We start from the raw sequence: 230686 nt of genomic DNA on the forward strand, positions 1-230686 counted from the left end.
TGTATAAGAGACAGGCGTAATCCGGCCACTCGAATTCGGCGTTGTGCGGGACGTGCGGGACCGGCGTGATGTACGGCTTGCGCGGATCACGAGCACCCGGGTTCGCACCGCCCGCGCGATCGGGCCCACCACCATCCGGCGGCTGCTGCCCCGCCCGTCGGCCGGCACCCGCGCGGCCGCCGTCGCCGGACTCCGCATCCGTTCCGTCTCCGTCCGAGCCGGACGCGCGCGGGCCACCCGGGTGCGGTTGCGTGGTCCGCGGTTCCTCCGCCCGGTCCCCCCGGGAATCTCCCTTCTCTCCGGATTCCGCGGCATCGGCGTCGCCGGACGACGTGCGATCCGTATTCGACTCGCTCCCTTCACCTTCCGAAGGATCACCGGTACGCGCCGGTGCCACCGGCCGCTGTCCACCGTCGTCGGCACGTTCCGGCTTGCTCCGACCGCCTTCCGGAGCGTCGTCGGTTCCCCGCTTACGGGCCTCGGTGTCGTCCTGGCTGCGGACAGGTCGGTGCGGTGCGGCACCGGTCTCCTTCGATTCGGCGCGCAACCGGCCCAGTTCGTCGGCGAGACGGCCACGTTCGGTCGCCAGCCGCTCGACTTCGGTTCGGCCCGAATGCAATTCGTGTGGTTGCATCGGCCCGGGCTGCCGCAGCGGACCGTCACCGGATACCGGCGGCCGCTCACCCGGATGCGGCGCCACGGCACCACCGGAATCCGAACCGGGGCGATCCGGGCGATCCGGTTTCGCACCGCTCGCGCCCGTATCCCCTTCGTCTGTGCCACCTTCGTCCGTGCCACCTTCGTCCGTGCCACCTTCGTCCGTGCCACCTTCGTCCGTGGCACCTTCGTCGGTGCCACCGAGGGCGGGCCGGGCCTGATTCGTCTCACCGGCCTGCTCATCGGGCCCGGCCGCGCCGAGGTCGTCCAGTCGGCGGGTGAGGTCGCCGCGCAGCCGCCGCAGGGTGTCTGGCAGCTGCCTCGGCTCCACCGCTGACTCGGGTTCGCCGAGGCGTTCCGCCCAGGCGAAGCGCTCGCCCGGATCGGCGTCGGCGAGCTGTTCCACGCGGCCCGCACGCAGCAGCAGATCCAGCAGCGGGTCGCGCGCACCTGGGGCGGGCAGGGCACGCAGCGGCCCCGCGTCGCGCACCGCCACTTCCTTCAGGGCCTCGACCGGGTTGCGCGGCAACCCCGGGAAGCGTTGCCGCGCACCGGCTTCGGCGAGAATCTCGGCGGCGCGGCGTTCGCGCGGCGAGAGCCACGCGGGGTCGGGCGCGGGCGCATCGACCGCGTACGGAATCCGCGACATCCGCAGGGTCTTGTCGCCGTCGCGCTCGGGCGCATCGGGCGGCAATTCGTCCGGGTGGACGGGCACCCCGTCGCGGATCACCAGATGTCCGCTCAGGCGGCGCCGGTTGGTGTCCCAGTCGTAGCCGTACCGGGCCGCTTCCAGGTCGGCGTCGTGCCAGGTGGCGTCGTCGTGGTCGGCGAGGTACCTGGCTTCGACGTAGGCGTCGTCGAGCAGCAACAGATCTTCGTTGTACGGGGTGGTCCTGCCGTCGCCGTCGCCCTCGCCGGTGAGCCGCAGCCAAGCGTCGGCCACATGCGGGAGCCGGTCGTAGGTCTTCTTGACCATCCTGCCGGTCGGGTCGGCGTGGTCGCGCACCCACATCTCGTTGCGCATGAGGTGGTCCTTGACCAACTGGATGCGCTCGGTCAGTTCCGCGCGGGTGAGCGGAGTGCCGTCCGGATGCCGCGCCAGGTTCAGCGCCTCCAGCCGGGCGCCCCCGGGACCGGCGGGGTCCAGCAGCGGATCGCGGGCGCGGGTCAGCAGGTCGACGATCCGGTGCACATCGGCATTGCCGGCATCGTCGGCGAATTCACCGATCACCCGATCCGCCCAGCGCTGCACCGCATCCCAGCGCGCCACATCGCGGTCCTGGCGCGGCGTGGACCACTCCACCCGGTCACGCGGCGGCACGTGATCGGCGGCCGACCACGGCCGATGCGGCGGCTGCAGATCGATGCGCGGCCCGGCACGCCAGCCCTTCCAACCACGGAACGAGCGCACGACGGGGATCTTGCGCAGCACCGGATGATCCGGATCGAACGCGCCGTCGGGCAGCCAGGTGGTGTGCCCGCGCACCCACTCCCCGATCTCCGGCCGGCGCTGCAGCGGACCCAGCACCCACGGGTGCTTGCGCGCCATGTCGTAGAGCTGCACCCACCGCTTCCCGATGGTGTACAGCGCGCCGTCGAGCGGCATGCCGTGATGGGCTTCCTCGTCCCAGCCCGGCGGCGGCTCCGGTTTCGGTCCCGGTCCCTGATGCCACCACAATTCGGCGCGGCCGGCTTCGCTCAGCGTGAGGATCTGCTCGTAGCTCAGCTCCGGCCAGTGATCGGTCAGGAGCCGAAGTACCAACGGCTCCACCATGTTCTGGAACGGTTCGGCGCCGAGCGTGCCGCTGAACCCGTCCGGCATCTTCTCCTCCCGCTGCCGGTACGGGATGTGGGAGTTGTCCGTACCGCCGAACGCCGCCCACCCCTTGGGCGGCAGCCGCCAGCCGTCGACCTCCTTCTGCCAGTATTTGTCCAGTTTGGTGCCGCGCGGCAGTTCCGGCTGGTAGGCGCGGAAACCGCGGGCCTGCCCCTCCCTGGTGTCATGCCAGCGTCCGTCCGCACCGTGCCAGCGCACCATCGTGTCGCCCGCGAACGGCAGCGCGTCTTCGCCCAGGCGGCCGTGCGCGGGCAGCCCCGTGCGCTCGATCTCCACCGGCGCCATGGTCTCGACCCGTGCGCGGATCTGACCGGCGCCGTCGCGATCGCCGCCCGCCAGCTCACCGGTGACGGACAGCCGATCGATGCTGGTGGCCGGGTCCTTCAGCAGCGGAGCCAGATCGGGATGCCGCGCCAGCGCATCCAGCAGCGGAGCGTCGAGGCGGTCGTCGACCGGTCGTCGCGGTCCGTCCGGATCGTCGGCGCGGACCGGCACGTCCGGATGGTCGAATGCGGCGCGTCCCGCGACGACGATGAAGCGGGCCGGGCGGCCGCCGGTTCCGTCCTCGTCGGGCGCGCGACCGTGGTCCACCCACACGTTCTCGCTGATCCGGCGCACTGCCGGTGTCTGGTCCGTGCCCACCGCGGCCCGCCAGTGGTCGGCGACGGCATCGGGCCACGCACCCGTGAGAGCGACCCGCTCGTCGTTGAAGCGATCGATCTCGTGTTCGGCGCGCTCCACCGCGTCCTCGGCATCGGCGAGCCGGCGCAGGTTCTCGGGGGTGCGCCGCGCGGGGTCGTCGAGAAGCCGGGACAGCTCATCCCTGATGCGCCGCAACGGTTTGGCCCGCTGGACCGCGGCCCGGTGCTCGTCGGCCACCCGGCCCAGCTCGTCGCGGACCGCTTCGGCCTGCGACGCGTCGTGTCGGGCACCCCGCTGTTCCAGGTCGTGGATCTCGCGGTCGATGGCGTCGAGCCGGTCCTCGAAATGGAACAGCCGGTCCAGCGCCTCGGCCAGCTTGTCGACGTGGTCGGTCTGTTCCCGCTCCTGCTCCGGATTGAGCTGCTCGTGTCGCGCGACGTCGGGACTGTCCGGGCCCGCGCTGTCGCTGACGTAGCGCCCGGTGTCTCCGCGCAACTGGCGCAAGGTCTCCGACCAGCGGTTGCGGCTCAGATCCACATCCCCGAACGGGTCGGCACGATGGTCGACCTTACTGCGCCAGAACTCGAGATCGGCTGCCACGTGGGCGCGTTCGCGCACTGTGGCGTCGAGCGCGGCCTGCGGGTCCGCCGCCGGCTCGGGGTTGTCCGCCGGACGGGGCCCCTCCGCGTCCAGCTCGCCGGATCCCGGCGCGTGTGACTCGGCTCCAGCCCGACGCGGTTGCTCGAGTTCGGCCGGGCGGTGCGCGGCGCCGTCGAGTTCCGATGGGGGCGGGTGCATGTCGCTGAGCCGAATGTGTCCGTCGGCGTCGACGCGAACCTGCTGGAACACGAATTCGCCGTCGGCGCCGAGCAACGCGCGGCGGACAGCGGGGTCGAGCACATGATCCGGATTCGCACCCGGCGCCACCACCACGAGCCGGGCCGGTGTGCCATCGCTGCCCGGAACCAGCCGCGCCACTTCCGGTTTCGGGTTCACCGGGTCCACGGGGCGCCCCGCGGCGGCCAGCGGCAGGCCCTCGTGACCGGCCAGGACATCGCGAGCAGCGAGTAGCGCGGCGTCGGCCGCCACCCGGTCGCGTGCGGCCACCAACGTCTGATCGTGCACCCGCAACAGCCCCAGCAGGGCCTTACCGAGCGATTCGGTCTCCTCGGCCCGCGCTTCCTCGGCGCGGCGATCCGCGAAGAACTTCTGCAGATCGGCCCGTGGGATATCCGCGCGATTCCACAGTTCGTCGGCCCGGGCCCGGCGCTGAAGGACCAGATCGCGCACCGCACCGGCCAGCTCGCGCGGCCGCATCCGCCAGGCGTCGTCGATACCCAGATGTTCGGCGAGCTGGACGATCTTGGCGAAGTTCTTGTCCACCTGATCGTTTCGGCGACCCAGCTCCGCGCCGAGGTCACGCAGTTGTCCGCGCAGCGCCCGGGTGCCCGGCTCGTGTTCGTGCGCGTCGCCGCCGACGATCCAATCACCGGGACGGCGCACCGGATCAGGCCGCGCGGCAACGGGTTCCGTCGATGCCGGATAGTGCTCGCTCACCCAGATCCGGCCGTTGTGGTCCAGTTCGAGCCGGTAGTAGACGGCGTCGAACCCCTCGGCCGCGTGCCGGGCCCGCTCCCGCGCGGGCAACCGGAGCTCCGGATCACGGCCCGCGCCGACCCCGACCCATCGGCCGCGCTCGCCCGGGGCGCCGTCCACCCGCATGTGGGTGGGGGCGTCGAACCGGAAGCGGCGGTAGGAGACTCCGGAGATACGCGGGCCGCGGTCGTCGAAACCGGCTCGCAGCTGCAGCATTTCGCGTTCGGCGGCATGCTGGGCAGCGGCCCGGCGGGCGGATTCGTTCGCCGACGCCGTGCGATACCGGTCCACCAACTCGACGGTCACGCGCCGCCGCCGCTCGGAGATGGTGTCGCGATGGTTGTTCACCGCATCCCGGACCGCGCGTTGCAGCTCCGGCCGCGACCGCCCCTGCGGGTCGACGCCGAATTCGCGGGCGAGCCGCTCCAGCCGGTGCAGATCAACGGTGTGGCGATCGCCGAGTTCGATGGACAGCTCGGCACGCCGCTGGGCCGGCGGTGCCAACCGGTCTCGGATCGCGTCGGCGACCTGATGGTCGGATGGCAATGGCACACCCAGGCGCGCGGCTCGCCGGTCCACCTCCAGCCGGGGCGTGCCGCGGTCCAGATCGCCCAGCAGATCACGCAATTCGCTTCGAACGGCGGGCGCGGTGGCGGCGGCATCGGCAGTGCGGGCAATCGTCTCGCGCAGGATCTCGCGCCGTATCTCGTCCGGCCGCAGGCCGAGATCGTGAGCGCGCGCGGTCATTCGCGTCCAGGCGCGGACTCGCGTGGCACCGGCATCCGCCAGATCCCGCAGCGCCTTTCGCACGGCGCGCGTCACCGGACGATGCTCCCGCTGTGGGCCGTCCTGATGCCACGCCTCGCGCGCGGGCCGTTCGCCACCGTGCGGCGCGGGTGGCTCGGACTCTCGCGGGAGCGCCAAGGTGTTCGAATCCGGTGGTATCGGGACGTTGTCGGACCCGCCGTCGCCGTCGTGCGGCGGGCTGGGGTCGTCCGGACCTCCATTCGTCGGAGGTTTACCGCCGGTGCCACCATCGGTCCCGCCACCGGCCGCATCGGGGGCGGGCTGCGCGCCGGGTTCCGCCTCGGCCCGCGGCGCGGCACCGCCGGGCCGGTCACCCCCCGGCTTCGCGGGTGAACCACCCGTGCCGTCGTCGTCACCACCGGAATCGGCACCCGGCTCCTCGTCGCCGGGTTTGCCGGCGGAGCCCTCGTCACCGGCCGGTGGTTGTTCTGCAGGTTTCGCGGTGGGACGCTCCTCGCCGCCGGCGGACGCCCGCTCGCCGGGACCTTGCGCGCGCTGGGGATTCGCGGCACGAAGCTGCCGTTCCTCGATCCGGGCGGCCTGGTAATCCCGGGCGGCGCGCATCATCTCGCGGCGCAGGCCGTACAGCTCGTTCAGCCGCTGCTGGGCCCGGTCGCGGGCGGCGGCCCACTGGTCCGGACGCAGGTCGTTCCGTGCGATGGTGGCCTGATGTTCGGCCGACTCGTCCTCGATCCGGCGCAGGATCGCGGCCTCCAGATCACGTGCGTTGCCGTGATCGGGAAGGCCGAGTTCTCGTGCGATCCGGCGCAATTCGCTGTGCGCGGCATCCTGCTCGGCCAGCGCGGCATCGATCGCGTCGGGTTGCGCGCCCTCGACTCTCGATGCCCCTTGCCGCTGTTCCCCCTTCTCCGGCTGCCGCTCCGACTGCGGTAGCTCGGTCCCGGCCGGATCCCGCATCGGCACCTCGGCACTGGGCCGCGGCTTGTCGACTCCGCTCGCCGGATCCGGTGCCCGGGGTGTCGATTCCGGCTCGGCCGCAACGGGTTTCGGGTCGTGTGGTGCGGCAGACGATGGCGCCGGCTCGGTGGGCCCGCGGTGGTCGCCGACGATCTTCCACAGCCAGTCGGCGTGCTGGGCGGCTTGCCGAGCCTCCCATTCCGCTTGATCCGCGCGCATCCGAGCGGCCCAGGTTGTCGGACCTTCGGGACCGTCCGGATCGCGGGCGACCATCTCGTCGGCGAGTTCGCGCATGCGGAGGGCATGCCGGGCCGCCATGCGCGCGTCCCAGCTCGCGTTCTCCGCACGCATCCGTATGCCCCATTCGGTGGGGGACTCGATGCGCGCAGGTGCGGTTGCACCGGAATCGGCTGCGGCGGTGTCGTTGTCGCCCGGATGCGGTGGTTCCGAGCGCGTCGATGCGGATTCGCCCGCGGCGCGGTTGCCGGGCGTCTGCGGCGAGGTTCCCTCGGGTTCCCCGCCTCCGGGCTCCGGCGGTTGCGCGCCCTCCCCCGGTGAGCTGGGCGGCTTCGACGGCGGTCCCTGCGGCGGGGCGGCGGCCGCGCCGTCGTCGCCCTCGGACAGCTCCACATCGCGTGCCACGGCCGCGCGCAGCTCGGCGTCCAGATCCGCCACCCGCACGTCGTTGTCGTGGAATCTGCGCGTCGCCTCGAACAACGCCTCGTGCCGGCGCGTGAACTCCTCGAACCGCCTCCGGTAGTCGGCGAGATTCTCGCCCCGGACGGTGCGCGAACCCAGTTCGTCGAACAGATCGTGCAGGGCCGAGCCGTTTTTCAGGTCGTCGGCCAGCAACTCCTCCGGCGTGACGCGGAGTTCGTAGGCATGGTTTTCGATATAGCTGCGGGCCCGTTCGCGCTCGGTCCAGGCAGCCGCCCATTCCCGGCTGAGCCGATCGATCCTCGCCTGCCGGTTCTCCGGCAGATCGGCGACCGCCCGGTGGTAGCGATCGTTCAGCTCCGCCAGCGCCTTCAGATCGGCGGCCCGCTGTCGCACGTCCGCGAGCAGTTCGCGGTGCACCTGCTCCCGCTGTGCCGGAGTGAGCCGCTCGTGCTTTTCGATCTTGCCGTCCCGATAGGCCTCGTAGGCCCGCACATACTGCTCCGGGGTGGCATCGGTGAGGTCGTGGCCGAGCAGCCGGGCCCAATCGCGATTCGGCCGCGATCCGGAGGCGACCGGCCGATCCGGGTCGGGCGTGCCGAACAGCCGCTGCCCGTCACCGATGATCTCCCGCAGGTGGGTCAACGATTCCGGATCGTGCATCGGCACTTCACCGTCGAACACCCGCGGATCGGTCGCGGGATCGAAACGCAGACCGGTCGTGAACGGGTCCGTGTCCGCAAGGGTCCGGATGAAATCGGTCAGCGCCGCGCCGGTACCGGGGTCGCGGAGTCGGCCGCGGATCAGCGAGGTCAGCTCGCCGGGATCAATGCCCTGCGGATTGCGCTGATAGTCGAGTTCCTTCGAGTACTTCTTCGGGAATACGTCCTCCGGTTCGCCGCCCAGCGCGCGCACGAGATCGTCGCGGGCCTCGACCAGGTGCGCCGGGTCCTCGCCCCGCCCCTTCAGATAGCTCGCCAGCTTCTCGTAGTACTTGACCAGCTGCTCGACCTGCTGCTGACGCAGGGCGTTGCGGGTGCCGCGATCGGCGATCGACTCGGCGACCCGCTCCGGCGTCGCGTGTTGCGCATCGTCGATGCCGGTGGTCTGCGCGAGCCGGTCGCGCGCATTGGCCAGATCGTGGAAGGACTCGATGGCGTCGCTGCTGCGCGCGTGGTCGAGCAGGGCCTCGATCTGCAGGGCGCGCAGGTCGTTGGCGCGCAGCTCGTGTTCGATGAGTTCGGGGGTGACCTGTTCGGGGTCCAGGCCGAGTTCGCGCGCGAGATCGTCTCGGACGGAACGGATGTGCTCGGGGGTGCGGGCGTGCGGCACGACCGGGGCCGGTTCGCCGGGCGGCTGGGTGACGTGCCAGGTGCCGTCGGCGTCGCGGACCAGCAGCCCGTCCAGCTGCCGCCCCTCGACGTCCACCGAGATAGCCCGGCCCTCGATATCGCCGACGTGGCGGACGTGCGCCTGATTGTTCGCGTCGACGACGACGGTCCACTTCTCCGCCCGCACGTCACCGCTGTTGAGGCGGGCAGCGAGACCGGGATAGCGATCGAGTGCGCCGGCGAGCGTCTGTTCGTGGTCGCCGTGCACGTCCAGGACCACCAGCCGGCCCGGCTCACCCGGTAGCTGCGGCGGCAGCTCGCGAATATCGTTGGCGGGGAAGCGTTCCCGGAACCGCGCCACCTGGTCGGCGAAATCGCGGATCTCGCCGGCGCGTTCGTGGACTCCGTCACGCAGGTCGTTCAACGCGCGGTCGAGCTGGTCCGGTTCGAGCCGGGACAGTTCGGCGGCGAGCAGATCCGCCCAGGTCGCCCGCTCGTCGCGGATCTGGTCGCGGCGCAGCGCATTCTCGAAGTAGGTCCGCAGGCCCTGGTCGCGGCCCGACTCGTCCTCGGGGTCGTATTCGATACGCTCGTCCGGGTTTTCGACGTTCAGCACATCGAAGTCGCGGCCGGATTCGGCGCCGTTGTTCACGCCCCGCCAGTTCAGCAGGCCGGGATCGTCGCCTTGGGCGATGACTACTTCCTTGAGGAACCGGCCGAGCGGATTGTGGTCGGTGATCGACTGCGGCCGATACGGGATATCGGCGTGTTCGGCGTTGTAGCGGTGCGCGGCGTCGCGCAGGGCCTCGATGACGGCGGCCCGGCGCAGATTCTGGTATTCGGCGGTATCGAGTGCGCGGCGCAACGTCTCCGGACTGATATCGGTCAGGCCGATGCCCAGGCGATCGGCCGCGGCCCGCAACTCGTCGGCCGGATTGCCCTGCGGTGCTTCGGCTTCACCGTGCTGGGGCGCGGAATGGCCGGGCAGGTCCTGCGGCTGCGATTCATCGACCAGATGGCCCAGCCCGATATCGCGCAGATACGTGTGCATCGCGGCGACCTCGGCCGGGTCCGCGTCCTCGTTCCAGTACGCGTACTCCCGCCCGTCGCGGGCGCGCATCGGAATGTGGTCGCCCGCTTGCAGCTCCATCCGTGCCGTGAAGCGGTTGAGCAGCGGAGCGTGTTCCCGGTTGATCCAGAGCGTGAACGACTCCTTCAGCAACCGTGCGTAGTTGATGCTGATGTCGTGGTCGCCGAGGGTTTCGAGCGCGTGAAGGTCGAACAGATGCCCGAAATCCTCGGTCATCTCGGTCTGGTATTTGCCGTCCTGACCACTGCCGGACGGATATTTCGGATTGTGCCCGGTGTAGCCACTGGTCAGCCGGTGCCACAACGAACGCAGCCGCCCCGGCTTCGCCGGTTCCGTGCTGGTACCCGACGTGCGCTGTCCGCCCTCCACAGGTTCGACCGATTCGACCTTCCATCGCCCGGCCTCGTCGGCGATCAGTCGCATCCGCACCTGTTCACCACCGAGATCGACGACCAGCTCACCGCGACGCGGCGGCTCCGCGGTATTGCGGCCACCCGACTGTTCCGGGCGCCGCGGTCCGTCGGTTACGCCTGGATCATGCCCCTCACCGGCCACGTGCCCTCGGCCCGATACCGGCCGAAGATTCGACTCGCGACCGCTCTCGTGATCCCCTGCGTCCGGTCGTCCTGATCCCGGAACGTTCTGGCCTGCTTGTCGATGATCAGCCGCTGATCCAGGTGCTCCTCGCGAGTCCCGAACCGATACTCCACCTCGGTCGGATCCTCCCTGATCCGGTCGTAGAACACCATCAGTGCCATCCTCTTCCCTCCACAGCGTGTCGTAGCGCTCACCGGTGCGCCCCGGAATGTTGTCCTGCCAATTGAAGCGCTCGTTGGCGTGGTCGTGCGCCGCGGCGTAGGTCGCATCCGGATGGTCGACCATGTACTGCGCCTCGCGGAGTTCGTGCTCGAGTAGCACGATGTCCTCGGGGAGCGGCTTGCCGGACCGCAACCGGATCCACGCCTCGGCAATATCGGCCGATGCATCGAACCGCTGCCGCGTGAGACCACCCTTTTCATAGTCCCTCAGCAGATGCTCGGCGCGCATCAGGTGGTTTTTGAGCTGTGCGATCTCATCGCGGGTGAAGCCGATCCGGCCGTCGGCGCGCGGGGTACCGGCCAGGTTGTCCGCGATATCGCCGATATCGCTGTCGTCGGAGCGGAAGCGTTCGTATGCCGCACGCGCCCAGGCGTCGTCGTGGTAGACATCGCGCGGCCGGATCGCACCGCCGGTGAAGACCTCCTCGTTCGCCGGATCACGCACGTCGCCGGATGCCTCCGGCCTCTCGGGGCCGTGTCCCTTCGCGGAATCTGCTGTCACGTGCGGTGTGCCGTCGAACCCTTCGGGATGGCGGAAAACGACTGTGACGCCGCTGTTCTCACCGAGCCGGCCTCCGAGCCCGGAGTCACCCGGCAGATCCGGATCGCCGAAGGTGACCTCGGTGTAGCCCAGTTCCTCCGCGAGGATGCCGGTGAAGGTACGGCGCGCGGCCTCCTCCGGCGTGAGCCCCTCCTGTACTCCCGCATTGAAACTGTCCAGATTGTCGGTCAGCGCCCCACCGTCGAACCATTCGGCCTGGATCGCGTCGACGCCGTCGCCGAGCTCGTTCATCAGATCCCGGAACATCTGTCGTCCGGACGGCGTATCGGGGCCGACGCGCACCTCGACGTGCAGCACGCCGTGCTCGGTCACCCATCCCTTGATGCCATAGCTGGTGTCGCCGCCGTAGTGGTTGGCGTAGCTCCTCCCGCCCCCGTCGCGCGGCTCGGGCGGACCGGCCGGTGAGCGAGGCTGCTGCCCGTCGCCCGAGTCGTCCCGGGGCGGATGCGCGGAATCCCACGCCTCGCCGTAACCGTGCGCGTAGCTCGCGCCGCCGTCGGGCGCATGATCGCCCATCGCCGGGCGAATGGCGTCGACACCGGCCTGGTTCGCGATCCGGTCCAGTTCGGCGGCCCGCGCCGCCGCATCGCCCGGCAGGTCGTCGCGCCCGGCTGCCCGCTCGCGGGCCGCGGTGAACGCGTCGCGGTAGATCCGCTCCAGCGGACTCGTCGCGATGTCGTGGCCCGCCTCGCGCAACTGCGCGAGTGCGTTGAATTCCATTGCGTGCGCGTCGGTTTCCTCGTCCAGCAGGTGCGAGACGTAGTCCTCGCGCGACATCCGATCGCGGTCGAGCACACCATCGGCGGTACTGCGCTCGTGCGCCCGCTCGGCATGGATGGCGGCGTGGACCAACGCGGCCATCTGTTCGCCGTCGGTGCCGCCGATATCGAGAGTGAGCCGGTTGCGCGCGGGCTCGTACCGATGACCGCCACCGGAGTCGTGTTCGATGGTCACGCCCCGGGCGTGCAACGTGTCGACCGCCCAGATGCCCACCGGCACCTCGGCCAGTTTGCGCTCCAGCTCGGTGACGATCGCCTCGGAAGCCTGGGCCGCGAGGTCCTGCGGCTCGACGGGTTCGGCGGGTTCGTCCCGGGCGGCACCGGGCTGGTCGACCCGCTCGTAGCGGATCTCGCCGTTGTGGCGGGTGTCGACGGTCAGGTATTCGGGCTCGACACCCGGGCGGGCCATTCGTTCCACGATCTCGGACGGCGCCGCCCGCAGCACCCGCTCGTGATCGCCGGGTGCCGCCGCGACCATGATGCGTTCCGGTTCACCGGGAATCACCGCGAAATGATCACCGAAGACTTCGGCGCCCGGGGCATCGGCGATCATGTCGCCGAGCAGCCGGCGCGCGACGTCCGCAGCAGCGGTAGCCCGCAGCCGGTCGACCTCGGCCAGCGCATTGTGATGCCGATCGACGAGGTCCGACATCCGCCGCAGATCGTGTGCCAGCCGACGCAACTCGGCGCGGCGCTCCGGCGGCAGGCCGTCGCGGCCGAGTTCGCGGTCGATAGTGCGCAGCTGATCGGAGATCAAATGCTGCACCATATCCCGCCGCATCGTCGGGTCGTAGGGGATGCGATCGGCCACCCGGTCGGCGACGTGGGCCAGCTCCTGCGCATGCTCGTTCAACCGCACGGTGGCGATATGCCGCTCTAGTACGGCCGAGCGGATGCGGTCGCGGACCACCGGATCGTCGGGCACGTAGCGGATGCTCTGATCGGTCGGAGTGCGGGCGCCGTCGTGCGCGCGATCCCAGATATCGCGGTAGTGATCGGCGTAGGTTCGGCCACTGTCGTTCGGCGGGACATGCTCGAGGTAATTGCGCAGATGGTCGACCGCCACCTCATGTGCGATCTCGTGCGCTTCCGGCCCCGCGAGCCCCCGCAGTGCGCGCTCGTAGGCATGGCGGTAGGCGACCTCGGCGGGGTGTTCGGCGATGTCGTAACCGAGTTCGCGCAATTCCGCCGCCAGCTGGAACCGGCGGCCGGAGGCCATCGCCTCCTCGTGCACCATTTCGCGCACGTAGTCGTCGCGCGACAGCTCCAGGGGTCGATCGGCAGGAGATTCGCCGTTGAGATAGCGCTCGGCGTGCACGCTCTCGTGCGCGAGGGTGAGTGCCTGAGCGATCTGACCGCGACCCTCGGCATACAGGACCGCCGTGATGTCGCGGCGCCGGAACGACCCGGATCTGCCGTCGGTGTGTGCCCCCTGATCGATGTGCTCGCGATAGCGGCGATCGGTGAGTTCGCCGAGAATCCTTCTGCCGGTGGGTGTTCGGAGCAACAGTTCGTGCACCCGGCCGACGTTGTCGTCGAGCGCCTGCCGGATTCGCACGGCGGCCGGATCCTGCTGCCGCGCAAGGGCTTCCCGATGTTCCGGGGTGAGCGGATGGATGGGACGCCCACGGTGGTCGAACAGGATCATGTGGGTGTCGTGCAGATCCGAAGGCACGCTCGCCGGGTGGTCGGTCACCACACCCGTACTCGGATCGCGCACCACGACTCGCCCGCCGCCCTCGTGGACCATGACGTAGGCGTGCGCACCGACGACTCGGCGACCGGGACCGGCGTGATAGCCGTCGACCACCAGCGCCGACGCTCCTTTGCGCATCCGCGAGAGACGTCGGGCGATCGCGTCGTGGTCGCTGACCTTTACCATTCGGCCACCGGCGTCCGCCTGGACCTGCGCGGCGGTCATCCCTTCCGGCCCGACCGCCCGCTCGGGCAGCCGGATCGTCTTGCTGCCGGTGAGATCGCGAATCAGCTTCAGCGCCAATTCGGCACAGCGGCCGCGGGTCGACTCCGGCCGCGGAGTTGCCGGTTTCGCCGCTTCCGGCGCACCGATGTGATCGGGCTGCTCGCTCCGCGCCGAACGCGCCGGCTGGTGGTCGCCGATCGGCGCCGGCATGGGCGGGGCGCCCGGCACCAACTGGTCTTCGGGCCGGTCATCGCTCGCCTCGTCACGGTCGTGCCGGGTGCCGTCTTCACCGTCCTCGTCGTGAACCGGTTTGCGCACCGTACCGTCGTGGTTCGCGTCGGCCGCGGGGCGCCGGCGTGGTCCACCCGATTCGGCGTTCGATGTGTCCTGCGCGGCATCGTGTTCGGATCGGGCCTCGTCCGGATGCGACGGGTCTCGCGCTGGATCGCCGGTGTCGTCGCGCGGTGTAGCCGCTTCGGCGTTCTCGGCCGGATGGTGCCGCACACCCGGCTCGTCCGGGTGGTTCGAGACGCCCGAATCCGCGTCGCGGGGTACTGCGGCATCGGCGTGAACCGCCGAGTCCCCGTCCCGGGAGGTAAGGAACTCGCCGGCGCCCGGTACAGCCTTGTCGGAATCGCGAGCGGGCGCACGGTCATCCAGAGGAAGGGCACCGTCCGAATCACGTGGACCGGCATGTTCGGCATCCCTCGGGCCGGCATGCTCACCTACCGGAGGCTCGGCGCTGTCGGAATCGCGCGGGGCGGACGCGCCGGTGTCACGCCGGTCGGGGTCCCGCTGGACCGTCTCGTCCCGATCGCGCGGGGTCGACGCGTCGGCATCGCGCCGCTCGGCGTCGCGTTGCGCGGGCTCGGTCGAATCGCGCGGATCTCGGCGGTCACCCGCAGTTGCTTCGTCGCGCGTCGCGGTGTCGTCACGCCCGGGCTCATCACGCGTCGCGGCCTCATCACGCGTTCCGGCACCGTCCGCATCCCTCAGTGGCGCGGACTGCCGTTCGGGTGCGCGTGGTACGTCGCGGGACGCCGGTCGGTCCGGCCGTGGCGCGGTGGTTTGATCGGATTTGCTTGGGGTGCGGGCATTTTCGGGACGCTCGCTCGCGCGCGTCGGTTCGGTACCACGCGGTTGGTCCCTGCGCGGGCCGGCACCGGCGCGGTCTTGCGGCTGTGCAGTTTCCCCGCGGTCTCGCGGCTGGGCGGCATCCGCACGGTCCGGTTTGGCGGTGACCCGTTCGCCCTCGCTCGTACCGGGCCGGGTCGCGGCGCGCGGACCCTCGGAGTCGCCGACGCGAGCCTGCATCCGCGGATCGGCAGCGGGGCGTGCCGCGGACGGGTCGGCCGCACCGGCTCTGCCCTGCGGACGGGCGTCGGTAGCGGCACCGCGGCCGAGATCGGAGGCGGCACGTCCGTCGGTGGCGGCTCTGGCGTCGGGCGTGCGCACCTCACCGGTCCGGGCCGCCTCGGCACCGCCGGACGCGGGTCCACGAGCGTCGATCGGCGACGCTGCGGATGCGGCCGTGGAGCCCGTCGACGTACCGGCTGTCGCGCTCGAACCGGTCGAGGCTCCGGGGCCCGGCGCGCTCGATCCCGACGACGCGCTCGGGCCGGACGATGCGGCCGGACCCGAGGCGGCGGCGGAACTCGCCGACTCGGCCGGTCCGGACGATGCGGCAGGACCGGCGGCCGTGCCCGCTTCGCTGCCTGCTGGTACAGCCTCCGGCGCATGGGAGGCCGATTCGGAGGAGGGAGCCGTTGTCGGCGTCACGGTTTCGTGCGTGCCGCCGCCCGGCGGCGCCGCGGTGTCCGCGGTCGTGGAATCGTGCGTGCCGCCCGGCACCTCGCTGCGGGCCGGCGGTGTCGGCGACGAATCGGATACCGAACCGCTGGAAGTCGCGGATTCGGATGGCGAACTCGAGCCCTCCGACCCGGAACGCTCCGCCGGAGTCGATGGTGTGGTCTCCGAGGTATCCGAATGATCCTGTGGCACGGACTGTTCCGGCGTACCACCGGTATCGGACGCCGGACGCTCGTGAGCGCCCGCCGTCGTAGTCGGCGCACCCGCATGGCTGTCGTGACCGTTGGTCACCGGCCCGCCGCGCGCGGACCCGGAAGATCCCGGCTCGCCGCCCGTGCCGGTAGACGAATCACCGTGCGGCACAGCGCCGTTGCCGTTCGACAGGTCGACATGCTCGTTCGGCACGGTGCCGTCGTGGGTGAAGCCGTGCACATCACCGATATTGCCCAGATCGGCGCGCGGCGCGTTCAGCTTCCAGAACGGCGAGTTCTCGAAATGACTGTGCGCGAAATTGTGATTCAGCGCCGACGCCCCGCCCGTGATCGCACCGGCACTGAACATGCGCCAATCGACGTGGGTGTTCTTCAGGTTCTTCAGCGCGGTGTCGAGATCACCGTGTGCCAGGTCGGAGGCGAACTGCCAGCCGACCGAGCCGCCGAAGGCCGCCACCGAGTTGACCAGGCCCGATCCGGCGCCGATCCCGGCACGGGTCAGATTGACGCCCCACTTCGAGGTGACGTCGCCGACCTCGTTGCGGAAGGCGTTGCCGAACTTCTTGCCCATCGCCTCACCGAAGGCGCCGCCGGCGGCGCCACCGACACCCGCGGCGAAGGTGGTGACCTCGAGCTGCTGCCAGTCGATGCTCTTGCGGTGCCCCTCCCACACCTGCCACTGCTGCACCGCGAAATCCTGAATCGCGCCGAGGGCCGCATTCAGCAGCACATGTCGGAACATGAAGCGCACCAACGCGTTCTCGGCCAACCGGCCCGCCCACCCGGCCATGGCGTCGAGTACGCGGCGCATCATCATCCGCACCGCGACGCGGGTTGCGACGATGATGCCGGCTTCCTCCGCGGGAGCCGTGGGCGGGAAGATCCACACCGCGGCGATATCGGCGGCGGTGATCACCAGCGTCGAATAGAACATCAGCTTCGTGTATTCGATCTGCGTACCGCCGCCGTAGACCGAATCGCCGACCTGATCGAAGTATCCCACCAGCGCCTCCAGCGAATCCTTGCCGTGGCGCATGCTGTCGAACGTGTCGATCATCTGCTGCTGGCCGTCGCCGGACGGGTAAGCGGCCAGCGTCGCGGACTTGGCGTCGTCCATCAGGCTCAGGATGTCGCGCAGTTCGCCGGCGGCGGTGTGCCAGTCGCCTGCCAGCGCCCACATATCGTCTTCGTTGCCGTGCGGCCACTCCATCCCGATGGCCGCACCCAGCCACTCGAGCCAGCTGGGAAACTCGATCATGCGCGGTTACCCCGGGTCACCAACTGGAGTCGGTGACCCGGCGTTCCGGTTCGACCGGATAGGTCTCCGCATCCGCGAACCGGAGCTCATCCTCGCCGTAGGCGGCCGTGCGGTCCGGCGAATCCGGCGGCGCCAGTGAGGGTTCCGGCGCGGTCGGGATGCGCATATCGGGCATGCCCTCGATCAGATCGGTGAGTTTGGGCAACCGGGCCCGGTGTTCCCGCAGCGGCGCCATCAGTTCCCGATGCCGCTGCGCCAGGTTCTTCGACGCCTGCTGGGCAGCCTCGGTCACCGCCCGAGCGATCTCGGAATAACTGAGATCCTCGATTCCGGCGCCGAATTTGGTCTCGATGACGGTGCCGTCGGCGTTCACGCTGACCGTGACCCGGTTCTTGCGCACCGACGCGGTGCCGGTCAATTCCGCACGGTCCCGCTGGATTTCGGCGATCACGCGCAGTTGCTGTTTGGCCTCGCCGATGATTCCCGCCAGCTCGGCCTTCATATGCTCGTTCGTCATGAGCGCTCGATCCGCGGCTGTTCGATCACTTGAAGCCGTAGGTGTTGCCGTGCTCCATGGTCTCCAGATAGGTGGCACTGTCGTTCTGGCCGTCGGAGAACTTCTGGAAGGCGGTGGAGAAGTTGCGCGCGCCGGTGACCATGTTGTCGTGTGCGGCGAGGTAGCCATCGCCGCTGCCGGTACCGGCGAACTGCTTGCCCAGACTGTCGTCCCCCCAGCAGTTTCCGTAGCCGGTGGTCTTACCCTGTAGTTTCGTCAGCACCTGTTCGATGTGGTCACGCACATCCTGCGTTTTCCCGGCGGCCGTGCGGAGTTTCGCCACCTCGACCTCGATCTCGTCCGCCATAGTCCGTCCCTCCATCGCACTGCCGGCCGGCGCCCGTCGACGCTGGTTTTCGACGATGGCAGTCCCGGGAAAATCATCAGTGGCGCCGACGTGAACTCCCGGTGGCCGGTCCCGAAAGCCACCGCGAAAACCCACCGCGGCGGCCGATATCCGATGATGGAGGGCATGCGAATCCTGGTACAGCGCGTCAGCTCGGCCCGGGTCACGGTCGACGACGAGGTGGTGGGCGAGATCGACCCGCCCGCGATGGGGGTGCCGCACGGCCTGCTCGCCCTGGTGGGCGTCACCGGCACCGATACCGCCGCGCTCGCGAAGACTCTGGCGGACAAGCTGTTTCGCCTGCGCATTCTGGACGGTGAGCGCTCGGCCGCCGATCTGGGCGCGCCGATCCTGGTGGTCAGCCAGTTCACCCTCTACGCCGATACCGCGAAGGGCCGGCGGCCCTCCTGGTCGGCCGCGGCACCTGGATCGGTCGCCGAGCCCCTGGTCGACGAATTCGCCGCCGCGCTGCGCGATCTCGGCGCCACCGTCGCGACCGGCCGCTTCGGCGCGCACATGCAGGTGTCACTGGTGAACGACGGGCCGGTCACGCTCCTGCTCGAGGCGTGAGCGTCACTCGTCGACCTCCTGATAGTCGTTCATCCGCTGCACGATGTGCTCGGCCTCGGTGTCGATCCAGTCGGCCAGTCCCGCCGAGCCCATCCCGACGGCCACCGGCGCCGGTTCCTCCAGAGGAATCACATAGCGACCGTCATCGGGCAGATCGCGCCACAGCCGAGCCACCGAGATGCGACCGCGCGGACCGAATTTCGATCTGCCCTGGGTCAATCGAACGGTGCCGGTATGGGCCGCGGGAATGTCGAAGAAGGCCGCACTGGTGAGCCCGCGGTAGTCGTCATCATCGTCGGCGACCATCGAACCGCCACCCGAGGACCGGCCGGTGCCTTCGCCGATCTCGATCTCGATCGGTCCGCGCCGCCCCGGTCCGGCCGCCGGCAGTAGGCCGACGACCGTCTCCCCGAGCGCCCGCGGATCGCAGGCGGTGATGGTGAAACCTTCGGCATGTTTCAGGGTTTCGCCAGGCAACTGCACCACGACGAATCCGCGGGAACCGAGCCGCCCGGCATAGAAGCGCACCCGCTTGTTCGGATTGTCGAAATCCGAGTCCTCCCAGGCCTCGCCGCCGACCAGCACCTCCGGCAGCACCATGGTGTCCACGATCGCTTCGAAGGCGCTGTCGCCGCGGTTCTCCAACTCCGCTCGGGTGCGGCGCCATTCGCGCTCGTAGTCGTCCAGATACGGGATGCGGCTGGTAATGCTGAACATCGACGGCACCAGACCGAAGAATCGGGTGTCGCACAACACCTTGAATTCCAGGTCCGTCAGGGTCCAGGTGTTCACATTTCCTCGTTCATGGTTCGATCACCGGCTTGACCCGGAACGGGGTATCGCCCATCGCGTCGTCGAGCCAGTCCGTGGACGTCAGGTACTTCGGCCGCCGGTGCTGACCCTGCGGTCCGGAATTGCCCGCACTCGACGCCGGGGTACCCGCCATACCGGGCTGACCGGGTTGTCCGGGCTGACCGGCCTGCTGGTCGTACGAATCATGATGTCCGGCACCGTAGGTGGAGACGTCCGCCGGTAGGGATGCGCGCGGAAACTTGTCCGGTTGCCGCGGTTGATCGAGTTGCTGGGGCGGTGTCGGACCGTCGGGCCCGTCACCGGCTCCGCCAGCGTCACCGGCTCCGCCACCGGCATCGGCGCCTCCCCCGCCGGCGCTGTCGCCTCCGCCGGGGTCCAGTTGTGCCGCGATATCCGACAGGCCCTCCATACCCGGGGTGTGGCTGAGGTCCCGCAGCCGTTCCGCCAGCGCGTGCAGCGGATCGGCGTCGCCCGTACCGGACAACAGTTGATCCAGTCCGGGAATTTCGGAGAGCAGGTGACTCAGGTCCGGATTGCCGGAGAGCAGTTGGTCCACCCCGGTCGATCCCGAGACCAATTGGTCCAGACCGGGGATACCGGACAGGAGATGACGCAGATCCGGATTGCTCGCCAGCAACTGATCGAATCCGGGGATGCCGGAGAGCAATTGCCCCAAGCCGGACAGGCTGTCATGGGCCGTCTGCCCGAGCTGGTTCAGTGCCTGTTCACCGCCCGAGAGCAGCGATTCGAGCGGGTTGGAGCCCCCTGTGCTCCCGCCGAGCAGCGACGCGAGCGGGTTCGAGGTGCCCGACCCACCGGTCAGCAGCGATTTCAGCGGATTCGAACTTCCCGTCGTCGCCGAATCGCCGAAGGACGGTACCGTCTGACCGAGGCTGTCGCCGGTGGTCCCGGTCCCGGCCTCCGTATTCTGTTCTCCCGCAAGGCCGGACAGGAGATCGTCGAGTGACGGCAGCTGCTGTTGACCGTTCTTGGCCGCACCCGCCCCGGATTGCTGGTTCTTGCCGAGACTCGACGGAATCGTCGACGAACCCGTCCCCGAGGTGGATCCGGTACCGGTCGACGAGCCGGTGCCATTGCCACTCGGACCGGAGTACGGCGTGCTGGTGGGACCGGAACTGCCCCCGGAGGATCCGCCGGTGTCACCGAGTCCGGAGGAATTGAGCAGGTCGCTCAGATTCGGAAGTTGCTGGTTGGACTCGCCGCTGCCCGGCATGCTGTCGTAGTTGCTCGGGATCTGCGAATTCTTGCTGGTGCGACCCGAACCCGAGCTCGCCCCGGATCCGCCGCCGTAACCGCCGCCCGCGCCACCTCCGTAGCCTGAGCCGTAGCCGGAACCGCTGCTGTAGTCCGCGCCGCTTCCATAGCCTTGGCCGCTTCCATAGCCTTGGCCGCTTCCATAGCCTTGGCCGCTGCCATAGCCATCTCCACTGCCGTAACCCTGGCCGCTGCCATCTCCACTGCCATAACCGGAGCCGCCGCCGTACCCGGAACCACTGTCGTAGCCCGAACCACTGTCGTAACCGCCTCCGTAGCCGGAGCCACTGCCCGACCCCGAACTGTGCGAACCCTCTTGGTATCCAGCCTCGTAGCCTTGCTGGTAGGCCGCCTGCAGCTGCTGCGATGTGGCGCCGCTACCCGACCCACTGCCGTACCCGGAGCCACTGCCGTACCCGGAGCCACTGCCATAGCCCGAACCGCTCCCGTAGCCGGAGCCACTGCCGTAACCCGAACCACTCTCGTAGCCCGACCCACTGCCGTAACCCGAACCACTCTCGTAGCCCGACCCACTGCCATATCCCGAACCACTCTCGTAGCCCGACCCACTGCCGTACCCGGAGCCGCTCCCATACCCCGAACCGCTCCCATACCCCGAACCGCTGCCGGAACCCGAGCCCGAGCCGCTGCCCGAACCGGATCCACTGCCCGATGTGCTACCGCCGCTCGCCTGGCCCGGAATGGCGATCGTCGGAATCGTCGAGATCGTCGACTTCATCGGATCCGCGTAGTACTTCTTGTAATTGGCGCGATACTCGTCGGTGTGGTGATGTTTGCAGCCGGTCTTCTCCGGCTGCCCGGGAGTGGGCATCGACTTGCGCGTGGCCTCGAGCCAGTCGCTGGTGTACCGCAAACTCGCACCGGTCACCTTGATGGCGTCGATCAGATCCTGCGTACTGTCCTTGTAATTGCGCACCGCGGTCACCGCCGCGGCCGACGCGGTACCGGTCCAGCTGGCCTGCAGCTTCGCGATCTGGTCCGCGTAGGTGGCCATATTGGTGGAGAGCAGCTTCGACATCGAATCCCAGAATCCGGACAGATCCATCGGCGGCTGGGCGTGAATCGTCTGCCCCAGCTGGATCATCTGATCCCAGTCCAGGCTGTCCGGGTTCTCGATATTGATGGTGACCGAATCGGTCTTACCGCCGTAACCTTGGATCGCCTCCGGGAAACTCGGCATCGACCAGCTGTCGTCGACGAGATCCTGATTGAGGTCGGCGACCAGACTCCCACCGTTCGAGGAGAGTTTCGGCGGCGTCACATTGCTGGTGACGTCCTTGGGTTTGGCCAGCGTGTCGAAATTGAACGTCGAATTGTGCTCGTGCGCCGCGAAGGTCTTACCCGCGGCGACGAAGGTGTCGAACTGATCGCGGACCACATTCGCATGCGTCATCAGCGAGTTGTACAGTGCCGCCCCATGATTGCTGTAGACACCGGCCAGGTCGCGGCTGGACTGCAGAATGCTGAAGGCGCCGACCTCGTGCGCGCGGGTGTCGTGGACCGATTGCGCCAGTGCTTCCAGATTGGCGATCAGCTGCGCCGCCGCATCGGTGGCGGCCTTGATGTCTTTCGTATCGAACTGCAGCACACCGGAATTCGCGGCTCCCAGCATCTGGGTCCATTCGGTGGTATCCGCATTCGGCAACGTCATGATCGTCCTCCGAGGCCTTCGGTCGAACCTTGTTCGGCGGCTCTGAACTGGTCGGCGGCCGAACGCTCACCCTCGGCGAATTGGAATAGGGCATCGGCCATGCTGTAGCCGCCGTCGACCATATTGGCCCGCGTCGCCTTGTATCCCTTGTCGCCATCGGCGAACTTCTTGCCGGACTTGTCGTTTCCCCACGGCTGGTTGGTGGAGTCGTTCTCGATTCCGGCCAGCGTGCTGTGCAGGGTATCGATCACGCCCCGAACCCTGTGTGAGACGTCCTCGGGCAGATCGGCTGCTCTGGTCAGCGCGTCGACATCCACCTCGATCTTCTCCGCCATTGTCAGTCCCTACCTGTGTGCCTACATCTGGAACGGCTTGTCGACATTCGGATCGTCCCCACCCGGATCGCTCCCGCCCGAACCATCCAAGGCCGCCGCGCGCGGCGCGGGCGGCGAATCGGCCGCCTCCAGCCACGCTTCCTCGCCCGGCGCATCCGGCGCGTCGTAGTGCGCCGGCATCGGACCGATGTCCGGCACCTTCTTCGGCCGCGACTTCGCGCGATAGTCCTTACCCGGTCCCAACGGCCTCCCCGGATCCTGCGACTCATCCGGGCCGGTCGGCGGGGGCGGGGCCGGCGCCGGACGCGACGGGGTCATGTAGTTCGGGTCCGAGGGATCCCGGAAGCCACCACCCTGCCCACCATTCACCGGCGGGGGCGGCGCCGGACGCGACGGAGTCATATAGTTCGGATCCGCCGGGTCGCGGAAACCACCACCCTGCCCTCCGGTGGAGGGATTCGGCACGGAGGCAGTCGGCGGGCCCGGCTGCGTGAACGGCCGGGAAAAGTTCGGCGGGTTACTCGGATTCCCCGTCGAATTACCCACCGGCGCAGCATGAATCGGCGCCGACGACGAACCCACCGGCCCACCCACCGACGCACCCGGCTGCGTGAACGGCCGGGAAAAGTTCGGCGGATTGCTCGGATTTCCCGTCGAATTACCCACCGGCGCAGCATTGATCGAAGGCGCCGGGCGAGAGCCGGGGGCGGCGCCCGCGGAATTGCCGATCGGATGCGGCACCGATCCGTCACCGCCGCTTACCGGCGGGGCGGGGGCCGGGCGCGAGGGCACCATGTAGTTCGGATCCGAGGGCGAACGGAAACCACCGCCACCCCCGTGCCCGCCGTTCACCGGCGGCTGCGGCGCGGGACGCGACGGCGTCATATAGTTCGGATCCGACAGATCCCGGAACCCACCACCGCCCTGCCCGCCATTGACCGGCGGAGGCGGAGCCGGACGCGACGGCGTCATATAGTTCGGATCCGACGGGTCGCGGAAACCGCCCCCGGCAGCCGTCGACTGATGCGGTCCGCCGAAACCCGCTGGGCCCGAACGTGTTCCATCCGCACCGGATTGCCCGCCCGTCCCCGCGGCGTGGGTCGGCGGTGCGGGGGCCGGGCGCGAGGGCGCCATGTAGTTCGGATCCGAGGGCGAACGGAAACCACCACCCCCGTGCCCGCCGTTCACCGGCGGCTGCGGCGCGGGACGCGACGGCACCATGTAGTTCGGATCCGAGGGCGAACGGAAACCACCACCACCCTGCCCACCGTTGACCGGCGGCTGCGGCGCGGGACGCGACGGGGTCATGTAGTTCGGATCCGACGGATCCCGGAAACCACCACCCTGCTGGTGGCTTCCGCCGGCGTTGGCCGTCGTGGTGTTGGCCGTCGCGGTATTCGTCGTGCCACCCGGGTGCGTCGTCGACGCCGCCTCGCTCTGTCCCGGCACCGGGCGCGGCGTCAGCGGATTGTTCGTGGGTGGCGTTTTCGGCGGCGCCCACGGCGCCTTCGCATTCATCCAGAGGTTGAACCTCGGGTCGCCCTCGGTGTTGGTGGTCGTCTTCGTTCCCAGACCGCGCATACCGCCGACCATCCCGCCGCGGGCCGCACTACCTACCCAGCCTTCCGGTCCCGCGAACGCGCCCGCGATATCACCGGTCACCGCACCCGCGCCGATATTGCCGAAGACGTTGCCGAAGACACCGGCCGTGGCACCGATGGTCGCCCCTTGCAGGAACATTCCCGACCGGAACGGCATATTGGTGATCGCGCCGCCGAATTTCTTGTCCAGATTGCCGATCCCGAAGCCCATGTACCGGCCGAGTTCGCGACTGGGAATAGTGCTCAACGCCGAGGCCGCCCAGGAGGCGCCGAATTCCTTCCAGTTGAATCCGTGCCGCTTACCGTCCGCGATCTGCGCGCCCTGCACGATAGCGTTGGTCACCGGAGCCCAAAGCGCGCCCTCACCGAATTTCAGCGTGTAGACGCCCATGCCCTTGGCCGTGGGCAGAATCGTCTTGGCCTTGTACTTCCAGGTCTGTCCCTTCATCCCCTTCCAGGTATCGGCCGAGAGGATGTGCTTGAACCAGTACCGCGAGGCGCCGTTGAGTTCGCCGCGGGTCGCGAATCCCAGTTTCGCCCAAGCACGTTCGAGCGCATTCTGCAGTGCGTCGGCGATATATTTCACGATCGATCGAGTGGTGCCGATCGCGGCGGCCTCCACCGCCGGTGCGGTCGGCGGGAACAGCCACGCCCAGGCGATCTCGACCAGCAGAATGCACAGCGAAACGATGATGTTGATCTTCGCCGACTGCAGTTCGGTACCGACGTCGAAGGTCGAATCGCTGATTGTCTTGAACGATTCGGCCAGCGTCGCGAGCGACTGGTCACCCTGCAGAAAGGCATCGAACAACGTGCCGATCTGATCGGCGGCATCGCCGGCCGGAAAGGCCGCCATCGCCGCCGTTTTCGCGCTCTCGATACCCGAGACCTGCGCCGCGAGATCCTTGGACGCCTGCTCCCAGGCCCGCGAAACCGCCCACATCTTGTCTTCGTCACCGTCGGGCCAACTGGAGCCGGCAACCCAGGCGATCGGACGTACGGGCGGGGGCAGGTACAGGCTCACGGGGGATCAGTCCTCGTCGGACACCATCGAGCGGTGCGCGCTGCCGTCCACCGGATGCGTGGGCGGAACGTCGCGATAATCCTCGATCCGGGTCGGCGCCGGTGGTGCGGTGGGCATCATCTGCCCGAGATCCGGTGCGCCCTCGACGAATTCCGACAACTTCGGCAATTGCAGCTTCCGCTCGCGCAGCGGCTGCATCAGTTCGGCGCCGAGTCGCAGCACCTCCGCCGCGGCCTGCTGCACCGCCGCGGTCATCCCCGTGGCGATCTCGTCGTAGGTCAGATCCGCGATATCGTCGGCGAACTTCGTATCGATCAGCAGTCCGTCGGCATTGACAGTCACCTGGATTCGCTGCTCACAGGCGCTCGCCGTGGCCGTCAGCCGGGAGCGTCGCAACTGGATCTCGGCGATCCCGCGCAATTGCTCGTCGAGCCCCTCGACCACCGTCATCATGTCGGCATGGAGCCGTTCGTTGACCACTGCCACCTCCACCGTCGACGCGCGCAGTAGCAACAACAGCACACCAGATTGAATATCCGGTGGCGCCCAAGGAAATTCGGTGTCGGCTCGCTGAGTTGCCGAGCCCCACTGCTGCGGATCCGATATACCCCGGTGCGCAGGCGGATCGCGCCCGGCCGGGGAGGTCGAGGGAACCCGCTGTGGCACACCCGCAGCGCCTCGCCGATCCGCTTGTGAGATATCCAGGGCGCAACCCGGAACCGATCGATGGGACCGGACCGGGAGTTAGGTTCTCGACCAGCAGATATTCATAAACACGTGCGGTCTCGACGCCGTACGCCGACTGTGAGGAGGGCCCGTGACCGAACACAGTATCGCCATGAACCCCGGAAGGCACGAGGTTCTCGACTACTTCGGCAAATGTCCCGAATGCGGTTATCCCGCGCGGGCTTCGGCCGATTTCGCCGGAGCGCCCACCGTCGTCGCCAGCTGCGACCGCCCGTGCGGCTGGACCGGCATCGTGCCGCTCACCACCATGACGGGGGGCACGGCGTAACAGCCCCCGACAGCACGACGCACCCGCGCCGACAAGGCCACGGGTGCGTCGCGAAACGGATTATTCGGGACGAACGGTCAGGATCCGCGGACCGTCCTCGGTCACCGCTACCGTGTGCTCCCAGTGCGCGGCGCGACTGCCGTCGGTGGTGACCACGGTCCAATCATCGTCCAGCACAGTCGTTTCCGTGGTGCCGAGAGTCAACATCGGCTCGATGGCCAGCACCGAACCGACCACGAGTTTCGGCCCGCGGCCGGGCGCACCCTCGTTGGCGAGGAACGGATCCATGTGCATCTGGCGGCCGATGCCGTGCCCGCCGTACCCGTCCACGATGCCGTAGGCGCGGCCGTGCTCCTTCTCCGCGGCGCGCGTCCCGAGCTCGATGGCGTGCGAGACGTCGGTGAGGCGATTGCCCGGCAGCATGGCCGCGATACCGGCGTCCATGGACAGCCGGGTGGCCTCGCTGAGCAACCGATCGGCCTCGATGATCTCGCCGATGCCGAACGTCCACGCCGAATCGCCGTGCCAGCCCTCGAGAATCGCACCGCAGTCGATGGATACCAGATCGCCCTCGGCGAGCACCTCGTCCTTCGACGGAATCCCGTGCACCACACGGTCGTTCACCGACGAGCAGATCGATCCCGGGAAACCGTGATAGCCCTTGAAGGACGGGACGGCGCCCGCCTCGCGAATGGTCTGCTCGGCGACCTCGTCCAATTCCCAGGTCGATACGCCGGGCTTGGCGGCCGCGCGCACGGCCACCAGCGCGCGGCCGACGATCGCGCCGGCCGCGGCCATGGCATCGAGCTCACCTGCGGTGCGGAACGGCACCACCTTCTTCTGCTTGAGGCCGAAAACCATTCGCCTCAGCGACCCAGAACGTGGAGCACGCGCGCGTTGACCTCGTCGACCTCACCCACGCCGTCGATCGAGACGACCAGGCCGTCGTAGTGCTGCAACAGCGGTTCGGTCTCGTCGCGGTACACCTGCATCCGGTTGCGGATGACTTCCTCGGTGTCGTCGGCGCGGCCGCGGCCGAGCATCCGCTCGACCACCACATCGGTGGCCACCTCGAAGCTGATCACGGCGTCCAGTGCGTGACCGGACTCCTTGAGCATCTTCTCCAGGGCCTCGGCCTGGTCGACGGTGCGCGGGTAGCCGTCGAGCACGAATCCGTTGACGGCATCGGGCTCGGCGATGCGCGACTCCACCATGCGGTTGGTCACATCGCTGGGCACCAGGTTGCCGGCGTCGAGGTACTTCTGCGCCTCGCGGCCCAGCGGGGTCTGCTGGGAGATGTTCGCACGGAACAAATTCCCCGTGGAGATGTGCGGAACACCCAGCTTGTCCGACAGCAGTTCGGCCTGTGTCCCTTTACCGGCACCCGGCGGTCCGAGCAGTACGAGTCTCACTTGAGGAACCCTTCGTAATTTCTGTTCATCAGTTGGCTCTCGATCTGTTTGACCGTATCGAGGCCGACGCTCACGACGATCAGCACCGACGTGCCGCCGAACGGCAGGAAGTTCGAACCGCCACCGCCTGCACCGATGTGCAACAGCAAGTTGGGCAGTACGGCAACAGCACCGAGGTAAATCGAACCGGGGAGAGTGATTCGGCTCAGTACATAGTTCAGATAGTCGGCGGTCGGCTTACCCGGACGGTAACCGGGAATGAAGCCACCGAACTTCTTCATCTCGTCCGCGCGTTCCTCCGGGTTGAAGGTGATCGCGACGTAGAAGTAGGTGAAGAACACGATCAACGCGAAGTAGATCACGACGTACACCGGGTTACCCGGGTTCACCAGATACTTCTGGATGATCTTCTGCCACCAGCTGTCGGAGTTGGAGGACTGGGTCAGCTGGGCGACCAGATTCGGCAGATACAGCAGCGAGGACGCGAAGATCACCGGGATCACACCGGCCTGGTTGACCTTCAGCGGCAGGTAGGTCGACGACCCGCCGTACATCTTACGGCCGACCACACGCTTGGCGTATTGCACCGGTATTCGGCGCTGGCCCTGTTCGACGAAGATCACGCCGACGATCACCACGAAGGCGGCGACACACACCAGCCCGAAGATCAGGCCGCCCTTGCTGTCGAGGATCTGCTTGCCCTCGCTCGGGATGCGGGCGGCGATACCGGCGAAGATCAGCAGCGACATACCGTTGCCGATACCGCGTTCGGTGATCTGCTCGCCGAACCACATCACCAGCGCCGCGCCGGCGGTCATCACCAGCACGATGATGATCAAACCGAAGATGCTGGTGTCGGCCAGGATCTCGTCCGGGCAGCCGCGCAGCAGCTGACCGCGCGAGGCGAGCGCCACCAGACCGGTGGCCTGCAGAATCGCCAGCGCGATGGAGAGATAACGCGTGTACTGCGTCATCTTGTTCTGGCCGGACTGGCCTTCTTTTCGCAGTTCCTCGAACCGCGGAATGACCACCGTCAGCAGCTGGATGATGATGCTCGCGGTGATGTAGGGCATGATCCCGATCGCGAACACCGACAGCTGCAGCAGCGCACCACCGGAGAATAGGTTGATCAGCTGGTAGATGCCGGCATTGTCACCGCCGGAGACGACGTCGATGCAATGGCGGATCGCCTGGTAGTCGACGCCGGGCGACGGTAGCGAGGCGCCGACGCGATACAGCGCGATCAGGCCCAGCGTGAAGAGAATCTTCCGCCGCAAGTCCGGGGTCCGGAAGGCCGACACGAAGGCGGAAAGCACAGATCCTCCTGGCTGACGACACGGGGGTCACGCCCACTTCCGTCACCTCGGCACATACCGGTGCCCTACAGGGCAGGGCCGGTCCTGTGCCACGACAACGGGGCAGACTGGTTGGCAGACAACACTTGAACTCTAACAGCGGCGCCGGACGGGCTCTCACCCGTCCGGCGCCCCGACTGTATTACCAGTAACTGTCAGCCCAGTTCGGTGGCGGTACCACCGGCGGCGGTGATCTTCTCCTTGGCGGAGCCGGAGAACTTGTCGGCGCTGACCTGGACGGCCACCCCGATCTCGCCCTCGCCGAGCACCTTCACCAACTGGTTCTTACGCACGGCACCGGCGGCGACGAGCTCGTCCTTGCCAATGGTGCCGCCCTGCGGGAACAGCCGCGCGATATCGCCGACGTTCACGACCTGGTACTCGACGCGGAACGGGTTGGTGAACCCCTTCAGCTTCGGCAGGCGCATGTGGATCGGCATCTGGCCGCCCTCGAAACTGGCCGGCACGTTCTTGCGAGCCTTCGTACCCTTGGTACCGCGACCGGCGGTCTTACCCTTGGAGCCTTCACCGCGACCCACACGGATCTTCTCGGTCTTGGCGCCCGGGGCGGGGCGCAGGTGATGGAGCTTGATGGGGGTCATGCGGTTTCCTCCTCAACGGAAACGAGGTGGCGCACGACGTTGATCAGCCCGCGGTTCTGGGCGTTGTCCTCGCGGACCACGGTCTGGCGGATACCGCGCAGGCCGAGGGTGCGAAGCGACTCCCGCTGATTCTTCTTGGCGCCGATCGTGGACTTGATCTGGGTCACCTTGAGCTGTGCCATGTCAGACTCCCTGTCCGGCACGCGCACGCAGCATGCCCGCCGGGGCAACGTCCTCGATCGGCAGACCGCGGCGAGCGGCCACCTCCTCCGGACGCTGCAGCATCTTCAGAGCCGCCACCGTCGCGTGCACGACGTTGATGGCGTTGTCGCTACCGAGCGACTTGGCCAGGATGTCGTGGATACCCGCGCACTCCAGCACGGCACGCGCCGCACCACCGGCGATCACACCGGTACCGGGCGAGGCCGGACGCAGCATGACGACACCGGCGGCAGCCTCACCCTGCACCGGGTGCGTGATGGTGCTGCCGATCATCGGGACGCGGAAGAAGCCCTTGCGAGCCTCCTCGACACCCTTCTGGATGGCCGCGGGAACTTCCTTGGCCTTGCCGTATCCGACACCGACCAGGCCGTTGCCGTCGCCCACGATCACCAGGGCGGTGAAGCTGAAGCGACGACCACCCTTCACGACCTTGGAGACGCGGTTGATCGCGACGACGCGCTCGAGCTGGTTCTTCTCGGCGGCATTGTCGCGACGGTCACCGCCGCCGCGACGGTCGCGACCGCCGCCGCGCTGATCGCGCTCGTTGCTGTTCTGTCCGGCGGGTCCGTTGCCGCCGTCACGCCGCTGACGTCCCGGCATCAGACGTTCCTTCCGTTCATGTTCATTCGGTCCGCAGGTCGAATCCGCAGCTGTGTCTTTTGGATGTTCCGCAAGCTACACATCAGAATTTCAACCCACCTTCGCGAGCGGCATCCGCGAGCGCGGCGATGCGGCCGTGGTAGTCGTGGCCACCGCGGTCGAACACCACGGCCTCCACACCGGCGGCCTTCGCGCGGGCGGCCAGCAGCTCGCCGACCTTCTTACCCTTCGCGGACTTGTCACCGTCGAGCGCGCGCACATCGGCCTCGATCGAGGACGCGGAGGCGACGGTCTTGCCGACGGAGTCGTCGATCACCTGGGCGTGCAGGTGCCGCGAGGAGCGGAACACGACCAGACGCGGACGCTCGGCGGTGCCGAGGACCTTCTTGCGCAGACGGAAGTGCCGACGGGTCTTCGACACCCGGCGACGAGTCGACGCATCCTTGCCGACCGGCTTGCGGGCGGCTTTCTGAGCTTCAGTTTGTGCCATGGCTTACTTACCCGTCTTTCCGACCTTGCGGCGAACGACCTCACCGGCGTAGCGGATGCCCTTGCCCTTGTACGGGTCGGGCTTGCGCAGGCCGTGGATCACCGCGGCGATCTGGCCGACCTTCTGCTTGTCGATGCCGGACACCGAGAACTTGGTGGGGGCCTCGACCTGGAAGGTGATGCCCTCGGGGGCCTCGATCGGAACCGGGTGGCTGTAGCCGAGGGCGAACTCGAGGTTCGAACCCTTCTGCTGCACGCGGTAACCGACGCCGAAGATTTCCATCTTCTTCTCGTAGCCCTGGGTCACGCCGACGATCATGTTGTTGATCAGGGTGCGGCTCAGGCCGTGCAGCGAGCGGTTGCGGCGCTCGTCGTCCGGACGGCCCACCTCCAGCTCACCGTTCTCGGCCTTGGTGACGGTGATCGGCTCGGCGACGGTGTGCGAGAGGGTGCCCTTCGGACCCTTCACCGACACCTGCTGGCCGTCGATGGTCACCTCGACGCCGGCGGGAACCGAGATCGGCTTCTTACCGATACGCGACATTGTTCCTACCTCCCTTACCAGACGTAGGCGAGGACTTCCCCGCCCACACCCTGCTGCTTGGCCTGACGGTCGGTGAGCAGGCCCTTCGACGTGGAGATAATTGCCACGCCCAGACCGCCCAGCACCTTGGGCAGGTTGGTGGATTTCGCGTAGACCCGCAGACCCGGCTTCGAGACGCGGCGCACACCCTGCAGGCTGCGCTCCCGGCTCTGGCCGTACTTCAGGTCGACGATCAGGGTCTGGCCGACGGGCGCATCCTCGGTGCGGTAGTCGGCGATGTAGCCCTCGCGCTTGAGGATCTCGGCGATGTTCGCCTTGAGCTTCGAGTGCGGGGCCTTCACCTGATCGTGGTACGCCGAGTTGGCGTTGCGCAGACGGGTCAGAAAGTCTGCGATCGGATCAGTCATGGTCATGTGTTGACCGTTACCTTTCTCGCCGCGGTTCCCATACAGCACCGTCACGCGGGGCGGTCGTGGGCCTACGACAATTTCGGCTGGTCCGGCCGACACCGTTGCCGACCGGATTGGAATGCTGTCACCCGGAGCAACGCGCACGCATATGGGCACGAGAGTGCCCGAGCAACCGGTCTAGTGTAGGCGAGGGGTATGAGCGGGCAAAATCGGGTACCAGGCCAGCACCGATCAGACCTCGAGATCCGCTTCGATCGCCTTCAGCCGATGCCGGGCCAGGGCGAGATTCGCCCGCCCGCGGTCCAGGGCGAGATACAGAAACAGCCCTTTGGACGTCCGGCCGGTCATGGGGCGGATCAGGTGGTACTGGCTGGACAGCGAGATCAGGATGTCCTCGATGTCCTCGTTGAGGCCGAGCTGTTCGATCGTGCGCAGTTTTGCCCGCACCACCTCGGTATTACCGGCCCCGGCGACCTGGAGATCCAGGGCTTTCGAATTCCCCAGCATCCCCAGCGACATACCGCTGTTGTAATCGACGACGGAGGCTCCCATAGCGCCGTCGATCGCCATCATTTCCTTCAGCGCCAAATCGAGATTGGACATGTTCTTTCCTTTCAATCGGTATTACTTGTTCGGTCGTCTTTGCTGTGCTTGCCGGTCGGGGTGGCGGTGAGGTGGTCGGCGATCGCGCGGGCGGCCGGGCGGGATTCCAGATGCAGCCGGCCGACATTCACGTCGGGCTCGGCCAGCACCGTCAGCGAGGTCCAATCGGCGCCGTAGACCACGACATGGCCGCCGGTGCCGCGCACCACCACCTCGTGGAATCCGCCGCCGACCGCGGTGGTGGCCAGCCGATGCGAGAGCGCCAGTTGCGAGGCCGACAGCGCGGCCATGCCGGTGGGTTCGATATGCGCGGGCAGATCGTGCTCGATGAGCAGGCCGTCACTGGATGCCACCAGCGCACCGATCAGCCCGGGAACGCGTTCGCGCAACGCTTTCAATTCCGCGAGACCCGCCGCATTCGGCTCGGGTCCCGACATCGTCACCTTGCTGAACCTCCCCATCAGATCGCCGAGCAGCTTCTTGCGCACGGTCACTCGAGTTCCTCCAACGCCGCCCGCAGGCGGACGAGCACGTCGACATCCACCGGAGATTCCCAATGATCAGGCGGCACAACGGATGTCGCGGATCGGCGGCGACGGACCAGCGGCGGCGGGACGACAACCTCCGATCGCGCCGGCGGCACCGGAATCGCCGGAAAGGTGGTCGCATCAGCGGGCTGGATCAGATCCGCGAGCGTGAGGTCGCGCACCGCCACAAGGCAGCCGTAACTCGTGCGCCCGAGCTCGCGGGCGATATCGGCCACGGTGCGACGGCCGTCGGCGGCGGCCAGGACTTCCGCCTGCCCGCCCGTGAGCGAGATCCGGCGCCGCCGCACCCGGCGGACCGGCACCACCGGCGCACGATCGACAGCCTCGGCCGGCCAGGGTCCCGCTTCCGGATCGCCCCGGCGCGCACATTCGTTCACCAGCAGGCCCGGGTTGATATGACAGACCGGCGCCAGCCAGTGCTCGGGTGCGGGCTCGAATTCGGGAGTCGTCGCGGACGCCAGCAGAAAATAGGCGGCGTCGAAAACCGACAGCAGCGCAAGGGTTTCCAATTGCGGTTGCGCCAGCACCCGCCCCGGATCTCCGGATCCGGCGCGCTGCCAATCCTCGGCGGTGGCCACCCCCGCCTCCACCACGAGCCGGTCCAGACCGGTGGTGCGCCGGCAGTCGGCGGAAACGATTGCCCCCCTGGTGAGATGAAACGATCCGTCCCCCGCGCGCAGCACCCCCGTACTTCCCTCTTCTTCCAGCTTGCGCAGCGCTACCGCCAGCTCAAGTCCCATGACTCCCCTCGGTCAATTCGGAGAGAATCCCCCGCAACTGAAATCTCGCCAGGGCCAGATTTCCGGATTCCTCGTCGAACAGAACGTGCACGAACAACCTGCCGTCGAAATCGCCGTCGATCAGATTCAGCAGGTGATAGCCGCGGGTCCCGCAGACGATGATCTCGGTGACGTCGTCGTCGCCGTACTCGGTGGCCAGCGCCGGGCACGCGAGCACCGAACGCACCACATCCGTTGTGGCAGCCGCATCTTCGTGCTCATCGATCGATTCGTGCCGACCGGCCGCGGCGATCGCGAGCCCGCTGGCCCCGTCCGCCAGCGTCACCCCGCGCGCGCCCGGAATCTCCATGATCCGCCGCAGGCATTCGTCGATACTGATCACACGCCACCGCTCGTCGAGTTCGGGCTATCTGAAACGCCGACGCTACACATCGCCCGCCGCACCCGCATGTCGAACGCGAAGAATCGCAGGCAAAACTTGTGCGCCACAAGATCATCGGCGGATTATGGACGCGCCGATCCGACTGCCGGCGAGGGCGGCCAGGCGCGGCCACGTCTCGGCGGCGGCATACCAGGCAACCGATCAGCCGAGCGGTTCACCCAATCTGGACGACCCGTACACCCGAACACGTTGAGATGCAACATGTTCCACATCCGGCGATCAAATCTTCTCAGCTTCTTCCGAGGCAACGCCGATACGATTTTTCCCATTCGCCCAAGACAGACAACAACTCCGGGAGCTGTATGCCTGCCATGAGCCTCACAATTCTCACCGCGCACTCCTTGTCGGCTACGGTTCGCCGCTCGCGACAGTCGCGGCTTTCGTCAATGCCGTAGCGATCCTGACCTTGGCCATTCCGGTCGGCAATCCGACCGCGACGACCACGCGGCTGGGGATGGACGCCGCCAACCCGTGGCTGTTCGAAAGCAGCGTGCTCGCCCTCATCCTCATCGGATTCCTGATGGGAGCGGCGTGCGCCGGCGCGACGCCGGCGCCCTCGAAAACCCATGCGGGAGTTCGGCACAGCGCCGTCATGATCGGCGACGCGTTGCTACTGGTGCTGGCCTTCGCCTGGTCGGAACGCACCCTGTCGGTCTTCCTGGCGGCCCTTGCCTGCGGGCTACAGAACCGGACGACCTCCAGCCTGCGAACAATGCAGATCCGCACCACCCACTTCACCGGCACCGTCACCGATCTCGGCCTGATCATCGGACGTTCCCGCCTGCACGGCGTCGACAGATGGCGAGCCGCGGTGCTGTCGGCCAGCGAGCGATGTACCAGTCGACTGACCCCAGCCACGACGCACGGCGATCGCGTCCCGAGCTCGATCGCCGCGTGTTCGACGGCGCTGGAGCGAATCCGGGTCGGCCCACTGAACCAATCGTGCAAACCGCGCCGAATTTTGCGGTTTCTGCACATTTTCGTCGCGGTTTGCACGATTGGTTCGGGGTTCTCGCGGCCCATCCGCGTCACAGGACTGCAGCTACAGCAGTGGTGACTTCCGACAGCAGCGGCAGCGACTCCTCGCGCTGCGGTGCGCGAGCCCACCACCGCCTCAGGTCGCCTACGTGGAGAAGCTTGCCGGTTGTCTCTACGTCGAATCGCCGGCCGTCGATCGATACCTGCGCGCGTACGATGACATCGAAAATGCGGCGCTCACAGCGAGCGAAACTACCTCCCGAACGGCACCGTACGCCTCCGCAACAACTACACCACCCTCACCTACACCGCCGACGAGTGGACGGCCTTCACTTCGGGCATCGCCGCTGGCGAATTCGACGCCGCCTGACGCGGGGTGACACGCCCGCCGGGAGAGGCCAACAGCGCAATAAGGAGCCCCAGGCGCATGAGAAAACTCAGAGGCGACACTGGGGCGTTCGTCGGCTAGCATACCCGCCATGACGGGGGATGTCGACTACAGCGAAACTCAGGTGTGGGACCTCCTTTCAGCCCCACGGATGGCGCCGTACCTAGCCGCGGCTGGCGGCGACCGCACGCTGGCCCTGTCGCTGTACGAATGGAGCGCTCGGACGGTCGCGGCCTCGTTCGAGGTACTCGCACATACCGAAGTGCTGCTGCGTAACTCCTTGGACTCCGTGCTGCGGGAACACTTCAAGGAAGCCGTCAGAGGCATTCCGTGGTTCCTGATTCCGTTGAACGACAACGTGTCAACGGCGGTTCAAGCCGTGCGTGAGCGCCTGAGACAACAAGACCGGGAGCACCGCGACCAGATCGTGGCGGGTTTGAGCTTCGGCTTCTGGTCGGGTTTGCTCGGCACCAAATACGAGCAGCTTTGGCGAGATTGCCTGCATCGCGCGTTCCCGCACTCCTCAGGTCGGCGCAAAGAGGTGTCGGCCGCGCTCGACGGTGTGCGCAAGTTCCGGAATCGGCTTGCTCATCACGACTCGATCTTGAACATCGATATTCCGTTCGAACTGCGACGGGTGATCGAAGTCGCCGGGTACATCGATTCAGATGCCGCATCCTGGATCGGCGACCTGAGCCGAGGGATGGCGGTTTACTCCGAGCGGCCGGTTGCCGCCGTCGACACAGCAGTGGTCGCAGCACGGGTCGCATGGCCCCTCTACCAGTCGTGTCAGGCCTACGTCTGTCAGGCCGGACGCTTCTTCCGACCGGTCGAGCGCATCGCTTTCTATACCGAGTCGGCGATTCAACCCGAGGTGCCGCTCGTATTGCATCGGCGTGACAACGTCGAGTGGACCACCGAATCTGCCGCCAAACTGCGAGCTTCCGAAGACAGAACGGATCGCAAGATAGGCGCAGTCATCGACGCCGCGCGTCAAATGGGTTGGGCTGAGGGCGCTTACCAGGTATTTCTGCTCACCGGACCGGGCCATCCTTCGCACAGATCGCTCGCCCAATCCCTCCCACACAATGCAACCGGCCGCGGAACGGCATTCACCCAACGACAGCGGTATGTCTCCCTGCATGCGCTCGAGACGGCGGTAAGCACGGATGCACTCTGACACTGGTCTTCCCTGACGGCGACCACCCTACATCCGGCGACGCGCGGGGGCGGATGTCGAAGGCAAGCTGCTCCAGCTCGCGAAGATGCGAACCCCGCCGATCGCGTCGGTGCGGTCCGATTGCGGTCCTACGCGGAACGGGCCCGAAATGGTGAACGTCACTGGCGTGACAGTGAATTCCTGGCTCGACCGGTGCCACCGAAGTACTGGAGCTGAAGAACTCACCTCATTTCATTTGGCGATGGGACCCGGAACCCCCGCCGCCACCAGCCCCGCCGACCCCACGCCCGAGGCCCGGGGGAACCGTCGTGGGCCCTAGCGATTGGCCGGATAACTTCGCCGAATACCCGACCGACACACCATGGTGGGCAAGATGAGCGGTCGCGGCGACGCTTCGGGGTGCCGGGTCACGGGAACAGCGTCAGCACCTGCCGGGTGACCTCGGCCAACGCGTCCGCATTCTTCCCCGTCACAGTCACCACCGGAAGGCGAGGCCCGAGGAAATCGCCTGCGGCGGGCGAGCCGAGTTCGGGGCCCAGGACCGTCGTGTAGGTGACGTAGCCGTCGGAATCCGATGCGGGCTCGAGGAAGACCGCGTAGTTACCTGGGAAGTCGGTCTGCTGCGACCCCTGAATGAGCTTCTGTTGCTCGTATTCGTACCGGACGGTGACATCGTCTCCGCGATAAACGAAGTCGCACTTGTCCTCTCGGCGATCATCGGGGCCCGCGGTGGCACTCAGCTTCGGAAGTCCCGCACAGGGATCTGCCCCCGTCAGAACGGTTCGGGGCGAGACGGTTCCCTGCTGCGGTTCCTTGGCGAACTCGGATATCAGTTGCGGTACCAGCGATTTCGCTGTTTCGCAGGCATCCGTGCCGAGCGGACCGTCGAGGTGCATCATGACGGCCGCGTGGGACGGGTATTGGACCGTGACGGCACACGTGCGCTGCACCAGCTGATCGGTCGGCATCCCGGAATCTGCATCACTCAAGAAGGTGACCGGAACACCGCCGATCGTCTCGGTCCTGCCCTTATCGGCGTTCTTCACCTCGGCGACCACAACCGACCAGTCGACGCTTGTCCCTTTGTACGCCTCGGACGACCCCAGCTCCACATCGCACGACGTGGGGTCATGGCTCTCCATCGAACGGATGGACCCGATCTTCTCCAGTGCGGGCTTCGGAATGAGCGCGCAGGGGTCCACATTCCGCACCCGCTGCAGAACTTCCGAACGCTGCTGATCGTTCTGTGGTGCGGTGAACCAGAATTTACCGGGATCGTCCGACTTCCCGGTCCCGCAGGCGGTTATCGCGATCAACGCCGCGAGCATACCCAGCCGACGAATCATCCCCCACTCCTTCACATCCGCCTCGGCGGTCGACGGGCAACCACTATTCCGGGCGTCGATCACGCAACCGGCTCGAATGATAGTCGGCCAGCACCGACGACACGCCCGTCGTCAAGAAGACACCGCACCCCTCCACGTCTTCTGCGATGGTTTTCGAGTAGACGCGGTACGAAGGGTTGGGAGCTCGGAATCTGGTGATGGCGCCCTCCGCGGTTCGAATGTATCCGTAACCCTGGTACTCGGGCAGATCGTAAGCATCGGGAATGCCTATCACCTGCATGGAGGTGCGTGGGCTGAGTTGCTTCATACCGATCCGATAGTTCCGAACAGCATCGAGAGCATCGTGAAAACTGTGTAGATCGGTAGCGGCGAACAGCAGATGGACGCGTCCGGCGACGACTTCAAGTCCAGTGTCACTCGAGACCCGTTGTCCGCCATACCGATCGGCACTTGCAGCCGATCACCGTACGGCTTGCGCCGCCATCGGTACTCGACATCCAACTCACCGACATCACCGATTCGATGGAACGGCGCGAAATCGAAGCCACCATTCGGTGACGGATACACGCTGGCCGGATCCACACCGTAATCGTTCAATCCTGCAACCCAATTCTGTTGGCGCCGTGAGGGACAACGCCCAGGGTAACGGACCTCGCGCCCGATGCCGACCGGTCGCGAGAGCCCGGCATCAGTGTCCCTGCGGCCGGCGCGGAACCGGTCGCGATGGTTCCGAAGCACGGGTGTCGCCCCGCGGGCTGGCCAGCCTTCGTTCGAGGTCGGTGAGTGCGGAGGTCGCCTCGGGTGATTCGAAAGCGCGATTGCGGCGGCCGACCGACAGGCATTCCGATCAGGCTGCGCAGGAGCAGATCCACAGCGGAATTCGCCCGCACAGGGTCCCAGCCAGATTCGATGATGTCTTCCAGCCGTTTTTCGAGCGGAATCCGCGCCCGCCGGACCCCGGCCGGCGTTCCGTCTACTCGCCAAAGTCCAATCTGTACCGGCACCACTCCCCCTGACTTTGTGCGCCGAACCCACCGGATACCGGATCGAGAAGTACTGTATGCGAATTACGCGTTCCCGCGTCGACTGTCACCGCACCGAATTCAAGGCGCGACATACGTAGAGCGGCGGCCGAAAGTTGCTTGGCCGCAGGCGTTCCAAACTCCGTCGCAAGGCCGCAGCAGAGTCAGGATCAATCACACCGATCAGCTCGGATACTCGCCGAACTGTCAGTGCGTCGATACCGCGCTCGGCAGCCTCTACCGCATACCGGTCGATCTCGGCGACAGGGCCGACAGTGGGTACACGCACGCGGTCTCTATTCGCGAGCTTGTCTCGCTCGATATCGACGTCGCTGTATCCACGGCGGTGGCGTAGTACACGTTCGATGTCCGCGAACCGTGTGGTCTGGGAAATGGCGGCAGCAAGCGTTGAACGTGCGAGGGCATCGGCCGGCACTTCATGCACATCGACTGCGCTGTCGGTCACCTCGATAACAGCGCCGCGTTGTGTCTCGACTCGGCCGCGAAATCCGGCTGTGGCCACGGCGAGAAGGCCATTCGCCTCCGACGGGTGCCAGGCCCAGACCTCTTGCAACGCAGAGTAATCCGTAGACCGAAGACGCACACGCGGTTTCGCGTCTAGTAACGCGAGCCTTGCGATCACCTCGTCTGACGTGAGTTCGCCATCCAGCCCTATACCGGCAACCAGGACCCGCACGGGTAGCCCGGTGCGCACGGCCGCGGCCAGGGTTACGGCGTCGGCGAGCGGGCTGCGCAGGTTCGCTTCGTTGCCCTCCGCCACGATGTCGCCACCAACATCGACGATAACGAGCCGGTCGGCGCCGAATGCTCCAGCTGCGGCACGCATCTGCTCGGCGAGACCGACAACGCCCGCGGAAGCATCGATCAACAACAACGGTTGCGGAACATGGCGAGCTAGTTGCGGCAATGTCGAGCGACCGGGTCCGATGAGTCGCGCGGTCTCCGAAACTTCCGATACACCGCCTCGATCGAGGAGACCGACGAAGTCCGCCGCAGTGCGCGGTCCGGGTACCGGATCCATCATGAGCCGGTCCCATGACCAAGACATGACAGCCGCAATATCGAGATCAGGCAAGGCGCCAGCCAGCGCCGATGCGGTGATCGCATCGCCGCCGCCGCCCGCCGCGACCGCTACTGCCGTCATGGATGCCACTCTAGGACTCGTATGCTGGCTAGTGGCATACGGCACATTTGGAGGTTGTGGAGTGCCCGAACTCGAAGAGGTGCGGCCGAAGTATCTGCAGATAGCCGGGTATATCCGCGACCAAATAGTGCGCGGCGATTTGCCTCCGGGCGCCGAGGTCCCATCCGAGCGCGAGCTTGCTGCGGACTGGAAGGTTGCACGCCCGACCGCGAGCAAGGCATTGCAGGCACTTCGACAGCAGGGGCTTGTCGAATCGCGACGCGGGTCGGGGACGTTCGTGCGCGCAGTGAGCGCGGCACCGAGGGCGCGTGAGCGGTTCGAGCGGGCTGCGGCATTCGGCACGATGTACGCAGATTCCGAAAGTGTCGTGTTCCCGTTCGTCGGCATCGTCGGCGCCCCGGAATATGTAGTGTCCGCGCTCGATCTGACACCCGGGAGCCGGGTCATACGGCGAGAACGACTGATCAGCAACGATTCCGGCCCGGTCGAGTTGTCCACCTCATGGTTTCCCGAACAGTTCGCCGACGTAGCCCCTGGCCTCCTAATCGGCGAGCGCCTCCGCGGCGGCACCCTGCCTTATCTCGCCGACGCCGCCGGCGTCACTGCGATGTACGCGCGGGATCGAGTAAGCGCGCAATCAGCCACGAAGGACCAGAGTTCAGTCCTCACTGTTCCGGCGAACGCGCCCGTCCTCGTCTATTGGCTGGTGGCGTACGACGCATCAGACCGACCGGTCCAGTTTGACGAGGCGATCTACCCCGAAAATCGGTGGTCCTTCCGCCAGGAGTACCCGATCAACCTCTAACGCCCGGCGGCTGGCGCGGGAAATTTTCCGATTTCAGCAAAGTGGACTATGCCACCATCCATTAAGTGGCACAGTCCACTTGTCTAACCAGTGGCCTAGCAGAAGTGAAGAGACCATGACCATCGAGGCAACCAGCGGCGACAACCACCAAATAGCAATCGTAGTGCTACGCATCGAAATTCGAGGCGAAACCGACGAGAACGACATGCGCGCGCTCGCCGGGCGCCTCGGGTATCGACTCGCCGCCGCCCCGATCCCGCTCGAACCCGACCGCGAGGGACCACTCACAACCGTGATGCTGGCGCTGGCCCGCACGAAAGGATCAGTCGTGATCGTCCCGAACCTCGGACACCTCGATGGAATGCCTCCCATGTTCAGCAGCGTGCGCGAATCGTCACCGTTGCCGTTGCCGGCGAACGCGTGCTCGAGCGGATTACCGCCACATCGGTCACCGAGTCCACCGCGGCCGTATGAGCGGCGCGGCGATCCTGCTGTGGGCAGTTCTCGCTGCGATCACAATCGCGGTCGTTGCACTCATCGCCGAAGACTTGCGGCCCGATCCCAATGATGTGCAGCCTCCCGTACCTCCGCTCCCGGCAGCAGCACCAGTTCCCGCAATACCTGTGGTTCGAATAGTCGAGCTGCCGCCGATTGCGTTGTCGCACAACCTGCCCGAGCGAGCGCTGACACCGGATGAGGCACACGCGATCACACAGGAACACCGCAAATGTCTCGCCATTGAATGCAAGCGGAAGGCGTATGCGATCGCGGTACTCATCGCCGCCGAACGCATGGTTCCCGACACACGCCGATGAACGAGGAAGCCTAAATGACAGACGAACCACCCCCGCGCGCAATGAGTTACGTATGCGTCGACCTGGTGAAAACACTGACCGGCATCGATTTGGCGGCCCGACGGATCGCCGCCCGGCTCGGGTACCAGTACATCGGAATGACCAGAAGCAGCAGCCTCATCGTGCCCGAGGCATTACCGGCACACGCCCCGGCACACGACGTCGAACTGCTGATCGTGCCCCACATTGCACATCTACGCGGCCGGATCCCGCCCGAGCTTGCCGACCTCACCGATATCCACGACCTCGCCACCGGTGTCACGCACGAACGCGAAGGCGCGTACGCACCCGATGAAGGTCATCGCGCCAACCCGCTGGCGACGTCATGAATCCGCCACTGCCGCAGAGGAATCCAAGTAACGAAACCGAGATGAGCTGGTCCGCGAGTCTCGCACTGGTCGATGACCTGCTCGCTGCCCTGCGAGCCTGGCAACCGCGTGATTCGCCCCCGTCTCCTGCCACCGAGCAGGACGTGGCCGTACTATCGGCATTGTCGTGCATCCCGTGGGCACAAACCCGTCAAGCGCCCTTCGAGGACAGTGGATTCGGAGATAGCACCAGATGAGTCGACGACGCGATCGCAGCGACCGCCCAGTTCAGCGACAAGCGTCTCACCCAGCCCCGAGACTTCGTTGCTCCGGCGTACATCGGGTGCTTCCATTTGGTCGTCAACCTCGCGAATAGGTGCCGGGCAGACGAGGCAGCTCGACGGCCTCGGCACGTCACCACCGCCGAGTTTATGCAACGAGCTGGCCTCGAACGAGGTCGCTCCAACTCACGAAGATGCGAACCCGACCGAGCGCGTCGGTGGGGTTCGATAACCTCTCTCGCATGATCACAGGCAAGCTGCGCGGCAAAAGCAGATTACCACCGCCGACCTCGCCGAGCTGGAAAAGATCTTCCTGGACAACGGTTTCGGCACCGAAGCCGATATCGAACAGGTCAAGACCGAGCATGGCGGCCTCGGCCTGTTCCTGCGCGGTCTGACCGGGCTCGACCGCGAAACCGCCGCCGCGGCCTTCGACGAATTCCAAGCCGGAAAGAACCTCACCACCAACCAGTTGCACTTCCTGAATTTGCTGATCGACGTGATCGCGGAAAACGGCATCGTGGAAGTCGGCGTCCTCTGGAACCCCCCTTCCGTTCCCTCGCCCCGATGTGGAACCACACGGCATAACTTGTCCGCTATGCGAGCTTTGATGCGCTCGCGTCCGTCGTCCGAAAAGGGAGGGGCAGAACTGGTATGGGGCGAATTTTCACGATCGGCGTCGGCTTCATTGCAGCGGCCATAGTCTCCGGCTGCAGCACCACGCGTTCGGGCGACACCGAGGATTCGGCGTCCACTACGTCGACCGCCACCTCGAAGGCGTCGATCGCCGTATCGATTCCGCCTCCGCCGGACCAGAAGCAGAGCAGTAAGCCCGTGCGGTTCGACCCCTGTCTCGAAATCGGGGACGATCTGGTTACCCGAGCGGGGTTCGACCCGTCGACCCGCGAACGGAGCGTCGGTGATGTCGTCACCGATCTGCTGACGTTGATCGGATGCGATTTCAACCGCACCGCGACCAAGGACGGTGAGAAGGTCATTTCCGGCAGCATCTCGATCGAGTCGAGCAACAGGACGCTCGACGACATCCGAACCAACCCCGAGCGGACCGCCTTCAACTCCGACCCGATCCGTGGCCGCGCGGCGGTGCTCTACCGCACCCCTTCGCTGCCCGGAATGTGTTCTGCCGCAGTCGCATCGCCCGACGGCGTCCTCGACGTGTCGTTGACCGTCTTTCCCGGCCCGATCGCCGTACCGCAGCCGTGTGATCAGATTCGTGAGCTGGCCGACGTATTCACCTCCGCTCTGGACGAGAAGTAGCCGATCAGTTGCCGTACTTCAGCAACGACGATCGGTATCACCGCATCGCGAAACAGGTCGGCACGATCGTCGCACTAGTGGGCGTCATCATCGTCGCGGCCATCCTCACGGTGCGGATCGCGAATTCTCACCAGCGTGTCGTCGCCACACCGGAGCAGCCACCCTCGGTATGGCACGCACCGCCAGGACCGTCGGGGCCCGCGGATCCTCCCCTGCCGTCAGGATTTCCCTCGATGGCGGTTCCTCCACCGATGAGTCCCGCCCCGAAAGGGGGACCGCAGACCGTCCCCACCTGGTATGGCCTGAGCTACACCGTTCCCACTACCGGAGCGTGGCGACCGAGCAACGAAAGGGTGATGGGCTGGACCAGCGAAACCACCGACCAGACCATCGTCTCTTACGGAGCGGTCAGCGATTACGGCTACGGCTACTGCCCGCAGACCGATGGGTCAGCCCTGGCTAACGTAGGCGCCAGAGGCCGCAACGGCATCGATATCGAGACAGCGGCCCGAGAAGAGATCAGCAAGGCCGAGGAAATCTTCGGAGCCGCGGACGCCGGCCGAAAAGCGATCGTGACTGTCAGCGAACCCGCGCGGTGGTCAATAAACGGCCGTCCCGCAGTTCGCTACCGGGCGAATATCTCCGGGATTCCCCGTAAGCATTCCTGCGACGCCACCGAAGCCGAGTTCGATGTCATCGCCACGCCGGCATATTCCTCGGCCGAGGTCGCAGTCTTCGTCATCGAACGCGAAATCGGGCCAGCACAAGCGTTGACCGCCGGCGATGTCGACACGATCGCCGCATCCATACAGAAGACCAGACAGTGAAAATCGAATAACAGGAGGGGCGCCTGAAGATGGGTGAAATTTTCCGAGCAATCCCCGGCGAGATAGCCGGGCTCGCCAAGCTCATCTCCGAAATCGGCGACGATGCCACCAAGGCCGCCGAATTCGCCGGTCAGGAGGGCCAGCCCGCGGGAGTGGCTGCACGGTCCGATCATCGACGAGATGATTACTCCGATACGAGAGATGGCGCTGGCCACCAAGGTGCGGATGGGCGACCTGGGGAAGACGACTACGGCAACCGGTGTCGAACTGAACAAAGCGGCCTGGATGTATGCCGATCAGGATCATCGCAATTACGCCGCACTGAACAGTCACACCTTCCTGGGGCCCGTCGGCCCGAACGCCCCCAAGGACACCAATACCGACGTCGAGGCGGGCGGTATCACCGAGGCATACGTTTCGCCGGCCAATTACCCCAAGCCGGAAGAGTTCAAGCTCGAAAAGCCACAGGCGAACAAGGAAGACACGGTTGCGCTGATCGCTGAGGTCGCGCCGATCCTCGGGGACCTGAACGAAACAGTCAAAAGCATCACCCGGACGGCTGGTAACGAAATCGACCCGCTCGGCAAGTGCCTGGAACCCATTCCGGGGAACTGGAACGAATTTCGCAGGGTCGGTGAGGCTTTCAAGGCGGCCGGGCAGGCGCTCGAAACCTGCGGGAAGAACCTCGAATCCGGGTTGAAGCGGGTCGACCCCAATTGGGACGGCAAAGCCGCGCTGTCGTTCAACGATTGGGCGAACCGCGAGATCGCGGCCATGAAATGGGAAGGGCCGGTCGGGCGAGTCCTCAGTGACGTATTCGGCGTCGTCTCCGACGAGATCCGGGCGGCGGTCAAGACCATCCTGCAAAAACTGTGGGACATCCTGAACGACCAGATCGACTTCTCCAGTGTCAAAGGCATTTTCAAGACGATCGGCAAGAAGATTCCGGTCGTGGGGCAAGTGGCGGAGATCGTGGATCTCGGCCGCAAGATATTCAAAATCGTCAGTACCGCGATCGACCTCGTCGGAACCATCCGGCAGCTGGTGGACAAGCTCAAGAAGCTTCTCGAATTCTTCAAGGACCCGCTCGGACAGTTGAAGGACCGGGCGCAGCAGAAGCTGGACGAGACGATCGCACCGTTCAACGAGAAGCTGGAAAAAGCATCGAAGAAGGTTGCGGTGGCCACGGATCTCGCACAGATCGCCCAGGTGAATCAGACGTTGAACGCACTGGGGGCCGGCTATGACGTCGGTTCCGGATCGCAACCGTGGGACAACGCATGACGCCGCGGTGGGGCAGTATGCGGGAACCGGATCTGGATCCGGCCGTCGAAGCCCTCGTGCGCGAAGTCATGGATGCCGTCGACGATGTCCGCACCGCACGAATCCGGTTGGAGAACCTTGATGTCTCCGAAATTCTGCACGAGCCGACCGTCGTCGACGAAGAGTTCATGTCGAACCTGGCAGCAGCCGATATCGCCTCCCCCGAACTACGGTCCTACGCGGAACGGGTCCGGAATGGTGAATGTCACTGGCGTGACATCGAATTCCTCGCTCGCCCTGTGCCGCCCGAAGTACTGGAGCTGAAAACCTCACCACACTTCATTTGGCGATGGAACCCCGAACCCCCGCCGCCACCAGCTCCGCCGCCGACCCCACGCCCGAGGCCGGGGAGACCGTCGTGGGCCCGAGCGATTGGCCGGACGACTTCGATGAATACCCGACCGACACACCATGGTGGGCCAGATAACCAATCGCCGCGATGGCCTCGGCTCGCAGCAGCAGACGTGACAGCGCCTCGGTTTCGACCAGCGCGTTGGCTTCGGAATCGAAAAGGTTGTCAGCGCGCGAGCCGACCCAACACAAAGAAGGGTACGGACTCACCCGAGTCCGTACCCTTCTCCGATTCGATTGTCGCGCTCAGCGCATGCGCTGCCTCAGCAGCGCGAGCTCACCAGGAGCTCTTGTGCACGCCCGGCAGTTCGCCGCGGTGCGCCATTTCACGCACGCAGACGCGGCACAGACCGAACTTGCGGTAGACCGCGCGGGGGCGGCCGCAACGCTGGCAGCGGGTGTAGCCACGAACGGCGAACTTCGGCTTCGCGGCGGCCTTGTTGACGAGAGCTTTCTTAGCCATGTGCTCAGTTCTCCTTGAACGGGAAGCCGAGGTGCTTGAGCAGGGCGCGGCCCTCCTCATCGTTGGTCGCGGTGGTGACGACCGTGATGTCCATACCGCGCGGACGGTCGATGGAGTCCACGTCGATCTCGTGGAACATCGACTGCTCGCTCAGGCCGAACGTGTAGTTGCCGTTGCCGTCGAACTGCTTCGGCGACAGGCCGCGGAAGTCGCGGATACGGGGCAGCGCGATGGACACCAGGCGGTCCAGGAACTCCCACATGCGGTCGCCACGCAGCGTGACGCGCGCACCGATCGGCATACCCTCACGCAGCTTGAACTGCGCGATGGACTTGCGGGCCTTACGGATCTCCGGCTTCTGACCGGTGATCAGGGCCAGGTCGTTGACGGCGCCGTTGATCAGCTTGGCGTCGCGGGCGGCGTCACCGACACCCATGTTGACGACGACCTTCACCACGCCCGGGATCTGCATCACATTGGCGTAGTTGAACTCGTTGTTCAGCGCGTCCTTGATCTCCGCGCGGTAGCGCAGCTTGAGACGCGGAGCGATCTTCTCTGTGTTTTCTGCCGTGGTCATGCTCAGATGTCCTTCCCGTTACGACGGGAGATGCGCACCCGCTTGCCGTTCTCGTCGGTGCGGTAACCCACCCGGGTCGGCTTGCCGTCGGAGTCGACAACCATCACGTTGGACACGTGGATGGGCGCCTCCTGGGTCACGATGCCGCCGGAGCTGGCGCCGCGCTGGTTCGCGGAGTTCGCGACGTGCTTCTTGATCCGGTTCACGCCCTCGACCAGGACCTTCTCGGTCGCCGGGTAGGCCTGGATGACCTTGCCCTTGGCGCCCTTGTCCTTACCCGAGACGACGATCACGGTGTCGCCCTTGTGCACCTTCATGTCAGAGCACCTCCGGGGCCAGCGAAACGATCTTCATGAACCGCTTGTCACGCAGCTCGCGGCCGACGGGGCCGAAGATGCGGGTGCCACGCGGATCGTTGTCCGCCTTGATCAGCACCGCGGCGTTCTCGTCGAACTTGATGTACGAACCGTCCGGACGACGACGCTCCTTGACGGTGCGCACGACGACCGCCTTGACGACGTCACCCTTCTTGACGTTGCCGCCGGGGATGGCGTCCTTGACGGTGGCGACGATGACGTCGCCGATACCGGCATAGCGACGCGACGACCCGCCGAGCACGCGGATGCACAGAATCTCCTTGGCACCCGTGTTGTCGGCGACGCGCAGTCGCGACTCCTGCTGAATCACTTCAGCTCCTCCTAGACCTGGACGTAATGCACGCCGGATTGCCGACCCGACGGGCATGGTCAGTTGCCCTTCGACGGACCTTGACGGCCCGCTCCCGCAAGCTCAGCGGGGCAGCGCCTGCCAGCGGTTTTGCATGATCGGAAGGATCAACCACTGTGGGTTCGCGGCCGAAGCGCGGGCACAACGCCCGCAGGCAACCCGACAAGTGTAGCGAAGCCGCAGGTCGCGCCCAAATCAGGGTCGAGCGGGGTCCGGCGTGGCCACCCCACGGGTGGCGGTCGAACTCAGCCGATACTCAGCAGGTTCGGTTAGCCTCTCACCGACGCAACCGGCCACGCCTCCGGGTGGAGCCGCAGTGACGGTCGTCGCGCAGGTGCACGATGAAGTCGGGGAGAGGATTTTCTGTGACATCGTCCGGTCGCCAGGTCCGCCTGGGTCGCCGCTCGTTCCTGATCGCCCTCGGCGCGGTGCCGGTGGCCACCGCCCTGGTGTCGTGCAACAGCGACGACGCGAAGCCGAAACCCCTCACCGGCCCCGATTTGTCGGGCGCCGACCCCGCGGTGCGGCCGCAGGACGATCTGTACCGCAATATCAACGGCGCCTGGCTGCGCACCTACCAGCTGCCGCCGGACAAGGTCTCCTACGGCACCTTCGCCGAGGTGTCCGATCGCGTCGAAGGGCAGCTGCGGGAGGTCATCGACGGAATCCACGATCCGAAGGACGGGTCGGAGGGCCAGCAGATCCGCGACCTCTACGACGCCCGGATGGATCTCGACACGCTCGAGAAGCTCGGCACCACCCCACTGCAACCGCTGTTCGCGCGGATCGATGGGGCGCAGACCAAGGCCGATCTCGCGAGGGTCATGGGCGCGCTGCCGCTGGGCGGGCTCATCGGGCTGGGCGTGAGTATCGACCGCAAGAATTCGAATGCCTACATTCCGTCCGTGAGCCAGTCCGGTCTCGGAATGAGCGAGCAGTACTATCGGAAACCCGAATTCGCGCAATATCTTTCGGCGTATCAGACGCTGCTGCACAAACTGGCGACCGGTGCCGGCCTGCCCGACCCGGACGGCGCGGCCGAACGCACGCTGGATCTCGAGAAGCGCATCGCCGCCGGTTACTGGGACAACGTGCGCACCCGCGACTCCGATGCCACCTACAACCTCATGGCGTGGAACGAGATGACCACGCTGGCACCGGGTTTCGACTGGGAGCCGTGGCTGGCCGGCAGCACCGACCGGCCCAAGGAACTGTTCGGGAAGATGGTCGTCGGCGAGCCGTCGTTCGTCACCGCGGCCGGGCAGCTGTGGACCGAGGTGGATATCAACATCTGGCGGGAATGGCTGAAGCTCAGCCTGCTGCGCAAATACGCCAAGTACATGAACAAGGAACTGTCGGATGCGAATTTCGATTTCCTGAAGGCCACCAGCGGAATCGAGCAGCGCCCGGAGCTGTGGAAGTCGGCGGTCGCGGTGGTCGACGCCAATCTCGGTGAGCAGCTGGGCAAGTTATACGTGGCGAAATACTTTCCGCCGCAGGCGAAGACTCGGGCCAAGGAACTGGTCGACAATCTGCTGGCCGCCTATCGCGACAACTTCCGTAACTCCTCCTGGATGTCGCCGCGGACGCGCGAGGCCGCGATCGCGAAACTGGACAAGATCACGGTCAAGATCGGCTACCCCGACAAGTGGGTGGACTATTCGAAGTTGAAGGTCACCCGCGGCCAGCTGGTCGAATCCCTGCTCGCCATCGAGGCTTTCGAAGCGAAGCGTTCGATGGACAAGCTGGGGACGCCGGTGGACAAGGCCGAATGGGGTATGTCGCCGCAGACCGTCAACGCCTACTACGAGGCCACCTCCAATTCCATCAATTTCCCGGCCGCGATCCTGCAGGCCCCGTTCTTCGACACCGACGCCGCACCAGCGGTGAACTACGGCGCGATCGGTGCGACCATCGGCCACGAGATCGGGCACGGCTTCGACGACCAGGGCTCGAAGTACAACGGTGACGGCAATCGCGAGGACTGGTGGACCCCGGAGGACCGGACGGCTTTCGAGGCCAAGACGAAGCAGCTGATCGATCAGTACAACGCCCTGGTGCCCGAGGGACTGCCGCCCAGCGATCACGTCAACGGCCAGCTCACCGTCGGCGAGAACCTCGCCGACCTGCGCGGGTTGATGATCGCGCTGGCCGCCTTCCGCATCGAGGAAGCCAAGAACGGCCGCAACACCCCGGACTACACCCCGATGTTCCAGTCCTGGGGCCGCAATTGGCGGGAGAAGCAGACCCAGCAGTCACTCGAACAGCAGGTTGCCACGGATCCGCACTCCCCCGGCGAATTCCGCTGCAACCAGGTGGTGCGCAACCTGCCGGAGTTCTACACGACCTTCGCCGTCCAGCCCTCGGACCAGCTCTTCCTTCCTCAGGACCAGCGCGTCAGCCTGTGAGGTTCAATGGGTGATCAGCCGCCAATCCTCGGGCAGGTTGGTGGCGGTCACCTGCTCACCGTCCACCGCCAGATCCACCGCCGTTCCGCCGAGGCGCAGATCGGTGAGCTCTACTCTGCCCCAGCGCGCGGGGACGTGCGGCAGGACGGTCACCGTGCGGTGCGGCACATCGGGTTCGAGCCCGAGGAACGAACGGACCAGCAACAGTGGCGCAGCGCTGGCCCAGGCCTGCGGGGAACACGAGGTCGGATACGGCACCGGCGCCGAGAAGCGGGAGCGCTGGAAACCACAGAACAACTCGGGCAGACGGCCGCCGAAAGCGGTTGCGGCGTCGAGTAATCCATTGGACAGCCGGGTGGCCAGCCCGACCGCGCCCGGGATGTGGCGATAACGCAGCAGACCGGCGACCGCGATGGCGGTGTCGTGCGGCCAGACCGAACCGTTGTGATAACTCATCGGATTGAACGCGCCCATACCGGAAGCCAGTGTGCGCAAACCGAATCCGGAGTCCATCTCCGCGGTCGCCAGATGGTGCACCAGTTGTTCGGCATGGTCGTCGGTCACGATGCCCGACCACAGGCAATGCCCGACATTGCTGGTGAGCGCATCGACGCGGCGCTTGTGGCCGTCCAAAGCGACGGCATACCAGCCCTTTTCGGGAATCCAGAAGGCTTCGGCGAATTTCGTGCGCAATTGTGCGGCATGTTCGCGCAGCTTCTCGGCCTTGTCCGACTGCCCGAATTCCTCGGCCAATTCGGCGCGGGCCAGGATCGCCGCGTAGACGTAGCTCTGCACCTCACACAGCGCGATCGGCGCCTGGGCGAGATGTCCGGCCGCGTCGTTGATGCCGTCGAAGCTGTCCTTCCAGCCCTGATTGATCAGGCCGCGGTCGGTCGCGCGCTGATATTCGACGAATCCGTCACCGTCGCGGTCGCCGAAATGCGACATCCAGTCGAGGGCGGCGTCGGCCGCCGGCAGCAGCGCCTGCACCGCCTCCGGCGACGCACCCCACCGCCGGGTCTCGGCCAGCAGCATCACGAAAAGCGGTGTGGCGTCAACGGTTCCGTAGTACACCTCCCCGCCCAGGGCCAGTCCACCGGCCGGGCCGCGGCGGATCTCGTGCATGATCCGGCCCGGCTCCTCCTCGGTCAGCGCGTCGACCTGCTGGCCCTGCATTTCGGCCAGCTGCTGCATGGTGCCGAGCGCGAGCGAGGAGTCCAGCGGCAGCGCCATCCACGCGGTGAGCAGCGAGTCGCGGCCGAACAACGTCATGAACCACGGTGCGCCGGCGGCGACGAAGGTGCGGTGCCGGCGTTCCTCGCGAATCTGCAATGCGCCCAAATCGCTTTCGGTGCGCTGCAGAATGGCGGTGAGCTGCGGATCACCGGTGGTGAGTTTGGTGGCGGTGTCACGCCAGGCGGCCATCTTGCGGCCCGGTTCGCTGCTGCGATAGTGCTCGCCGGGGCGCAGCGCGACATGCACCCGCTGATTGGCCACCGTCGGCTGCGCGAGGATCTCGGTCTGCCAGCGCCCGGTGGCGGGCACGACGATGCGCCAGGTCAGCGAGCCGGGCAGCACGGTCGGGAGCTCCGAGGAGGAAACCGCCAGGCCGCGGGCGCGATCGGAGCGGTCGTTGAGCAGCAGTTCGTTGTCGGTGACCAGTATTTCGGCGCGCCCGTGCCCGGCCCGGCCCTCCTTGACGGCGAACAGATCGACGAAGTCGGCGTCGGCGCGCAGCTCGAGCACCACAGCCGTGGGTTCGCGGCCGAGATTCTCCAGGATGACCGTCTCCCGCATCCCGTCGGCGACGAGTCGTTCGCGCACCACCAGCAGACTGGAATCGGCGGCGCCGGAGCGCGGCGGCCGCCGCAGGATGAAGCGCGCGGTGAAGGCCTCGGGGCTGAGCACCGACAGCGGTTCGAGCCGCTGCCCGTCCACCCGCAGCTCCCAGCGCGACACCACTCGGGCGTCGCGATAGAACAGGCCCTGCGATGTTCCCGATTCCACATCGCCGACCCGGTCGGACAGGCAGAAGGTGCTGCCCTCGACCAGCGTCACCGAACCGTTCAGCAGGGCGGGCTCGCCGCCGTTGAGAGGTGAGGGCCCGGTCATCACGCATCACCCCCTCGGGGGTGTCGCGGCGCCGCGGCGGGCGCGGTAGATCGTTTCGTCGACTCGAACATCACCATCGCGAACGGCTCCTCCCTGATCACCGGCGACAACCGATCCGGCTCGAGGTTTGCGTGGGCCTATCCGACAACGTTCGCACGAGAACGTCTCGATCATCGAGAGTAACCGCTGGATGGTGTCCGGCGCGGCCAATCCCTCGACCACGTCGCAAATCCGCGCGGTGGCACGGCACGGCGAATCGCGAACGAAGTAGCGCCGACGGAACTCAGCGCGAGCGCTTGCCGGTCCCCTCGAGAGGCTGTTTGCGCCGCGGTTTGACGTTGACCAGGCTGAGGTCACCGCCGTAGTGGGCCAGCACCCGTGGATCGATCACAGCGCGCCACAGCGGCGGCACCGCGGCCAGCAGGACCATCCCGGCATAGCCCATCGGAAGCTGTGGGGCCTGCTCGACGCTGCGCAAGGTCTGGTAGCGGCGCCCCGGATTCGCGTGGTGGTCGCTGTGGCGCTGCAGATGAAACAGGAAGATGTTGGTGACCAGGCTGTCGCTGTTCCAGCTGTCGCGTGGCGAGCAGCGCGCGAATCGGCCGTCGGCGCGGCGGGCTCGCAGCAGGCCGTAGTGCTCGACGTAGTTCACCGTCTCGAGCAGGACGGCGCCGATCAACGCCTGCACGGCCAGCCACGGGATCACGCGGGGGCCGTAATACAGGATGAGGACGCCGAACAGTGCGACACTCATCGACCAGGCCTGCAGCAGATGATTTTCGTAGCTGAACCACCGTTTGCCCCTGCGTGCCAGCCGGTCCCGTTCGAGCCGGAACGCCGAGCGGAGCCCGCCGAACATGGTGCGCGGCAGGAACGCCCACAGGGACTCGCCGAAGCGGGCGCTGGCCGGGTCCTCCGGTGTCGCGACGCGGGCGTGGTGGCCGCGGTTGTGCTCGACGAAGAAGTGCCCGTACGCGGACTGCGCCAGGGCGATCTTCGACAGCCACCGCTCCAGATTCTCGGACCGGTGGCCGAGTTCGTGCGCGGCATTGATCCCGATGCCGGACACCACCCCGAGTGTGATGGTGAGGCCGAGTTTGTCGGCGAACGACAGCCCGGTGTCCGCCCACAGGTAGCCCGCGATGAACAGGCCGAGGAATTGCATCGGCAGGAAGAGGTAGGTGCACCAACGGTAGTAGCGGTCGTTGGAGAGCGCCTCGTAGTCCTCGTCGTGCGGATTACTGCCGTCGTTCCCGACCGCCCAGTCCAGCAGGGGGATGACCACGAACACGATGATCGGCCCGATCCACCAGAACACCGGCGATCCGGTGAGCGCCACGAGGGGCGCCGGGAGCAGGGCACAAGCCGGTGCGATCAACCCCAGCATCCACAGGTAGCGCTTGGGGTCACGGGCTCGGGATTGTTCGAAGATCGCCATGTACTTCTCGCTATCCAGGGAGACACCAGATGGAGAATTCAGCCGCGAGAAACGGGCGTAAGCCTGTGATATTCAGCGTAGCCGTTCGCGCGACACAGTCCAAAGAACGTCGAAAATGACCTACGGGCGTGCGCATACCCCGAAATTGCCAATGTATGACCGGACTGTTCCGGCATACACGCCACGACGCCGCCCACCGCGATGGTGGGCGGCGTCTTTCGGGCCGTCCGGAAATTCGCTACGGCAGGGCTGCGCAGTTGCTCGGCGCGGGCAGACCGGCCAGCCGATCGGTCATCCATGAATGCGCGGTCGCCAGCGACGGGAAATAGGCCAGATCGTGGGTGCCCACGATGCCGGTGATAGCGGGCAGCTGCGGATTCGCGTCCAACTGTACCGCAGTGCCACCGGCGCACCAACCGGCGGCCACGGCGCGAACCGGCGGATACGGTGTGCCCTCGTCGTTCACGGCCGAGGCGATGAGCACGGGCATCGAAGGTGCCGTGGTTCCGATGCGCTGCTCGTCGAATGCCGCTTTCAGGGCCGGCGACCGGTCGATGACAGCGGTGAGAGGTTCTCCGCTATTGGTGATTTGCGTTATTCGCCGTATTTGAATGTCGAGTGACGCGGCGATGGCGCACTTGTCCAGCGCGTCGTGCATCAGCCCTTTACCGGCGTCGTTGAGTTCGGCATCGAGAATCGGACGCGTTTCGGGATAGTCGGCGGCGATACCGTTGAGGGTGAACGGCGCGGCGGATCCGACACCGGGCTGCCCGTAGTTGTAGCCGATGAAATTCTCCGGGTCGACGATCGGGCCGCCGATGTAGGCCCCGCGCACGTTCAGTTCGGGCGCGTAGCTCGATTGCAGTTCGGCGGCGCCGGCCGAGGCCATACCACCCTGCGAGTAGCCGAACAGGATGACCGGCGAATGCGGATTCAGTCCGGTGCCCGGCAGCTGCAATGCGGCACGCGCGGAATCGAGTACGGCATATGCCTGGGCTTTCCGGTTGAGGAAGTCGTGCACATCGGGTGTGCCCAGTCCGTGATAATCGGTCAGCACCACGGCCATGCCGCGGGCGAGCAACGAGGCCAGCGCGATGACGTCGTATTCGGCGATGACGTCGTACGGCGGCCGGAACTGGGCCAGCTGCGGCAGCACCTTCGACGGCGCGCACTGATCTCCTTGGCCCTGCGAGCCGACCCCGTATGCGACCAGCGGACGTTCGCCCGGGCCGGTCCACGGCACCACCGGCTGCAGATACGTCGCCACCACCGCGGTCGGAGCATCGTGCGTATCGCTGCTGACGTACATCATTCGCGTCGAGGACGCGGGCATGACACCCGGCTGACCGGGCGCCGACAGCACCAGCGCTGCTGGTTCGGCCCGAAGGATCGCGCCCGGCGGCACCGGCGGCACCGGCGGCGGTATGTAGAAATCATCGGCGGCGACCTGCGTAGCCGGTAGCGGCGACGCGGGTGGCGCCGATATCGCCGCGCCTGCGACGAGGACGAGCGTGCCGAACAACACTGCGTTCCATCTGCTGATCAGGCCCCTCACGATCGATCCTTCCCTGCTGCGTTTTCAGCGGATATATCTCGAGCGTCGAGCGATCGGACATCGGTGGCCCGGGTGGGCGTCTGCGGCCCATCCGGACATGGCTACGGCAGCGCGGCGCAATTGCTCGCTGCGGGCGCCGCCGCGAGCCGATCGGTCAGCCACGTCTGCGACGCCGCCAAAGACGGGAAGAAGGCGAGATCGTGGGTGCCGACGACCCCGGAAATCGACGGAATCTGGGAGTTCGCGTCGATTTGCACCGGCACACCGCGACTGCACCACGCGGCGGCCACATCTCGGATGGGCCCGTACGGCGCGCCCTCGTCGTTCTTCGCCGCCGCGATGAGCACCGGCGCCGACGGCGTGCCGCCGCCGATGCGCTGATCGGCGAACGCCTGGCTCAACGCCGGGGACCGGTCGATCACGGTGGTGAGCGGCTGTCCGCTGGAGGTGAATCGGGCCGTCTGCCGCTGCGGATTGTCCACCGACACCGCGATGGCGCATTTCTCCGCGGCGTCGCGCAGCAGCGCCTTGCCGGCGTCGTTGAGTTCGGCGTCGAGTTCCGGGCGAGTATCGGGATAGTCCGCCGCGATGCCGTTGAGTGTGAATCCGACCGCGCCGGAAAGGCTCGGCTGGCCCTCGTTGAAGCCGATGAAGTATTCGGGATCGACGACCGGCCCGCCGATGTAGGCGCCCCGCATATTCAGCTCGGGCGCATAGCTCGGTTGCAGTTCGGCCGCACCGGCCGAGGCCATACCCCCTTGAGAGTAGCCGTAGACGATGACGGGCGGCCGCGGCCCCAGCCCATTGTCCGGCAACTGCTGTGCGGCCCGCGCCGAATCGAGTACCGCATAGGATTGCGCTTTCCGATTCAGGAAGTCGTGCATTTCGGGTGTGCCCAACCCGTGGTAATCGGTGACCACGACGGCCATACCGCGCGACAGCAGCGAATACAGCGCCAACACATCGTATTCGGCGATGATGTCGAACGGCGGCTGGTATCGGACGAACTGCGAGAGCAATTTCGAGGGCGCGCATTGGTCGCCCTGTCCCTGCGTGCCGACCGCGTACGCGACCACTGGGCGTTCCCCGGAACCGGTCCATGGCAGCATCGGCCGCAGATACGTTCCCGTCACCGCGGTCGGCGCGTCGTGCGTGTCGTTGCTGAGATACATCATGCGTGTCGAGATCGCCGGGACGACGCCGGGTTGTCCCGGCGCCGAGAACATCAGCGATGCCGGCTGGGCTCGCACGATGGCTCCCGGAGGACCAGAGGGCAAGGGCGTCGGCGGAAAGTAGAAATCATCGGCGGCGGCCGGTGCCGGCGGCTGCGTCCAGGCGTGCGGTGCGGACACCATGCCGCCCGCGATGGCGATGAGAGTTCCGAACAGGACAGCGGTACAACTGCGTATCCGGCTCCGCACGATTCGTCCTTTCCTGAGCTTCGGGAGGCCTATCGGAACGAACAAACGGATCTCGACAGTACCGAAAAAGACGGATCGATCTTCTGTGAATCAGAATGACACTCGGAGCGTCTCGCTATTGACGGGCAAACCAGCTGTTCGGATGCGGAGAACCGGTCAGCTCTGGGCGGCGCGACGGTAACCGCGAATGGCCATGGCGCCGAAAACCACAACCAGCCCCACCGACCACGCGACGGTCTGCAAGACCGGAACCAGCAGCGGACCACCGAGAGTGAAGTTGCGCATCGCCTCGATGGCGCAGCTCATCGGCTGAGCTCGCACGATCGGTTGCAGCCAATCCGGATAATTGCGCACCGGCACGAATCCGGAATTGAAGAACATGCCGACCAGCACCACGATCGCGAACAGCTGCACCACCTTGTCGCCGGCGCTGCTCACCCCGACCGCGATGACCAGCGGGGTGAATCCGGCGATCACGATCACCGGCACCAGCAGGACTCCGATCGCACCGCCCCAGCCCTGCTGAAACCGCAGGCCCAGCACCATGCCGACGGCGACGACCACGACCGTCGCCGCGAGCGCGCGGGCGCATTCGGCGGCCAGCCGGCCGGACAGTCCGGCCCAGCGATGCATCGGAAGCACCCAGAACCGGCGCAGCAGACCGCTTTCTCGCTCGGCGTACAACGACATGCCGGTACCCATCGCGCCGTACATCGCCCCGGCGACGGCGATCATCGGCACGAAACCGTAGATCGGATCGGCCCCGCCGGCGGCGCCGAGAGATTTGTCCAGCACCAGGTCGTACATGAGCAGCAGCAGAATCGGCAGCACCAGCGTGCTGGTGATCACCTCGGGCTGCCGCGACCAGCGCCGCAGCAGGCGACCGGTCTCGATCAGAGTCTGCGACCCCAGATCACCGATCGGGTTACGCACGCTGCCGCCTCCGCTCGCGTCGCTCATGGCTGTGTCTCCTGCGGCCATTCGCGGCTCGCTCCGTGGTTACGCACACTGCCGCCTCCGCTCGCGTCGCTCATGGCCGGTGCCCTTCCGCTCGCACTGCCAGGACCACGGCGACCATCAGCAGCACCACGATCCAGATCGCGGCCACGCCGAGTTCGGAGGGGTACTTCCCCACCGCCAGTCCGCGCAGCGCGTCGGTGATCTGAGAGACCGGCTGGTTGCGTACATACGGCTGGATCCAGCCCGGAAAACCCTGGACCGGAACGAACCCGGTGGAGGTCATCACCAGCAGCAGTTGGGGACCGAACAAGACGGTGCCACTGAGTTCGCTGTTGCGGGTGATGGTACCCAGTGCGTCGGTAGCGATCACGAGCGTGGCGCCGAATGCCAGCACCACCAGCACGAAGACCAGCGCGGAATCCGCGCTGTGGAATCGGAATCCGAAGATCGTGCCGATGATCAGCGCCCCGGCGAAGGCGGCGACGGCGCGCACCAGATTCGCCGACATCCGCGCGGTCACCGGAACCCACGGCGGCACCGGCATCGCCCGCAGCCGTGTGGCCATGCCGCCGACGACCTCTCGCGCCGCCCGGTCACCGGCGAACATGGAGGTGAAGAACATGGCGAAAACCGCGATCAATGGAAGCAGATACTGCGCGTAGTCGATACCACCGGCCTCCATCGAATGTCGCAGCGGCACGTAGAAGCAGACGAAGAACACCACTGGCGCGGCGAAGGCCAGCACCAGATCGCCCTCGCGCAGCGCGGTGCGAATCATGCGGCCGCTCAACGCCGTCCATTGCAGGCCGGCCGGAACCCGGAACAGGTCGGGGGTTTCGGTGCTCGCCGCGGTCATGCCGGAACATCTTCGGCCGGTTTGGTCAACTGGATGAAGACCTCGTCGAGGGAGGGGCGGCGCAAGGCGATGTCGATCAATTCGATTCCCGCGGTGTTGATCCGGGTCAGCGCCTCCGACAGCGTCACCGCGCCACCGGGCGCCGGCACCGACACCCGGTCCCGCGATTCGGCGATCGTGACCTCCCCCAGGCCCGCGAGCGCGGCGGCCACAGCCGGCACATCGCCGGCATCGACCGGGACGACCTCGCAATAGCTGTCGCCGGAGCGGGCTTTGAGCTGATCGGCGGTCCCCTCAGCGATCACGGCGCCCTTGTCGACGACAATGATGTTGTCGCTCAACGCATCCGCCTCCTCGAGGTACTGGGTGGTGAGCAGAATCGTGACGCCCTGTTCCTTGAGCGAGCGCACCAGCGCCCACAGGCTCTGGCGACTGACGGGGTCGAGGCCGGTGGTGGGTTCGTCGAGGAAGACCACGCGCGGCGTCCGGACCAATCCGCAGGCGATATCGATGCGCCGGCGCATACCGCCGGAGTACTGGCCGACCCGGCGTTCCGCGGCATCGGTCAGCGCGAACTGCTCCAGCAGTTCCTCGGCGCGCTGCGCGGCGGCCTTGCGCCGCAAGCCCATCAGACGGGCGAAGAGCACCAGATTCTCCCGGCCGGTGAGCATTTCGTCGAGCGCCGCGTACTGGCCGGTCAGCATGATCGAGGACCGCACCTGCGCGGCCTGGGTGACGACGTCGAAGCCGGCCACCCGCGCACTACCGGCATCGGGACGGATCAGCGTCGACAACACCGACACCGTGGTGGTCTTACCCGCGCCGTTGGGCCCGAGCACACCCAGCACAGTACCCGCGGGGGCGCTGAAGCTGATACCTCGCAACGCGCGCACCGCGCCGAAGGTCTTCTCGACACCGTCGACGACGATCGCGTTGTCCGTATCCGCCGGACTACCCATTGAATTCGACACCATGCTCTCCGTCCGAGCGCCCGCCCAAGTACTTTGGTAAGGCTAACTTAATCATTCGACGAACTCCACCGCCTCGGCCTCAGCCGAGCAGCGCCACCACCTCGTCGAGGGAGGCGCCACCGAGAATGGCGGTGACCGGGAGATCTCGCCGCAATTCGGCCTCGACCCGCTTGCGGAGGTCGAGCGCCTGCAGCGAATCCAGGCCCAGTGCCACCAGCGGGACCGATCCGTCGACGGCCTCGCTCGGTTCCAACCCCATCACCACCCGCAGGGCGTCGCGCACGGTGTCGGCGGTGCCGCGCGACGACGCGGTGGCCGGCCCGGCGGCGGGCTCGGGTTCGGCCACCGATTCGGCAACCGTGACCGCTTCCGGCTCCGGCTCGTCGCCGGGTAATTCGGCGAACAGCGGCGCGAAACCGAAGACCGAGAACAGATCTCGGATGCGACCCCACTGCGCGGCCGCGACCAGCACATTGGCTGCGCGCGGCGCGAAGCCGGCGGCGACCGCCACCACCGGGTCCATCGGCAGCAATCCGGTGCCGCTGATGCGGGCCAGCGCTTCGGCGTGATCGGCGCCGACCGCCCGCCACAGGCCCCACTGCACCGACGAGCATCGGATGCCCTCAGCCCGGTAGTGCGCGGCCTGCGCGTCCAGCATCCGGTTGACCGCGGAGTAGACCATATGCCCGCGCCCGCCCAGCGTGGCCGACAGCGACGAGCACACCACGATGCGACCGTCGTCGGTGCGCGGGAAGATACGCGTGAGATTTTGCAGCACGACGGATTTGGCGTTCGCGGCCGCGCGAATGGTCGCCGGATCCGGATCGGCGGCCGCGGCGTCGTAATCCACGGCGGCGTGCACGATGAGGGTCGCCGGACTCGCGGTGTAATCCGCCGCGAGGTCGCCGAGTGCGCCCGGGTCACCGGCATCGCAGCGGCGTACCAGAATCTCCGATTCGTGCCGGGCGCCGATCTCGGCGATGCGCGCCGCGGCAGCCGCCGAACCGCCGGACCTGCTGATCACTGTGATCCGGCCCGCGCCCGCGGCGGCGAACTGCTCGCAGAGGTCGAGCCCCACTTTGCCGGTGCCACCGACGATGACAACCTCGCGCAGTTCCTCCCCGCGCGGCGGAATATCACCCGAGGTGTCATCGAGGAGCAGGCGTTTCGCGTAGTAGCCGCCGCCGCGCACGGCCAATTCCGGCTCTCCCGCGATATGGATCGCGCCGAGCAGCGCCTTCGCCGCCGCGGCGGCCTCGGTCCCGGCGCCGAGATCGGCGTGCCGGAAGGCGACGCCAATGTGTTCGGCTGCCAGACAACGGAATCCGGCCTGCGCGGCGGCATGGAACGGATCCGGCAGATCGGAGTCGACGACCTGTTCGCCGCCGCTGGTCACCAACCAGATATCGCCGATGCCGTCGAGTTCGGCCAACCAGCCGCGGCTGCCGAGGAATTCGGACACATCGCGCACCGGACCGTCCGGCGACGACGGTGGGGCCAGCACCACGAGGGTGTCCGGCCGGGCGTCTGTCCCCGGCTCGATCACCGTGGCGCCCTGTCGCGGCGCGGCCGCGCGGACGGCGGCCGCGAGTTCGGCGTGGGCACCGCTCGGATCGATCACCGCGAGGGTCCGCGGCGGCACCATGGTGCGCCGCTGCAATCTGGCCCAGGTCTCGACCACCCGCTGTGGCGCGACCGCGGAAGCGCCTGAATCGCCTCCGGCGATGTTCTTTTCGGCTGTGCGACCGTATTCGAACGGCGCCCACAGCGATTTGGCGCTCATCTGCGTGTTGGGGAAATCGAGCAGCGGCAGCGCGGGCACACCGCCATCGCCGGGTTCGCGCAGCGCCTCCCACCGATAGTTCGCGTCGTGCACCGCGACGGTCACCAGATTGCGGGTGAACTCCCGCAGGTCCTCGGCGGTGCGACGCGAGGTGCCCAGCGTCTGGAATTCCCGCTGTCCCGGAATCTCCGACAGATTCTCCTGAATCGCGAGCATCAGGGTCGGATGTTCGGAGATCTCGATGAAGGTGCTCGCCCCGGCGTCCACGGCTTTCCGGATCGCCAGGTCGAAGCGCACCCGGTTACGCAGATTCAGATACCAGTAGTCGACGATCGACAGGCCCGGATGGAGGCGGTCGCCGAATGTCGCGCCGAAGCAGGGGACGTCGGTGTCGAGGAAGGTCGAATTATCCATCTCCGCGCTCACGGTGCCCGACAGTGGTTCGCGCATGGTGGCCACGAAGGAGGTATGCGCCGGGTACTGCACCCGGATCTCCTTTGCGAATTTTCCGGCGGCATTGAGCGATTCGACGATATTCACCACCGCACTGCGTTCGCCGGAGATCGCGATGATGTGCCGGGAGTTGATCACCGACAGCTCCGCGAAATCCGGCTGACGCGCGATCAGGTCTTCGCATTCGTCGCGGTCGACACCGAGGACCGCCATCGAATAGCCGGTCAGCTCCATACTGTCCACGATCCGGGCGCGGGTGGTGACGATCCGGACCGCGTCGCGCAGCGTCTGCGCCCCGCTGACGTAGGCGGCGGCAATCTCACCCTGCGAATGCCCCACCGTCACACCGGGGCCGACCCCGGCGGCCTGCCACATGGCGCCCACACCGACCATCTGCATGAACAGCGCCGGTTGTACGGTCAGCGCCTTGTCGTCGTCCTCCTGCCCGGCCGCGAGCAGATAGGCGCGCGGTGACCAGCCGTAGAGATCGTGAAAGACCTTGTCGCACTCGTCGACAGCATCGCGATAGGCCGATGAGTGCTCGTAGAGCATCGCGCCCATGCCGGGGCGCTGGCTGCCCTGGCCGGGGAAGACGTACGCCACGCGCTGCGCGGTCGCGGCGCGCTCCGATCGCACCACCGCCGGATGCGGACGCCCGTCGGCAACGGCACGCAGCGCGGCGATCACTGCGGTCTGCGCATCCGCCATGACCACAGCGCGGTGGCGGCGCGGTGCGCGGGTGCGAAACAGCATGTCGGCCAGGCGATCCGGAGACACCTCGGGATGGTCGGCGAGGTAGTCCGCGACTGCGGCCGCCTCCCGGCCCAGCAGGTCCGGGTTGTCGCTGGACAGCAGGATCGGGACGCTGCCGTCGGGCAGGCGGTAGCTAGACATGACTCTCCTCTTCGGCCGGAATGGCCAGCAGCGCATGAGCATTCGTGCCCGACACCCCGAACGACGACACCGCTCCGTAGCGCACGCCCTCGTGCGGCTGCCAGACCTCGAGCTTGCCCGCCAGCCGCAAACCGGTCGCGTCCCAATCCACCTTGCCGGTCGGATTGTCGGCGAAGCGGGTCGGCGCGATCTGTCCGTGTAAACCGCTGAGCAGCACCTTGATCAGCCCGAGCATGCCCGCGGCCGCCTGTGCGTGGCCCAGGTTCGATTTCACCGAGCCCAGGCGCGCGCAGCCGGATCCGTAAACGCGGTCCAGCGCCTCGAGTTCCAGCGGATCGCCGACCGCCGTCGCGGTGCCGTGGCCTTCGATCATGCCGACGACCTCGGGCGAAATACCCGCTGCCGCAACGGTCGCGCGGATCAGTCGCTCCTGCGCACGGCTGCTCGGCACGGCGATCGGCGCTCCGGCGCCGTTGTGGTTGACCCGGGTGGCGAGCAATCGGCCGTAGATCCGGCGACCGGCCGCGCGGGCCCGCGATTCGCGTTCCAGCACGACCACACCCGCGCCCTCGCCCCACAGCGTGCCGTCGGCGGCATCGGAATACGGTTTGCACTGCCCGTCCGACGCCAGCGCGTTGTTCTTGGAGAATTCGAAGAACGCGGCGGGCGAACCCATCACACAGACCGCACCGGCCAGCGCCCAGTCACATTCCCCGGCGCGGATCGCCGCCGCCGCCATGTGCAGCGCCGACAGTGACGAGGCACAGGCGGTGTCGACCACGATCGACGGGCCGCCGAGGCCGAGGCAGTTGGAGATCCGCCCGGCCACCGCCCCCAGCGCCGCACCGGCCGCACGATAGCCGGAACAGTCGTTGACCTCGGCGCCGTGCGGACCGTACTCGGTCGGTGAGGCGCCCATATAGCAGCCCACCTCGTCACCGTCGATGGCCGCGGGGTTGATGCCGGCGTTCTCCAGTGCCCGCCAGGCCACCCGCAGCGCCACCCGCTGCTGCGGATCCATCGCGACGGCCTCGCGCGGTGTGATGCCGAAGAACATCGGATCGAATTCCGCTGCGCGATCGAGGAATCCGCCCGCGTCGCAGACCGTAGCCCAGCCGTCGTGGCGCGAGAGATTCAGCAGTTCGGCGAGCGGCCAGCCGCGGTCGCGCGGGAACGGCCCGGTCAGATCGCGGGCCTGCGACAGTGCCGCCCAGTACTGGCCGGGGGTTTCGATGCCGCCGGGCGCCTCGACGGCAAAGCCGCTGACGACGATGGGATCCGCATCGCTCATGAGGTTGTCTCCATCTCGGCGACGAGCAGCTCCGCGATGCCCTCGACGTGGTCGTGCAGATAGAAGTGGCCACCATCGAACATCGACACCGACAGCTGCGATTCGGTGTGCTGCTGCCAGCCGTAGAGGTCGCCTATGGTGACGTACTCGTCGTCGCTGCCGCCCATCGCCTGCACGGGAGCCTGCACCCGCACGTCCGGCGGGCAGGTGTAGCGGTCGAAGGCGGCGTAGTCGGCCTTCAGCGCGGGAAGCGCCATCCGCATCAGGTCACGATTGCCGAGCAGATCCGAGCCGGTGCCCTCCAGCCCGGCCATATGGTCGAGCAACTGTTCGTCCTCGGTGGGATGGTTGGGCATCTCGGCCACCCGTCCCGGGGGAACCGCACCGGAGACGACCAGCAATCGCACCGGCACGCCTTCGGATTCGGCGATACGGACGAATTCGAAGGCCACGATCGACCCCATACTGTGGCCGAGCACCGTGATGGGCTCGTCGCGATTCCACGGTGAGAGCGCGAACTCGTCGAAGGCACCCTCGGCGATCTCCGGCAGCGTCGGCAGCGCGGCCTCGCGAGCCCGGTCCTGGCGGCCGGGATACTGCAGCACACCGACGTCGAAATGGTCGCGCAACTGCTTCGAGAAGGGCCGGTAGGTCGATGCGCCGCCGCCCGCGTGCGGACAGATGATCAACGGTGCGCTCGCCCCGCGCGGTGCGTGGAACTGCCGGATCCAACCGGGTGCTGCTGCCATGCTCGTCTGACTCCTCATATCTGTCACTGCCACATCCGCCGCATCACCAGCAGGGCCTGATCCTCGTCGCCGATCACAGTGGTGTCGGCGACGGCGCGGTCGGGGTGTTCGGCGATGGCGCGCAACGTATTCCGGAAAGCGAGTTCGATGATCCGGGCGTCGTCGGCTTCGAAACTGTCCTCGGCGTAGAACACCACCGCCTGGACGGCATCGCCGGGCAGCAGGGAGTTGGCCGGGAAGATCATCAGCAGCAGCGCATTGTCGGTGGCGCCGCCGCCCTCGAACGACACCAGCTCCATACCGGCGTCGCGCAACGAGGTTTCCAGTTCGTCGCGGCCGGGCGGATAGGACTGGAAGACGAACATGCTGTCGAACAGCTTGCGCGCCGCCGGGCCCGACCGCCCCGCCGCCCGCATCGCCGAGGTGAGCCGGTACTGGTGGTACTCCATGAGATCCACTCGGTGCCGCTGCATCTCGGCGAGATGGTCACGCCAGCTCCGGTCGCCGGCCAGGTCGATCGCGACCGGAATGGTGTTGGCGAAACAGCCGACGGCATGGTCGACGCCGTCGAGGTCGGCGGGCCGGCCGGACACCACCTCACCGAAAACCGTTGCCTGGTCACCGGTTACGTAACGCAGCGCATTGGCCCAGGCGAGCTGGCAGACCAAGCTGAAGGTGGCGCCCTGCTCGGCGGCCAGTTCGGTGGCACGCGTGACCGTCTCGTCATCGAGAACGAACGTGCGCCCCTCCGGCACGCCGCCACCGTCGGGCGTGCGGGCCGGAGCGACCAGGCACGGTCGCACATCCTCGAGGTAGCTCCGCCAGGCCGCCTCGGTGGCCTCCTCCCGGTCCCGGGTGCGGCGCAGGAAGCGCGCGAAGGTGTCCGGATCGCCGAGCGGCCCGCCCCCGCGACCGGCGTATTCGGCGAAGATCTCCCGCGGCAGCAGCTGCCCGGACCAGCCGTCGGTCAGCAGATGGTGCGAGGTCAGCGCGACCGTGTGCCGGTTGCCGGGCAGATGCACCACAGTGACCCGCAGCAGCGGCCCCTGGGTGAGGTCGAAATGTTCCGCCTGGTCGGCCCGGAAGAATTCGTGCAGCCGCTCCTGCGCGTCCGGCAGGTCCGCGAAGTCGATCTCGCGTACCGGAATGCTCATGTGGTCGGCGACCACCGCATAGGGCTGTCCGGCATGTGACACCGAAATCGACACGCGCAGATTGGGATAGCGATTCAGCACGGTGTCGAAGGCCGCGGACAGCAGCGGCAGGTCGAGTTCGCCGCGGACCCCGATCAGTGTCTGCACGTTGTAGACGTCGTTGCCCCCGGAGCCGAGCGCGGTGAGGTACAGACCGGCCTGCAGCGGCGCCAGCGGGTAGATGTCCACGCATCCGCGATACAGCGCCTGCCAGCGATCCAGATCCAGCTGGGTCACCTCGTCGGCGACCACGTCGCTGGGCGTGAGGCGGCGAATCGGATTGTCGCGCACCGTCTTCACGAGTTCGGCCAAGCCCTCGGTCCACAGCTGGGCCAGTTCGCCGGCTTCCTCCTCGGACAACGGGCCCGCCGGGAACCGGAAGGAGGCATGCAACCGCACACTGTCGCCGTCGGCCAGTGCGACCGTGTTGACGTCCAGCAGCGCCGGGGCCGGCATGGCTGGATCCGCGTGACCACCCAGATAGCCGAATTCCGGCGCGGCGTCCCAGGTTCGGACCGATTCGCGGTCCGCGGTGGCGGACTCGGCGAAGCGGCCCATGTAATTGAAGCTCACCTGCGGCGACCGCGAACCGGCCAGCTCGGCCCGGGTTTCCGGGTTGAGCCGGCTCAGCAGTCCCCAGCCGATGCCCGATTCGGGCACCGCGAGCAGTTGCTCCTTGACCGCCTTCACCGCGGATTCGACCTGCTCGCCCGCGTCCGGAATGCGCAGCGAGACCGGGTAGGTGGTGGTGAACCAGCCGACGGTGTTCGCGAGATCCACTCCGTTGAACAGGGTTTCGACCCGGCCGTGTCGTTCCATCGTCACCGCGACCGCATCCGCGTCCCGGTCGCGGCGGCGGCGGAAGCGATGGATCGCCACCGCGAGCGAGGCGACCTGGATGTCGAGAAAATCGCAGCCGAAAGCCGTGGTGGCCGTGCTCATCAGGAACGCGGTGTCGTCCGCGTCGAGGGTGGCGGTGACCTCACGCATGGTCGCGACGGTGTCGAGGTCCGGATCCAGGGCGCGACTGCCGAGCAGCGGATCCACCGCCTCGGCGGCCGCGCGCCAGTACGGCAGCGTCGCGAGGACGGCATCGGTGTTCGCCACCCGCACCAGGCTGGTGTTCCAGGTCTTGACCGAGGTCCCCGGCTGCGGTTCGACCGTCGTGGCCGCGACACCCCACAGACCACGCAGATCGTCGTGCAGGACCCGCCAGGACACACCGTCGACCACCAGGTGGTGGACGACCAGCAGCAGCCGTGCCCGCGTTCCGTCGGCGGAGTGCACCCAGGCGGCGGCGAGCATGCGGCCCGCGCCGGGGTCCAGCTGCGCGCTCAGCTCGGCCAACTGCGCGTTGAGCCGCGCACCCGCGGTGCGGTCCCAGTTCTCGTCCTCGATCACGACCTCCGCGAGGGTGGGCGCGACGGTCGGCTCGTCCGGTTCCGGGACGTAGTAGGCCGTGATGCCCTGGGGATCGGTGCCGAGCCGGGCACGCAGCATCGGATGGCGTGCGGCCAGCGCCGAGACGACCTCGGCGATCTGCTCGCGAGTGCTGTGCGCGGGGGCGACGACCGCGGTGGCCTGGGTGTAGGCGTGGTAGTCGTCGGACTGCTCGGTGAGCAGGGTCGCGATGGGGTTCAGCGGAATCCAGCCGGCCGGGCTGCCCGCTTCGACCAGCGCCGGACCACTGTTCTCGACGATCGGTTCGCACGCCGCGGCGATACGTGCGATCGTGCGCGCGTCGAACAGCGCGCTGGTCGTGATCAGCAATCCGTACTTCTTCAAGGCCGAAGCCATCCGGATCGCGCTGATGGAATCGCCGCCGAGGGCCAGGAAGTCGTCGTCGGCCGCCAGCGCGGTGGTCGCGCCGAGGTGCAGCACCGACCGCACCACGTCCGCGACCGCGGCTTCGGCGCCCGCGCGCAGATCCCGCCCGTACCCGGTGCTGCCACCCAGATCCGGCTGCGGCAGGGCCCGGCGATCGAGTTTGCCGTTGGCAGTCAGCGGTAGGGCCGCCAGTTTCACCAGTGCGGTGGGAATCATGTACTCGGGCAGGCGTTGCGCCAGTGCGGCTTTGATGCGCTCGGTGTTCTCGGCGTCGCCGGCGGTGGCGAATTCCGAATTCGCCTCGGGCACATAGTAGGCCACCAACGCCAGGTCGTGGCTCTGCTCGCCCTGCGGCACGGTGATCGCGACGGCGGAGGCGATACCGGGCACGCGGCGCAGCACGGTGCCGATCTCACCCAGCTCGATGCGATGTCCGCGCACCTTGACCTGATCGTCGACCCGGCCCAGATATTCCATCCGGCCCTGCGAATTCCAGCGCACGATATCGCCGGTGCGATACATCCGGGCCCCGGGCTCACCGGCGAACGGGCATGCCACGAAGGCCCCGGCGGTCAGATCGGGGCGGCGATGGTAGCCCTGGGCCAGCTGCACGCCGCCGAGGTAGAGCTCACCGATCACACCGGGCGGCACCTGCCGCAACCGCTCGTCCAGCACGTAGACCGACGAATTCCATTCGGGCAGGCCGATGAGCGCCGGTTCGAGCGCGGCGCCTGCGGTCCCCTCGGTGTTCGCCCGCTCGGCGAAGTCCTCGTGCATGAGGTCCATCGATCCCTCGGTGGGGCCGTAGAGACCGAGCACCCTACCCCCGAAGAAGCGGCTCGATTCCTCGACCAGCGCCGGCGGCACCGCCTCACCGCCCAGGTACACGTAACGCATGGACTGCAGCCGCGCCGGGTCCGGCCCCGCATCGATGAACGCGCGAACCACACTGGGCACCAACGAGATCTGCGTGATGCGATGCCGGTGGATGATATCGGCCAGCGCCTCCACATCGGCCTGCCACCACTGTGGCGGCGGCAGCACCGTCGCCGATCCGGTGCACAGCGCGTTCACCAGCTCGAAGACCGAGACGTCGAAACCGATCGGCGCCTTCTGCAGGATGCGCTCCTCGCCGAAGCCGAGGTAGTCGCGCATCCACTGCACGTGGTTGGCGATGCCGCGGTGGTGGATCACGACGCCTTTGGGCCGGCCGGTGGTGCCGGAGGTGTAGAGCAGATAGGCGGGGTCGAGCGGATGCAGGGGCCGCGCAAGCTCGGCCGGCGCCAGTTCCGAGCCGTCCAGCGCGGACAGCCGCTCGATCACCGACTCGTCGGTGAGATCGATTGCCGGAAGAGCGATCTCGATGTGCAGAGCCTTGTCGGCCGATGTCAGCAGCAGCGTCGGCTCGGCATCGCCGAGCATGTACTCGATGCGGTCGAGGGGATAGCTGGGGTCGATCGGGAAATACACCGCGCCGACGCGTAGCACCGCCGCGAACGCGATCGGCAGCCGCTCACTGCGTTCGGCGTAGACGCCGACTGGATCGCCGGGCCGCACGCCTTCTGCCAGCAGCAGTCGCGCGAGCCGGTTCACCCGGGTGTCGAATTCCCGGTAGGTCAGTTCGACATCGCCGAACACCACGGCCGTGCGGTCCGGGTAGGTGCGCGCGGAGGCGCGGATCATCGCGTCGGCGGTCTCCGCCTCGATCGGTACCGCGGCGCCGTGCGACCACCGCGCCAGCGCCGTTCGATCGGTCGCCGACAGCGTGGCCAGCTCCGATACCTTTCGGTCGGCGGTCGCGGCGGCGAGCACGAGGTCGATGTACTCGTGCAGGCGATCGATCGTGACGGGATCGAAAAGATCGGTGCGATAAGTGATCTGGACGTCGGTCCGATCACGGTGCATGAACGTCTCCACCACCAGCGGCAGCAGAGCCGCGCCGTTGTCCATCAGCTCCCACCTGGTGGTGGCGCCCGGTAGCTGGGGGCCGTCGATCTTCTGGTGCAGGAACAGCACCATCGTGTCGAACAGCTGGGAGCCGACGTTGCCGGTCGCGGCGTTCACCGAGCGGACGATGCCTTCCTGCGGAAAATGCTTGTGCCCGAACGCATCGGTGATCACGCCGCGCACCTGCTCGACCAGCTCGGCGAAGCGCTGATCGTCGCGGCCGGCGATGCGCAGCGGGAGCATATTGCTGAAATTGCCGATCAGCAGTTCCATCCCGGACTCTTCGCGGTTGGCCACGGTGGTGCCGATGACCATGTCGGTGCGCCCGGTCATCTCGCGCAGCGCGACGTAATAGGCGGCGAGGAATACCGAGAACGGGGTGGTGCGCAGGTCGGCGGTGAGGCGGCGCAGCGCCGCGTCGGCGGCCGTGCTCAGCGGGCGATCGCAGCGCACGCCGCGTTCGGTGGCCGCGACCGGGCGGCGATCGTAGGGCAGCTGCAGTTCCGGCAGTTCACCGTCGAAGCAGTTGCGCCAGAAGCGAATATCTTCGGTATGGTCGTCGGCGGCGAACCGGTCGGCCTCCCATTCGGCGAAATCGGCGACCTGCGGCCGCAGCGGCTCCACCGTGACCGGGCCGGTCAGCGCCTGCCGGTAGAAGTTCTCCACATCCCGCGAGAGCGCGGGCAGTGTCATGCCGTCCCATGCGATGTGCTGCATCACCACCACCGCGACCAGTTCACCGGCGGATATGCGAACGAAGGTTACCCGCAGCGAGGACTCCGATGTCAGATCGAAGGTCTCGCGGGCCGCGGCCTCGGTCAGCTCACGCAACCGCTGCCGGGCCTGCTCCTCGGCGAGACCGGACAGATCCTCCTCCGCCAGCCGGGGCGGCAGATCGGAGTGAATCCGCTGATAGGGCTCACCGTCCTCATCGGTGTGATAGGTGGTGCGCAGCACCTCGTGTCGCTCGACGAGCGCGGCGAAGGCCGTACCCAGGGTCCCCACATCGATCGGCTCGGCGTCCGCCGCGCCCTCGAAGGTCAGCGCCAGGCACAGGTTGTAGGCAGAGCTGCCGGGCGAAATCTGCTGATGCGCCCACACGTAACGCTGTCCGAACGACAACGGCGCCCGCTCCGGATTCCGGCGCACCGGCACGGCCGCGGCGGTGGCCAAACCCTCCTCGGCGAGCCGAGCCGCCATCGCTACCTGCAGGTCTTCCAGCGAACGCATCTGACGAACCAATCTGTCTACAACGAAAACTCGGGGCCGGTGCTGCGGTGGCTCAGCTCGCCGCCGGGGCGAGGGTCGAATCCGTCTGTGCCGAATCTTTGTGGGGCACCGGCACTTCGGCCAGCTCCAGCAGAATCCGAGACACCTGCGCCAAGCGACCCGGGGTGGTCTCCTCGGCCTGCAGCTGCGCGGCGATGCGGCGCACGGTCCGTCCACCGAATACCGCGGTGACACCGAATTTCTCGACCGCGAGCAGTCCGCGCACCTTGGCGGTCAGCGTCGTGGCCAGAATCGAATTGCCGCCGATCTCGAAGAAATCGGTTTCCACACCGACGGTCTCGACACCCAGAATCTGCGCCGCGATATAGGCCAGCGCCGCCTCGATCTCGTTCGCCGGCGGCACCGCGGACGCGCTGGCCTCGGGCGCGCCCGCCTCCACCAGCCGCCGGATCGCCGCCCGGTCCAGTTTCCCGTTGGGAGTCAGCGGAAGCTCGGCCACGGTTTCGATCAGGTCCGGAATCATATGTGCGGGAAGCAGATCCCGCAGCGCGGCCCGCAGCGCGTCGGAGGTGACCGCAGCGCCGGCCCGCACCGCGGCCGCCAGCCGGCCGGAACCGGTCACCAGCGCGACGGCCTGCCGCACGGACGGCAGTGTGGTCAGGGCGGTTTCGACCTCGCCGAGTTCCACGCGGTAGCCGCGGATCTTCACCTGATGGTCGGCGCGTCCGAGGAAGTCGACAGTGCCGTCGGGCAGATAGCGGGCCAGATCGCCGGTGCGGTACCACCGCAGGCCGCCGTATTCGACGAAACGCTGCGCGGTGCGTTCCGGATCGCCGCGGTAGCCGTCGGCCACACTGGTTCCGCCGATCCACAGTTCGCCGACGACCCAGTCGGGGCAGTCCTCGCCGCGCTCGTTCACCACCCGCATCGCCACATTGGCCAGCGGCGTGCCGTAGGGCACCGCGGCGCGGTCGGCCGGGAAGTCGTCGGTCACTTCGCAGACGGTCGAATGAATCGCGGCCTCGGTGGCTCCGCCCAGACCGGCGAAACGCACGCCGGGTACCAGGGCGCGCAGGCGATGCGCGAGTTCGGCGTCGACCCGGTCGCCGCCGGTCACGACCACCCGGAGGGTCCGCACATCCTGCGCGTCGGCGGAGTCCAGCAACATCCCGATCAATCCGGGCGCGCAATTGAGCACGCTCACTTCGTGTTCGGCGATCAACCGGGCCCACGCCCGGGCGTCCCGCTCGATCTCGGCGTCGACGCACACCAGCGCACCGCCCAGTGCGAGCGGGGCGAAGATATCGAAGACCGACAGATCGAATTCCAGCGACGACAGTCCCAGCAGGCGAGCGTGCGCGCCCAGGTCGAAATACGCCGCGAGGGCGTCGACGGTGTTGGCTGCGGCCCGATGGCTGACCTCCACTCCCTTGGGCTCACCGGTGGATCCGGAGGTGAACAGCACGTAGGCGACGGCATCCGGATCGCTCGCGTAGGCGCGATCGAGGCGACGACCCGCCAGCGCGGCGCTCAGTGCGATCGCGGTGACATCGGCCGGCAGCTCGAGCGCCGCATCGTTGAGCGCGACCCGGGCGCCCGCGCGGGCCAGGATGCGGTCGCGTCGCGCCGGCGGTTGACCGGTGCCGATCGGCACGTAGGCGGCCCCCGCGGCCAGCACACCGAGTACGGCCGGAATCTGCCGATGCCCCTTGGGAACGATCACCGCGACGGTATCGCCCGGCCGCACGCCGGCATCGGTGAGCGCGGCGGCCACCGCGAGAGCCTGATCGGCCAGCTCGCCGTAGTCGCAGGCACCGCCGCGCCAGCGCAGGGCCTCGGCCTCCGGTTTGCGGCGGGCCCGGTCGAAGAAGTCACCGTGCAGGGTGCGCGCCTGCCAGTCGGTGAAGGTGTCGTTCACCCGCTCGCGCACCGCGCGCTGCTGTGCCGGCAGGTCGATCGACAGCGGGGCGTTCCAGTCCGCGCCCGGCGCGGCGAGGGTCAGCAGCAGCCGGCGGAATTCGGCGAACATCGCCGCGACCACGCCCTCGGGCATGGCGTCGCGGCGCACATCCCAGTTGACCAGCAGTCCGCCGCCCAGTTCGGCGACCTGCGCGTCCAGATCGACCTGCGGGCCCTGCGACAGAATCCACACCGGCTCGCCGAACAGCGCGGTGACCCGATCGGAGAAGAGCTCACCCAGGTCCAGCCCCGAGGTGAACACCACCGACGGCGTCACCGGGCCCCCACGCAACCGGCCGAGATCGCGCAGCACATCCAGGCCCTCGTACACCGAATGCACGGCGCAGGTGTGCAATTCACGCTGCAGGCGCTTGGCGCGGGCGACCATCGATTCCGGCTCGCGGGCATCGACGTCGACCAGCACCGAATTCGTGAAATCACCCACCACGCGGTCGATGTCGTCGTGCAGGGGCTCCCGGTCGAACAGCGGCACGTTCAGCAGGAAGCGCTGCCGCGCGGACCAGCGTGCGATGGTCTCGGCGAACACCGTGGCCAGCGCGACCGCAGGGGTGACGCCGTGGCTGTGGGCAAGTGTGTCGAATCCGGCCTTGGCCTCGGGTTCGAACCAGTGGTGCAGCCGGATGCTGCGGCTGGGATCGGTGCGCTCGTCCTCGGCCAGTACCGGCAACGACGGGATGTCGGGCAGGTCGTCGAGTCGCCGCTCCCACCAGGCCTGGGCGGCCGAATTGTCCGGCGCGTGGCGCGCTCTGGCGTCGAGATATTCGCGGAAGGTGTAGCCGACGGCATCGGCCGGATCGGCGTCGCCGTCGTACAGCGCGGCCAGGTCGTCGAGAATTCGCCGGTAGCTCAACGCATCCGCGGCGAGCATGTCCACATCGACGTGCACGCGGTTGGCGCCGCCGGGCAGCAGGGTGAGGGTGATGTCGACGACCTGCCCGGATTCGACATCCATCCGCTGGTGACTCTTGGCCTGGCGCAGGCGTTCCAGGTCCGCCTCCGGGTCGGCGGCCGCGCGCAGATCCGCCACGCGGAACACCGGCAGCAGCGGCTCGGGCAGGACCCGCTGCGTGCCGGCATCGGTGAACTGCGCCCGCAGCTGGGGATGGCGGCGTACCAGGCGGTCGACCGCGCGGCCCATCCGATCGGCATCCAGGCCGCGGCCGTCGAATTCGACGTAGAGATGGGCGGCGACACCGCCGAGCCGCTGGTCCTGGCGGCGACCGACCCAGTAGGCGTGTTGCATGGTGGCGAGGGCGAATTCCTCGCCCTCGGTGAATGTGGCGCCGCCTTCGCGGAAGTCGGCGGGGGTGGTGGCGGGCGCCGGTTCGGGGGTGGCGCCGAGCAGTTCGGCCCATGCCGAGATCGTGGGTGAGAGCGCGAGTTCGGAACTGCGGACCTCGTGGCCCTGTTTGCGCCAGCGGCCGGCGAGGCGCATCAGTTTCATCGAATGCATGCCCAGGCCGACCAGATCGTCGTCATATCCGATCGATTCGGGTCGGATCCCCAGCTCCGCCGCCACGATGTCACGAACGTCAGCCTTGCCGAGCATCAGACAAACTCCTCACCGGCCGGAAATCGGGCCTCACCACCTAATTCAAAGGCTAGGCTTGCCTAACCTCCAAGCATAGTAGCCCACCCGATCCCGACTGCCGTAGGGATGTGGTTTGGCTAACCTAACCCAGCTACCCTAACCTCATGGGCAAAGGCATCAACGGCGTCATCCTCAAGGCACTGCGCGCGGACGACTACCGGCTGACCGTCACCTCGGTGCGGCAGATCGGCGACAAGTACCTGCGGCTCGGCTTCACCGGCGGCGGGCTGCTGGCCGACCATCCCGTGCATCCCACGCAGTGGATCCGCATCTGGTTCCCCGACGACAACGGCAACCTGCAACAGCGCGGATACACCCTCGTCGACCCCGATCCCGGCAACGACGCATTCGATATCGAATTCGCGCTGCACGGCGGCCCGGCCTCGCAGTGGGCCGCGCGAGCCACGGTCGGTGACGAGATCGACGCCACCGTCATGGGCTCGAAATTCACGGTGCCCGAACCGGTTCCGTCGGAATTTCTGATCTTCGGCGACAGCGCCTCACTGCCGGCGATCAATTCGCTGCTGGATGCGATCGGCGAGACGCCGGCCCGGGTATGGCTGGAATGGCAGGAGGAGTCCGAGCAGTCGCTGCCGGTGCGCACCGGACCGAAGACCGAGGTGACCTGGGTGCAGCGTGTCAACTACGGCCAGCTGCTGCGGCAGGCGGCCGACACGGTCACCTGCTCCCCCGATGCCTTCGGCTGGGCCGCCTGCGATGCCGCGACCACGCGTGCGATCACCAAATCGCTCAAAGCCAAACTGCCGAAGCACAATATCGCCGCCCGCGGCTACTGGCGGTGACCCGCACACGCCCCGGGCGCCACCACGCACCGGGCGGCGGTCACGGCATAGGTGCGTGACCGCCGCCCGATCGGCGCGAAAACCTCAGGCCGACACCAGATGCCAGCCGGTCGCGCGGGAGCGCTCCGACCAGAATCCGGCATAGCGGCCGTCCAGTTCGAGAAGTTCGGCGTGCGTGCCCCGTTCGACGATGCGGCCCGCCTCGACGAACAGGATCTGATCGGCGTGGGCGATCGTGTCGAGCCGATGCGCCACCACAACGACGGTCTTGTCCCGCGTCAGTTCGTGAATGCCGCGCACCACCGCCGCCTCGCTGTGCGGGTCGAGGGCGCTGGTCGCCTCGTCGAGCAGCACGATCGGCGCGTCCTTGAGCAGCGCGCGGGCGATCGAAACCCGTTGGCGCTCACCGCCGGACAGCGCCGCTCCGCCCTCGCCCACCGCTGAATCCCAGCCGTCGGGCAGCCGGTCGACGATCTCGTCCACCCGGGCGATCGCCGCGGCCCGGCGCACCTGCTCGGCCGTGGCGTCCGGATTTCCGATGCGGATGTTGTCGGCGATGGTCTCGTTGAACAGATAGACGTCCTGGAAGACCAGCGACACCTGGCGCAACAGGGTTTCCGAGGGCTGCCGGCGCACATCGTGACCGCCGACGGCGATACTGCCGGAACCGACGTCGTAGAACCGGGAGGCCAGCTTCAGCAGCGTGGTCTTCCCGCCCCCGGACGGGCCCACGATGGCCGTGGTGGTGCCGCTCGGCACGGTGAAAGATACTCCGTCGATGACCTTTTCACCCTCGCGGTAGCCGAAGTCGACATCGTCGAAGACGATCTCCGGCGCACCCGGGGTCACGGGTTCGGTGGCCTCGGCCAGATCGCGCTCGGCGAGGAAGTTCGTGATCCGGTCGGCGGCGTCGGCGGCGCTGCGGATCGCGGTGCTCAGCTGTGCGGCCCGGTTGATCGGTTCGATGAACCGGGATGTCACCGCGATCAGCGCGATCGTGGCCGGGATGGAGAGGTCGCCGCCGGTCCCGCGGGCGACCACCACCGACACCACGATCAGGAAGACGATCTGCACGCACAGCGCGAACACCATCAGCCCCGGCACACTGGCGACGATCATGCGCCGCGAGGCCGCCTCCTGTTCGCGCAGCGCGCGCGTGAGTGCCCGGTTGCCGGCGCCCACCGCACCGAAGGCGCGCAGCACGGGCTGTGCCTGCGCGAACTCCACGACCCGCGAATTGGCTTCGGCCGCAGCGGCATCGAGCCTGCGGTCGGCGCGCGTGTAGCTGGTGTTCGCCCAGCGGCTCACCAGCAGCAGCACCGGCAGGCTGATCAGCATCACCAGCGCGATCCGCCAGTCGATGAACGCCACCCCGATCGCGACACCCACCGGAACCAGTACCGCGGTCAGCACGGGTGCGAGCAGATAGTTGACCACGCTGAGGATTTCGCGCACGCCGCCGACGACCATCCGCGAGATGGATCCCGCGTTGGCGGTGGCGAACCAGCCCAGCGGCAGCGTGCTCAGATGATCTCCCAGCCGGGTCTGCACGCCGCGCAGCATGCCCACGCCGATCCGCAGGCCCACCAGCAACTGCTGGTACGAGCACACCGAGGCGACGACCACCGCGAGCGCCAGCCAGGCGGTCCAACGCCACGCGCGGCCGAAATCACCGTCGAACAGCGCCTGCAGCACCGGAATCAGCAGCAGATAGGCCGCGATCTGCCCCAGCGCGCCGGCGCCGATGAGGGCCACATGGCGCGGCACGTAGCGGCGCAGTCCCGGCGGAACGAGGGCGAAGATCTTCCTGATCACCGCAGTTCTCCTTCGGAGTCGGAGCCGGTCGCCGCGGCGGCATCCGCGTCGGGCCGGGTCAGCACGCCCACCGAGGCCTGATTCTGTTCCCAGAGGCGCTGATAGAGCCCGCCGGCCACCGACAGCGTCGCGTGGTCACCCGTTTCGGCGAGTTCGCCGTTGTCCAGCACCAGAATTCGGTCGACTCCCGTGATGGTGTGCAGTCGGTGCGCGATCACCAGTACGGTGCGATCGGCGACCAGGACGGCGAGCGCGTCCTGGACCGCGGCCTCGGATTCCGGGTCGGCGAAGGCCGTGGCCTCGTCCAGCACCAGCACCGGGGTGTCGGCCAGCAGGGTGCGGGCGATCGACAGGCGCTGCGCCTCACCGCCGGACAGCACCGCGTCGACACCGATCTCGGAGTCGTAGCCGCGCGGCAGTTCCAGGATCCGATCGTGAATCTGGGCGGCGCGCGCGGCGCGCTCGACGGCGGCCGCATCCGCATCGGGCCGGGCCAACGCGATGTTGTCGCGGATCGTCCCGCGAATCATCCGCACGTCCTGCAGGACGAAGCCCACGGTGCGGTAGAGCTCGGCGGTGGAGTACTCCCGGACGTCCTTGCCGCCGATCGTGATTCGCCCCGCGGTCACGTCGTAGAAGCGCGGCAGCAACCGGGCCAGGGTCGACTTGCCGGAACCGCTCGGGCCGACCAGTGCGGTGATGGAACCGGGAGCGAGTTCGACGTCGATCCCACGCAGGACGGTTCGATCGGCGCGATAGCCGAAGCTCACCTGCTCGAACCGGACCGGCAGTCCCGTCGCGGCGCCGTCGCCCGCACCCGCGGCCTCGCCGTCGCCATCGGCCCGCACCTCGAGTTCGGGTGTCTGCTGCAGCTGGTGCAGGCGCAACGCCGCGGCACCGCCCGCACGCAGCGCCTGCCCGCCGAAGCCGATGCCCAGCAGCGCACTGCCCAGCCCGATGCCGAGCAGCAGGAACGGCAGGATGTCGACGGGATCGGTCCAGCCCAGATCGGCGAAGCCCACACCGGCCACCACCACGACCAACATGAGCAGCACCGGGGTCAGCAGGATCTCGGCCGCCGACTGCAGTTTGGTCATCGGCGTCTTCCAGGCCAGCAGGCTCTCGGTGGTGTTGTCGACCGCCCGCTGGAAGGTGCTGTGCGCCTTGCGGGCCCGGCCGAACGCCCGCACCACCTGAATACCGTCGACGAATTCGATGACGGACTGTTCGATGGCGCGTTCGTTGGCGTCGAAGACGGCGAAGCGCTCCTGATGCGCCTTACCCATCATGGCCGCCAGGCCGCGCGTGTAGAGCACCAGCGGGATCAGCAGGATCAGCGTCAGCCGCCAGTCGACGGTGAACAGGTAGATCAGCGCCACCACCTGCACCGTCACCGCGCCGACGAATTCGAGTCGGGCGTGCGCGACCAGATAGTGCAGGGCTTCGACGTCGTCCTGCAGGAACTTCTTCACTTCACCGGAACTGCGGTCGGTGAACCAGCCCAGCGGCACCCGGGTCAGCTTGGCCGCCAGCAGTTGTCGCAGCGTGAGCTGGAATTTCGCGTCGACCATATGGGTCCAGACCAGCGCCGCGGCCTGCAGCAGTCCGCGCAGCACCAGCACCACGACCGCGGCGATCACCAGCGTCCACACCCGATCCTTGTCGATCGGGGCGGACAGCAGTTCCCGGCACGCCTCGACGATCAGGATGAACGGCACCACCGCGCAGATCGAGGAGGCTACGACGACCAGGCTCGCCAGCGACAACGCACCGTTCACCGGCGCCAGCACCTGTTTGCGGGCCAGGCCGTCGGCGCGGCGCTGCTGTTTGAGCGCGACCCGGTCCGGTTCCAGCGGTGCGTCGGGCGTGGTGGGCGGCACCGGCCGCGCTGCTGCCTCCGGCTCGGCCGGATCCACGGTCTGAACCGTCATCGGTCCTTCCCTCCCATAGCTGTCACCCTGCCTGTCACTGTGCACCGAATTCGGACATTCCGGCGGCGAAATCACACAGTATGGTGCGCCAGCGCTCGGCGCGCGCGTCGGCCCCGGCCTCGTCCAGCACCGCGGAGTTCACATCGATATGCGCGACCAGAACCGGGCGCGAATCCTTCGAGACCACCGCCGTGTTGAGGTCGATGGTGAAGCGCAGCGGCAGATCCGGATGTCCGGCCACACCGAATTCCGCGGTGAGGTCCGGCAGCGGCACCGGCGTCCACGGGCCGCTGCCGAACCGCAGCACATCGAAGCGGCCCAGGTGGTTGAGGCGAATCTGCCCGCGCGCGTCCAGGGTTCGATCGTGGACCGGCGCTCGGCCGGCCGCCGGAGACCAGGTCTCGAGTTCGGCCACCGGTACCAGTGCCGTCTCCTCGACGGTGAACCAGCCAACGCGGCGGGTGTCGTCGCCGGGGTCGCGGCCGTGCGATTCCCTGGTGACCGCGATGCGACCGGTGTTGTCGGCGGTATCGGCGACCAGCCGCGCGCAGGCGGCCAGCAACAGATCGTCCAAGGGCACAGCGCTTTCCGCGCACCGGGCCAGCAGCGCCTCGGTGTCGTCGGGGCCGAGTTCCACGATCCGCTGGATCGCCTTGCCCGCCCGATCGCGACGCGGATCGGTGTAGCGGCCGCCGAGTGGTGTGCCCAGGGTCGGCGGAGGGTCGAACCGCGCCGGAATCGAATCCGATTCCGACACAACCTCGTTCATCGGTTGCTCGCCCTGTTCCAGTCGGCGCAGGTCGTCGCCCAGGATGAGCCAGGACACCACGTCCACGGCGAGGTGATGGATGGACAGGACGAGCCGCGGTTGCGCTCCGCGTAACAATGTGGCCGACATCATCCGGCCCGTGCCGGGGTCCAGGCGCTGCACAGTCTCGGCGAGATAATCTGCCGCACTGCGACTGTCGGTTCCATCGGCGAGCGTGAGCAGTTCGGCGGCACTGGATGCCTCCTGCACGACGAGCACAGCGCGGCCGTCGTCGCCGGTGGCCAGCCGCGAGCGCAGCGTGGGATGGGCGACCGCCAGCGCCTCGAGCCGTTGGACGACCGACTCGGGAGTGACCGCCGGCTCGAGCGAGAACACCTGGGACTGGGCGAGGTAGCGGTAATCGCCGTGTCCGAGGATCTCCTGGGCCAACGCGGTGAGCGGTAGCACCGTGCCCGCCGGCGTCACCTCGGCGTTTCCTGAAGCGTCCTCGGACGGATCGTCCAAGCGCTCGGCGAGATCGCGAAGATCGGCCGCGCCCAGCACTTCTCGCGCCGAGATGCGGTAGCCGGCGCCGCGCAGCCGCGACACCAGATCGATGACGCCGATGCTGTCGATTCCCAGATCCACCAGGCTGTCCAGGATGCCGATCCGCATCCCCGCGTCGGCGCTCATCGCCTCGATCAGCGCCAGCAGGGTGCGTTCGGTCTCGGTCCGCGGTTCGGCGCGGGCGCCGGTCCCGGCCGGGCGGGTCAGCAGTTCGGCCGCCACGTGTACATCCAGTTTGTCGTTGCGATTCAACGGAATCTCATCGACGAACACGATGCGGGTGGGGACCAGGAACTGCGGCAGCCGGCGGGCCAGATCGGAGCGCAATCGGGCGACGGTGCCGTCGCCGACCACCAGCGCGCCCAGCCGGGTCCGTCCGTTTTCGCTGAAGGCCAGCGCCGCGGCGTGCCGTACGCCGTCGAGTTCGCGCAGCACCACGCTGACCTCGTCGGGCTCCACGCGGTATCCGTTGATCTTGACCTGCCGGTCGACACGGCCTTCGTAGGCGACGGTGCCATCGGCGGCCCGCCGCACGAGATCGCCGGTGCGATAACGCCTTTCGCCCGCCCCGCCCGCCACGAAGGCGGCCGCGGTGGCGGCGGGCCGCCCCAGATAACCGAGCGCGAGTTGCGGCCCGGAAAGGTAGAGCTCGCCCTGCCCACCGGGCGGCACCGGCCGCAGCCGATGATCGAGCACCTCGGCGGTCATCCCCTCGAACGGGCGGCCGATGGTCGGCGCGGCGTGATCGTGCACATCGGCCATCAGCGCCTCGACGGTCGCCTCGGTCGGGCCGTAGAAGTTGATGACACGGGTGGTCGCCAATCCCCGCAGGCGCCGCCAGGTGTCCGGACCGATCGCCTCGCCGCCCAGCGCGAGCACGGCCAGCGGACAGCGCTCGGCGCCGGTCGCCGGATCGGTGCGAAACAGTCCGGCGGCGATCAGCCGGTTCAGCATCGACGGCGACGTGTCGAAGATGTCTATCCCTAAGTCCTCGATGGCCGCGACGATGCGCTCGGCATCGGTGCGCACCTCGTCACTCAGCAGGACCACGGTGTGGCCGCTCAGCAGCGCGACCGTGGGCTGCCAGGCAGCGTCGAATCCGGTGGACCAGCCGTGGCCGATCCGCAGCGTGCGCCCGGTGGCGGCGGCGATCGGCGCGAAGATCCGCCGCTCGTGATTGCCCCAATGGTTGAGCAGTGCGCGATGCGATACCGCGACCCCTTTGGGCCTACCGGTCGTGCCGGAGGTGAACACCACGTAGAACGGTGCGTCCGAATACAACTGCGGCACAACGTCTGTCGCGTAGGCCGAGTCGCCTTTCCGGTCCGACGCCGGTACCCCCGGCATCGGCCTCGAAGCGAGCGTCTCGAATGCCGCGCCGGAGTCGTACTGTCCGTTCGCTGCGGCACCGTCCGATGCCGGCAGTGGCGATTCGTGTGGGGCCGGGAACAGGAGGCGGCCATCGTTGTCCGTGATCCCGTGGCGGCACTTCACCCCTTGGGTGCGGACCTCGTCCAATACCTCGGCGCGATCCGCATCGGCGAGGACGATCCGCGCGCCGCTGGTGCTCAGCAGATAGGCCACGCGGTCTGCCGGGGTGGCCGGATCGACATGAACACAGATCGCGCCCGTCAGTCCGACGGCGAAGGGCGCGTGCAGGACTCGGCGGTCACGGGGGAGCATGACGGCCACCGCGTCACCACTGCCGACTCCGGCCGCCCGTAGCTCGTCGGCCAGCGTGCGTACCGCGACACCGAATTCGCCGAAGCTGTGCTCGCCCGCCGCGTCGACTACCGCTACCCGGTCGGCCGCCACATGCGCCGCATGCAGCACTGCCTGGGGAACCGTCGTGGCCTCGATGGCCGGCACAGCGTGCGGTGCCTGCGCGGGCTCGACGGAAGCCGGTACACCGGGCACGTCGGTCGAGACCCTCGCGATGCCGGAATATGTGGCGGAATTGGCACTTTCGGCCTCGAGCGCGGCGGGCTCGTCGTCGAGCAGCACATCGACCGCACAGCATTGCCGCGCCACCACGATCCGGGTGGCGACGGCGAGGAGCCGGCGCGCCATCCGGTCGGGGTCGAAGGTGGTGAGCAGGTCGGGGCGGGTTTCGACGCGGCAGATCAGCTCGCCGTGCTCCAGCACCGGGACGACGGCGATGGGGTAGTGGCTCGGGGAGTCGACGCGGCGGGCGGTCATGGTGGCGCCGCCGCCCATCGGCATTCGCGGTGCGACCGCGCCGACCGGGGAGTTCTCGAAGACCAGCAGGCTGTCGAACAACTGCCCGACCCCGGCGTGGCGCGTGATCTCCGCGATGCCCAGATATTCGTGCGCCCGCAACTGCGCCACCGAGCGCTGCAGTTCGGCACCGACCTGCGCTGGCGTGCGCTCGTCGAACCGGACCCGCACCGGAATGGTGGTGACCAGCGCGCCGACCAGACGTTCCGCATTCGGCAGCGAGGCATCGCGGCCGGATGTCGTCTGCCCGAAGACCACGTCGTCGCGACCGGTCAGCCCGGAAAGGATTCGCGCCCAGGCCATTTGGAGCACGGTATTCAGCGTGAGGCCGTTGGCGCGCGCCCAGCCGACGAGCCGGTCGGTGCCGGCGGGGTCCAAGCGCGCCTCGCCCACGACTGGCAGATCGAGATCGGCCGGTGCCGGGGGTCCGAGCATCGGCATCGGCGCCAGACCGTCGAGCGCCGCGGCCCACGCCCGCGCCGAGGCCGCGGTATCGCGACTCGCCAGCCAGGCCGCGTGTTCGCGCAGCGGCGGAGCCGGTGGCAGCGCCGCGCCCTCCCCGCGATGCAGGGCGATCAGATCGGAGAACAGCAGTGGAATCGACCAGCCGTCGACGACGATATGGTGTGCAGTGCACACCACTTCGTAATCGCGCTCGCCGACGCGCGCCGCGACCACCCGGAACAGCGGGCCGCGGTCCAGATCGAGCCGCCGGCGCGCCTCCTGCCAGTAGAGATCGCGCGCCGCCGCCTCGGGATCACCGGCCGAGCGCAGATCCACCTCGCGCCAGCCGATTCGCCCCTCCGAGGTGATGACCAGCACAGGATGCGGCACATCCTCGGCGAGTACCGCCGCACCCAGATGGGGATAGCGCCGCAGGACGCCGTCGAAGGCCGCGCGCAGCGCCACCGGATCGGCAAGATTCTCCACTCGCACCGCGAAGGTGACGAGGTAGGGATCGATGCCCTGTGCCATCGAACTGACCGAATACAACCCGCGCTGCAGCGGTGACAGCGCGACGACGTCGAGAATCTCCACCTCGCTCACCGCGCGGCGAACTTCTTGCCGAGTGCCGCCAGCGCGGCCGAGTCCAGACCGGAGGCGCTCATCGGCGCGACGGGTGCGCTCTGTTCGGCGGCCGGGGCGGCCCCGGCCTCGGTCAGCTGTGCGGCCATTTCGTGCACGGCCGGAAATTCGAACACCTTCTGCACGTCCAGCACATAGCCGCGCTCGCCGAGCAGGGTGACCATACGCAGCGCGGCGATGCTGTCACCGCCGAGAGAGAAGAAGGTGTCGGCGCGGCCGACCTCGTCGTCCGCATCGAGTTCGAGCACCTCGCGAATGGTGTCGGCGATCAGCCGTTCGGCATCGGTGCTGGGCCGTCCGCCGAGCCCGGTGCCGCCCGGGTAGGCCGCGTTCCGTTCGAACACCGTCGGAAGCTCGCCATCGCGCGGCGCGGTCGCCGCATCCGCGGCGACATTCAGCAGCCACCGCTCGAGAGCGCTCGAGAGCGTATCGATTTCGGCGCGCCCGGCCAGTGCCACCGGGAATTCGAGAGTCACCGTAACCTCTTCGGCTCCGGTGACGACATCGGCGACGATATCGACTCCGTGCGGCCGCGCCACCCGCCGGGCGATCTCCCGCGCGTTCGCACCGGTCACCTCGCTTCGGACCGTGACCAGTGCCTGGAACGGCGCACCGGCGGCGACGGCGGCGGCGCCGCGTAACTGATGCGTGATCCGCTCGATCCGGGCCGCGGCATGGGCGCGTGCGGCAACGGACAGCTCCGTGACCTGCTCCAGCAGCGCCCGCGCGGTGGGCGCGGCGTCGGTGTCGATACGCAGCACCAGATGGTTCGCGTACGCACCCAGCGCCGAATCAGCTTGTGCCCCAGTACGTCCCGCGTCGACGATGCCGACGGGTACATCGCCGCCCAGACCCGCCGCACCCAGCACCGCGGCCAGCGCGGCGACCACGGACAGTTCGGCGTCGCGGTCGCCGAAGGCAGCCGCCGGAACCCGCAGTGTGCGGGTCGCGGACGCGGCGGCGGCCGGAGCCGATTCCGCGCCGGAATTCTCGGCCGCAACCAGGGTCGCTCGCTCCGGCAGACCAGCGAGCCGGTCCAGCCAGTATCCGAGGTCGGGATCGCCGGCGGCATCGGCGACCAGCGACTTCATCTGCGCCATCGCGTAGCCGCGGTACTGCGTCACCGGCTCGGCTGTCGCGCCCCCGAGCAGTTGCGCCGCCAGCAGCTCGAGACTGCGGTCGTCTACGGCTACCGGATGGGCGGTGATGGACAGGACGTCTCGATCGGGTGTGCGGTGCAGTCTGATTCGGATCGGCAGGCCGCGCACCGGGTCGATGCGGTGCGCGGCATCGGAGCGCAGCGCGGCATCGAGTTCCGACGACGCGGTCTCGACCGTTTCGACCACTGTCTGGGGTGCGTCGACGACGCGCTGGTACGGAATCCGGCGATCGTCCGGATAGACGGTGCGCAGGATGTCGTGCCGGCTCACCGCGGCCACCGCGGCCCGGTCCAGGGCGGCCGGTTCGAGGTCACCGGTGATCTCCAGGGCGAGAAACAGATTCGTCGCCGCGACGCCGCGCAGTCGTTCCGGCAGCAGGGCGGCCTGCTGGGCCGGAGACAACGGAATGCCACGCCCGCTTGCCCGCGACTCCCTCGCGGCCGCAGCGTTGTTCGGAGCAGTCGTGGCCGGCGCGGTCGTGTTCGGCACGGGCGAATCAGACATGGGTCATCAGTCCTTACTTACCGACGGTGGCGAGCGTCGGTTCGAGCTTGTCGAGCAGATACGGCACCGACAGTGCGGTCGGCTGGTTGATGGCGTTGATCGTGATCATGTCGACGAACGAGATTCCGCCCTGGCGCACCGACGGCAGATCCGCGTATCCGGGCAGCTGGGTGAACTTCTCCTGCAGGCCTGGCGCCGCGCCGCACACCAGCAGATCGGAGGTCAGATCCCCGAGCCGTTCCGGCGACAGCGCCAGCCGTCCACCCGAGGGGGCCTCGGCGACCAGTTTCGCCGGCATGGTCATCCCGAGCCGCGTGAACACCTGGGCGGAACCGTCTTTCGGATCCGCCAGCACCATCAGCTGGGTGGGCGTGGTGAGCATGCAGGTGAGGAAGCTCTTGCCCTTCAGGCCCGGATGTTTCGCGGCGACCCCGTCGATCCTGCCGTGCACATCGGCGACCACCTTGTCGGCCTGGTCCTGCTTGTGCAGCGCCTTACCGAGCGCCTGGACCTGGTCCTCCCACGGATCGATCTGGGCCGAAGTCAGCGGGCCGATGGTCGGGGCCAGCTTGGACAGCTTGTCGTACATGGCCTTGTCCATCAGGTAGCCGGGCGCCAGGATGAGATCGGGCTCGAGCGCCGCGATCTGCTCGACGACGTCGCCACCCATGTTCAGGGCTTTGGACTGCTGCGGCAGCGACTGCGGCAGCCACGGCACGGTCATCCCCGCCCCGGCGCCGGGCACCAGGTAGCCGACCGGGGTCACGCCGAGGGATACGGCCGCGTCCAGCCAGGCCGGGCCCAGGGTCACCACGCGCTTGGGCGTGCCGTCGACGGTGGTCTCCCCCATGCTGTGCTTGATCGTCACGGCCGCACCGGAATCGGTGTCGTCCGCGCCGGATCCACAGGCGGCCAGGGCCGTCACCAGCCCCAGGATCAGCGCCAGCAACGTGGTTCGCAGCACCGCGCCGCGTGCGCGCACTCCGCGACGCGCGGATGTTCGACCTGGATTCATTGCACAGCTCCTTGTCCTTCGCTCCGGGCGACTCGCGATCCCGGCCCTCTCGGAATCGTAGCTTAGGCTAAGCTAACACTGGCCGTCGATGCCTCGACGCGGGCCGCCAATCCGGCCACCGTCGGAGTGTCGAAGAGTGCGCGCACACCGATCCGCACGCCGAACTCGGCTCGGATCCAGGCCAGTAGCCGCACCGCCAGCAGCGAATGACCGCCGAGTTCGAAGAACGAGTCCTCGGCGCCGATCCGCTCGCGGCCGAACATCCGCCCGAACAATTCCGCGATCCGCGTCTCCATCGCGGTGTTCGGCTCCCGATACAGCTCCACCGGCGACCGCTGTGGCACCGGCAGGGCACGGCGATCGAGTTTTCCGTGTTCGGTCAGCGGAATCTCGTCGATGATCGCGAAGGCGCCCGGAACCATGTACGGCGGCAGCACGGCCGCGGCGTGTGCTCGCACCGATTCCGGATCCACTGCGGCGCTGCCGCTTTCGCGGCGCGCGGGCACGAGGTAGGCGGCCAGTACCGTGCCGAGCACCTCGTCGGTCACCGCGGCGGCAACGCAGTGCGCGACATCCGGATGCGCGGCGACCGCGGCCTGTACCTCCGCGAGTTCGATGCGGTAGCCGCGCACCGTGACCTGTTCGTCGGCGCGGCCGAGAAATTCGAGTTCGCCGTTTCCGTTGCGGCGCGCCAGATCTCCGGTCCGATAGAGCCGCTGTCCGGGCGCGAACGGATCGGCCACGAAGCGCTCGGCCGTTGCGGCGGCGCGGCCGAGATAGCCGCGCGCCAGTTGCGCACCGCCGAGGTAGATTTCGCCCACCACACCGGTGGGCACCAGTTGCAGCCGCTCGTCCAGCAGATAGAGCGCGACGTTGCGGTTGGGATGGCCGATGGGCACGATCCGGGTTCCCTGGGGTCCCTCCACGGTGAGATGGGTGGCCGAGACGACCGCCTCGGTGGGCCCGTAATGGTTGCGGAGTTCGGCCTCGAAGATGCCGGCGAAGCGGTCGGCGACCTCACCGTAGAGCGCCTCGCCGCCGACCGGCACATGGCGCAGCGCGCGCCACTGGCTCACCTCCGGCAGCATCAGCAAGGTGCTGAGCATGGACGGCACCATATGCAGCACGGTCACGCCGCAGCGCGAAATCAGTTCCGCCACATACGGTATGTCGTCGAACGCGTTCACCTTCGGGATCACCAGGCCGGCGCCGAGGATGAGGGGTACGAAGATGTCGAGCAGCGAGGCGTCGAAGCTGATCGACGAGGATTGCAGCAGCCGATCCTCGGCGCTCACACCCCACTGCGCACAGAACCCCACGAGATGTTCGGCGATCGCCGCGTGGGATACCGCGACCCCCTTGGGCGTTCCGGTCGAGCCGGAGGTGTAGATGACGTAGGCGAGGTTGGCGGGCCGCAGCGGACGCACCCGATCGCTGTCGCGCGGATCGTGCTGCGGCGATGCGCGGGCGGCCCGTTCCGCGCCCCGCAGATCCTCGGCATCCAGGACCAGCGCGGGCCGCGCATCGGCGATCAGGAACTCCACCCGATCCGCCGGATAGGCCGGATCGATCGGCAGATAGGCCGCACCGGCCTTCAGCACCGCGACGACGGCGACCACGAAATCCACCGAGGTACTCAGCCGCAGCGCAACCACGTCCTCGGTGCCGATCCCCTGCCGAATCAGCTGGTGCGCCAGACGATTCGCGCGCCGGTTCAGGTGGTCGTAGCTCAGCTCGCGATCTCCGTCGCGGGCATCGACGAGTGCGACCGCGCGGGGATTCGACGCCACCCGCCGCTCGAAGAGGTCGACCAGTGTGGTGGGTGCGACCGGGACGAATTCACCGTGTGACTGCTCCAGAATCTCCGCGCGGTCGCGGACTCCGAAGATGTCCAGTTCGCCGATGCGACGCTCGGGTTCGGCTGTCGCCACGGTGAGCACGCGTACATAGTGGGTGAGGAACTGCTCGAGGATGCGGGCGTCGAATTCGTCTGCCTGATAGACGATTTCGACGCGCTCGGGCAGGTCCTCGGCGGTGATCACGGTGAGCGACAGCGGCATCCGGGTCGTCGGGCTGCCGACACCGACCGCCGTGGCCGCGATGCCGTCCAGGGTGAGCGACGCGGTCCGGCGCATCCCGAATTCGATGCGGGCCACCTGCTCCAGCCCGTCGCGACCACTGCCGCGCTCGGGGTTGAGGTCGGCGACCACCTGATCGATCGGCGTGGCGCGGTGCTCGAAAGATGTTGCCGCGGAGTCGTTCACCGCACGCAGACAGTCGAGGAAGCTGTCCGCGGGGTCGACCCTCGTACGCAGCAGCAGCGTATTGCCGAAGTATCCGATGCCGGTGTCGTCGGCGTGCCGCACGGTGGCCGGTACGCAGACCAGGAAATCCGTTGCGGCGGTGTAGCGGTGGATCAGCGCATCGAAGGCGGCGAGAAGCACCGTGAAGGGGGTGGCGCCCTCCCGGTGCGCGAAATCCGTCACCCGCGCGGCCACGTCGGCCGGCAGTTCGGCGCGGATCCGGGCGGTGCGCAGCGAGGGCACGGTCGCGACGACGCGGCCCGGCAATTCCAATGGCTGCGGCAAGGGCGAGAGCGCGTTGTGCCAATAGCCGCGAGCGACCTCGGTCGCCGGCGCGGGGGCGCCACCGTCGTCGGCATCGCGAAGGCTGCGCACACGGTCGTCTCCGCGACTCGCCGATGCGACCGGAACCGTCGCCGCGTCGTAGCGCGCACCGACCTCGTCGAAGAAGATCTGCCAGGAGTCCTCGTCCCACGCGATCGTATGGACCACGAGAGTGAGGAGATACCGCCGCTCGCCCATGCGAATCAGCAAGCAGCGCAACGGTGTTTCGGACGCCGGATCGAACGGGCGCCCCGCCTCGCGGCGGATCAGCACCTGGGCCCGGCGCTCGCGACTGGCATCGGCGAGATCACGCAGATCCACCTCCTGCCAGGATGGCGTCGCGTCGGATCGCACCACCGCCCGCGGCTCGTCGTCCTCGTCGAGAGTGTAGATGGTGCGCAGAATCTCTTGCCGCGCAACGGTTCCGGCGATCGTCGATCGCAACCGGTCCGCGTCCACGGCACCCTCGAGCCGGTAGACCGCACAGCGGTTGAGTGTGGTGTCGTCCGGGTCACGGATCTGCAGGAACCAGATCCGGCGCTGTCCCGCCGACAGCTCCCCTGCGGCCGGCTCCTGCGCCGACAGCGCGGTCATCGCGGGGCGTCGGTGAGATAACCACCGCGAGCGAAGAATTCGGCGCCGTCGTGTTCGGTACCGTCGGCGGTGCGCACCCGGGTGACGAGCAAACCGAGATTGCCGCCGCGATGTGCGTCCGGCCCGCAGATCACCACGCCCCCACCCTCCTGCACGACGACTCGGCCGGGCGTTCCGCCGTAGCGAGCCTGCGTCAGGGCGGCGGCGGTTATCTCCACCTTCTCGCCCCGATAGTAGGAGAACGCTCGCGGGTACGGCTCGGACAGCGCGCGCACGAACCGCTCCAGATCCACGGCGTCCCAGTGCCAATCGATGCGGCTGTCCCGCTCGGAACGCTTGTGGAAATAGGTGCGCTCGGCCTTGTCCTGCGGCCGCCAGACGGCGGTGCCGGATTCGATCGCGCTCAGCGCCTCCCGCAGCGCTCCCGGGATCAATTCCATTCCGGCGAGGACGAGTTCGGTTCCGGTGGCGGTCGGGCCGATCGGCAGCGAACGTTGCACGATGATGTCGCCGGTGTCGAGCTGATCGTCCATCCGGTGCACCGTCAGGCCGAATTCGGATTCGCCGCTGATCAGCGCCCACAGTACGGGCGAGAATCCGGTGAACTTCGGCAGCAGCGAATCGTGCAGGTTCAACGTGCCGTACGGCGGCATGAGATACAGCTCCGGCGGCATCCAGGTGTACCAGCTGTTGACCACGATGATGTCTGGCTCGGCGCGCTTGACCAGATCGATGGTCTCCGCATCGGCCCGCTCGGTCAGGTGGACCGGAATACCGTGTTCGCGGGCGAGCTCCTCGACCGAATCGGACCAGATGCCCTTGTAGGCATGTTCACTCGCGGGGTGGGTGACCGCGAGCACCACCTCATGTTCGGAGTCGATCAGAGCCTGCAGCGTTGTGCGACCCCAGGTCTGATAACCGAACGACACGATACGCATGAACCGAACCTCTTCCCTCAAACTAAGGGTAGCCTAGCCTACGATCTGCCGGGTGATCATTCCGGGCGCTGCCCGGCCGCGACTCGGGCCGCCACGGCGGCCGCGCGCGCCGGTACCTCACCCAGCACGCGATCCGAAAGCTCGCCCAGGCAACTGAGATTGGGAAATCCCGGCCCCTGCGCCATCCCCGCGAGATTCGGCAGATAGAGCTTGGCGTCGAGGCCGGACACCGCCAGATCGTGGCCGATCGCCGCCTCCAGCCGCGCGTGGGTGATGGGCCCGCCCACCGCCAGCTCCACCAGATCCGAGGTATCGGAGTCGAACAGATCCAGGAACCACAGCGGCTGGCCGCCGGTGGCGTCGACCACCAGATCGAAGGCGTGCATCTGATCGGGCCGCAATTCGTTGCGCAGCGTGAGCGCCACCCCCTCGCCACGCTCGGCGACACGGACCACGCGGCCCTGGAGATGATGAACGCGATTGTCCGCCAGCACGTTCTCCTGCACGCGCACCGAGAACACACCACGATCGGTGCGGCGGATGACGTCGCGACGCTCCTGCAGACTCAGTGCCCGCCACTTCGCCGGATCGCTGAACAGCGAATTCTCGAAATAACTTTCACCGCGGGTGTAGATGGTGGCCGCGGGCGAGATCACCGAGACCGTGAGGACGTCGTGGCGGACCAGTTCGTCCACCGCCGAGCCCGCGGTCTCACCGCCGCCGATCACCGCCGCCCGCGAGGAGACCGGCAGCCGGCGCTTACCCGCGAGATCCCAGAAATCCGCGATGCTCAGCACCTTCGGATGTTCAGCCAGCGCGCGCCGGCTGTCGCCCGGTCCGGTGATCATCAGTCCGTCGCAGTCGATTTCGGTCTCCACGCCGGAACCGTCGGCCACCGAGACCAGCCAGCCGTCGGCAGCGGGGCGAATCCGGCGGACCGCGCCCATCACCATTTCGACCTCGGCCTTGCGGGCGACCCATTGCAGATAGTTGGCCCAGACGTGGTGGTGCGGACTGGGCCGGCCCCGGTCGACCCATTCGGCATAGGTGCCGTTCTCGACCAGGAAGGAATTCCAGCTGTAGGCGATCATCGCCCGGTCGATCGCGCGGTTGTGGCCGCGCGCCCAGGTGGAGTGGTACGGGAAGCCGACATCTTTCTCGGGGCTGGTGCCGAGCCGGTGCTGGCCGTCGGTCCATCCGCCGCTGGGCAGCCAATTGCCGCCCACCGCATGCGGTTCCACCACGACCACGCGCGGAGCGGGTAACCCCAGGTCCCGCAGCACCCGAGCCTTCGCCGCCACTGCCATCGCTTTCGGCCCGGCTCCGACCACGAGAAGCGTCTTCACTGGTACTCCCGTTCTGTGATTCCAGCCACCGCTCAGCCGGTCGCCGGGGCGTTCAGCTGGGCAGATCCGACATATCGGGAAGAGCGAATCCACCCGAAGTCGACTGAGTACTACCTACCTTTGCATAGGCTTACCTTATATTGCTTGGTGGTGCCAGCCCTTGCGGAACGATTGCGAGCCACGGCACTCCTGTCCCACAACTGATCGGATACGACCATGATCAAGATCAAATCCCGTGCCGTTGCGGCGTTTTCGCTGGCCGCCGTGGTCTTCGCCGGCGGCGTCGCCTCCGTGACCCCGGCCGTCGCCGCGCCGATCGCCGCCCCCGTCCACGCCGCCGCCCCGGGCGTCGGCGAGCTGCAGAGCAAGCTCGAGCTGGTGCTCGACCCGAACGGTTCGCGGTCCGCCCGCGCCAACGAGCTGGAGGCCGGCGAGGCCGGACTGGGCCTGGTCGACCAGGTCGGCGGCGTGATGGCCACGGTGCCCGGATTCCAGTGGCAGGCCGTCGCGCCGGTGAACGTCCAGGGCGACATCCTCACCCACAACCTGCAGATCAACGTCCCCGGCTTCGATGCCATGTACATCGAGCTGAAGTGGAAGGACATCGACGGCACCTGGAAGCTGACCCGCGAATCCGAGTGCACGATCGCCTATTACGCGAACCTGCCCTGCACCGTCTAGTGCACGAGCGGTCCCGGGCGTACCGCCGTCCTGCCCGGGACCGCCGCCGCGGGCGGCTACGGAGATTCGCCGGACAGCTCCGCTCGTTCCCGCCGCGCGCGCTCCAGATCCTCCGGCGTCGCGGTTGATCCGTATCTGCGCAGGCCGACGTCCAGCACTCGCAGCGCCGCTGCGTCATCGTTCTTGAAATCGCGCAGTATGCGCACATTGTCGAGCACCCGAGCGAGGCCGTCGAGTTCCTTGGACCCGCCGTACTCCAGCTCGCGTGGCTCGTCGCGCTGGATCACCAGCACGTGATTGCCTGCGGGATCGACCATCGTGAATCGAGTCTGCCCGGGCTTGAACCGTGTGATTCTCGGTGATCCCTTGGCCGGCACCTTGCCGAGCCGCGCCCGCAGTGCGGCAGTGAATTCGCGGTGATATGCGGCGACATCATCGACGAGAACCAAGCAGCTGAGTTCCGTATCGACGCCCTCGGGCCGGGCGACGAAGTGCAGTTGGTACTCGCTGCGCGCCACTGCGCCGTACACGTAGGGGCGGGTCTGCTCATGCGTGACCTCGAAACCGAGCCCGCGGTAGAAGTCGAGCAATTCGGACAACTGAGCCTTGCGGCTCCACAACAACGGCACCGCAGTCTCGGGCATATCCCCGCCCCTCCTGTCAGTAATCAAATTTGACTAGCGGAGGTTATCATCACTCGGTGTCCACAGTGCGATTACTCGTCCTCGGTGTGATCCGATTGCGGCAGCCGACCTACGGCTACGCGGTTCGGCGCGAACTGCTGTCCTGGCGCGCCGACACGTGGACCAACGTGAAGCCGGGCTCGATCTATCACGCCCTCAAACAGCTCACCCACGAGGGCAAACTGCACGCGACCGGCACCGAAGCCAGCAGCAGCGGCCCCGGCCGCACCTTGTTCGAAATGACCGAGACGGGTGACGCCGAGTTCCGTACGCTCCTGGATGCCGCGCTGGTCAGCATCGATATGGAGGAGCTCGGCGCCGGCATCGCGTTCATGGACACCCTGCCGCGATCGCACGTCATCGGCCTGCTGCGACGGCAACGCGAACGCAGCGCGGAGGTGCGCGACGAACTGCTCGCCATGAAGGCCGACTACCCTCCTCGGTACGAGGCCCCGCACTCCGCCGACCTGCTCGAACTGTGGAGCGGCACCTTCGACACTCTGTCGCGCTGGACCGACGGCGTGCTGCAGCGACTCGAGAACGGCCACTACCGAATGGCAGACGACCGACCGACTGCACGAGACGGCGACCTCTAGTCCGGGCCTTGCGCCGCTGTCGTTAGGGTCGATGTGTGCGACGCCGGCAACAGCCGCCGCTGCCCAAGCGCCACGGACTCGATCCGGCGCGGCTGCGGTTACCCGAAGACGGAACCTGGGCGACCATCCGCGACCATCTGGTCCATCGGCTCCCCCGGGTCCCCGCCGCGCGCATCGACGAGATGCTCGCCGATGGCGACATCGTCGATCTCGACGGACCGATCGGGCCGGACGCACCCTACGTTCCCGGGGGCGCGGTGTGGTTCCACCGCGATCTCCCCGACGAGACACCGGTACCGTTCGACGTCACCGTGGTGTACCGCGACGACCATCTGCTGGTCGTCGACAAACCGCACTTCCTGTCCACGATTCCGCGTGGCCAGCACATCCTCGAGACCGCGCTCGTCCGGATGCGGCGCGATCTGGACCTCCCGGATCTGGTGCCCGCGCACCGGCTGGACCGGACCACCGCCGGACTGATCTTGTTCGTCGTCGATCCGGCGCGACGCGGGGCGTATCAGACCCTGTTCCACCAGCGCCGGGTGCACAAACAGTACGAGGCGATCGCACCCTACGATCCCGAACTCACCCTCCCCCGCACGGTGCGCAGCCGGATCGTCAAGGAGCGTACCGTCCTTCGCGCCTTCGAGGTCGAGGGCGAGCCCAACGCGGAAACGCTGGTCGAACTGATCGAGCACCGCGACGGCCTCGGCCGCTACCGGCTGAGCCCGCACACCGGCCGCACCCATCAGTTGCGGTTGCACATGAACGGGCTCGGAATCCCGATCCTCGGGGACGACTTCTATCCCGACCTCACCGATCGGCCGGTGGACGATTTCACCCGGCCGCTGCAGCTGCTGGCCGCGCGGCTCGCCTTCACCGACCCGATCAGCGGGGCCGAGCGGGTGTTCGACACCACGCGGACGCTGCAGGCGTGGACGGACTACGCGGGCTGGAGCGGCGGACGGTCGGGATAGCGGCGACCGGTTTCGCCCGCGAGCCACATCACCGGCGTCGCGGCGATCGTGACCCACCGAACACGGCACACCCGCCCGGATGAACGTAGACTGGCGACGATGTCTCGAAACGATAACGGGGTTGCGCAGTCCTCGGCCCCAGTCGGCCCGGGGCGCCGGTTACACGCCTACCTCGACGTCGCCGTCGTGGTGGCGGTGCTCGCCGGGACGAACCTCATCGCGCATTTCACCTCGCAATGGGCCAATATCGCGACCGTTCCCGCGGCCGCGGTGATTCTCGTGCTGTTGATGCGACGACGCGGACTCGGCTGGGCGGAATTGGGACTTTCACCGCGACAGTGGCGCCGTGGAACGCTCTATGCGCTCGGCGCGGTCGCGATTGTCGTGGGAGCCGTGGCGATCGGCGCACTACTTCCGATGACGCGGCCGTTCTTTCTCGCCAATCGATATGCGACCTTGTCCGGAGCATTGATCGCCTCGATGATCGTGATTCCGCTGCAAACGGTGATTCCGGAAGAACTCGCCTTTCGCGGCGTACTGCACGGCGCACTGGATCGAGCGACCGGCGCGCGCGGCGTATTCATCGTCGGGTCACTGCTTTTCGGCTGCTGGCATATCGCCTCGTCGCTCGGCCTGACCAGCGGGAATCGCGGTTTGAGCACGCTGCTCGGCGGTGGCGTCGGCGGACAGATCGCCGGAATCACACTGGCCGTACTCGCGACCGCGGCCGCCGGTGTGATCTTCACCTGGTTGCGCCGGCGCAGCGGCAGTCTGCTGGCGCCGATCGCACTGCACTGGTCGCTCAACGGCGCCGGCGCGCTCGCGGCGGCCATTGTCTGGCACACCGCCGTGCACTGAAATTCCGCTGTCCCAGCCGAATTCGGAATCGCCGGGCCGAACAGCCCATTTGCGTATTCATCCGAACTGATGTTCGGTGAAAGCGTTGACCGCGCCGATGGTCGGCGATTACCCTTTCACCTCGATCACACATATGTTCGAGTACTCGGGTAATCGACCTCGGTAGCGCGGCCGCTGCCGGGAAAGGCACGCCATGCTCGACGAGCAGTCGACCACCACGACCGCCGTCCCTCCGGCGGACTCCGCGCACCTTCCGCTCCGCGACGCGGAACGGACCGCCGCAGACGCACACGTCGGGGAGATCTCCGCGGAGGAACCGTCGAAGGGCGCGGCCCGGCGCCGGCGCACCCCCGAACACTCCCCGCAGGCGGAGCTGAACGCGTTGGCCCGGCGGGTCGCGACCGCGCGAGGCAAGCTGCCCCTGCAAGCGGACCCGGCGCTGTTCGCCGAACTGTCCGATCGGGAGATCGCCGCCGAGCGCGATCTCGCCGAATGGATCCGCACACAGCGCCGCCGGCAACGCAAACGTGCGGTGGCGGCGCAACTGTCGGCCGAGAAGCGTGATCGCCGCGTCGCCCTGGCCCTACGCCGGGCCGACGACGCGGACACCCGTTGGCACCGGCGCGCCCGCGCGGCCCGCATGCGGGTGTCGAATCCCGATGCGCGCCTGGCACAACTGTTCCGCCGCGCCGAATGGTCCTCGCGGGCGCTGATCGGCGTCGTCGTTCTCGGCATGGTCTGGGCGGGGGTGAACGTTCAGCACAACCTCGTCCCCAGCGGGGATATGTCGGATCCGCTGTATTGGCTCAGTTACGGCTTCGAGGCGATGATCTCGATCCCGATCATCACGATCATGGTCGTCGCCACCACCGCTGCCCGGTGGGGCCGCGACATCGACCGCGGCAAGGTCGTCTTCCTGGAAACCGCGCTGCTCGGCGTCACCATCGCACTCAACGCCGGCCCGCACCTCGTCGCGGGCGCACCGGCACGCGCCGCCGAGGCCGCCGTCGCCCCGGTCATGGTCGGCGTCGTGATCTGGTTGCACGCCTGGGTTTCCGCGCGCTACGCACAACTCATCGACGACATCCCGATGGAGGACATCGACTCCGACCTCCCGCCGACCGGATACCGCCCGAGGTACCGTCCGGACGACCTTCCGGAGTGGGCGCAGGCACGTCCGCTGCCCGACGGCGCGGGGTCCGTGGAATTCCCCAGCTATCCCCAGCTCCCGTCGACGACTGCGCCGCAACCGGTTTCGGTGGCCGGATGGGATGCCGCGCTGCGGCTCGCGGACGCGGTGGAGAGTTGCCGACCGCCGGCCGCGACGCCAGCGAAGACCGTGCCGCCAGCGCAGACATCGTCGACCACGCAGGGCGCCGCTCCCGTCGAGCCTGCCGCGGCATCTGAGGTCGTCACCGAGGCGGCAGCCACCGTCGACTCTTCCGATGCGGCAACGGTAAAGGTCACGGCGCCAATGGAAGTCATGGAGGCCGAGGCGCCCGGAAGAGCCGATGAGCGGTCGGGATCGCACAGTGCCGGACTGCGGATCGTCTCCGACGAACCGCACAAGACACGCACACGGCGGGCCGTGGACGATGCTGTGCAGTTGGTGCTGGGGGAGCCGATCGCCGAAGCACCGCGACCGGGTGCGGCCGCAGCGGAGGCCGACCGCAGGACAGCACCGGACGAAACCGCCGACCTCTCCGGCATCGCCGAGGTGGACGAGGCCGAATTCGCCGATATCGAATCCGCCGCCGTCGAATCCGTCGCCGTCGAATCCGCCGCCGTCGAATCCGCCGATATCGATGCCGCGGAGGACGAGACCGGCGAGGGCGCCATCCGGTCTGTCGCGCACGAGATCCGCCGCCGCGGCCTGTCGAAGCTGTCGGTCGACCAGCTCGCCGAAATCCTGACCCTCACCGACGAATCGTGGACCCCGGCCGCGATCGGTGCCGCCATCGGCCTGCCGGGCTCCCGGATCCTGGGGATTCTGGAGGCGGCGCGCCGCATCACCATGCCCGTGGCAGTCGGCGGCTGAGCGCCGATTCGCACCGCCGCAACCAGGCGGTTCAGGCGCCTCGAAGGGGCCGATAAGGAACCTCACAGGCTCGGTCGTAATCATGGAGTGCGACGACCGACTCGAGGAAGCAGATGATCGACACCTTTCCGCGAGCGCATTCGTCGGCGACCTTGCCGCGCGACGGACGGTGCTCCTGCCCACGGATCTCGGCACGATGAGTACGGCGACTGCGACACCGGTCCGCGGTAAGCCCACCTCCGTCGCGACCGAATCGGGAGCGGCCGCGCAGCCTCAGCCGTCGCGGCCCTATCTGCATCAGGTCAACCTGTACCGGATCCTGACCTTCGCCTGTGTGATCGCCGTCCACGTGATCGACAGATCCGGCGACCCGAACAATGTGTCGGCGAACGGGGCCATGGTGCTGCTGCACTTTCCCCGCGAGGCCTTCTTCACGCTGACCGGATTCGTCCTGATCTACCAGTACGCCGACCGGTCCTTCGACGCGCCACATTTCTGGCGCCGGCGCTTCGCGCTGGTCGGTATCCCCTACGTCATCTGGTCGGTGTTCTACTGGGGCTATTCGGTGATCGCCGGCATTCATCAGGAGTCCGCGGCGGGAGCGATACGCCGGTTGGCGATCGAACTGGTGACCGGTGAAGCCTGGTATCAGCTGTACTTCCTGCTGGTGTCGATGCAGATCTACCTGCTGTTCCCGCTGTTGCTCCGGTTCGTGCGCTGGACGGCTGGCCACCACCGGTGGGTGCTCGGGACGAGCGCGCTCGTGCAACTGGGCATGCTGTGGGCGCTGACGCATCCGCCGACGCTCACCGGAATGCCGGCGCAACTGTGGAACCACCTCTACGTGACGGTGCTGCCGTACCAGTTCTACATACTGTTCGGCGCGGTCGCCGCATGGCATATCGGCACCGTCGACCGTGCCGTGCGCCGCTTCGGCCCGCTGCTGATCGCCGGCACCGTCCTCGGGGCGGCGGGCGCCGAGTGGTGTTATCAGCGCGCGGTCGCGGGCAGCACCACACCGTGGCAGGCCGACAATGTCTTCAACCCCTACATGGCCGTCTATTTCGTCGCGCTGATCGTCGGCCTCTACACCGTGAGCACCTGGTGGTCATGGCTGCGCCCGAAGTACCGCATCGTCGGCCGCATCTCCCGCTACGGCGCCGATCGCTCCTTCGCGGTCTTCCTGATGCATCCGATCGTGCTGGAACTGCTGATCCCCCTCTACCCCCGGCTCCAGGACGCGGTCGGCGCCGCGGGCGCGACGGTGCTGTTGTTCGTCGCGGTCCTGGCGGTCACCCTCGCGGTCGTCGGCCTGGTGCGCCATGCTCCCGGCAGTATCTACCTCACCGGCCGGCCCCGGATCGACGGCACAACCCCGCTCGGACGCCGACTGCGGTCGATCGGCCCGGCATCGCCGCAGCGTGCGACCGCCGTCGACACCGGTCACGCACTCTCGGAGTCGTACGGACGGCAGTCGTCCGCCGAGGCGCCGGCGGCGTAACGCGCGGCGGCGTCCGAGACGGCGGGGGCAGAGCCGCTGGTGTGGCGGTACGCATCGGCCAGGGCGGCGAGTTCGGCGGCGGTGAGAACATCCTCGATCCGATCGAAGCCGTTCGGCGCCCGCTGCGCCACGGCGTGCAGGACGCGGTCCATCGGCATATCCCGGTTCGCCAGCACGATGGTGTTGACCGCCTCCCGCCGGCTCTGCTCGTATCGCGCGAGCCCGGCGATCGGGTCGGCGGCCGCCGCCAGCTCGGAAGCCACGGCACGGGCGTCGAGGATCGCTTGCGACGCGCCGTTGGAACCGACCGGATACATCGGATGCGCGGCGTCACCCATCAGCGTCACGCGTCCGGAACCCCAGCGCGACAAGGGGTTCCGATCGACCATCGGATATTCGAGCACTTCGGCACTGGCGCGGGCCAATGCCGGAACATCGACACCGGCCAGGCGCCAGCCTTCGTAGTGCGGCAGCACATCCGCCAACCGCCCGGCGCGATTCCAGTCGGGACTCTGTACCGCGGTATCGTGCACGCGCACCTCGGCGACCCAATTCACCAGCGCACGCCCACGCCGGTGCGCACCACCCGAGATGGGGTACATCACGAATTTCGCGGCACGATTGGAACCCGCGAGCACCATCGTCCGCCCGTCCAGGAACGGACGAATCTCGCTGACCCCGCGCCACATTCGAATGCCGTTCCACAACGGCCGCCCCTCGTCCGGATGCAACTGCGCGCGGACCGTGGAATGCAGGCCGTCGGCGCCGATCAACACGTCCGCGGTCTCTTCGACGACGGTGCCCGCGGCGCGGTCGAGGAACCGGCAACGCACCCCGTCGGCCTCCTCGGCGAACGATCGCAGCAGCATTCCTTCGCGCACGGCATCGGACCCGAGCCGGCGGCGCACCAGATCCAGTAGCAGGCCCTGCAATTCGCCGCGGTGCACCGCGTATTGGGGCCACGCATGCCCCGCGGCGAGCCCGCGCGGCTCACTCCAGATGTGATTTCCGAACCGGTCGAGATGCACCGCACTGGAGGTGGCGATCGCGCAATCGGCCAGTGCCGCATCGAGTTCCAGTTCGTGCAGCTCCCGCACCGCATGCGGGAGCAGATTGATTCCGACGCCGAGCGGGCGAAGCTCACCGACCCCGTCCAGCACGACCGCCTCGATCCCCACCCGATGCAAGCATGCCGCCGCGGTCAACCCGGCGATTCCGGCGCCTGCGATCAGAACCCGCATCAGCCCGCCCCGAGCTCGTCGACCGCCAGGGCCCCACCCATGATTTCGCTCCTCCCGACAACGACCCGAATCTACCGATTCGCGGTATGTGGTGCAGAACGGTCATTCACCGGAGGTGGAAATGCCGCGCACTCGGCGCGGTGGAAGCAGCCGCCCGGTGAACCCGGCTGCCACCAGCCGGTCGTATGCGGCGCGAACCCCCTCGGGAACGTCCTGCTCGATGGCCCAGCCCTCGGCCGCGTATCGCCACACGCGTTGCGTATCCCCCACCAGCATCGTGACGACCCGCTCCACGTCGCCGATCCGCCGCACATAATCGTCGAGCGATTCCGGCAGCGAACCGCACACCACCTCGACGTCGGGCCACCGCTTCCGGCAGGTCGCATAACTGCGCCGCTGTTGATAGGGCCGGCAGATCAGCAGAGCGGATGTCACGACGCGGCCGCAGTCGCGCAGCATCACACGCGAAAAGTCGATGTTCTCAGCGGTATTCGTGGCCCGCGGCTCGACCAGCACAGCGTCGTCCGGAATCCCGAGCGCGACAGCGTGTTCACGGTAGTGGACGGCTTCCCCCGCCGGAAACTCGGCGGCCGTCGTGGGCGCGTTGGCGCCGCTGAACACGATCGTCGGAAAGATCCCCCGCCGAAACAGCTCGGCCGCATACGTCGCCACCCCGATGTCATGACTCCCCAGCCCGATCCCAGCATCCACCGGCCGCACGTCATGATCCATGAGGTTGTAATCCCACAGGGTGCGCACATCGGACCGGATGGAGTCGGGAATCCAACGCATGCACCGATCGTACGAACGCGGCGGGCATTCACCTGCCGGGGTGGTTACCTCGCCCTGGCAAAGCCGAAGGCAGGGCGCTCGGCGGCTGGCGAATACGCGAAGGCCCGCCTCCCAACCGGGAAGCGGGCCTTCGCATTTCGACTACACAGCCGAGGCCGGGAGAAGAAGGAGACTTCCTACTTCGCCTTCTCCAGGACCTCCACCAGCCGCCACCGCTTGGTGGCCGACAGCGGACGGGTCTCCATCAGCTGCACGCGGTCGCCGACACCGGCGATCTCGTTCTCGTCGTGCGCCTTCACCTTCGAGGTGGTGCGGATGATCTTGCCGTAAAGCGGGTGCTTCACACGATCTTCCAGCTCGACCACGATGGTCTTGTTCATCTTGTCGGAGACGACGTAGCCGATGCGCACCTTGCGCGAGCCACGCTCCTCCTGCTTGGCCGGCGTCTTGGCCGGGCCCTTGGCGTCACTCATGCCGCGTCTCCCTTGCCTTCAGGACCGGAGGCCAGGCCGAGCTCGCGCTCACGCATGACCGTGTAGATGCGCGCGATCTCATGACGAACCACACGCAGGCGCCGGTTGTTCTGCAACTGGCCGGTCGCCATCTGGAAGCGCAGGTTGAACAGCTCTTCCTTCGATTCACGCAGGCGGGCGACGAGCTCGTCCTCGTTGAGCTCGCGCAGGTCTGCGGCCGGAGTTCCGGTAGCCATCAGAACTGCTCCTCCCTGGTCACGATCCTGCACTTCATCGGGAGCTTGTGCATCGCGCGGCGCAGCGCCTCACGAGCGGTCTCCTCGTTCGGGTAAGACATCTCGAACATCACGCGACCCGGCTTGACGTTCGCGACCCACCACTCCGGCGAACCCTTACCGGAACCCATGCGGGTTTCGGCCGGCTTCTTGGTCAGCGGGCGATCCGGGTAGATGTTGATCCAGATCTTGCCGCCACGACGGATGTGGCGGGTCATTGCGATACGCGCCGACTCGATCTGCCGGTTGGTGACGTAGGCCGGCTCCAGAGCCTGGATGCCGAAGTCACCGAACGCCACCGAGGTGCCGCCCTTGGCCATACCGGTACGACGGGGGTGATGCTGCTTGCGGTGCTTGACCTTGCGGGGCATCAACATGGGTCAGCCCTCCTGATTCTCTGCCGGAGCCTCCGCCACCGCGGTGGCGGCCCGTCCGGCCTCAGTGCTGGTCGCGGTGGTCCCGGCCGAACCGGACCGCCGCGGACGGCTCGGCCGCTCCCGACGCTCGCGACGCTCGGGCTGCGCGGCGGCGGCGGTGACCTCACGCTTGCCACCGACGATGTCGCCCTTGTAGATCCACACCTTCACGCCGATGCGGCCGAAGGTGGTGCGAGCCTCGTACAGGCCGTAATCGATGTCGGCGCGCAGCGTGTGCAGCGGCACCCGACCCTCACGGTAGAACTCCGAGCGCGACATTTCGGCGCCGCCGAGGCGGCCCGAGCACTGCACTCGAATGCCCTTGACGTTCGGCGAACGCATGGCCGACTGGATGGCCTTGCGCATCGCGCGACGGAACGCCACACGGTTGGACAGCTGCTCGGCCACACCCTGGGCAACCAGCTGCGCATCCGACTCGGGGTTCTTGACCTCGAGGATGTTCAGCTGAACCTGCTTGCCGGTGAGCTTCTCCAGCTCGGCGCGGATGCGGTCGGCCTCGGCGCCGCGACGGCCGATCACGATGCCCGGACGCGCGGTGTGGATGTCCACCCGGACGCGGTCACGAGTGCGCTCGATCTCGACCTTCGAGATGCCGGCCCGCTCCATACCCGTGCTCAGCAGCTTGCGGATGGCTACGTCTTCCTTGACGTATTCCTTGTACTGCTTGTCGGCGTACCAGCGGGACTTCCAATCGGTGGTGATACCGAGGCGGAAGCCGTGGGGGTTGATTTTCTGTCCCATTTACTTAGCCCCTCCCTTCCGGCGGCTGCGGGCGGAGGCGCTGGCAGTGTTAGGCAAGCTCTCGACCTCGATGGTGATGTGGCTGGTGCGCTTGCGGATCCGGAACGCACGCCCCTGGGCGCGCGGCTGGAAACGCTTCATGGTCGCGCCCTCGTCGACATACGCCGTCGAGATGACCAGGGTGTCGGGGTTCAGGCCGAAGTTGTTCTCGGCGTTCGCCGCGGCGCTGGCCACGACCTTGGCGACGGGTTCGCTGGCGGCCTGCGGTGCGAAGCGCAGGATGTTCAGCGCATCCTCGACCCGCTTGCCGCGGACCAGGTCCACGACGCGGCGAGCCTTCATCGGAGTGACGCGAACGTGCTTCGCGGTCGCGCGCGCGGTCGGGTTCCGAGGTTCGGATTCGCTCAGCTGTGTTGTTTGGCTCTTCGCTTCGCTCATCGCCGCTTGCTCTTCCGATCTTCCTTGACGTGGCTCCGGAACGTCCTGGTCGGCGCGAACTCACCGAGCTTGTGCCCGACCATGTTCTCCGAGACGAACACCGGCACGTGCTTGCGGCCGTCGTGGACCGAGAACGTGTGGCCGATGAAATCGGGGATGATGGTCGAACGACGCGACCAGGTCTTGATGACCTGCTTGGTGCCCTTCTCGTTCTGGACGTCCACCTTCTTGAGGAGGTGTTCGTCGACGAACGGGCCCTTCTTGAGGCTGCGTGGCATCTTTAACCTCCTCCTTAACGCTTCTTGCCGCGGCGGCGGACGATGAGCTTGTCGCTCGGACGGTTGGGCTTACGAGTACGGCCTTCGGGCTTACCCCAGGGCGAGACCGGGTGGCGACCACCGGAGGTCTTGCCTTCACCACCACCGTGCGGGTGGTCGACGGGGTTCATGACGACACCACGGACCGTGGGGCGGCGACCCTTCCAGCGCATACGGCCGGCCTTACCCCAGTTGATGTTCGACTGCTCGGCGTTACCGACCTCGCCGACGGTGGCGCGGCAGCGCACGTCGACGCGGCGGATTTCACCGGAGGGCATACGCAGGACGGCGTAGGCGCCTTCCTTACCCAGCAGCTGGATGCTCATACCGGCGGCACGAGCCAGTTTGGCGCCACCGCCCGGACGCAGCTCCACCGCGTGGATGGTGGTACCGGTCGGGATCGAGCGCAGCGGCAGGTTGTTGCCGGGCTTGATGTCGGCGCCGGCGCCGGACTCGATCTTCGTGCCCTGGGCGATGCCCTTCGGCGCGATGATGTAGCGCTTCTCGCCGTCGGCGTAGTGCAGCAGGGCGATGTTGGCGGTGCGGTTCGGGTCGTACTCGATGTGAGCGACCTTGGCCGGGATGCCGTCCTTGTCCAACCGGCGGAAGTCGATCAGACGGTAGGCCCGCTTGTGACCGCCACCGCGATGACGGGTGGTGATCCGGCCGTGCGCGTTACGACCACCGGACTTGGTGAGCGGGCGCAGCAGCGACTTCTCGGGAGTGGACCGGGTGATCTCGGCGAAGTCCGAAACGGACGACCCGCGCCTACCCGGCGTAGTCGGCTTGTACTTACGGATTGCCATGAGTTCTTCTCTGCTTTCTGGAAAGCCGACCGCTTACGCGACCGGGCCTCCGAAGATCTCGATGGGCTTGCTGTCGGCCGAGATGGTCACGAGCGCGCGCTTGGTGCTCTTGCGCTGGCCGTAACCGAAGCGGGTCCGCTTGCGCTTGCCCTGACGGTTGGCAGTGTTGACGCTGGTGACCTTGACGCCGAAAACCTTCTCGACGGCGATCTTGATCTGCGTCTTGTTCGAGTCCGGGTGCACCAGGAAGGTGTAGGTGCCCTCTTCGATCAGCCCGTAGGACTTCTCGGAGATCACCGGCGCGAGCAGGATGTCGCGGGGGTCGGCGATGGTGGTCACTTGCTTTCCTCCTGTGCCGCGGAGCCGGGCTGTGATTCCTGGGCCGACTCCGTCGGCCCGTGCACGAACGCGTTGAGCGCCTCGACGCTGAACACGACGTCATCGCTGAGCAGCACGTCGTAGGTGTTCAGCTGGTCCGGCGCGATCGGGTGCACACCCTGCAGGTTCGCCACGCTCTTCCACGCGGTGACATCTTCGCGACCCACCACGACCAGGACCTTCTTGCGGTCCGACAGCTCGGCCAGGAAGTTCTTGGCGGCCTTGGTGGACGGCGTCTGGCCGGCGACCAGTTCGCTGATCACGTGGATGCGCTCGTTACGGGCCCGGTCCGACAGGGCGCCACGCAGCGCGGCGGCCTTCATCTTCTTGGGCAGACGCTGCGAGTAGTCGCGCGGCTGCGGGCCGTGCACGGTGCCACCGCCGGTGAACTGCGGCGCGCGGGTCGAACCCTGGCGGGCGCGGCCGGTGCCCTTCTGGCGGTACGGCTTCTTACCACCACCGCGGACGTCGCCGCGGGTCTTGGTGGCGTGCGTGCCCTGGCGAGCCGCGGCCTGCTGGGCCACGACGACCTGGTGCATCAGCGCGATGTTGGCAGTCGCGTCGAAGATCTCCGCGGGGAGTTCGACGGTGCCGTTGGTTTTGCCGCCCGGCTCTTTGACCGGAAGCGTAAGATTGGTTGCCTTTTCCGACTTGACAGTGTCGGTGCTCATGCCCGGGCACCACCCTTCGCAGCACTCTTGACGATCACGATGCCGCCCTTGCGGCCCGGGATCGCGCCCTTGATCAGCAGCAGGCCGTTCTCGGCGTCCACCTTGTGGACCGAGAGGTTCTGCGTGGTCACGCGGTCGTTACCCATCCGGCCGGCCATCCGCATGCCCTTGAACACGCGGCCCGGGGTGGAGCAACCACCAATGGAGCCCGGCCGGCGGTGCACGGCCTGCGCACCGTGGGCGGCGCCCTGGCCACGGAAGCCGTGGCGCTTCATGACACCGGCGTAGCCCTTGCCCTTGCTGGTGCCGGTCACGTCGACGTAGGTGCCCTCTTCGAAGACATCCGCCGACAGTTCCTGGCCCACCTCGAACGCGGCGGCATCGGCGACGCGGATCTCGGCGACGTGGCGACGCGGGGTGACACCGGCCTTGGCGAACTGCCCGGCGACGGGCTTGGTCACCTTGCGCGGGTCGATCGCGCCGAAGGCGAGCTGAACGGCGGAGTAGCCGTCGCGCTCTTCGGTGCGGATCTGAGTCACGACGTTCGGTCCGGCCTTGACGACGGTCACCGGAACGACGCGGTTCTTCTCGTCGAACACCTGGGTCATGCCGAGCTTGGTGCCCAGGATGCCCGCGGCGGGCCGCGTCTTGGCGTCAGTCGCCGGTCCTTGCTTCTTCTCAGTCATATCTGCAATCCCCGTCACTGAATGTTGACGTCGACGCTGGCCGGCAGATCGATGCGCATGAGCGCGTCGACCGTCTTCGGCGTCGGGTCGAGGATGTCGATCAGCCGCTTGTGCGTGCGCATCTCGAAGTGCTCGCGCGAGTCCTTGTACTTGTGCGGCGAGCGGATGACGCAATACACGTTCTTCTCGGTCGGCAACGGCACCGGCCCGACGACGCGGGCACCGGTGCGGGTCACCGTCTCGACGATCTTGCGCGCAGACGCATCGATCGCCTCATGGTCGTAGGCCTTGAGCCTGATGCGGATCTTCTGTCCCGCCACGCTGAGTGTCCTTTTCTCCGCTTACGTTGTGACCCAGGAGCTTTCGCTCCCGAACCACCCTCATTTGCACAGCCCGAACACACGAAGACGCATCAGCCACCAACACGACCGGGGCGCACCCGATCCATCGCCGCTGTTCATCTGTCATGGTTCTTCCGGTCCACGCGGTCGGGCGTGTCGCCTCTCCGCTCATTCTTCGACCCCGGGCATACTTCACCTGCTGGGTCTCGGAACTTCGTCCCGGACGTACCCGCGCCGGACTCGACGCCGATACTCAGTGGGTCCTGCTCACCTACCGGCGATGAACGCACACCACCGCTGCAGGCAACCCGAACAGTATGCCCGAGGCCCCCCACCCACTCCAAATCGGGGGTAGTCCGCCCCGGCGGACGCGCCGCGGCCCTGGTCGGACGATACCGGGCCGTGCGGCGGCGCGTCTAACTTACTCCAGAGTAAGATATCGCCATGACCACAGAGACCGCTACCTATCGCGGCTGGAAGAAGCTCCCCGACAACCGCCTCGGACACGCCCTGTTCTCGGTCGGCATGATCGCCCGCGTCCCCTACTTCGGCACCGTCGTGCCCAACGTCGTGCGGCTGGAACCGGGATTGTGCGAGGTCACCGCCCCCAAGTGGTTCGGGATCCATAATCACCTGGGCACCTTCCACGCGATCGCGGCCTGCAATCTGGCCGAGGTCGCGATGGGCATGCTGAGCGAGGCGACGGTTCCGACCACCCACCGCTGGATCCCCAAGGCGATGAACGTGCGGTACCTGGCCAAGGCCGAATCCGGTCTGCGCGCGGTCGCGAAGCTCGATCGGATTCCGGACTTCGCGACCCTCACCGAAGGGACGGAAGTGGTCGTCCCGGTGTCGATCTACGACAAACACGGCGTCGAGGTCGTGCACGCCGACATCACTACCTGGGTGACGCCGAAGTAGCCGATCGGGCCGGCTCAGCAGGACGGGGGTGGCGGCGCGCCGGCGACCGCGGCCGCGATCTCGGCGATCGCGCGCGGATTCGACAGCAGTTCGTTGTGGCTGACCGCCAGCGCCGGGCACCCGTCCTGGATCCAGATATTTCGGTTGTCCCCCTCCGGATCTGCCAGCAACGCGGTCTCCGCCGGGGTGGTCACCTCGTCGGTGCGGCTCGCGATCGCGGTGTAGCGGATACCCGGCGGGGCCTCGCCGTTCACGTTCAGCTTGTCCAGCGTCGGCGTGCCGGGGACCTGTTCCGCGCCGGCCGGCCCGAAGACCTGCGCGGCAATCTCCTGCCCGTTCATGCCGAGCGCGCCGTAGAACGGGAACATCGTGGGCAGGCCCGCGAACGTCGACCCGCGATACGGCGTGCCGACGGTGACCACGCTCGCGACCGCCTCCGGATGCCGCCGCACCAGCTCGCGGATCTCGGTGCCGCCGGTGGAATGGCCGACCATGATGACCTTCGGTGCCCCGGTCATACCGCGCACCATGGCGACGAAAGCGCTCAATTCCACGGCCGACGAGGAGATATCCGCGACGCCGTAGACGATATTGCCCTGGAGCGCCGAAGCCACCGGACCCAATCCCGGCCACCCGGGATTCGATACGCCGTTCAGTCCGAGTGTGGGTAGCGGCACCCGGCCCACGTTGGCGGCGAAGACGCAATATCCCTCGCGCCGCAATTCGGGGGCCAGGGCGCCGAAACTGCGCTGCGCATCGGTGGCCGCACCGTGTGCCAGGACGACCGGAAAGGGCTTGTCCGTTGTCGGCCGGCAGCCGAAATCGTTGGCGCCGGGCAGTTGCGGCACTTCCATCGGAAATGCATTCGCCTTCGGAGCTTGTCCGGCGACCACGGCGATAAGGGCACAGAGAAGCACAGCAACCGCCGAGGACCGCACCGTACTCATGGCAACCCATGGTAGATGAACAAATGAGTAACTCTTTGTTCCCGTAGCTGAGGGCTTCATTACAATGACTTGGCGATTAGGTGGCAATTTCGCATACCTGAGCAGCTCATATACGCGTTGCGTATCGCCGCGCGCGGCTGCGGGCGACATCGGTCACAGCCCCAGACCTGCGGCGAGAACCGGCCAGGACTGTTTGAGATCGTCCTGCCAGTAACCCCAGGAGTGGGTGCCCGTCGGCCGGAAGTTGTAGGTGGCGGGAATCCCCAGCGAATTCAACCGGGACTGCATATTGTGCGCGCAGTAATCGGTTCCGGCCTCGATGATGCCGCCGAGGACGATCTGATTGGAGAAGCCCCAGGCTCCGGGCAGCGAATACTTTCCGCCGTAGTTGTCGTAGGGTCCGGGCAGGCCGGTGCCGTTGGCGATATAGATCGCCTTACCCCGTAAACCCTCCGCCTGGACATAGGGATCGTTTCGCACCCAGTTCGGGTCTCCCGGTGGCCCCCACATGTTCTCGACATTCGACAGCCCCCATTCCTCGACGGTGAGCCGCACGAATTCCCGACCGACCGGATCGCTTGTTTGCGCGCACCCGCTGTAGGAGCCGACCGCCGAATACAGGCCGGGCGTGGTGGCCGCCAGCGCCAGTGTCGTGGTGGCCGACATCGAATATCCCGCGATGCCATTGCGACCGTTGGCATTCAGGAATTTGTCCAGCAGCGGCGGCAATTCCTCGGTGAGGAAGGTGCGCCATTTGTTGCGGCCAAGGCGCGGATCGTCGCGCTCCCAATCGGCGTAGTAGCTGAACATCCCCCCGATCGGCGTGACGACGTTGACGTCCTTGTCCGCCAGGAAATCCCAGGCATCGGTTCGCGTCGCCCAGGTCGCACCGTCGATGCCGCCGCCCGCGCCCAGCAGCAGGTACAGCACCGGCCGCGGCGTGGACTGATCGGCGGCTCGCTGGACCTGAACCTCGATGTCCTTCCGCATGGAGGCCGAATGGACCGTGACGGTCTGATGCCGCGGATCGTCGCTACGCACCCCGACGATCGCGGATTCCGTTCCCGCCGAACCGGACGGCGACACCGGATCGGCCGAACCGGTTGGCGGGCAGATCATCAGCACACTCGCCGCGAGCACCGCCGCCGCAACCGATCCGATTCGCGGCATGGATCTGTGCCGCGGAATCCGCCCCGTCTCTCGAAACCTTCGCATATCGTTCTCCCTGGCCACCGGCAATTCGCGAGCACCCCCCGACGGCGCCCGTGGTCTCAGGTTATGAACTGCCCCAACGCATTTCACGACGCGAATTGCTACGCCACGAGTTTTCGGGGCGTAACATCCACGGCCCCCGTGGCGATGTGGGGCCGGGCTGGGAGAATGCAGCCATGAGTGCGCAGCATGCCCGCCGAGCCGATCTGTGCGTGGTCGGGCTCGGGCCGACCGGCCGTGCCGTCGCACACCGCGCTATGCGGGCGGGGCTCGACGTGGTGGCGGTGGATCCGCGGCCCGAGCGGCTGTGGCCGCCGACCTTCTCCTGCTGGGTCGACGAACTTCCCGCATGGCTGCCACACAGCGCGATCGCCCAGCGCATCGAGGCGCCCACCGTCTGGACGCAGACGCCGCATCGAATCGAAAGGCCGTACTGCGTACTCTCCAAACCCGGGCTACGCGATGCGCTACCTCTAGACGATGCCACCGTGCTGGCCGGTCGCGCTACCTCTGTCGACGCTCATCGCGTCGACTTGCAGGACGGCAGCACGATCACGGCCACCACAGTGGTGGATACCCGCGGGCTCGCCTCGCCGGGGGCGCGGCGCACCGCCAGCGCGCACGGCATCTTCGTCGATGCCGAACGGGCGGCGCCGATGGTCGGCGACGGCGAAGGACTGCTGCTGGATTGGCGCGACGAGAACGGCGCGGGTCCGGACGAGCCGCCCTCGTTCCTGTACGCCGTCCCACTCGGCGACGGCACGGTGATCTTCGAGGAGACCAGTCTCGGCCTGCGCGGCGGTATGCCGCAGCACGAACTGCGCCGGCGCACCCTGCGTCGGCTCGCCGCACACGGCATCCGGCTGCACGGTGACGAGTCGTCCGAGGCCGCGCACTACCCGCTGGATCAGCCACCCCCGCCGATGCGTAGTTCGGTGCGCGGAAACAACCCGGTTCCGTTCGGCTCCCGCGGCGGAATGATGCATCCGTGCACCGGCTACAGCGTCGCCAACTCGTTCGCCCTGGTCGACACACTGGTGGATGCGGTGCGCAGGGGCTGCGATCCGGTCGCCGCGTTGTGGCCGTGGCAGGCGCGGCTGGTGTATTGGATGCGGATGCGCGGCCTCTACGGCTTGGGACGGTTGACGACCGCGCAATCGATCTCGATGTTCGAGGCCTTCTTCACCGCCTCCCCCCGCCAGCAGCGGGCGCTGCTGGCGGCGCACGACGACTACGCGGCGCTGGGCGCGGTGCTGTTCATGACGGTCTCGCGGACCTGGCCGTTCCGCTGGCGATTCGATCTGGTCGGCTGGGCGAACCGCAACCGCTGGGTGGGCTACAACTATCCGGCGGCGACGTCGGCCCCGGTGCTCGACGCGGCGCTTCCGGAAGACGGGAGCGCGGGCGGCTAGCCGGCGGGCAGAACCCCGGCCAGCAGCCCGCGCCGGTACGCCGCTGCGACCGGCGACCGCTCCCCGAGCAGCGCCAGTTCCTCCGCACTCCCAGGTGGGCCGCCGCGGGTGGCGACGAGACGAGAATGATGGTTAACTTTGCGAATTGTGGTTAACTTATGCTGACTTGTCCGGCGCTGTCAACAAGTCGGCGCCGTCGACGAGCCGAAACGCAGAAGGAGAGGTATATGGTCGCGGATCGCAGCGAGGCCGGGCTCGCATCCGCGCGACCGGGTACCACCACGACGCCCCGGCGTCGGCCGAAGGATCGCAAGGCACAGATCGTGCGGGTCGCCGCCCGCGCCTTCAGTGAACGTGGCTACCACCCGGTCGGCGTCGACGAGATCGCCGCCGAGGTGGGCATCTCGGGACCGGCGCTGTACCGCCACTTCGCCAACAAGTACGCGCTGCTGGTGGCCGCCGCCGAGGCCGGCGCCCAGCAACTGCTCGATGCTGCCAAGGCCGCCGACACACCCGGGCTCGATCCGAAAGCGCGCCTCACCACGCTGATCCGCGCGCTGGCCGAACACACCATCGATGTCCGCCGCGAGGGCGGTCTGTACCGCTGGGAGCGTCGCTACCTCGAGCGGGCGGACCGCGCCCGCATCCGGGTGATCTACGACGAACTGCAAGATCTGATCGAATCCGCGGTCGCCGCGCTGCGACCGGAGGCGCCGGCCGCCGACGTCGAACTGCTGGCGACCGGCATGCTGGGCGTGATCGGCAGTATCACCGCGCATCGCACCGCCCTGTCCAACGCGCGGCTCACCGATCTGATCCTCGATATGTGCTGGTCGCTCCTGCACACCGACCTGCCGCCGCTGCCGGATCCGGCGGCCACCGGGGCGCCGGTGCGCGGGTTGCCGCTGAGTTCCAAACGCGAACAGCTGCTCACCGAGGCGATCCGCATCTTCGGCCGCCAGGGCTATCACGAGGCCAGTATCGAGGAGATCGGCGCTGCCGTCGGGATCAACGCGTCCAGCGTCTACCGCTATTTCTCGAGTAAATCCGATCTGCTGGCCGCCGCGTTCCACCGCACCGGGGAACGCGTCGCGATCGCGAATTCCGAGGCGCTGGCGGAGGCGACCAGCCGCTCCGATGCCGCGCTGCGCATCGCGGCACGGTTCGCGCGGCTGACCTTCTCGACGCCGGAGATCCTGCCGGTCTACTTCGCCGAATTCTCGAATCTGCCCGCCGCCGAACAGCAGAAGCTGCGTTCGGTGCAGCGGCAGAACGTGCTCGAGTGGGCGCATCTGCTCGACGACGACCCGGCCGAGGCGCGCTGCCGGGTCCATGCCGCCATTGCCCAGGTGGTCGATGTCGGGCGGCGTGTGCGCTTCGAGAATCGGCCGGAACATGTCGCCCGAGTGTGCGCGTTGATGGAAGCGGTTCTGCTGGGCTGGAATTCACCGGCGGAGGCGGCGCAGGGCGAACCGGTGGAAGCGTAGCGGTCCTGGCCTAGCTGCCACGGCTAGAAGCCACTGTGGCGGGTCCGGAAGATCGCCCGCGTCAACCGCAGATGCCGCGGGTGCCGGTCGAAGCTCGACAGGTCCACCGGCGCCCGATAGCGCTTCTCCGCGATCGCCAGCGTCCGGCTGAATTCGCGCAACCCGGCCTCGCCGTGCGTATGCCCCTGCCCGTACTCGCCGACACCGCCGAAGGGCAGGGCCGGATTGGCGGCGTAGGCCATGGTCGAATTCACCGTCACCACACCGGTTCTGATGCGCTCGGCGAAGTCGGCGACACCCCGCACGTCGCGAGTGAACACCGAGACCGCCAGTCCCTGATCGGCGGCGTTGATGCGGTCGATCGCCTCGTCGATATTCGCCACCCGATTCACGATCAGCACCGGCCCGACCGCCTCCGCGGTGATCGCCTGGCTGTCCTCGGGCACGTCGGTCAGCACGATCGGCTCGATATACGGTTCGCGAATCGATTCCAGACCGCCCACCACGGCCCGGCCGCCGCGCGCGATCGCGTCCTTGACCTGGCGGCGGACCACATCGACCTGAGCATCCATGATCATCGGCCCGTAGGATGCCTTGCGATCGCCACCGGGACGCAGCGAACGCGCCTGGGCGACGACTCTTTCCAGAAACGGTTCGTAGACCGATTCCGCGACGTAGGCCCGCTGGATACCGGCCGGGCTCTGCCCCGCGTTGGACATGGCACCGAACACCGCCGCCTCGGCCGCGGTGTCGAGTTTGGCGTCGACGTGCACGATCATCGTGCCTTTGCCGGCCTTCTCGACCACGACGGGAGTCAGGGTGGGTGCGCACAGTTCGATCACCTCGCGCGCACCGGCCTCCGAGCCGGCGTAGGCGATCTTGTCGACCCGCGCGCGGCACAACTCGGCACTCGTGGCGCTGGTTCCGGTGATCGCCTGCAAAACAGGTTTGTTCGGCGCCAGTGCCGCCCAGCTGTCGGCCAGCCACACGCCGACACCCGGGGTGAGCTCACTGGGTTTGAACACCACCGCGTTGCCGGCGGCCATCGCATAGGCGATCGAGCCCATCGGGGTGAACACCGGATTGTTCGGTGAGCCGAGCACCCCGACCACGCCCAGCGGCAGATAGCCCACCGACGCGCGCTGATTGCGGGTGAGCCAGGTCGAGGCGAGTTTGCTTCGCCCCAAGAGCTTCTCCGCATTGCGCGCGGCCCAGTTCAGATGTTCCACGGCGAGCATGATCTCGATCGCGGCGTCGACGCCCGGCTTACCCGACTCGGTGCAGATCAGTTCGGCCAGTTCGCCGGCATTGCGGGCGATACTGCGCTTCCATTCCAGCAACCAGCGCTTGCGTCCAGCGAATCCGATTGCCGCCCACCAGGTCTCGGCCGACCGGGCGGCGCGCACGACGTCGGTGACCGCAGCCGCGTCCAGGATCGGATATTCCCCGACGAGCTCCCCGGTGCGTGGATCGTGGGACTTCAGCATCTCGGCCATTGGCCACCCTCTCGCCGGCGGAGACCTCGGCAGTCGTTCGACGTGTGCACCAGCAGCGGGCGGGCGACGATGCCGCGGGAGGGTGCGGACGAATCGGATACCGCTCCCCTGGTCGTCAGACTATGGTGCCCTCCGGGCGGGCGACAACAACCGGAACATCCTACGAACCATCCGGTCCGCGTCCGGACCAGCGACAATGGTGATCGGAGCCGATTGGGCGCCGGAAGTGTGAGCAACGCCACAGATCGCGGGCGCTGCAACATTTCGACTACACCACGTTTCAGATCGCGGTAGAACCTACCGCGATGGAAAAATTCGGGGACGCGAGCGGCGCCCCGAATCCGCGGCACCGACGGCCGCGCAGCCGGACGAAGTAACATCGCGCCCGATGGAAGGTATCCATCAACCGGGACAAAGATCAGCGTTCCGGACAATCCGGTCGCGGCCCGGCCGATAGTGGAGAGTTGATGCCGAGTTTGGACAACGCAGAATCGCACACACCGCGTGAGGATTCGGGCGCCACCGACGCGGCAGCGTCCCGGACAGGCACCGACGCGGCAGCGTCCCGGACAGGCACCGACGCGGCAGCGTCCCGGACAGGCACCGACGCCGCCGGCGGTGCCGGTAGTGCTGTGCGCGCTTCGGGTGGTGATCCGGCCGTCGTGGTCGACGATGTGCGCAAATCCTTCGGCGAGGTGCGGGCGCTGCAGGGCATCAGCTTCACCGCCGCCCGCGCCTCGGTGCTGGGCATCCTCGGACCCAACGGCGCCGGCAAGACCACCATGGTGAAGGTCCTGTCCACTCTGCTGCGGCCCGATTCGGGCAGCGCCTGGGTGGCCGGGCACGACGTGGTCGCCGATGCGGCCGGGGTGCGGCGCTCGATCATGATGACCGGGCAGTACGCGGCGCTGGACGAGAATCTCTCCGGCCGCGAGAACCTGGAACTGTTCGGCCGGCTGATGGGTCTGCCCAAGAAGGACGCTCGCCACCGCGCCGACACTCTGCTCGAGGAGTTCGATCTCGTCGGCGCCGGTAAGCGCGCGGTCCGGCACTACTCCGGCGGTATGCGCCGCCGCGTCGACATCGCCTGCGGGCTGGTGGTGCGCCCGGAGGTGGTCTTCCTCGACGAGCCGACCACCGGCCTGGACCCGCGCAGCCGCCAGGGTGTGTGGGATCTGGTCAACGCGCTCAAGGAGCAGGGCATCACGGTGCTGCTGACCACGCAGTATCTGGAAGAGGCCGACATTCTCAGCGACAACATCATCGTCATCGACAAGGGCACGGTGATCGCCGAGGGCACCGCCGACGAACTCAAGGAGAAGACCGGCGGCAGCTACTGCGAGGTGGTCCCGCTGGATCCGACGCAGCTGCGCAAGGCGGTGACCGCCCTCGGGGAGCTGGTACCCGAGGCGCTGCAGCACGAATTCGCCGGCGACCGGATTTCCATTCCGGCCCCCGACGGGGCGAGCACCCTGGCCGAGGCGGTACGCCGCATCGACGCGGCGGGCCTGGAACTGGCCGATATCGCGCTGCGGCGGCCCTCGCTCGACGACGTGTTCCTGTCCATCACCGGTCATTCCGGCGGACATCGGTGAGCGCACCGGTGGCCGCCGAGGCTCGCCTCTTCGCGCAGATGCCCGAGGCGCGGATCTCCAGCTTGGCCCAGTGGCGGGCGCTGACCGGGCGGATCGTGCGCACGATGGCGACCAAGGGTGAGCTGGTCGTCGCGGTGATCACGCCGCTGGTGTTCACCCTCGGGTTCTATCTGCCGCTGCGGTATGTGATGCAGTTCCGCGGCATCGACTACGCGCAGTTCGTAATGCCGATCATCGTGCTGCAGACCATGTCGTTCACCATGATGTCGAATGCGCAGATCGCGGCGTTCGAATCGATGACCGGTCTGCACACCCGCATGCAGACCATGCCGATCGGCCCGATGGTTCCGCTGGTCTCGCGCATCTGCGCGGGTCTGGTGCGTTCGGTGACCTCGCTGATCGCGGCCTTGATCTTCGGATACATGATCGGTTTCCGGTTCACCGCCGGAGTCGGCCAGGCCCTACTGTTCTGCGCGTTCTCGCTGGCCGTCGGCACTGTGCTGGCCATCGGCGCGGACGCGCTGGGCAGTTTCACCAAGAGCCCGGAGGCGCTGAGTCAGGCACTGACGCTGCCGACGCTGATTCTCGGCATGCTGTCGTGTGGCTTCGTGCCGGAGTCCGGATTCCCGGCGTGGATTCGGCCGTTCGCGCGCAATCAGCCGGTCTCCCAGTTCTCCTTCGCCCTGCGGGATATGGCCGCGGGCGGAGTGAGCTGGCATGTGCTGTGGGTGCCGGTGGTGTGGTTGATCAGTCTGGCGGCGGCGTTCGTACCGCTGGCGGTGTGGGCGAGCGTGAGGCGATCGTGAGCAGTCTGACCATCGATGCCACCGAGGCGTCGCCGGAAACTCTCGGCTGGAAGACGCCGCTGCCCAGGGTCGCGGCCCGCTCCGAGCGGTCGGTCGCGACCTGGGCGCGGCACAGCCTGATCCAGTGCAAGCGGTTGCTGATGGTGTGGGCGCGCGACCCCGCGACCACCATTCAGACACTGATCTACCCGGCCCTGACTTTGCTGATGTTCCGGATCGTGCTCGGCGATTCGATCACCGCGGCCACCGGCATGCCCAGCGTCTACGGGACGGTCCCCCTGATCACCCTGGTGGCGGCGATGTCCGGAGCGGTGGTCAGTGCGCTGGGCTTCAAGACCGAGAAGTACACCGGCCTGCTCGGCCGTTTCTGGACGATGCCGATCCACCGGGCCGCCGGACTCACCGGGCGACTGCTGGCCGAGGCGCTGCGCGTCCTGGTGACCACGCTGTTCGTGGTCGCGGTCGGCGTCTGCATCGGCTTCCGCTTCTGGAACGGCCCGCTGGCCTCGCTGGCCATGATCGGCATTCCGGTGCTGTTCGGCGTGGGCTTCGCGGTGATGGTGACCGCCCTGGCCACCGTCTCCGAGGGCGTGATGCTGGTCAATATCGTCAGCATCATCAACACCCTGCTGATGTTCTTCAACTCCGGCTTCGTCCCGGTCTTCGCCTACCCCACCTGGTTGCAGAAGGTCGTGGAAAACCAGCCCATGAGCACCGCCATCGACGCCATGCGCGGACTCTGCTGGGACGGCCCCGTCGCCGAACCCCTGTGGAAGACCCTCGCCTGGGTGCTCGGCATGATCGTGGTCTTCGGCTACCCGGCCGTGCGAGGCTACCGCCGCGCCGCGGAGACGGGGGCGTAAGCCGCGACGGGGAACTCCGGTGGTTGTCGCTACGACGCCGTGCGGGCGCAGCCGCGTAGTTCGCCGATGTAGGTGGTCATGGCGTCGCGGTTGCGGGTGAGCAGGTCGATACGCTGGGTCAGGCGGTCGCGCTGATGTTCGAGGGTGGCGATGATCTCCGGTGTGGCGTCGGCGAAATGGATGTCGCGCGGATCGTCCAGGCAGGGCAGGATCTGCTTGATGATCCGGGTGGGCAGGCCCGCGTCCAGTAATCCGCGGATGTGCAGGATCTGATCGACCAGGCGCTCGTCGTAGTCGCGATAGCCGTTGGCACAGCGGCGCACCCGGATCAGCCCCTGCTCCTCGTAGTAGCGCAGCAGCCGCCGGGAGGTATCGGTCCGCTCCGCCAACTCGCCGATTCGCATATGCTCTACCTCACAACGACTTTCGGTTGACCTTCGCACCTGTGTCAAGCTTCGACGATACCGGCATGAGCACAGACATCACACTGTAGGGCTACTCACCGATCACCGATCCGATCCAACGGAATTCGCGCCGGCGCGCTGCTGAATTCCGATGTGGGCGAACGGTATCCGCAGATCGGTCCGGCACCGCTATCTGGACGAGGCGCTCGAGTACGTGGTGGACCATCCGGGCGTGTGGGTGACCACCAGCGATGAGATCGCGGCGCACTATCGACGGACGACGGCGTGACGGCCGCTATCGACCGGCCACGGTCAGATAGATCAGCAGCAGGTTCAGCGCACTGATCACGGCGGCGATCAGCCACGCGGCCACGGTGGTCGCCCGATGATTGGCGTCCGCGCCCATCAGGCTGCGATCACCGGTGAACCGCACCAGCGGGATCAGCGCGAACGGGATGCCGAAGGACAACACCACCTGCGAGACGATCAGCGCGCGGGTCGGGTCCACGCCTGCGGCGAGGATGAGCAGGGCGGGGATCAGCGTGACCACGCGGCGCAGCAGCAGCGGCACCTTGCGGCGCAGCAGCCCGTCCATGATCATCGCGCCGGCGTAGGCGCCCACCGAGGTGGAGGCCAGGCCGGAGGCCAGCAGGGCCACGGCCAGCAGCAGCGCGGCCCAGGGACCGAGGACCTCCCGGACCGCGGCGTGGGCGGATTCGATCGAGTCGACATCGCGGCCACCGAGCGTGGCGGCGGCCATCAGCAGCATCGCGAGGTTGACCGCACCGGCGATGATCATGGCCAGGCCGACGTCCATCCGGGTCGCGCGCAACAAGCGACTGCGGCGCGGGCCCGGCTCGGTGCGGCCGTGCCGGTCGCGGGTGAGGCCGGAGTGCAGATAGATGGCGTGCGGCATGACCGTGGCGCCGATCATCGCGGCGGCGAGCAGGACGCTCTGCGCCCCGTCGAAACCCGGCACGAGCCCGCCGGCCACCCCGGAGGGCGAGGGCGGCGAGATCACCACACCGGCCAGGAACCCGATCGCGATCACCGCCAGCAGGCCGATGATCACGCGCTCGAAGGGCTGCTGCCCACGGCGGTTCTGCACGGCCAGCAGGGCCATCGACACCACACCGGTGATCACGCCGCCGAGCAGCAGCGGCAGGCCGAACAGCAGGTTCAAGGCGATCGCGCCACCGACGACTTCGGCGAGATCGGTTGCCATCGCGGTCAATTCGGCCTGACCCCAATAGGCCAGCCGGACCGGGCGCCCGGCTCGTTCGCGCACGATCTGTGGTAGCGAGCGACCGGTCACCACGCCCAGTTTCGCCGACAGATACTGCACCAGCGCGGCCATCACATTCGCCATGACGACCACCCACACCAGCAGATAGCCGTACTCCGCGCCGGCGCTGATATTGGAGGCCACATTCCCGGGATCGACATAGGCGATCGCCGCCACGAAAGCCGGGCCCAGCAGCACTACGAGCGAACGCAGCCGGTTCCGGCGCGTCGGCGCGGACTCGGCGGTGATCGCACTCATGAAAAATACTTTACGGCCAACCGAACTTTTTAGTGCGCCAGCCCCTGGAAAATGGCGAATCCGCCCCGATCGCGACGGCGACAGAGGCGGACTCGGTGGTTCGTTCGGGGCGGTCAGATGCCCAGACCGCGGGCCAGCACCGGCCACGAGTCGAGGAAGTCGTCGTGCCAGTAACCCCACGAGTGGGTGCCCGAGCTGCGGAAGTTATAGGTCGCCGGAATGTTGAGCGAATCCAGTTTGCCCTGCAGGTTGTGGCTGCAGTAGTTGGTCGCGGCCTCGATCACGCCACCGATGACGAGCTGGTTACCCAGGCCGTAGGCGCCGGGGAGGGCGTAGGGCCCGTTGAGGGTGTCCCACTGGCCGGGCAGGCCGTTACCCGAGGAGATGTACAGGTTCGCGCCGCGCAGCTGATCGGCGTGCAGCAGCGGATCATTGTCCTGCCAGGCCGGGTTGTCGTCCTCGCCGTACATGTTGCGCACGTCGCCGCCGCCCCACGTGTTGACGGTGAGCTTCACCGCTTCGCGGCCGACCTCGGTGCTGCTCTCCGCGCAGCCGGAGTAGGCGGCCACCGACTTGTACAGACCCGGCTTGGCGATCGCCAGGTTCAGCACCGAGGTGCCCGAAGTCGACAGGCCCGCAATGGCATTGACGCCGTTGGTGCCCAGCGCGCCGTCGATCAGCGGAGGCAGCTCCTCGGTGAAGAACGTCTTCCACTTGTTGCGGCCCAGGTTCGGGTCGTCCTTCAGCCAGTCGGTGTAGTAGCTCCACTTACCACCGATGGGCTGCACGACGTTGACGTTCTTGTCGGACAGGAAGCCGTTGACGATATCGGTCTTCTTCTGCCACGACGCGTCGTCCTCGCCGCCGCCCGCGCCGTTGAGCAGATACAGGGTCGGGCGCGGCACCGACGCGTCGGCGGGGCGCTGCACATCGACCGGGAAGGTGCGGTTCATCGCCGTCGAGTGAACGTAGAGCCGGATGCTGCGGTCGTCCTTGTAGGTGGCCTTCTCGATACGCGATCCGTCGGGCGACTGCGGGTCGGCCAACAGAGACTTCGAGGCGATGACCGGATCGTCCGCCGAGGCGGACGTCGCGCCGACTCCGGCCACGACGCCTGTGAGGACTCCGGTGGCCGCGAGCACGGCAGCAGCTCTCAGGCCGCTACGCCGGAAGTGTCGACGAATCAATGTTCACACCTTCACTATCTGCTCGAATTCGGTTTCAGCTTTCCGCGGGGCGCCCGGCGAGGCGCCACCCGAACGGTCGAGACCTCGCCCGACCCTACGGCCTGTCTAGTCGTCTGACCAGACCGGTCCGTTACGTATGCGCCGCCCCATCATGCCGGAGACGACCCGTCCGGGCGAGGACCGCCCCCACGCGCCAGTACTCGTGCCAGTACCGGACCGAGTTCGGCCAACGCCGGCGGCGAGGTCATCTGGTCGTGCGATACGCCGACCGGATGATCGGCGATCTCGCCCTCGACGTAGGGCCGCCAGTTCTGCGCCGCCGTGTCGTGTCCGGCCGCGCTGAAATAGTCCACGCGGCCGCGATATACGTCCGGCCGATGTTCGGCGATCAACTCCGCCGACCGCACCGCGCTGCGGTAGATGCGGCGTACCCGGTCCGGCGTCAGCACGGCCATATCCGGCGGGATGGTGGCGTGCAGCGCGGCCACCGCCTCCTCGCTGAGATCGTGGATGTCGCCGTCGCCGACCAGGGCCTCGGCGCCGATCCCGATCTCCGCCAGCGCTTCCCGGATCGCGGTCCGGAAATCGGCGACGTCGATCTCGGCGTGGCTGTCGAGCATGGTCACCGAGCCGACCTGCGCACCCGCCGCCTGCAGGGTGGTCGCGACGGCATGGGCCAGCACACCGCCCAGCGACCAGCCGAGCAGGTGATACGGGCCGTGCGGCTGCACCGCGCGAATCTCGGCGACGTAGCGATCGGCCATCTCCTGCAACGATTCCGGCAGGTAGCCGTCCTCCGACAGCGCCGGCGACTGCACACCCAGGATCGGCCGGTCCGCCACGTACCGGGTCAGGCCCGCGTAGCACCAGGACAATCCGTACATCGGGTGGATGCAGAACAGCGTCTCGCCCTCGCCCTGCGCCCGGATCGGCAGCAGCACACCCAGTGCCGCATCCGATTCCAGGTCGTAGTCGTACTCGTCGCTCATCGCCGCGACGATGCGCTGCGCGAGGGCGGCGACGGTGGAGCCGAGGAAGAACCACTGCACCCGGACCTCGACACCGGTGAGCGTGCGCAACCGGCTCACCGCGCGGGTCGCGACCAGGGAATTGCCGCCCAGATCGAAGAAGTCGTCGTCCAGGCCGACCCGGTCGGCGCCCAGCACCTCGGCGAAAACGCCGGCGATCGCCTCCTCCAGCGGTGTCGACGGCGCCCGGTAGGGACGTCCGGAGAACTGCGGCACCGGCAGCGCCTTGCGATCGAGTTTGCCGCTGGCGTTGAGCGGCAGCGCGTCGAGCACCACCACGGCCGCCGGAATCATGTACGCGGGCAACGATTCCCGCGCGTAGGCCAGCAGCTCGGCCTCGTCGATCGTGTCCCCGTCGTGCACCACGTAGGCGACCAGGCGGTCACCCGACGAGCTGCGCGCCAGCGACACCACGGCGTGCCGCACCGGCGCGAAGCCCGCCAGCACCGCCTCGATCTCCCCGAGCTCGATGCGCTGACCACGCAGCTTGATCTGGAAATCGCTGCGGCCCAGATATTCCAGTGCCGCGCCGGCGCCGGTTTCGCGCCAGCGCACGATATCGCCGGTGCGGTAGAGCCGCTGCCCGCCCTCGTGGGCGACGAACCGTTCGGCGGTCAGCGCGGGTGCGCCGAGATATCCGCGGGCCAGCTGCACACCGGCCACGTAGAGCTCACCGGGCGAGCCCGGCGGCACCGGCCGCAGCTGCCGGTCCAGCACGTACACCCGGGTGTTGGCGACCGGTGTGCCGATCGGGACCGCGACGCCGTCGCTGTCCCCGGCGGGCCAGGCCGTGACCACGGTGGCCTCGGCCGGGCCGTACCAGTTCACCAGCTCCGATTCCCCGAGCGTGGCGCGGAATCGCTGCGCGGTCTCCCCCGACAGCGCCTCACCGGCCGCGAAGACCCGTCGCAGCGACGGATAACCGCGCGTCACCGCCGCATTCGCGGCCGGATCCAGGAACGCGTCCAGCATCGAGGGCACGAAGTGCACCGTGCTCACCGAGCGCTGTTCGATCACCTGCGACAGATACGCCGGATCGCGATGGCCGTCCGGCTCCGCGATCACGATCGCCGCACCGGTCTGCAACGGCCAGAACAACTCCCACGTCGAGATGTCGAAGGTGATCGGCGTCTTGTGCAGGACGACGTCGCCGGTGTCGTGCGGATAGGTCCGCTGCGCCCACCGGAACTGGTTGGTCATCTGCCGGTGCGTGATCACCACGCCCTTCGGCCGGCCGGTCGAGCCGGAGGTGTGGATGACATAGGCCACCGCATCCGGACGGACGTACGGGAACCGCAGCGCCGCAATGGATTCCGCCTCCCCGTCCAATCCGGAGATATCGACGACCGGAATGCCGCTGTCGGTGGCGAAGCCGTCGCGGCCGGTGGTCAGCACACACACCGGGCGTGCGTTGGCCAGCACGAACTCGTTGCGTTCGGCCGGGTGATCCGGGTCGACGGGGACATAACCCGCACCCGTCCGCAGCACCGCGTAGATGCCGACCACCAGGTCGATCGAACGCCGCATGGCCACGGCCACCAGCGAATTCGGTTCCACTCCCCGGCCGAGCAGTTCGGCGGCGAGGGCGCGCGACCGCAGATCCAGCTCGCGGTAGCTCAGTGTCACGTCGCCGAAGTGCAGCGCCGGCGCCTGCGGGGTGCGGGCCACCTGCTCGTCGAACAGGCTCAGCAGAGTCGCCTGATCGCGCAGCTGTGGCACATCGGTGGCGTTGCGGGCTTCCAGTGCGGCGCGCTCGCCGTCCAGCAGCGCGTCGACATCGGCGACCCGAGCCTGCGGTGTATCGGTGAAGCGGCCGATGAGCGCCGCGAGCCGCTGCGACAGCGCCTGGGCCGCCGCTTCGTCGAAGACGTCGCGCAGATACTTCAGGCTGATTCGGAGCTGGCTGTCCAGCACCACGATCACCGTCACCGGATAGTGCGTGCCGTTGACCGCGCCGATGCCCGTGACGTGCATGCCGTCGATCGAGCCGACCCGGTCGAGTCCGTCGCGATCGACCGGGAAGGATTCGAACACCACCAGCGAATCGAACAGACCTTCCACCCCGACGGCCTGCTGGATATCGCTCAGGCCCAGGTAGTGGAAGTCCAGCAGCGCCGCCTGTTCGGCCTGCAACTGGCTCAGCAGTCCGGCCAGTGTGTCGGTGGCGCCCAGACGCACCCGCACGGGAATGGCGTTGAGGAACAATCCGACCATCGTCTCCACACCCGGCAGCGCGGGCGGGCGTCCGGATACCGTGGCGCCGAAGACGACGTCGTCGCGATCGATGCTGCGGCCGATGAGCAGACCCCACGCCGCCTGCACCACGGTGTTGACCGTGACACCGAGCCGGGCGGCGAGCCGGGTCAATTCGGTGGTGTCGGCGACCGACAGTTCGAAGCCGATTTCGCCCACACCCGCGGAGATCTCCCGGCTCGGGTCGACCGGCGCCAGCGGGGTCGGCTCGGTGATCCCGTCCAGCGCGCGCTGCCACTGCGCCCGCGCGGCGGCCGGATCCTGCGCGATCAGCCAGCGCAGATAGTCACCGTAGGAGCCGGCCGCCGGCAACTGCCGCGACCGCGCGCCCACCGCGTACAGCGTGAGCAGATCCTGCATGAGCAGCGGTGTCGACCAGCCGTCGATGAGGATGTGGTGGCTGGTGACCAGCAGCCGGTAGGCGTCGGCGGCGAGACGGAACAAGGTGAACCGCAGCAGCGGCGCGCGGTCCATCGCGAACCGCCGGCCGTAGTCGAGTTCACACATCCGGACCGCTTCGGCCTCGGCGGCCTCGGGTGTCAGATGCGTGAGATCGATACTGCGCCACGGTACTTCGACGCGATCGAGTACCACCTGCACCGGATTCCCGGTGGCGTCGGCGGCGAAGGCGACCCGCAGGTTGTCGTGCCGGTCCAGCACGGCCTGCGCGGCCACGCGCAGCCGTCGCTCGTCCACGGCACCGCCCAGATCCAGGGTGAACTGGGTGATGTAGACGTCGGTCGAGGTGTCGGCCAGCAGGGCGTGGAACAGCATGCCCGACTGCAGCGGCGTCACCGGCCAGACATCGGCCAGATCCGGGTAGTCCTGCGACAGCTTCGCGATATCGGCGGCTTCCAGGCGGACCAGCTCGAAGTCGGACACGGTGAAACCGCCGGCGTCGGCATGGGTTCCGTGCTCGGCGAGGCCGCCCAGCGCCCGCACCCACAGTCCGGCGAACTCCTTCACCTGATCGACGGTGAAAACGGCTGCCGCGTAATCGAATCGCGCCAGCAGTCCGTCCTCGGTGGCGTCGACGGTGATGTCGAGCAGCAGGTCGGCCGCGGGCAGGTGCGGATATGGCCGGGCCGGACGCAGATCGCGGTAGCGGAACGCGGTGCGGCCCTGCGGGGCCGCGGCCAGCGCGGGCGCGGTGTCGGCGTTGAGATACCGCAGCAGACCGAAGCCGACACCCGAATCAGGCACCCCGCGCCGCAATTCCTTGATCTGCGCGATCGCGTCGCCCGCGGCCCGGTTACCGAGCAACGCCTGCTCGACATCGATACCGGTGAGGCCGACCAGCAGCGGATAGGTCGAGGTGAAACCACCGACCGTACCGGCGGATTCGGCGCCGGCGACCGCGCGGCCGTCGGCCGCCAACTGCACCACGGTGCCGATCAGATCACCGGCATCGGCACGGGCGCCCCGCTCCTGCGCGAGCGCGAACGCGGTGAGCAGCACATCCTCGATGGAGGCGTGATAGGCGTGCGCGACCGCGTCCACGGCGGCCGCGCCCTCGGCGGTGATGACCAGCGAGACCCGGCCGCGCGCCGTCAGATCGATGCCCTCGACCGGCGCATCGGCGGGTGCGCAGGCGAGATGACGCTGCCACCAGTCGAGTTGCGCCACGGTCTCCGCCGCTACGGCACTCGCCGCGAGCGCGCGACCGACGCCCAGCGGACCGGCATCGACGGCCGCGGGCGCGGAATGTCCGCCCGCCCACGACTCCGACAGCTCGTCGACGACGATGCGCCACGAGGTGTCGTCCACCACCAGACCGTGGGCGGCCACGACCAGACTCGTTGCGGCGCCCGAGGATTCACCCGGTTCGGTGGGCGCGATCAGCGCGAAGGCGATGGTGCGCCCGGCGGCCGGATCGAGCTCGCGCCCCAGCGATCGCACCGCCAGGTCGACGGCGTCGGGCCCGGGCCCGAACTGCCGCAGGATGGCCGGGGCCGGAGTTTCCGGAATCACCAGGGCGCCGGCCTCGACATCCAGGTGAGCCGACAGGATGGCATGCCGTTCGAGCACCCCGGTCACCGCCGCACGGATCCGCTCGGGATCGCGGTCGGCCGGAATATCGAGGGCGATCGCTCGGAGTTCGCGCCCGGAGGGGTCGAGTTCCAGCGCGCGACTCGCGGCCGGCGGCAACGGCATCGGCCCGGACTGCTCGGCGGCGGCCGGCGCCTCGACGGTGGCCGCGCGGGCCAGCGCCTCGACCGTGCGCGCGGTGAACACATCGCGCGGGGTGAAGTGCACGCCGCGGGCCCGCGCCCGGGACACGACCTGGATGGAGACGATGCTGTCGCCACCGAGGGCGAAGAAGTCGTCGTCCACACCGACCCGATCGACGCCCAGGACCTCGCCGATCACCTCGGCGACCACCTGTTCGGTGGCGGTCTGCGGTGCGCGGTAGCGCTTGGCCTCCAGGACCGGTTCCGGCAGGGCCTTACGATCGAGTTTGCCGACCGGGGTCAGCGGAATCTCGTCCAGGACCACGATCGCGGTCGGAACCATGTACTCCGGCAGCCGCGCGGCGAGTTCGGCGGTCAGCGCCTCGGTATCGGGCGGCACACCGGCGGCCGAACGCACATACGAGACGAGGATCGTCGTGCCCGTGGCGGTGCGATGCCCCACGGTGACCGCGAAGTCGACACCGGGCTGATCCATCAGCGCACTGTCGATCTCGCCCAGTTCGATACGCAGACCGCGGATCTTGACCTGGAAGTCGTTGCGGCCCACATATTCCACCACCGGCTCGCCGCGGCGCCAGCGCACCACGTCGCCGGTGCGGTAGAGCCGCTGCCCGGGCGGGCCGTACGGATCGGCGACGAACCGGGCGGCGGTGAGGCCGGGCCGGTCGTGGTAACCGCGGGCCAGCTGGATGCCGCCCAGATACAGTTCGCCCGCGACGCCTTCGGGCACCAACCGCAGCCGCGAGTCGAGGATCAGCGCCCGCATGCCGCGGACCGGCCCGCCGATGGTCACCACGTCGCCGGGCGAGAGCGGATCGCTGATGTTGGTCATGATCGTGGTCTCGGTGGGGCCGTATCCGTTGTGGAACCGGCGGCCCGAACCATCCGGCGCACCACCCCATTTCGCGACCAGATCGGCCGGCACGGCCTCGCCACCGGCGACGATGACCTGCATCGAGGCCAGCGCATCCGAATCCAGCGAGGCCAGGACCGACGGGGTGAGGAAGGCGTGCGTGACCCGCTGACCGCGGATCACCTCGGCCAGTTCCGCACCGCCGAAGGTGCGCGGCGGCACGATCACCAGCGCCCCGCACGCACCGATGGCCAGCAGCAACTCCAGCATCGAGGCGTCGAAGGACGGCGAGGCGAACGCCAGCGCCCGCGAATCGCGGTCCAGCCGGTAGCGCTCCCGCTGTTCGGCGCTGAAGTTCGCCAGACCCGCATGGGTGACCACGACGCCCTTGGGCAGACCGGTCGAACCCGAGGTGTAGATGAGGTAGGCGGTGTTGTCCGGGTGCAGCGGGGCCAGCCGTTCGGCATCGGAAACCGGTGCGCCGGACAGGGAATCGACCTCGTAGGCGAAGTTGGGGTCGTCGAGCACGATCCAGCCGCCCGCGGTATCCGGCAGGTCCGCGACCTCGGCCCGCACGGTGACTCCAAGGTCCGCGCGGCAGTCGGCGACCATGTGCGCGATGCGGTCGTACGGATAGGTCGGGTCGATCGGCACGAACGCCGCACCCGACTTGGCGACCGACCACAGCGCCACCACGCCCTCGAGCGAGCGCGGAATGGCCACCGCCACATGCTTGTCCGGCCCGGCACCCAGTTCGATGAGCCGGCGGGCCAGTTTGGTCGAGGCCAGATCCAGCTGGGCATAGGTGAACGCGCGCCCGCCCACGACCACCGCGGGACCGTCCGGATTCGTCGCGACCGCGGCCGCCATCAGATCCGGCAGCGTGGCGGGCGCAACCGCGGGCAGTCCGGTGCGGGCGGCGAGATCCTCGGCTTCGGATCCGACCAGGATGTCGAGATCGCCGACCGCGATATCGGCGTCGCGCGCCACCGCGGCGAGGATCCGCCCCAGCCGCCGGCCGAAGTCGATCACCGTGTCCCGGTCGAAAAGATCGGTGGCATAGGTGAACTCACCGAAGATACCGGCCTCGCCGCCGGATCCGGTGCGCTGTTCGCGCAGCGTCAGCAGCAGATCGAATTTCGCGGTGTCGGCGGCCGGGTCCAGGGCGGTGAAGCTCAGGCCCGGCAGTTCGAAACTGGTTCCGGCCAGATTCTCGAACGACAGCGCCACCTGGAACAGCGGATGCCGGGCGGTGGAGCGCTCCGGGTCCAGCGCCTCGACCAGCCGCTCGAATGGCACGTCGGCGTGGGCGAAGGCGCGCAGATCGGTTTCCCGGTTGTCGGCCAGCAGTTCGGCGAAACTGCGGCCCGGCGTCACCCGGCTGCGCAGTACCAGCGTGTTGACGAACATGCCGATCAGATCGTCGAGTTCGGCCTCGCCGCGGCCTGCGATCGGCGCACCGATGGCGATGTCCTCGGTGCCCGACATGCGGGCCAGGAAGACCGCCAGGGCGGTATGCACCACCATGAACACCGTGGAATTGTGCCGCTGCGCCAGTGCGGTGAGGCCGGCGTGCACCTGCGAATCGACGGCGAAGTCGACCTTGGCGCCGGCGAAGCTCTGCACCGCGGGCCGCGGCCGGTCCGCAGGCAACCGCAGCTCGTCCGGCAGATCGGCGAGTTCGGTTGTCCAATACGACAATTGGGCACTGACCAGGGATTCCGGATCGTCCTCGGCGCCCAGCGCGGCGCGCTGCCACAGCGCGTAATCGGCGTACTGGATCGGCAGCGGCGCCCACGACGGCGCCTGTCCGCCGGCCCGGGCCACGTAGGCGGTCATCAGATCCCGGGTCAGCGGGCCCATCGACCAGCCATCGGCCGCGATGTGGTGGGCGACGAAGACGAGGACGAACTCGCTCGCCGCGAGCTGGAACAACCGGATCCGGAACGGGATCTCGGTGGTCACGTCGAATCCGCTCGCGACCTGGTGCCCCACCTCGTGGGCCACCCGCTCCTCACCGATCGGCACCGGCTCCAGATCGATGCTCACCGCGCCCGGCGCCAGCACCTGCTGCACCGCGCCGCCGGACTCGGCTTCCGGATAGATGGTCCGCAACACCTCGTGCCGGGCCACCAGATCCGCGACCGCCTGTCGCAGCGCGGCCACGTCCAGTGCACCGGACAGCCGGATGGCGACCGGGATGTTGTACACCGTTGCGGCGGTGTCGAACTGGTTGAGAAACCACATCCGCTGCTGGGCGTAGGACAGCGGAACGGCGTCCGGACGCGGACCGGCGACCAGCGGCAGCCGCGGCCGTTCGGTTCCGGTGCGCTCCACCCGGGCGGCCAGTGCGCCCACGGTCGCCGCCTCGAACAGCGCGCGCACCGGCACGCGGACCTCGAGCGCGGCGCCGATCCGCGCGGCCACCTGCGTGGCCAGCAGCGAGTTACCGCCGAGGGCGAAGAAGTCGTCGTCCAGGCCGACCCGGTCGATACCCAGCACCTCGGCGAAGGTACCGGCCACGATCTCCTCCACCGGGGTCGAGGGCGCACGAAAGGCGGTGGTCTCGAATTCCGGCTCCGGCAGTGCTTTCCGGTCGAGTTTGCCGTTCACGGTGAGCGGCAGCGCGTCGAGTACCACGAAGGCCGCGGGCACCATGTAGTTCGGCAGCGCCGAGGCCAGTGCCGACTTCACCTGTGCCACATCGAGTTCCCGGTCCGCGGAGACCAGATACGCGACGAGCCGATCGCCGGTGCGTGGGTCGGACTTCGCCACCACGACGGCCTGCGCGAGCTGCGGCAGGCGCAGCAGCGCCGCCTCGATCTCCCCCAGTTCGATGCGGAAACCGCGCACCTTGACCTGGAAGTCGGTGCGGCCGCGATATTCCAGCTCGCCGTTCGCCGTCCGGGCCACCACGTCGCCGGTGCGGTACATGCGCGAACCGCCACCGAACGGGTCGGCCACGAAGCGATCCGCGGTCAGGTCCGCTCGGCCGAAATAACCGCGAGCCAGCTGCGCACCGGCCAGATACAGCTCACCGGAGACGCCCACGGCCACCGGGTGCAGACGCGAATCCAGCACGTAGACGCTGCTGTTCCACTCGGGTGCGCCGATCGGCACGGACAGTTCGTCGGCCGCGCCGACTCGGTGCGCGGTGATCGAGACCGCGGCCTCGGTCGGACCGTACAGGTTGTAGAGCTCGACCTCGGGATGGGCGGCGGCGAACCGTTGCGCCAGCGCTGCGGGCAGCGCCTCACCGATGGCGAGGACTCGCCGCAGCGGGCTCGCCGCCTGGGGTGCGGCATTCGTCCGGGCCTCGGTGAGCAGGGCGTCCAGCATCGACGGCACCACATGCAGCGTGGTGACGCCGGTGCGCCGGATCAGATCGTTCAGGTAGGCCGGATCGCGATGCCCGTCGGGCGCGGCGATCACCAGCCGTCCGCCCGACACCGCCGCGGACCAGAACTCCCAGACCGACAGGTCGAAGGTCGCGGCGGTCTTCAGCAGTACCGCGTCGTCGGCGCCGAGGCCGAATTCGGCCGTCTTCCAGACCAATTGGTTGACGATCGCGCCGTGCGGCACCGCGACGCCCTTGGGGCGGCCGGTCGAACCGGAGGTGAAGATCACGTAGGCCGTGTGCTGCGGCAACAGCGGTGCGATCCGGTCGGCCTCGGTGACGGGCCGCGCGGACAGCCCGGACAGATCCAGCTCGTCGAGACGCACGACGTCCTCGCGCGCCGCGGACCGGCCCAAATCGGCCAACGCGGGCATGGATTGCGAGCGACCGCGCCAATCCCGGGTCGCGGCGCCGGCTGCCGAGGGCGCGGTACGTCCGGGCAGGTCCGGAATATCCGAGGTGGTCAGCACGCATACCGGGTCGGCGGAATCGAGGATGTAGCCGACCCGTTCGGCGGGCTGATCCGGATCGACCGGCACGTACGCGCCACCGGCCACCGAGACGGCGTACATCGCGACCACCAGATCGACGCCGCGCCGCAGAGCCAGCGCGACCCGCGATTCGGGGCCGACGCCGAGCGAGATCAGATGCCGGGCAAGGCGGTGGACGCGCTCGCCGAGTTCGCCGTAGGTGAGCTCGGCGGGCGTACCGCCGAACTGCTCGTCGGCATCGGCCGTCAGGGCCACGGCCTGCGGCCGCGCGGCGATCGTCGCCGCCAGCAGTTCCGGCAGCGTCGCGGCTACGACCGGATGCGACGCGCCGGTCGCGGCGCGCTCCAGCTCGGCCCGCTCGGCCGAGGTCAGGATGTCGAGATCACCGACCGGGGTGCCGGCCTCGGCGACCACACCGGCCAGCAGCAGCGACAGCCGCTCGACGATCGATTCGGCGGTCGCGGCGTCGAACAGGTCCGTGGCGTAGGTGAGGAAACCACCGATGCCGTCCGGATTTCCGTCCGCGTCGTACGCGTCGGCCACGATCAGATGCAGGTCGAACTGCGAGACGTCCAGATCGGCGTCCACACCGGCGACGCTCAATCCGGGCAGTTCCAGTTCGGTGCGCGCCACATTCTGGAACGACAGGCCCACCTGGAACAGCGGGTGATGTGCGGTGGAACGCGGCGGGTTCAGCACCTCGACCAGCCGCTCGAACGGAATGTCGGCGTGGGCGAAGGCCTGCAGATCGGTTTCGCGCTGGCGGGCCAGCAGTTCGGTGAACGGCTCGCCGCGCTCCACACGGGTCCGGAAGACGACGGTGTTGACGAACATGCCGATCAGATCGTCGAGTTCGGCCTCACCGCGCCCGGCGACCGGGCTGCCGACGGCGATGTCGTCGCCGCCCGACAACCGGGCCAGCAGCAGCGCGAACGCCGAATGCACGACCATGAACAGCGTGGCGCCGTGAGCGCGGGCCAAGTCGACCAGGCCCGCGTGCACCTCGCGCTCGATCCGCACGTCCACGCGCGCACCGGCCAGCGTCGCCACCGGCGGACGGGGACGATCGGTGGGCAGCTCCAGCACGTCCGGCAGGCCGGCCAGCTCGCGCTGCCAGTACGAAATCTGCTGGGCCGCAATGGAATCCGACTGCGATTCCGAGCCCAGTACGGCACGCTGCCAGAGCGCGTAATCGGCGTACTGCACGCGCAGCGGCGCCCAGTCCGGCGCCGCGCCGGAGGTGCGGGCGGCATAGGCGGTCATCACATCGCGCACCAGCGGGCCCATCGAGGACGCGTCGGCGGCGATGTGGTGCACTACCACGGCGAGCACGTATTCGCGTCGCGAACCGGGGGCGAGGTCGGAGATCTCCAACAGCCGCACCCGCAGCGGAACCTCGGAGGTGACATCGAAAGGCGTTGCGGCCAGGGCATATACCGCATCGGCGACCGCGGCGCCGGCGGTGCGTTCGGGGCGCAGGCCCAGCCGGGTATCGGCCGGCAGGATCACCTGCACGGGCCCCTCGGGGGTCTCCGGGTAGACGGTGCGCAAGACCTCGTGTCGCGTGACCACGTCGTCGAGGGCCGCGCCCAGCGCCTCCACATCCAGGCTGCCGGTCAGCCGCAGCGCGAAGGGCAGGTTGTAGGCCGCCGAACCGGAATGCACCGCCTCCTCGGCGGTCTCGGCCTGGTCGAAGCGGTTGAGGAACCACATGCGCTGCTGCGCCAGCGAGAGCGGCAGCTGTTGCGGGCGCTCGATCGAACCCAGTTCCACGCCGCGCCGAACGTGGGTTTGGGAATCGAGGGTGGCGGCCAGTCCGGCCACCGTGGGCGTCTCGAACAGCGACCGCACCGGCACGCGGCCGCCGACCGCCGCACCGAGCCGGGCCACCACCTGCGTGGCGATCAGCGAATTGCCGCCGAGGGCGAAGAAGTCGTCTTCGGCGCCGACCCGTTCCAGTCCGAGCACGGAGCCGAAGACCTCGGCGACGATCTCCTCCACCGGAGTACTCGGCGCCCGGAATTCCCGGCTGCTGAAGGTGGGTTCGGGCAGCGCCTTGCGGTCGAGTTTGCCGCTGGGATTGAGCGGGAAGGCGTCGAGAACCACGACGACCGCCGGAACCATATAGGCCGGAAGCGAATCCTTCACGCCGTTGCGCAGGCGCTCGGGGTCGAGAGTGGTGCGTGGCTGGGCGACGACGTAGGCGACCAGCTGATCGCCCAGTGCCGAGCCCGTCACCAGCGCCACCGCCTGGCTCACACCGGGCAGCGCCAGCAGCGCCGTCTCGATCTCACCCAGTTCGATGCGCTGGCCGCGGAACTTCACCTGGAAGTCGGTGCGGCCGATGTAGTCGAGCCGGGCGGGCCGGGTCTCGTCGGCGTCGCGCCACAGCACCAGATCGCCGGTGCGGTACATCCGCTCGCCGTGGCCGAACGGGTTGGCCACGAACCGGTCCGCGGTCAGGTCGGGGCGGCGCACGTAGCCGCGGGCCAGCTGATCACCCGCGAGATACAGCTCACCGGGCACGCCCACCGGCACGGGACGCAGGCGGCCGTCGAGCACGTAGACGCGAGTGTTCCACTGCGGCAGGCCGATCGGCACGGTCGGCCGGTCGTCCTCGCCGACCGGCCAATACGTGACCGACACCGCGGCCTCGGTGGGCCCGTACAGGTTGTGGATGCGCGCATCACACACCGCGTGCACGGCATCGGCGGTCTCCGGCGGCAGCGCCTCGCCGATCACGAAGATGTCCTGCAGGGTCGGGCAGCTACCCGCCGCGATGTGCGCGGCGAAGACGGTGAGCATCGACGGGACGAAGTCGGTGACCGTAACCCCGTGCGCGGCAATGGTTTCCGCGACGTACAGCGGATCGCGATGGCCGTCGTGGGTGGCCACGACCAGCTCCGCACCCGCCCGCAGCGGCATGAAATAGCCCCACAGCGAGACGTCGAAGGTGGTCGCTGTCTTCTGCAGATAGACGTCGCCGCTGCCCAGCGGATAGGCGGCCAGCATCCACTCGATCTGGTTGTTGATCGCGGCATGCGAGACCGCGACGCCCTTGGGCCGGCCGGTGGAGCCGGAGGTGAAGATGACGTAGGCCGGATGATCTGGCCGCACCGGCGCGAGCAGTTCACCCGGCCGGATCGGGCGCGGATCGAAGCCGCCGAGATCCATGGTGTCCAGCCGCAGCACCGGAATCCGCGCGGGCACCGCGACCGTATCGGCGACGGTGGTCACGACGCAGACGGGCTGTGCGGTATCGAGGATGTGCGCGATGCGGTCCGCCGGATGATCGGGATCCAGCGGCACGTACGCACCCCCGGCCGCCACGATCGCGTACATGCCGACCACCAGATCCAGCGATCGCCGGATCGCCAGGCCGACCAGGGCATCCGGGCCGACACCACGCGAAATCAGCAGACGCGCCAGCTGATTGACCTGCGCGTCGAATTCGGCGTAGGTCAGCCGCGCACCCTCGTAGGTGACCGCCACCGCGTCCGGATTGCGCAGCGCCGCCCGGCGGTAGCCGTCGAGCAGCAGTTCCGGTTCGACCCGGTGGGCGGTGTCGTTCCAGTCCCGCAGGATGCGCAGGCGCTCGGCCGGGTCGAGCAGCTCGATATCGCCCACGGCAGCCGCCGGATCGGCGACGATACCCTCCAGCACCCGCACCAGCCGGTCGGCGTAGGTGGCCACGGTCGGCTCGTCGAACAGATCCAGCGCGTAGGTGAACATCGCCGATACGCCGGCCGGGGCACCCGCCTCTACTCGCGGTACGGCGGTGAGCTGCAGATCGAATTTCGCCACCGCGCCGTCGAATTCGACCGTTTCGGCGACCAGTCCGGGCAGCCGCAGCTGCGGCTTCTGCATGTTCTGGAAGAACAGCGCGGCCTGGAACAGCGGATGATGCGCCTGCGATCGCACCGGGTCGAGCACCTCGACCAAGCGCTCGAACGGCAGCTCGGCATGCGAGAAGGCGCCCAGATCGGTGTCCTTCACCGCCGCGAGCAGCTGTTCGACCGTCGTCGCGGCGTCGATGCGGGTCCGCAGCACCAGGGTGTTGACGAACATGCCGACCAGAGCGTCGAGTTCGGCCTCACCGCGCCCGGCCACCGGGGTGCCGATGGTGATGTCGTCGGTGCCGCTGGAGCGGGCCAGCAGGATCGCGAACGCCGCATGCACCACCATGAACAGCGAGGTGCCGGTGCGCTGGGCGAGTTCCTCGAGCCGGGCGTGCAGTTCGGGCGCGATGTCGAAGATGTATTCCGCGCCGCGCCCCGAGGCGATCTGCGGGCGCGGCCGATCCGCGGGCAGATCCAGCCGGTCCGGAATGCCGGCCAGGGTGGTGCGCCAGTAGTCGATCTGCTGGGCCGCGAGGGAATCGGGATCATGTTCGTCGCCGAGCAGCGCTCGCTGCCACAGCGCGTAGTCGGCGTACTGCACCGGCAGCGGCTGCCAGCTCGGCCGGGCGCTGTTGCGCCGGGCGAGGAACGCGGCCAGCAGATCGCGCGTGAACGGCGCCACCGAGGCGCCGTCGGCGGCGATGTGGTGGACCACGACCGCCACGACGTGATCGTCGGGCGCCAGTTCGGCCACCGCGATGCGCAGCGGCACCTCGGCGGCCACATCGAATCCGGCGAGCAGATATCCGGCCAGCCACTGCGGCAGTTCGTCCTCGGTCACCGGCTTCGGCGCCAGATCCGGAACCGATTGCGCCGCAGGCAGAATCACCTGGTGTCCGGCGCCGTCGGCGGACGGGTAGACGGTACGCAGCGTTTCGTGGCGCTCGATGACGTCGGCGACGGCCGCCTGCAGCGCCTCCACGTTCAGCGCGCCGGTGAGCCGGATCGCGAACGGAATGTTGTTGGCCGCCGATTCCGGATCGAACTGGTTGAGGAACCACATCCGCTGCTGGGCCAGCGAGAGCGGAATGCGTTCCGGACGCGGCATCGGCGCCAGCGCCAGGCGCCCGCCCGCACCCTTCAGCGGTTCCAGCCGCTGCGCCAATTCGGCGACCGTGGCCGCCTCGAACAGCAGCCGGGCCGGTACCCGCGCCGAGATCTGGGCGCCGAGGCGGCCCGCGACCTGAGTGGCGATCAGCGAGTTTCCGCCCAGTTCGAAGAAGTCGTCGTCGGCGCCGACCGGCCCCGGCGGGTCGAGCAGATCGGTGAAGACGGCCGCCACCATCTCCTCGAGCGCACCCGAGGGCGCGCGGAATTCGCGGGCGGCCAGGACAGGTTCCGGCAGCGCCGCGCGGTCCAGTTTGCCGACCGGGGTCAACGGAATCGCGTCCAGGACCATGATCGTCGTCGGCACCATATGGGCCGGAAGACTCTGTCCCGCATGCTCGCTCAGCTCGTCGGTGTCGACCTTCGCACCATCGGCGGCGTGCACGTACGACACCAGAATCGTCGCGCCGCTGTGCAGGGTGTGGCCGACGGTGACGGCGAAGTCGACCGAATCGTGGGCGGCCAGTACCGCGTCGATCTCGCCGAGCTCGATCCGGAAGCCACGGATCTTGACCTGGAAGTCGTTGCGGCCCAGATACTCCAATTCACCAGCGGCCGTCCAGCGCACCAGGTCGCCGGTCCGGTACAGCCGTGAACCGTTGGCGTCGAAGGGGTTGGCGACGAAGCGGGCCGCGGTCAGGCCGGGGCGCAGGTGGTAGCCGCGCGCCAGTTGCGCACCGGTGATGTACAACTCGCCGACCGCGCCGCGCGGCACCCGCGCGAGGTGTTCGTCGAGCACGTATTCGGTGATGCCGCGCACCGGCGCGCCGATGGTGACCGTCTCCCCCGGCACCAGCGGCGCGCTGATGTTGGTCATGATCGTGGTCTCGGTCGGACCGTACCCGTTGTAGAACTCGCGGGTGCCGCCCTCGATCGCGATCGCCCAGCGCCGCACCAATTCCGGCGGGCAGGCCTCACCACCTGCGACCACGACGCGCAGGTCGTCCAGTCCGGCCGGATCCACCGAGGCCAGGGCCGCGGGCGTGATGAAGGCGTGGGTGACCCGTTCGCGCCGTAGCAGATTCGCCAATTCGTCGCCGCCGAGTACCGACGGGGAGGCCACCACCATGGCGGCCGCACCGCCGATGGCCAGCAGCAGTTCCAGCACCGAGGCATCGAACGAGGGCGATGCGAAATGCAGGGTGCGCGAATCGTTTCCGACCCGATACCGCTCGCGCTGTTCGTCACAGAAACTCGACAGCCCGGCCTGGGTGACCACGACACCCTTCGGCTTGCCGGTCGAGCCGGACGTGTAGATCACATAGGCCGGATGTTCGGCCCGCAACGGCCGCAACCGATCGGCATAGGTGACCGGATCGCCGGAGAACTCCTCGAGCCGCGCGGCGAAATCACCGGCGTCGACGGTCAGCCACTCCACCGAATCGGGCAAATCCCCCCGCACCGGCGATACCGTGAGGCCCAGTTTCGCACCGGAGTCGGAGACCATGTGCGCGACGCGATCGGCCGGATAGTTCGGATCCACCGGCACGAAGCCGGCGCCGGTCTTGGCGACCGCCCACACCGCGACCACCGATTCCACCGACCGGGGAATACCGACGGCGACCAGATCCTCCGGGCCGATGCCGCGGGCGATGAGCAGCCGGGCCAGCCGGGTCGAACGCTCGTCGAGCTCGGCGTAGCCGAGTTCGACCAGCGTGGTGGTGGCATCGGCGAACACCAGGGCCGTACCGGTCGGATCCGCCTCGACCGCGGTGGCCATCAGCTGGGGCAGGGTGGTGACGCGTGGCCGGCGGGTGCGTGTCGGCCGGACCCGAGCGGGGCGCGTCATGCCGTCACTTCCAGCGCGTACTGTCCGCTGACCACCCGTACCACCTATCTCATCCTGCCTGTCATCACCGCATGCGCCCGCACGCAGGCCACCCTTGTCCATCGATTCCGGCCGCGGCGGGCGTTACTTTCCCGCGATCGTGCCACCGGTTGCTCAACGAAGCACATTGTCCTGCAGCACTACCAGCTCGGCCGAACCGAAGGCGGCCGGCGCCGGCGCGTCCTCGAGCACCACGGCCCGCAGGTCTTCCAGCGGTTCCGGATCCAGCAGGTCCAGACCGGCGCGATCGGTGAACAGGTGGGTGACCCATTCGTCGGCGAGCCCGTCGGTGCCGACCTCGGCCGGCAACACCATCGACGCACCGGTCGTCCCCGCGCCGACCACCTCGAGCAGCGCGGCGACACCGTCGGCCCGGCCCTGCCGGAAGGTGCGAGATTCGAAGTCCAGCTCGGTACGAGCCCGCAACCGGTCGACCGCGGCGGCCAGCGCGTCGTAACTGTGGATGCCGTCCGCGCCGACGAAGGCCGGATCGGCGCCGCGCAACGCCCGGGTGCGGTTGGCGTAGGTCACCGGCCGCGCCGACTCACCCGCGATTTCGGCGGCGACCGCCGCGTCGTCGAGGACCAACCAGTCGATACCGTTCGGCCCCGCCTTCGGCCGGGCCGCCGCCACGGTGACTCCGGTCTTGATCTCCAGCTCCGACGGCAGCTCCCCACCGTCGACGACCGGGACCAGCGCGGCACCGGCCTTGAGCACCGCCCAGGCCGCGACCGCCGACTCGATACCACGCTCGAGCCGGACCGCGACCCCGCTACCCGGACCGCAACCGCGACCGATCAGAGCCCGGGCCAACCGGGAGGAGCGGGCGTCGAGCTCCTGATACGAGACCGCCTCCTCGCCCCAGGCCAGGGCCGGACCCTCGGGATCGTCCTCGACGGCGGCGGCCAGCGCCTGCGCCAGCGCGGTGCCGACGGTGGAGCCGGTCGCAGCCGGGTCGGTGCGGGCCGACTCGACCACCACCTCCGACTCGTCGTGCAGGTCGATCGCGCCGAGCAGGATCTGCGGATCGGCGGCCACTGCCGCGAGGATGCGCTCGAATCGATCACCCAGCGCGCGCATCGTCGCCGGATCGAACAGGTCCCGCGCGTAGGTGAAGATCGTGACCAGCTCCGCCGGTGAGCCGTCGGATTCGTGGCGCGGCTCGACCGTGACCTGCAGATCGAACTTCGCCGCCACGGCATCGGTGTCGAGTGCGGCGATGGTCAGGCCCGGCAGTTCCAGCGTCGGCTGCTGGGTGTTCTGGAACGACAGCACCACCGTGAACAGGCTCTGCGCGCCACCGCGTCCCGGGGCCACGACCTCGGCGACCCGTTCGAACGGGATATCGGAGTTAGCGAAGGCCGCCAGATCGGTGTCGCGGGCGGTTTCCACCAGCGCGTCGAAGGTGTCGGCGGTGTCGACACCGGTGCGCAGCGTCAGCGTGTTGACGAACATGCCGACCAGATCGTCGAGCGCGCGCTCGCCGCGGCCCGCGATCGGCGTGCCGACCACCACATCGGCGGTGCCGGACTGCCGGGCCAGCAGCACCGCGAGCGCGGCGTGCACCACCATGAACAGCGACGAATTATGTTCGCGCGCAATCCGGACCAGCCCCTCGTGCACCGCGGCCGGGATCGCGAAACCGATCGATTCGCCGCGCATCGACGGCGCGGCCGGACGCGGATGATCGGGCGTCAGCAGCGGCGTACCGGACACCCCGGCGAGCCGATCCCGCCAGTAGGCGAGCTGCTTGGCCGCCACCGAATCCGGATCGTCGTCGGTGCCGATGGCCCGGCGCTGCCAGATCGCGAAATCGGCGTACTGGACTTCCAATGGCGCCCAGCCTGGTTCGCGGCCGCCGGTGCGGGCCACATAAGCGGTCATCAGATCGCGAGCGAGCGGCGCCATCGAGGAACCGTCGCCGGCGATGTGGTGGATCACCAGTGCCAGCACCTGGTCGGAACCGTTGCGCAGCAGCAGGGCGCGCACCGGAACCTGTTGAGTCACATCGAATCCGGTCGCCATGAGCGCGGCGATCCGGTCGACCGGCTCGGCGGTGTCCTCGACCGGCAGGCCCTCCGGCAGCGCCTCGCGGACCGAGAGTATCTCCTGATACGGCAGCCCGCCCGGACCGCCGGCCGGATAGCGGGTGCGCAGCACCTCGTGCCGCTCCACCACGTCGGCGACGGCCTGACGCAACGCGTCCGCATCGAGATCGCCGGTGAGCCGGATCGCCAGCGGAATGTTGTAGGCCGGTGATTGCGGATCGAGCTGGTTGATCACCCACATCCGCTGCTGGGCCGGCGACAGCGGAATCCGCTCCCCGCGCGCGGCCGGTTCCAGGCGCGGGCGCACCGCACCGGCGGCCGCACCGGGCACGATCCGCGCCGCGAGCGCCGCCACGGTCGAGGCCTCGAACAGCTCCCGGACCACGAGGTTCGCGTCGAGCGCCGCGTTGATGCGAGCCACCGCACGGGTCGCGAGCAGCGAATTGCCACCGAGAGCGAAGAAGTCGTCATCGAGGCCTACACCGGTCGTCTCCGCCCCGGCGACACCGAGCAGGTCGGCGAACACATCGGCGACGGTCTGTTCGATCGGCGTACTCGGCGCCCGGAAGGCGGCCGCGCTGACGACCGCCGGTTCGGGCAGCGCGCGACGATCGAGTTTTCCGTTCGGCGTCAGCGGCAGCGCGTCGAGCACGACCACCACGTTGGGCACCATGTAGCCGGTCAGGAAGGCGCCGACCTCGGCGCGCAGCGCGATCGGATCGAGCGGCGAACCCGCCTCGGGCACAACGTAACCCACCAGCCGCTCACCGGAATGCTCACCGGTGCGGACCATCGCCACCGCCTGCGCGACACCGGTGCAGCGCAGCAGCGCGGCCTCGATTTCGCCGAGTTCGATGCGGAAGCCACGCAGCTGCACCTGCTGATCGCTGCGGCCGGCGTATTCCAGCGCGGCCTCGCCGTCGAAGCCGGCCCAGCGGCCGATATCGCCCGAGCGGTACATCCGGGAACCGGGCGCACCGTACGGATTGGCCACGAACCGCGCCGCGGTCAAGCCCGGACGGCCGAGATAACCGCGCGAAAGTTGTTGTCCGGCAATGTACATCTCGCCAGCCACGCCGACCGGCGCCGGATGCAGCCGGTCGTCGAGCACATAGGTCTCCAGGCCCGGCAGCGCCCGGCCGATAACGCTGGCCGGATGGTCGGCCAGGCCCTCGTCCAGCGCCAGGAACGACACGTGCACGGTCGTCTCGGTGATGCCGTACATGTTCACCAGCTGCGGCGCGGTGGAGCCGTGCCGTTCGTACCAGCGCGCGAGCTGCCGCAGATCCAGCGCCTCACCGCCGAAGACGATGTAGCGCAACGCGAATTTGGCCGCGACCGTCACCGCGGCGTCGCCGGTGTGGCTGTGCGCCGCGCGGTCGGCCTCGGCGAGTTGATAGAACGCCGAGGGCGTCTGGTTCAGCACGGTGACCTGTTCGCGAATCAGCAACTCGCGGAACAGCTCCGGCGATCGCGAGGTGAGGTGATCGACCACCACGACCGCACCGCCGTTGGCCAGCGAACACCACAGTTCCCAGACCGAGAAGTCGAAGGCGAAGGAGTGGAACAGCGTCCACACGTCGGTTTCGTCGAAGTCGAACAGCAGCTGGGTGTTGGCGAACAGTTCCAGCACGTTGCGGTGAGTGACGCCCACCCCCTTGGGCACGCCGGTAGAGCCCGAGGTGTAGATGACGTAGGCCAGATCGGCCGGTCGCAGCGGGGCGAGCCGCTCGGCGTCGGTGATCCGGCCGCCGGCGAAGTTGCCGGTCTCCTCCAGCAGCACCGTCGCCAGGCCAGCGGCGGGCACCGCCTCGCGCAGCTCGGCGGTCGTGAGCACACACGCCGGCGCGGCGTCGCCGAGCATGAATTCCAGCCGCTGTACCGGATATCCGGTGTCGATGGGCAGATAGGCGGCGCCGGCGAGCAGCACGCCGAGCAGCGCGACCGGCAGTTCCTCGGTGCGCGGCACCGCCACCGCCACCAGCGATTCCGGCCCGACGCCCTGGACGATCAGCGCGCGGGCCACCCGGCTCGCACGCTCGTGCAGATCACCGAAGGTGAGCGTGGTGTCACCGAAGCGGACCGCCACCGCACCCGGCCGGCGCCGGACCTGCGCGGTGATCAGATCCACCAGGGTCACCGGCGGCACCGGCGCACCGGGCGAATTCCATTCGTGCAGAACGAGTTCGCGCTCACCGGGGGCCAGCACATCGATATCGCCCACCACGGCCGCGGCGTCGGCGGCGACGGCATTCAGGATGCGCGTGAACCGATCGGTGAAATCGCGCACCGTCGCCTCGTCGAAGAGGTCGGTGGCGTAGCTGAAGGCGGCCGAAATGCCCTGCGGCACACCGTGCTCGTCGATCCGCTCGGCCATCGCCAGCTGCAGATCGAACTTGGCCAGTTCGATGTCGAGGTCGACACCGGAAACCGCCAGCCCGGGCAGCTCCAATTCGGTGCGGGCCAGGTTCTGGAAGGTCAGCATCACCTGGAACAGCGGATGCCGCCCGGCCGAACGCGCCGGATCCAGGATCTCGACCAGCCGCTCGAACGGCACGTCGGCGTGGCCGAACGCCGCCACGTCGGTGCCGCGGACATCGGCCAGTACCTGTTCGAAACTGCGCGCCGGGTCGATCTCGGTGCGCAGCACCAGGGTGTTGACGAACATGCCGATCAGCTCGTCGAGCGCCGCCTCACCGCGCCCCGCGACCGGGGTGCCGATCGCGATGTCGCGGGTGCCCGACAGCCGGGCCAGCAGCACCGCGAGCGCGGCGTGCACGACCATGAACAACGTCGAATGATGTTCGTGCGCAAGGCGGTTCAGCGCCGCGTGCACATCCGGGGCGATCTCGAAGTCGAGCGTGGCGCCCCGATAGGACGCGACCGCCGGACGCGGCCGATCGGCCGGCAGGTCCAGTTGTTCGGGCAGAGCGGCGAGTTCACGGCGCCAGAAGTCGATCTGCGCGGCGAGCACCGACTCCGGATCGTCCTCGCGGCCCAGCGTTTCCCGTTGCCACAGGGCGTAATCGGCGTACTGGACGGCAAGGGGCGTCCATTCCGGACGACCGCCGCGCACCCGATCGAGGTAGGCGGTCATCAGATCGCGGGTCAGCGGCCCCATCGAGAAGCCGTCACCGGCGATGTGGTGCACCACGCACACCAGGACGTGCTCGGTCTCGCTGGCGCGGAGCACCCGCAGGCGCACCGGCGGCGCGGCCGTCACATCGAAGCCGCCCGAGACGGTCTCGGCAACCAGGGCGGCCACCTCGTCCTCGCCCGCTTCGACCAGGGGAATCTCGGGTATCGCCCGGGGATCCGAGACGGGCAGCACCCGCTGGTAGCCCTCACCGTCGAGTTCCGGATAGATGGTGCGCAACACTTCGTGGCGCTCCACCAGATCGCGCACCGCGGACCGCAGCGCGTCCACGTCGAGGCGTCCGCTCAGCCGCACCGCGACCGGGATGTTGTTGACGGCCCCCGCCGGGTCGAAGCGGTTGAGAAACCACATCCGCTGCTGCGCGTAGGACAGCGGGATGCGTTCGGGCCGCGGCATCGGCCGCAGCCGCTCGCCGGTGTCGGTTCCGGCGTGCCGTTCCACCTGTTCGGCCAGTGCGGCCACGGTCGATGCCTCGAACAACAGCTGCACCGGCACCCGGGCGCCCAGGGCCGAGCCGATCCGGGCCGCCGCCTGCGCGGCCAGCAGGGAATTGCCGCCGAGTTCGAAGAAGTCGTCGTCGGCGCCCACCCGGCCGGGATTGTCACCCTCGCCGGGGACGAGCAGAGCCGCGAACACCTCGGCGACGATCTCCTCCACCGGGGTGGCGGGAGCACGGAATTCGCGTGCCGCGAAGGTCGGTTCCGGCAGCCGGGCGCGGTCGAGTTTGCCGACCGGCGTCAGCGGAATCTCGTCCAGCGACATGATCGCCGCGGGAATCATGTAGGCGGGCAACGAGTCCGCCAGGAAATCGTCGAGGGTCGCGATATCGAGCGCCGCACCGGGACGCGGCAGCACGTACGACACCAGCGCCGTCGCGCCGGAAGGCAACGCGCGGCCGATGGTGGCGGCGAAATCGATATCCGGATGCGCGGTCAGCGCGTTGTCGATCTCGCCCAGTTCGATGCGGAAGCCGCGAATCTTGACCTGGAAATCGGAGCGGCCCAGATATTCGATGGTGCCGTCGGATTCGTTGCGGCGCACCAGGTCACCGGTGCGGTACAGCCGGGCCCCGGACCTGCCGGTTTCGGCGCCGAAGGGACTGGCCACGAACCGTTCCGCGGTGAGCCCCGGGCGGCCCAGATATCCCTGCGCCAGCGCCGGGCCCGCCAGATACAACTCGCCGACCACCCCGGCCGGCACCGGTCGCAGCCGCGAATCCAGCACGAACGCGCCGACCCCGGCGATCGGGGTGCCGATCGTGATCGGCTCGCCGGCAATCATTTCCGCGCTGGAGGTGGCGAGGATCGTCGCCTCGGTCGGGCCGTAGCCGTTGTAGAAGCGCCGCCCGTCGCGCGCCCAGCGACCCACCAACTCCGGGCCGAACTTGTCGCCGGCCACGACGACGGCCTCGAGGTCGGGCAGTCCGGCCGGATCGACCGATTCCAGCGCGCCCGGGGTGATCAGCATGTGCGAAACCTGTTCGCGGCGCAGCAGATCGGCCAGCTCGAAACCGCCGAACACCTCCGGCGGCGAGACCACCAAGGTCGCACCCGACGAGAAGGTCAGCAGCAGTTCCAGGACGGAGACGTCGAAATTCGGCGAACAGACGTGCAGGACACGGGAATCCTCGGTCACGCCGTAGTGCTCGCGCTCGGCCGCGACCAGACCGCCGAGTCCGGCATGGGTCACCACGACGCCCTTGGGACGCCCGGTGGAGCCCGAGGTGTAGATCACGTAGGCCGGGTGATCCTCGGTGAGCGGGCGGACCCGGTCGGTGTAGGAGATCGGATGCGCGGGGCGCGCGCCGATTCGCTCCGAGGCGGCCGGATCGTCGAGTTCGAGCCAGTACACACCCGTCCCCAGCGCCCGGCGATGGGCTCCGGTGGTCAGGCCGAGGACCGCGCCGGAGTCGGCGACGATATGCGCGATGCGCTCGGGCGGATAGGCCGGGTCGACCGGAACGTAGGCCGCGCCCGCCTTGGCGACCGCCCAGATCGCGAGGACGGATTCGATCGAGCGGGCGATGCCGATAGCCACCACGTCGCCGGCGCCGATGCCGTGGGAGATGAGTTCGCGGGCCAGGCACGACGATCCCTCGTCGAGCTCTCGATAGGTCAGCTGCCGCGCGTCGGCCGGATCGTCGGTCGGCGCGTACCGGATCGCCACCGCATCGGCGGCGGACTCGACCGCGGCGGTCAGCAGCTGGCCGAAAAGGGGGCTGCCCGACCTGCGGCGACGACCTCCACGAGCGGAACGGCGGGCAGTATCCATTCGAGTGTCTTCACCTCTCGCGTCCAGCAGGTCCGCACGGTCGAACACCCCCTCGCGCGGTCCGAGCAATCATATAAGGATGGCGAGCACGACGCGGTGCGCCGGATCGAACTGGTGACCCGCCGGTACTCCTGGTACTCATCGCTGCCAGGGTGCCTTGATGTTGCGCCTCGTGTCGACTTCCGTGGCGCTGGTCACAACTTCCGTGGCACTGGTCACAACTTCCGTGGCACCGGTCACGGTAGGTCCCCCGCTTGTCACAGCCAGCCGCGGCGGATCGCCTGCACGCCCGCCTGGAACCGGGTGCTGGCACCCAGTCGCTCCAGCAGGCTCGCGGTCCGCCGCACCACCGTGCGCCGGGACATGCCCAGCCGCCGGGCGATCGTGTCGTCCGTCGCGCCCAGGCCCATCAGAGTCAGAATGGCCCGGTCGCGTTCGTCCAGCGGCTGGTCCGGATTCACCGAGATCGGCGCGGCCAGCGACCACAACACCTCGAAGGTGTGCACGATCGCGTCCAGCGTGGGGCAGGCCGCGACGCGCAGCCCCATCGGATCGCCGCGGCGTTCATCGTGGTGCAGCATCAGCGCCGCGCGGTCGTCGTCGGCGATGATCACCTTGAAGGGCGGATCGGGCAGCGTGCGCGCCTGCGCCCCGGCGGTATTGGCCTGCAGTGCGAAGCGCAGCCGATCGGGATCCTGATAGATGGTGTCCTGATACAGCGTCTGGTAGCGCACGCCCGCCGACATCCGCGCCGAGCGCAGATCGAACAGCCGCGCGGCACGTTCGCCCTCGCACAGATACGGTCCCCGGTCGATCATCCGGATCCGGCCGCGCGCGGCACGCTGTAGATCCTCGAATTCGGCGACCACCTCGCGGGCCTCGTACATCGGCACGACGCTGCCGTCGCCGCGGGTGGTGCGCCGCACCGAACGAAAGGTCTCGCCCAGCCGGGCCGCGGCCTCGTGCATGCGCGCGGTTTCGGCCTGGCGGCGGCGGGATTCGGCTTCCGACAGGGCCTCGGGGGCATGGGCGTCCCAGCGGACGGTGTCACCGATGTCGATGCGGACCGCGGCCTGCATCTCGCAGAGTTCGCTCAGGGCGGCCGCGACGGACTCGCGGGAGCACTCGAGATATTGCGCCAGCTCCGACAGGCTGGACCGCGGATGCTGCACCAGAGCCGTATAGGTGCGGCCGTGCATGGATCCGGAGTCGAACAGCTCGTACAAACCAGTCAATGCATCAACCCCCCGCGGCCGGCCGAGCCGGGCGGCCGACGACAACGCGGGCGCTATTCGCCCGCCCCCCACGACTGCTGGGACAGGACGACGCCCTTGCTCGCCAGATAGGGAGCCGGATCGATCTTGACGTCGCTGGGATCCCAGATCTCCAGATGCAGGTGCGGGCCGGTGGAGTTGCCGCGGTTGCCGACGGTCGCGATCACGTCGCCGGCGTTCACCCGCTGACCGACGTGGGTGAGGATGTCGTTGACGTGGCCGTATACCGCGGTGGTGCCGTCGTCCTGCTTCACCCGCACCCACAGCCCGAAGCCCGAAGCGGGACCGGCATCGATCACCGTGCCGTTCTCCACCGAATGAATAGGAGTACCGATCGGGTCGGCGAAGTCGACACCGTAGTGCATGGCGCCCCAGCGGGACCCGAAGCCGGAGCTGACCACCCCGGCCACCGGTCGCACGGCCTGGGCCGGTGCGAGCTGCTGCTGAATACCCTTCAGCACCTCTTCGGCGTGCGAGAGCGGACCGGCGACTTCCGGCGGCAGATTCTGCAGACCGAACGGTGCGGGCGCGGGCGCGGCCACCGGCTGGGCCTGCGTCTCGGCGGCGACCGGGGCGGCGACGGGTGCGGCCTGCTGTTCGGCCTCGTGCGCGGGTTCGGCGGCCGACTTCAGCGCGACCGGTTCGGGAGTGTCGTTGTGGCCGCTGGGCAGCAGCGGCGTGGCGTGCGCGAACTGGGTGGCGGTGCCGATCAGCGCGCCGGTCGCGACGGCGGCGCTGGCGGCGAGCTTCATCCGGTCGCCCGTGCGCGGCTGGGCGCGGTGGCGGGTGCGACGCTCGGCCGCGCCGTCACCGGCGTAGATGTCACCGAGAAGGTCCTGAACGGATACGGAACTGGATGTCTCACGGTGCTGCGGCAAGGCTCGTCCTAGCGTCGATCAACTCGGTGGCGACGCCGGGTCGAAACCTGACATTCGGTAACGATTCGGCATCTGTTGTGACGGAAACTGTACTCCGTCGTGACCTTTTCGCAACCTCCTCGGAGAAATTCGCAGGTGGAAGGCTGATCTTGGTGCCGTGGGCGCCGTTACCGGGACCACGGCCGGGTTCAGACTGGGGAGGTGATCCTCGACAACGTGCGCACCCCGATCGTGCTGGCGCCGATGGCCGGCGGCCCGTCCACCCCGGAACTCGCCGCCGCTGTCGGCAATGCGGGCGGGCTGGGATTCCTCGCCGCCGGGTATCTGAGTGCCGCCGATGCCGCCGCGCGGATAGCGGCGCTGCGCGAACTCGCCGAGACTCCCTTCGGCGTGAACCTGTTCGTTCCGGGCGCGCCCACGCCGCCGGAACATTTCGCGGCCTACCTCGACCGGCTGGGTCGCCGTTTCCCGCTCGGCGAGGCGCGATTCGACGCCGACGCCTGGGACGAGAAGCTCGACCTGCTCACCGCCGAGCCGGTGGCGGTGGTCTCGTGCACCTTCGGCTGCCCCTCGGAGGCCGAGATCGAGCGCCTGCATCGCGCCGGATCCGAGGTGTGGGTCACGGTGACCTCGGTGCCGGAGGCACGAGTCGCCGCCGAAACGGGTGCCGATGTCCTCATCACCCAAGGCGCGGAGGGCGGCGGACATCGTGGCGGTTTCGCCGACCGGCCCGAGGAGGACGGCGCCGATCCGCTCACCACCCTGGCGCTGGTGCAACTGGTGCGCGCAGCTGTCGAGACGCCCGTGGTCGCGGCGGGCGGGATCGCCACCGGCGCGGGCATTGCCGCGGTCCTCGCCGCCGGCGCCGCGGCCGCGCAGTTGGGCACGGCCTTCCTCCGCTGTCCGGAGGCGGGCACCTCGGGACTGCACCGCGATGCGCTCGAGATCGAGACACCGACCATGCTGACCCGCGCCTTCAGCGGCCGCCGAGCCCGTGGCCTGCGCAATCAATTCATGCTCGACAACCCCGACGCGCCCGCGGCCTATCCCGAAATCCATTACGCCACCGGACCGTTGCGAGCCGAGGCCCGCGCCGCCGACAACCCCGACGCGGTGAATCTGTGGGCCGGGCAGGCACATACCCTCGCGGAGGCCATTCCGGCCGCCGACCTGGTGCGCAAGCTCACGGAGGAAACGAAAGCCGCTCTGCAATCGGCACTTTCGCGGTCATTCTCGTCTTGTTGACAACCTTTTTCGTTTAGACTCGTGGGACATCACCCGCCCATCCCACGAGGAGAGCGTCATGTCATTGGATGTCCCAGCCGCACTGCTCGAACGCGCCGAAAGCGGTCCGGTCAGCGACGAGGAATTCGTCGAATGCGTTCGCACCTCACTGCCGTACGCCTATGAGGTCGTCAGCCGAGTGGCCGCCGACTTGCGTTCCGGCACAGCAGAATTCGCGGACAATCAGGTTCCCCCGCCGGACGAGACGGCCCGCGGCCAACTGCTGCGCGCGATGGCGTCGGATTCGATTCGCGGCAGCTTGGAGCGGCATTTCGGCATCAAGCTCGCCTTCCAGAACTGCCATCGGGTGGCGGCCTTCCCGCTGTCCGCCGTCGGCGGTGACACCTACTCGACCTTCATCTCCACCCGTGCTCAACTGCTCAATCAGAGCCCGGAACTGCGTAACTGCTGAACCGTACGGTTCCGGCGCCGGTGCGTCCGGCGCCGGAACCGGCGTTACGTTCCGCCGCCTTCTCCCCACTGCCGCAGCCGCCACTTGAGGACCTTTCCGGTGGGGTTGCGCGGCAGTTCGTCGATGAAGATCACCTCGCGAGGCACCTTGTAGCGCGCCAGGTTCGACTTCACATGCGCTTTGATCTCCTCCGCGCCGAGGGTGTCGGTGGTGCGGACGACGAAAGCGACCAGCCGGGCGCCGTATTCGTCGTCGGGCACGCCGATGACGGCGGCCTCGCGCACGTCCGGATGCGCGTCGAGCAATTCCTCGACCTCGGCCGGGAACACGTTCTCCCCGCCCGCGACGATCATGTCGTCGTCACGGCCGTCGATGAAAAGCCTTCCGGCGGAATCGAAATGACCGACATCGCCGGTGGACATCAGCCCACGGATCTGCTCCTTGCCGCCGCCACCGGTATAGCCGTCGAAGGGCATCGCGTTGCGGACGAAGATCCGCCCGGTGGTCCCCGGCGGCACCGGCTCACCCCGCTCGTCGAGGATCTCGACCACCGCGCCCGCCACCGGTGAGCCCACACATCCCGGTTCCTCCGCCAGATCCTCCGGGGTGGCGACGGTGGCGTAGGCGACCTCGGTGGATCCGTACAGGTTGTAGACGACCGGTCCGAAGGTAGCGGTCACCCGCCGGCACAACTCGGCGCCCAACTGCGCTCCGGCGACGAAAACGATGCGCAGCGCCGACAGATCCCGCTCGCGCACCGCCTGCGGTCCCAGCTCGACCATGCGCGCGAGCATCACCGGCACCACGATCAGCGCGGTCGCGCGATGCTCGGCCATACTGTCGATCACCCGCTGCGGATCGAATCGCCGCCGGATCACCAGTGTCGAGCCGAAACCGATGGCCAGCAACGACATTGCGAAGCCGAGTGTGTGGAACAGCGGCGCCGGGCATTCGGTCACCTCCCGGGTCCGGAACGGCACCTTGCTGAGAATCGCACCCAGCGGTTCCAGCGAACGCGGCTCCGACCGCGGCGCGCCCTTGGGTGTGCCGGTGGTGCCGCTGGTCAGCAGGATGATCTTGGCGCCGGAGCGCGAGAACGGCGGCGTGGCGGGCGAGCCGGCGGTGATCAGCGACTCCAGGCTGGAGGTGTGCCCGGTCTCCGACCAGGCCCGATAAGCCCCCCGCTGGGGGCTCAGATCGCCGAGGATGGATTCGTACTCCTCGTCGTACACCAGCAGATCCGCCCTCTCCCGGGCGGCCACATCGCGTAGTTGAGGCCCGGCGAAGTCGGTGTTCAGCAGAATGATCCGGGCCCCGCATTTGGCCGCGGCGAAGACCGCGTCGAGCAGCCCGCGGTGGTTGCGGGCCAGAATCGCCACGCCCTCGCCGGTGCGGAGTCCGCGCTTGCGCCATTCGTTGGCCAGCCGGTTGGAGCGGTGGTCGAGTTCCCGATAGCTCAGCGTGCCGAGTTCGTCGATCACGGCCGCGCGATCGCCGTAGCGGGCGGCGGCCAGCCGCAACAGCGCGGGCAGCGCGCCGTGACGCAGCAGCGCGTCGCCCGCGGACAGCAACGTCAACGGCGACTCGATGCCGACCACGCCGCTGCCGACCGCCAGCCGCAGATATTCCAGTTCGGACCACGCCCGTGCGATCACCGTGCGTAACAGATTCACCGTCATGCTCGACTCCCCCTGCCGCGCCGACTGTCTGGCATCGGATGGCGGTGCACGCCCATTACCCCGGACCTCTCTGTCCCCGCCCGGTGGAGCCGAGGTCCGCGAGGAGGCTACGGCTGCGTGGCCACGCGGGCTCCCCTGTCGGGCGCATACGACACCGCCTCTTCGACGGTACGCGCCCTCACCGTAACCCCGCCGCACACAATCGGTCGACCGCAACCGCGCCGGCGCAGTCGCTACCGCCGGACCCGCTACTTTCCGTGCGCGCGCAACTGGTAGAGCCCGCGAGTCTCGGCGACGACCACCCCGTCGGCGTCGGTCACCGTGGCCGCGAGGGCGAAGTCGGCCTTGCCGTTGGCCTCGGCGTCGGCGATCACCCGCGCGATCTCCTCCTCCGACAGCGAAGCCTCGGCGCGCACATCGGTTTTCGCCGGCTTGCGGAAGAAGATCTGCAGGTCCTTCACCAGCGGGTAGTACTTGGCGCTGTCGAAGGTGGCGATCGGAATCGCACCGCCGAGAATCTCCGCGACGGTGAACAGCACGCCGGCGTACATGACGCCGAAGTGGTTGCCGTTGCCCTCGATCGGCACGGTGGTGGCCGCGAAACCGGGCCGCACCTCGAGCGCTCGCACACCCATCTTGTGCGCGATCGGGATGGTGAACTCCAGCCCACCGTTCACCACATCCGCGAACGCGGGGGTGTCGTTGTTCATCTCGGCGCTGCTCGTCTCGGTCATCGCCAGCCCTTTCTGCACGTGATCGGACGCCCACCGGACGTCGGCACTCAGCGTACGACACCTTGTTGACATAGCGCCAACAGGTTCGGCGATCACTCGCCGATCGGCACGGGCGGGCACCGCGGCACCCCGCTCACACCGCAGCCGCGGCCGGATGGTCCGGTCGCGGCTGCGGGATTCGTTCACAGCGTCGGGACGCTCGTTGTCACAGCGTCGGGACGCTCGTTGTCACAGCGTCGGGACGCTCGTTGTCACAGTGTCGGGACGCTCGTCGTCACAGCGTCGGGACGCTCGTTGTCACAGCGTCGGGACGCTCGTCGTCACAGCGTCGTGACGCTCAATTCGCCGTCGGCGTAGCGGGCCCGCAGCCGCTTCTTGTCGAATTTGCCGACGCTCGTCTTGGGCACCTCATCGATGAAGGTCCAGTGCTCGGGCAGCTGCCACTTGGCGAATTTGTCCGCCAGGAAATCACGCAACTCGGCCGGTTCGGCGCTCGCGCCCTCCTTGAGGACGATGGCGACCAGCGGCCGCTCGTCCCACTTCTCGTCCGGCACTCCGATCACCGAGGCCTCGGCGACTGCCGGATGGCCCATGATGGCGTTCTCCAGATCGACCGAGGAGATCCATTCGCCGCCGGACTTGATCACATCCTTGGACCGGTCCACCAGGGTGAGATAGCCGTTGGGCGTGATCTTGCCGACGTCACCTGTGCGCAGCCAGCCGTCGTCGAACTTGTCGGGATCGACGGACGCGCCCTCCGGTGAGTAATAGGCCCCGGCGATCCACGGGCCGCGCACCTCGAGTTCGCCCACGGCCTTGCCGTCGTTGGGCAGCACCGAGCCGTCGTCGCCGACCAGGCGCGCCTGGACCAGGGCCGGGAACCGCCCCTGCGTGTAGCGGTACTCCCATTCGTCCTCGCCCGTCACCCCCTTCGGCGGGTGCGCGACGCTGCCCAGCGGCGAGGTCTCGGTCATTCCCCAGGCGTGCAGCAGTCGCACCCCGTGCTTTTCCTGGAAGGCCCGCATCATCGACGGCGGCAGCGCCGAACCGCCGACGACCACCTCGCGCAGATGCGTGATGTCCTGCGGCTTCGCCTCCAACTGCGCCAGCACGCCGCCCCAGATGGTCGGCACCGCGGCGGCGAAGGTCGGCTGCACCGCGGCCATCATCTCCAGCAGCGGCGCCGGCTGCAGGAAGCGGTCGGGCATCAGTACGCTCGCCCCCGACAACATCGCGCCATACGGCAGACCCCACGCGTTGGCGTGGAACAGCGGCACGATGGTCAGCACGGTGTCGTCGGAAGTGAATCCCATACTCGCGTTCGTCAGCACCTGCATGGCGTGCAGGACATTGGACCGGTGCGAGTACACCACGCCCTTGGGGTCGCCGGTGGTGCCGGAGGTGTAGCACATCCCGGCCGCGGAGCGTTCGTCGACGACCGGGAAATCGTAGGTATCCGGTTGTCCCGCAAGCAATTCCGCGTAGGAGTGCACCTGTACGCCCTCCGGCGCGGTCAGATCCGCGGCATTGCCGCGGGCCACGATGACGTGGCGGACGGTCTTCAGCGTCGGCAGATAGTTGGCGAACATCGGCAGCAGCGAACCGTCGACGATCACGACCTGATCCTCGGCGTGATTGGCCACGTAGGTGATCTGCTCGGGGAACAGTCGCAAGTTCAGCGCGTGCAGCACGGCGCCCATCGCGGGCACGGCGGCGTAGGCGACCATATGTTCGTTGTTGTTCCACATGAACGTGGCGACGCGGTCGCCCACGTCGATCCCCAGCCCGCGCAGCGCGTTGGCCAGCCGCGCCGATTCCGCACCCAGTTCCCGATAGGTCATGGTGCGCACCCCGTCGCCCGTCCAGGTCGACACCGTGGCATCGCCGTGGAACGTGGACGCATATCGCAGCAGGGTGGCCAGCGACAGTTGCTCGTCCTGCATCGTGCTCAACATCAGTAACCGCACTCCTTCACCGGTGAACGACGTCACACCTGCCGCGAGAATAGCCGAAACCGGACGTAGCGGTTATCGGCCCGGACCAGATGGTCCACTTTTCCCGCGACACGCCGCGCGAACAGCACAGACATAGGATGAATCGGCTGCACGTGGCGAACCCCTGAGCGCCACGTGCAGCCGCCCCTGCCGCCCGGATGCACCCGGGTACGGCAGATCAGTCCCGCATGGCCGCCGGACGCGCGACGACACCCCCTGCAGCGCCGTCGAAAACGTCAAATGCCCACCGGGACAGGCTTTTTGAAGAGGAACTGCTATAGATAGTAGGTTCGGCGGGCCGGACCTGTCCAGCGGAGTCACATGTCCGGTCCCGCGCGGCAGCCACGGTATGGCCGGAAATATTGATTCATTGACCGCTGATCTCTCGGAGCGGACCGCCCGGCGCTCTACTCTTCGACTATGACTGCCACGCCATCCATCGTGATCATCGGCGCCGGATTCGCCGGCCTCGGCATGGCGCTGGAATTACAGCGCGCCGGTATCGACAACTTCACCATCGTCGAAAAGGCCGGCGATCTGGGCGGCGTCTGGCGCGAGAACACCTATCCGGGCGCGGCCTGCGATGTGCCCTCGCCGCTGTACTCGTGGTCGTTCGAGCCCAAATCCGATTGGCCGCGCCGCTTTTCGCAGCAGCGCGACATCCACGCCTATATGCGCGCGGTCGCCGAGAAGCACGATCTGCCGCGCAAGATCCGGTTCGGCGTCGAGGTCACCGACGCGGAGTTCGATCCTGCCCGTGGCGCCTGGCAGGTGCGCACCGCGGACGGCGAGACCCTCACCGCCGACGTGCTGATCCCGGCGGTGGGCCAGCTCTCGCGGCCGGCGATGCCGAATATCCCCGGCATCGATACCTTCACCGGTCCGGCCTTCCATTCCGCCGAATGGGACCACAGCGTCGATCTCACCGGCAAGCGGGTGGCGTGCATCGGCACCGGAGCCAGTGCGATCCAGTACATTCCGGCCATTCAGCCTACGATCGGGCATCTCACCCTGTTCCAGCGCTCCGCCGCCTGGGTGCTGCCGAAATTCGATACCGAATACACCGGCCTGCATCACGCGCTGTTCAAGTACTTTCCGCCCAGCCGGTGGGCCGAACGCTTCGCCATCTGGACCTTCTTCGAGGTGATGGCGCTGGCGCTGACCGACGTGCCGTGGATCAAACATCCGGTGATCGCCATCGCCGACCGGCATCGCGCCAACGGGGTGCCCGATGAACAATTGCGCGCCAAGCTCACTCCGGATTACGCCGCCGGCTGTAAGCGCGGCCTGTTCTCCAATGAGTATTTTCCGGCACTCACCCGGCCCAATGTCAGCGTGGAGACCACCGCGATCGAGGCGGTCACGGCCGACGGAATCCGCACCGCCGACGGCGTCGAGCATCCGGTGGACGTGATCATCTACGGCACCGGATTCAAGGGCACCGAATTCCTCGCGCCGATGAACATCTACGGCCTCGGCGGTCGCAAACTGTCGGACGAATGGGCACCGGAGGGCGCGCGGGCATTCCTGGGCATGTCGGTGCCGGGCTTCCCGAATCTGTTCATGATGTACGGGCCCAACACCAATGTGGGTTCCGGCTCCATCATCTACATGCTGGAATCACAGGCCCGCTACATCCGGCAGGTGATGGAGTATCTGTCCGCCAAACCCGGACATTTCCTCGCCGCGCAGCCCGCCGCGGAACAGGCCTGGGACGACTGGTTGCGCAAACGCCTGGCCGATACGCCGTGGAACTTCTGCTCCAGCTGGTACCGCAACGCCTCGGGGCGCATCACCAACAACTGGCCCGGCGCCACGCTGCTCTTCCGATGGAAGACACGGCGTTTCGACCCGGCCGACTACGCCGAAGGCGTGGCCGGATCCTGATTCGCCGACGCGGTGTTCACAACCGGATGGTGGTGAACACCGCGACCGTGCTGTCCTGGCGGTAGTAGATGTCGGCCGGTGCGTCGGCGAGATGAGCATCGGGTAGCCAGCTGTAATCGACCGCCCGGAGAGCGAGTGGTCCGGCCGGCGCCGTGAGTTGGATATCGACCCCTTCGGCAGGCGGTGCGTAGAACCGAACTCCCTGGGCGGGCACCGGCGTGATGTCGCGTCCGGCGACCGTGAGTGCGCGCACCGGCCCGGTATACCGCAGCGCGACGGACGTGGCCCCACGGGTGGATCGCAGCCGCAGCCGCACAGTGCGCAGATCCGCCTCGGTGCGATCGGAGAGTTTTTCAGCGACAGGACCGGGGAGATCGTGCGCCGGGGCGGCGCCGGCGGCCGCCGCGTCGGTCCACAACTGCGCGAATGCCCCGGGCGGAGAACCGGATTCGACGAAGCCGCGGGTCCATCGATCCGGCGCCTCGGCGGAAATCCACTGTGCCTCGCGGCTGTTCGCATCGAGCGCATAGGACAGGTGCGCCATCAGCGGATGCCACGCGTCGAACCGGTCGACGACCGTCCCGGCCGCCGCGAGCGCCACCGTGAGGACCACCGCCGCCGCGGGAACGAGGACGCCGCGACGGCTCGGCCACGCGTGGGCCAGGGCGAGCGTGAACAAGCAGCCGAGAATCAGCACCACGGGCGCGGTGAGATACGCGGCGGCGGCGAGTCCGGTCTGCAGCGCCGCGTACGCGGTGCCACCTGCGAAGACCGCCGCCGGGACGAGGAACACGGTGAGCACCGGCAACCGCAGGCGGTCGGGCACCGCGAAGGTCAGCACGACGCCGACTACGGCGGCGAGGGCCGGAATCACCACCATCACGCCCGCTGCCGGCGCCAGAGCCGTGACCACCACACCGATCGCCGTCACCGCGCACAGCACGCCCACGGCGGTCGCGGAAGGCCCGAACAGCCACCGCGACAGCGCATACCAGGCGGCGAGGACCGCCACACACGCCATCACCACAGCCGCGCCGTAGAACTGCGGCCGGTACGGATCGACGAACAGGGCGCGATACTCCGGGCGGATCGCGGTGATCGTCTTCCACAATCCGTAGACGACGCCCATTCCGATCGGAACCGCCACCAGAGCGGTTGCCGCCGCGCCCAGAGTCCGGCCGATCGTTGCCTCACCGGTCCGGCGAATCCGCCACACCACCCAAGCCGCGAGCAGCACCGAGGCCACCGCGGCCACGACCACCACCCACAGCGGCAGCACCACCAGCTCACCGAAGGGCAGCGGAAAGTACGCGCGATTCGGCTGATCGGCCGCGGCCCGCAGATCCCGCGCCGCGAATTCGCGCGCCGCGGCGGTGGTGTTGTCGCCGAACTGCTGCACGGTGGCGAGGTCGACGTGGTCCGGGTCGTCGAACGGATTGTGGTAGTAGGCATTCCGACCGGCGAAGGCCCAGTCGAGCACCCGGAAGCCATGGGGGTCGAGCGCCGCGAAATCGGTATTGCTCCCGGTCTGATCCCCGCCCAGGGTCGTGGACAGCGAATCGGTGTTCGGATGCGGTACTCCGGTGACCACGCTGATCAGCCCCGCATCGGGATGACTGATCCGCCACAGCATCGGCGGACCACCGGCGCCACGCGCCTCGTGATTGATCACCACACCACCGCGCGGGTCCGCACCGCCGGAGGTCGCGAAGGCCTCGGCGCCGAGCAGACCCACCTCTTCGGCGTCGGTGAGCAGCACCACGAGATCGTTGCGCGGCTGCAGCCCGCTCGCCCGCAGCGCACGCACCGCTTCCACAGCGGTGGCGACACCGACCCCGTCGTCGTTCGCGCCGGGGCCGGGCGGCACCGAATCATAATGCGCGACAAGGTAAATCGTGCCCGTAGCAGCCCGGCCCGGCCAGCGGGCGACGATATTTCCGGTCTCCCCGAGCACCGCTACCGCACGATGCGGATCCACCGGATACTTGCCCACTCCGTAGCGAACATCGGTGTCCAGCCCCAGTTCTCGCAGCTTGCCCACCAGATGCTCGCGCACCCGGTCGTGTTCGGCGGTGCCGACGGGGTGCGGCCGGGAGGCGATCTCCCGAATCGTCGCCAGCGCACGCTCGGCACTGAATTCCGTGGCAGGGGCCGCGGCGTCGCGATATCCGTGCGGTTGTTGCTCCCAGGCCGTCGCGATCGCGATCAGGACCAGGACAGCAACGGCCAGCACACCCGATACTCGACGCCCCATCGTGCGATGGTAACGCGGGAAAACCGCAGAAATCGGGCAGGACGAGCGCCGGCGACGCCGCACATGGCAGCACCGCAACGGTTTCGATCCGTCCGAGCACAACGGTGGGATCGCCCGATGCGCGCACTAGCCTCGATCCGATGAGTCTTTCAGTTCCGATCGGGGTTTCGGTCTGGCCGCGGCCCGATGCGGCCAACGACGTCGACGAGGTCCTCCGGCTCGCCACGGAGGCGCAGCGCACAGGTGTGCGTTCGGTGTGGTTCGGACAGAAATTCGATCTCGATGCGCTGACCCTCGCGGCGGTGGTCGGGCTCGCTGTGCCGGAGATCGGGGTGGGCACCTCCGTGGTGCCGATCAATCCGCGCCATCCGCTGGTTGTCGCGTCGCAGGCCCAGACCGCACAGGCCGCGTCGGGTGGCCGCTTCCGCCTCGGCATCGGATTGGGCGCTCCCCCACTGGAATCGGCGGCATTCGGCATCCGCGAGGACAAGCCGGTGCGGCGGCTGCGCGAGTATCTGATCGCGCTACGCCAGGCCATCGAGGACGGCACCGTCGACGTACAGGGCGAGCGGGTGTACGCCCGCCCGCCGATACCCACGACGGTGCACGGCGGCAGCGACATCCCCCTGCTCGTGGCCGCCATGGGTCCGCAAGCGTTGCGGGCCACGGGCGAATCGGCCGACGGCGTGTTGCCGTTCCTCGCCGGACCGCGCACGCTGGAATCGCATATCGTGCCTACTTTGCAGCAGGCCCGCCCGGCGAATCCGGTGCGACCCCTCCAGGTGGTCGCCGGTGTGGTCGCGGTCGTCACCGATCGCGCCGAGCAGGTGCGCGAGAGCGCCGCGCAAGCGCTGGCGTTCTACGAACAGTTCGATTCCTACCGCGCGGTTCTCGACCGCGAGGGGGTGGCCCACGCGGTCGACGTGGCGCTGATCGGCGACGAGGACCATGTCACCCGCGGCCTGCAGGCGTATGTCGATGCCGGTGCCACTGAACTGCTGATCCACCAGACCGATCTCGCCGGCGAGGACGATCAGCGGCGCACCTGGAAGTTCCTGGCCGAACTCACCGCCTGATCATTCGGTGCGGGGCCGGGCGATGATGATCGGGCATTCGACGCTGTGCATCAGCGCCTGACTGGTGGAGCCCAGCGTCATCCCGGGAAATCCGCCCTTACCGTGACTGCCGACCACGACCAACTGTGCCGCGGCGGATTCGTCGAGGAGACGCCGCACCGGCCGATCCTCGACGACGACCCGCCGCACCGAAATCGGTTCGTCCGGATCCTCGTGCGCGGCCAGGGCGGCGTCGAGGAGCCGATTCCCCTCTTCTTCGAGGGCCGCCGGAGACGGGTAGTCGCCGAACCGCTGCCAGGCGTGCACTACCACCAGATCGGTCCGCCGCCGCCGCGCCTCGTCGACGGCGATCGCGAGAGCCTGTGCGCTGCACGGGGAATCGTCGTATCCGACGAGCACCGGCCGCTCGGACCCGAGCAGCGGATCCGCCGGCACCACGGCGACCGGGCCGCGAGCGTGCCGTACCAGCGCGGTGCTGACCGAACCGAGCAGGCTGCGCTGATAGGCCCCGAGCCCCCGCGCGCCGACCACCACCAGACGGGCCTCGTCGGCTTGGGACAGCAGCGCCGGAATGATCGGCGCATCGATCACGGCGGTGTCGATATCGATCTTCGGCGCGATATCGGCCGCCGCCCGAGCGGCCGCCGCGATCGCGCGCTGGGCCTGCTCGCGGGTGCGCTCGTGGTAGGCGCACACGCCCTCGTCGCCGGCGCGGTCCTCCGGAACCGGCGGCACCGCCGAAACGACTTCCAGCGGAACCCGGTGCAGCGCCGCATCATTGGCGGCCCAGCGCGCGGCCCGCAGCGCATCGCCGGAACTGTCGACTCCCACCACCACGGGCGCCTTCGAGGCCATGCGTCCCACCTTCCGAGCGGTTCACGAGCGTTCCAGGACGAAGACACCCCCACCCTACCGGCCGGAATGGTGACAACTACGATACTGGCAATACTCTGGCGAATGCACCCGACGAAATATCGCTCTGGGAGGCATCATGCAGCACGTTCCGGACCGCTCGACCATCGTCGCGGCCCTGCAGTTGGCCGGCCGCGCCCCGTCGGTGCACAACACCCAGCCCTGGCGCTGGGATTTCGACGGGACCCGCCTGCGCCTGTTCGGTGATTCCACCCGGCAACTGAAGGTGGCCGATCCGAGCGGGCGCCAGGAGGTGATCAGCTGCGGCGCCAACCTGCACCACGCCCGAATCGCCTTCGCCGAGCAGGGGCATCCCATCGCGGTGTCCTATCTGCCCCAGGAAGGGCTGCACGACCTGCTGGCCGTCGCCGAATTCGAGCCGCCACGCGCGCCTTCGGATCGCGAGCGCGCCCTGGCCGCCGCGATCCGCACGCGCCGCACCGACCGGCTCCCGATGTCGGCGCCCGACCGGCCGGAGCTGGTGCAGCAGCTACGTGAGGTGTCCGAGGTGGACGGTGTGCACCTGAACGCCGTCGACGATTCGGTGCGGCCCCGCCTTGCCGCCGCTTCCGAGCAGACCGCCGCCCTGCAACAGTTCGACACCCCTTACCAGAACGAATTACACTGGTGGACAGGTGATTTCGATCTGCCGGAGGGGATACCGCCCTACGCTCTGCCCACCGCGCGCGAGGCGGCACTGGTCGACGTCGGCCGCGACTTTCCCATCCCGCCCGGAGACCCGCACCGCACCGGCGAACCCGATCACGCCACCCTGCTGGTGCTCAGCACCACCGAGAACACCCCGCACGAATGGCTGGCGACCGGCGAAACCCTGTCCACCGCCCTGCTGTCGGCCACAGCGGCCGGACTGGCGACCTGTCCCCTCACTCACATCACCGAAATCCCGGCCGCCGTCCGCGCGATCCGCACTCTCCTCCCCGACTCCGATCGCATCCCCCAGGTACTCGTCCGCCTGGGCACCGCACCCCACGACACCTTCGTCCCACCCACCCCGCGCCGCCCGGTCGAGGATTTCCTGTCCTTGCCGAACTGAGGCGCCGGAGACCGGTCGTCACCATGGCGGAGTAGCCACCGGCCCGCCACACGCTAGACTGACCACGCCTGATCGTCGCCCCCGGGAGGCACAGGCATCGTGGACCACTGCGAGGCAGGTTCGAATTCCGTTGCGAAACGGGGTTTTCCACACTTTCGCGCACGGTCCGCGCCCTCGTAGCTCAGGGGATAGAGCACCGCTCTCCTAAAGCGGGTGTCGCAGGTTCGAATCCTGCCGAGGGCACTTACCTGCGACGACGTTTCCGCAGGTCACAGCGGTTGACATGCCATTTACCGAAAGCGTCTTCAGCGTTTCCCCAGGTCGCACGTCGCAGGTCAGCCGAATTGCCCGATCAAACGCAGAGCAACGCAAGTTATTCGCAAGGCACTCAGCCGCAGTGCGATGCCGCCGACATCCAGTTGCTGTCACGTACGCTGCCTCCCCACCTGATGCAGACACCTGGCGCTTTCGCCTTCGACCGGACCAGCGTAGTAGGCGTAGTCGCCGCTGTCCCGGATACCGATAGCCCCTCCTTGTGGACCGCCGCGATCTGAAAAGCCTTCGTTCTGTGCGCGCTGACGCGGACAGAAGCCATTCATTGACCGTCCGGTCGGTCATCGTGATAGGCTGTCGTCGTGCAGCGAGTCAACAAGAAATTTCGAGGAAAGGTCGAAGTATCAATCCGAGTCGAGACGGCCGCATACAAACGGGCCACTCGACCGAAGTGAGAGCTTCACGCGACCCGAAATGCGGTCCGGAGACGTTGCGCTGTTGCACAGCAAGCAATTTTTTTCTGCTCCCTTTATTCATGCGGAAGACGTAGGAGATTGTGTGAACATTCGATCTTTGGTCGGCGGATCGGTTGCTGCTGTGGCGATTTCGATCACCGGTGGGGCAGTTGCGGGTGCGGTCCCGTTCGCTGCCTCGAGCGGGACCGTGCAGAACCCCGCCGATTACCTGGTGGGCGATACCGTGTATTTCAGTGCCGGGTACGCGAATTGTTCGATGCACCCGAACGGTGACGTGGGCTGTGACATCAGCCTCGGAGTCGCCACCTTGTTCGGCGTTCCGATCGACAATGTCGCCATCGATCTACCGTTCCTCCCGGCACATCCGACGTTCGGACTGACCGGTCCGCTCGGGCGCGCGGGCAGCCGCTCCATCGACTCGGGGCCCGCATCAGACGGCTACGACTACGGCGGCGTCATAAACTACGGCGGCGCCACCTGCAGTGGCGGTGGACGCGGCGCGGTGCAGTGCAGTTCGAAGGGACACACTTTCAATTTCGGCTGGTCGGGCACCAATCTCAGCTGACGACAGCACTGACTCGACCCAAATGGGCCGCCGCAAGCCTTCCCGGGGTCGCGGCGGCCAGTTCCGGCCGCTACGCACCGGCAGCGGACGGCTGGCAATCGTTTCCTCGCCGGTCGTTCATCAAATCGGCAGCGCCCCGCGATGTCCGCCGGTTTGCCGCCCGCGCTCGGTCAGCGCGACGACAGCGCGACCCGTTACTGTGGTCTGCGGTCCCAGCGTCAGTGGCCCCACCGACGCCCGTTCTGCGATACGCGCGGCGGTCATCGCGTCCGGAATTCCGGTCCGGTGCTGGAATTGCCCCCACAGCGCATCCCACATTTCGATGCTCGGGGCAGTGAAGGCGATGTCGTTCCACGCGTCCGGGGAGAAGCCATGATCACGCAACCATTGCGACACCGGCTTCGCACGCAGCCCCTCCTCAGACGGGTGGGGGTCGCCGTACAACCACAGCTCCTCATGGACACAATCGTTGAGGTGGGCGGTGCGTATCGTGTCGCCGTTTTCAGCGATACACCAACCGCCCCATTCGTAATCATCCGGTTCGCCACGATCTCCTTCCAAATCTCGGACTCCTGCGCCGCACGGATCCGCTGGTCATCGCTCAGGTAATGAGATGCCGGGTCGCCGAATACGAGCGTCCAGCCGTTGAGGCAGGGGGTGACGTAGACACTTTCGCATTCTTCAATCGGATGCCGCCGGTTTTTCATGGCTACCGCGGTACCCATGGGAGCGGTTGCCGGAACCGGATCCGATAACCCGAATGCTTCGAGTACCGCAGCTCTATCATCGGTGGGCAGCGCCCACCACAGACAATTCGTCGCTGCCGGTATTTGCGGAGTCTCGCGCGCGAGCTTGCCCATGATCAGTCGATGTAGCAGCACAAGGTCGTCGACTTCGATTGTGTGCCAGCCGATTTCGGCGAGAGCATACAGCGCGCCACGCCGTTCGGGTAGACGCGACCGTCTGACACGTTGTAGCAGTGGAACGGTTTGCTCGCCCAACTCGCCGAACGACTTCACTGCTGTGCGGCGCACCCTCTCATCGCTGTCGCCGAGTAGCGCGGTATTCGGCGCGGCTCCTCGAATGGGTTCGAGAACGGCCGTCGTTGAAATATGCCAATATGCAACAAGTTTCGACTACTCGTGGAGAATCGAAGCAACGGTCGCGGGAAGCGGCTCATGCGCCGAGGAACGGGAGTGCGGCCGCCAGGAACCCGTCTGGATCGGAGGAGAATGCCACGTGGCCGGTGTCCAGCTCGACAATCGATCCCAGCGCTTCGGGGAGGAAATCTCGGCGAACGATCGGATCGTGCCGACCCCAGACCACCAGTGTAGGAGCGGTAATCTCGCTGCGACCGAGGTTGTAATCCGGGCTACTGAAGCCCCGCCAGATACTCGCGACCACCTGAGCACCTTCGGGCGTCTTGGCGCGAGCCACGGCACGCGATTCGATCTTCCTGTCGGACTCGGTGCGTGAACGCATGTAGGCCGGCACCATCCGCGGCATCACCAGCCGGGCGATCGCCGGCTTCCCGATGGTGCGAGAGACGGCGCGTACGAACCATGGCACCGTGACGAATCCACCAGGATTCACCAGAATCAGATGGGTGACGGCTTCCGGGCGCCGTACCGCAAGGCGCCCGGCGGCGAACGCTCCGACGGAGTTGCCGATGTAGGCGGCAGTGGACAACCCTAACGAGTCCACGACGTCTTCGAGCACATCCGCGAGCAACGTCACTGACGGCCGCGCGGGATCGGACAGGCCGTGACCAGGCCAATCGATGGCGACAACACGGAAATGCGCAGCCAATCGGTCTGTGATCGGATCGAAGTCATGGCGATCGTGCAACGTGGCGTGCAGCAGCACGACCGGAGGACCCGCGCCGCGTTCGACCACATGGACCAGGCCGGCCCGGGTGCCGATCATCGCTGACTCGCTCATGACACTCTTCCTTTCATTGACCGTCCGGTCGGTCACTGATGATAGGTTAATGTCGCACTGCACCGCAAGAACAGACTCCGAGGAGGAATTGACGTGTCGATCCGAGTGGAGGCAGCCGCTCGTACGCGTGCCGAGCTGGTCGATGCGGGGCTGAGGTTGGCGGGACGGTTCAGCCTTGCCGAACTCAGCGCCAACCGGGTCGTCGCCGAGGCCGGAGTGTCCAAAGGGACGTTCTTCCACCACTTCCCGAACAGAGTCCACTACCTCCTGGCCCTGCACGAAAGCTTCCACGACCGCATCGATACCGAAATTGCCACTGCGATCGCAGATCTGCCCCCAGGGCGGGAACGTCTACGCGCGGCGCAGCGGGCCTACCTGGACAGCTGCCTGCGCAATCGAGGGGTGCGCGCGCTGCTGCTCGAGGCCCGCGCCGAGCGGGCGATCACCGATCAGATCCGTGCCCGCAACGAAAGGCTCGCACGCGTCGCGGCGGAGGACTTTCGCGCCATGGGCTGGTCGCACCCGTTCGAGTCGGCGCTGTTGTGGATCGGCCTGGTCGTCGAAGCCGCCTTGCTCGAACTCGAGGAAACAGCCGCACATCCCGCGATCCGCGCAGCGCTGGAGCAGTACTTGACCGTGAAGTGAACCGCCGGATCATCCCGCAAGAGAAGCCGCCGCACCCCAGAGCTTGCGACTGCCTGGCCGCAATGCCCACGACGCCACCGCGCACACCGTGAAGAATCCGGTGTAGAACAGATGAATCACCGTCGAGCCGTGCGCGACGTGCGAAGCGAAAGCACCAGTGAGATCGAAAAACGTACCCGCGTAGGCCCATTCCTTGACCAAGGGAAACCGCGGAACCAGGATCGCCATAGCGCCGAGCACCTTCCAGAATCCGAGGATGGTCATAACGTAGGCGGGATATCCCAACTCGGCCATGCCCGCCGCAGTGTCACCGACGTGCAGTAGGTCGGCAACACCACCTGAAGCCAGGACGAAGACCGTAACCACGGTGGTAGCCCAGTATCCGATTGATCGTGCATTGCGCATGGTGACTCTTCCCGATTCGTAATCTCGACGCGATTGCGTTGCGCGCCATCACATCTCTGACGCACGAGCCGAGCCGGACGTGACCGCGCACCCGCGGACACATCCGCGCCGGAACGGAAACGACCACCTGAGTTGCGGCCGGTCGCGCGGCGCGCGTGCGGCGCTCGGTCACAACACCGCCGTGGTGTGCGTCAACAACACGACGTACCACATTCACCAAAGGATCAGATATGGCCTCGATCAGTCACCTGCGTCTCGGAACGACCTCCCCGTCGGCCGCCGTGACCTTCTATTCGACCGCGTTCGGTATTGATACGCCGATCCACACCGAAAGCTCGGCGCAAGCATCCAACGGTTTCCGCGGATTCACCTTGGGGGTGGATGTCGCCGGACCGGCGAGCGTCGACAAACTCTTCGCCCACGCTGTGGGACTGGGAGCCACGGAGGTGAAACGTCCGAAGCGGCAGCTCTGGGGCGGCTATTCCGGCGTGTTGAGCACTCCGGACGGCACCGTCTTGAAGATCGCGACGACAGCCAAGAAGGACGACATCCCGCTGGAGCTGAATCCCGAGCGCGTGGTGCTGCTGCTCGGTGTTTCCGACGTCAAAGCCAGCCAACAGCTTTACAGCGCCCGAGGGCTGGCCGTGGCGAAGAGCTACGGCAGCAAGTATGTCGAATTCGAGCAGCAGGGCGGTGCGATCACACTCGGTCTGTACAAGCGCGCAGGTTTGGCGAAAGAGTTCGGTGTCTCAGCGGAAGGCAGTGGCTCACACCGGCTCACGATCGTGTGGAGCGGCGAGCCCTTCACCGACCCCGACGGGTTCGTCTGGGAATCGGTCGATGCGATCCACGATTGATACGGACCCGAAGTATGAGCCCTGTGGAATTCCGCATCAGTCGAATCGTTGTTCCCGCTCTCGATGTAGAAGCTTCGCTGGCCTTCTACCGTGATGTCCTCGGCTTCGAGGTTCGTGGCACCGAAGGTGAAGGGGCCACGCGTCGGCTCACGGTCGGACCCGTCGGCCAGCCCGAGCTGTCGGTGGTGCTTTCGCCACTCACCGCGGCCGGCAGGCCGTGCTGTTCCGAGCAGATCGATGACGGCGCATTTCCCAGTATCTGCCTTTCGACCCCGAATCTTCTCGATACCTTCGCGCACCTCGAGGCGGGCACGGCCATCGTGGAGGTGATTCAGGAGCCGATTCGGCACGAGTCCGGGGAATACGATTGCGCCTTCTTCGACCCGGCAGGCAACGTAGTGCGTCTCGTGGAGGACCATGGGAAAAGGCCTGATACCGCCTGAAATAGGCAGCCTCGGGAACATCCGGCCGCAGCTCGCACCGGATGTTCCCGACGTAGGCCATGTGCTCGACCGCGACTCACCCAACAAAACGGCACGCACCGCAGGTGCGGTATGTCATCGACTCCGCTCGCGCAACCGGTCGATCGACTGTCCGATGCGGCGCAACCGCGTCTCGGGTCTTTTGGCGTTCTCGATCAAGCGGATCTGTTGACGCTTCTGGCTGACGGTCAGTCGTTCATAGGCGGCACGGGCATCCGGATCCGCGGCCAGCGCCGCAGCGAAATCAGCTGGCTCGGCGACCGTCACAGGTTCGTTGTTCAGTTCGACTCCCACCTCGACCATTTCGCCGATCGCGACTCCGGCCGCGGCCCTGTTGGCGTTGCTGAGTCCGATCAGGTGACGGCCGCGCATGATCGCGATCCGCGTATCCCAGGTGTGCCCGCTGATCGTGACGTGCACTCGCGGTCGCGCGCCCCCGGCCAGTGAGTCGACGACCGCCGCGGGCACCTCCAGACCACGCATCGGTTCAGGGGGCTCAACCTCGGCGCGAAACCGCATCTCAAGAATCCGTTCGCTCGTGGGTGAGATCCAGGGTGGCCAGGATCTCGGGATCGGCGATCAATTCGATCTCGCGCACCAGACCGTCGTCGATCCAGAAGGTGAATGCGACCTTCGCCCGCCCGCCGACAATCCATGCGAGGCCGGGCTCGCCATCGATCGTGGCCGGTCGCGCTCCCCGGGCGCCGCCATGGAAGCGGGCGGCGACAGCGGCAGCGCCGTCGTAGGTCTGCTGGGTGCCCATTCGTTCGCCGACAGCATCGGCGCGCATGACCGCGTCCGGCGCCAGCAGGTTCAGCAGATCGGACAGTTCGCCACCGCGGGCGGCCGAGAGAAACGCGTCGACCACCTCACGACTTTCCGCGCGCGCCTGCTGCTCCTCCACCGGCTCGGGCGCCCCCCGCACTTTGCGCCGTGCGCGGCTGGCCAGCTTGCGCACCGCCGTGTCCGAGCGGCCGAGCGCGACGCTGATCTGCTCGAACGGGTATCCGAACACATCATGCAAGACAAATGCCACGCGCTCGGCCGGTGCGAGCGTGCCCAGGACGACCTGCATCGCGTCACCGACCTGCTCGGCTAATAGCACATCGGCCTCGGGATCCACGCGTGCAGTATCGGCGGGTGCATCGGTTCGAGCCGCCGACTCGGCTGCTGATCTGGTCTGGCGTCGGCGCAATTGATCGAGACACAGGCGCGTCACCACGGTAGTCAGCAACGCCGGCGGATCCTCAACCGTCTCGATACTCGACAGCCGCAGCCACGCTTCCTGGATCACATCGTCGGCTTCGGCATCGGTCCCGAGAACTCGGGCCGCGATCGCGGTTAGCCGCGGACGCTCGGCCTCGAGTTCGGCTACATCCATACTTGTCATGCTCTTATGACGAGCGCCGCAGCGGCAATGTGACACACCTACCGCTGTCACGATTGTTGCCCGGTCCGCGTCAGTAGAGCATGAACACTGTCGAAAACATCGTGTACACCGTCGCAGACCTGGATGCGGCGAAGGCCATCCAGATCGCGCTGCTCGGAACCGAGCCGCACACCGACAACGCCCATTACGTGGGCTTCACGGTGGATGGAATCGAAATCGGCCTGACCCCTGCCCGACCCGATGCTCCCGCCACCGCTGTCGCACATATCCGGGTCGCCGATCTCGATACCGCACTGAAACGCGCGCGCGATGCCGGCGCAACCGTCGTGAGCGAACCCCGTCAGGTCAGCGCCGACACTCGCGTCGCAGCAGTTCAAGGCCCCGGCGGTCCCACATACGGGCTGATCGAGCACACCGAGAGCGCTACCTAGCCCGACGCGGTAAAAGACCGTTTTCAGTGAAAGTGAGATTTTCGAATGAGACGCTCCACCGTTGCCTTGGTATGCCTGATGGCCACGACCATCAGCCTCGGCACCTCCGCGATCGCGGTCGCCGATCCGGTAGCAGACACCTCGCGCGACGCCATCACAGACGATGGTTGGCAGATACGAATCAGCAAGCTGGAAGAGAACGTGGATCGGGTTACCAACCTGGCCGAGTCGCCGTTCACCCGGGAGGGATTCGTCAAGCTCAAAGCGGTCGCCGACATCACTGGGAACGGCCGAGTACCAGTTGACGCGGGGAACCTGACGCTGGGGTATCAAATCGGCTGCCAAGTCGATGTCTCCAACGGCATGACCGTCGGATTGTCCGCGGCGGTAGGGCCGAACATCAGCGTTTCCGTGGGCGGAATGAGCGCGGGCATGAGTGCATTGGCGATTCCGAGTCTGTCCTTCGCCCCCAAACCGGGCACGATCACCACCGTGCCGTTGGCAACGAAGCAGCTCGCTGGCGCGCATGCCTCGGCCACGGTTGATCAGGTGCAGGTCAAGGTCGATTCATGCCTGGGGCCGGTGAGTCTGCGCTCCTACGCAATAGTGTCGACCTCGACTGCCGACGCCGACAACTCCGTAGCCGTCTACGGCGATCCCGTCTGGTTGTGACAGATGCGGACCACGTTGTGCCCGATTGCGCTTGCGGCGGCGATCTCCGCGGCGGCGTTCTCGCTGCCGAGCGCCCAAGCCGATCCGGCGTCGCCCACCAGCACGTGCACCGGCGCCCAACCACCCGGCTCATCACATTGTCCGCCCCCGGCGACCGCAGGTGACACTCGCTCGTCACCCCTTCCATTGCCGATGCTCGTCCAAGCACCCCGCAAACCCAACAATGCCGGCCCTCAAGACAAGGCCGGCGCATTGGTCCCGCCACCACCGGCGGTGAATCACGATCGAAACCATCCGCCGATCGTGTCGTAGCGGGTCGACACCGACCCCCGCAACGAACCGGTCCCATACCGAACGCCGACCGTTGGTAGCCGAGAATGAAATCAACGGCCGGCGTTCGGTAATGCGGCACGAGTTCATCGGCGCCGATCCGACCTACTCATTCCATACGGTATCTGCTGCGGCTCACCGCTGCTCCTGCCCAGCTGCTCCGAATGGCTGAAAGGCCGGCCGCTAATCCGGAGACCGCCTTCGCCAGTACGACGACCGGCACCTGCAACATGCTCGCCGTCCTGTTCTGCCGCGACACGGCCGCCCTGCTGACCTACCTCACTCACCGACCGGGCGCACTCAGCGGCATCGAACCGGCCCCGATCACCGCCCACGCCAACACGTTTCGCGCTGATCCGGATAGCCCCCACCGCAGCAGCAGTGCGCGGTCAGTTCTCGCGATCCACGCTGGCATCGCTGTTCTTGCTTGCGCCAGAAAATGATTCGGTTAAGTAGCCCATGCCTGCTGTTCTCGCCGCAACGGCGCCGATCCGGCCATCACCGGGGAGCCTCCGAAAGAGCGCACCCCTATTCGGGACACTGCCAGTAGAACCGGACGTATGTCGTACGTCATAGCGACGAACTGAGCGGCACACGAGCAGTTCGTGCGCAAGCGGGGTGGTACCGCGGGCTCGCAGGCCGAAGTGCCTGGGAGCGACGTCCCTGCATAGGTCAGATAACTACCTGTGCGAGAACGGAACCGAGGGAGTACCCACGCATGGTCCACGACCGGACTGCTACCCCTTTCCGCGTCCTTCCGACGCGCATCGACCTGCCCGCCGCCGAGATGAGAATCATCGACTGGTGGCGTGAGCGGGACATCTTCGCTCGTAGCCTGAACCGCACTGCGAACGGCCCACGATGGGGCTTCTACGAAGGTCCGCCCACCGCAAACGGATCACCGGGTGTTCATCACGTCGAGGCACGGGTGTTCAAGGACGTGTTCCCGCGTTTCAAGACCATGAAGGGCTACTCGGTGTCCCGCCAGGCCGGCTGGGACTGCCACGGCCTGCCCGTGGAACTCGCCGTCGAGAAAGAGCTCGGACTCAACGGCAAGCCTCAGATCGAGACCTTCGGCATCGCGGCATTCAACGCTCGCTGTCGCGAGTCGGTGATGCGCCACGTGAGCGAGTTCGAACAGCTCACCCAGCGGATGGGCTACTGGATCGACCTCGAGCATCCCTACACCACCATGTCACCGGAATACATCGACAGCGTGTGGTGGTCGCTCCAGCAGATATTCGATCGCGGGCTGCTGACCGAAGACTTTCGAGTGGCGCCGTATTGCCCGCGTTGCGGTACAACATTGTCCGATCACGAACTCGCCCAGGGCTACGAGACGGTCACCGATCCCTCGGTCTACGTGCGGATGCCGTTGCTCGACTCCATCGCCGACATCGACGATGCCGAACTGCTGATCTGGACCACCACGCCGTGGACACTTCCGGCGAACACCGCGGTAGCGGTGAACTCCTCGACCGTATACGTCATCGCGCGCACCGAATCGGGGACGTTCATCGTGGCCGAACCACTCGCTGGCGCAGTGCTCGGCGAGGACGCCGAGACAGTGGCGGCAATCAGCGGCACGGAGCTGGCCGGCCTGCGTTATCTCCCGCCTTTCGACCTGGTCGAGATCCCGCACGCGCACCGCATCATTGAAGCCGGCTACGTCACCGCCGATGAGGGCACCGGTCTGGTGCACCAAGCTCCGGCCTTCGGCGCCGACGACCTTGCCGTCTGTCAGGCGAACGGGTTGCCGTTGATCAATCCGCTCCAATCGGACGGGCGATTCTCCGCTCACCTCGATTTGATCGGCGATGTGTTCTTCAAACACGCCGACCCCAGGACCTGCACGACCGCGGACTGCTGTTCGCACAAACCGATTTCGAGCACAGTCACCCACATTGCTGGCGATGCCACACCCCTTTGATGTCGTAAGAGTTGTCCAAAACGCACGTCGCGAGGCAGGCCTGGATGTATCGGACCGGATCGCACTGACGATCGCCGTTCCAGAAGGCATCTCAGCCACGATCGAAACGCACAATGCATACATCGCCCACGAAACACTGGCGAAGTCCATCGCTGTGAAGGACTCCCTCGGTGATGGCTACACAGGCACCGTCGGCGACGGTCATGAAATCCGGGTCAGCGTAACCAAGGTCGATTAGCAGACCGTGTTACGGGCCTGCGACGACGTTTCCGCAGGTCACAGCGGTTGACGTGTCCTTTTTCAAAGAGAGCTTCGGCATTTCCGCAGTCGCACGTGGCAGGTTCGAGCCCTTCCCTAAAAGGGCACGAACCTGCGACACAGATCTGCGGGCCAGCCGGATTGCCGAGTCTCGAGTGGAAAACAACCTTCCCACCGCATCTCAGCTCATGCCACGCCGATTCGTATTCTCCCGGCCGACCGTACGCCCGCTCCTCGGTGGCCTTGCACATTTGCCACCTACGGTACGAAGGAAACCACCGCATTTCACCCGCTCATCGAGGGCCCCGGGCATCCAGTGGCAGCTAGGAGCAGGCCGTTGCCCGGCGTGGCCGGACCCGCTTGCCCTGTCGGGCTCGGGACTCGTCTCCTGCGCCGGGGTCAGGTCCGGCTCTTCGAGACGTGGCCTTCTGCTTCGACTTTCGCTTGCGTGTGTGTCCGACGGGTGCGGCGCCCAGCTCTTCCCAGACATTCTGTCGTAGGCGGTCGAGGCGCCCCTCGACAGCGCGCGTACCGATGCCGAACTCCTGGCCGCACGGTCACGCCGAACGCCACCCACCGGTCGTCGTCATCGGTGATCACATACTCTTCGGCGCCCCCGAGAACGATCGCCTCGACCGCCGCGGCCGCCTGGGACGGCTCGTCCTCGAACTGGATTTCGTAGTCGGCGATGGCGCGGACGCACCAGCCCGTTTCGATGCGCACCGCGGCGTCACCGATATCCACCAGTTTGATGTGTGGATTGGCCCCGCGCACTTCGGCTTCCGAGGACGACGATCCGCTGGAGAGCACCAGGGTGCCGGGATTCGAAAACGTCTGGATGGCGTAACGCTCGGCGATAGCAAACACCTCCGAGCAGAACATCTCCCATTCCGTCCCACTCACCCCGGCCTCCAAGCCACTCGCAATCTCGCCCCGCCTCAGCACTACTTACCGCACGGATTCACCACCGTGTCCGAGTACTTCCACACCGAGGATGCGAGGGTACTCCCCCGTACACGCCGCCCCCGCGAGCAGCCGTCCGGTACTCCCCGTCCCCGCAGGTGGTAGCGCCCTGGGCAACGAGTTTGGTGCCCGCGGCGGGCTTGGTGACCTCGTTGTGGCCGCCGCCGACCCGCGTCCAGCTCCCGCCCTCCTTGCGCTGGAGTTCGACATCGATGTACAGCGAGTCGATGTCCGCCGTGCAGCTGATGCTGCCCTTCCCGACGATGTCGGTCGGCGTGCCCTTGGAATTGTGCGGATTCATGGCCTTCACGGCGTCCACGTGGCAGTACGCATCGCCCGGCCGGGCGCCGCGTCGGCGGCGGGCAATGCCACACACGTGGTCATCAAGACCGCGAGCACGCCACCCGCGACCACCCCGATGTTCCTCGCGTACTTCGTCATTCGCTTACCCCCCAGTTGATGAAATCTTCGGTTCTTCATCTGCCTGGACGTCGAAGCACCCCGATCGGTTCCATTTTTCAGCCAATGTTTTTCATCCCCCTCCGCCATCGCCCGAACCCGCCGCAACTGCGCACCCCCGTTGAGATCAATTGCCGTTGTGAACAGGTTGATTCGGCAACTTCTGGCGCACGCCGAAAACGCGTAGAATTTCACCAGGTCGGGACACCTATCTGGAGCCCATTATGATCAAGAAAAGGAATTCACACTCGAAATTCGCCCGGTTGGCAGCAGCAGCCGGAATAGCCGCAGTCGCTGCGGTTCCGGTCGTCGCGGCCGCGACACAAGCATCCGCCACAACGACGCCGACATCCGCGACCCAATCCGTCGACAACCCTGGCTGGGGCCACGGCAACGGCTGGGGCCACGGCGACGGCTGGGGCAACGGCAACGGCTGGGGCCACGGCAACGGCTGGGGTTGGGGCAACGGCGGCTGGGGCAACGGCGGCTGGGGCAACGGCGGCTGGGGCAACGGCGGCTGGTGGAACCCCTTCGGCGGCGGCTGGGGAAGCTTCTAGTGCCGATGACCGAGCCCGGACACGCACAGCGTGCCGGGCTCGGCCGCATCCGATACCGATCATGTGACGCCGGGATAGACCAACCGGACCGGAACTGGTGACCGAATGAAAATCGTATGTGTCGGTGGCGGGCCGGCCGGACTGTACTTCGCCATTTCGATGAAGCGGCGCGACCCGGGCCATGCCGTCACGGTGATCGACCGGAATCCTCCCGGGTCCACCTACGGCTGGGGCGTCGTGTACTGGGACGACCTGCTCGACATCCTGTATCGGAACGACCCCGACAGCGCACAGACGGTACGGGCCGGATCGGTGCTCTGGCGTGAACAGGCGATCCACGTGGGCGACGACCGGACCGCGTACTTCCCGGGCTACGGATTCAGTATGGGGCGAGCGGCATTGCTCGATGTGCTGTCCCGGCGGGCGACCGACCTCGGCGTCGATGTCCAGCACGACCGGGAAATCCACGATCTGTCCGGCTTGGACGACGCCGATCTCGTCATCGCTTCCGACGGCGCGAACAGCCGGGTGCGGCAGCTGGACGATCATCGCTTCGGAACGTCGGTGCGGCTCGGCGAGAATCGATATATCTGGCTCGGCACCGACAAGGTCTTCGACCGATTCACCTTCGCCTTCGAACACACCCCGGCCGGTTGGATATGGTTCCATGCCTACCCGTCGATCGCCGGAAAGATCAGCACCTGCATCGTCGAGTGCCAACCGCAGACGTGGCACGAATCAGGATTCGATTCCCTGGACAGCACCGAAAATGTGCGTCTTCTGGAAAGGATATTCGCGCGCGTTCTCGAAGGTCACTCTTTGATCAGCAAGACGCGAGGCGAATTCGCAAGGTGGAGTTGCTTTCCCGAGGTGACCAACAAATCCTGGTATCACGACAATGTGGTGCTGCTCGGCGATGCGGCGCACACGACGCATTTCACCATCGGTTCGGGCACCCGGCTGGCGATCATCGACGCCATCGTGCTCGCCCAGAGCCTGTACGAAAACGGCGAGATCGCCGATGCGCTGGAGAATTACGACGCGCAGCGGCGCGCGGCGATGCGCCCGATACAGGCGGCCGCCCGTGCCAGCATGACCTGGTTCGAACACGCCGACCGGTATCTCGACCGCAACGCCGTGCAGTTCGCCTATGCGATGGCGGTTCGACACGGGCTGCAAATGCCGTGGCGATACCAGATGCACCTGCTCTCCCAGGTTCCCCCTGTGCGCAAGATCCGGAACGTCGCCGACTCCGGACAGCGCTGGTGGCGAGCGGCCCGACGGGGCGAAGTCGCGATGACACTGCCCTCGCCACGACGCCCACGCGAATCCGGCGCGGCGGATCGGTCCGAGTTGTGATCACCGCTTCCGGAACCGGCAGGTGCGCCTATTCCGTTGCGCGGTCGTGGTCGTCGCGGTGCAGCACCCAGGTTACTCGGCCGGCAGCTTTGGCGCGGTACAGGCCGACGTCGGCATCGTTCAACAGTTTCTCGGCGTTCGCGCCGGCAACCGGTGCGACGACAGCGCCGATGCTGCCCGACAGCACCAGCAGGTCGGTGGGACCGACCGGAATCGGGTCACTCAGGGTCGCGAGCATGGGCTCCGCGGTGGCATGGGCCTTGCCGTCGTCGCAGGGTGGTGCCAGCAAGGCGACGAACTCGTCTCCTCCGATGCGAGCCGGCGTCACCGCCGACGAGGTCAGGGTCGCGTCGAGCCGGCGACCGACCTCGGCCAGCACACTGTCGCCCGCGCGGTGGCCGTAACGGTCGTTGATCAGCTTGAACTCGTCGAGGTCGAGAAAACACAAACCGATGTGGTTGGCGGGACCGGCCGTCGCGACGATGGCCTCCAGTTGTTCGAGCAGGCAATGACGATTGGGCAGCCTTGTCAACGTGTTAGCGAATGGGGAAGGTCGTCGGTGCCGGGCCCGCGGGTCCCGGCAATGAAGGAAGGTCCTCGCGGTTTCCGCGCACGGGCCGACCGCCGTAACACGGTGGCGTGGTCGGTGGCCGAAGCCCTCGATGGCACTCACCGACGCCGCCGCTCGGACCGTGCGAGATCGCGAGCCGAGGGTCACCGGGCGACCGTTCACGCCGGTTGTGTTGAAAAACGCAGCGCAGCAATCATTTTCGAGAGCAATTCGCTAAGATCCTGACGGGCTGTGGCATACGGCGCAGACACGAGCGGTTGACCGAACTGGCCGGTGCCGCGTGCACCGCCGGCGCGCGCGGCCCAATTGAAGGCGCTCGGAAATCCGGCCATGCACCTGGCGGTGACCGCGCGGACGCGCAGCCGGCGCCGCTGAGGCCGGGGTTACGTTCGTACCGGCCTCACATTTCGGCGTGCTGTTTCGTCCAACAGTGGAAGGACCTGTACCGAGCGAGGGAGCGAGACCATGACCGATCCGGAAGCGAGCGCGGTGGTGAGTGAGCGGCGGGCGCTGCTCAACCTCGCCTACCGGCTGCTCGGCTCCCTCGCGGAGGCCGAGGACGTGGTGCAGGAGACCTATGCGCGCTGGTACGCCCTGGCCCCGGAGCAGCAGCAGGCCGTCGAGGCGCCCGGTGGCTGGTTGCGGACCGTGGCCAGCCGCATCTGCCTCGATCTGCTCGGTTCGGCGCGGGCTCGGCGCGAGCGCTACGTCGGTGAATGGCTTCCGGAGCCGGTCCCGGACCGCAGCGAATGGGGCGCGCCCGCACCGGCCGATCCGGCCGACCGGGTGACGCTCGACGAATCGATCAGTATGGCGTTCCTCGTCGTGCTCGATTCCATGACGCCGGCCGAGCGGGTGGCCTTCGTCCTGCACGATGTCTTCCGGTATTCCTTCGCCGAGATCGCCGATATCGTCGGCCGCACTCCCGCGGCCTGCCGCCAGCTGGCCTCCTCCGCACGCCGTCGTGTCCAGACCTCCGCACGTCCGTCTCGGGACCAGCGTGCCGAGGTCGTCCGAGACTTCAAACGCGCGTGGGAGACGAAGGATATCGAGGCACTGATCGAGATCCTGGATCCGCGGGCCGTCGCGACCGCCGACAGCGGCGGCCGGGTGGTCGCCTTCCGTCATCCGATCACCGGTGGTGAGCAGATCGCTCGCGCATGGATCGAAATCGCTTCCCGCGCCACGGAAGTCACACTTCTCGAGCGCACCGTCAACGGCCAGCCCGGCCTGGTGGCGCAGATCGACGGCACCATCGCGACCGTCTACGCCTTCGATATCGCCGACGGCCGGATCACCCGGATCTGGGCGATCCGCAATCCGGAGAAGCTGCGGGAGTGGACGGATGCCTGACCGATGAAAGCGGTTCGGGCGGAACGGTTTCTACGCGAATCGGGCATCTGCGGCTCGGCCTGATTTTCGGTACGTTGGATATGGTCACCGTTACGACCGGTCCGACACCGCGGGGAGCGCTGATCGGCGCCGGTAGCAGGGAGCACAGTATGGCCGAGGCCGAGGTTTCCGAGCAGATCGAATTGGTGGAAGAGGACTTCCACGACGATCCGCACAAGTACTACGAGCGCTGGCGGGCCCGCGGACCGGTACACAAGGTGCGGTTCACGCACGAGCGCGGGATTCCGTGCTGGGTTGTCGTCGGCCATGCGGAAGCGCGAGCGGCACTGGCCGATCCGCGCTTGCACAAGAACTCGGCCGGCACTATCGAATTGTTCCGGCGCAAAGGCTCCGCGGTGCTGTCGAATTCGGATGCGCGGGCGTTGAGCACCCATATGCTCAATACCGATCCGCCGGAACACACGCGACTGCGGAAGCTGGTGAACAAGGCCTTCACGCCGCGGCGGGTGGCGGCCTTGCGCCCTCGCATCGAGGAGATCACCGCCGCACTGCTCGACGAGGTGGCGGCGCAGGATGAGGTCGAGCTGCTTTCCGCGTTCGCGACCCCGCTACCCGTCACCGTGATCTGCGAACTGCTCGGCGTTCCCTTCACCGATCGCGACGATTTCCAACTGTGGACGAAGATCCTGGTGGGGGCCGCCGGAGATCTGGCGGACCATGACCGCGCATCCGCCGATATGGGCAGATATCTGACGGCGCTGCTGGCGGACAAACGCGTTCGGCCCGGCGACGACCTGCTGTCGGGACTGGCCACCGAACAGGACGAAGGCGACCGCCTCACCGATCCGGAATTGGTGGCGATGGCTTTCCTGCTGCTGGTGGCCGGTCACGAAACGACGGTGAACCTGATCGGCAACGGCACCTTCGCACTGCTGCGCAGCCGGACCCAATTCGATGCGCTGCGGGCGGACCCGGACGGCATTCCCGCCGCCGTGGAAGAGTTTCTGCGACTCGACGGCCCGGTCGGCTGGGCCACGGTCCGGTACACCGAGGACCCCGTTGACATCGGCGGAACCGTCATTCCCGCAGGCGAATTGGTCTATGTCGCCCTCTCGGCGGCCGATCGCGATCCCGAGCGATACCATTCACCCGACGAACTCGATATCGGCCGGAAACCGTCCGGACATGTGGCTTTCGGCCACGGAATCCATTTCTGCGTCGGCGCTCCGCTGGCCCGGATGGAGGCCGCCGTCGCCTTCACCGCTCTGCTGGATCGCTTCCCCAAGCTGGCACTGGCGCCGTCGTTCACCCCGCGGTGGCAGCCGAGCCTGCTCATGCGGGGACTCACCGAACTGCCGGTGCGCCCGCACGGATGAGCTGAACCCGCTGGGTCATCCGGTCGGCAGCGCGGTCTTCGCCGCCACCACACGCAGCGCGGTGCGCAACCCCCGGCGCGAACGAGAAGGTGTGCCCTCGGCGGCCGCGAACGGGCGGTATCCGAGAAACTTTCGCTCCGACGCCGTTTCGGGGGCGTCGTCGGAGGTCGCGGTGAGAAAGCGATCCGGCAGCGCCAATTTGTGGATCGTCCGGAGGGTGAGCGCATACTGTCGCAGCAGTGGACCCGTGGTATACGGCAGATCGAATTCTTCGCACAGGGCACGCACACGGGTGGCGATGTCCCGGTACCGGTTGCTGGGCAGGTCGGGGAACAGGTGATGTTCGATCTGGTAGCACAGATTGCCGCTCATGAAGGCCTGAACCCGCCCGGCATCGAAGTTCGCGGTGCCCAGCATCTGGCGCAGATACCATTCCGCCTTGGTTTCCGACTCCAGCACCGACGGAGTGAATTTCTCCGCGCCGTCGGGAAAATGGCCGCAGAAAATCACCAGGTACGCCCACAGGTTGCGCAGCACGTTGGCGCCGAGATTGGCGAAAAGCGTGCGCCGCCACCGCTTTCCGCTCAATGCCGGAAACAGCACATAATCCTTGCCGGCCTGCCGGACCAGTTTTCCGAGCAACGCCCGGGTCTGGCCGGCCCGCTCGGCGGTATCGGTCACCCGGTCGTGGACGGAGTCCAGGTCGTGCCAGGCGATACCCCATTCGAAGGTCGCCGCCAGCAGCACATTCTGCACCGGTTGCAGCAGCAGGCGCGGCCGCCAGCGCTGGTCCCTGGTCACCCGCATCACGCCGAAGCCGATATCGTCGTCCATTCCCAGCACGTTGGTGTAGAGGTGATGACGGACGTTGTGTGCGTAGCGCCACTGCGCGGACAGCCCGGCCATATCCCACTCCCAGGTGTTGGAGTGAATTTCCGGGTCGTTCATCCAATCCCATTGACCGTGGGAGACGTTGTGTCCGATCTCCATATTCTCGACGCTCTTGGCCGTCGCCAGGCCCACCGCACCGAGCACCCAGGCGAGGCGGCCGCGACCGGCGAGGATGATCACTCGGGCGGCGGCGTCGAGGGTGCGCTGAAAGACGATCGTCCGGCGAATGTAGTTCGCGTCGCGAGTACCCAGGTCGGCCTCGACATCGGCGCGAATCCGGTCGAGCTCACGACCCAGCGCCTCGATATCGGCGGGACTGAGATGTGCGTACGCGCCGATCTCGGTAATTGCCATAACCCACATCCTCGGGTTGGTGTGTGGTGGCGCGAACGCCCACCGACGAGGACATATGCGGAGACCCGCCGATCACCCGAGCCTACCCGTACTCGATGAACGGTCCGCGACACGCCCGAGGCGGCGTGCGGACGATTGACGACTACCGCCGTCTCGTCGGGCGTCGACCGTGCCGTGGACGTCGGCGAAGGCGGCCGATCAGGTGCCGAGCTCGGCGGCGGAGTCCGCGCCTGCGGTCCCGGTCTGCCGGAGGAAGTCCGCGATCACCTCCAGCTCCGTCTCCGAGTACCGCTCGAGCACCTCGTCCATGCGCCGGTTCATGCCCGAGAACACCTGGAAAAGTTCGGAATTGCGTTCGCGGACGGCGCGCAGGGTGACTGCGCGCCGGTCGCTCGCCTCGGGGTCACGTTCCCGGACGATCCAACCGCCCTTCTGCAACCGGTCCAGGACACCGGTGAGGGTGGCCGGGTGCAGGCCGGTGAGCCGGGCCAGCGCGGTCGGCGAGACGGGGCCCCGCCGGTTGATCAGGTCCAGGCAGGTCCAGTCCACGTCGCGAAGTTCGACCCGGCCACCGAACCGCCGATTCAGCAGTGCGAGCTGAATGTTCAAGTCGCGCAACGCATCCTTGACGTCGACGGCCAACCGGCGCCGTTGCTGCGCGGCCGCGCGATCCGCCTCCGAGCTCATCGGCACCCTCCGGTCGATTCATACGGTTTTCATATGATATCCCGACGCGGACAGCCCCGGCAGATCAGTGCGGTTCGACCCGGGCGATCGGAACGATCGGCCGAGCGAACGCTCAGCCGATCGTCTTCCGGATCCATTCTTCCGCAGCGACTTTCGCCTCCGCGACCGATCGCGCGCTGACCTCGCGCAACATCCGGCCGTCGGCGGTTTCGATACGCCAGGCGCAGGTGGTCCGCGTGGTCGGCTTCACCAGCCCGCGCGCATCGCCGAACGCCTTGACCAGCCACCAGCGGGTGTCGTCACCGGCCAACTCCCAGCCATCGACCGCATCCGAGGGGCGCACCGGCCCGAACGGCTCGTCGGCATTCGCCCGAGTCTCGGCCACCGGCCCCCTCCTCCGCGATTCACGTTGCAATCCAATGCTGTCGATCTCGACACCGATCTCGATGCACATTGTCGCGCAACATAACCTCGCGGCGGATTCGAACCCCTGGATCGGCGAGCCGCGTGGCGCACCCGCCGGCGCCGTCAGAAGCGGCGGGCGCCGGTGACCGGCATCTGCGCGATCGCCGATCGGATGACACCCTCACCGCTCGTCGCGGCGTGCACGACCGTGCCGTCGCCGGCATAGAGGGCGGAGTGTCCACCCCCGTAGAACGACACCAAATCGCCCGGTTGCAGCGCATCCAGGTCGACCGGCGTGCCGGCGGACAGCTGGTCGTAGCTCGTCCGCGGCAGGTCCACCCCGACCTGCCGGTACGCCCACTGCACCAGACCCGAGCAGTCGAAGGCATCGGGCCCGGCGGCACCCGAGCGGTAGGTCGAGCCGATCTTGGACTCGGCGGCCTCGAGCGCCCGCTCACCGACCGATTTCATGGGCTCCGGCGGGGCCGGATGGATTTCCGGGAAGATCCCGGGAATTGTGAGCTGCGGCGGCAGTGGAATTCCCGGTACGACCGGGGCGGGTAATGGCGAGTCGGCGTGTGCCGGGCCGGCGGTCGCCACCATCGTGTCCGCCGCGCCGAACAGAACGACCAGCGTCGCCGCGGTCGACCAGGCCCTACGACCCGGAAAGCGGGTACATCGACCCGCCTCGGTTCCTGCCATGATGCGTTCCTCCGAATCTCGTAGCGAGAGCAGATTTCCGAAACACCACGGTGATCAGTCGATCGTTGGATCCGGGGAGCCATGATTCGCCACGGTCGGGGAGAAACCAAATACCGAACGCGCCAATTCGAATAACAAAACGATAAATTCGCGAAATACCTCAGATATCGCTGGTATCTCGATACAATCCCTACAACCGGCCGGCCGGCGTCTCGGAGGTATCCGGGCCGGTCGCCAGCAGGGAATGGCGGCGGCTGTAGGTCAGGTAGACGATCGCGCCGACGGCGAACCAGACGGCGAAGCGCAACCACGTCACCGGTTGCAGATAGGTGATCAGCCAGATCGAGAAGCCGATGCCGAGCAGGGGCACCACCGGCATCCCCGGCGTGCGGAAGCCGCGCGGCAGATCCGGACGGCGATAGCGCAACACGATCACCGCCGCACAGACCACGATGAAGGCCAGCAGGATGCCGATATTGGTCAGCTCGGCGGCCTGGCCGATCGGCAGCAGCCCCGCGATCACCGCCGACGCGACACCGACGATCCAGGTGATCCGCGTGGGCACCTGACGTACCGGGTGGGTTTTGGCAAACCACTTGGGCAGCAAGCCGTCCCGGCTCATCGAATACCAGACGCGGGTGACGCCGAGCATGAAGGTGAACAGCACCGTCATGATGCCGACGATGGCCCCGGCCGCGATCAGACTGCCCAGCCCGGGCAGGCCGACGGATTCGAAGGCGGTGGACAGCCCGCTCTCCGGATCGATGTCGGTGTAGTGCTGCATTCCGGTCAGGACCAGGCAGACCAGCACATAGAGCACCATCGACACCGCCAGCGACAACAGAATCGCCTTGGGCAGGTGGCGTTTCGCGTCCACCGACTCCTCGGCCGCGGTCGACATCGCGTCGTAGCCGAAGACCGCGAAGAAGACGGTCGCCGCCCCGGTGACCGCGCCGGACATGCCGAACGGGAAGTACGGGTGGTAGTTGGCGGAATCGATGTGGAAGAACCCGACCGTGATCACCACCACGACGACCACGATCTTCAGGCCCACCACGAAGGTTTCGAATCGCGCCGCGGCCCGGATACCCAGGTTCAGCAGAGCGGCGATGAGCAGGCACAGCATCGCGGCGAACAGATTCACCACATGGCCGTGCCCGGTTCCCGGCGCACCCAGCATCCACTCGGGGAGCTCGATATCCCACTGCCCCAACAGGAATTGGATGTAGCCGGAGATGCCGATCGCCACCACCGAGACGATCGCGGTGTATTCGAGCAGCAGATCCCAGCCGATGAACCAGCCCACCGGTTCGCCGAGTACGGCGTAGCCGTAGGTGTAGGCCGAACCGGCGCGCGGAATGAGTCCCGCGAATTCGGCGTAGGACAGCGCGGCGGCGGCGCTCGCGACGCCCGCGATCAGGAAGGAGACGAGGACGGCCGGGCCGGCGGTCTGATTCGCGACCGCACCGGCCAGCGTGAAGATGCCCGCGCCGATGATGCCGCCCACCCCGATGGCGGTCAGCTGCCACAGGCCCAGCGTCCGGTGCAGGGTGGTGGCGGATTCGTCCTGGATCTGGTCGATCGGCTTGCGCCGGAAGAACTCTCGCAGAGCGGGACCGGTTCGCATGGGCGCTCCTTGTCCGACGGGCGGCGCTGGTCAGCCCACAGTACCGATCTCACCGGCGGGTCGCCCGGTATCGGTCCGGGTGCGCGAGCGGCGGACCGCCACCGATGAAACAGGTTCTAGACATACTCGGCTATTTGTCTTACCGTCGATACATGAGCACGACGATGTCTCACGAGGCACGCTTCACCTTGCGTTCCGGCGACTCCTGGCGCGACCCCTGGCCGATGTACGCCGCCTTGCGCGAATCCGATCCGGTGCACCACGTCGTCCCCGAGAACCGCCCGCACGAGGACTACTACGTCCTTTCGCGCTACGCCGACATCTACGCGGCGGTGCGCGATCCCGAGACGTTCTCCTCGGCTCAGGGTCTGACGGTCGACTACAACAATCTCAGCGAGATCGGGCTCGGCGAGAACCGGCCGTTCGTCTTCACCGATCCGCCCGACCACACCGTCTTCCGGCGCCGCGTGGCCAAGGGGTTCACCCCGCGGCAGGTCCAGGAGATCCGGCCCGCGGTCGAGGCGTTCGTGATCGAGCGGCTGGAGAAGCTGCGCGCGGCCGGTGGCGGTGACATCTCGGTGGAGTTGTTCAAACCGCTGCCGACCATGGTGGTGGCGCATTATCTCGGGGTGCCGGAAGAGGACCGGGCACAGTTCGATCGCTGGAGCGAGGCGATCGTGGCGGCCTCGGCGACCGGCGGCATCGAGCATGCGCAGGAGGCGGTCGGTGAGCTGACCCAGTACTTCATCGCGATGATCGAGAAGCGCAAACTCGAACCGGCGGACGACACCGTCTCCCATCTGGTGGCCTCGGGACTCGGCGCCGGCGGCGACTTCGGCGAAATCCTGCAGATCATCGGTTTCGCGTTCACGATGATCACCGGCGGCAACGACACCACCACCGGAAATCTCGGCGGCGCGGTGCAATTGCTGACCGGCTACCCCGAGCAGCGGCAGCGCCTGCTCGACGATCCGAGCCTGATCCCGGGCGCGGTCGACGAATTCCTGCGCATGACCTCGCCGGTGCAGGGTCTGGCCCGCACCACCACCCGCGATGTCGAGATCGAGGGCGTCACCATTCCGGCGGGACGGCGGGTGCTGATGCTGTACGCGTCGGCCAACCGGGACGAGCGCGAATATGGTTCGGACGCAAGCGAACTCGATGTGACACGGAATCCGAAGAGCATCCTCACCTTCGGCAACGGCAACCACCACTGCCTCGGCGCGGCCGCCGCCCGCATGCAGGCCACCATCGCGCTGCGGGAACTGCTGGCCCGGTGCCCGGACTTCTCCGTGGATCCGGACGGCGTCCGGTACACCGAGGGCAATTACGTGCGCTGGCCGGTCAACGTCCCCTTCGTCCCGGCATGAGCGACTGGCTGGCGCATCCGCGCTCGCTACAGGCGGCCGAGCGGATCCTGGACGCCGCCGCGAGCCTGTTCTCCGAACGCGGCGTGAACGCGACCCAGATGGGCGATATCGCCAAGGCCGCCGGCTGCTCGCGGGCGACGCTGTACCGGTACTTCGACAGCCGGCAGGCGGTGCAACTGGCGTACGTGCATCGCGAGGCACGGCGGGTGGGCGCCCGCGTCACCGCCGAGATCGGGACGATCGCCGACCCCGGCGAACGCGCCGTCGCCGGAGTGCTGGCCAGTCTCCGCGCGGTGCGTTCGGACCCGCTGCTGATCGCCTGGTTCCGGCCCGACGACGCCGGAGCGACCCTGCAGATCGCCCAGACCTCCGAGGTGATCGAGGCCATCGCCCGCTCGCTGTTCACCGCGGAAACATCCTCGGCACACGATGATTGGGCGCGGCTGGCCCGCTGGCTGACCCGCATCATCGTCTCGCTGCTCACGGTGCCCGGCCGGGACGAGGCCGAGGAGCGCGACATGCTGGAGCGCTTCATCGCTCCCCTCGTCGCCCGAGCCGGCTGAGCACACCTCCCGGCGCACACCTCCCGGCGCACACCTCCCGGCGCACACTGTTCCGGCGCACACTGTTCCGGCGCGCACCCACCGGCCCGACGGCGCCGGACCTGCCACGCCGGAGCCGTCACGGCGACGGCACGCCCGCACACCTTGCGCGCGCGGGGGTTGCCCAGCAGGCTTGGGTTATGGATTCGCTCATCATGTCCGCTCGCGACCTCGATTTTCTGCTCTACGAGTGGCTCGACGTGACCGGGCTGACCGAGCGCGAGCGCTATCGGGAACACAGCCGCGAGACCTTCGATCAGGTGCTCGCGCTGAGCCGGGAACTGGCCGAGAAGTACTTCGCCCCGCACAACCGCGAGGGCGATCTGCACGAGCCGACCTTCGACGGCGAAAAGGTGCACATCATCCCGGAGGTGGCGACGGCGCTGTCGGCCTTCGCGGAGGCGGGGTTCGTCGGTGCCGCGATGGACGAGCGAGTGGGCGGTATGCAATTGCCGCATACGGTCTTCACCGCGTGCATGGCGTGGTTCTACGCCGCCAATGTGGCGACCGCCAGCTACGCGCTGCTGACCATCGGCAACGCCAACCTGCTCGCCGCGCACGCGGATTCCGAACAGCTCGACCGCTTCGTGCGGCCGATGCTGACCGGGCGCTACTTCGGCACGATGGCGCTGTCGGAACCACAGGCGGGTTCCTCGCTGGCCGATATCACCACCAAGGCCGTCCCGCAGGACGACGGCACGTACCGGCTGTTCGGCCGCAAGATGTGGATCTCCGGCGGTGACCACGACCTGTCGGAGAACATCGTGCATCTGGTCCTGGCGCGCATTCCCGGATCGGATGCCGGAACCCGCGGCATCTCGCTGTTCATCGTGCCGAAATACCTTCCCGCCGAGGATGGTTCGCTCGGTGAGCGCAACGATGTGGTGCTGGCCGGGATCAACCACAAGATGGGCTGGCGCGGCACGGTGAACACGGCGCCGGTCTTCGGCGACGGGGCGTTCACACCCGGCGGCGCACCGGGTGCGGTCGGCTACCTGGTGGGTGCGCCGAATCGCGGCCTGACCTATATGTTCCACATGATGAACGAGGCGCGCCTCGGCGTCGGCCTGGCCGCTACCGCGCTGGGGTACACCGGCTTCCTCAAGGCCCTCGACTATGCCCGCAACCGGCCGCAGGGCCGCCCGGTGACGGTGAAGGGCGATGCGAGCGCGCAGGTCCCGATCGCGCAGCATCCGGATGTTCGCCGGATGTTGCTGGCGCAGAAGGCCTATGCCGAAGGCGCCCTCGGCCTGCAGTTGTACTGCGGCACCCTGATCGACCGGCAGCGCAGCGCCGTGGACGCCGATGAGGCGCAGCGCGTCGCCCTGTTGCTGCGAGTACTGACCCCGATCGCCAAGAGTTGGCCGAGCCAGTGGTGCCTGGCCGCCAACGATCTCGCCATCCAGGTGCACGGCGGCGCCGGATACACCCGCGACTACGACGTCGAACAGCATTACCGCGACAACCGCCTCAATCCGATTCACGAAGGGACACATGGGATTCAGAGTCTGGACCTGCTCGGCCGGGCGGTGGTCGCGGACGGCGGCGCGGCCCTGACCCTGCTGCTCGACACCATGGGCGAAACGGTCGATCGGGCTCGCGCGACCGGCGACGGCGAACTCGGCGACTTCGCCGATGCGCTGGCCGCGGCCGCCGGACGCATCGCGACCACCACCGCCACGGTGTGGCGCGACGCCGATCCGGAAGCGGCACTGGCCAATTCGTCCGCCTACCTGGAGGCGTTCGGACATGTGGTGCTGGCCTGGATCTGGCTGGAGCAGGCGGTGGCCGCCGCGCGCGGATCCGAGGACTTCCACCGCGGTAAGCGGGTCGCGGCACGGTACTTCTTCCACTGGGAATTGCCCCGTACCGCACCGCTTTTCGATCTGCTCGACGCGATGGATCGCACCACGACCGACCTCGACGACGCCTGGCTCTAGCACACCGGGCCGGGCGGCGCCCACCCCTCCTGGCGATATTCGGCCATCGAACCGCCGACTAATCTGGCCCGGTGGAAACGCACCCGGTGGAGATGGGCTGGCAGCAGCTGGCGCAGCAGTGCCTCGTCGACGAGGACGAGGCGATCATCGCACTGAACAAGCCGGCCGGAATCGCCGTGACCGGGGAACGCCACGACACCGATCTGGTCGAGCTGGCCGCGGCCGCGGGGATCACCCTCTACCCGGTGCACCGCATCGACAAGGTCACCTCGGGCCTGGTGCTGTTCGCGAAGGATCTGGCCGCGCACGGTGGTTTGACCAGGCAGTTCACCAAGCGCACGGCCGACAAACGGTATCTGGTCGTCACCGCTGCCACCGATCTGCCCGATACCGGCGTCATCGACCTGCCGTTGAGTGTCGGGCGCAAGAACCGGGTGCGGATCGCGGCACCGCGCGACACCATCCGGCGGGAGGGGCATCTGTGGACGGTCGCCGAGAGCGATCTCCTGGCCGGTAAGAACTATCCATCTCGGACCGAGTTCACCACCGTGGCGCGGACCGATCGGCACACGGTGCTGCTGGCCCGGCCGATCACCGGGCGGCGGCATCAGATCCGGGTTCATCTGGCCTGGATCGGCTATCCGATCGCGGGCGATCCGCTGTTCGACAAATCGGGTGAGTACGCGCGCACCCATCTGCACTCGCTGTCGTTGCGGGTGGAGGCGCCGTGGCGTGCGGGTTCCGAACTCGCGTTGACCGCCGTACCGGGTCCGGACTTCTTCACGACGGGTTCGAGTCCGATCATCGACAATCCGGCCGCCCTGCTCGAGCGGGTCGCTGCGGAATAGCGGCTCGCCGCCCCGCACTCTACCCATAGCCGTCCGCTATAAAAGGTGGCATCCGTCACGGAGACGGCGCGCTGAGGACCTTCTACTCTGGACACGTGCCGTATCGGCACGCACGCGGCCGAAGCGATCACACCCGGGGGCCGATTCCACACGGGCTCGCACAGGTCGTTCCCGGCGACGGGCGCAACGGTGCGATCCCACGAGAAAGCGGACGCCATGATTCTGTTGGCACAGCTCAGCGATACTCACTTCGATCTGGATCCGCGCAACGCCGAACGAGTCGCCGCCGTCCTCGGCTACCTCGACCGATTACCGCGCCGGCCCGACGCCATCCTCGTGACCGGCGACCTCACCGAATCCGGGACCCTCGCCCAGTACGAACAGGCGCGCAAATCGCTGACCACCGACATCCCGCTGTACGTCCTGCCCGGCAATCACGACGACCGGGCCAATCTGCGGCGGACGCTCCTCGACGGCCCCGCCGAGGAGGGACCGATCAATCAGGCCGTCGATATCGGCGGGCTCACCGTGGCACTGCTCGATTCCACGATTCCCGGTTCGGGCGGCGGCGAGCTGGGCGAGCGAACCTACGCGTGGCTGGACCGGTTGCTGGCCGCCACGCCCGCGGATGCCTCCATGCTGGTGGCGATGCATCACCCGCCCGTGCCGATGTACTCGACGGTGGTCGATCCCATCCGGCTCGCCGATCCGGAACGATTGGAGCGCACCGTCGCCGGTGATGCGCGGATTCTCGGCGTGCTCACCGGACATATGCACGCGATGGGCACCACGCTGTTCGGTGGGCGGCCGCTGGTGGTGGCGCCCAGTGTGGCCTCGGCCATCGGCGGGGCGTGGGAGGTCGAGGAGCCCGGCGACGTTCCCATCGACTACGCGCCCGACCCATCCGTGGTGCTGCACGCCGTCGCGGACCGGCGGCTGACCTCGATCGTTCGCACCGTGCCGATGGGCGGTCGGATCCGCGTACAACCGCGCTGAGCTGGGTTTACGGAACGGGGTTCGGAGGCGGCGGCACGCGCCTACAGTGGAGGTACTGTTCTCGATTCGAGGAGCGCGCGCATGCCCGCTACCAAGCCGTCGGTCATTATCGTCGGAGCCGGGTTCGGGGGGCTCGGCGCGGCAATCGAGCTGCAGCGCAACGGTTTCGACGACATCACGATTCTGGAGCGGGCGAGCGACCTGGGCGGGGTCTGGCGGGAGAACACCTATCCGGGCGCGGCCTGCGACGTGCCCTCACCGCTGTACTCGTTCTCCTACGAACCGAAACCGGACTGGCCGCATCGCTACTCCGGTCAGGCCGAGATCCTCGGCTACCTGCATGCGGTGGCGACGAAACATCGGCTGCTCGAACGGATCCGATTCGATGCCGAGGTCACCGAGGCGAGCTTCGACGAACACGGCGGATGCTGGACGGTCCGCACCGCCGACGGCGATATCCGATCCGCCGACGTGCTGATCAGCGCGGTCGGGCAGCTGTCGCGCCCGCGGATGCCCGATATCGCGGGCATCGAGACGTTCGCCGGGCCGTCGTTCCATTCCGCGCAGTGGGACCACGACGTCGACCTCGCCGGGAAGCGGGTCGCGGTGATCGGAACCGGCGCCAGCGCTATTCAATTCGTACCCGCCATCGCACCCGAGGTGGCCCATCTGACGCTGTTCCAGCGGACCGCTGCCTGGGTGGTGCGGCGCACCGACCGCGAGTACCGGCCGATCCATCACGCCCTGTTCGCACACGTCCCCGGCCTGCGGCTGGCCCAGCGCCTGTGGGTGTGGTGCTTCCTGGAGTTCTTCTCCCTGGGCTTGACCGCGATCCCGCCGATCCGGCGTCTCGCGACCTGGATGGGCACCCGCACGCTTCGCCACGACGTGCCCGATCCGCAATTGCGCGCGAAGCTGACCCCCGACTACCCAGTGTTGTGCAAACGGGTGCTGTTCTCCAACGAGTACTACCCGGCGCTGGTGCGGCCGAATGTGGATGTCGTGACCGAGCCCATCGCCGAGGTGCTGCCCGAGGGCGTGCGCACCGCGGACGGGACCGTGCGCCCAGCCGATGTGATCGTCTACGGCACCGGCTTCAAGGGCAGCGAATTCCTCTGGCCGATCCGGATATTCGGGCGCGACGGCGCGGAACTGGAGAAGGTGTGGTCCGAGGGGGCCCGCGCCTATCTCGGGATGACCGTGCCGGGATTCCCGAATTTGTTCCTGATGTACGGACCCAACACCAATCTGGGCACCGGCTCGATCATCTACATGATCGAATGCCAGGCCCGCTACATTCGGCAGGCCGTGGCGTATCTGAGCGAACATCCGGGAACCTGTCTCGAGGTGAAGTCCGAGATCGCGGCGGCCTTCGATGCGCAGACCCAGCGCCGGTTGCTGCGCACGCCGTGGACCGCGTGCTCGAGCTGGTACCGCAATGCCGCCGGGCGGATCACCAACAACTGGCCCGGCACCGTCACCGCGTACCGTTTGCGCACCCGCTCGTTGAATCCGGACGATTACGTCCTGCGCACACCCGAACCGGTCCTTACGTGATGACCAGCCGATGTGGTCCGCGTGCGCCCTGCGCCCCGGCGAGGGCCCGTCCCGCAGTCGGCCGGTGCTGGCAGACTTGAGCCGTGACCGCGCCTCTCTCCGCCGGCGCCGAGCCGCGAATCGCTCACGGCCCGCTGCGCCCCGTCGAACTCGCCACCGCGGCAGTCCTCGGTGGGGTGACCGTCGGGCTGGTGACCATCGGCTCGGTGGTGCCCTACGCGGCGGCCCTCAATCTGGTTGCCGCGGTGCCGATGGGCCTGCTGGCACAGCGCTACCGGCTGCGCGCCATCCTGGGCGCGACCGTGGCCGCGACCCTGGTGAGTTTCGTCGCCGCCGGCCTGGTGCCGGCGGCCACCGTGGTCAGCGCGGCGACCATCGGCGGAATCATCGGCACCGTCAAACGGCGGCGACGTGGACTGATCACCGTACTGTTGCTGTCGTCGCTGGCCGGATTGATCTGGGCGGCCTTCTCGGTCGGCATGCTCTATCTGTTCGCCGCCTCGCGCCGGCTGGTCTTCGACAACGTGCGCAATATCGCCCAGGGCATCGATCACATGCTCTCCCGGCAGCCACAGCTGGAATCGCTGGGCAATGGTGTCGTCTCGGTCACCGACAGCGTGCTGAGCTGGTGGTGGCTCTACATCGGCGGCGGCGTGTTCCTGGGCGTGGTCATGACCGCCGTCTTCTCCTGGTTCGTCCTCGGCTCGGTATTGGATCGGCTGGAGTGGCTGCCAGGGCGGGATCGGCTGGACGCGCCTGCCGATACGCGCGCCGTCGCCCCGGTGCCGGTGCGGTTACGCGGCGTGTCCTTCCGCTATCCGGGAGCGCGCGCCGAAGCGCTGAGCGATATCGACCTGTCCGTCGAGATCGGCGAATTCGTCGCGGTCGTCGGCCACAACGGATCAGGCAAGTCGACGCTGACCCGGCTGCTGGCCGGACTTCCGCCCACCGGCGGCACGGTCGAACGTCCCGGTTCGGCGGGGCTCGGCGTGATCGGCGGCACCGCGCTGGTACTGCAGCGGCCCGAGAGTCAGACCCTCGGGGTGCTGGTCGCCGACGATGTGGTGTGGGGTCTGCCCGCCGAGGCCGCGCGGGCGGTCGACGTAGAGGCGTTGCTGTGCGAGGTCGGGCTGAGCGGACTGGGTGGCGCGGAGACCGCGACCCTGTCCGGCGGCCAGCAACAGCGCCTGGCGGTGGCGGCAGCGCTGGCCCGCGATCCCGCGCTGCTCGTGGCCGACGAGGCCACCTCGATGATCGATCCGGACGGCCGGCGCGAACTGGTCGCACTACTCGCCGGATTGCCCGCCCGGCACCGGATGGCCGTCGTCCTGGTCACCCACCACGAAGCCGACGCGGCGGCAGCCGATCGGGTCATCCATCTCTCCGGAGGCCGCCAGGTCGACCATCTGCCGGTGTGGCCCCGCCCGGTGCGCAATCTGCGGCGCTGCCCGATCGGCGAACCGCTGCTGGAGCTGCGGGATGTGCGCCATACCTACAACCGCGGCACCCCGTGGGCGGCGACCGCGCTACGCGGGGTGAATCTGACCGTCCACCGCGGCGAGACACTGCTCGTGGTCGGCGGCAACGGGTCGGGAAAATCCACCCTGGCCTGGATCATGGCGGGCCTCATCGTCCCGACCACCGGCGGTTGCCGCCTGTGCGACTACACCGGTTCGCGTCCGGTGCACAAGCGTATCGGCGCGGTCGAGCTGGCCTTCCAGCATTCCCGGTTGCAACTGCAGCGCCAGACGGTCGGCGCCGAGATCGAGGACTGGGGCGGGCACGGCACCGGTTCCGGGGCGGTGGGCCGCGCGCTGGATGCGGTGGGGCTGGACCGGGCGATGGCCTCGCGCTCGATCGAGGAGTTGTCGGGTGGTCAAGCCAAGCGAGTGGTTCTCGCCGCGATCGTCGCCAGCCGCCCGCAGGTCGTGGTACTCGACGAGCCCCTGGCCGGACTCGATCCGCAGGGCCGCGCCGAGGTGGTGGAACTGCTCGCCCGGCTGCGGGATTCGGGACTGACATTGATCGTCATCTCGCACGATGTGGCCGATATGGAGAGTGTCTGCGATCGGACGGTCCACCTGCAATCCGGTCTCATCCTGGAAAGCCTGCCGGCCGCCGCGGCCGCCGCCGACAACTCGGCCGGTGCCGTCGGCGCCCCGGCGGGGGCGGCCCCGGGACCGGCCGAACCCGTACTCGGCCCGTCGGCCGACGGCGACGGCCGCGGGGACGCGGGGATCGCGGGCCCGCGGTCAGAACCGATGCCGCCGGGGACGAACGGCGCGACGGACGGCGGCCGGCCCGATACCGATCGAGCCCGGGGCCCACAGCGCCGCAGCCGGGGCCGGCACGGCGACGCCCTCGGAGGTGCGCGATGAGTGTGGTGCTGCTGCGCGAAGTTCCGGTCGACAGCCCGATCCATCGGCTCTGGGCCGGAACCAAGATGATCGTCGCCTTCTTCATCAGTGTGCTGCTGATGTTGCAGCCCGCGTGGCCGGTCCTGGGAGTGGTGGTCGCCTTCCTGATCGTGATCGGCCTGATCGCCCGGCTGCCGCTGGGCACGCTACCCCGGTTGCCGTGGTGGTTCTGGGCACTGATCGTGCTCGGCGGACTGATCACCATCCCCACCGGCGGTGCCGCCGTACTGCGGTATGTCCAGGTCACGCTGTTCGGGCTGGTGTTGCTGACCACCTCGTTCCTGATCGCGTGGACCACCCCGATGAGCGAGGTCGCGCCCGCCCTGGCCAAACTCGGTGCGCCGCTGCGGGTTCTGCGGATTCCGGTGGACGAATGGGCAGTCGTCGTGGCGTTGACCCTGCGCGGACTGCCACTGCTGATGGACGAGATCCGGGTGTTGCGCGCCGCCCGCCGGCTACGCCCCAAGGACGGGTCGATGGCGCGCGGAGCCGCGAATCCGCTCGTGGACATTCTCACCGCGGCCATGGCCGTCGCCACCCGCCGCGCCGGGGAATTGGGTGAGGCCATCACAGCACGCGGTGGGACGGGCGAATTGACCGCCCATCCGGCCGGCCCACGCCGGGCCGATTACATCGCTCTCGTCCTGTCGGTGGTGGTGTGCGGTGGTGCGGCGGCGGTCGGCGTGTTTCTGTAACTCGCCGAAGCAATTCTTCAGCGATCTCATATCGAAACGGGCAAACTTGTTCGCTTTGCGAAACACGATGTCAGGGGATCGAATTCGCCACACTTTGCGACCGAGTGAAGGTACGGTTACTTCCGTGAGTTAGCCGGACCACGGCTCCACGCGCAGGGGTTGAGATACGTCGGGGATATTGGGTTCTCAGCGCGCGTCGTTTTCGGCTGCCGAATTTCTTCCTGATGGAGATTGGAACCGGAATGTTTCTGCGCAAGTTCGCCGCTCTTTCCCTTCCGGCAGCGGTGGCCGTCGCCCTCGGGGCAGGTACCGTCCATGCCGATACCGGCGCACCCACGGTGCGCTACGAAACCCATCTGACGGGCAATACCGTCGAAACCACTCTCGACGGCGGCTTTTTCCGCGTCGACGCCGCCGGACGCACCGTCGACGTCACCGACGCCGACGGCCACGCGCTCGTCACACTGCCGCTGTCCTTCCGGCAGGACGGCGTCGAGTACCCCATGCCCCACCAGGTGCGCGACGACTCCCGGGTCCTGGATTTGACCGTGGTGAAGGACGCCGCGGCGGCGCGGCCCGCACCGGTGACGCCCGTGGCGTCGCCGCTGGAGAATCAGAGCGCGATGAACGCGTTCGCAACACAATTCGGGCTCGGAACCGCGATCGGCAGCTTCATCGGTACCGCCATCGGCGCAGTGATCGGCCTGGTCGTCGGCGCTGCGGCAGGCGGGGTGGGGGCGATCCCCGGATTCATCACGGGTGCCACCGCGGGCGCGATCATCGGCTCGTTGGTGGTCGGCGGACCCACGCTGGTCGTGGCCGCCGTCGACCTCATCAGCACGCTGAGCGCTCCGGCGGGCACCACGAAGTGGTACACCACCACGACGAACTGACTCGACCAACCGAACGCGTCCCGGAGGGTCTGGTGCCCGCATCTCGTGGGGCCGGGCCGTCCGGCCGCGGCGCGAGAATCGGCTGCCCGCGCGAGTAGCTGGCGCCTTGCGGAGGGGGAAACCGGTTGTGGCGGAACCTATTTCTCGTCCGGCACCCACGCCGGGTGCCACAGCCGCCCGGATTCGGTCCAGTTCATATACCGCACCGTGCCGGTGATTTTCGGCGTCGCCCAGACGGCATCCTTGCGTTCGTCGGCGGTCAGCTCGTTGGCGAAGGGACTGGTCTTGCGGCGGAGGGGGCGCAGGCGCGCGGTCAGCCCCGACATCTCGCGGTCGCTGAAGCCGGTGCCCACTCGGCCGATGTAATACAGCTCGCCTTCGTGGCGGACGCCGACCAGCAGGGAGGCGAATTCTCTTGCGGCGCTGCGACGCCAGCCACCGACGATCACCTCCTGGGTGCGCCAGTTGCGGGTCTTGATCCACGACTGGCCGCGCTTGCCGGGCAGATACACCGAATCCTTGCGCTTGGCGACGACTCCCTCGAGCCGATGCTCACGGCTGTGTTCCAGGGCGTCCGCACCGGAACCCTCCAGGCGCGGCGGGACGAGCAGCGAGGGCACGCCCTCGGCCAGCGCCTCCAGCACCTGCCGCCGATCCGCGTAGCGCTTGCGCAGCAGCGAGGTGCCGTCGAGATACAGCACGTCGAAGGCGACCAGTTCCGCATGGGCCGGATCCGCCTGCAGCAGGGCCAGATTCGACGCGCCCTCGGCGTCGAAGACGACCGCCTCCCCGTCGAGCACGATCCGATGCCCCCGCAGTTGCCGTCCCACCTCGGCGATGCGCGGATAGCGGTCGGTGACTATATTGCCCGCGCGGCTGCGGATCACCACGCCGCCGTCGTCGATTTCCGTGATGACCCGGAACCCGTCCCATTTGGTCTCGAAGACCCAGTCCCGGGCGCTGAGTTTCGCCACTTCCCCGGAGGTCGCCAGCATCGGCGACAGTCCACGCGGGAACTCGGCCCCGCCCCGCCCGCCGTTCGTGCCTCCTCGCGACGGTGCCGTCGCCCCGGGTGTGTCCGACTCGCCGTGCTGCCCGTCGTTCGAACCGTCCTGGGCCTCATCGTCTTCCGGCTCCGCGACCTGCGATTTCATCAGGTGCATCAACCACTGCTTGCCGTCGGTGCGAATGAAGGCGTAGCGGCCGTTGAGGCGCTCGCCGTGAAACTGGACGATCACCTCGTCCGCACGCCACTTTTCGGTGTCGTAGGTGCCGGTGTCCCAGATCGTCATCTGCCCGCCACCGTATTCGCCGCGCGGAATGGTGCCGTGGAAATGCAAGTATTCCAGCGGATGGTCCTCGGTGTGCACGGCCAGCCGGTTCTGCGACGGTGAAGTCGGCGGACCCTTCGGCACCGCCCATGACACCAGCACGCCGTCGCGTTCGAGTCGAACATCCCAGTGCAGTCGCCGAGCGTGATGTTCCTGAACCACGAAGCGATCACCCGCACCGGGATCGGGCGGGCCGGGCGGAACCGGCTCCGGGGTGCGGGCGGGGTCGCGCATGGACCGGTAGGTCTGCAGCGGATCAGCCGCACCGGCACTGCCCAGCGGCGGATCCAGACCCGCCAGCAGATCCCCGTCGGAACGCCAGCGTTCGAGTACCTCGTCGAAGCGCAACTGTCGCAAATGCTTTCGGTCGGCGATCTCGTCCCAGCTACGCGGCGCCGCTACGGTCGGCTGCTCGCGCCCGCGCAGCGAATACGGCGCGATGGTGGTCTTCGCGGGGTTGTTCTGGCTCCAGTCCAGGAAGATCCTGCCCGGCCGCACGGCCTTCGCCATCGTCGCCGTGACCAGTGTCGGATGCAGCTTCTCCAGCCCGGTCGCCAGCTGTTTCGCGACCGTCGAGGCGCCCCCGGGGCTCAGTACCCGGTCCAGCGGTACATAGATGTGAATTCCCTTGCTGCCGCTGGTCACCGGATAGGCGTCGAGACCGGCGTCGCGCACGGTATCGCGAATCCACAAGGCCACCGTTGCGCAATCGGCCAGGTCCATCCCCGGCCCGGGATCGAGATCGAAGACGATGCGGGTGGCCGGACCGCGCGATCCGTTCACGAATCGCCATTGCGGCACATGGATTTCCAGCGACGCCTGCTGTCCGAGCCAGGCCAGCCCGGCCACCGAATCGATGACCGGATAGTGCACCCGGCGATCGGAATGATCCATCGGCCGGCGCTGAATCCATTTCGGCGCGTGCGCGGCCAGATTCTTCTCGAAGAACGAGGATTCGCTCACCCCGTTGGGCCAGCGCTTACGCGTCACCGGACGGTCGGCGATATGCGGCAGCAGCGCCGGTGCGATGGCGGTGTAGTAGTCGATCACCGCACCCTTGGTGGTGCCCGTCGCCGGATACAGCACCTTGTCGAGGTTGGTCAAACCGACCTCGATGCCCCCGAACTCGCGGCGCGCCGCCATAGTCGCAGTGTAAAGCGAAAACAGGCCCCGCCGGAGGAGTGAACCTCCGGCCGGTGCCCGTCGTCGATCGGCGAGGGAGCCCGGCTGTACCGGGCATCGCGCCTCGTGCTCAGCCCTCCGGCGGCCGCGGCGCCTGCGGCGGGGTGGCGGGCGGAGTCTGCGGCGGCGCGGCGGGCGGCTCGGGAGCCGGCGGCGGGGTGTTGCCGCCCTGCTGGGGGATGTTCTTCTTGATGGCCTCGGTGCCCTTGTCGATGTGATCGGAGTACTTGCCACCGGTCTTCTCGTTGACGAAGCCACCAGCCTTGTCGACAGCGCCGTGGACCTTGTCCGCGTTCTGCGAGACCGCGTCGCGGCCCTTACCCACCAAACTCTTGAGCGTATCCATCAAACTCATGAAGCCCACTCCTTCACTCGTCGACTGCGTTTCTAACGCACATCCTCCCACCAGGAGAACTGCGGTGATACCGCATTGGTATCGATCCGCCCGCCGGGAAGCGGCACCGCTATCCGGGTACCCGCTGCACGCGCCGCCGCAACAAGTCTGTGGACCGGCTCGGACCAGCCGTGGAAGGCCAGATTGAACGTGGCCCAGTGAATCGGCACCAACATGCCGTACTCGGCGTCCCCGACACACACGTCGGCGTGGGCGCGCACCGCCTCCTCGGGGTTCATGTGCACATCTGGCCAGTGCACGTCGTAGGCGCCGATCGGCAGCAGCGTGAGATCGAACGGACCGTGGGTCGCGCCGATTTCGGCGAACGCCTTCGTGTAGCCGGTGTCACCGCCGAAATAGGCCCGCCGCCGCGGGCCCGCGAACACCCACGACGCCCACAGCGTGGTGTTGCGGGTGAGGCCGCGCCCGGAGAAGTGCCGCGCCTCGGTGCAGGTGACGGTGAGCTCGCCCAGCCCGGGGCGGGAGATGGAAGTGGAAGTGTTCCAATCCAATTCGACGATGCGCGTCTCCGGCACCTGCCATTTGCGCAGATGGGCGCCGATCCCGATCGGCACCACGAACGGGGCGTCCTGGCCGGCCACCAGCGCGCGCACGGTCTCACGATCCAGGTGGTCGTAGTGATCGTGCGAGATGACCACCGCGTCCAGCGACGGCAGCGACGACAGTGGCGCCGGGACCGGATGCAGCCGGGCCGGGCCGACCAGCGGCGACGGCGAGACCCGCTCGCTCCAGACCGGATCGGTGAGGATGCGGTAGCCGTCGACCTCGATCAGCGCGGTGGCGTGGCCGAACCAGGTCACGGCCAGATCGGCCGCCTGCTCCGGATGTTCGGTGCTCGCCAGCGGGATTTCCGCCGGTGGTCGCCCCACATCGCGGCGGGTCAGCGCCGACAGCAACAGGGACGCGCCCGATCCCGGCGTGATCTGGCTGCTGGGTTCGGTGTTGTGGAACTGCCGGTCGCGGTAGCTCGCCGACCGCGTCGCCAGCGGTGCGATGGCAGCGGCGGAAGCCCCCATTTCCGCGGGAATCCGCCACGCCGCGCGTGCCACCCAGCGCAATCCGACCAGCCCGGCCGCGGCCAGGGCCGCTCTGCGGGCGGCCGCGACGATCTCGGTGCCGGCCATCAGCGCCCCACGAACTTCGCCGCGCGCTTCTGTTCCCGCGCCCGCCGCGCCTCCTGGGCGTCAGCGCTGCGCCAGGCGGCCTCCAGGGCGGCGCGCTGCTCGGGAGTGTCCTCGCCGCGGGTGCCGTCGTCGTTGAACACCAGCTTGAGGTGACGTAGCGAGAGCGGGGCGAGCTGGGCGATCGACTTGGCCCACTCCTGCGCGTCGGCCAGCGTGCCGAGGCGGTTGGCGAAGCCGAAAGTGTATGCGTCGGAGGCGGATACGCTCTCGGCACCCATCAGCACGGTCCGCGCCGGGCCGCCACCGATCAGCGAGACCAGGCGGCGCACCGTCCAGCGATCCACCGAAATGCCCAGCTTCGCGGCCGGAATGGCGATATAGGAATCCGGGCTCATCACCCGCAGATCGGAGGCCAGCGCCAGCTGCACCCCGGCGCCGAGCGCGCCGCCGTTGATGGCGGAGATCACCGGCACCGGGACCGTCTCGATGGTACGCAACAGACCGATCAGTTCGTCGAGGAAATCCGACGAGTAGACGCCGGACAAATCGGCGCCGGCACTGAAAATCGGACCCTGACCGGTCAGCACGATCACCCGCGCGTCGGCCGCCGCGGACGTGACGGCCGCACGCAACGCTGCCACCAACTCGTCGTTGAGGGCGTTGCGGCGCTGCGGGCGCTGCAATTCGATGGTGACCACGTCACCATCCCGGCTCACTGCGAGCATCTGACCTCTCCCCATTCGCACGGTTTCTCTTCCGGGGGGCACACCTCACCGCACCCGCCGGTCGGTATGGACTCCTCGGTATCGACTCCACTGTATGCGGCGGACAGTTGCCGCAGCGCACCCGACGCGTACTGTGACGGCGGTGACCGCACCCGATTTCGAGATTGTGGTGATCGGCGCCGGCCAGGCCGGACTGTCGGTCGGCTATCATCTGCGGCGGCTCGGATTGACACCGGGAATCGACTTCCTCATCGTCGACCACTCCCCCGGCCCCGGAGGGGCATGGCAATTCCGCTGGCCCTCACTGACTTTGAGCACGGTGAATCGCGTACACGATCTGCCGGGGATGTCGTTCACCGAAACGCTGCCGCCCGGCTCGGATTCCGTATCCGCCGCGACCGCGGTGCCGCACTATTTCGAGCTGTACGAGAAGCGTTTCGACCTGCGGGTTCGCCGACCGCTATCGGTACGGGTGGTGTGCGATCGGGCAACCACCGCGACATGTCCCGGGACGGCCGTGGACGGGCTGGTACACGTCGAGACCGTGGCCGGCGATTCGAGGCGATCGACGGATGCGCCGACCGAGCTACCGGGTGTCGGCGACCGGACCCTCCGGGTGCGCGGCGTGATCAATGCCACCGGCACCTGGGAAAAGCCGTTCATTCCGTACTATCCGGGCGCCGAAACCTTCGCCGGGCGGCACTTGCACGCCCACGACTACCGCAGCGCGGCAGAGTTCGCCGGCAAGCACGTCGTGGTCGTCGGCGCGGGCATCTCCGCGGTCCAGCTGCTGGACGAGATTTCCCAGGTCACCGGCACGACGTGGGTGTCGCGGACGGAGCCGCGCTGGCGGGAGGGGCCGTTCGGTCCCGACGAGGGCCGCCGGGCGGTCGCGATGGTCGAGGATCGGGTGCGACGGGGATTGCCGCCGCGGTCGGTGGTCTCGGTGACCGGCCTGCCGGTCGACGACCGGATTCGCGCCGCTCGCGCGCGCGGCGCGCTGACCTGGCATCCGATGTTCGCCCGCATCGAACCGGAGGGCGTGCGCTGGCCCGACGGCAGCTTTCAGGCCGCCGACGTGATCCTCTGGGCCACCGGCTTCCGGAGCGCGCTCGACCACCTGGCGCCGCTGCGACTGCGCGGGCCCGGCGGCGGCATCGCGATGACGGGCCGGCTCGCTACCCAGGTAGCCGCCGACCCGCGCATCCATTTGATCGGTTACGGGCCGTCGGCCAGCACCATCGGCGCGAACCGGGCAGGGCGCGCCGCAGCGGTCGAGCTGACGCGCTACCTGGGTCTGCGCTGAGCGTCGGACCCGAATTTTTCGTGCAAACCGGGCCCGATCAGCCGGTTTTCCGCGAAATCACGCAAGTTCGCACGGATAGTTCGGCCCCGGGCAACGCGTCAGTCCAGCCCCATCGCGAACGTGTCGGGATCCGGGCCGACGCGGCTACCGGTGTCGAGGGCATTGAGGGTCGCCATCTGCTCGGCGTCGAGTTCGAAGGCGAACACATCGAAGTTCTCGCGGATCCGTTCCGGATTCACCGACTTGGGAATGACGATATTGCCCAACTGCAGGTGCCACCGGATCAAGACCTGGGCGGGCGTGCGGCCGACCTGTTCGGCGACCGCGCCCACGGTCGGGTCCTTCAGTTCGGCACCCTGGCCGAGCGGGCTCCACGCCTCGGTGGCGATGCCGTGTTCCGCATGGAAGGCCCGCAGCGTGTTCTGTGCGAGCGCCGGATGCAATTCGACCTGGTTCACGGCGGGCACCTCACCGGTCTCACCGATCAGTCGCCGCAGATGTTCCGGCTGGAAGTTCGAGACGCCGATCGAACCGATGCGCCCCTGCGACTTCAGCGATTGGAAGGCGCGGAACGTGTCGATGTAGCGGTCCGCGCTCGGCACCGGCCAGTGGATCAGATACATGTCGAGGTACTCGAACCCGAGCCGTTTCATACTCGCGTCGAACGCGCGCAGGGCCGAGTCGTACCCCTGGTCGGCATTCCACAGTTTGGTGGTGATGAAGACCTCGTCGCGCTCCAATCCCGATTCGGCGATCGCGCGTCCCACCTCGGCCTCGTTCCTGTACGCCGCCGCGGTGTCGATGCTGCGATACCCCGCCTCGAGCGCGGCGGTCACCGTGTCGAAGGTCTGTCCCTCCGGCACCTGGAAAACCCCGAAGCCCAGCCTCGGAATCAGATGGCCGTCGTTGAGAATCACCGACGGTACTGTGCTGCTCTCGCTGCGAAAGGTCACCGTTCCGACCGTAGAAGCGGTTTGCCGAGCCGTCAACGACGCGCACCTGCGTGTTCGCAGTTGTCGGCGGTCGACGAGGACCAGGCTTCCCGCGGCCCCATCTTTCATCCGTCGCGGGAGCCCGGCCGCTGCTGGCGCGGGAGGTCAGCCGGGGACGCCGAGACGGCGGTAGCGGCCCGAGCGCCGCGCTCTCAGATCGCCTGTGGGCCGACCGCGCAGTTCGGACAATTCCGCGGCGATCGCGGCGACCATGCGGCGGGAGAAGTCGATCGGTTCGTGGGCGGCGTCGGGGATCTCCGGGACGATGCGGTCGACGACGCCGTCGGTGAGCAGGTCGGCCGCGCCGACTCGTTGGGCGGCCGCGAGGTCCGGCGCATGGTCCGTATCACGGAAGACGATGGCGCTGGCGCCTTCCGGTGGAAGTGGCGCCAGCCAGGCGTGCGTCGCGGCGAGGACCCGGTCGGCGGGCAGCAGGGCCAATGCCCCACCGCCGGTGCCCTGGCCCAGCAGTACCGACACGGTCGGCGTGTCCAGGGTGACCAAATCCGCTAGGCAGCGGGCGATTTCGGGTGCCAGGCCGCGCTCTTCGGCCTCCTGGGACAGCGCCGCGCCCGCGGTATCGATGACCAGGACCAGCGGGAGGTGGAGTTCGGCGGCGAGGTGCATACTGCGGCGGGCCTCGCGCAATGCGGCTGGCCCCATGGTGTTCTCGCCGGTCTGGCCGGCCCGGTCGTGACCGAAGATCACGCACGACTCGCCGCGCAGCCGGGCCAGCGCGTGGACGACGGTGCGGTCGGATTCGCCTTGACCGGTGCCGCTCAAGGGCACGCGATCGGTCGCCTGCCGCAACAGCTCGCGAATACCCGGACGCCGCGGGTCACGAGAGATCAGCACCGACTCCCAAGCCGATGAAGCGGTTCGGTCGGCAGCACCTGGTGAAATCGCTCGGTCAGCACCCGATGCGTCCGCATGCCCAGTTCTCGCGACACCCGTTCGCCCGAGGATCGACTGCGTGGGCGTAGCGAAGGGCAGCGAATCGGGCTGTCCCGCAATTGAAGTCGTCACATTCAACACCCGGTGCGCGATCCGGCGGAAGAACCGGACCGGCACGACCCCGTCGATCACCCCGTTGTGATACAGGTTCTCCGCGATCTGCACGCCCTCGGGGAACGGCCGGTCGTAGAGCGCCTCGTACACCCGCGGTCCGAGGAATCCGATCAACGCGCCGGGTTCGGCGAAGGTCATGTGCCCCAGCGAGCCCCAGGACGCGAACACGCCGCCCATCGTGGGATTGCGCAGATATACCAGATACGGATGCCCGGCCGATTTGTGCGCGGCCACCGCGCCCGCGATCTTCACCATCTGAACGAAGGCGACCGTGCCCTCCTGCATGCGGGTTCCGCCGGAGGTGGGCGAGGCGAGCAAGGGCAGACCCAGTTCGGTGGCGCGTTCGACGGCGGTGACGATCCGCTCGGCGGCCGCCACGCCTATCGATCCGGCCAGAAAGCCGAATTCACACGCGATCACCGCGACGCGCCGCCCGCGCAACCGTCCCTCACCGGTCAGCACCGATTCGTCGGTGCCGCTGCGTTCGACCGCGGCGGTCAGTTCCGCGCGATACGCCGGCGACGTGGCGACCTCGATCGGTTCTCGATCCCAGCTGCGGTACGAACCGGGATCGAGCACACCGTCGAAAAACTCACGCGCCGAGATCTTCACGCCCCGAGCGTAACCGCGCCGGAACGGGTGATCGGCGGGCGTGGTGCCACCGCGTGCCGACGCGGCCGCGTCGTGCGGCCGGTCGTCGGCGTATCAGTAACCCTGAACCACTTTGCGCAGCGCGTACTCGGTGACCGAGACCAGCGCCTGCTTCACCGGCTCGCGGCGGCGCGCGTCGATCGACATGATCGGCACGTCCGCCGGGACGGCCAGCGCCTGGCGGATGTCCTCCAGGGGGTACCGCGGTGCGTCGTCGAACTCGTTGATGGCGACCAGGAACGGCAGCCCGCGAGCCTCGAAGTAGTCGACGGCGGCGAAGGAATCCTCGAGCCGTCTGGTGTCGATCAGCACTACCGCCCCGATGGCGCCGCGAATCAGGTCGTCCCACATGAACCAGAAGCGGTACTGGCCGGGTGTGCCGAACAGATAAAGCACCAAATCGTCGGCCAGGCTGATCCTGCCGAAGTCCATGGCCACCGTGGTGGTGGCCTTCGTCGGCACGGCGGCCAGGCTGTCGACGCCCACACTGGCGTTGGTCACCAAAGCCTCGGTGCGCAGCGGAACAATCTCCGATACAGCACCGACCAAGGTCGTCTTGCCCACACCGAAACCACCGGCCACCACGATCTTCGCGGAGGTCGGCTTGGCGTTGCGGGTATCGACCTGGGCCGTCGAATCAAATACGCCGGAGTCCACTGAGAACCCTTTCGATCAGCTCGCGACGTTCATCGTCGCTCGAATCGTCTTTCAAAGTCGCCGAAACTCGAACATGTCCCGCCTCGATGAGGTCGGCGACGAGAACTCGAGCCACCCCGATCGGAATACCCAGTCGGGCAGCAAGTTCCGCAACAGATGGCGATTCTCTGCACAACTCCACGATTGACGTCTCGATGTTGGTCAGTTCGAACTGCCGCTCTAGGGCGACCGGATGCGATGCGACGAGCGCCTCCAATGCCAACTCCACCGTCGGCCGCGTACGACCGGCGGTCAGCGAGTACGGACGGACGAGGCTGGGCTCGGCGCTCCCCACGTGCTGGTTGTCTATGTCCATCCCACCATCAGGAACCCATCGTGACACGAGGTGTGGCCTGGACTGTCTGGCCCACCCGCTCGACCAGCAGAGCCATCTCGTAGCCCACCTGGCCGATATCGCAGGACGTGTTCGTCAGCACGGCCAAGTAGGACCCGTCACCGACTGCCATGAGCAGTAGGTAACCGTGTTCCATCTCGACCACGGACTGCAGTACCGTGCCGCCTTCGAACAGGTTCGAAACGCCGACAGAGAGGCTGGCCAAACCGGCGGTCACAGCGGACAGCTGTTCGGCTCGGTCGACGGGCAATTGAGCGCTCGCGGCCATCAACAGGCCGTCCGCCGAAACCAGCACGGCATGAGCGACGCCCGGGACCTCGTTGGCGAAGTTCGAAACCAGCCAATCCAGCTGACGGTTCGTACCACCTAGATCGGGGTTCATCGGTCTCCTTTATCTCCGGTTAGGTTCATTGCTCCCATTGCGCGGCCATCCCGGACGCCCTGCTGGTGACGACTCAGACTTGACCTGATCGACTCTGGGTCGCGGCTCGGCGCCCGGTCGGCGCGCCCGATGACACCACCGGGAACCAGCCGATTGCCTGGATCACGCTGCGGCAATCCGGCTGCCGTCCGCTTCTCCGACGAGGTTTCCACTGCTCGTCGGGCAGCCTGCCAACCTTCGTCACCTGGGGATTCGAAGGAGGCGGCGACTTGGGACCGGTCCGGGTTGGGGTCCGCGAGCCACGCCGACATCATCTCGGCGAAAATCGGACTTCCCCCTTCCGACGGGCCGGGGTCGGCTGCGGGTTGCAGCCGGGTCTGGAAGAACGATGCCGTCTTCTGCGGATTCGACCGATAGCTGTGGCGGCCGCGTTCGCGACCCTCACCGGATTCCGCATTCGCTTCCGCGGCGGCGTTGTCCCGCTGCGGCGCATGACGTCCGGGCAGGCTCAGGCCCGGGGTGGGTTCCGGCCGTGGCGGCAGACCGGCACCCGGCTGCCGCTGCGGCAGGCCGCCCGCGGCCGGGGCACGCTGCGGCAGGCCCTCATTCGACTCTCGTTGCGGCAGGCCGCTACCGGCATCGCGCTGGGGCAGACCGCCGATGCCCTCGCGCTGCGGCAGCCCGCCACCGCGCTGCGGCAGACCGCTGCCCGAATCTCGTTGCGGCAGAGCGTCACCCGAATCCCGCTGCGGGAGGCCATTACCCGCGTCCCGCTGCGGCAGACCGGCACCGGCGTCCCGCTGCGGCAGCCCGCTGCCGGCATCGCGCTGCAGACCGGTGGGCGCACCCTCGCGCGACGGCGCGCCGTTGGAACCGGGCGTCCGCTGCGGCAGGCCTCCGGGACCGCGCTGCGGCAGCTCGCCGTTGGACGATTCCCGCTGCGGCAGGCCACCCTCGCGTGACGGGGCGCCGTTGGACCCCGGCGTCCGCTGCGGCAGGCCGTTGGCGCCGAGATCCCGGGCGGGCAGGCTTGCCGCGGGACGGTCCTCACCGGCAGGCGCACGCTGCGGCAGACCGGACCCACCGCGCTGCGGCAGCCCACCTTCCCGCGGCGGCAGGCTCGATCCCGAATCACGTTGCGGCAGAACACCTTCGCGCGGCGAGAGGGCGTTACCGCCGCCCGGCGGCCGCTGCGGCAGTCCGGTGGGACGGCCCGGTCGCGGCGGCTGACCCGCCGCACCCGGCTGACGCTTGAGCATATTGGCGGCCAGACCCGAGGTCGGCTGCGCCGGAGCGGAGCCCTCGCGCTGTGGCAGATTCGTGTTCGGCTGCGCCGTCGGCGCCTGTGGTCCGTTGGCGCCGGGCTCACGCTGCGGCAGACCCGTCGGGCCCTGCCCGGGCTCGGCATCGGCGAGCGGATGACGCGCATTCGGTCCATTGGCGCCCGGCTGACGCTGAGGCAGCCCGCCCGGAACCGCACCGCCCGGCTGGCGCTGTGGGAGTCCGCCCGGGCCCGAACCGTTCGCCGAGGCGGCGGCGCCGGTGGTGCGAACGGTGCGATCGTCTCCGGCATCCGCGGCCGGCGTGATCGGGATCGGCCCGCTCACCCCCGGGTCCACGGTGACCATCATGTTGCCGCTCGGAGTGCGGGTGACGCCGCGCATCTGCATCGACGACGCCGCGGACGGCCGCTGGGTCGGCACCGACATCTGCTCACCGGACTGTTCGGGCAGCGAGACCGTTCCGCCCGACGGCGCCACGATGATCGCCTTGGGCACATGCACGGTGACGGTGACGCCCGGGTCGCGGGCGGTGTCGAAGGTTGGGCGCAGGCGCACATTGAGGCCGTGCCGCTCGGCCAGCCGGCCGACGACGAACAGACCCATGTGACGCGCGGTGTCCGGACCGACCTCGGCGGTCGACTCCAGGCGCCGGTTGATCGATGCCATCTCCGCCGGCGGCATACCGATACCGCGATCGGCGACCTCGATCAGCAGACCCTGATCGTGGGCCTGGGCGAAGGTGAACTTGACGTCGGTCTCCGGCGGCGAGGCGCGTAGCGCGTTGTCGAGCAGCTCGGCGAACAGGTGCGCCAGGTCGGAGGCGGCCGGTTCGGTGATGGCGCCGCGCGGGGTGGCGCCCAGCTTCACGCGCTCGTAGTCCTCGACCTCGGAGATCGCGGCACGCAGCACGTCGGCGATCTCGACCGGCGCGGACTTGCTGCGCCGTTGCCGGGTACCGGCCAGAATCAGCAGGTTGTCGCCGTTTCGGCGCATACGGGCGGCGAGGTGGTCGAGCCGGAAGAGGTTCTCCAGCAGGCGCGGGTCCTTCTCGTCGTACTCCATCGCCTCGATCAGCGAGAGCTGATGGTCGACCAGCGACTTCGAGCGACGCGCCAGGGTCTCGAACATATCGTTGACCTGGGTACGCATGGAGGCCTGGTCGGCCGCCAGGCGCAGGGCCTGACCGTGGATGTCGTCGACCGCGCGTGCGAGCTGGCCGACCTCTTCCTCGGTGTGCACCGGCATCGGCTCCAGCGGCACATCCTCGGGGCTGGCACCGTCACGCAGGCGCGAGACCTCGTAACCGAGGTCGTGTTCGGCGACACGCAGCGCGGCCAGGCGCAGCTTGCGCAGCGGCACGATCATGGCCCGCGCGACCAGCACGGCGAAGATCAGCGCGGCCAGAATCGTCAGGACGACGATGACCGCGTACTGGATCGCGCCGCTGCGGGCGTTACCGGCCAGGTCGTTCACTCGGGAAGTGATGTCCTGAGTCGAGGAACCGACGATCTTGGTGTAGCCGTTCAGGCTGTCGACCAGCGACTGCTTGATATCCATCAGCGGCAGCTGACCGACGTCGACGTTCGGCCCGCTGGTCATGTTGATCCGGTTCTGCAGCAAGCCGTTCAGCTCGGCGATCGTCGGATCACCCTCGGGCAGCCGCTTGGCCAGCAGGTCCAGCATGTACTTCTCGGTGTTGCCCGCGACCTGGAAGTCGTGCAGGCCGCCCTTGGCGTCGCCGGTCAGGGTCTTGGCCGAGGCCGCGATCTCCTGGACCATCACCGCGCGGGTGTTCAGCGAGTCGACCAGGCGCAGCTTCGCCGCGTCGACGCCGGGGTCGGAGATGGTCGAGACGATCTCCTCGACCGTGCGGACGCTGTTCTGGCGGATCGCCTCTTCCTGGGCGATCGCGTCGGCGAGCACCGGCGAGGGCTTGGTGCCCTGATCGCGCACCGCCTGGGCGCCCTTGATCATCTGCTCGATCGCATCGCGCGCACCCGGAACGCCGTCCAGCTTGGCCGTGGCCTTCTGCGCGGTCTGGATGGCGCCGTCCAGCCTTGTCAGGTCCGCGTCCTGAACCAGCGACTGGGTCGGGCTGATCGCGGCCATCTGGCCACCGGCGACCGTGGCGGCGGCACCACTCAGGCCGGTGACGGCCGGGATCGCCTCAACGTGCTCGACCGCCTGATCCAGGTGGCTCGAGTCACTGAACTCGGACGCGATCCTGGAAGCACCGAGTACCACCGCGACGAGCAGCGGCACGGCCAGCACGGCCGTAACCTTCCAGCGCAGGTCCCAGTTGCCGAGCGCCCAGCGCTTCCCAACGGGCCTAGCGGCGTCACGCATCTCCAACTCACTTTCCAAACTGGCCCCAGCCACGCGCCATCGGCGAGCCTCCACGATCGCACGCGCGGCTCGATAAGCAGAACGGGCCGGGAACTGCGGCTGGCCGAGAAATTGCGTCCATGACGGCCGAAATAGGTGACATGCGATTCTAACGGATCAATAACTTCTTGTCTGACCTCTTGGCAACCACCAGCCGTTGACCTGGCTGTTCCAGCCAAAATCAAAGGTCGCGGCGGCCGCCCGGACGTCGCGTGAAGTCTGCCACAATCAGGCTGATCTATCGAGGCGGGCATCGATGCGAGGCAGGGAGTCATACGGTTGAACGCGAAGCAGGAGTACCGGCCCACCTACCAGACCAGCCTGGTCGATCCGTCGGACTTCTGGCGTAGCGCGGCCGAGGCGATCAGCTGGGACGTTGCGCCCGACCAGATTCTCGATACCACGGCACGACCGACGGCTCGGTGGTTTCCCGATGCTCGCCTCAACACCTCCTACAACGCCCTCGATCGGCATGTGCGCGATCTCACAGCGGAATCCGCCTCGACGAACGACGATACCGATACCGCCGCTGAGACGGGCATTTCCGAACAAACGGGCGGTCGCGCGAACCAGCCCGCCTTAATATACGACTCCGCTATGACGGGCGCGAAAGTCGTCTATACCTACGCCGAGTTATTGGCCGAGGTCGCCCGGTTCGCCGGCGCCATGGTGCGGCTCGGGGTGCGCACCGGCGATCGCGTCGTGATCTACATGCCGATGATCCCCGAGGCCGTGATCGCGATGCTGGCCTGCGCGCGAATCGGCGCGGTGCATTCGGTGGTCTTCGGCGGATTCGCCGCGCACGAACTGGCCGCGCGCATCGACGACGCCGAACCCGTCCTGATCGTGACCGCCTCCGGCGGCCTGGAACCGAACAAGCGCCTCGAGTACCCGCCGATCGTGCTGCAGGCGCTCGACCAGGTGCAGACCACCGCGCCGCGGAATGTGGTCGTGAAGCAGCGCGAGGGGTTTCCGACCATCCGGTTCGCCGCCCCGCAGCCGGCCACCGACACCCTGCCGGACTCCACCGCCACCGTCGCGGCCCGCTGGCTGGACTGGGAGGACATGGTCCGCGACGCGGAACCGGCCGATCCGGTGCCGGTGGCCGCGACCGATCCGCTCTACATCCTCTACACCTCGGGCACCACCGGAAAGCCCAAGGGCGTGGTGCGCGACAACGGCGGCCACGCGGTGGCGCTGGCCTGGTCGATGCGCAACATCTACGATGTCTCCCCCGGTCAGGTGATGTTGACCACCTCCGACATCGGCTGGGTGGTCGGCCATTCCTATATCGTCTACGCCCCGTTGCTGGTCGGCGCGACGACCGTGCTGTTCGAAGGCAAACCGATCGGTACGCCGGACTCCGGCACCTACTGGCGGCTGGTCGAGCAATACGGGGTGCACGTGATGTTCACCGCGCCCACCGCACTACGCGCGATCCGCCGCGCCGATCCCGAGGCCGCGCTCGCCCGCCGCCACGATCTGTCCTCGCTGCGCGCGCTGTTCTGCGCCGGCGAACGGCTCGACCCCGCCACCTACGAGTGGACCCGGGAGACGGTGCTAGCCGATCGGCCCGACTGCCCGGTGGTCGACCACTGGTGGCAGACCGAAACCGGCTGGCCGGTGTGCGCGAACCCGCTCGGTTTACAGGAGCTGCCGATCAAACCCGGCTCGGCCTCGGTTCCGGTACCCGGCTACCGACTGCGCGTTCTGGATTACGAAGGCGATGCGGTGGCGACGGGTGCGGAGGGCAACATCGTGATCGGCCTGCCGCTGCCGCCCGGCTCGCTGACCGGCCTATGGCGCGACGAGGAGCGTTTCGGCCGCTCCTATCTCTCGGCCTACCCCGGGCACTACCTCACCGGCGACTCCGGCTATTTCGACGAGGACGGCTATCTGTACGTGCTCGGCCGCAGCGACGATGTGATCAATATGGCCGGCCATCGGCTCTCGGCCGGCGGTATCGAGGCCGCGATCTCGGGACATTCGGCGGTCGCGGAAACCGCGGTGATCGGAGTGCCCGACGAACTGAAGGGTCAGCTGCCGATCGCCTACGTGGTGCTCAAGAACGGGGTCGACATCGAGCTGGCGCAGCTGCGCGCCGAGATCATCGCCCGCGTCCGGGAGCAGATCGGCGCGATTGCGACGATGCACGATGTGACGGTGGTACGGGCCTTGCCCAAGACCCGATCCGGGAAGATCCTGCGCCGCACCATCCGCCAGATCGCCTCGGGCGAGAACTGGGAGATGCCGGCCACCATCGAGGACCCGGCGGTGCTGATCGCGCTGGAGGATCAGCTGCTCGCCGGGACCGATCCGACCGCCGATCCGGCGGCGGGGAGCACGGCCGATCCGGCGGCGAGCACGAACGGCTCGAGTATCGGTTCCTGATCGGGGCACCCGATCGTGGGGCGCGCGGTTCCCACAGCCGGTTCAGAGTCTTCTCAGAATCGGTTCACGCACGCCCCAGACTCCGGCGATACCGTGCCGGACACGTACGTGCCGACGCACAGGGAGAGAGAATCATGCGCATTCGCGGATTTGCCGCAACCACCCTCACCGCTGCGGGCCTGGCCGCCGGGGCCGCCCTGCTGGTCCCCGCCACCGCATCGGCCGATCCGACCGAACTGGTTGCGCCGCTGCTGAATTCGACCTGCAGCTTCGCCCAGGTCGACGCCGCGTTGCACGACAAGGCGCCGCAGCTGGCCTCGATCCTGGACAACAACCCGGACCAGAAGGCCGAGCTGAAGGCCAAATTCGATCAGCCGGTGGAACAGCGCCGCGCCGAATTCCAGCAGTATCTGGCCCAGCACCCGGACGAGGCACAGCGCGCCCAGCAGGACCCGCGGGCCGCCGGCCTGAGCTCGACGATCCAGGAAGTCGCCGATTCCTGCCACAACTACTGATCCGGCCACCGGGTCGGCAACTCGCGCGGGCCTCGGGCCACCCCCGGGGCCGCGCGGTCAAATTACACTGCACACCGTGGCGAGCAGCGAGAATCCGACGGTGCTGGTGGTCGACGACGACGAGGATGTGCTGTCCTCGGTGGAACGCGGCTTGCGACTGTCCGGATTCCGGGTGGTCATCGCCCGCGACGGGGCCGCGGCCCTGCGCAGCGTGGCCGAGCAGGCGCCCGATGCGGTCGTGCTCGATATGAACATGCCGGTGCTCGACGGCGCCGGCGTCGTGACCGCGCTGCGGGCGATGGGCAACGAAGTGCCGATCTGTGTGCTCTCGGCACGCAGTTCGGTCGGCGATCGGATCGCCGGACTGGAATCCGGCGCGGACGACTATCTCGTGAAACCGTTCGTCCTCGCCGAATTGGTGGCGCGGATCCGGGCGCTGCTGCGCCGGCGCACCGATACCGCCCCCGCCGCGTCGCCGGGCTCGATCATCGTGGGTCCCTTGGAAATCGATGTGGCCGGCTATCGTGCCCTGCTGCACGGTAACGAAATCGAGCTCACCAAAAGGGAATTCGAACTGCTGTCCACGCTGGCCCGCAATGCCGGAGTGGTGTTGAGCCGGGAACGACTGCTGGAGCTGGTGTGGGGTTACGACTTCGCCGCGGACACCAATGTGGTGGACGTCTTCGTCGGCTATCTGCGTCGCAAGTTGGAGGCCGACGGCACTCCCCGGCTGCTGCACACCATTCGCGGCGTCGGTTTCGTCCTGCGGATGCCGAAATGATCTGCGCGCGTGCCGGAATGATCTGTGCGGGTGCGGGATGACCGCGCCGCGCCGGCGACGCTTCGGGCTCCGACACTCCTTCTCACTGCGCACCAGGGTCGCGGGCGCGGCGGCGCTGGGCGCGATCATCATCACCGCGGTATTGAGCTGGGTGTCGGTGGTGGCGTTGGGCCGCAACAGTCTGGCCCAGGCCGATCAGGAATTGAACATCGCCTCGCGCATCGTGCTGATGCAGCCACTCATCGCGGTCGGGGTGCTGTCACTGGTGAGTCCGAACAGGGATATGGCGGTGACGGTCCGCGACCACGGCGAGATCATCGCCTCCACCAGCGTCCGCCTGCCGACCGAGGAACCCGGTTCGCATACGGTCACGTTGGAGGGCACCCCGTTCCGGGTGCTGACCACGACCGAGAATCAGCCCGAGGGACGAACGGTGTCGATCGCGATCCCGCTGACCGACGCCTATCACACCATGTCCGAACAGCGGCGCTGGGTGCTGTTCGCGGCCGGGCTCGCAGTGGCCGCGGCGGCCGGGCTGGGCTGGGTGTTCGGTGGCGGTGCGGTGCGCCCGATCCGCGATCTCACCCGCCAGGTGAGCGCGCGCAGTGGCACCAGCACCGCCGAGGTCCGGGTGGACGGATCCGGGGTCTGGGAGGCCGAAAAGCTCTCCGAGGCAGTGAATTCGCTGCTTGAGCGGGTGCAGTTGGCCCAGGCCGAAACCGCGGCGGCACTCGAGACAGCCCGCGATTTCGCCGCCGTCTCGGCGCACGAACTGCGCACCCCGCTGACCGCGATGCGCACCGACCTCGAGGTGCTGCGCACCCTGGACCTCGACGAGCAGCAGCGCGCGGAGATCCTCGACGACCTCCAGCGCAGTCAGGGCCGGGTAGAGGCCACGCTGGCCGCGCTGGAACGGCTGGCCGCGGGCGAGCTGACCGACGAGCGCGACCATGTCGAAACCGATGTCGGCGATCTGGTCGACCACGCCGCCCATGACGCGATGCGCCACTTCCCGGAACTCACCGTCCGCATCGAGACCGATCCCGAACTGATCACCCGCGGCCTGCCGACCGGACTGCGCCTGGCGCTCGACAACGCGCTCACCAATTCCGCCCGTCACGGCGGCGCGACCCAGGCGCTGGTGTCCGCGCATCGCCGCCCCGACGGCTGGATCGTGCTCTCGGTCGACGACAACGGTGCGGGCATCCCGGCCGAGGAACGGCGCAGCGTCTTCGACCGTTTCATCCGCGGCGCCCACGCCACCAAGGGCGGCTCCGGCCTGGGCCTGGCACTGGTCGCGCAGCAGGCCCAATTGCACGGTGGCCGAGCCTATTTCGACGACGGCACCCTGGGCGGCGTGCGCCTGGTGCTGGAATTGCCGGACCGTCCGATGCCGGCGCCGCCACCGCCGGCGAACTGAATCGTTCGCGATCCATCACAGAACCCTCAGATATCCGCCAGTACTCGCGCATTCACCGTCGCTACCGTTGAACGACGTGGCAGGTAGAGGTTTTCGCTGGACAATGCTCGGTGCGGTGACCCTGGTGGTCGCCGGTGCGGTGACGGGTGGGGTGATCGCCGCCACCCGCGGTGGTGCCGCGCCGACCGATATCGCGATCGTCAACGCGGATACCGGGCCCGCCGGTGCGCGCATCGTGAAGACACTGCAATCCGAGAGCGACACCTGGACCGTGGCCGAACCCGGTGCGCGTACCGCCGACCACGCCGCGGTGATCACCCTGCCCGCCGACCTCAGTGCGTCGCTGGCCACCCTCGCCACGGCGCAGCCGCGTCGGGCACAGCTGACCGTGGCCACCAACGAGCACGCGGACACCGCCGCGGTCGACGATGCCGTCGCGGCGGTGACGCGGCGAATCGCGGCCGCCGGCGTGGATCGAACCCTGGCCGCGGTCGCGAACGCGCGCGGTTCGATGCAGCAGGCCGCCTTCACCTCCCAGCTGCTCGACGCGGGCGTGCGGACGGCCGCCGACGCCGCCGGACAGTTCACCGGCGGCGCCCAGCAGATGCTGAGTTTCCTGGATTCCGAGGCGACGAATCAGGCCGAGAACATGGCTGGGGCCTTCGATGCCACCGGGCTGACCATCGGGCAGATCAGTGCCGGTGCGAACACGATGAGTACCGGGCTCGACCAGATCCTGCCGCTGCTGCGCGCGCTACCGTTCGCGGCGGACCCTCAGGTCACCGACATCATCGGAAAACTGGAGGCGATCGGCGACTATTCGACGACGTTCAGCAGATCGATGACGAAGATCAGCGTCTTGCCCGACAGCGGATGGCCCGAACCCTCGGGACCGTAGGCCAGCTCCGGCGGGATGGTCAGCTGGCGGCGGCCACCCACCTTCATCCCCGGAATACCGTCCTGCCAGCCCTGGATCAAGCCGCGCAGCGGGAAGGTGATGGATTCGCCACGGTTCCAGGACGAATCGAATTCCTCGCCGGTGTCGTAGGTGACGCCCACGTAGTGCACCTCGACGGTGCCGCCGGGTACGGCCTCGGCGCCGTCGCCCTCGACCAGATCGTTCACTTCCAGCGTGGTGGGCGCGGGGCCTTCCTGGAACTCGACTTCCGGCTTGGTCATGCGTCCTCTTCCGTTGCGATGGATAAATCGTTCTGCGGATAAACCAACAAAGGGTTCACCATAGCGTTGCTTGCCAAACCGTGTTCCACACGACAGTTGGATCGGCCGAATTCGGGGCCAGGGTGCAGGATAGGTTGCCGTGGCCCACGTGATCGATATCGTCGACCCCGGCGACCCTCGAGTCGCTGACTTCCGCGACCTCAACTCCGCCGACCGCCGTCCCGACCTCCCGGGCGGAAAAGGCCTGGTCGTGGCCGAGGGCGTGGTGGTCGTGCAGCGGATGCTGGCCTCGCGTTTCCAGCCCTTCGCCCTGCTCGGGGTGGGCCGCCGCTTCGATCAACTCGCCCCCGACCTCGCCGGTGTCGATGTGCCTTACTACCGCGTCGGCGCCGAGGTGATGGCCGAAATCGTCGGATTCCATCTCAATCGCGGCGTACTTGCCGCCGCCTACCGCCCGCCGGAATTGCTGCCCGAGGAGATCCTGCGGACCGCGCGCACGGTCGCGGTGCTCGAGGGCCTCAACGACCACGAGAACATCGGCTCGATCTTCCGGAATGCGGCCGGACTCGGCGCCGACGCGGTGCTGTTCGGCGACCGCTGCGCCGATCCGCTGTATCGGCGCGCGGTGCGGGTGTCGATGGGCCACGTGCTGCGGGTGCCCTTCGCGTCGCTGCCGACCTGGCCCGACGGCCTGCACACCCTGCGCGAGCTGGGCTTTCGGATCATCGCGCTGACGCCGAACCCCGCGGCGGTGAATCTGGCGACCGCGATGACCGGCGACCGGGTGGCCCTGCTGCTCGGCGCGGAAGGCCCCGGCCTGACCGAGGCGGCGATGCGAGCCACCGATATCCGCGCCCGGATTCCGATGACGCCCGGCACCGATTCGCTCAATGTCGCGACTGCGGCCGCGATGGCCTTCTACGAGAGGGTGCGGACATCGTGAATCGACCGCTCGGCCGCCCGGACGGCGAACCGACGCCGTGGGCGGCGGGTATCGCGGTGTCGGTCTTCGTCGCCGCGCTGACCGCTGCCGGGGTGTACTCGTTCGGTATCGCACTGGCACATGTTCATTGGACGCTCGCGGTCGCGGTGAACGTGATCGCCGTCGCCGGCACCGCACCGACCGCGTGGCGCTGGCGCTACACCCCGGTCACCCGCTGGGTGCTCGCCGGACTCGGCGCCGGGGTGCTGACCGGCTGGGTCGTTCTGCTGATCGATGCCGTGTCCTGATGTCTTGACGTCTTGATGTCTTGGCGTCTCGACGGATTTCGCGATCAGAACACGCGGTCGCGTCCGCGCAGCCAGCCGAACCAGCGCTTACTCGCCGGAATCGTCACCGACGTCTCCCGCGTCGCCGATGCGGGCGCCTGCCCCGAGGGGTAGAGGCTGAATCCACACACCTCGATCCGATCCGGACGTAGAGCGTCGTCGGAAGACCCTGCCCGGTAACAGAATCCGAGCCACTCCTCGTTCGCGGCATCGGCGAATTCCGGCGGATCGAACGGCAGGATCTGTGGATCGGGAAAGTCACCGGGCCGCAGCCGGACCGGATGGTCGCCGGCCCAGTACGAGCGCTCCCACACCAGCGGCAGCCCTTCGTCCTCGACGATGTTCACCCGCGTGGCGCTGAAGGCGCGACGGAATTCCCCGCGCTCCCAATGCGCGAACGCGCCCCAGCCCAGGGGGACGTCGTAGGACACGAGGTAGGTGTGCTCGGAGGCCAACGGCCGGATCAGCAGTTCCGGCAGCCGGGTCGGATGGCTGCGCGCCGCCTGCACGGTGCAGACCACCGTGACCCCTGGAAAGCAGCCGATGTACACCGAGCCGGGATCCGGCCCGGCCCAGACCTTCAGTGTGCCGGAGGCAGCGGGCACCACATCGTGGCCGGGATTGAGCTGTTTGGCCAGGGCGAGGGCGGCCTCCGGATCGGGATCGGGATGTGAGCGCAGGACCGCCGCCGGGTCGGGGTCGTCGACGTACCAGATCGACGAGGCTGTGGATGGCACCTGCGACACCTCCCGAGCTCGAACGGGTAAGCGGGGTTACTCCCGAGCAAACGCGGGAGCCGAACCACATCCGCCACCGCGGCCTGCTCGCTGTGCGCCCGACGAGAATCGGGCGCGTACGAAAAATCTACCCTCCCAACAGCGGAAACATCGTCGCTTCCGACTTCTGCCGCGCGTGTCAACCCCCGTTTCACACATTCCGGCGGCGATACGCCCGAACGAGGGTGAGCAGAGAACCGGAAGACTCAGTGCCCGGAGCTACGGACGCCGAGCAGCACATCCTCCCAGGACGGCATCGGCGCCTTACCCCGCTTGGCCCGGCCCGGCTTCTGCGCCGCGGGCTTGGCGGCTTCGGGCTTGGCGCCCGCCGCCGCAGTGGTGGACTTCGCCGCCGATTCCGGCTCCGGCTCCGCGGCGGCGGCAGGCTGCGGATCTGCGGCGGGTTCGGACGGCTCGGCCGGGGCGGTGGGAGCCGCGGCGGCCGGAAGCGCCGGGGTGGCGGCCGCGGGCGTCGCGCTCGACGGATTCGCCGCCACGGCGCTCTTGGCACTGACCGGAACCGCGGTGCCGCCCACGGCGGCCCGCTGCTCGAAGTACTCGTCGAAACCGGCCTGGCCGGTCTCGGCCACCGCGGTGGTCTGGACGGGCCCGGCCGACACCGGTTCCACCACCGGCGCGGGCTCGGGCGCCGGCTCCGGCAGGATGGTGGCCAGTCCGCGCAGGGCGCGACCGAAATCGGGATCGATCAGATCCGAGGCCGGATCGTCGAGCGGCACCACCGAGCCACCGTGCGCGTCCGGCTGGTAGCGCCAGTGCGCGGCGATCACCGAACGGCCGGCCTGCCACTGCAATTGGGCGACCCAGTAGTTCTTCTCGTCCTTCCAGGCGTCCCATTCGGCGATATCGATGTTGTGCCCGCGCTCGGCGAAGGCGGCCGAGACGATCTCGATCAGCGTCTCCACCGCCGGACCGTCCTTGCGCACCGGATGCGCCTTCTGCGCCAGCTCGGCCGCACGCGCACGCTCGAGCAGCACGGGGTAGGCGAAACGCTCCACCCGGCTGGCCGGCATGCCGGACTCCTCGGTGACCTGCTCCACCGACGCACCGGCACGGATCCGAGCCTGGATATCGCGAGGACGCATGGTCGCCTCCGTTTCGATCTCGATCTGGCCGAATCGGGCAAGGTCTCCACGCGCGGCGGCACGCAGCTTCTCGTCGGCGGCGAGCCGGTACTTCTGACCGGTCTCGGCATCGACGCACACGATGTGCGCGGAATCGGGCGTCAATCCGATCACTCGAAGTTCACGCACCGTTACCTCCTTATCGCTGCGCCGATCACAGCTGCGCCGAGCACCAACTAGCTCGCGACACCGCCCACGTTCTGGAACAGTAGTGCACTTCTGAGATTCGTGTGGCAAGACACGCGGCCTGAAATCTACCGCCGCGATACCGGGGACGACTAATCTGCTCTGTTTCCACGCTCACCGGCCCGCGACTCGGCAAACTTCCGGCACGATTTCGGTTGGCGCACACCACAACAGCGTAAACGCGAAAGCCGCGGATTTCGGTGACGAAATTCCGCGACTTTCGCGAGTTTTTATCCGAGCGCTGTCGTGATCAGGCGCTGATCTGCTGCACCACCCAGTCGATGCAACGGGTCAGCTGCGACACGTCCTCGGGATCGATCGCCGGGAACATGCCGACGCGCAGCTGGTTGCGGCCCAGCTTGCGGTACGGCTCGGTATCGACGATGCCGTTGGCGCGCAATACCTTTGCGACCTGCGCCGCGTCCACCGACGGGTCGAAGTCGATGGTGCCGACCACCTGCGAGCGGTGCGCCGGCTCCGCGACGAACGGCGTGGCGAATTCGCTGGACTCGGCCCAGGAATACAGCCGCGACGAGGAATCGAGGGTCCGCTTGACGGTCCAATCCAGGCCGCCGTTGTTGTTCATCCACTCGATCTGATCGGCGAACAACAGCAGCGTGGCCAGCGCCGGAGTGTTGTAGCTCTGATCCTTGGTGCTGTTGTCGATCGCGATCGGCAGCGAGAGGAATTCGGGGGTGTAGCGACCCGAATCCTTGATTTCGGAGACTCGCTCCAGCGCCTTCGGGCTCATCAGCGCGACCCACAGGCCACCGTCGGAGGCGAAGCATTTCTGCGGCGCGAAGTAGTACACGTCGGCGTCGGCGAGATTCACCGGCAGACCGCCCGCGCCGGAGGTGGCATCGATGGCGATCAGCGCGTTGTCCGAGCCGGCGGGCCGCTGCACCGGAACCGCCACACCGGTGGAGGTCTCGTTGTGCGCCCACGCGATCACATCGGCGACCGGATCGGAGACCGGCTCGGGCGCGGTGCCCGGCTCCGAGGACACCACGATCGGATCGCCGATGAACGGGTTGCGCTTGGCCACCGCGGCGAACTTCGAGGAGAACTCACCGTAGGTCAGGTGCAGCGAACGGTCCCGGATCAGGCCGAAGGCCGCAGCGTCCCAGAACGCGGTGGTGCCGCCGTTGCCGAGCACGACCTCGTAGCCCTCGGGCAGCGAGAACAGCTCGCGCAGGCCCGTGCGGACGCGCGCGACGACGTCCTTGACCGGCTTCTGACGGTGGCTGGTACCCATCACGGCGGCGCCGACCTCGACGAGGGAGCGCAGCTGTTCGGGACGGACCTTGGACGGGCCGCAGCCGAACCGTCCGTCGGCGGGCTTCAGATCGTCGGGGATGCTCGGAAAGGCAGCGGTCATGGGCTCAAGCCTAGAGCGTGATGTGGGTCTCGCGCGTGGGTGGGTCGGGGTTGCGCAGACGGATGCGACGGCCTCGCCGAACCGCGCATATGTCCGTATCACCGTGCCGGCGCCCAGCGGACGGCTACCGTTGGGCAATGAGTATGGCAGGGCGGAAGATACCGGACTCGGCGGGCATCTCCGCCGCATCCGCGGCCCCCGGACCGACCGCGGTCCCCTCGGCGGGCGCAGCCGGATCGGCCGGGTCCGGCGGCGGCCGGTACGGCCTGCGCGCGCGCCTGGCGACACGACTCGATCGGGTCGGGAACATGCTGCGTACCGGCATGCTTTCCGATGGGGCACGGCACGAGTTGTTGTTGCGCGGCCTGCCCGGAACGGCGACGATTCTCGGGGTCCGGCCCTGCCGGAATTCCGCATCCGCGGGCGCCCGACTCGACGGCCTACGGAAGCGGGCGGATGCCGCGGGCCGGGTCGAACCCTGCTGTCGCTTCTGGGCCCGCATCCAACTCGACGGTGTACCGCCGTACGAGATCCGGGTGCGGCAACGAGTGAGCGACGCCGATCGGGAGTCCATGCAACCGGGCGACGTGGTCGGCTGCCGCGTCGATCCGGGTGATCGCGAGCGGCTGGTGCTGTACGTGCCCGGCGTCGCGGAGGCGACCCGGGTGAGCATTGCGAAGATTCTGTCCGCGGGCCGCCGCGCCGACGCGACCGTGCTGGCGGCCACGCCGATCGCCGCCGACTATTCGGGCCGCGACGATCCGGTGCTGCGGCTGGATCTGGAACTGCGCGCCTGGGACGAACCGCGGCCGTGGCGGGTGCGGATCGTGCAGCCGGTGCCGTTGCCGGCGATCGAACTGGTCGATCTGGGCCGGCATCTCGAGGTCGCGTTCTTCGCCGTGGACCGCGGCGAGTCGGTGGCGGTGGACTGGGAGGCCTCGGCCGAACTGTGAATCCGGTTCGAAAGGCCCGCTCAGGGCAGTTTGACGAATTCGAAACCGCGCGAACGCAGTACCGGCAGCACCACCGACATCCCCTCGGCCGTACCCGATTTCGGTCGGTGCATATGGGCGATCGAGATCGCCCCGGGCTGTGCCGCCGACATCGCGGTGCGAACCTGCGCGGCCGAGAAGGTCGCACCGGCATCGGCGTTGATACTGAAGCCGACCGGCGTCTCCCCCAGATCCCGCACGATCGCGACCGCCACATCGTCGTAGTGGGCGGTGCCCGCACGGAAGAACCGGGGCGGATGCCCGAGCAGCCGGGTGAGCCGCTCGTGATTGCCCCACACCTCGTCGATCGCCTGCTGCGGGGACGAGGTGCCGGCGATGCCGTAGGCGGCGTGACCGGTGACCGAGAGCGGGCAGTGCCGGGTGCCGTGGTTGGCGAGCTCGAACAGCGGATTGGCGGCCAGCTGCTCGGCCCTGCCCGGGTCGGCATCGATCCAGCGCTTGTTGAGAAACAGCGTCGCCGGAATGTTGTGGGCGACGAGGTAATTCATCAACTCGGTGTTGATCTCGTCGTTGTCCGGCCCGCCGCACGCATCGAAGGTCAGCGCCATCTGCGTACCCTGCGCGGGGATCGAGGTGATGATGCCGGGCAGGTCCATCCCCCATCCGGCGGGCTGCCGACCGGCATAGCGCGCGGCCACGGCCGCCGGATCGGGCTGCGCCGGCAGCGACGCCGACACCGGACCCGCCACCGACGGCACCGATGTGCGGGCCGGCGCGGGCGGGGCCGTGGAGATGATCGTCTTGACCGACGAATTCCCTTCGGCCGTAGCGCATCCCGAGGCGGCGAAACCCGCGGCTACCGCCGCCCCTGCTGCCAGAAGCCGACGTCGCGACAGTTCTGCTCCACCCACGCGAGCAGATCCTACGGCAGAGAAGCGACGAGCGCCTCCGCAGCGGAACTGCGGGGGGCGCTCGAGCGGTGACGGGCCCGGACTACCGGACGACGGTCTCCCATCCCGGCACGGATTCCGCGGTGCGCGGCGCCGGTCCGGTGTAGATCGCGGCCGGGCGCACCAGCTTGCCCAGTTGCTTCTGCTCGAGGATGTGCGCGCACCAGCCCGCGGTGCGGCCACAGGTGAACATCGCCGGCATCATGTGCGCCGGCACCTCGGCGAAGTCCAGGATCACGGCGGCCCAGAACTCGACGTTGGTCTCGATGGCGCGGTCGGGGCGACGCTCGCGCAGTTCGGCCAGCGCGGCCTGCTCGAGTGCGGCGGCGACCTCGTAGCGCGGTGCGTCCAGCCGCTTCGCGGTGGCGCGCAGCACCCGGGCGCGCGGGTCCTCGGCCCGGTAGACCCGGTGGCCGAAGCCCATGAGCTTCTCCTTGCGATCGAGGATGCCCTTCACCAGAGCGCGTGCGTCGCCGGTCTTTTCGACCTCCTCGATCATCGGCAGCACCCGCGCGGGGGCGCCGCCGTGCAACGGGCCGGACATGGCGCCGATCGCGCCGGACAGGCTGGCGGCCACGTCGGCGCCGGTCGAGGCGATGACGCGCGCGGTGAACGTGGAGGCGTTCATACCGTGCTCGGCGGCCGACACCCAGTAGGCGTCGATGGCCTCGACGTGGCGCGGATCCGGGTCACCCTTCCACCGCTTCATGAAGCGTTCGGTGATCGTGCTCGCCTCGTCGATCTCCTTCTGCGGCACGGCCGGCTGGTAGATGCCGCGAGCGGACTGCGCGACGTAGGACAGGGCCATCACCGACGCGCGCGCGAGGTTCTCGCGGGCGGTGGCGTCGTCGATATCCAGCAGCGGCTGGTAGCCCCAGATCGGGGCCAGCATCGCCAGACCGGCCTGCACGTCGACGCGCACGTCGCCGGTGTGCACCGGCAGCGGGAACGGCTCGGCGGGCGGCAGTCCCTGCCCGAAGCGGCCGTCGACCAGCAGCGCCCAGACGTCACCGAAGGTGACGTGGTTACCGACCAGGTCCTCGATATCGACACCCCGGTAGCGCAGCGCACCGCCGTCCTTGTCGGGCTCGGCGATATCGGTGGTGAACGCGACCACACCTTCCAGGCCACTGACGAAATCGGGGGGTACGGCCGGACCAGTAGGAGCCGCAGCGCTGGTAGTCATGTTGTGACTCTCCTTGCAAATCGGGCCGCACGATCTGTGGGCGGCCACGCGATGGTGCTTTCCCGGCTCGGCCGGGGTGGTGCTTTCCCGGCTCGGCCGGGGTGGTGCTTTCCCGGCTCGGCCGGGGTTGGTGCTGTGCGGCCGCTTGCCACTCCGGCCGATCACCTGCAACCTTATCCCCCCAGTACTGGGGAGTAACGTTTGGACCATGCGCGAGGAGCAGAATTCACCGGGCTCAGCGGGGAGCGAAACGGGTCTTGCGACCGCGAATTCATCGACTTTGCCGGACCGCTTCGGCGCCGTACCGCGCGTCGATGTCGATATCGCCGCGATGCGGGCCGAATACGGCGGCGACCCGGACCTGACCGAGAGCTGGCCGGCCGACGGCTGGGAATCGTTGCTGCGCAACTGGATCGAGCTCGCCACCAATGCCGGCATCACCGAACCCAATGCCATGGTGCTGGCGACGGTCGAGCTCACCGACGCCGGCCCGCGCCCCGCGTCGCGCACGGTCCTGTGCAAGGGAGTGTCCGCCGAGGGTGTGACTTTCTACACGAATTACGACTCCGCGAAGGGTGATCAACTCCACGCGGTGCCGTATGCGTCGGCCACCTTCGCCTGGCCGAAGGTGGGCCGGCAGGTGACGCTGCGAGGCCGGGTGGACCAGGTCTCCTCGGAGGTGACCACGGCGTACTGGCGCTCGCGTCCGCGCAATTCGCAACTGGGAGCGTGGGCCTCGCACCAATCCCGCCCGGTGGCCTCGCGGGAGGATCTGGATCGGGCATTAGCCGACGTCACGGCCCGTTTCGACGGCGTGGAACAGATTCCGGTCCCGGCCAATTGGGGCGGCTACATCCTGCGTCCGGAACAGATCGAATTCTGGCAGGGCCGGCGCAGCCGGTTGCACAACCGCATCCGGGTGACGCTGCCGGACGGACCGGCCGCGATCGGCTCGGCGCGCATCGAACGCCTGCAACCCTGACCTGCAATCCCCGCCACGACGGGCGATATGCCCGAGTCGCGGATCCGCCGGCACCGGCTATATTCATGGGATGATTTCTCGAAGACGGCCGCCGGCCGGATCGTCCGCGCGGACCGGCGCCGCGCCATGGTGAAAGCTCGGCCATGGTGAAAGTGCTCGCCGATGTCGCACCGCTGCGCGACATCGATTTCCGGCGGCTGTGGGTCACCAATATCGTCACCGTCATCGGAGCCCAACTCTCGGTGGTCGCGGTTCCGCAGCAGATCTATCAAATCACCGGCAGCTCCGGGTATGTCGGCCTGGCCGGTATCTTCGGCCTGGTGCCGCTGATCGTCTTCGGCCTGTGGGGCGGGGCGGTCGCCGACGTCATGGACCGGCGCACCCTCTTGCTGATCACCAGCATCGGCACCGGACTGACCTCGGTGGCGTTCTGGGCGCAGGCCGCCGCCGGAGCGAACAACGTCTGGCTGGTGCTCGGGCTCTTCTCGGTGCAGCAGGCCTTCTTCGCGATGAATCAGCCGACCCGCGCGGCCATCATTCCGCGACTGCTGCCGGGTGATCTGCTGCCGGCGGCCAACTCGCTGAACATGACCGTCATGCAGTTCGGCGCCATCGCCGGGCCGGTGCTCGCGGGGGCGCTGATTCCGGTGACCGGACTGTCGACGCTGTATCTGATCGACTCGATCGCCCTGCTGGCCACGCTGTGGGCGGTGTGGCGACTGCCCGCCGTCCCGCCGACCGGAGTCGCCCGGAAGGCCGGATTGGGCACGGTCGTCGAGGGTTTCAGCTACCTGTCCACCCAGCCGATCCTGCTGGCCTCCTTCGCCGTCGACGTCATCGCGATGGTGTTCGGCATGCCGCGAGCTCTGTTCCCGCAGATGGCGCACGACACCTTCGGCGATCCGGTGACCGGCGGTGTGGCCTTGGGCCTGCTCTTCGCCGCGATGTCGGCCGGTGCGGTCGCCGGCGGCGTGTTCTCCGGGTGGCTCGGCCACGTACGGCGCCAGGGCATGGCCGTGGTGGTGTGCATCGCGCTGTGGGGTGCGGCGATGATCGGCTTCGGACTCGCCGTTGGCGCGACCGGCCATCAGTCGAGCATCGGGGTCGGCCTGTGGATCGCCTTGGCGTGCTTGGCCTTCGGCGGTGCGGTCGACATGTTCTCCGCGACGCTGCGGACCAGCATGTTGCAGGAGGTGGCCACCGACGACATGCGCGGGCGGCTGCAGGGTGTGTTCACCGTGGTCGTCGCAGGTGGGCCCCGAATCGGTGATGTTGCCCACGGTTTCACGGCCGCGGCCATGGGTACCGCCGTGGCGGCGGCCGGCGGTGGGGTCCTGGTGGTGATCGGCGTGCTGATCGCCGCGGCAGTCTTCCCCGCCTTCGTCCGCTACCGCGTTCCCCGCGTCCACGCCGAGATTCCGGCCGATCAGCACTCGTGAGCACCCGCGCGGGCCTCTAGCACGATCGGGCCCGCGAGTTCACATCGCACACATGTGACCGTGAGGTAGCAGATGACGACCCTCACGGATCGACACTACCGGTGAGCAGCTAGCGTTGAGGTAAGTGCGCCGGACGCCACCGCGCCCGACGCCGACGGTTCTAGCCTGAGAGGGATCCTTCCGTGCCCGCTGAGAACATCAAAGTCGCGCAAACGCCTTCGGACGCCAACGGCGCAGGCGACGCCAAGCCGGTACTTTCCTACCCCGGTGGCGAATACGCCATGACAGTCGCCCAGGCCGTCGAAGGCAACGACGGAATCGATCTGGGCAAGCTGCTGGCCAGCACCGGGTACGTCACCTACGACCCGGGCTTCACCAACACCGCGCCCACCAAGTCGGCGATCACCTACATCGACGGTGAGGCCGGCATCCTGCGCTACCGCGGCTACCCGATCGAGCAGCTCGCCGCCAGCTCGAACTTCATCGAGGTCAGCTACCTGCTCATCTACGGCGAGCTGCCGACCCAGGCACAGCTGGAGGACTTCACCGATCGGATCCGCCGCCACACGCTGCTGCACGAGGACCTCAAGCGCTTCTTCGACGGCTTCCCGCGTAACGCGCACCCGATGCCGGTGCTGTCCTCGGCGGTCAACGCGCTCTCGGCCTACTACCAGGACTCGCTGGACCCGCGCGATCCCGAGCAGGTCGAGCTGTCGACCATCCGTCTGCTGGCCAAGCTGCCTACCATCGCGGCCTACTCCTACAAGAAGTCGGTCGGCCAACCGTTCCTCTACCCGGACAACTCGCTGAGCCTGGTGGAGAACTTCCTGCGCATGACTTTCGGCTTCCCGGCCGAGCCCTACGAGGTCGACCCCGAGGTCGCAGCCGCGCTCGACATGCTGCTGATCCTGCACGCCGACCACGAGCAGAACTGCTCCACCTCGACCGTGCGTCTGGTCGGCTCCTCCGACGCCAACCTGTTCACCTCGGTATCGGGCGGTATCAACGCGCTGTGGGGTCCCCTGCACGGTGGAGCCAACCAGGCCGTGCTGGAGATGCTCGACGACATCAAGGCGAATATCAACGGCGGCACCGTCGATGCCGCGGTCAAGGATTTCATCCGCAAGGTCAAGAACAAGGAAGACGGGGTGAAGCTCATGGGCTTCGGACACCGCGTCTACCGCAATTACGACCCGCGCGCGACGATCGTCAAGAAGACCGCCGACCAGATCCTCGGCAAGCTGGGCGTGCAGGACCCGCTGCTCGATATCGCCAAGGCGCTGGAAGAGGCCGCGCTGACCGACAGCTACTTCGTCGATCGCCGCCTGTACCCGAACGTCGACTTCTACACCGGCGTCATCTACCGGGCGATGGGCTTCCCGACCCGCATGTTCACCGTGCTGTTCGCGATGGGCCGGCTGCCCGGCTGGATCGCGCACTGGCGTGAAATGCACAGCGAGCCTTTGAAGATCGGCCGCCCGCGCCAGATCTACACCGGCTACGGTGCGCGCGACTACGGCGATATCGCCGGTCGCTGAATTCCCTGATCCGAAGCCCGCCTTCCGTTCGGAAGGCGGGCTTCGCGTATGTCGAGGGTGGTTGCCGCGCATGGCTTTTCGCGGCTCCGCTCCGGTGGGCGCTGCGCCGCAAGCGGATTCGCGCATGGCTACAAGCGCGCGTTAAGCGTCTCGCTGGCGCCGCCCGGCACCATCATTGTCGCGGCCGGGAAGCGACGCCGGGCCGCCGGAATCCGGGCCTGCCTCGGAGGGGAGGGCAGGCCCGGATCTCCTCTCACGCCGCCACCGATCGAGCGCGGGCGATCCACTACCCGCAACGACGCGAGTGCGACAACGACGTCCGGATCGCCCCGCGCTCGACACCCCATCTCGGCCTCCGCCTGCTCGCTCTGCCTGCTCGCTCTGCCTGCTCGCTCCGCCTGCGCGCTCCGGACGCGCGCGGGCGCGGCACCCGGGCAAGCGCTCAGGTCCCGCACACCGGTACCCGATCCGCCGGACGGTGCACCTCCGGGAGCGCCGCTGGCGATTGCGGCGGCGACCACCGCCGCCACCGGACCCGGCGGTACGACTGCGCCGGTGTGGACGGTCGCGCGGCGAAATCCTGGTGCGCAGGGTGGCGCGGGCGTGCGATGGTCGAGGTATGGCGATCGCAGCAGAGGTCACGCTTCGACCCGCGACCGAGGACGACCTTCCCGGTATCGGGTTGCTGTTGTCGAACGCTTTCGGCGCGTCGCCCAGGGAGGATCCGGTCGTTACCGCACAGCGGCTGAAGCTGTTCCCGATCGAGCGCGCGCTCGTCGCCGTGGAGGGCGACCGCGTCGTCGGGCATACCCGGGATACCACGATGACGCTCACGGTGCCCGGCGCGCATCCCGTCGAGGTCTGTGGCGTGGCAGGTGTCGCGGTGGCTCCGACCCATCGCCGCCGCGGGATTCTGCGCGCGATGTACACCGCACTACACGAGCGCATCGAGGCCGTCGGACTGCCGCTGACCATCTTCACCGCCAGTCGCGCCACCATCTACGGACGGTTCGGGTACGGGCCGTGTGTGGTGGAGAATCGCGTCACGATCGATCGCCGGTTCGCCGAATTCCGGCCCACCGCACCGGATCCCGGCGGGGTGGAACTGACCTCGCTCGACGATGCGATCGCCGTGGCCCCGGGCATCTACGACCGCTGGCGGCGATTGGTGCCCGGCGCCCAGGCCCGACCACATTCGGCGTGGTTGATTCAGCTGGTCGGCAGCGGCGGTCAGGCGGCCCTGTTCGCCCTCGTCCATCCCGACGGGTATGCGCTCTACCGCTACCACACCTCGGAGCCGCGGACACTCACCGCCGAGGTGGTGGAATTGCGCGCGATCACCGCTGAGGCGCACGCCGCCCTGTGGCGTGCCCTGCTCGGCCTGGATCTGGTGGACACCGTCACCGCCACCATCGGTGACGACGACCCGCTGCCCTACCTGCTCACCGACTCGCGCCTGGTCCGCACGACCAGCCGCCACGACGGGCTGTGGGCACGGCCGATGGACGTCCCCGCCGCCCTGTCCGCGCGCGACTACGAGACCGATCTGGATGTCGTTGTCGCCGTCGACGATCCGTTCCGCCACGCCGGTGGCACCTTCGCCCTGCGCGTGCGCGACGGGCGAGCCGAATGCGAACCCACCACCCGCACACCCGATCTGGAACTCGGCATCGACGTCCTCGGCAGCCTGTATCTCGGCGCCTACTCCGCCCGCACCTTCGCCATGGCGAACCGAGTGCGCGCGAAGAACTCCCGGGTGATCGCGGATGTGGACCGCGCCTTCCGGGCCGAGCGCGAACCGATCCTCGGCTGGTTCTTCTGAGCTGCCGCCGACCGCTGCGGCCCAACACCCAGCCGGCGCGACCGGTGCGCCCCGCTGATGCCGTCGGCGCCCTTCGACACCGCCCGATTCTCGGCAGGCGGGCGAGCGGAGCCGCCGATCGAACCGCTGAGCCGCCCGGCACGCGCCGATCGGTGGGCCGCTCACTCGGTACCAGGCGCCGGGCTGCGAAGTGATGTCGTCTCTGGTGGGTGCGGCACCGCCCTGGCATGCTGGATACGTGACCCTCGTCCGGTTCGTACTGAATGTGCTCTGGTTGATCTTCGCCGGGTTCTGGCTGGCGGTGGGTTACTTCCTGGCCGGGATCCTTTGCTGCATCCTGATCATCACCATCCCGTTCGGGATCGCGTCGTTCCGGATCGGGGCCTACGTGCTGTGGCCGTTCGGCCGGGAGGTGGTGGCCAAGCCGGGCGCGGGAGCTCCCTCGCTGATCGGCAACATCATCTGGGTGATCTTCGCGGGGTTCTGGCTGGCGATCGGGCACCTGGTCACCAGCATTCCGCTGTTCGTCTCCATCATCGGGATTCCGTTCGGCTGGGCGAACCTGAAACTCATCCCGGTCTCGCTGATGCCGCTGGGGCGCGAAATCGTCTCCAGCGAGCACGCTTTCGTGGCCTGAGCGCCGGACGGTTCTACTCCGAGTCGGCGACCAACTGCTTCATGATCGCGACCGCGTCGTCGAGCACCCGCAGCTGATCGGGGGTCAACCCGGACAGCTGATCGAACATCCAGGCCTCGCGGGCGTTGTTCTCGTCCTGAATCAGCGCCTTGCCGGCATCCGAGAGCGAGACGATGACCTGGCGGCCGTCGGTAGGATGCGGATCGCGCTTGACCAGCTGCAACTCCGAGAGCGAGGCGATCACTCGCGTCATCGACGGTGGCTGCACCCGCTCCTTGGCGGCGAGTGCACCGGGAGTCATCGCCCCGTCCCTGGCCAAGGTCGCCAGAGCCGACAGCTGGGTGAGCGAAATCTGCGCGGCGGCACGATGGCCGCGCAGATGGCGCGTCAGCCGCACGACCGCCAGGGACAGTTCACCGGCGAGCGCACGGATATCGGAGGGCGTTGTCACAGAGCAAAACGATACGGGACACCACATATGTGGTTCGCCGTTCCCGCCGCTATCGTTGACTTCGTGACCCCCGAGGTACCCGAGATCCCGCCGCGGCTGACCGATCCGCGTCCCGTTCTGGCAGTCGGCTCGCTGGTGTGGCTCGTGGCGACGGTCGTGGTCTGGTGCAACGACAGCTGGGCCGACGCGCGGCCGATCTGTTTGATGGGACTGGGGGTCGGACTGCTCGGGTACAGCATTTTCGTGATTCAACGCCGCGGCGCCCGCAGGGGTGACAAAGGCGCACAGAAAGGGCTGTGACACCCAGCCGACCCGCGCCACGCCGAGCGCGCCGACTTTACAGTGCGCGAATTGACTCATCGCGTCCTGGCGGCTTAACTCGCTTCCGTGTCCTCCCGATTGAGCGTCGAAGAACGACGAGCCCACCTCATCGAGGCCGCCATCGGCCTCGCGGAGAAAAAGGGTGTCGCCGGGGTAACTACACGCGATGTCGCGCAGGCGGCCGGGGTATCGCTCGGTGTGGTGCATTACTGTTTCGAGAACAAAGATGCGCTGATGACCGAACTGGTCAAAGCATTGTCGATGGAATTGCGCGATTCCGTCGAGACCAATGAAACGGTCTGGCAGGAAGTCGGAAGTGGAAAAGAATCCCTTCAAAATCTGGTTCGCGCCAGCCTGGAACTGCTCTGGCTGAACATCGAATCCACACCGCAACGACAACTGCTCACCTACGAAACCACCACCTACGCTTTGCGTGAAAGTGAGCAGACCCCAGCGAAACTCGCGATCGCGCGCGAACAGTATCTGTTCAACGACGCCACCGTCGCCGATGTCCTCGAGCACGGGCGCGTGGCCACCGGAACCGAATGGCGAATCCCGGTTCAGACCTTGAGCCGATTCACCCTGAATGTCATCGACGGAATCGTTTTGCGCTGGCTCGTCGACGACGACAGCGCGGCGGTCCGCACCCAGCTCGACGTGCTCGCGGAAATGATCACCACCTACGCGAAATAGCCGCGCCGCGTATCACGAACTCGGCAGCCGCTGCACGTGGGTGGTGTCGCCCGCGCGCCACCACGGCACGGCCACGGTGGCCTCGTAGGCGCCGGTGAGCCGGACCTCCAGCCGGTCGTGCAGGACCAGCTCACCCGTCAGCGACGGCAGGCCGAACTGCAGCCGCAACAGCACACCCAGCGGCTCGTCCGCCCAGGTTGTCCGTTTTCCGGCGCCGAGCACCTCGGCATGGACCGCCTCGGAGGCAGCGGCCACGTCGAGCAGCGTGGCCAGTTCGCCCGCATGCTCGATATCGCCGGCGACCAGGCGATCCGGCGGCAGCGCCAGACCGAGCCAGGGCCGGTCCAGAACCAGCGCCAGGTCCGGATCGATCACCGCTCCCGACAGCGCACGCACCCGTTCCGGCACGCCGATCTCGTCGAGATCCAGATGCGGCACGGCGGCGGCGAGCCGGCGATAAGTTTGCGAAACCGCTTCCGGGGTGGGCTTTTTCGCAGGATCTGCCAGTGCCTCGAGCAGGGCCACGGCCAAATCGGCGGTGATGTTCGAGGGATCGGCGAGCACCGCGCCGAGGGCTGCCGAATCGGCCGGCGTGAAGCCCGGGAGCTCGGGCAGCAGATCGGCGAACACCGGATCCGATCCGGCCTGATACACACCGAGTGGGCGATCGCCGACCCGCGCGTGGCGGCGCAACCACCAGGCGGTGTAGCCGTCACGGTCGGCGAGCAGACGGCGGGTCGCCGGTTCGGCCAGCAGCAGCCGCAGCGCC

Annotated in this window: 181 protein-coding genes, 1 tRNA gene and 1 pseudogene (1 of these 183 cut by a window edge); 71 read left to right on the forward strand and 112 right to left on the reverse strand. The window is 67.8% G+C overall.

Annotated elements, in window-relative coordinates; genetic code table 11:
* The 3 genes and pseudogenes from C5E41_RS00005 to C5E41_RS00015 all read right to left on the reverse strand — a co-directional run.
* Positions 1–16894, reverse strand: a pseudogene (locus C5E41_RS00005) (hypothetical protein); the annotation flags it as partial.
* A 16-nt stretch (positions 16895–16910) separates the two neighbouring features.
* Positions 16911–17411, reverse strand: a complete 501-nt coding sequence (locus tag C5E41_RS00010) for a YbaB/EbfC family nucleoid-associated protein (protein ID WP_104373808.1) — start codon at positions 17409–17411, stop codon at positions 16911–16913.
* Positions 17412–17436: 25 nt separating this feature from the next.
* Positions 17437–17757: a hypothetical protein gene (locus tag C5E41_RS00015; RefSeq protein WP_146097421.1), complete on the reverse strand. Its 321-nt coding sequence runs from the start codon at positions 17755–17757 to the stop codon at positions 17437–17439.
* A 165-nt stretch (positions 17758–17922) separates the two neighbouring features.
* On the opposite strand from C5E41_RS00015, the gene dtd reads away from it, so the two are divergent.
* A complete protein-coding gene (dtd, locus tag C5E41_RS00020) occupies positions 17923–18366 on the forward strand; it encodes a D-aminoacyl-tRNA deacylase (RefSeq protein WP_104374145.1) in 444 nt (147 codons plus the stop codon).
* A gap of 3 nt (positions 18367–18369) precedes the next feature.
* Here dtd and C5E41_RS00025 read toward each other — a convergent pair whose 3' ends face one another.
* From C5E41_RS00025 to C5E41_RS00045, 5 genes are read right to left on the reverse strand one after another with little or no spacing between them, the layout of a single operon-like run.
* Entirely contained in the window at positions 18370–19158 is a 789-nt protein-coding gene (locus tag C5E41_RS00025) for an ESX secretion-associated protein EspG (protein ID WP_104373810.1), read from the reverse strand.
* 10 nt (positions 19159–19168) lie between these two features.
* Positions 19169–22126 carry a PPE domain-containing protein gene (locus C5E41_RS33125; protein WP_146097422.1) on the reverse strand — a complete coding sequence of 986 codons (2958 nt, stop codon included), beginning with the start codon at positions 22124–22126 and terminating at the stop codon, positions 19169–19171.
* Positions 22123–22461: a hypothetical protein gene (locus tag C5E41_RS00035; protein ID WP_104373811.1), complete on the reverse strand. Its 339-nt coding sequence runs from the start codon at positions 22459–22461 to the stop codon at positions 22123–22125. Before C5E41_RS00035 ends, C5E41_RS33125 begins: the two co-directional genes overlap by 4 nt.
* A gap of 21 nt (positions 22462–22482) precedes the next feature.
* Positions 22483–25086 (reverse strand): hypothetical protein, encoded by a 2604-nt coding sequence (locus C5E41_RS00040; protein ID WP_104373812.1) that lies wholly within the window; start codon positions 25084–25086, stop codon positions 22483–22485.
* Between the two features lie 6 nt (positions 25087–25092).
* A complete protein-coding gene (locus C5E41_RS00045; protein ID WP_104373813.1) occupies positions 25093–25608 on the reverse strand; it encodes a YbaB/EbfC family nucleoid-associated protein in 516 nt (171 codons plus the stop codon).
* A 295-nt stretch (positions 25609–25903) separates the two neighbouring features.
* On the opposite strand from C5E41_RS00045, the gene C5E41_RS00050 reads away from it, so the two are divergent.
* Complete coding sequence (locus C5E41_RS00050; RefSeq protein WP_104373814.1) at positions 25904–26101, forward strand: hypothetical protein; 198 nt, start codon at positions 25904–25906, stop codon at positions 26099–26101.
* Between the two features lie 60 nt (positions 26102–26161).
* On the opposite strand, the gene map is transcribed toward C5E41_RS00050, so the two are convergent.
* The 13 genes from map to C5E41_RS00115 all read right to left on the reverse strand — a co-directional run bounded on the left by map (position 26162) and on the right by C5E41_RS00115 (position 34008).
* Positions 26162–26962, reverse strand: coding sequence for a type I methionyl aminopeptidase (gene map / locus C5E41_RS00055; protein ID WP_104373815.1), 801 nt, complete (start codon positions 26960–26962; stop codon positions 26162–26164).
* A 5-nt stretch (positions 26963–26967) separates the two neighbouring features.
* The gene (locus C5E41_RS00060; RefSeq protein WP_062994277.1) at positions 26968–27513 is read right to left on the reverse strand and encodes an adenylate kinase; all 546 of its coding nucleotides are present in this window, start codon (positions 27511–27513) and stop codon (positions 26968–26970) included.
* Positions 27510–28829, reverse strand: a complete 1320-nt coding sequence (gene secY / locus C5E41_RS00065; RefSeq protein WP_104373816.1) for a preprotein translocase subunit SecY — start codon at positions 28827–28829, stop codon at positions 27510–27512. Before secY ends, C5E41_RS00060 begins: the two co-directional genes overlap by 4 nt.
* Before the next feature lie 194 nt (positions 28830–29023).
* Entirely contained in the window at positions 29024–29470 is a 447-nt protein-coding gene (rplO, locus tag C5E41_RS00070; protein ID WP_104373817.1) for a 50S ribosomal protein L15, read from the reverse strand.
* Entirely contained in the window at positions 29467–29652 is a 186-nt protein-coding gene (rpmD, locus tag C5E41_RS00075) for a 50S ribosomal protein L30 (RefSeq protein ID WP_030513404.1), read from the reverse strand. Before rpmD ends, rplO begins: the two co-directional genes overlap by 4 nt.
* A 1-nt stretch (position 29653) precedes the next feature.
* Complete coding sequence (rpsE, locus tag C5E41_RS00080) at positions 29654–30292, reverse strand: 30S ribosomal protein S5 (RefSeq protein WP_062994279.1); 639 nt, start codon at positions 30290–30292, stop codon at positions 29654–29656.
* Between the two features lie 82 nt (positions 30293–30374).
* Complete coding sequence (rplR, locus tag C5E41_RS00085) at positions 30375–30782, reverse strand: 50S ribosomal protein L18 (protein ID WP_036498216.1); 408 nt, start codon at positions 30780–30782, stop codon at positions 30375–30377.
* Positions 30783–30785: 3 nt separating this feature from the next.
* Positions 30786–31325 (reverse strand): 50S ribosomal protein L6, encoded by a 540-nt coding sequence (rplF, locus tag C5E41_RS00090; protein ID WP_030513401.1) that lies wholly within the window; start codon positions 31323–31325, stop codon positions 30786–30788.
* A gap of 14 nt (positions 31326–31339) precedes the next feature.
* Positions 31340–31738 carry a 30S ribosomal protein S8 gene (gene rpsH / locus C5E41_RS00095; RefSeq protein ID WP_030513400.1) on the reverse strand — a complete coding sequence of 133 codons (399 nt, stop codon included), beginning with the start codon at positions 31736–31738 and terminating at the stop codon, positions 31340–31342.
* Between the two features lie 228 nt (positions 31739–31966).
* Positions 31967–32338, reverse strand: coding sequence for a hypothetical protein (locus C5E41_RS00100; protein ID WP_104373818.1), 372 nt, complete (start codon positions 32336–32338; stop codon positions 31967–31969).
* Between the two features lie 11 nt (positions 32339–32349).
* Positions 32350–32832 (reverse strand): roadblock/LC7 domain-containing protein, encoded by a 483-nt coding sequence (locus C5E41_RS00105; RefSeq protein WP_258080632.1) that lies wholly within the window; start codon positions 32830–32832, stop codon positions 32350–32352.
* Complete coding sequence (locus tag C5E41_RS00110) at positions 32829–33626, reverse strand: hypothetical protein (RefSeq protein ID WP_104373819.1); 798 nt, start codon at positions 33624–33626, stop codon at positions 32829–32831. The genes C5E41_RS00105 and C5E41_RS00110 overlap by 4 nt, the downstream gene beginning before the upstream one ends.
* Entirely contained in the window at positions 33616–34008 is a 393-nt protein-coding gene (locus C5E41_RS00115) for a hypothetical protein (RefSeq protein ID WP_104373820.1), read from the reverse strand. The genes C5E41_RS00110 and C5E41_RS00115 overlap by 11 nt, the downstream gene beginning before the upstream one ends.
* Before the next feature lie 358 nt (positions 34009–34366).
* On the opposite strand from C5E41_RS00115, the gene C5E41_RS00120 reads away from it, so the two are divergent.
* The 3 genes from C5E41_RS00120 to C5E41_RS00125 all read left to right on the forward strand — a co-directional run bounded on the left by C5E41_RS00120 (position 34367) and on the right by C5E41_RS00125 (position 36614).
* Positions 34367–35125, forward strand: coding sequence for a YoaK family protein (locus tag C5E41_RS00120; protein WP_258080669.1), 759 nt, complete (start codon positions 34367–34369; stop codon positions 35123–35125).
* Positions 35067–35426, forward strand: a complete 360-nt coding sequence (locus tag C5E41_RS35850) for a Scr1 family TA system antitoxin-like transcriptional regulator (RefSeq protein WP_368854483.1) — start codon at positions 35067–35069, stop codon at positions 35424–35426. The genes C5E41_RS00120 and C5E41_RS35850 overlap by 59 nt, the downstream gene beginning before the upstream one ends.
* Positions 35427–35525: 99 nt before the next feature.
* Positions 35526–36614 (forward strand): hypothetical protein, encoded by a 1089-nt coding sequence (locus C5E41_RS00125; protein ID WP_219823067.1) that lies wholly within the window; start codon positions 35526–35528, stop codon positions 36612–36614.
* Between the two features lie 407 nt (positions 36615–37021).
* Here the strand turns inward: C5E41_RS00125 and C5E41_RS00130 are convergent, their stop codons facing one another.
* The 4 genes from C5E41_RS00130 to C5E41_RS00150 form a co-directional block, all read right to left on the reverse strand.
* Positions 37022–37960: a hypothetical protein gene (locus C5E41_RS00130; protein ID WP_104373822.1), complete on the reverse strand. Its 939-nt coding sequence runs from the start codon at positions 37958–37960 to the stop codon at positions 37022–37024.
* A 43-nt stretch (positions 37961–38003) separates the two neighbouring features.
* Positions 38004–38267 (reverse strand): hypothetical protein, encoded by a 264-nt coding sequence (locus C5E41_RS00135; RefSeq protein ID WP_104379668.1) that lies wholly within the window; start codon positions 38265–38267, stop codon positions 38004–38006.
* Complete coding sequence (locus tag C5E41_RS00140; RefSeq protein WP_104373824.1) at positions 38264–38542, reverse strand: hypothetical protein; 279 nt, start codon at positions 38540–38542, stop codon at positions 38264–38266. The genes C5E41_RS00135 and C5E41_RS00140 overlap by 4 nt, the downstream gene beginning before the upstream one ends.
* Before the next feature lie 507 nt (positions 38543–39049).
* Entirely contained in the window at positions 39050–40147 is a 1098-nt protein-coding gene (locus tag C5E41_RS00150; RefSeq protein ID WP_104373826.1) for a DUF1152 domain-containing protein, read from the reverse strand.
* A gap of 61 nt (positions 40148–40208) precedes the next feature.
* Here C5E41_RS00150 and C5E41_RS00155 point away from each other — a divergent pair, with 61 nt between their 5' ends.
* The 7 genes from C5E41_RS00155 to C5E41_RS00185 all read left to right on the forward strand — a co-directional run bounded on the left by C5E41_RS00155 (position 40209) and on the right by C5E41_RS00185 (position 45784).
* The gene (locus C5E41_RS00155) at positions 40209–40952 is read left to right on the forward strand and encodes a GntR family transcriptional regulator (RefSeq protein ID WP_104373827.1); all 744 of its coding nucleotides are present in this window, start codon (positions 40209–40211) and stop codon (positions 40950–40952) included.
* A 470-nt stretch (positions 40953–41422) separates the two neighbouring features.
* Complete coding sequence (locus tag C5E41_RS00160; RefSeq protein WP_104373828.1) at positions 41423–41767, forward strand: hypothetical protein; 345 nt, start codon at positions 41423–41425, stop codon at positions 41765–41767.
* A gap of 14 nt (positions 41768–41781) precedes the next feature.
* On the forward strand, positions 41782–42135 hold the full coding sequence (locus tag C5E41_RS00165) for a hypothetical protein (protein WP_146097423.1): 354 nt from the start codon (positions 41782–41784) through the stop codon (positions 42133–42135).
* 573 nt (positions 42136–42708) lie between these two features.
* On the forward strand, positions 42709–43098 hold the full coding sequence (locus C5E41_RS35855; RefSeq protein WP_368854484.1) for a type I restriction-modification enzyme R subunit C-terminal domain-containing protein: 390 nt from the start codon (positions 42709–42711) through the stop codon (positions 43096–43098).
* Positions 43050–43673 carry a DUF3558 domain-containing protein gene (locus C5E41_RS00175; RefSeq protein WP_104373831.1) on the forward strand — a complete coding sequence of 208 codons (624 nt, stop codon included), beginning with the start codon at positions 43050–43052 and terminating at the stop codon, positions 43671–43673. The genes C5E41_RS35855 and C5E41_RS00175 overlap by 49 nt, the downstream gene beginning before the upstream one ends.
* Before the next feature lie 77 nt (positions 43674–43750).
* Positions 43751–44500 carry a hypothetical protein gene (locus tag C5E41_RS34325; protein ID WP_146097424.1) on the forward strand — a complete coding sequence of 250 codons (750 nt, stop codon included), beginning with the start codon at positions 43751–43753 and terminating at the stop codon, positions 44498–44500.
* 201 nt (positions 44501–44701) lie between these two features.
* Complete coding sequence (locus C5E41_RS00185; RefSeq protein ID WP_104373833.1) at positions 44702–45784, forward strand: hypothetical protein; 1083 nt, start codon at positions 44702–44704, stop codon at positions 45782–45784.
* 318 nt (positions 45785–46102) lie between these two features.
* Here C5E41_RS00185 and C5E41_RS33590 read toward each other — a convergent pair whose 3' ends face one another.
* From C5E41_RS33590 to rplN, 5 genes are all read right to left on the reverse strand, one after another.
* Positions 46103–46384 carry a hypothetical protein gene (locus C5E41_RS33590; RefSeq protein WP_181063015.1) on the reverse strand — a complete coding sequence of 94 codons (282 nt, stop codon included), beginning with the start codon at positions 46382–46384 and terminating at the stop codon, positions 46103–46105.
* A 67-nt stretch (positions 46385–46451) separates the two neighbouring features.
* The gene (locus C5E41_RS00195) at positions 46452–46637 is read right to left on the reverse strand and encodes a type Z 30S ribosomal protein S14 (RefSeq protein ID WP_025347225.1); all 186 of its coding nucleotides are present in this window, start codon (positions 46635–46637) and stop codon (positions 46452–46454) included.
* A gap of 4 nt (positions 46638–46641) precedes the next feature.
* Positions 46642–47214, reverse strand: coding sequence for a 50S ribosomal protein L5 (gene rplE, locus C5E41_RS00200; RefSeq protein ID WP_104373834.1), 573 nt, complete (start codon positions 47212–47214; stop codon positions 46642–46644).
* 2 nt (positions 47215–47216) lie between these two features.
* Positions 47217–47531: a 50S ribosomal protein L24 gene (rplX, locus tag C5E41_RS00205; protein WP_040818503.1), complete on the reverse strand. Its 315-nt coding sequence runs from the start codon at positions 47529–47531 to the stop codon at positions 47217–47219.
* Position 47532: 1 nt separating this feature from the next.
* Entirely contained in the window at positions 47533–47901 is a 369-nt protein-coding gene (rplN, locus tag C5E41_RS00210) for a 50S ribosomal protein L14 (RefSeq protein ID WP_030513395.1), read from the reverse strand.
* A 404-nt stretch (positions 47902–48305) separates the two neighbouring features.
* Between rplN and C5E41_RS00215 the strand changes: the two genes are divergently transcribed.
* Complete coding sequence (locus C5E41_RS00215; RefSeq protein WP_308706018.1) at positions 48306–50348, forward strand: M13 family metallopeptidase; 2043 nt, start codon at positions 48306–48308, stop codon at positions 50346–50348.
* Positions 50349–50351: 3 nt separating this feature from the next.
* On the opposite strand, the gene C5E41_RS00220 is transcribed toward C5E41_RS00215, so the two are convergent.
* From C5E41_RS00220 to C5E41_RS00275, 12 genes are all read right to left on the reverse strand, one after another.
* Positions 50352–52460 (reverse strand): amylo-alpha-1,6-glucosidase, encoded by a 2109-nt coding sequence (locus C5E41_RS00220; protein WP_104373836.1) that lies wholly within the window; start codon positions 52458–52460, stop codon positions 50352–50354.
* A 283-nt stretch (positions 52461–52743) separates the two neighbouring features.
* Positions 52744–53898, reverse strand: coding sequence for an alkane 1-monooxygenase (locus C5E41_RS00225; RefSeq protein WP_104373837.1), 1155 nt, complete (start codon positions 53896–53898; stop codon positions 52744–52746).
* 238 nt (positions 53899–54136) lie between these two features.
* Positions 54137–55453, reverse strand: coding sequence for a lipase family protein (locus C5E41_RS00230; protein WP_146097425.1), 1317 nt, complete (start codon positions 55451–55453; stop codon positions 54137–54139).
* Between the two features lie 101 nt (positions 55454–55554).
* Positions 55555–56874 carry a lipase family protein gene (locus C5E41_RS00235; RefSeq protein WP_104373839.1) on the reverse strand — a complete coding sequence of 440 codons (1320 nt, stop codon included), beginning with the start codon at positions 56872–56874 and terminating at the stop codon, positions 55555–55557.
* 156 nt (positions 56875–57030) lie between these two features.
* Entirely contained in the window at positions 57031–57834 is an 804-nt protein-coding gene (locus C5E41_RS00240; RefSeq protein ID WP_104373840.1) for an ABC transporter permease, read from the reverse strand.
* Between the two features lie 70 nt (positions 57835–57904).
* Entirely contained in the window at positions 57905–58690 is a 786-nt protein-coding gene (locus C5E41_RS00245; RefSeq protein WP_104373841.1) for an ABC transporter permease, read from the reverse strand.
* Complete coding sequence (locus C5E41_RS00250; RefSeq protein ID WP_258080634.1) at positions 58687–59664, reverse strand: ATP-binding cassette domain-containing protein; 978 nt, start codon at positions 59662–59664, stop codon at positions 58687–58689. Before C5E41_RS00250 ends, C5E41_RS00245 begins: the two co-directional genes overlap by 4 nt.
* 76 nt (positions 59665–59740) lie before the next feature.
* Positions 59741–62791: a nocobactin polyketide synthase NbtC gene (gene nbtC, locus C5E41_RS00255; protein WP_104373843.1), complete on the reverse strand. Its 3051-nt coding sequence runs from the start codon at positions 62789–62791 to the stop codon at positions 59741–59743.
* Entirely contained in the window at positions 62784–64082 is a 1299-nt protein-coding gene (locus C5E41_RS00260) for a polyketide synthase (protein WP_104373844.1), read from the reverse strand. The genes nbtC and C5E41_RS00260 overlap by 8 nt, the downstream gene beginning before the upstream one ends.
* On the reverse strand, positions 64079–64831 hold the full coding sequence (locus C5E41_RS00265) for a thioesterase II family protein (protein WP_104373845.1): 753 nt from the start codon (positions 64829–64831) through the stop codon (positions 64079–64081). The genes C5E41_RS00260 and C5E41_RS00265 overlap by 4 nt, the downstream gene beginning before the upstream one ends.
* 23 nt (positions 64832–64854) lie before the next feature.
* Entirely contained in the window at positions 64855–71028 is a 6174-nt protein-coding gene (locus C5E41_RS00270; RefSeq protein ID WP_104373846.1) for a non-ribosomal peptide synthetase, read from the reverse strand.
* A gap of 52 nt (positions 71029–71080) precedes the next feature.
* A complete protein-coding gene (locus C5E41_RS00275; protein WP_104373847.1) occupies positions 71081–74557 on the reverse strand; it encodes a non-ribosomal peptide synthetase in 3477 nt (1158 codons plus the stop codon).
* Positions 74558–74703: 146 nt separating this feature from the next.
* Between C5E41_RS00275 and C5E41_RS00280 the strand changes: the two genes are divergently transcribed.
* Positions 74704–75402: a siderophore-interacting protein gene (locus C5E41_RS00280; protein WP_104373848.1), complete on the forward strand. Its 699-nt coding sequence runs from the start codon at positions 74704–74706 to the stop codon at positions 75400–75402.
* Between the two features lie 84 nt (positions 75403–75486).
* On the opposite strand, the gene C5E41_RS00285 is transcribed toward C5E41_RS00280, so the two are convergent.
* The 8 genes from C5E41_RS00285 to C5E41_RS00320 form a co-directional block, all read right to left on the reverse strand.
* The gene (locus tag C5E41_RS00285) at positions 75487–77217 is read right to left on the reverse strand and encodes an ABC transporter ATP-binding protein (protein ID WP_104373849.1); all 1731 of its coding nucleotides are present in this window, start codon (positions 77215–77217) and stop codon (positions 75487–75489) included.
* Positions 77214–79148: an ABC transporter ATP-binding protein gene (locus C5E41_RS00290; RefSeq protein ID WP_104373850.1), complete on the reverse strand. Its 1935-nt coding sequence runs from the start codon at positions 79146–79148 to the stop codon at positions 77214–77216. The genes C5E41_RS00285 and C5E41_RS00290 overlap by 4 nt, the downstream gene beginning before the upstream one ends.
* A gap of 34 nt (positions 79149–79182) precedes the next feature.
* Positions 79183–83748 (reverse strand): non-ribosomal peptide synthetase, encoded by a 4566-nt coding sequence (locus C5E41_RS00295; RefSeq protein WP_258080635.1) that lies wholly within the window; start codon positions 83746–83748, stop codon positions 79183–79185.
* On the reverse strand, positions 83745–85451 hold the full coding sequence (locus tag C5E41_RS00300; protein ID WP_104373851.1) for a condensation domain-containing protein: 1707 nt from the start codon (positions 85449–85451) through the stop codon (positions 83745–83747). The genes C5E41_RS00295 and C5E41_RS00300 overlap by 4 nt, the downstream gene beginning before the upstream one ends.
* 13 nt (positions 85452–85464) lie before the next feature.
* Positions 85465–86466 carry an ABC transporter substrate-binding protein gene (locus C5E41_RS00305; RefSeq protein ID WP_104373852.1) on the reverse strand — a complete coding sequence of 334 codons (1002 nt, stop codon included), beginning with the start codon at positions 86464–86466 and terminating at the stop codon, positions 85465–85467.
* 62 nt (positions 86467–86528) lie between these two features.
* Positions 86529–89687: a non-ribosomal peptide synthetase gene (locus C5E41_RS00310; protein ID WP_104373853.1), complete on the reverse strand. Its 3159-nt coding sequence runs from the start codon at positions 89685–89687 to the stop codon at positions 86529–86531.
* Complete coding sequence (locus C5E41_RS00315; protein WP_104373854.1) at positions 89684–90625, reverse strand: methionyl-tRNA formyltransferase; 942 nt, start codon at positions 90623–90625, stop codon at positions 89684–89686. Before C5E41_RS00315 ends, C5E41_RS00310 begins: the two co-directional genes overlap by 4 nt.
* Positions 90626–90681: 56 nt before the next feature.
* Positions 90682–91971 (reverse strand): SidA/IucD/PvdA family monooxygenase, encoded by a 1290-nt coding sequence (locus tag C5E41_RS00320; RefSeq protein WP_258080636.1) that lies wholly within the window; start codon positions 91969–91971, stop codon positions 90682–90684.
* A gap of 216 nt (positions 91972–92187) precedes the next feature.
* Here C5E41_RS00320 and C5E41_RS00325 point away from each other — a divergent pair, with 216 nt between their 5' ends.
* Complete coding sequence (locus C5E41_RS00325) at positions 92188–92652, forward strand: hypothetical protein (protein ID WP_104373856.1); 465 nt, start codon at positions 92188–92190, stop codon at positions 92650–92652.
* Positions 92653–92708: 56 nt separating this feature from the next.
* Here C5E41_RS00325 and C5E41_RS00330 read toward each other — a convergent pair whose 3' ends face one another.
* Complete coding sequence (locus C5E41_RS00330) at positions 92709–93296, reverse strand: glyoxalase (protein ID WP_104373857.1); 588 nt, start codon at positions 93294–93296, stop codon at positions 92709–92711.
* 56 nt (positions 93297–93352) lie between these two features.
* Here C5E41_RS00330 and C5E41_RS00335 point away from each other — a divergent pair, with 56 nt between their 5' ends.
* From C5E41_RS00335 to C5E41_RS00355, 5 genes are all read left to right on the forward strand, one after another.
* Positions 93353–93931 (forward strand): PadR family transcriptional regulator, encoded by a 579-nt coding sequence (locus tag C5E41_RS00335; protein WP_104373858.1) that lies wholly within the window; start codon positions 93353–93355, stop codon positions 93929–93931.
* A 35-nt stretch (positions 93932–93966) separates the two neighbouring features.
* Positions 93967–94908: an RluA family pseudouridine synthase gene (locus C5E41_RS00340; RefSeq protein WP_104373859.1), complete on the forward strand. Its 942-nt coding sequence runs from the start codon at positions 93967–93969 to the stop codon at positions 94906–94908.
* 99 nt (positions 94909–95007) lie between these two features.
* The gene (locus C5E41_RS00345) at positions 95008–95766 is read left to right on the forward strand and encodes a CPBP family intramembrane glutamic endopeptidase (RefSeq protein WP_104373860.1); all 759 of its coding nucleotides are present in this window, start codon (positions 95008–95010) and stop codon (positions 95764–95766) included.
* 193 nt (positions 95767–95959) lie between these two features.
* Complete coding sequence (locus C5E41_RS00350) at positions 95960–97804, forward strand: hypothetical protein (protein ID WP_104373861.1); 1845 nt, start codon at positions 95960–95962, stop codon at positions 97802–97804.
* A gap of 196 nt (positions 97805–98000) precedes the next feature.
* Positions 98001–99305, forward strand: a complete 1305-nt coding sequence (locus C5E41_RS00355) for an acyltransferase (protein WP_181063017.1) — start codon at positions 98001–98003, stop codon at positions 99303–99305.
* Here C5E41_RS00355 and C5E41_RS00360 read toward each other — a convergent pair.
* From C5E41_RS00360 to rpsJ, 13 genes are all read right to left on the reverse strand, one after another.
* Positions 99248–100546 carry a flavin-dependent oxidoreductase gene (locus C5E41_RS00360; RefSeq protein WP_104373863.1) on the reverse strand — a complete coding sequence of 433 codons (1299 nt, stop codon included), beginning with the start codon at positions 100544–100546 and terminating at the stop codon, positions 99248–99250. The genes C5E41_RS00355 and C5E41_RS00360 overlap by 58 nt on opposite strands.
* Positions 100547–100648: 102 nt before the next feature.
* Positions 100649–101338 carry a YdcF family protein gene (locus tag C5E41_RS00365; RefSeq protein WP_104373864.1) on the reverse strand — a complete coding sequence of 230 codons (690 nt, stop codon included), beginning with the start codon at positions 101336–101338 and terminating at the stop codon, positions 100649–100651.
* 176 nt (positions 101339–101514) lie between these two features.
* Entirely contained in the window at positions 101515–101811 is a 297-nt protein-coding gene (rpsQ, locus tag C5E41_RS00370) for a 30S ribosomal protein S17 (RefSeq protein WP_030513365.1), read from the reverse strand.
* Positions 101808–102047 carry a 50S ribosomal protein L29 gene (gene rpmC / locus C5E41_RS00375; RefSeq protein ID WP_025347181.1) on the reverse strand — a complete coding sequence of 80 codons (240 nt, stop codon included), beginning with the start codon at positions 102045–102047 and terminating at the stop codon, positions 101808–101810. The genes rpsQ and rpmC overlap by 4 nt, the downstream gene beginning before the upstream one ends.
* Positions 102047–102463 carry a 50S ribosomal protein L16 gene (gene rplP / locus C5E41_RS00380; RefSeq protein ID WP_030513364.1) on the reverse strand — a complete coding sequence of 139 codons (417 nt, stop codon included), beginning with the start codon at positions 102461–102463 and terminating at the stop codon, positions 102047–102049. Before rplP ends, rpmC begins: the two co-directional genes overlap by 1 nt.
* 3 nt (positions 102464–102466) lie before the next feature.
* Positions 102467–103264 (reverse strand): 30S ribosomal protein S3, encoded by a 798-nt coding sequence (gene rpsC, locus C5E41_RS00385; protein ID WP_039776445.1) that lies wholly within the window; start codon positions 103262–103264, stop codon positions 102467–102469.
* Complete coding sequence (rplV, locus tag C5E41_RS00390) at positions 103265–103702, reverse strand: 50S ribosomal protein L22 (RefSeq protein WP_439956340.1); 438 nt, start codon at positions 103700–103702, stop codon at positions 103265–103267.
* Positions 103699–103980 (reverse strand): 30S ribosomal protein S19, encoded by a 282-nt coding sequence (gene rpsS / locus C5E41_RS00395; protein WP_030513362.1) that lies wholly within the window; start codon positions 103978–103980, stop codon positions 103699–103701. The genes rplV and rpsS overlap by 4 nt, the downstream gene beginning before the upstream one ends.
* A 14-nt stretch (positions 103981–103994) precedes the next feature.
* Positions 103995–104825: a 50S ribosomal protein L2 gene (rplB, locus tag C5E41_RS00400; RefSeq protein ID WP_104373865.1), complete on the reverse strand. Its 831-nt coding sequence runs from the start codon at positions 104823–104825 to the stop codon at positions 103995–103997.
* A gap of 33 nt (positions 104826–104858) precedes the next feature.
* A complete protein-coding gene (gene rplW, locus C5E41_RS00405; protein ID WP_030513360.1) occupies positions 104859–105164 on the reverse strand; it encodes a 50S ribosomal protein L23 in 306 nt (101 codons plus the stop codon).
* A complete protein-coding gene (gene rplD / locus C5E41_RS00410; RefSeq protein ID WP_104373866.1) occupies positions 105161–105874 on the reverse strand; it encodes a 50S ribosomal protein L4 in 714 nt (237 codons plus the stop codon). Before rplD ends, rplW begins: the two co-directional genes overlap by 4 nt.
* Entirely contained in the window at positions 105871–106560 is a 690-nt protein-coding gene (gene rplC / locus C5E41_RS00415; RefSeq protein ID WP_104373867.1) for a 50S ribosomal protein L3, read from the reverse strand. Before rplC ends, rplD begins: the two co-directional genes overlap by 4 nt.
* 14 nt (positions 106561–106574) lie before the next feature.
* On the reverse strand, positions 106575–106880 hold the full coding sequence (gene rpsJ / locus C5E41_RS00420; RefSeq protein WP_003938093.1) for a 30S ribosomal protein S10: 306 nt from the start codon (positions 106878–106880) through the stop codon (positions 106575–106577).
* Between the two features lie 465 nt (positions 106881–107345).
* Between rpsJ and C5E41_RS00425 the strand changes: the two genes are divergently transcribed.
* Positions 107346–107822 carry a hotdog fold domain-containing protein gene (locus C5E41_RS00425; protein ID WP_104373868.1) on the forward strand — a complete coding sequence of 159 codons (477 nt, stop codon included), beginning with the start codon at positions 107346–107348 and terminating at the stop codon, positions 107820–107822.
* A 14-nt stretch (positions 107823–107836) separates the two neighbouring features.
* Here the strand turns inward: C5E41_RS00425 and C5E41_RS00430 are convergent, their stop codons facing one another.
* Both C5E41_RS00430 and C5E41_RS00435 read right to left on the reverse strand, forming a co-directional pair.
* The gene (locus C5E41_RS00430) at positions 107837–108769 is read right to left on the reverse strand and encodes an esterase/lipase family protein (protein ID WP_258080637.1); all 933 of its coding nucleotides are present in this window, start codon (positions 108767–108769) and stop codon (positions 107837–107839) included.
* A gap of 153 nt (positions 108770–108922) precedes the next feature.
* A complete protein-coding gene (locus tag C5E41_RS00435; protein WP_258080670.1) occupies positions 108923–109888 on the reverse strand; it encodes an alpha/beta hydrolase in 966 nt (321 codons plus the stop codon).
* 269 nt (positions 109889–110157) lie between these two features.
* Here C5E41_RS00435 and C5E41_RS00440 point away from each other — a divergent pair, with 269 nt between their 5' ends.
* Together C5E41_RS00440 and C5E41_RS00445 are read left to right on the forward strand one after the other, a co-directional pair.
* Positions 110158–111393, forward strand: a complete 1236-nt coding sequence (locus tag C5E41_RS00440) for a lycopene cyclase family protein (RefSeq protein ID WP_104373871.1) — start codon at positions 110158–110160, stop codon at positions 111391–111393.
* 227 nt (positions 111394–111620) lie between these two features.
* Positions 111621–112880, forward strand: coding sequence for a TetR/AcrR family transcriptional regulator (locus C5E41_RS00445; protein WP_104373872.1), 1260 nt, complete (start codon positions 111621–111623; stop codon positions 112878–112880).
* A gap of 23 nt (positions 112881–112903) precedes the next feature.
* Here the strand turns inward: C5E41_RS00445 and C5E41_RS00450 are convergent, their stop codons facing one another.
* Complete coding sequence (locus C5E41_RS00450; RefSeq protein ID WP_104374150.1) at positions 112904–114367, reverse strand: aldehyde dehydrogenase family protein; 1464 nt, start codon at positions 114365–114367, stop codon at positions 112904–112906.
* A gap of 641 nt (positions 114368–115008) precedes the next feature.
* Here C5E41_RS00450 and C5E41_RS00455 point away from each other — a divergent pair.
* From C5E41_RS00455 to C5E41_RS00465, 3 genes are read left to right on the forward strand one after another with little or no spacing between them, the layout of a single operon-like run.
* Positions 115009–115971, forward strand: coding sequence for an ATP-binding cassette domain-containing protein (locus tag C5E41_RS00455; protein WP_104374151.1), 963 nt, complete (start codon positions 115009–115011; stop codon positions 115969–115971).
* Between the two features lie 38 nt (positions 115972–116009).
* A complete protein-coding gene (locus tag C5E41_RS00460; protein ID WP_104374152.1) occupies positions 116010–116777 on the forward strand; it encodes an ABC transporter permease in 768 nt (255 codons plus the stop codon).
* A 59-nt stretch (positions 116778–116836) separates the two neighbouring features.
* Positions 116837–117640 (forward strand): ABC transporter permease, encoded by an 804-nt coding sequence (locus tag C5E41_RS00465; protein WP_258080671.1) that lies wholly within the window; start codon positions 116837–116839, stop codon positions 117638–117640.
* 29 nt (positions 117641–117669) lie between these two features.
* On the opposite strand, the gene C5E41_RS00470 is transcribed toward C5E41_RS00465, so the two are convergent.
* Positions 117670–118044, reverse strand: coding sequence for a MerR family transcriptional regulator (locus C5E41_RS00470; protein WP_104373873.1), 375 nt, complete (start codon positions 118042–118044; stop codon positions 117670–117672).
* 151 nt (positions 118045–118195) lie between these two features.
* Here C5E41_RS00470 and C5E41_RS00475 point away from each other — a divergent pair, with 151 nt between their 5' ends.
* On the forward strand, positions 118196–118333 hold the full coding sequence (locus C5E41_RS00475; protein ID WP_258080638.1) for a hypothetical protein: 138 nt from the start codon (positions 118196–118198) through the stop codon (positions 118331–118333).
* 6 nt (positions 118334–118339) lie between these two features.
* Here the strand turns inward: C5E41_RS00475 and C5E41_RS00480 are convergent, their stop codons facing one another.
* The 6 genes from C5E41_RS00480 to C5E41_RS00505 form a co-directional block, all read right to left on the reverse strand.
* Complete coding sequence (locus C5E41_RS00480; RefSeq protein WP_104373874.1) at positions 118340–119587, reverse strand: Nramp family divalent metal transporter; 1248 nt, start codon at positions 119585–119587, stop codon at positions 118340–118342.
* A 113-nt stretch (positions 119588–119700) separates the two neighbouring features.
* Positions 119701–120696: an alpha/beta hydrolase gene (locus tag C5E41_RS00485; protein WP_181063052.1), complete on the reverse strand. Its 996-nt coding sequence runs from the start codon at positions 120694–120696 to the stop codon at positions 119701–119703.
* Between the two features lie 227 nt (positions 120697–120923).
* Positions 120924–137783: an amino acid adenylation domain-containing protein gene (locus tag C5E41_RS00490; protein ID WP_104373876.1), complete on the reverse strand. Its 16860-nt coding sequence runs from the start codon at positions 137781–137783 to the stop codon at positions 120924–120926.
* Between the two features lie 153 nt (positions 137784–137936).
* A complete protein-coding gene (locus tag C5E41_RS00495; RefSeq protein ID WP_104374154.1) occupies positions 137937–145298 on the reverse strand; it encodes a non-ribosomal peptide synthetase in 7362 nt (2453 codons plus the stop codon).
* A gap of 257 nt (positions 145299–145555) precedes the next feature.
* On the reverse strand, positions 145556–146533 hold the full coding sequence (locus C5E41_RS00500) for a helix-turn-helix transcriptional regulator (RefSeq protein WP_181063019.1): 978 nt from the start codon (positions 146531–146533) through the stop codon (positions 145556–145558).
* Positions 146534–146586: 53 nt separating this feature from the next.
* A complete protein-coding gene (locus C5E41_RS00505; protein ID WP_258080639.1) occupies positions 146587–147450 on the reverse strand; it encodes a M23 family metallopeptidase in 864 nt (287 codons plus the stop codon).
* A 201-nt stretch (positions 147451–147651) separates the two neighbouring features.
* Here C5E41_RS00505 and C5E41_RS00510 point away from each other — a divergent pair, with 201 nt between their 5' ends.
* Complete coding sequence (locus C5E41_RS00510) at positions 147652–148695, forward strand: nitronate monooxygenase (protein ID WP_181063027.1); 1044 nt, start codon at positions 147652–147654, stop codon at positions 148693–148695.
* A gap of 58 nt (positions 148696–148753) precedes the next feature.
* Complete coding sequence (locus C5E41_RS00515) at positions 148754–149146, forward strand: SCO5389 family protein (protein ID WP_030513337.1); 393 nt, start codon at positions 148754–148756, stop codon at positions 149144–149146.
* Positions 149147–149190: 44 nt separating this feature from the next.
* On the opposite strand, the gene C5E41_RS00520 is transcribed toward C5E41_RS00515, so the two are convergent.
* The 3 genes from C5E41_RS00520 to C5E41_RS00530 all read right to left on the reverse strand — a co-directional run bounded on the left by C5E41_RS00520 (position 149191) and on the right by C5E41_RS00530 (position 153514).
* Positions 149191–150825, reverse strand: coding sequence for an acyl-CoA synthetase (locus tag C5E41_RS00520; protein ID WP_104373877.1), 1635 nt, complete (start codon positions 150823–150825; stop codon positions 149191–149193).
* A 248-nt stretch (positions 150826–151073) separates the two neighbouring features.
* Positions 151074–151559: a DUF4442 domain-containing protein gene (locus C5E41_RS00525; protein ID WP_258080640.1), complete on the reverse strand. Its 486-nt coding sequence runs from the start codon at positions 151557–151559 to the stop codon at positions 151074–151076.
* Between the two features lie 320 nt (positions 151560–151879).
* On the reverse strand, positions 151880–153514 hold the full coding sequence (locus tag C5E41_RS00530) for a long-chain fatty acid--CoA ligase (RefSeq protein WP_104374159.1): 1635 nt from the start codon (positions 153512–153514) through the stop codon (positions 151880–151882).
* 459 nt (positions 153515–153973) lie between these two features.
* On the opposite strand from C5E41_RS00530, the gene C5E41_RS00535 reads away from it, so the two are divergent.
* Positions 153974–155440, forward strand: coding sequence for a flavin-containing monooxygenase (locus C5E41_RS00535; protein WP_104373878.1), 1467 nt, complete (start codon positions 153974–153976; stop codon positions 155438–155440).
* Between the two features lie 16 nt (positions 155441–155456).
* On the opposite strand, the gene C5E41_RS00540 is transcribed toward C5E41_RS00535, so the two are convergent.
* A complete protein-coding gene (locus C5E41_RS00540; protein WP_104373879.1) occupies positions 155457–157694 on the reverse strand; it encodes a M20/M25/M40 family metallo-hydrolase in 2238 nt (745 codons plus the stop codon).
* A gap of 140 nt (positions 157695–157834) precedes the next feature.
* Here C5E41_RS00540 and C5E41_RS00545 point away from each other — a divergent pair, with 140 nt between their 5' ends.
* On the forward strand, positions 157835–158770 hold the full coding sequence (locus C5E41_RS00545; RefSeq protein ID WP_104374160.1) for a TIGR03564 family F420-dependent LLM class oxidoreductase: 936 nt from the start codon (positions 157835–157837) through the stop codon (positions 158768–158770).
* On the opposite strand, the gene C5E41_RS00550 is transcribed toward C5E41_RS00545, so the two are convergent.
* Positions 158771–159625 carry a universal stress protein gene (locus tag C5E41_RS00550; protein ID WP_104373880.1) on the reverse strand — a complete coding sequence of 285 codons (855 nt, stop codon included), beginning with the start codon at positions 159623–159625 and terminating at the stop codon, positions 158771–158773.
* A 136-nt stretch (positions 159626–159761) separates the two neighbouring features.
* Here C5E41_RS00550 and C5E41_RS00555 point away from each other — a divergent pair, with 136 nt between their 5' ends.
* The 3 genes from C5E41_RS00555 (at position 159762) to C5E41_RS00565 (ending at position 162050) form a co-directional block, all read left to right on the forward strand.
* Entirely contained in the window at positions 159762–160736 is a 975-nt protein-coding gene (locus C5E41_RS00555) for an Acg family FMN-binding oxidoreductase (protein ID WP_104373881.1), read from the forward strand.
* Positions 160737–160906: 170 nt separating this feature from the next.
* Positions 160907–160979, forward strand: a tRNA-Arg gene (locus tag C5E41_RS00560).
* 528 nt (positions 160980–161507) lie between these two features.
* Positions 161508–162050 (forward strand): hypothetical protein, encoded by a 543-nt coding sequence (locus tag C5E41_RS00565; protein WP_146097426.1) that lies wholly within the window; start codon positions 161508–161510, stop codon positions 162048–162050.
* 120 nt (positions 162051–162170) lie between these two features.
* Here C5E41_RS00565 and C5E41_RS00570 read toward each other — a convergent pair whose 3' ends face one another.
* Positions 162171–162611, reverse strand: coding sequence for a hypothetical protein (locus tag C5E41_RS00570; RefSeq protein WP_104373883.1), 441 nt, complete (start codon positions 162609–162611; stop codon positions 162171–162173).
* Between the two features lie 615 nt (positions 162612–163226).
* Positions 163227–164027: an alpha/beta fold hydrolase gene (locus C5E41_RS00575; RefSeq protein WP_219823068.1), complete on the reverse strand. Its 801-nt coding sequence runs from the start codon at positions 164025–164027 to the stop codon at positions 163227–163229.
* Between the two features lie 57 nt (positions 164028–164084).
* Here C5E41_RS00575 and C5E41_RS00580 point away from each other — a divergent pair, with 57 nt between their 5' ends.
* Positions 164085–164636, forward strand: coding sequence for a TetR/AcrR family transcriptional regulator (locus C5E41_RS00580; RefSeq protein ID WP_104373885.1), 552 nt, complete (start codon positions 164085–164087; stop codon positions 164634–164636).
* A 9-nt stretch (positions 164637–164645) separates the two neighbouring features.
* On the opposite strand, the gene C5E41_RS00585 is transcribed toward C5E41_RS00580, so the two are convergent.
* Entirely contained in the window at positions 164646–165041 is a 396-nt protein-coding gene (locus C5E41_RS00585) for a DoxX family protein (RefSeq protein ID WP_104373886.1), read from the reverse strand.
* A gap of 230 nt (positions 165042–165271) precedes the next feature.
* Between C5E41_RS00585 and C5E41_RS00590 the strand changes: the two genes are divergently transcribed.
* Positions 165272–165898 (forward strand): glyoxalase, encoded by a 627-nt coding sequence (locus C5E41_RS00590; protein WP_104373887.1) that lies wholly within the window; start codon positions 165272–165274, stop codon positions 165896–165898.
* Between the two features lie 14 nt (positions 165899–165912).
* A complete protein-coding gene (locus tag C5E41_RS00595) occupies positions 165913–166341 on the forward strand; it encodes a VOC family protein (protein ID WP_104373888.1) in 429 nt (142 codons plus the stop codon).
* A 114-nt stretch (positions 166342–166455) separates the two neighbouring features.
* Here C5E41_RS00595 and C5E41_RS00600 read toward each other — a convergent pair whose 3' ends face one another.
* Both C5E41_RS00600 and C5E41_RS00605 read right to left on the reverse strand, forming a co-directional pair.
* Positions 166456–166899: a YdeI/OmpD-associated family protein gene (locus C5E41_RS00600; protein ID WP_104373889.1), complete on the reverse strand. Its 444-nt coding sequence runs from the start codon at positions 166897–166899 to the stop codon at positions 166456–166458.
* A 1-nt stretch (position 166900) separates the two neighbouring features.
* Positions 166901–167770, reverse strand: a complete 870-nt coding sequence (locus C5E41_RS00605) for a sigma-70 family RNA polymerase sigma factor (RefSeq protein ID WP_258080641.1) — start codon at positions 167768–167770, stop codon at positions 166901–166903.
* Between the two features lie 80 nt (positions 167771–167850).
* Here C5E41_RS00605 and C5E41_RS00610 point away from each other — a divergent pair, with 80 nt between their 5' ends.
* From C5E41_RS00610 to C5E41_RS33130, 5 genes are all read left to right on the forward strand, one after another.
* Positions 167851–168201, forward strand: coding sequence for a VOC family protein (locus C5E41_RS00610; RefSeq protein ID WP_181063029.1), 351 nt, complete (start codon positions 167851–167853; stop codon positions 168199–168201).
* A 78-nt stretch (positions 168202–168279) separates the two neighbouring features.
* Entirely contained in the window at positions 168280–168873 is a 594-nt protein-coding gene (locus tag C5E41_RS00615) for an MspA family porin (RefSeq protein WP_104373891.1), read from the forward strand.
* Positions 168874–169367: 494 nt separating this feature from the next.
* Positions 169368–169646, forward strand: coding sequence for a hypothetical protein (locus C5E41_RS00620; RefSeq protein ID WP_104373892.1), 279 nt, complete (start codon positions 169368–169370; stop codon positions 169644–169646).
* A gap of 275 nt (positions 169647–169921) precedes the next feature.
* Positions 169922–171133, forward strand: coding sequence for a class I tRNA ligase family protein (locus C5E41_RS00625; RefSeq protein WP_219823069.1), 1212 nt, complete (start codon positions 169922–169924; stop codon positions 171131–171133).
* Positions 171117–171371 (forward strand): DUF5915 domain-containing protein, encoded by a 255-nt coding sequence (locus C5E41_RS33130; RefSeq protein WP_146097428.1) that lies wholly within the window; start codon positions 171117–171119, stop codon positions 171369–171371. Before C5E41_RS00625 ends, C5E41_RS33130 begins: the two co-directional genes overlap by 17 nt.
* 419 nt (positions 171372–171790) lie before the next feature.
* On the opposite strand, the gene C5E41_RS00630 is transcribed toward C5E41_RS33130, so the two are convergent.
* From C5E41_RS00630 to C5E41_RS34700, 3 genes are read right to left on the reverse strand one after another with little or no spacing between them, the layout of a single operon-like run.
* Positions 171791–172294: a hypothetical protein gene (locus tag C5E41_RS00630; RefSeq protein WP_146097429.1), complete on the reverse strand. Its 504-nt coding sequence runs from the start codon at positions 172292–172294 to the stop codon at positions 171791–171793.
* Between the two features lie 58 nt (positions 172295–172352).
* Positions 172353–172655 carry a hypothetical protein gene (locus C5E41_RS00635; RefSeq protein ID WP_146097430.1) on the reverse strand — a complete coding sequence of 101 codons (303 nt, stop codon included), beginning with the start codon at positions 172653–172655 and terminating at the stop codon, positions 172353–172355.
* Positions 172656–172660: 5 nt separating this feature from the next.
* Positions 172661–172795, reverse strand: a complete 135-nt coding sequence (locus tag C5E41_RS34700; protein WP_258080642.1) for a hypothetical protein — start codon at positions 172793–172795, stop codon at positions 172661–172663.
* A gap of 281 nt (positions 172796–173076) precedes the next feature.
* Here C5E41_RS34700 and C5E41_RS33135 point away from each other — a divergent pair, with 281 nt between their 5' ends.
* Positions 173077–173370 carry a hypothetical protein gene (locus C5E41_RS33135; protein ID WP_146097431.1) on the forward strand — a complete coding sequence of 98 codons (294 nt, stop codon included), beginning with the start codon at positions 173077–173079 and terminating at the stop codon, positions 173368–173370.
* Between the two features lie 105 nt (positions 173371–173475).
* Complete coding sequence (locus tag C5E41_RS00645) at positions 173476–174729, forward strand: FAD-dependent monooxygenase (protein ID WP_104373896.1); 1254 nt, start codon at positions 173476–173478, stop codon at positions 174727–174729.
* 28 nt (positions 174730–174757) lie between these two features.
* Here C5E41_RS00645 and C5E41_RS00650 read toward each other — a convergent pair whose 3' ends face one another.
* Positions 174758–175261 carry a GGDEF domain-containing protein gene (locus C5E41_RS00650; RefSeq protein ID WP_181063032.1) on the reverse strand — a complete coding sequence of 168 codons (504 nt, stop codon included), beginning with the start codon at positions 175259–175261 and terminating at the stop codon, positions 174758–174760.
* 197 nt (positions 175262–175458) lie between these two features.
* On the reverse strand, positions 175459–175632 hold the full coding sequence (locus tag C5E41_RS33595; RefSeq protein WP_181063034.1) for a hypothetical protein: 174 nt from the start codon (positions 175630–175632) through the stop codon (positions 175459–175461).
* Positions 175633–175765: 133 nt separating this feature from the next.
* On the opposite strand from C5E41_RS33595, the gene sigJ reads away from it, so the two are divergent.
* Both sigJ and C5E41_RS00660 read left to right on the forward strand, forming a co-directional pair.
* Positions 175766–176653: an RNA polymerase sigma factor SigJ gene (sigJ, locus tag C5E41_RS00655; RefSeq protein WP_104373898.1), complete on the forward strand. Its 888-nt coding sequence runs from the start codon at positions 175766–175768 to the stop codon at positions 176651–176653.
* A 149-nt stretch (positions 176654–176802) separates the two neighbouring features.
* Positions 176803–178029, forward strand: coding sequence for a cytochrome P450 family protein (locus C5E41_RS00660; RefSeq protein ID WP_104374161.1), 1227 nt, complete (start codon positions 176803–176805; stop codon positions 178027–178029).
* 15 nt (positions 178030–178044) lie between these two features.
* Here C5E41_RS00660 and C5E41_RS00665 read toward each other — a convergent pair whose 3' ends face one another.
* The 5 genes from C5E41_RS00665 to C5E41_RS00685 all read right to left on the reverse strand — a co-directional run bounded on the left by C5E41_RS00665 (position 178045) and on the right by C5E41_RS00685 (position 182695).
* The gene (locus tag C5E41_RS00665; RefSeq protein ID WP_104373899.1) at positions 178045–179274 is read right to left on the reverse strand and encodes a fatty acid desaturase family protein; all 1230 of its coding nucleotides are present in this window, start codon (positions 179272–179274) and stop codon (positions 178045–178047) included.
* A 198-nt stretch (positions 179275–179472) separates the two neighbouring features.
* Positions 179473–179961, reverse strand: a complete 489-nt coding sequence (locus C5E41_RS00670; protein ID WP_104373900.1) for a MarR family winged helix-turn-helix transcriptional regulator — start codon at positions 179959–179961, stop codon at positions 179473–179475.
* 112 nt (positions 179962–180073) lie between these two features.
* Positions 180074–180346 carry a hypothetical protein gene (locus C5E41_RS00675; protein WP_146097432.1) on the reverse strand — a complete coding sequence of 91 codons (273 nt, stop codon included), beginning with the start codon at positions 180344–180346 and terminating at the stop codon, positions 180074–180076.
* Between the two features lie 143 nt (positions 180347–180489).
* Positions 180490–180969: a C40 family peptidase gene (locus C5E41_RS00680; RefSeq protein ID WP_439956345.1), complete on the reverse strand. Its 480-nt coding sequence runs from the start codon at positions 180967–180969 to the stop codon at positions 180490–180492.
* Positions 180970–181258: 289 nt separating this feature from the next.
* The gene (locus tag C5E41_RS00685) at positions 181259–182695 is read right to left on the reverse strand and encodes an amino acid permease (RefSeq protein ID WP_104373903.1); all 1437 of its coding nucleotides are present in this window, start codon (positions 182693–182695) and stop codon (positions 181259–181261) included.
* Between the two features lie 152 nt (positions 182696–182847).
* Between C5E41_RS00685 and C5E41_RS00690 the strand changes: the two genes are divergently transcribed.
* The 9 genes from C5E41_RS00690 to C5E41_RS00730 all read left to right on the forward strand — a co-directional run bounded on the left by C5E41_RS00690 (position 182848) and on the right by C5E41_RS00730 (position 194013).
* The gene (locus tag C5E41_RS00690) at positions 182848–184065 is read left to right on the forward strand and encodes a cytochrome P450 (RefSeq protein WP_104373904.1); all 1218 of its coding nucleotides are present in this window, start codon (positions 182848–182850) and stop codon (positions 184063–184065) included.
* The gene (locus C5E41_RS00695) at positions 184062–184628 is read left to right on the forward strand and encodes a TetR/AcrR family transcriptional regulator (RefSeq protein ID WP_030513310.1); all 567 of its coding nucleotides are present in this window, start codon (positions 184062–184064) and stop codon (positions 184626–184628) included. The genes C5E41_RS00690 and C5E41_RS00695 overlap by 4 nt, the downstream gene beginning before the upstream one ends.
* Positions 184629–184807: 179 nt before the next feature.
* Complete coding sequence (locus tag C5E41_RS00700) at positions 184808–186607, forward strand: acyl-CoA dehydrogenase (RefSeq protein ID WP_104373905.1); 1800 nt, start codon at positions 184808–184810, stop codon at positions 186605–186607.
* Between the two features lie 71 nt (positions 186608–186678).
* Complete coding sequence (locus C5E41_RS00705; protein WP_258080643.1) at positions 186679–187455, forward strand: RluA family pseudouridine synthase; 777 nt, start codon at positions 186679–186681, stop codon at positions 187453–187455.
* 216 nt (positions 187456–187671) lie between these two features.
* The gene (locus C5E41_RS00710; RefSeq protein WP_104373906.1) at positions 187672–188451 is read left to right on the forward strand and encodes a metallophosphoesterase; all 780 of its coding nucleotides are present in this window, start codon (positions 187672–187674) and stop codon (positions 188449–188451) included.
* 81 nt (positions 188452–188532) lie between these two features.
* Complete coding sequence (locus tag C5E41_RS00715; protein ID WP_104373907.1) at positions 188533–190008, forward strand: flavin-containing monooxygenase; 1476 nt, start codon at positions 188533–188535, stop codon at positions 190006–190008.
* A gap of 83 nt (positions 190009–190091) precedes the next feature.
* The gene (locus C5E41_RS00720) at positions 190092–192386 is read left to right on the forward strand and encodes an ATP-binding cassette domain-containing protein (RefSeq protein ID WP_104373908.1); all 2295 of its coding nucleotides are present in this window, start codon (positions 190092–190094) and stop codon (positions 192384–192386) included.
* Positions 192383–193120 (forward strand): energy-coupling factor transporter transmembrane component T family protein, encoded by a 738-nt coding sequence (locus C5E41_RS00725; RefSeq protein WP_104373909.1) that lies wholly within the window; start codon positions 192383–192385, stop codon positions 193118–193120. The genes C5E41_RS00720 and C5E41_RS00725 overlap by 4 nt, the downstream gene beginning before the upstream one ends.
* A 224-nt stretch (positions 193121–193344) precedes the next feature.
* Complete coding sequence (locus tag C5E41_RS00730; RefSeq protein ID WP_258080644.1) at positions 193345–194013, forward strand: ammonium transporter; 669 nt, start codon at positions 193345–193347, stop codon at positions 194011–194013.
* A 137-nt stretch (positions 194014–194150) separates the two neighbouring features.
* Here the strand turns inward: C5E41_RS00730 and C5E41_RS00735 are convergent, their stop codons facing one another.
* The 4 genes from C5E41_RS00735 to C5E41_RS00750 form a co-directional block, all read right to left on the reverse strand.
* Complete coding sequence (locus C5E41_RS00735; RefSeq protein WP_104373910.1) at positions 194151–196487, reverse strand: ATP-dependent DNA ligase; 2337 nt, start codon at positions 196485–196487, stop codon at positions 194151–194153.
* 109 nt (positions 196488–196596) lie between these two features.
* Entirely contained in the window at positions 196597–196881 is a 285-nt protein-coding gene (locus tag C5E41_RS00740) for an antitoxin (protein ID WP_104373911.1), read from the reverse strand.
* A 32-nt stretch (positions 196882–196913) separates the two neighbouring features.
* Positions 196914–198065, reverse strand: a complete 1152-nt coding sequence (locus tag C5E41_RS00745) for an MBL fold metallo-hydrolase (protein ID WP_104373912.1) — start codon at positions 198063–198065, stop codon at positions 196914–196916.
* Positions 198065–198790: an enoyl-CoA hydratase gene (locus C5E41_RS00750; protein ID WP_104373913.1), complete on the reverse strand. Its 726-nt coding sequence runs from the start codon at positions 198788–198790 to the stop codon at positions 198065–198067. Before C5E41_RS00750 ends, C5E41_RS00745 begins: the two co-directional genes overlap by 1 nt.
* 94 nt (positions 198791–198884) lie before the next feature.
* Here C5E41_RS00750 and C5E41_RS00755 point away from each other — a divergent pair, with 94 nt between their 5' ends.
* Positions 198885–200096, forward strand: a complete 1212-nt coding sequence (locus C5E41_RS00755; RefSeq protein ID WP_104373914.1) for an NAD(P)-binding domain-containing protein — start codon at positions 198885–198887, stop codon at positions 200094–200096.
* A 98-nt stretch (positions 200097–200194) separates the two neighbouring features.
* Here C5E41_RS00755 and C5E41_RS00760 read toward each other — a convergent pair whose 3' ends face one another.
* From C5E41_RS00760 to C5E41_RS00785, 6 genes are all read right to left on the reverse strand, one after another.
* The gene (locus C5E41_RS00760) at positions 200195–201049 is read right to left on the reverse strand and encodes an aldo/keto reductase (RefSeq protein ID WP_258080645.1); all 855 of its coding nucleotides are present in this window, start codon (positions 201047–201049) and stop codon (positions 200195–200197) included.
* Between the two features lie 144 nt (positions 201050–201193).
* The gene (locus C5E41_RS00765) at positions 201194–202768 is read right to left on the reverse strand and encodes a carboxyl transferase domain-containing protein (RefSeq protein ID WP_104373916.1); all 1575 of its coding nucleotides are present in this window, start codon (positions 202766–202768) and stop codon (positions 201194–201196) included.
* A 93-nt stretch (positions 202769–202861) separates the two neighbouring features.
* A complete protein-coding gene (locus C5E41_RS00770; RefSeq protein WP_174372252.1) occupies positions 202862–203464 on the reverse strand; it encodes a GTP-binding protein in 603 nt (200 codons plus the stop codon).
* The gene (locus C5E41_RS00775; RefSeq protein WP_025347064.1) at positions 203445–203819 is read right to left on the reverse strand and encodes a DUF742 domain-containing protein; all 375 of its coding nucleotides are present in this window, start codon (positions 203817–203819) and stop codon (positions 203445–203447) included. The genes C5E41_RS00770 and C5E41_RS00775 overlap by 20 nt, the downstream gene beginning before the upstream one ends.
* Positions 203820–203826: 7 nt before the next feature.
* Positions 203827–204240 carry a roadblock/LC7 domain-containing protein gene (locus tag C5E41_RS00780; RefSeq protein WP_011207200.1) on the reverse strand — a complete coding sequence of 138 codons (414 nt, stop codon included), beginning with the start codon at positions 204238–204240 and terminating at the stop codon, positions 203827–203829.
* A complete protein-coding gene (locus tag C5E41_RS00785; RefSeq protein WP_104374164.1) occupies positions 204237–207869 on the reverse strand; it encodes an ATP-binding protein in 3633 nt (1210 codons plus the stop codon). The genes C5E41_RS00780 and C5E41_RS00785 overlap by 4 nt, the downstream gene beginning before the upstream one ends.
* A gap of 318 nt (positions 207870–208187) precedes the next feature.
* On the opposite strand from C5E41_RS00785, the gene C5E41_RS00790 reads away from it, so the two are divergent.
* The 5 genes from C5E41_RS00790 (at position 208188) to C5E41_RS00810 (ending at position 213913) form a co-directional block, all read left to right on the forward strand.
* Positions 208188–210299: an AMP-binding protein gene (locus C5E41_RS00790; protein WP_104373917.1), complete on the forward strand. Its 2112-nt coding sequence runs from the start codon at positions 208188–208190 to the stop codon at positions 210297–210299.
* 134 nt (positions 210300–210433) lie between these two features.
* Complete coding sequence (locus tag C5E41_RS00795; RefSeq protein ID WP_104373918.1) at positions 210434–210814, forward strand: hemophore-related protein; 381 nt, start codon at positions 210434–210436, stop codon at positions 210812–210814.
* Between the two features lie 76 nt (positions 210815–210890).
* A complete protein-coding gene (locus tag C5E41_RS00800; RefSeq protein WP_439956338.1) occupies positions 210891–211595 on the forward strand; it encodes a response regulator transcription factor in 705 nt (234 codons plus the stop codon).
* Positions 211596–211632: 37 nt separating this feature from the next.
* Complete coding sequence (locus tag C5E41_RS00805) at positions 211633–213015, forward strand: sensor histidine kinase (RefSeq protein ID WP_104373920.1); 1383 nt, start codon at positions 211633–211635, stop codon at positions 213013–213015.
* A gap of 76 nt (positions 213016–213091) precedes the next feature.
* Positions 213092–213913 (forward strand): hypothetical protein, encoded by an 822-nt coding sequence (locus C5E41_RS00810; protein WP_146097433.1) that lies wholly within the window; start codon positions 213092–213094, stop codon positions 213911–213913.
* On the opposite strand, the gene C5E41_RS00815 is transcribed toward C5E41_RS00810, so the two are convergent.
* Positions 213832–214194 (reverse strand): FKBP-type peptidyl-prolyl cis-trans isomerase, encoded by a 363-nt coding sequence (locus C5E41_RS00815; RefSeq protein ID WP_104373922.1) that lies wholly within the window; start codon positions 214192–214194, stop codon positions 213832–213834. The two genes, C5E41_RS00810 and C5E41_RS00815, sit on opposite strands and share 82 nt — an antisense overlap.
* 139 nt (positions 214195–214333) lie before the next feature.
* On the opposite strand from C5E41_RS00815, the gene C5E41_RS00820 reads away from it, so the two are divergent.
* On the forward strand, positions 214334–215137 hold the full coding sequence (locus tag C5E41_RS00820) for a TrmH family RNA methyltransferase (protein ID WP_104373923.1): 804 nt from the start codon (positions 214334–214336) through the stop codon (positions 215135–215137).
* On the forward strand, positions 215134–215424 hold the full coding sequence (locus C5E41_RS00825; protein ID WP_104373924.1) for a DUF2537 domain-containing protein: 291 nt from the start codon (positions 215134–215136) through the stop codon (positions 215422–215424). The genes C5E41_RS00820 and C5E41_RS00825 overlap by 4 nt, the downstream gene beginning before the upstream one ends.
* Positions 215425–215468: 44 nt before the next feature.
* Here the strand turns inward: C5E41_RS00825 and C5E41_RS00830 are convergent, their stop codons facing one another.
* From C5E41_RS00830 to serC, 3 genes are all read right to left on the reverse strand, one after another.
* Positions 215469–216200 (reverse strand): DUF6928 family protein, encoded by a 732-nt coding sequence (locus C5E41_RS00830; protein ID WP_104374165.1) that lies wholly within the window; start codon positions 216198–216200, stop codon positions 215469–215471.
* 245 nt (positions 216201–216445) lie between these two features.
* Positions 216446–217510 carry a septation protein SepH gene (sepH, locus tag C5E41_RS00835; protein WP_104373925.1) on the reverse strand — a complete coding sequence of 355 codons (1065 nt, stop codon included), beginning with the start codon at positions 217508–217510 and terminating at the stop codon, positions 216446–216448.
* Positions 217511–217817: 307 nt separating this feature from the next.
* Positions 217818–218945 carry a phosphoserine transaminase gene (gene serC / locus C5E41_RS00840; RefSeq protein WP_104373926.1) on the reverse strand — a complete coding sequence of 376 codons (1128 nt, stop codon included), beginning with the start codon at positions 218943–218945 and terminating at the stop codon, positions 217818–217820.
* 137 nt (positions 218946–219082) lie between these two features.
* Here serC and C5E41_RS00845 point away from each other — a divergent pair, with 137 nt between their 5' ends.
* Entirely contained in the window at positions 219083–219898 is an 816-nt protein-coding gene (locus C5E41_RS00845; RefSeq protein WP_258080646.1) for a hypothetical protein, read from the forward strand.
* A 20-nt stretch (positions 219899–219918) separates the two neighbouring features.
* Here the strand turns inward: C5E41_RS00845 and C5E41_RS00850 are convergent, their stop codons facing one another.
* Positions 219919–220809, reverse strand: a complete 891-nt coding sequence (locus tag C5E41_RS00850) for a polysaccharide deacetylase family protein (RefSeq protein ID WP_258080647.1) — start codon at positions 220807–220809, stop codon at positions 219919–219921.
* Positions 220810–220891: 82 nt separating this feature from the next.
* A complete protein-coding gene (locus C5E41_RS00855) occupies positions 220892–222034 on the reverse strand; it encodes a citrate synthase 2 (RefSeq protein ID WP_062961912.1) in 1143 nt (380 codons plus the stop codon).
* A 331-nt stretch (positions 222035–222365) separates the two neighbouring features.
* Between C5E41_RS00855 and pdxH the strand changes: the two genes are divergently transcribed.
* The 5 genes from pdxH (at position 222366) to C5E41_RS00880 (ending at position 228452) form a co-directional block, all read left to right on the forward strand.
* Entirely contained in the window at positions 222366–223016 is a 651-nt protein-coding gene (pdxH, locus tag C5E41_RS00860) for a pyridoxamine 5'-phosphate oxidase (RefSeq protein WP_181063054.1), read from the forward strand.
* A gap of 143 nt (positions 223017–223159) precedes the next feature.
* Complete coding sequence (locus tag C5E41_RS00865) at positions 223160–224455, forward strand: MFS transporter (RefSeq protein WP_104373928.1); 1296 nt, start codon at positions 223160–223162, stop codon at positions 224453–224455.
* Positions 224456–224637: 182 nt separating this feature from the next.
* A complete protein-coding gene (locus tag C5E41_RS00870; RefSeq protein ID WP_081879230.1) occupies positions 224638–225993 on the forward strand; it encodes a citrate synthase in 1356 nt (451 codons plus the stop codon).
* Positions 225994–226612: 619 nt separating this feature from the next.
* On the forward strand, positions 226613–227815 hold the full coding sequence (locus C5E41_RS00875; RefSeq protein ID WP_104373929.1) for a GNAT family N-acetyltransferase: 1203 nt from the start codon (positions 226613–226615) through the stop codon (positions 227813–227815).
* Positions 227816–228053: 238 nt separating this feature from the next.
* Positions 228054–228452, forward strand: a complete 399-nt coding sequence (locus C5E41_RS00880) for a YccF domain-containing protein (protein ID WP_258080648.1) — start codon at positions 228054–228056, stop codon at positions 228450–228452.
* Between the two features lie 13 nt (positions 228453–228465).
* Here the strand turns inward: C5E41_RS00880 and C5E41_RS00885 are convergent, their stop codons facing one another.
* Positions 228466–228930, reverse strand: a complete 465-nt coding sequence (locus C5E41_RS00885) for a MarR family winged helix-turn-helix transcriptional regulator (protein WP_104373931.1) — start codon at positions 228928–228930, stop codon at positions 228466–228468.
* A gap of 36 nt (positions 228931–228966) precedes the next feature.
* Here C5E41_RS00885 and C5E41_RS00890 point away from each other — a divergent pair, with 36 nt between their 5' ends.
* Together C5E41_RS00890 and C5E41_RS00895 are read left to right on the forward strand one after the other, a co-directional pair.
* Positions 228967–229203 carry a DUF2530 domain-containing protein gene (locus tag C5E41_RS00890; RefSeq protein WP_030513273.1) on the forward strand — a complete coding sequence of 79 codons (237 nt, stop codon included), beginning with the start codon at positions 228967–228969 and terminating at the stop codon, positions 229201–229203.
* 87 nt (positions 229204–229290) lie between these two features.
* Positions 229291–229917 (forward strand): TetR/AcrR family transcriptional regulator, encoded by a 627-nt coding sequence (locus C5E41_RS00895; protein ID WP_036497939.1) that lies wholly within the window; start codon positions 229291–229293, stop codon positions 229915–229917.
* A 12-nt stretch (positions 229918–229929) separates the two neighbouring features.
* On the opposite strand, the gene C5E41_RS00900 is transcribed toward C5E41_RS00895, so the two are convergent.
* On the reverse strand, positions 229930–230686 hold the 3' end of the coding sequence (locus tag C5E41_RS00900; RefSeq protein WP_104373932.1) for a sacsin N-terminal ATP-binding-like domain-containing protein. Its footprint extends 2126 nt past the window's final position; 757 of the gene's 2883 nt are visible here — the last part of the coding sequence; its start codon lies off the right edge, out of view; it ends in the stop codon at positions 229930–229932.

This window comes from Nocardia nova (genome assembly GCF_002933465.1).
Taxonomy (GTDB): Bacteria; Actinomycetota; Actinomycetes; order Mycobacteriales; family Mycobacteriaceae; genus Nocardia; species Nocardia nova_B.

Coding starts and splice junctions, on each gene's coding strand:
- C5E41_RS00325 (WP_104373856.1), top strand. CDS start 92,188: ATGATCAAGATCAAATCCCGTGCCGTTGCGGCGTTTTCGCTGGCCGCC.
- rplV (WP_439956340.1), bottom strand. CDS start 103,702: ATGAGCGAAGCGAAGAGCCAAACAACACAGCTGAGCGAATCCGAACCT.
- dtd (WP_104374145.1), top strand. CDS start 17,923: ATGCGAATCCTGGTACAGCGCGTCAGCTCGGCCCGGGTCACGGTCGAC.
- C5E41_RS00780 (WP_011207200.1), bottom strand. CDS start 204,240: ATGAACCCCGATCTAGGTGGTACGAACCGTCAGCTGGATTGGCTGGTT.
- rpsQ (WP_030513365.1), bottom strand. CDS start 101,811: ATGAGTGACGCCAAGGGCCCGGCCAAGACGCCGGCCAAGCAGGAGGAG.
- rpsS (WP_030513362.1), bottom strand. CDS start 103,980: ATGCCACGCAGCCTCAAGAAGGGCCCGTTCGTCGACGAACACCTCCTC.
- C5E41_RS00300 (WP_104373851.1), bottom strand. CDS start 85,451: ATGTCTGATTCGCCCGTGCCGAACACGACCGCGCCGGCCACGACTGCT.
- C5E41_RS00015 (WP_146097421.1), bottom strand. CDS start 17,757: ATGGCGGACGAGATCGAGGTCGAGGTGGCGAAACTCCGCACGGCCGCC.
- C5E41_RS33130 (WP_146097428.1), top strand. CDS start 171,117: ATGCCACACCCCTTTGATGTCGTAAGAGTTGTCCAAAACGCACGTCGC.
- C5E41_RS00035 (WP_104373811.1), bottom strand. CDS start 22,461: ATGGCGGAGAAGATCGAGGTGGATGTCGACGCGCTGACCAGAGCAGCC.
- C5E41_RS00755 (WP_104373914.1), top strand. CDS start 198,885: ATGCGGCGGACAGTTGCCGCAGCGCACCCGACGCGTACTGTGACGGCG.
- C5E41_RS33595 (WP_181063034.1), bottom strand. CDS start 175,632: ATGGCCGGATTTCCGAGCGCCTTCAATTGGGCCGCGCGCGCCGGCGGT.
- C5E41_RS00435 (WP_258080670.1), bottom strand. CDS start 109,888: ATGATCTGCCCGCCAACCGGTTCGGCCGATCCGGTGTCGCCGTCCGGT.
- C5E41_RS00550 (WP_104373880.1), bottom strand. CDS start 159,625: ATGGCCTCGAAGGCGCCCGTGGTGGTGGGAGTCGACAGTTCCGGCGAT.
- C5E41_RS00625 (WP_219823069.1), top strand. CDS start 169,922: ATGGTCCACGACCGGACTGCTACCCCTTTCCGCGTCCTTCCGACGCGC.
- C5E41_RS00670 (WP_104373900.1), bottom strand. CDS start 179,961: ATGAGCTCGGAGGCGGATCGCGCGGCCGCGCAGCAACGGCGCCGGTTG.
- C5E41_RS00355 (WP_181063017.1), top strand. CDS start 98,001: ATGAGTACGGCGACTGCGACACCGGTCCGCGGTAAGCCCACCTCCGTC.
- C5E41_RS00270 (WP_104373846.1), bottom strand. CDS start 71,028: ATGCGTTCGCTGGAAGACCTGCAGGTAGCGATGGCGGCTCGGCTCGCC.
- C5E41_RS00520 (WP_104373877.1), bottom strand. CDS start 150,825: ATGACGGTGAATCTGTTACGCACGGTGATCGCACGGGCGTGGTCCGAA.
- rplX (WP_040818503.1), bottom strand. CDS start 47,531: ATGAAGGTGCACAAGGGCGACACCGTGATCGTCGTCTCGGGTAAGGAC.
- C5E41_RS00130 (WP_104373822.1), bottom strand. CDS start 37,960: ATGATTCGTCGGCTGGGTATGCTCGCGGCGTTGATCGCGATAACCGCC.
- C5E41_RS00010 (WP_104373808.1), bottom strand. CDS start 17,411: ATGACGAACGAGCATATGAAGGCCGAGCTGGCGGGAATCATCGGCGAG.
- C5E41_RS00595 (WP_104373888.1), top strand. CDS start 165,913: ATGAGCCCTGTGGAATTCCGCATCAGTCGAATCGTTGTTCCCGCTCTC.
- C5E41_RS00175 (WP_104373831.1), top strand. CDS start 43,050: ATGGGGCGAATTTTCACGATCGGCGTCGGCTTCATTGCAGCGGCCATA.
- C5E41_RS00610 (WP_181063029.1), top strand. CDS start 167,851: ATGAACACTGTCGAAAACATCGTGTACACCGTCGCAGACCTGGATGCG.
- C5E41_RS00460 (WP_104374152.1), top strand. CDS start 116,010: ATGCCCGAGGCGCGGATCTCCAGCTTGGCCCAGTGGCGGGCGCTGACC.
- C5E41_RS00350 (WP_104373861.1), top strand. CDS start 95,960: ATGCTCGACGAGCAGTCGACCACCACGACCGCCGTCCCTCCGGCGGAC.
- C5E41_RS00315 (WP_104373854.1), bottom strand. CDS start 90,625: ATGCGTATCGTGTCGTTCGGTTATCAGACCTGGGGTCGCACAACGCTG.
- C5E41_RS00695 (WP_030513310.1), top strand. CDS start 184,062: ATGAGCGACTGGCTGGCGCATCCGCGCTCGCTACAGGCGGCCGAGCGG.
- C5E41_RS00620 (WP_104373892.1), top strand. CDS start 169,368: ATGGCTGAAAGGCCGGCCGCTAATCCGGAGACCGCCTTCGCCAGTACG.
- C5E41_RS00775 (WP_025347064.1), bottom strand. CDS start 203,819: ATGGACATAGACAACCAGCACGTGGGGAGCGCCGAGCCCAGCCTCGTC.
- serC (WP_104373926.1), bottom strand. CDS start 218,945: ATGACCGCTGCCTTTCCGAGCATCCCCGACGATCTGAAGCCCGCCGAC.
- C5E41_RS00615 (WP_104373891.1), top strand. CDS start 168,280: ATGGCCACGACCATCAGCCTCGGCACCTCCGCGATCGCGGTCGCCGAT.
- C5E41_RS00100 (WP_104373818.1), bottom strand. CDS start 32,338: ATGTCCAATCTCGATTTGGCGCTGAAGGAAATGATGGCGATCGACGGC.
- C5E41_RS00440 (WP_104373871.1), top strand. CDS start 110,158: ATGAGTGCGCAGCATGCCCGCCGAGCCGATCTGTGCGTGGTCGGGCTC.
- C5E41_RS00545 (WP_104374160.1), top strand. CDS start 157,835: ATGAGTCTTTCAGTTCCGATCGGGGTTTCGGTCTGGCCGCGGCCCGAT.
- C5E41_RS00470 (WP_104373873.1), bottom strand. CDS start 118,044: ATGCGAATCGGCGAGTTGGCGGAGCGGACCGATACCTCCCGGCGGCTG.
- C5E41_RS00805 (WP_104373920.1), top strand. CDS start 211,633: ATGACCGCGCCGCGCCGGCGACGCTTCGGGCTCCGACACTCCTTCTCA.
- C5E41_RS00450 (WP_104374150.1), bottom strand. CDS start 114,367: ATGCTGAAGTCCCACGATCCACGCACCGGGGAGCTCGTCGGGGAATAT.
- C5E41_RS00110 (WP_104373819.1), bottom strand. CDS start 33,626: ATGGGACTTGAGCTGGCGGTAGCGCTGCGCAAGCTGGAAGAAGAGGGA.
- C5E41_RS00260 (WP_104373844.1), bottom strand. CDS start 64,082: ATGAGCGATGCGGATCCCATCGTCGTCAGCGGCTTTGCCGTCGAGGCG.
- C5E41_RS00555 (WP_104373881.1), top strand. CDS start 159,762: ATGCAGCACGTTCCGGACCGCTCGACCATCGTCGCGGCCCTGCAGTTG.
- rplP (WP_030513364.1), bottom strand. CDS start 102,463: ATGTTGATGCCCCGCAAGGTCAAGCACCGCAAGCAGCATCACCCCCGT.
- C5E41_RS00135 (WP_104379668.1), bottom strand. CDS start 38,267: ATGAAGCAACTCAGCCCACGCACCTCCATGCAGGTGATAGGCATTCCC.
- C5E41_RS00305 (WP_104373852.1), bottom strand. CDS start 86,466: ATGAATCCAGGTCGAACATCCGCGCGTCGCGGAGTGCGCGCACGCGGC.
- C5E41_RS00690 (WP_104373904.1), top strand. CDS start 182,848: ATGAGCACGACGATGTCTCACGAGGCACGCTTCACCTTGCGTTCCGGC.
- C5E41_RS00660 (WP_104374161.1), top strand. CDS start 176,803: ATGGCCGAGGCCGAGGTTTCCGAGCAGATCGAATTGGTGGAAGAGGAC.
- rpmC (WP_025347181.1), bottom strand. CDS start 102,047: ATGGCTACCGGAACTCCGGCCGCAGACCTGCGCGAGCTCAACGAGGAC.
- C5E41_RS00160 (WP_104373828.1), top strand. CDS start 41,423: ATGAGCGGCGCGGCGATCCTGCTGTGGGCAGTTCTCGCTGCGATCACA.
- rpmD (WP_030513404.1), bottom strand. CDS start 29,652: ATGGCACAGCTCAAGGTGACCCAGATCAAGTCCACGATCGGCGCCAAG.
- pdxH (WP_181063054.1), top strand. CDS start 222,366: ATGCGGGCCGAATACGGCGGCGACCCGGACCTGACCGAGAGCTGGCCG.
- C5E41_RS00590 (WP_104373887.1), top strand. CDS start 165,272: ATGGCCTCGATCAGTCACCTGCGTCTCGGAACGACCTCCCCGTCGGCC.
- C5E41_RS00475 (WP_258080638.1), top strand. CDS start 118,196: ATGTGGGCGAACGGTATCCGCAGATCGGTCCGGCACCGCTATCTGGAC.
- C5E41_RS00150 (WP_104373826.1), bottom strand. CDS start 40,147: ATGACGGCAGTAGCGGTCGCGGCGGGCGGCGGCGGCGATGCGATCACC.
- C5E41_RS00425 (WP_104373868.1), top strand. CDS start 107,346: ATGACCACAGAGACCGCTACCTATCGCGGCTGGAAGAAGCTCCCCGAC.
- C5E41_RS00530 (WP_104374159.1), bottom strand. CDS start 153,514: ATGTTGAGCACGATGCAGGACGAGCAACTGTCGCTGGCCACCCTGCTG.
- C5E41_RS00605 (WP_258080641.1), bottom strand. CDS start 167,770: ATGACAAGTATGGATGTAGCCGAACTCGAGGCCGAGCGTCCGCGGCTA.
- C5E41_RS00445 (WP_104373872.1), top strand. CDS start 111,621: ATGGTCGCGGATCGCAGCGAGGCCGGGCTCGCATCCGCGCGACCGGGT.
- C5E41_RS00635 (WP_146097430.1), bottom strand. CDS start 172,655: ATGAATCCGCACAATTCCAAGGGCACGCCGACCGACATCGTCGGGAAG.
- C5E41_RS00165 (WP_146097423.1), top strand. CDS start 41,782: ATGACAGACGAACCACCCCCGCGCGCAATGAGTTACGTATGCGTCGAC.
- C5E41_RS00430 (WP_258080637.1), bottom strand. CDS start 108,769: ATGAGTACGGTGCGGTCCTCGGCGGTTGCTGTGCTTCTCTGTGCCCTT.
- C5E41_RS00365 (WP_104373864.1), bottom strand. CDS start 101,338: ATGCGTTGGATTCCCGACTCCATCCGGTCCGATGTGCGCACCCTGTGG.
- rpsE (WP_062994279.1), bottom strand. CDS start 30,292: ATGCCGGGACGTCAGCGGCGTGACGGCGGCAACGGACCCGCCGGACAG.
- C5E41_RS00585 (WP_104373886.1), bottom strand. CDS start 165,041: ATGCGCAATGCACGATCAATCGGATACTGGGCTACCACCGTGGTTACG.
- C5E41_RS00290 (WP_104373850.1), bottom strand. CDS start 79,148: ATGACGGTTCAGACCGTGGATCCGGCCGAGCCGGAGGCAGCAGCGCGG.
- C5E41_RS00680 (WP_439956345.1), bottom strand. CDS start 180,969: ATGGTGGCGACCGCCGGCCCGGCACACGCCGACTCGCCATTACCCGCC.
- rplR (WP_036498216.1), bottom strand. CDS start 30,782: ATGGCACAAACTGAAGCTCAGAAAGCCGCCCGCAAGCCGGTCGGCAAG.
- C5E41_RS00125 (WP_219823067.1), top strand. CDS start 35,526: ATGACGGGGGATGTCGACTACAGCGAAACTCAGGTGTGGGACCTCCTT.
- C5E41_RS00735 (WP_104373910.1), bottom strand. CDS start 196,487: ATGGCGGCGCGCCGCGAGTTCGGGGGCATCGAGGTCGGTTTGACCAAC.
- C5E41_RS00310 (WP_104373853.1), bottom strand. CDS start 89,687: ATGACCGCGCTGTCGGCGCAGGAGCCGGCCGCAGGGGAGCTGTCGGCG.
- rplF (WP_030513401.1), bottom strand. CDS start 31,325: ATGTCGCGTATCGGTAAGAAGCCGATCTCGGTTCCCGCCGGCGTCGAG.
- C5E41_RS00730 (WP_258080644.1), top strand. CDS start 193,345: ATGGAGATTGGAACCGGAATGTTTCTGCGCAAGTTCGCCGCTCTTTCC.
- C5E41_RS00750 (WP_104373913.1), bottom strand. CDS start 198,790: ATGCTCGCAGTGAGCCGGGATGGTGACGTGGTCACCATCGAATTGCAG.
- rplC (WP_104373867.1), bottom strand. CDS start 106,560: ATGACTGAGAAGAAGCAAGGACCGGCGACTGACGCCAAGACGCGGCCC.
- map (WP_104373815.1), bottom strand. CDS start 26,962: ATGGTTTTCGGCCTCAAGCAGAAGAAGGTGGTGCCGTTCCGCACCGCA.
- C5E41_RS00875 (WP_104373929.1), top strand. CDS start 226,613: ATGGCGATCGCAGCAGAGGTCACGCTTCGACCCGCGACCGAGGACGAC.
- C5E41_RS00885 (WP_104373931.1), bottom strand. CDS start 228,930: ATGTGGTGTCCCGTATCGTTTTGCTCTGTGACAACGCCCTCCGATATC.
- C5E41_RS00740 (WP_104373911.1), bottom strand. CDS start 196,881: ATGAGTTTGATGGATACGCTCAAGAGTTTGGTGGGTAAGGGCCGCGAC.
- C5E41_RS00665 (WP_104373899.1), bottom strand. CDS start 179,274: ATGGCAATTACCGAGATCGGCGCGTACGCACATCTCAGTCCCGCCGAT.
- C5E41_RS00855 (WP_062961912.1), bottom strand. CDS start 222,034: ATGACTACCAGCGCTGCGGCTCCTACTGGTCCGGCCGTACCCCCCGAT.
- C5E41_RS00515 (WP_030513337.1), top strand. CDS start 148,754: ATGTCATTGGATGTCCCAGCCGCACTGCTCGAACGCGCCGAAAGCGGT.
- C5E41_RS00245 (WP_104373841.1), bottom strand. CDS start 58,690: ATGACCGCGGCGAGCACCGAAACCCCCGACCTGTTCCGGGTTCCGGCC.
- C5E41_RS00525 (WP_258080640.1), bottom strand. CDS start 151,559: ATGACCGAGACGAGCAGCGCCGAGATGAACAACGACACCCCCGCGTTC.
- nbtC (WP_104373843.1), bottom strand. CDS start 62,791: ATGTCTAGCTACCGCCTGCCCGACGGCAGCGTCCCGATCCTGCTGTCC.
- rplD (WP_104373866.1), bottom strand. CDS start 105,874: ATGAGCACCGACACTGTCAAGTCGGAAAAGGCAACCAATCTTACGCTT.
- C5E41_RS33125 (WP_146097422.1), bottom strand. CDS start 22,126: ATGACGTTGCCGAATGCGGATACCACCGAATGGACCCAGATGCTGGGA.
- C5E41_RS00330 (WP_104373857.1), bottom strand. CDS start 93,296: ATGCCCGAGACTGCGGTGCCGTTGTTGTGGAGCCGCAAGGCTCAGTTG.
- C5E41_RS00480 (WP_104373874.1), bottom strand. CDS start 119,587: ATGAGTGCGATCACCGCCGAGTCCGCGCCGACGCGCCGGAACCGGCTG.
- C5E41_RS00195 (WP_025347225.1), bottom strand. CDS start 46,637: ATGGCTAAGAAAGCTCTCGTCAACAAGGCCGCCGCGAAGCCGAAGTTC.
- C5E41_RS00225 (WP_104373837.1), bottom strand. CDS start 53,898: ATGGCGATCTTCGAACAATCCCGAGCCCGTGACCCCAAGCGCTACCTG.
- C5E41_RS00250 (WP_258080634.1), bottom strand. CDS start 59,664: ATGGTGTCGAATTCAATGGGTAGTCCGGCGGATACGGACAACGCGATC.
- C5E41_RS34700 (WP_258080642.1), bottom strand. CDS start 172,795: ATGACGAAGTACGCGAGGAACATCGGGGTGGTCGCGGGTGGCGTGCTC.
- C5E41_RS00845 (WP_258080646.1), top strand. CDS start 219,083: ATGAGTATGGCAGGGCGGAAGATACCGGACTCGGCGGGCATCTCCGCC.
- C5E41_RS00490 (WP_104373876.1), bottom strand. CDS start 137,783: ATGACGCGCCCCGCTCGGGTCCGGCCGACACGCACCCGCCGGCCACGC.
- C5E41_RS00795 (WP_104373918.1), top strand. CDS start 210,434: ATGCGCATTCGCGGATTTGCCGCAACCACCCTCACCGCTGCGGGCCTG.
- C5E41_RS00495 (WP_104374154.1), bottom strand. CDS start 145,298: ATGGATACTGCCCGCCGTTCCGCTCGTGGAGGTCGTCGCCGCAGGTCG.
- C5E41_RS00865 (WP_104373928.1), top strand. CDS start 223,160: ATGGTGAAAGTGCTCGCCGATGTCGCACCGCTGCGCGACATCGATTTC.
- C5E41_RS00745 (WP_104373912.1), bottom strand. CDS start 198,065: ATGGCCGGCACCGAGATCGTCGCGGCCGCCCGCAGAGCGGCCCTGGCC.
- C5E41_RS00815 (WP_104373922.1), bottom strand. CDS start 214,194: ATGACCAAGCCGGAAGTCGAGTTCCAGGAAGGCCCCGCGCCCACCACG.
- C5E41_RS00220 (WP_104373836.1), bottom strand. CDS start 52,460: ATGACCGGGCCCTCACCTCTCAACGGCGGCGAGCCCGCCCTGCTGAAC.
- C5E41_RS00645 (WP_104373896.1), top strand. CDS start 173,476: ATGAAAATCGTATGTGTCGGTGGCGGGCCGGCCGGACTGTACTTCGCC.
- rpsC (WP_039776445.1), bottom strand. CDS start 103,264: ATGGGACAGAAAATCAACCCCCACGGCTTCCGCCTCGGTATCACCACC.
- C5E41_RS00535 (WP_104373878.1), top strand. CDS start 153,974: ATGACTGCCACGCCATCCATCGTGATCATCGGCGCCGGATTCGCCGGC.
- C5E41_RS00710 (WP_104373906.1), top strand. CDS start 187,672: ATGATTCTGTTGGCACAGCTCAGCGATACTCACTTCGATCTGGATCCG.
- rplE (WP_104373834.1), bottom strand. CDS start 47,214: ATGACCACGGCAGAAAACACAGAGAAGATCGCTCCGCGTCTCAAGCTG.
- C5E41_RS00240 (WP_104373840.1), bottom strand. CDS start 57,834: ATGAGCGACGCGAGCGGAGGCGGCAGCGTGCGTAACCCGATCGGTGAT.
- C5E41_RS00280 (WP_104373848.1), top strand. CDS start 74,704: ATGGGCAAAGGCATCAACGGCGTCATCCTCAAGGCACTGCGCGCGGAC.
- C5E41_RS00600 (WP_104373889.1), bottom strand. CDS start 166,899: ATGCGGTTTCGCGCCGAGGTTGAGCCCCCTGAACCGATGCGTGGTCTG.
- C5E41_RS00275 (WP_104373847.1), bottom strand. CDS start 74,557: ATGCTCGGCAAGGCTGACGTTCGTGACATCGTGGCGGCGGAGCTGGGG.
- C5E41_RS00715 (WP_104373907.1), top strand. CDS start 188,533: ATGCCCGCTACCAAGCCGTCGGTCATTATCGTCGGAGCCGGGTTCGGG.
- sigJ (WP_104373898.1), top strand. CDS start 175,766: ATGACCGATCCGGAAGCGAGCGCGGTGGTGAGTGAGCGGCGGGCGCTG.
- C5E41_RS00360 (WP_104373863.1), bottom strand. CDS start 100,546: ATGCGGGTTCTGATCGCAGGCGCCGGAATCGCCGGGTTGACCGCGGCG.
- rplB (WP_104373865.1), bottom strand. CDS start 104,825: ATGGCAATCCGTAAGTACAAGCCGACTACGCCGGGTAGGCGCGGGTCG.
- C5E41_RS00785 (WP_104374164.1), bottom strand. CDS start 207,869: ATGCGTGACGCCGCTAGGCCCGTTGGGAAGCGCTGGGCGCTCGGCAAC.
- rplO (WP_104373817.1), bottom strand. CDS start 29,470: ATGACCCCCATCAAGCTCCATCACCTGCGCCCCGCCCCGGGCGCCAAG.
- C5E41_RS00700 (WP_104373905.1), top strand. CDS start 184,808: ATGGATTCGCTCATCATGTCCGCTCGCGACCTCGATTTTCTGCTCTAC.
- C5E41_RS00185 (WP_104373833.1), top strand. CDS start 44,702: ATGGCGCTGGCCACCAAGGTGCGGATGGGCGACCTGGGGAAGACGACT.
- C5E41_RS00685 (WP_104373903.1), bottom strand. CDS start 182,695: ATGCGAACCGGTCCCGCTCTGCGAGAGTTCTTCCGGCGCAAGCCGATC.
- C5E41_RS00725 (WP_104373909.1), top strand. CDS start 192,383: ATGAGTGTGGTGCTGCTGCGCGAAGTTCCGGTCGACAGCCCGATCCAT.
- C5E41_RS00265 (WP_104373845.1), bottom strand. CDS start 64,831: ATGGCAGCAGCACCCGGTTGGATCCGGCAGTTCCACGCACCGCGCGGG.
- rpsH (WP_030513400.1), bottom strand. CDS start 31,738: ATGACCATGACTGATCCGATCGCAGACTTTCTGACCCGTCTGCGCAAC.
- C5E41_RS00540 (WP_104373879.1), bottom strand. CDS start 157,694: ATGGGGCGTCGAGTATCGGGTGTGCTGGCCGTTGCTGTCCTGGTCCTG.
- C5E41_RS00345 (WP_104373860.1), top strand. CDS start 95,008: ATGTCTCGAAACGATAACGGGGTTGCGCAGTCCTCGGCCCCAGTCGGC.